At 61.6% G+C, this 224638-nt stretch carries 218 protein-coding genes, 2 tRNA genes, 2 other RNA genes and 1 pseudogene (1 of these 223 only partly in view); 132 read left to right on the forward strand and 91 right to left on the reverse strand.

The window, feature by feature from the left end; genetic code table 11:
* Positions 1 to 86: 86 nt before the first annotated feature.
* From ettA to rarD, 3 genes are all read left to right on the forward strand, one after another.
* Positions 87 to 1742, forward strand: a complete 1656-nt coding sequence (gene ettA, locus V6617_RS06710; protein WP_338609900.1) for an energy-dependent translational throttle protein EttA — start codon at positions 87 to 89, stop codon at positions 1740 to 1742.
* A gap of 84 nt (positions 1743 to 1826) precedes the next feature.
* On the forward strand, positions 1827 to 2660 hold the full coding sequence (locus V6617_RS06715; protein ID WP_338609902.1) for an alpha/beta hydrolase: 834 nt from the start codon (positions 1827 to 1829) through the stop codon (positions 2658 to 2660).
* 85 nt (positions 2661 to 2745) lie between these two features.
* Entirely contained in the window at positions 2746 to 3690 is a 945-nt protein-coding gene (gene rarD, locus V6617_RS06720) for an EamA family transporter RarD (protein WP_338609903.1), read from the forward strand.
* An 80-nt stretch (positions 3691 to 3770) separates the two neighbouring features.
* On the opposite strand, the gene V6617_RS06725 is transcribed toward rarD, so the two are convergent.
* Positions 3771 to 4688, reverse strand: coding sequence for a hydrogen peroxide-inducible genes activator (locus V6617_RS06725; RefSeq protein ID WP_338609904.1), 918 nt, complete (start codon positions 4686 to 4688; stop codon positions 3771 to 3773).
* A gap of 123 nt (positions 4689 to 4811) precedes the next feature.
* On the opposite strand from V6617_RS06725, the gene katA reads away from it, so the two are divergent.
* The 21 genes from katA to V6617_RS06830 all read left to right on the forward strand — a co-directional run bounded on the left by katA (position 4812) and on the right by V6617_RS06830 (position 28184).
* Complete coding sequence (gene katA / locus V6617_RS06730; protein WP_338609905.1) at positions 4812 to 6293, forward strand: catalase KatA; 1482 nt, start codon at positions 4812 to 4814, stop codon at positions 6291 to 6293.
* A 175-nt stretch (positions 6294 to 6468) separates the two neighbouring features.
* Positions 6469 to 7584 carry a DUF2336 domain-containing protein gene (locus V6617_RS06735; protein WP_338609906.1) on the forward strand — a complete coding sequence of 372 codons (1116 nt, stop codon included), beginning with the start codon at positions 6469 to 6471 and terminating at the stop codon, positions 7582 to 7584.
* A 72-nt stretch (positions 7585 to 7656) separates the two neighbouring features.
* On the forward strand, positions 7657 to 8625 hold the full coding sequence (locus tag V6617_RS06740; RefSeq protein ID WP_338609907.1) for a metalloregulator ArsR/SmtB family transcription factor: 969 nt from the start codon (positions 7657 to 7659) through the stop codon (positions 8623 to 8625).
* A gap of 2 nt (positions 8626 to 8627) precedes the next feature.
* Positions 8628 to 9527, forward strand: a complete 900-nt coding sequence (metF, locus tag V6617_RS06745; RefSeq protein ID WP_338609908.1) for a methylenetetrahydrofolate reductase [NAD(P)H] — start codon at positions 8628 to 8630, stop codon at positions 9525 to 9527.
* Positions 9528 to 9644: 117 nt separating this feature from the next.
* On the forward strand, positions 9645 to 10385 hold the full coding sequence (locus V6617_RS06750; RefSeq protein WP_338609910.1) for a hypothetical protein: 741 nt from the start codon (positions 9645 to 9647) through the stop codon (positions 10383 to 10385).
* Positions 10386 to 10491: 106 nt separating this feature from the next.
* Positions 10492 to 11226, forward strand: coding sequence for a DnaJ family molecular chaperone (locus V6617_RS06755; protein ID WP_338609911.1), 735 nt, complete (start codon positions 10492 to 10494; stop codon positions 11224 to 11226).
* Between the two features lie 35 nt (positions 11227 to 11261).
* Positions 11262 to 11637, forward strand: an RNA gene (gene rnpB / locus V6617_RS06760) — RNase P RNA component class A.
* A 163-nt stretch (positions 11638 to 11800) separates the two neighbouring features.
* Complete coding sequence (rsmH, locus tag V6617_RS06765) at positions 11801 to 12778, forward strand: 16S rRNA (cytosine(1402)-N(4))-methyltransferase RsmH (RefSeq protein WP_338609912.1); 978 nt, start codon at positions 11801 to 11803, stop codon at positions 12776 to 12778.
* Positions 12775 to 13164, forward strand: a complete 390-nt coding sequence (gene ftsL / locus V6617_RS06770) for a cell division protein FtsL (protein WP_338609913.1) — start codon at positions 12775 to 12777, stop codon at positions 13162 to 13164. Before rsmH ends, ftsL begins: the two co-directional genes overlap by 4 nt.
* A complete protein-coding gene (locus tag V6617_RS06775) occupies positions 13161 to 14885 on the forward strand; it encodes a penicillin-binding protein 2 (protein WP_338609914.1) in 1725 nt (574 codons plus the stop codon). The genes ftsL and V6617_RS06775 overlap by 4 nt, the downstream gene beginning before the upstream one ends.
* A 30-nt stretch (positions 14886 to 14915) precedes the next feature.
* A complete protein-coding gene (locus tag V6617_RS06780; protein ID WP_338609916.1) occupies positions 14916 to 16358 on the forward strand; it encodes a UDP-N-acetylmuramoyl-L-alanyl-D-glutamate--2,6-diaminopimelate ligase in 1443 nt (480 codons plus the stop codon).
* An 8-nt stretch (positions 16359 to 16366) separates the two neighbouring features.
* Entirely contained in the window at positions 16367 to 17764 is a 1398-nt protein-coding gene (locus V6617_RS06785) for a UDP-N-acetylmuramoyl-tripeptide--D-alanyl-D-alanine ligase (protein ID WP_338609918.1), read from the forward strand.
* Between the two features lie 18 nt (positions 17765 to 17782).
* Positions 17783 to 18868 (forward strand): phospho-N-acetylmuramoyl-pentapeptide-transferase, encoded by a 1086-nt coding sequence (gene mraY, locus V6617_RS06790; protein WP_338609919.1) that lies wholly within the window; start codon positions 17783 to 17785, stop codon positions 18866 to 18868.
* A gap of 647 nt (positions 18869 to 19515) precedes the next feature.
* On the forward strand, positions 19516 to 20703 hold the full coding sequence (locus tag V6617_RS06795) for a putative peptidoglycan glycosyltransferase FtsW (protein WP_338609921.1): 1188 nt from the start codon (positions 19516 to 19518) through the stop codon (positions 20701 to 20703).
* A 140-nt stretch (positions 20704 to 20843) separates the two neighbouring features.
* Complete coding sequence (murG, locus tag V6617_RS06800) at positions 20844 to 21938, forward strand: undecaprenyldiphospho-muramoylpentapeptide beta-N-acetylglucosaminyltransferase (protein ID WP_338609922.1); 1095 nt, start codon at positions 20844 to 20846, stop codon at positions 21936 to 21938.
* A complete protein-coding gene (gene murC / locus V6617_RS06805) occupies positions 21935 to 23368 on the forward strand; it encodes a UDP-N-acetylmuramate--L-alanine ligase (RefSeq protein WP_338609923.1) in 1434 nt (477 codons plus the stop codon). Before murG ends, murC begins: the two co-directional genes overlap by 4 nt.
* Positions 23365 to 24342, forward strand: a complete 978-nt coding sequence (gene murB / locus V6617_RS06810) for a UDP-N-acetylmuramate dehydrogenase (protein WP_338609924.1) — start codon at positions 23365 to 23367, stop codon at positions 24340 to 24342. Before murC ends, murB begins: the two co-directional genes overlap by 4 nt.
* A gap of 22 nt (positions 24343 to 24364) precedes the next feature.
* A complete protein-coding gene (locus V6617_RS06815; protein ID WP_338609926.1) occupies positions 24365 to 25285 on the forward strand; it encodes a D-alanine--D-alanine ligase in 921 nt (306 codons plus the stop codon).
* Positions 25282 to 26244, forward strand: coding sequence for a cell division protein FtsQ/DivIB (locus V6617_RS06820; RefSeq protein ID WP_338609928.1), 963 nt, complete (start codon positions 25282 to 25284; stop codon positions 26242 to 26244). Before V6617_RS06815 ends, V6617_RS06820 begins: the two co-directional genes overlap by 4 nt.
* On the forward strand, positions 26241 to 27554 hold the full coding sequence (gene ftsA, locus V6617_RS06825) for a cell division protein FtsA (protein WP_338609930.1): 1314 nt from the start codon (positions 26241 to 26243) through the stop codon (positions 27552 to 27554). The genes V6617_RS06820 and ftsA overlap by 4 nt, the downstream gene beginning before the upstream one ends.
* 120 nt (positions 27555 to 27674) lie before the next feature.
* Positions 27675 to 28184, forward strand: a complete 510-nt coding sequence (locus tag V6617_RS06830; RefSeq protein WP_338609931.1) for a superoxide dismutase family protein — start codon at positions 27675 to 27677, stop codon at positions 28182 to 28184.
* Positions 28185 to 28236: 52 nt separating this feature from the next.
* On the opposite strand, the gene V6617_RS06835 is transcribed toward V6617_RS06830, so the two are convergent.
* Positions 28237 to 28713 (reverse strand): VOC family protein, encoded by a 477-nt coding sequence (locus tag V6617_RS06835; RefSeq protein ID WP_338609932.1) that lies wholly within the window; start codon positions 28711 to 28713, stop codon positions 28237 to 28239.
* 234 nt (positions 28714 to 28947) lie between these two features.
* Here V6617_RS06835 and ftsZ point away from each other — a divergent pair, with 234 nt between their 5' ends.
* From ftsZ to V6617_RS06870, 7 genes are all read left to right on the forward strand, one after another.
* A complete protein-coding gene (gene ftsZ, locus V6617_RS06840) occupies positions 28948 to 30654 on the forward strand; it encodes a cell division protein FtsZ (protein ID WP_338609933.1) in 1707 nt (568 codons plus the stop codon).
* A 111-nt stretch (positions 30655 to 30765) separates the two neighbouring features.
* Complete coding sequence (gene lpxC / locus V6617_RS06845) at positions 30766 to 31722, forward strand: UDP-3-O-acyl-N-acetylglucosamine deacetylase (RefSeq protein WP_338609934.1); 957 nt, start codon at positions 30766 to 30768, stop codon at positions 31720 to 31722.
* Positions 31723 to 31871: 149 nt separating this feature from the next.
* Positions 31872 to 32663, forward strand: coding sequence for an outer membrane protein assembly factor BamD (locus V6617_RS06850; protein WP_338609935.1), 792 nt, complete (start codon positions 31872 to 31874; stop codon positions 32661 to 32663).
* Between the two features lie 196 nt (positions 32664 to 32859).
* Entirely contained in the window at positions 32860 to 34533 is a 1674-nt protein-coding gene (gene recN, locus V6617_RS06855; RefSeq protein WP_338609937.1) for a DNA repair protein RecN, read from the forward strand.
* A gap of 299 nt (positions 34534 to 34832) precedes the next feature.
* A complete protein-coding gene (gene ligA, locus V6617_RS06860; protein ID WP_422394825.1) occupies positions 34833 to 36896 on the forward strand; it encodes an NAD-dependent DNA ligase LigA in 2064 nt (687 codons plus the stop codon).
* Positions 36893 to 38149 carry a hypothetical protein gene (locus tag V6617_RS06865; RefSeq protein ID WP_338609939.1) on the forward strand — a complete coding sequence of 419 codons (1257 nt, stop codon included), beginning with the start codon at positions 36893 to 36895 and terminating at the stop codon, positions 38147 to 38149. The genes ligA and V6617_RS06865 overlap by 4 nt, the downstream gene beginning before the upstream one ends.
* A 10-nt stretch (positions 38150 to 38159) precedes the next feature.
* A complete protein-coding gene (locus tag V6617_RS06870; RefSeq protein ID WP_338609940.1) occupies positions 38160 to 38522 on the forward strand; it encodes a Gfa-like protein in 363 nt (120 codons plus the stop codon).
* A gap of 21 nt (positions 38523 to 38543) precedes the next feature.
* Here the strand turns inward: V6617_RS06870 and V6617_RS06875 are convergent, their stop codons facing one another.
* The gene (locus V6617_RS06875) at positions 38544 to 40370 is read right to left on the reverse strand and encodes an aminopeptidase P family protein (RefSeq protein ID WP_338609942.1); all 1827 of its coding nucleotides are present in this window, start codon (positions 40368 to 40370) and stop codon (positions 38544 to 38546) included.
* A 139-nt stretch (positions 40371 to 40509) separates the two neighbouring features.
* Here V6617_RS06875 and V6617_RS06880 point away from each other — a divergent pair, with 139 nt between their 5' ends.
* Complete coding sequence (locus V6617_RS06880) at positions 40510 to 40653, forward strand: hypothetical protein (protein ID WP_338609943.1); 144 nt, start codon at positions 40510 to 40512, stop codon at positions 40651 to 40653.
* Between the two features lie 79 nt (positions 40654 to 40732).
* On the opposite strand, the gene V6617_RS06885 is transcribed toward V6617_RS06880, so the two are convergent.
* Positions 40733 to 41602, reverse strand: a complete 870-nt coding sequence (locus V6617_RS06885; protein ID WP_338609945.1) for a 50S ribosomal protein L11 methyltransferase — start codon at positions 41600 to 41602, stop codon at positions 40733 to 40735.
* Positions 41603 to 41829: 227 nt separating this feature from the next.
* Here V6617_RS06885 and V6617_RS06890 point away from each other — a divergent pair, with 227 nt between their 5' ends.
* The 5 genes from V6617_RS06890 (at position 41830) to V6617_RS06910 (ending at position 46949) form a co-directional block, all read left to right on the forward strand.
* The gene (locus tag V6617_RS06890; protein WP_338609946.1) at positions 41830 to 42123 is read left to right on the forward strand and encodes a putative quinol monooxygenase; all 294 of its coding nucleotides are present in this window, start codon (positions 41830 to 41832) and stop codon (positions 42121 to 42123) included.
* A gap of 230 nt (positions 42124 to 42353) precedes the next feature.
* Positions 42354 to 43202, forward strand: a complete 849-nt coding sequence (locus V6617_RS06895; protein ID WP_338609948.1) for an AraC family transcriptional regulator — start codon at positions 42354 to 42356, stop codon at positions 43200 to 43202.
* 364 nt (positions 43203 to 43566) lie between these two features.
* Positions 43567 to 44370 carry a class I SAM-dependent methyltransferase gene (locus tag V6617_RS06900; RefSeq protein ID WP_338609949.1) on the forward strand — a complete coding sequence of 268 codons (804 nt, stop codon included), beginning with the start codon at positions 43567 to 43569 and terminating at the stop codon, positions 44368 to 44370.
* 352 nt (positions 44371 to 44722) lie between these two features.
* The gene (locus V6617_RS06905) at positions 44723 to 45637 is read left to right on the forward strand and encodes a DMT family transporter (protein ID WP_338609951.1); all 915 of its coding nucleotides are present in this window, start codon (positions 44723 to 44725) and stop codon (positions 45635 to 45637) included.
* A gap of 271 nt (positions 45638 to 45908) precedes the next feature.
* Positions 45909 to 46949, forward strand: coding sequence for an IS110 family transposase (locus tag V6617_RS06910; RefSeq protein WP_338609953.1), 1041 nt, complete (start codon positions 45909 to 45911; stop codon positions 46947 to 46949).
* A gap of 382 nt (positions 46950 to 47331) precedes the next feature.
* Here V6617_RS06910 and V6617_RS06915 read toward each other — a convergent pair whose 3' ends face one another.
* Together V6617_RS06915 and V6617_RS06920 are read right to left on the reverse strand one after the other, a co-directional pair.
* The gene (locus V6617_RS06915) at positions 47332 to 47811 is read right to left on the reverse strand and encodes an SRPBCC family protein (protein ID WP_338609955.1); all 480 of its coding nucleotides are present in this window, start codon (positions 47809 to 47811) and stop codon (positions 47332 to 47334) included.
* The gene (locus V6617_RS06920; RefSeq protein WP_338609957.1) at positions 47795 to 48145 is read right to left on the reverse strand and encodes a metalloregulator ArsR/SmtB family transcription factor; all 351 of its coding nucleotides are present in this window, start codon (positions 48143 to 48145) and stop codon (positions 47795 to 47797) included. Before V6617_RS06920 ends, V6617_RS06915 begins: the two co-directional genes overlap by 17 nt.
* 111 nt (positions 48146 to 48256) lie before the next feature.
* On the opposite strand from V6617_RS06920, the gene V6617_RS06925 reads away from it, so the two are divergent.
* The 3 genes from V6617_RS06925 to V6617_RS06935 all read left to right on the forward strand — a co-directional run bounded on the left by V6617_RS06925 (position 48257) and on the right by V6617_RS06935 (position 50301).
* On the forward strand, positions 48257 to 48898 hold the full coding sequence (locus V6617_RS06925) for a dihydrofolate reductase family protein (protein ID WP_338609958.1): 642 nt from the start codon (positions 48257 to 48259) through the stop codon (positions 48896 to 48898).
* A 319-nt stretch (positions 48899 to 49217) separates the two neighbouring features.
* Positions 49218 to 49766, forward strand: a complete 549-nt coding sequence (locus V6617_RS06930) for a GNAT family N-acetyltransferase (protein WP_338609960.1) — start codon at positions 49218 to 49220, stop codon at positions 49764 to 49766.
* A 118-nt stretch (positions 49767 to 49884) separates the two neighbouring features.
* A complete protein-coding gene (locus V6617_RS06935) occupies positions 49885 to 50301 on the forward strand; it encodes a hypothetical protein (RefSeq protein ID WP_338609962.1) in 417 nt (138 codons plus the stop codon).
* Here the strand turns inward: V6617_RS06935 and V6617_RS06940 are convergent.
* Entirely contained in the window at positions 50276 to 51121 is an 846-nt protein-coding gene (locus tag V6617_RS06940) for a helix-turn-helix transcriptional regulator (RefSeq protein WP_338609964.1), read from the reverse strand. The genes V6617_RS06935 and V6617_RS06940 overlap by 26 nt on opposite strands.
* A gap of 38 nt (positions 51122 to 51159) precedes the next feature.
* Here V6617_RS06940 and V6617_RS06945 point away from each other — a divergent pair, with 38 nt between their 5' ends.
* Positions 51160 to 51576 (forward strand): VOC family protein, encoded by a 417-nt coding sequence (locus tag V6617_RS06945; RefSeq protein ID WP_338609966.1) that lies wholly within the window; start codon positions 51160 to 51162, stop codon positions 51574 to 51576.
* Here V6617_RS06945 and V6617_RS06950 read toward each other — a convergent pair.
* The 8 genes from V6617_RS06950 to V6617_RS06985 all read right to left on the reverse strand — a co-directional run bounded on the left by V6617_RS06950 (position 51560) and on the right by V6617_RS06985 (position 57528).
* Positions 51560 to 51829, reverse strand: coding sequence for an SDR family NAD(P)-dependent oxidoreductase (locus V6617_RS06950; RefSeq protein ID WP_338609968.1), 270 nt, complete (start codon positions 51827 to 51829; stop codon positions 51560 to 51562). The genes V6617_RS06945 and V6617_RS06950 overlap by 17 nt on opposite strands.
* Positions 51796 to 52089, reverse strand: a complete 294-nt coding sequence (locus V6617_RS06955; RefSeq protein WP_338610651.1) for an SDR family NAD(P)-dependent oxidoreductase — start codon at positions 52087 to 52089, stop codon at positions 51796 to 51798. The genes V6617_RS06950 and V6617_RS06955 overlap by 34 nt, the downstream gene beginning before the upstream one ends.
* Before the next feature lie 19 nt (positions 52090 to 52108).
* Positions 52109 to 52810, reverse strand: a complete 702-nt coding sequence (locus V6617_RS06960; RefSeq protein WP_338609970.1) for an HAD family hydrolase — start codon at positions 52808 to 52810, stop codon at positions 52109 to 52111.
* A gap of 54 nt (positions 52811 to 52864) precedes the next feature.
* Positions 52865 to 53797 carry a GGDEF domain-containing protein gene (locus tag V6617_RS06965; RefSeq protein ID WP_338609971.1) on the reverse strand — a complete coding sequence of 311 codons (933 nt, stop codon included), beginning with the start codon at positions 53795 to 53797 and terminating at the stop codon, positions 52865 to 52867.
* 161 nt (positions 53798 to 53958) lie between these two features.
* Positions 53959 to 54183 carry a DUF3072 domain-containing protein gene (locus V6617_RS06970; RefSeq protein WP_338609973.1) on the reverse strand — a complete coding sequence of 75 codons (225 nt, stop codon included), beginning with the start codon at positions 54181 to 54183 and terminating at the stop codon, positions 53959 to 53961.
* Between the two features lie 115 nt (positions 54184 to 54298).
* On the reverse strand, positions 54299 to 54619 hold the full coding sequence (locus tag V6617_RS06975; RefSeq protein WP_338609974.1) for a heavy metal-binding domain-containing protein: 321 nt from the start codon (positions 54617 to 54619) through the stop codon (positions 54299 to 54301).
* A gap of 17 nt (positions 54620 to 54636) precedes the next feature.
* The gene (locus V6617_RS06980) at positions 54637 to 55197 is read right to left on the reverse strand and encodes a hypothetical protein (protein WP_338609975.1); all 561 of its coding nucleotides are present in this window, start codon (positions 55195 to 55197) and stop codon (positions 54637 to 54639) included.
* A gap of 6 nt (positions 55198 to 55203) precedes the next feature.
* The gene (locus tag V6617_RS06985; protein WP_338609976.1) at positions 55204 to 57528 is read right to left on the reverse strand and encodes an ATP-dependent helicase; all 2325 of its coding nucleotides are present in this window, start codon (positions 57526 to 57528) and stop codon (positions 55204 to 55206) included.
* A 214-nt stretch (positions 57529 to 57742) separates the two neighbouring features.
* Between V6617_RS06985 and V6617_RS06990 the strand changes: the two genes are divergently transcribed.
* Both V6617_RS06990 and V6617_RS06995 read left to right on the forward strand, forming a co-directional pair.
* Complete coding sequence (locus tag V6617_RS06990) at positions 57743 to 59926, forward strand: esterase-like activity of phytase family protein (protein ID WP_338609977.1); 2184 nt, start codon at positions 57743 to 57745, stop codon at positions 59924 to 59926.
* Positions 59927 to 60187: 261 nt separating this feature from the next.
* Complete coding sequence (locus V6617_RS06995) at positions 60188 to 60637, forward strand: GNAT family N-acetyltransferase (protein WP_338609978.1); 450 nt, start codon at positions 60188 to 60190, stop codon at positions 60635 to 60637.
* A gap of 219 nt (positions 60638 to 60856) precedes the next feature.
* On the opposite strand, the gene V6617_RS07000 is transcribed toward V6617_RS06995, so the two are convergent.
* A complete protein-coding gene (locus tag V6617_RS07000; RefSeq protein ID WP_338609980.1) occupies positions 60857 to 61432 on the reverse strand; it encodes a DUF308 domain-containing protein in 576 nt (191 codons plus the stop codon).
* Positions 61433 to 61503: 71 nt separating this feature from the next.
* Positions 61504 to 62082, reverse strand: coding sequence for a TetR/AcrR family transcriptional regulator (locus tag V6617_RS07005; RefSeq protein ID WP_338609982.1), 579 nt, complete (start codon positions 62080 to 62082; stop codon positions 61504 to 61506).
* Between the two features lie 278 nt (positions 62083 to 62360).
* On the opposite strand from V6617_RS07005, the gene V6617_RS07010 reads away from it, so the two are divergent.
* Positions 62361 to 63245: an aldo/keto reductase gene (locus V6617_RS07010; protein WP_338609983.1), complete on the forward strand. Its 885-nt coding sequence runs from the start codon at positions 62361 to 62363 to the stop codon at positions 63243 to 63245.
* 83 nt (positions 63246 to 63328) lie between these two features.
* Here V6617_RS07010 and V6617_RS07015 read toward each other — a convergent pair whose 3' ends face one another.
* The gene (locus V6617_RS07015) at positions 63329 to 64972 is read right to left on the reverse strand and encodes a chloride channel protein (protein WP_338609984.1); all 1644 of its coding nucleotides are present in this window, start codon (positions 64970 to 64972) and stop codon (positions 63329 to 63331) included.
* A gap of 294 nt (positions 64973 to 65266) precedes the next feature.
* On the opposite strand from V6617_RS07015, the gene V6617_RS07020 reads away from it, so the two are divergent.
* Positions 65267 to 68917 (forward strand): AsmA family protein, encoded by a 3651-nt coding sequence (locus V6617_RS07020; RefSeq protein WP_338609985.1) that lies wholly within the window; start codon positions 65267 to 65269, stop codon positions 68915 to 68917.
* On the opposite strand, the gene V6617_RS07025 is transcribed toward V6617_RS07020, so the two are convergent.
* The 3 genes from V6617_RS07025 to ssrA form a co-directional block, all read right to left on the reverse strand.
* Positions 68900 to 69112 carry a ribbon-helix-helix domain-containing protein gene (locus V6617_RS07025; RefSeq protein ID WP_338609986.1) on the reverse strand — a complete coding sequence of 71 codons (213 nt, stop codon included), beginning with the start codon at positions 69110 to 69112 and terminating at the stop codon, positions 68900 to 68902. The genes V6617_RS07020 and V6617_RS07025 overlap by 18 nt on opposite strands.
* Positions 69113 to 69118: 6 nt before the next feature.
* Complete coding sequence (locus V6617_RS07030; protein ID WP_338609987.1) at positions 69119 to 69619, reverse strand: SspB family protein; 501 nt, start codon at positions 69617 to 69619, stop codon at positions 69119 to 69121.
* Between the two features lie 69 nt (positions 69620 to 69688).
* Positions 69689 to 70045, reverse strand: a transfer-messenger RNA (tmRNA) gene (ssrA, locus tag V6617_RS07035).
* Between the two features lie 83 nt (positions 70046 to 70128).
* Between ssrA and V6617_RS07040 the strand changes: the two genes are divergently transcribed.
* From V6617_RS07040 to V6617_RS07050, 3 genes are read left to right on the forward strand one after another with little or no spacing between them, the layout of a single operon-like run.
* Entirely contained in the window at positions 70129 to 70923 is a 795-nt protein-coding gene (locus V6617_RS07040; protein ID WP_338609988.1) for a thymidylate synthase, read from the forward strand.
* A 20-nt stretch (positions 70924 to 70943) separates the two neighbouring features.
* Complete coding sequence (locus V6617_RS07045) at positions 70944 to 71903, forward strand: DUF4424 domain-containing protein (RefSeq protein ID WP_338609990.1); 960 nt, start codon at positions 70944 to 70946, stop codon at positions 71901 to 71903.
* The gene (locus V6617_RS07050) at positions 71900 to 72232 is read left to right on the forward strand and encodes a MazG nucleotide pyrophosphohydrolase domain-containing protein (protein WP_338609992.1); all 333 of its coding nucleotides are present in this window, start codon (positions 71900 to 71902) and stop codon (positions 72230 to 72232) included. The genes V6617_RS07045 and V6617_RS07050 overlap by 4 nt, the downstream gene beginning before the upstream one ends.
* 87 nt (positions 72233 to 72319) lie before the next feature.
* On the opposite strand, the gene greA is transcribed toward V6617_RS07050, so the two are convergent.
* Positions 72320 to 72802, reverse strand: a complete 483-nt coding sequence (gene greA / locus V6617_RS07055) for a transcription elongation factor GreA (protein ID WP_338609993.1) — start codon at positions 72800 to 72802, stop codon at positions 72320 to 72322.
* A gap of 95 nt (positions 72803 to 72897) precedes the next feature.
* Positions 72898 to 73194 (reverse strand): hypothetical protein, encoded by a 297-nt coding sequence (locus V6617_RS07060; RefSeq protein WP_338609995.1) that lies wholly within the window; start codon positions 73192 to 73194, stop codon positions 72898 to 72900.
* 169 nt (positions 73195 to 73363) lie between these two features.
* On the opposite strand from V6617_RS07060, the gene V6617_RS07065 reads away from it, so the two are divergent.
* The 5 genes and pseudogenes from V6617_RS07065 to V6617_RS07085 all read left to right on the forward strand — a co-directional run bounded on the left by V6617_RS07065 (position 73364) and on the right by V6617_RS07085 (position 77017).
* Positions 73364 to 73846, forward strand: a complete 483-nt coding sequence (locus V6617_RS07065; RefSeq protein ID WP_338609996.1) for a GNAT family N-acetyltransferase — start codon at positions 73364 to 73366, stop codon at positions 73844 to 73846.
* Complete coding sequence (locus V6617_RS07070; RefSeq protein WP_338609997.1) at positions 73843 to 74352, forward strand: dihydrofolate reductase; 510 nt, start codon at positions 73843 to 73845, stop codon at positions 74350 to 74352. Before V6617_RS07065 ends, V6617_RS07070 begins: the two co-directional genes overlap by 4 nt.
* 164 nt (positions 74353 to 74516) lie before the next feature.
* Entirely contained in the window at positions 74517 to 75626 is a 1110-nt protein-coding gene (gene hflK / locus V6617_RS07075; protein WP_338609998.1) for an FtsH protease activity modulator HflK, read from the forward strand.
* A pseudogene (gene hflC, locus V6617_RS07080) lies at positions 75626 to 76489 on the forward strand (protease modulator HflC); the annotation flags it as partial. The gene hflK and the pseudogene hflC, both read left to right, overlap by 1 nt.
* A 342-nt stretch (positions 76490 to 76831) precedes the next feature.
* Positions 76832 to 77017, forward strand: a complete 186-nt coding sequence (locus V6617_RS07085; RefSeq protein WP_338609999.1) for a DUF2065 domain-containing protein — start codon at positions 76832 to 76834, stop codon at positions 77015 to 77017.
* 230 nt (positions 77018 to 77247) lie between these two features.
* On the opposite strand, the gene V6617_RS07090 is transcribed toward V6617_RS07085, so the two are convergent.
* Positions 77248 to 77805 (reverse strand): GNAT family N-acetyltransferase, encoded by a 558-nt coding sequence (locus tag V6617_RS07090; RefSeq protein WP_338610001.1) that lies wholly within the window; start codon positions 77803 to 77805, stop codon positions 77248 to 77250.
* A gap of 25 nt (positions 77806 to 77830) precedes the next feature.
* A complete protein-coding gene (serB, locus tag V6617_RS07095) occupies positions 77831 to 78706 on the reverse strand; it encodes a phosphoserine phosphatase SerB (protein ID WP_338610003.1) in 876 nt (291 codons plus the stop codon).
* Positions 78707 to 78716: 10 nt separating this feature from the next.
* Between serB and miaA the strand changes: the two genes are divergently transcribed.
* Positions 78717 to 79613, forward strand: a complete 897-nt coding sequence (miaA, locus tag V6617_RS07100) for a tRNA (adenosine(37)-N6)-dimethylallyltransferase MiaA (RefSeq protein WP_338610004.1) — start codon at positions 78717 to 78719, stop codon at positions 79611 to 79613.
* Here the strand turns inward: miaA and V6617_RS07105 are convergent.
* Complete coding sequence (locus V6617_RS07105; RefSeq protein WP_338610006.1) at positions 79610 to 80560, reverse strand: calcium/sodium antiporter; 951 nt, start codon at positions 80558 to 80560, stop codon at positions 79610 to 79612. The genes miaA and V6617_RS07105 overlap by 4 nt on opposite strands.
* Positions 80561 to 80577: 17 nt before the next feature.
* Entirely contained in the window at positions 80578 to 81054 is a 477-nt protein-coding gene (locus V6617_RS07110; protein ID WP_338610008.1) for a YbaK/EbsC family protein, read from the reverse strand.
* A gap of 116 nt (positions 81055 to 81170) precedes the next feature.
* Here V6617_RS07110 and V6617_RS07115 point away from each other — a divergent pair, with 116 nt between their 5' ends.
* The 3 genes from V6617_RS07115 to pncB are packed head-to-tail and all read left to right on the forward strand — an operon-like array spanning position 81171 to position 83704.
* Positions 81171 to 81740, forward strand: coding sequence for a DJ-1/PfpI family protein (locus tag V6617_RS07115; protein WP_338610009.1), 570 nt, complete (start codon positions 81171 to 81173; stop codon positions 81738 to 81740).
* 54 nt (positions 81741 to 81794) lie between these two features.
* A complete protein-coding gene (gene pncA, locus V6617_RS07120) occupies positions 81795 to 82394 on the forward strand; it encodes a bifunctional nicotinamidase/pyrazinamidase (RefSeq protein WP_338610010.1) in 600 nt (199 codons plus the stop codon).
* On the forward strand, positions 82391 to 83704 hold the full coding sequence (gene pncB, locus V6617_RS07125) for a nicotinate phosphoribosyltransferase (RefSeq protein ID WP_338610011.1): 1314 nt from the start codon (positions 82391 to 82393) through the stop codon (positions 83702 to 83704). Before pncA ends, pncB begins: the two co-directional genes overlap by 4 nt.
* Positions 83705 to 83932: 228 nt before the next feature.
* Here the strand turns inward: pncB and V6617_RS07130 are convergent, their stop codons facing one another.
* Entirely contained in the window at positions 83933 to 85336 is a 1404-nt protein-coding gene (locus V6617_RS07130; protein WP_338610012.1) for an MATE family efflux transporter, read from the reverse strand.
* Between the two features lie 318 nt (positions 85337 to 85654).
* Here V6617_RS07130 and V6617_RS07135 point away from each other — a divergent pair, with 318 nt between their 5' ends.
* The 5 genes from V6617_RS07135 to V6617_RS07155 all read left to right on the forward strand — a co-directional run bounded on the left by V6617_RS07135 (position 85655) and on the right by V6617_RS07155 (position 90264).
* Positions 85655 to 85924 (forward strand): YMGG-like glycine zipper-containing protein, encoded by a 270-nt coding sequence (locus V6617_RS07135; RefSeq protein WP_338610013.1) that lies wholly within the window; start codon positions 85655 to 85657, stop codon positions 85922 to 85924.
* A 297-nt stretch (positions 85925 to 86221) separates the two neighbouring features.
* On the forward strand, positions 86222 to 87991 hold the full coding sequence (locus V6617_RS07140) for an acetolactate synthase 3 large subunit (protein WP_338610015.1): 1770 nt from the start codon (positions 86222 to 86224) through the stop codon (positions 87989 to 87991).
* Positions 87992 to 88011: 20 nt separating this feature from the next.
* Positions 88012 to 88566 (forward strand): acetolactate synthase small subunit, encoded by a 555-nt coding sequence (gene ilvN / locus V6617_RS07145; RefSeq protein WP_338610017.1) that lies wholly within the window; start codon positions 88012 to 88014, stop codon positions 88564 to 88566.
* 124 nt (positions 88567 to 88690) lie between these two features.
* Positions 88691 to 89434, forward strand: a complete 744-nt coding sequence (locus V6617_RS07150) for a pyridoxine 5'-phosphate synthase (RefSeq protein WP_338610019.1) — start codon at positions 88691 to 88693, stop codon at positions 89432 to 89434.
* Between the two features lie 245 nt (positions 89435 to 89679).
* Positions 89680 to 90264: an NADPH-dependent FMN reductase gene (locus tag V6617_RS07155; RefSeq protein WP_338610021.1), complete on the forward strand. Its 585-nt coding sequence runs from the start codon at positions 89680 to 89682 to the stop codon at positions 90262 to 90264.
* Between the two features lie 96 nt (positions 90265 to 90360).
* Here V6617_RS07155 and V6617_RS07160 read toward each other — a convergent pair whose 3' ends face one another.
* Positions 90361 to 90780: a hypothetical protein gene (locus V6617_RS07160; RefSeq protein ID WP_338610023.1), complete on the reverse strand. Its 420-nt coding sequence runs from the start codon at positions 90778 to 90780 to the stop codon at positions 90361 to 90363.
* A gap of 199 nt (positions 90781 to 90979) precedes the next feature.
* On the opposite strand from V6617_RS07160, the gene V6617_RS07165 reads away from it, so the two are divergent.
* On the forward strand, positions 90980 to 91609 hold the full coding sequence (locus V6617_RS07165) for a TetR/AcrR family transcriptional regulator (RefSeq protein WP_338610025.1): 630 nt from the start codon (positions 90980 to 90982) through the stop codon (positions 91607 to 91609).
* A gap of 38 nt (positions 91610 to 91647) precedes the next feature.
* Positions 91648 to 92667 (forward strand): ketol-acid reductoisomerase, encoded by a 1020-nt coding sequence (gene ilvC / locus V6617_RS07170; protein ID WP_338610027.1) that lies wholly within the window; start codon positions 91648 to 91650, stop codon positions 92665 to 92667.
* A 103-nt stretch (positions 92668 to 92770) separates the two neighbouring features.
* On the opposite strand, the gene V6617_RS07175 is transcribed toward ilvC, so the two are convergent.
* On the reverse strand, positions 92771 to 93334 hold the full coding sequence (locus V6617_RS07175) for a dihydrofolate reductase family protein (protein ID WP_338610028.1): 564 nt from the start codon (positions 93332 to 93334) through the stop codon (positions 92771 to 92773).
* 104 nt (positions 93335 to 93438) lie between these two features.
* Positions 93439 to 94671 (reverse strand): FAD-dependent oxidoreductase, encoded by a 1233-nt coding sequence (locus tag V6617_RS07180; protein WP_338610030.1) that lies wholly within the window; start codon positions 94669 to 94671, stop codon positions 93439 to 93441.
* A 170-nt stretch (positions 94672 to 94841) separates the two neighbouring features.
* Here V6617_RS07180 and V6617_RS07185 point away from each other — a divergent pair, with 170 nt between their 5' ends.
* Positions 94842 to 95735 (forward strand): PhzF family phenazine biosynthesis protein, encoded by an 894-nt coding sequence (locus V6617_RS07185; protein WP_338610032.1) that lies wholly within the window; start codon positions 94842 to 94844, stop codon positions 95733 to 95735.
* On the opposite strand, the gene V6617_RS07190 is transcribed toward V6617_RS07185, so the two are convergent.
* Positions 95732 to 96358 carry a hypothetical protein gene (locus V6617_RS07190; RefSeq protein ID WP_338610033.1) on the reverse strand — a complete coding sequence of 209 codons (627 nt, stop codon included), beginning with the start codon at positions 96356 to 96358 and terminating at the stop codon, positions 95732 to 95734. The genes V6617_RS07185 and V6617_RS07190 overlap by 4 nt on opposite strands.
* 574 nt (positions 96359 to 96932) lie before the next feature.
* Between V6617_RS07190 and V6617_RS07195 the strand changes: the two genes are divergently transcribed.
* Together V6617_RS07195 and V6617_RS07200 are read left to right on the forward strand one after the other, a co-directional pair.
* Positions 96933 to 98486 (forward strand): 2-isopropylmalate synthase, encoded by a 1554-nt coding sequence (locus tag V6617_RS07195; RefSeq protein ID WP_338610035.1) that lies wholly within the window; start codon positions 96933 to 96935, stop codon positions 98484 to 98486.
* 99 nt (positions 98487 to 98585) lie between these two features.
* Positions 98586 to 99578: an endonuclease/exonuclease/phosphatase family protein gene (locus V6617_RS07200; protein ID WP_338610037.1), complete on the forward strand. Its 993-nt coding sequence runs from the start codon at positions 98586 to 98588 to the stop codon at positions 99576 to 99578.
* Position 99579: 1 nt separating this feature from the next.
* On the opposite strand, the gene V6617_RS07205 is transcribed toward V6617_RS07200, so the two are convergent.
* Positions 99580 to 100443 carry a leucyl/phenylalanyl-tRNA--protein transferase gene (locus V6617_RS07205; RefSeq protein ID WP_338610039.1) on the reverse strand — a complete coding sequence of 288 codons (864 nt, stop codon included), beginning with the start codon at positions 100441 to 100443 and terminating at the stop codon, positions 99580 to 99582.
* A gap of 162 nt (positions 100444 to 100605) precedes the next feature.
* Here V6617_RS07205 and msrA point away from each other — a divergent pair, with 162 nt between their 5' ends.
* The 4 genes from msrA to V6617_RS07225 all read left to right on the forward strand — a co-directional run bounded on the left by msrA (position 100606) and on the right by V6617_RS07225 (position 104070).
* Positions 100606 to 101220: a peptide-methionine (S)-S-oxide reductase MsrA gene (gene msrA / locus V6617_RS07210; protein WP_338610040.1), complete on the forward strand. Its 615-nt coding sequence runs from the start codon at positions 100606 to 100608 to the stop codon at positions 101218 to 101220.
* A gap of 97 nt (positions 101221 to 101317) precedes the next feature.
* Positions 101318 to 101393: transfer RNA gene (locus V6617_RS07215), tRNA-Lys, on the forward strand.
* A 185-nt stretch (positions 101394 to 101578) separates the two neighbouring features.
* Positions 101579 to 102745 carry a lipid II:glycine glycyltransferase FemX gene (locus tag V6617_RS07220; RefSeq protein ID WP_338610041.1) on the forward strand — a complete coding sequence of 389 codons (1167 nt, stop codon included), beginning with the start codon at positions 101579 to 101581 and terminating at the stop codon, positions 102743 to 102745.
* Positions 102746 to 102765: 20 nt separating this feature from the next.
* On the forward strand, positions 102766 to 104070 hold the full coding sequence (locus tag V6617_RS07225; RefSeq protein WP_338610043.1) for a lipopolysaccharide biosynthesis protein: 1305 nt from the start codon (positions 102766 to 102768) through the stop codon (positions 104068 to 104070).
* On the opposite strand, the gene V6617_RS07230 is transcribed toward V6617_RS07225, so the two are convergent.
* Positions 104067 to 104639 carry a hypothetical protein gene (locus V6617_RS07230; protein WP_338610045.1) on the reverse strand — a complete coding sequence of 191 codons (573 nt, stop codon included), beginning with the start codon at positions 104637 to 104639 and terminating at the stop codon, positions 104067 to 104069. The two genes, V6617_RS07225 and V6617_RS07230, sit on opposite strands and share 4 nt — an antisense overlap.
* 179 nt (positions 104640 to 104818) lie before the next feature.
* On the opposite strand from V6617_RS07230, the gene acs reads away from it, so the two are divergent.
* The 9 genes from acs to V6617_RS07275 all read left to right on the forward strand — a co-directional run bounded on the left by acs (position 104819) and on the right by V6617_RS07275 (position 116160).
* A complete protein-coding gene (gene acs / locus V6617_RS07235) occupies positions 104819 to 106765 on the forward strand; it encodes an acetate--CoA ligase (RefSeq protein ID WP_338610046.1) in 1947 nt (648 codons plus the stop codon).
* Positions 106766 to 106912: 147 nt separating this feature from the next.
* Positions 106913 to 109663, forward strand: a complete 2751-nt coding sequence (locus V6617_RS07240) for an EAL domain-containing protein (RefSeq protein WP_338610047.1) — start codon at positions 106913 to 106915, stop codon at positions 109661 to 109663.
* A gap of 87 nt (positions 109664 to 109750) precedes the next feature.
* Positions 109751 to 110848 carry a glycoside hydrolase family 3 protein gene (locus V6617_RS07245; RefSeq protein ID WP_338610048.1) on the forward strand — a complete coding sequence of 366 codons (1098 nt, stop codon included), beginning with the start codon at positions 109751 to 109753 and terminating at the stop codon, positions 110846 to 110848.
* Positions 110845 to 111378: a DUF1697 domain-containing protein gene (locus tag V6617_RS07250; RefSeq protein ID WP_338610050.1), complete on the forward strand. Its 534-nt coding sequence runs from the start codon at positions 110845 to 110847 to the stop codon at positions 111376 to 111378. Before V6617_RS07245 ends, V6617_RS07250 begins: the two co-directional genes overlap by 4 nt.
* Positions 111379 to 111447: 69 nt before the next feature.
* The gene (locus tag V6617_RS07255; RefSeq protein WP_338610052.1) at positions 111448 to 112050 is read left to right on the forward strand and encodes a LysE family translocator; all 603 of its coding nucleotides are present in this window, start codon (positions 111448 to 111450) and stop codon (positions 112048 to 112050) included.
* Positions 112051 to 112161: 111 nt separating this feature from the next.
* Positions 112162 to 112962, forward strand: coding sequence for a UDP-2,3-diacylglucosamine diphosphatase (locus tag V6617_RS07260; protein ID WP_338610053.1), 801 nt, complete (start codon positions 112162 to 112164; stop codon positions 112960 to 112962).
* A gap of 94 nt (positions 112963 to 113056) precedes the next feature.
* Positions 113057 to 114277 carry an MFS transporter gene (locus V6617_RS07265; RefSeq protein WP_338610055.1) on the forward strand — a complete coding sequence of 407 codons (1221 nt, stop codon included), beginning with the start codon at positions 113057 to 113059 and terminating at the stop codon, positions 114275 to 114277.
* Between the two features lie 57 nt (positions 114278 to 114334).
* A complete protein-coding gene (locus V6617_RS07270; protein WP_338610056.1) occupies positions 114335 to 115138 on the forward strand; it encodes a UDP-2,3-diacylglucosamine diphosphatase in 804 nt (267 codons plus the stop codon).
* Positions 115135 to 116160 carry a glycosyltransferase family 1 protein gene (locus tag V6617_RS07275; RefSeq protein WP_338610057.1) on the forward strand — a complete coding sequence of 342 codons (1026 nt, stop codon included), beginning with the start codon at positions 115135 to 115137 and terminating at the stop codon, positions 116158 to 116160. The genes V6617_RS07270 and V6617_RS07275 overlap by 4 nt, the downstream gene beginning before the upstream one ends.
* Before the next feature lie 56 nt (positions 116161 to 116216).
* Here the strand turns inward: V6617_RS07275 and V6617_RS07280 are convergent, their stop codons facing one another.
* Positions 116217 to 121520 (reverse strand): hypothetical protein, encoded by a 5304-nt coding sequence (locus V6617_RS07280; RefSeq protein ID WP_338610059.1) that lies wholly within the window; start codon positions 121518 to 121520, stop codon positions 116217 to 116219.
* 335 nt (positions 121521 to 121855) lie between these two features.
* Here V6617_RS07280 and V6617_RS07285 point away from each other — a divergent pair, with 335 nt between their 5' ends.
* Together V6617_RS07285 and V6617_RS07290 are read left to right on the forward strand one after the other, a co-directional pair.
* Entirely contained in the window at positions 121856 to 122236 is a 381-nt protein-coding gene (locus V6617_RS07285; protein WP_338610061.1) for an Hpt domain-containing protein, read from the forward strand.
* Between the two features lie 144 nt (positions 122237 to 122380).
* Entirely contained in the window at positions 122381 to 122701 is a 321-nt protein-coding gene (locus V6617_RS07290) for a 2Fe-2S iron-sulfur cluster-binding protein (protein WP_338610063.1), read from the forward strand.
* Between the two features lie 200 nt (positions 122702 to 122901).
* On the opposite strand, the gene V6617_RS07295 is transcribed toward V6617_RS07290, so the two are convergent.
* Positions 122902 to 124719: a metallophosphoesterase gene (locus tag V6617_RS07295; protein ID WP_338610065.1), complete on the reverse strand. Its 1818-nt coding sequence runs from the start codon at positions 124717 to 124719 to the stop codon at positions 122902 to 122904.
* A 501-nt stretch (positions 124720 to 125220) separates the two neighbouring features.
* Between V6617_RS07295 and cysG the strand changes: the two genes are divergently transcribed.
* The 9 genes from cysG to V6617_RS07340 all read left to right on the forward strand — a co-directional run bounded on the left by cysG (position 125221) and on the right by V6617_RS07340 (position 133478).
* A complete protein-coding gene (cysG, locus tag V6617_RS07300; protein WP_338610066.1) occupies positions 125221 to 126615 on the forward strand; it encodes a siroheme synthase CysG in 1395 nt (464 codons plus the stop codon).
* A gap of 254 nt (positions 126616 to 126869) precedes the next feature.
* Positions 126870 to 127178 carry a DUF2849 domain-containing protein gene (locus V6617_RS07305; protein ID WP_338610067.1) on the forward strand — a complete coding sequence of 103 codons (309 nt, stop codon included), beginning with the start codon at positions 126870 to 126872 and terminating at the stop codon, positions 127176 to 127178.
* Positions 127165 to 128823, forward strand: a complete 1659-nt coding sequence (locus tag V6617_RS07310) for a nitrite/sulfite reductase (protein WP_338610068.1) — start codon at positions 127165 to 127167, stop codon at positions 128821 to 128823. The genes V6617_RS07305 and V6617_RS07310 overlap by 14 nt, the downstream gene beginning before the upstream one ends.
* Complete coding sequence (locus tag V6617_RS07315; protein WP_338610069.1) at positions 128810 to 130093, forward strand: phosphoadenylyl-sulfate reductase; 1284 nt, start codon at positions 128810 to 128812, stop codon at positions 130091 to 130093. Before V6617_RS07310 ends, V6617_RS07315 begins: the two co-directional genes overlap by 14 nt.
* Positions 130094 to 130171: 78 nt before the next feature.
* Positions 130172 to 131203, forward strand: coding sequence for an NAD(P)/FAD-dependent oxidoreductase (locus V6617_RS07320; RefSeq protein ID WP_338610071.1), 1032 nt, complete (start codon positions 130172 to 130174; stop codon positions 131201 to 131203).
* A gap of 147 nt (positions 131204 to 131350) precedes the next feature.
* Positions 131351 to 131680 (forward strand): 2Fe-2S iron-sulfur cluster-binding protein, encoded by a 330-nt coding sequence (locus V6617_RS07325; protein WP_338610073.1) that lies wholly within the window; start codon positions 131351 to 131353, stop codon positions 131678 to 131680.
* A gap of 88 nt (positions 131681 to 131768) precedes the next feature.
* Positions 131769 to 132383, forward strand: coding sequence for a LysE family translocator (locus V6617_RS07330; RefSeq protein ID WP_338610075.1), 615 nt, complete (start codon positions 131769 to 131771; stop codon positions 132381 to 132383).
* 221 nt (positions 132384 to 132604) lie between these two features.
* The gene (locus V6617_RS07335; protein WP_338610077.1) at positions 132605 to 132862 is read left to right on the forward strand and encodes a hypothetical protein; all 258 of its coding nucleotides are present in this window, start codon (positions 132605 to 132607) and stop codon (positions 132860 to 132862) included.
* Between the two features lie 253 nt (positions 132863 to 133115).
* Entirely contained in the window at positions 133116 to 133478 is a 363-nt protein-coding gene (locus tag V6617_RS07340) for a hypothetical protein (protein ID WP_338610079.1), read from the forward strand.
* 48 nt (positions 133479 to 133526) lie between these two features.
* Here V6617_RS07340 and V6617_RS07345 read toward each other — a convergent pair whose 3' ends face one another.
* Together V6617_RS07345 and V6617_RS07350 are read right to left on the reverse strand one after the other, a co-directional pair.
* Positions 133527 to 134549, reverse strand: coding sequence for a TIGR01620 family protein (locus V6617_RS07345; protein WP_338610081.1), 1023 nt, complete (start codon positions 134547 to 134549; stop codon positions 133527 to 133529).
* Positions 134546 to 136003: a YcjX family protein gene (locus V6617_RS07350; protein ID WP_338610083.1), complete on the reverse strand. Its 1458-nt coding sequence runs from the start codon at positions 136001 to 136003 to the stop codon at positions 134546 to 134548. Before V6617_RS07350 ends, V6617_RS07345 begins: the two co-directional genes overlap by 4 nt.
* A 206-nt stretch (positions 136004 to 136209) precedes the next feature.
* Here V6617_RS07350 and V6617_RS07355 point away from each other — a divergent pair, with 206 nt between their 5' ends.
* Entirely contained in the window at positions 136210 to 136443 is a 234-nt protein-coding gene (locus V6617_RS07355) for a BrnA antitoxin family protein (RefSeq protein WP_338610085.1), read from the forward strand.
* A gap of 36 nt (positions 136444 to 136479) precedes the next feature.
* On the opposite strand, the gene V6617_RS07360 is transcribed toward V6617_RS07355, so the two are convergent.
* From V6617_RS07360 to V6617_RS07380, 5 genes are all read right to left on the reverse strand, one after another.
* Positions 136480 to 136896: a GFA family protein gene (locus V6617_RS07360; RefSeq protein ID WP_338610087.1), complete on the reverse strand. Its 417-nt coding sequence runs from the start codon at positions 136894 to 136896 to the stop codon at positions 136480 to 136482.
* Between the two features lie 33 nt (positions 136897 to 136929).
* Positions 136930 to 137394 (reverse strand): SRPBCC family protein, encoded by a 465-nt coding sequence (locus tag V6617_RS07365; RefSeq protein ID WP_338610089.1) that lies wholly within the window; start codon positions 137392 to 137394, stop codon positions 136930 to 136932.
* Positions 137391 to 137711 carry a helix-turn-helix domain-containing protein gene (locus V6617_RS07370; RefSeq protein ID WP_338610091.1) on the reverse strand — a complete coding sequence of 107 codons (321 nt, stop codon included), beginning with the start codon at positions 137709 to 137711 and terminating at the stop codon, positions 137391 to 137393. The genes V6617_RS07365 and V6617_RS07370 overlap by 4 nt, the downstream gene beginning before the upstream one ends.
* Positions 137712 to 137833: 122 nt before the next feature.
* A complete protein-coding gene (locus V6617_RS07375; protein WP_338610092.1) occupies positions 137834 to 138754 on the reverse strand; it encodes a homoserine O-succinyltransferase in 921 nt (306 codons plus the stop codon).
* A 43-nt stretch (positions 138755 to 138797) separates the two neighbouring features.
* The gene (locus V6617_RS07380; protein WP_338610094.1) at positions 138798 to 139676 is read right to left on the reverse strand and encodes an ATPase; all 879 of its coding nucleotides are present in this window, start codon (positions 139674 to 139676) and stop codon (positions 138798 to 138800) included.
* 505 nt (positions 139677 to 140181) lie between these two features.
* On the opposite strand from V6617_RS07380, the gene V6617_RS07385 reads away from it, so the two are divergent.
* The 3 genes from V6617_RS07385 to V6617_RS07395 all read left to right on the forward strand — a co-directional run bounded on the left by V6617_RS07385 (position 140182) and on the right by V6617_RS07395 (position 145262).
* Entirely contained in the window at positions 140182 to 141801 is a 1620-nt protein-coding gene (locus V6617_RS07385; protein WP_338610095.1) for a flagellar hook-basal body complex protein, read from the forward strand.
* Between the two features lie 158 nt (positions 141802 to 141959).
* Positions 141960 to 143789 carry a flagellar hook-associated protein FlgK gene (gene flgK / locus V6617_RS07390; protein ID WP_338610097.1) on the forward strand — a complete coding sequence of 610 codons (1830 nt, stop codon included), beginning with the start codon at positions 141960 to 141962 and terminating at the stop codon, positions 143787 to 143789.
* A 6-nt stretch (positions 143790 to 143795) separates the two neighbouring features.
* A complete protein-coding gene (locus V6617_RS07395; RefSeq protein ID WP_338610098.1) occupies positions 143796 to 145262 on the forward strand; it encodes a hypothetical protein in 1467 nt (488 codons plus the stop codon).
* A 77-nt stretch (positions 145263 to 145339) separates the two neighbouring features.
* Here the strand turns inward: V6617_RS07395 and flaF are convergent, their stop codons facing one another.
* The 8 genes from flaF to V6617_RS07435 all read right to left on the reverse strand — a co-directional run bounded on the left by flaF (position 145340) and on the right by V6617_RS07435 (position 151952).
* Entirely contained in the window at positions 145340 to 145708 is a 369-nt protein-coding gene (gene flaF / locus V6617_RS07400; protein ID WP_338610100.1) for a flagellar biosynthesis regulator FlaF, read from the reverse strand.
* Positions 145641 to 146084, reverse strand: a complete 444-nt coding sequence (flbT, locus tag V6617_RS07405; RefSeq protein WP_338610102.1) for a flagellar biosynthesis repressor FlbT — start codon at positions 146082 to 146084, stop codon at positions 145641 to 145643. Before flbT ends, flaF begins: the two co-directional genes overlap by 68 nt.
* Positions 146085 to 146204: 120 nt before the next feature.
* Positions 146205 to 147734 (reverse strand): flagellin, encoded by a 1530-nt coding sequence (locus V6617_RS07410; RefSeq protein WP_338610104.1) that lies wholly within the window; start codon positions 147732 to 147734, stop codon positions 146205 to 146207.
* Positions 147735 to 147908: 174 nt separating this feature from the next.
* Positions 147909 to 149429, reverse strand: coding sequence for a flagellin (locus V6617_RS07415; protein WP_338610106.1), 1521 nt, complete (start codon positions 149427 to 149429; stop codon positions 147909 to 147911).
* Positions 149430 to 149565: 136 nt separating this feature from the next.
* The gene (locus V6617_RS07420; RefSeq protein ID WP_338610108.1) at positions 149566 to 149916 is read right to left on the reverse strand and encodes a hypothetical protein; all 351 of its coding nucleotides are present in this window, start codon (positions 149914 to 149916) and stop codon (positions 149566 to 149568) included.
* A gap of 130 nt (positions 149917 to 150046) precedes the next feature.
* Entirely contained in the window at positions 150047 to 150514 is a 468-nt protein-coding gene (locus V6617_RS07425; protein WP_338610110.1) for a hypothetical protein, read from the reverse strand.
* Positions 150511 to 150828 carry a rod-binding protein gene (locus tag V6617_RS07430; protein ID WP_338610112.1) on the reverse strand — a complete coding sequence of 106 codons (318 nt, stop codon included), beginning with the start codon at positions 150826 to 150828 and terminating at the stop codon, positions 150511 to 150513. The genes V6617_RS07425 and V6617_RS07430 overlap by 4 nt, the downstream gene beginning before the upstream one ends.
* A complete protein-coding gene (locus V6617_RS07435) occupies positions 150828 to 151952 on the reverse strand; it encodes a flagellar basal body P-ring protein FlgI (RefSeq protein ID WP_338610114.1) in 1125 nt (374 codons plus the stop codon). Before V6617_RS07435 ends, V6617_RS07430 begins: the two co-directional genes overlap by 1 nt.
* 262 nt (positions 151953 to 152214) lie before the next feature.
* Here V6617_RS07435 and V6617_RS07440 point away from each other — a divergent pair, with 262 nt between their 5' ends.
* Positions 152215 to 152631 (forward strand): flagellar assembly protein FliX, encoded by a 417-nt coding sequence (locus tag V6617_RS07440; protein ID WP_338610115.1) that lies wholly within the window; start codon positions 152215 to 152217, stop codon positions 152629 to 152631.
* A 123-nt stretch (positions 152632 to 152754) separates the two neighbouring features.
* On the forward strand, positions 152755 to 153174 hold the full coding sequence (gene dksA / locus V6617_RS07445) for an RNA polymerase-binding protein DksA (RefSeq protein WP_338610117.1): 420 nt from the start codon (positions 152755 to 152757) through the stop codon (positions 153172 to 153174).
* Between the two features lie 67 nt (positions 153175 to 153241).
* Here dksA and V6617_RS07450 read toward each other — a convergent pair whose 3' ends face one another.
* Positions 153242 to 154822 (reverse strand): ABC-F family ATP-binding cassette domain-containing protein, encoded by a 1581-nt coding sequence (locus V6617_RS07450; protein WP_338610118.1) that lies wholly within the window; start codon positions 154820 to 154822, stop codon positions 153242 to 153244.
* A gap of 241 nt (positions 154823 to 155063) precedes the next feature.
* On the opposite strand from V6617_RS07450, the gene V6617_RS07455 reads away from it, so the two are divergent.
* A complete protein-coding gene (locus tag V6617_RS07455) occupies positions 155064 to 156026 on the forward strand; it encodes a hypothetical protein (protein WP_338610119.1) in 963 nt (320 codons plus the stop codon).
* 163 nt (positions 156027 to 156189) lie between these two features.
* Here the strand turns inward: V6617_RS07455 and V6617_RS07460 are convergent, their stop codons facing one another.
* The 5 genes from V6617_RS07460 to flgF all read right to left on the reverse strand — a co-directional run bounded on the left by V6617_RS07460 (position 156190) and on the right by flgF (position 161440).
* The gene (locus V6617_RS07460; protein WP_338610120.1) at positions 156190 to 157683 is read right to left on the reverse strand and encodes a carboxypeptidase M32; all 1494 of its coding nucleotides are present in this window, start codon (positions 157681 to 157683) and stop codon (positions 156190 to 156192) included.
* 361 nt (positions 157684 to 158044) lie between these two features.
* Positions 158045 to 158785 carry a flagellar basal body L-ring protein FlgH gene (flgH, locus tag V6617_RS07465; protein WP_338610121.1) on the reverse strand — a complete coding sequence of 247 codons (741 nt, stop codon included), beginning with the start codon at positions 158783 to 158785 and terminating at the stop codon, positions 158045 to 158047.
* A 114-nt stretch (positions 158786 to 158899) separates the two neighbouring features.
* Positions 158900 to 159853 (reverse strand): flagellar basal body P-ring formation chaperone FlgA, encoded by a 954-nt coding sequence (gene flgA, locus V6617_RS07470; RefSeq protein WP_338610123.1) that lies wholly within the window; start codon positions 159851 to 159853, stop codon positions 158900 to 158902.
* 25 nt (positions 159854 to 159878) lie between these two features.
* Positions 159879 to 160664, reverse strand: coding sequence for a flagellar basal-body rod protein FlgG (gene flgG, locus V6617_RS07475; RefSeq protein WP_338610125.1), 786 nt, complete (start codon positions 160662 to 160664; stop codon positions 159879 to 159881).
* Positions 160665 to 160696: 32 nt separating this feature from the next.
* A complete protein-coding gene (flgF, locus tag V6617_RS07480; RefSeq protein WP_338610127.1) occupies positions 160697 to 161440 on the reverse strand; it encodes a flagellar basal-body rod protein FlgF in 744 nt (247 codons plus the stop codon).
* A gap of 281 nt (positions 161441 to 161721) precedes the next feature.
* Here flgF and V6617_RS07485 point away from each other — a divergent pair, with 281 nt between their 5' ends.
* The 5 genes from V6617_RS07485 (at position 161722) to V6617_RS07505 (ending at position 167923) form a co-directional block, all read left to right on the forward strand.
* The gene (locus V6617_RS07485) at positions 161722 to 162222 is read left to right on the forward strand and encodes a flagellar basal body-associated FliL family protein (RefSeq protein WP_338610128.1); all 501 of its coding nucleotides are present in this window, start codon (positions 161722 to 161724) and stop codon (positions 162220 to 162222) included.
* Between the two features lie 9 nt (positions 162223 to 162231).
* Positions 162232 to 163326 carry a flagellar motor switch protein FliM gene (fliM, locus tag V6617_RS07490; RefSeq protein WP_338610129.1) on the forward strand — a complete coding sequence of 365 codons (1095 nt, stop codon included), beginning with the start codon at positions 162232 to 162234 and terminating at the stop codon, positions 163324 to 163326.
* Positions 163326 to 163736, forward strand: a complete 411-nt coding sequence (locus tag V6617_RS07495; protein ID WP_338610130.1) for a DUF6468 domain-containing protein — start codon at positions 163326 to 163328, stop codon at positions 163734 to 163736. Before fliM ends, V6617_RS07495 begins: the two co-directional genes overlap by 1 nt.
* Entirely contained in the window at positions 163733 to 164479 is a 747-nt protein-coding gene (locus V6617_RS07500; protein ID WP_338610131.1) for a hypothetical protein, read from the forward strand. Before V6617_RS07495 ends, V6617_RS07500 begins: the two co-directional genes overlap by 4 nt.
* Before the next feature lie 153 nt (positions 164480 to 164632).
* Positions 164633 to 167923, forward strand: a complete 3291-nt coding sequence (locus tag V6617_RS07505; protein WP_338610133.1) for a hypothetical protein — start codon at positions 164633 to 164635, stop codon at positions 167921 to 167923.
* 159 nt (positions 167924 to 168082) lie between these two features.
* Here V6617_RS07505 and fliP read toward each other — a convergent pair whose 3' ends face one another.
* Entirely contained in the window at positions 168083 to 168889 is an 807-nt protein-coding gene (gene fliP / locus V6617_RS07510; RefSeq protein ID WP_422394813.1) for a flagellar type III secretion system pore protein FliP, read from the reverse strand.
* Entirely contained in the window at positions 168843 to 169424 is a 582-nt protein-coding gene (locus V6617_RS07515) for a hypothetical protein (protein ID WP_338610135.1), read from the reverse strand. The genes fliP and V6617_RS07515 overlap by 47 nt, the downstream gene beginning before the upstream one ends.
* A gap of 205 nt (positions 169425 to 169629) precedes the next feature.
* Between V6617_RS07515 and flgB the strand changes: the two genes are divergently transcribed.
* From flgB to cckA, 7 genes are all read left to right on the forward strand, one after another.
* Positions 169630 to 170034, forward strand: coding sequence for a flagellar basal body rod protein FlgB (gene flgB / locus V6617_RS07520; RefSeq protein WP_338610137.1), 405 nt, complete (start codon positions 169630 to 169632; stop codon positions 170032 to 170034).
* Between the two features lie 11 nt (positions 170035 to 170045).
* Positions 170046 to 170459 (forward strand): flagellar basal body rod protein FlgC, encoded by a 414-nt coding sequence (flgC, locus tag V6617_RS07525; protein WP_338610138.1) that lies wholly within the window; start codon positions 170046 to 170048, stop codon positions 170457 to 170459.
* 72 nt (positions 170460 to 170531) lie between these two features.
* Complete coding sequence (locus V6617_RS07530; protein ID WP_338610139.1) at positions 170532 to 170855, forward strand: flagellar hook-basal body complex protein FliE; 324 nt, start codon at positions 170532 to 170534, stop codon at positions 170853 to 170855.
* Positions 170856 to 170946: 91 nt separating this feature from the next.
* Entirely contained in the window at positions 170947 to 171213 is a 267-nt protein-coding gene (gene fliQ, locus V6617_RS07535) for a flagellar biosynthesis protein FliQ (protein ID WP_338610141.1), read from the forward strand.
* Between the two features lie 6 nt (positions 171214 to 171219).
* Positions 171220 to 171981 carry a flagellar biosynthetic protein FliR gene (gene fliR, locus V6617_RS07540; protein WP_338610143.1) on the forward strand — a complete coding sequence of 254 codons (762 nt, stop codon included), beginning with the start codon at positions 171220 to 171222 and terminating at the stop codon, positions 171979 to 171981.
* Between the two features lie 3 nt (positions 171982 to 171984).
* Positions 171985 to 173082 carry a flagellar biosynthesis protein FlhB gene (gene flhB, locus V6617_RS07545; protein ID WP_338610145.1) on the forward strand — a complete coding sequence of 366 codons (1098 nt, stop codon included), beginning with the start codon at positions 171985 to 171987 and terminating at the stop codon, positions 173080 to 173082.
* Positions 173083 to 173197: 115 nt separating this feature from the next.
* Complete coding sequence (gene cckA, locus V6617_RS07550; protein ID WP_338610146.1) at positions 173198 to 175744, forward strand: cell cycle histidine kinase CckA; 2547 nt, start codon at positions 173198 to 173200, stop codon at positions 175742 to 175744.
* On the opposite strand, the gene V6617_RS07555 is transcribed toward cckA, so the two are convergent.
* Positions 175741 to 175875, reverse strand: coding sequence for a hypothetical protein (locus V6617_RS07555; RefSeq protein WP_338610148.1), 135 nt, complete (start codon positions 175873 to 175875; stop codon positions 175741 to 175743). The genes cckA and V6617_RS07555 overlap by 4 nt on opposite strands.
* A 164-nt stretch (positions 175876 to 176039) precedes the next feature.
* On the opposite strand from V6617_RS07555, the gene recA reads away from it, so the two are divergent.
* Positions 176040 to 177113, forward strand: a complete 1074-nt coding sequence (gene recA, locus V6617_RS07560) for a recombinase RecA (protein WP_338610150.1) — start codon at positions 176040 to 176042, stop codon at positions 177111 to 177113.
* Between the two features lie 412 nt (positions 177114 to 177525).
* On the forward strand, positions 177526 to 180186 hold the full coding sequence (gene alaS / locus V6617_RS07565) for an alanine--tRNA ligase (protein WP_338610152.1): 2661 nt from the start codon (positions 177526 to 177528) through the stop codon (positions 180184 to 180186).
* A gap of 62 nt (positions 180187 to 180248) precedes the next feature.
* Here alaS and V6617_RS07570 read toward each other — a convergent pair whose 3' ends face one another.
* On the reverse strand, positions 180249 to 181370 hold the full coding sequence (locus V6617_RS07570) for an OmpP1/FadL family transporter (protein WP_338610154.1): 1122 nt from the start codon (positions 181368 to 181370) through the stop codon (positions 180249 to 180251).
* A 350-nt stretch (positions 181371 to 181720) separates the two neighbouring features.
* Positions 181721 to 182932: an NADP-dependent isocitrate dehydrogenase gene (locus V6617_RS07575; RefSeq protein ID WP_338610155.1), complete on the reverse strand. Its 1212-nt coding sequence runs from the start codon at positions 182930 to 182932 to the stop codon at positions 181721 to 181723.
* 191 nt (positions 182933 to 183123) lie between these two features.
* Between V6617_RS07575 and V6617_RS07580 the strand changes: the two genes are divergently transcribed.
* Both V6617_RS07580 and fabF read left to right on the forward strand, forming a co-directional pair.
* Positions 183124 to 183564, forward strand: coding sequence for a MarR family winged helix-turn-helix transcriptional regulator (locus V6617_RS07580; RefSeq protein ID WP_338610157.1), 441 nt, complete (start codon positions 183124 to 183126; stop codon positions 183562 to 183564).
* A 46-nt stretch (positions 183565 to 183610) separates the two neighbouring features.
* Positions 183611 to 184882 carry a beta-ketoacyl-ACP synthase II gene (gene fabF, locus V6617_RS07585; protein ID WP_338610158.1) on the forward strand — a complete coding sequence of 424 codons (1272 nt, stop codon included), beginning with the start codon at positions 183611 to 183613 and terminating at the stop codon, positions 184880 to 184882.
* Here the strand turns inward: fabF and V6617_RS07590 are convergent.
* Genes V6617_RS07590 through V6617_RS07600 form a run of 3 tightly spaced genes read right to left on the reverse strand, consistent with a single transcriptional unit; the run spans position 184851 to position 186049 of the window.
* Complete coding sequence (locus V6617_RS07590; RefSeq protein WP_338610160.1) at positions 184851 to 185219, reverse strand: TfoX/Sxy family protein; 369 nt, start codon at positions 185217 to 185219, stop codon at positions 184851 to 184853. The two genes, fabF and V6617_RS07590, sit on opposite strands and share 32 nt — an antisense overlap.
* A complete protein-coding gene (locus V6617_RS07595; protein ID WP_338610162.1) occupies positions 185220 to 185618 on the reverse strand; it encodes a GFA family protein in 399 nt (132 codons plus the stop codon). It abuts the gene before it with no gap.
* The gene (locus V6617_RS07600; RefSeq protein WP_338610164.1) at positions 185618 to 186049 is read right to left on the reverse strand and encodes a GFA family protein; all 432 of its coding nucleotides are present in this window, start codon (positions 186047 to 186049) and stop codon (positions 185618 to 185620) included. The genes V6617_RS07595 and V6617_RS07600 overlap by 1 nt, the downstream gene beginning before the upstream one ends.
* A 103-nt stretch (positions 186050 to 186152) precedes the next feature.
* Here V6617_RS07600 and V6617_RS07605 point away from each other — a divergent pair, with 103 nt between their 5' ends.
* From V6617_RS07605 to V6617_RS07625, 5 genes are all read left to right on the forward strand, one after another.
* Positions 186153 to 186716, forward strand: a complete 564-nt coding sequence (locus tag V6617_RS07605; protein ID WP_338610166.1) for a GNAT family protein — start codon at positions 186153 to 186155, stop codon at positions 186714 to 186716.
* Positions 186716 to 187525, forward strand: a complete 810-nt coding sequence (locus V6617_RS07610; RefSeq protein WP_422394826.1) for an RNA methyltransferase — start codon at positions 186716 to 186718, stop codon at positions 187523 to 187525. The genes V6617_RS07605 and V6617_RS07610 overlap by 1 nt, the downstream gene beginning before the upstream one ends.
* Positions 187526 to 187662: 137 nt before the next feature.
* Positions 187663 to 188517 carry a DMT family transporter gene (locus V6617_RS07615; RefSeq protein WP_338610169.1) on the forward strand — a complete coding sequence of 285 codons (855 nt, stop codon included), beginning with the start codon at positions 187663 to 187665 and terminating at the stop codon, positions 188515 to 188517.
* A gap of 297 nt (positions 188518 to 188814) precedes the next feature.
* Positions 188815 to 189432, forward strand: a complete 618-nt coding sequence (gene rpsD / locus V6617_RS07620) for a 30S ribosomal protein S4 (RefSeq protein ID WP_338610170.1) — start codon at positions 188815 to 188817, stop codon at positions 189430 to 189432.
* Between the two features lie 273 nt (positions 189433 to 189705).
* The gene (locus V6617_RS07625; protein ID WP_338610172.1) at positions 189706 to 191301 is read left to right on the forward strand and encodes a tannase/feruloyl esterase family alpha/beta hydrolase; all 1596 of its coding nucleotides are present in this window, start codon (positions 189706 to 189708) and stop codon (positions 191299 to 191301) included.
* Between the two features lie 49 nt (positions 191302 to 191350).
* Here the strand turns inward: V6617_RS07625 and V6617_RS07630 are convergent, their stop codons facing one another.
* On the reverse strand, positions 191351 to 192727 hold the full coding sequence (locus V6617_RS07630) for a peptide transporter (protein ID WP_338610173.1): 1377 nt from the start codon (positions 192725 to 192727) through the stop codon (positions 191351 to 191353).
* A gap of 408 nt (positions 192728 to 193135) precedes the next feature.
* On the opposite strand from V6617_RS07630, the gene ttcA reads away from it, so the two are divergent.
* Both ttcA and V6617_RS07640 read left to right on the forward strand, forming a co-directional pair.
* The gene (gene ttcA, locus V6617_RS07635) at positions 193136 to 193987 is read left to right on the forward strand and encodes a tRNA 2-thiocytidine(32) synthetase TtcA (RefSeq protein WP_338610175.1); all 852 of its coding nucleotides are present in this window, start codon (positions 193136 to 193138) and stop codon (positions 193985 to 193987) included.
* Positions 193984 to 194796 (forward strand): inositol monophosphatase family protein, encoded by an 813-nt coding sequence (locus V6617_RS07640; RefSeq protein ID WP_338610177.1) that lies wholly within the window; start codon positions 193984 to 193986, stop codon positions 194794 to 194796. Before ttcA ends, V6617_RS07640 begins: the two co-directional genes overlap by 4 nt.
* Before the next feature lie 338 nt (positions 194797 to 195134).
* Here the strand turns inward: V6617_RS07640 and V6617_RS07645 are convergent, their stop codons facing one another.
* From V6617_RS07645 to purC, 10 genes are all read right to left on the reverse strand, one after another.
* On the reverse strand, positions 195135 to 196394 hold the full coding sequence (locus V6617_RS07645) for a multidrug effflux MFS transporter (protein ID WP_338610179.1): 1260 nt from the start codon (positions 196392 to 196394) through the stop codon (positions 195135 to 195137).
* 97 nt (positions 196395 to 196491) lie between these two features.
* Positions 196492 to 197727, reverse strand: coding sequence for an MFS transporter (locus tag V6617_RS07650; RefSeq protein WP_338610181.1), 1236 nt, complete (start codon positions 197725 to 197727; stop codon positions 196492 to 196494).
* Positions 197728 to 197892: 165 nt separating this feature from the next.
* Entirely contained in the window at positions 197893 to 198228 is a 336-nt protein-coding gene (gene grxD / locus V6617_RS07655; RefSeq protein WP_338610182.1) for a Grx4 family monothiol glutaredoxin, read from the reverse strand.
* Positions 198229 to 198329: 101 nt separating this feature from the next.
* Positions 198330 to 198644: a DUF6665 family protein gene (locus V6617_RS07660; protein WP_338610184.1), complete on the reverse strand. Its 315-nt coding sequence runs from the start codon at positions 198642 to 198644 to the stop codon at positions 198330 to 198332.
* A 7-nt stretch (positions 198645 to 198651) separates the two neighbouring features.
* Positions 198652 to 198885 (reverse strand): BolA family transcriptional regulator, encoded by a 234-nt coding sequence (locus tag V6617_RS07665; protein ID WP_338610185.1) that lies wholly within the window; start codon positions 198883 to 198885, stop codon positions 198652 to 198654.
* Between the two features lie 46 nt (positions 198886 to 198931).
* Positions 198932 to 201142: a phosphoribosylformylglycinamidine synthase subunit PurL gene (gene purL, locus V6617_RS07670; RefSeq protein WP_338610187.1), complete on the reverse strand. Its 2211-nt coding sequence runs from the start codon at positions 201140 to 201142 to the stop codon at positions 198932 to 198934.
* A gap of 61 nt (positions 201143 to 201203) precedes the next feature.
* Entirely contained in the window at positions 201204 to 201863 is a 660-nt protein-coding gene (gene purQ / locus V6617_RS07675) for a phosphoribosylformylglycinamidine synthase subunit PurQ (protein WP_338610189.1), read from the reverse strand.
* Between the two features lie 179 nt (positions 201864 to 202042).
* Entirely contained in the window at positions 202043 to 203128 is a 1086-nt protein-coding gene (locus V6617_RS07680; protein WP_338610191.1) for an acyltransferase family protein, read from the reverse strand.
* A 316-nt stretch (positions 203129 to 203444) separates the two neighbouring features.
* The gene (gene purS, locus V6617_RS07685) at positions 203445 to 203687 is read right to left on the reverse strand and encodes a phosphoribosylformylglycinamidine synthase subunit PurS (protein ID WP_338610193.1); all 243 of its coding nucleotides are present in this window, start codon (positions 203685 to 203687) and stop codon (positions 203445 to 203447) included.
* Positions 203688 to 203746: 59 nt separating this feature from the next.
* Positions 203747 to 204511, reverse strand: coding sequence for a phosphoribosylaminoimidazolesuccinocarboxamide synthase (gene purC, locus V6617_RS07690; RefSeq protein WP_264227353.1), 765 nt, complete (start codon positions 204509 to 204511; stop codon positions 203747 to 203749).
* A gap of 286 nt (positions 204512 to 204797) precedes the next feature.
* Here purC and V6617_RS07695 point away from each other — a divergent pair, with 286 nt between their 5' ends.
* The 5 genes from V6617_RS07695 to V6617_RS07715 all read left to right on the forward strand — a co-directional run bounded on the left by V6617_RS07695 (position 204798) and on the right by V6617_RS07715 (position 206918).
* Positions 204798 to 205124, forward strand: coding sequence for a DUF1476 domain-containing protein (locus V6617_RS07695; protein WP_338610198.1), 327 nt, complete (start codon positions 204798 to 204800; stop codon positions 205122 to 205124).
* Positions 205125 to 205149: 25 nt separating this feature from the next.
* Complete coding sequence (locus V6617_RS07700; RefSeq protein ID WP_338610199.1) at positions 205150 to 205548, forward strand: DUF1801 domain-containing protein; 399 nt, start codon at positions 205150 to 205152, stop codon at positions 205546 to 205548.
* Positions 205549 to 205636: 88 nt separating this feature from the next.
* Positions 205637 to 205951, forward strand: a complete 315-nt coding sequence (locus V6617_RS07705) for a metalloregulator ArsR/SmtB family transcription factor (RefSeq protein ID WP_338610201.1) — start codon at positions 205637 to 205639, stop codon at positions 205949 to 205951.
* Entirely contained in the window at positions 205948 to 206268 is a 321-nt protein-coding gene (locus tag V6617_RS07710) for an SRPBCC domain-containing protein (protein WP_338610203.1), read from the forward strand. The genes V6617_RS07705 and V6617_RS07710 overlap by 4 nt, the downstream gene beginning before the upstream one ends.
* 44 nt (positions 206269 to 206312) lie before the next feature.
* Complete coding sequence (locus tag V6617_RS07715) at positions 206313 to 206918, forward strand: ATP-dependent Clp protease proteolytic subunit (RefSeq protein ID WP_338610205.1); 606 nt, start codon at positions 206313 to 206315, stop codon at positions 206916 to 206918.
* Between the two features lie 123 nt (positions 206919 to 207041).
* Here the strand turns inward: V6617_RS07715 and V6617_RS07720 are convergent, their stop codons facing one another.
* The 4 genes from V6617_RS07720 to V6617_RS07735 form a co-directional block, all read right to left on the reverse strand.
* Positions 207042 to 207593: an RBBP9/YdeN family alpha/beta hydrolase gene (locus V6617_RS07720; protein ID WP_338610207.1), complete on the reverse strand. Its 552-nt coding sequence runs from the start codon at positions 207591 to 207593 to the stop codon at positions 207042 to 207044.
* Positions 207594 to 207991: 398 nt separating this feature from the next.
* On the reverse strand, positions 207992 to 209296 hold the full coding sequence (gene purB / locus V6617_RS07725; protein WP_338610209.1) for an adenylosuccinate lyase: 1305 nt from the start codon (positions 209294 to 209296) through the stop codon (positions 207992 to 207994).
* Between the two features lie 35 nt (positions 209297 to 209331).
* The gene (rpe, locus tag V6617_RS07730; RefSeq protein WP_338610211.1) at positions 209332 to 210006 is read right to left on the reverse strand and encodes a ribulose-phosphate 3-epimerase; all 675 of its coding nucleotides are present in this window, start codon (positions 210004 to 210006) and stop codon (positions 209332 to 209334) included.
* A 90-nt stretch (positions 210007 to 210096) separates the two neighbouring features.
* Positions 210097 to 210945, reverse strand: a complete 849-nt coding sequence (locus tag V6617_RS07735) for a DMT family transporter (protein WP_338610213.1) — start codon at positions 210943 to 210945, stop codon at positions 210097 to 210099.
* Positions 210946 to 211090: 145 nt separating this feature from the next.
* On the opposite strand from V6617_RS07735, the gene V6617_RS07740 reads away from it, so the two are divergent.
* Both V6617_RS07740 and V6617_RS07745 read left to right on the forward strand, forming a co-directional pair.
* Positions 211091 to 211828 (forward strand): cytochrome c biogenesis CcdA family protein, encoded by a 738-nt coding sequence (locus V6617_RS07740; RefSeq protein ID WP_338610215.1) that lies wholly within the window; start codon positions 211091 to 211093, stop codon positions 211826 to 211828.
* Positions 211829 to 211959: 131 nt separating this feature from the next.
* Positions 211960 to 213141 carry a GNAT family N-acetyltransferase gene (locus V6617_RS07745; protein ID WP_338610217.1) on the forward strand — a complete coding sequence of 394 codons (1182 nt, stop codon included), beginning with the start codon at positions 211960 to 211962 and terminating at the stop codon, positions 213139 to 213141.
* Positions 213142 to 213199: 58 nt separating this feature from the next.
* Here V6617_RS07745 and radC read toward each other — a convergent pair whose 3' ends face one another.
* The 3 genes from radC to sfsA are packed head-to-tail and all read right to left on the reverse strand — an operon-like array spanning position 213200 to position 215486.
* Positions 213200 to 213919, reverse strand: coding sequence for a RadC family protein (gene radC / locus V6617_RS07750; protein WP_338610219.1), 720 nt, complete (start codon positions 213917 to 213919; stop codon positions 213200 to 213202).
* Positions 213916 to 214752: a type I methionyl aminopeptidase gene (gene map / locus V6617_RS07755; RefSeq protein WP_338610221.1), complete on the reverse strand. Its 837-nt coding sequence runs from the start codon at positions 214750 to 214752 to the stop codon at positions 213916 to 213918. Before map ends, radC begins: the two co-directional genes overlap by 4 nt.
* Positions 214753 to 214784: 32 nt before the next feature.
* Complete coding sequence (gene sfsA, locus V6617_RS07760; protein WP_338610224.1) at positions 214785 to 215486, reverse strand: DNA/RNA nuclease SfsA; 702 nt, start codon at positions 215484 to 215486, stop codon at positions 214785 to 214787.
* 73 nt (positions 215487 to 215559) lie between these two features.
* Between sfsA and V6617_RS07765 the strand changes: the two genes are divergently transcribed.
* The 3 genes from V6617_RS07765 to V6617_RS07775 are packed head-to-tail and all read left to right on the forward strand — an operon-like array spanning position 215560 to position 217102.
* On the forward strand, positions 215560 to 216333 hold the full coding sequence (locus V6617_RS07765; RefSeq protein ID WP_338610226.1) for a competence/damage-inducible protein A: 774 nt from the start codon (positions 215560 to 215562) through the stop codon (positions 216331 to 216333).
* A complete protein-coding gene (gene gpt / locus V6617_RS07770; protein WP_338610227.1) occupies positions 216330 to 216824 on the forward strand; it encodes a xanthine phosphoribosyltransferase in 495 nt (164 codons plus the stop codon). Before V6617_RS07765 ends, gpt begins: the two co-directional genes overlap by 4 nt.
* Positions 216824 to 217102: a hypothetical protein gene (locus V6617_RS07775; RefSeq protein WP_338610228.1), complete on the forward strand. Its 279-nt coding sequence runs from the start codon at positions 216824 to 216826 to the stop codon at positions 217100 to 217102. Before gpt ends, V6617_RS07775 begins: the two co-directional genes overlap by 1 nt.
* Before the next feature lie 12 nt (positions 217103 to 217114).
* On the opposite strand, the gene V6617_RS07780 is transcribed toward V6617_RS07775, so the two are convergent.
* Positions 217115 to 217969, reverse strand: a complete 855-nt coding sequence (locus V6617_RS07780) for a LysM domain-containing protein (protein WP_338610230.1) — start codon at positions 217967 to 217969, stop codon at positions 217115 to 217117.
* Positions 217970 to 218122: 153 nt separating this feature from the next.
* Here V6617_RS07780 and V6617_RS07785 point away from each other — a divergent pair.
* A tRNA-Leu gene (locus V6617_RS07785) sits at positions 218123 to 218208 on the forward strand.
* Between the two features lie 50 nt (positions 218209 to 218258).
* Here V6617_RS07785 and V6617_RS07790 read toward each other — a convergent pair.
* From V6617_RS07790 to V6617_RS07820, 7 genes are all read right to left on the reverse strand, one after another.
* Positions 218259 to 218390, reverse strand: coding sequence for a hypothetical protein (locus tag V6617_RS07790; RefSeq protein ID WP_338610231.1), 132 nt, complete (start codon positions 218388 to 218390; stop codon positions 218259 to 218261).
* A gap of 152 nt (positions 218391 to 218542) precedes the next feature.
* A complete protein-coding gene (locus V6617_RS07795; RefSeq protein ID WP_338610232.1) occupies positions 218543 to 218965 on the reverse strand; it encodes a hypothetical protein in 423 nt (140 codons plus the stop codon).
* 142 nt (positions 218966 to 219107) lie between these two features.
* On the reverse strand, positions 219108 to 219410 hold the full coding sequence (locus V6617_RS07800) for an EF-hand domain-containing protein (protein WP_338610234.1): 303 nt from the start codon (positions 219408 to 219410) through the stop codon (positions 219108 to 219110).
* A 305-nt stretch (positions 219411 to 219715) separates the two neighbouring features.
* On the reverse strand, positions 219716 to 220027 hold the full coding sequence (locus V6617_RS07805) for a hypothetical protein (protein WP_338610236.1): 312 nt from the start codon (positions 220025 to 220027) through the stop codon (positions 219716 to 219718).
* Between the two features lie 226 nt (positions 220028 to 220253).
* Entirely contained in the window at positions 220254 to 222434 is a 2181-nt protein-coding gene (locus V6617_RS07810; RefSeq protein ID WP_338610238.1) for a TRAP transporter permease, read from the reverse strand.
* A 132-nt stretch (positions 222435 to 222566) separates the two neighbouring features.
* Positions 222567 to 223544 (reverse strand): TAXI family TRAP transporter solute-binding subunit, encoded by a 978-nt coding sequence (locus tag V6617_RS07815; RefSeq protein WP_338610240.1) that lies wholly within the window; start codon positions 223542 to 223544, stop codon positions 222567 to 222569.
* Between the two features lie 223 nt (positions 223545 to 223767).
* On the reverse strand, positions 223768 to 224638 hold the 3' portion of the coding sequence (locus tag V6617_RS07820; RefSeq protein ID WP_338610241.1) for a sigma-54 dependent transcriptional regulator. Its footprint extends 497 nt past the window's final position; 871 of the gene's 1368 nt are visible here — the last part of the coding sequence; its start codon lies off the right edge, out of view — the gene reads right to left on this strand; it ends in the stop codon at positions 223768 to 223770.

Genomic DNA, 224638 nt, shown 5'->3' on the forward strand with positions numbered 1-224638 from the left:
TCGCGCGGCCATTGCACCGCCTGACGGCTTGTCCTACATACGGCCCCAAGTTTCTCAGGCACGAATTTCCAAGAGGCACCCGCTTTATGGCGCGTCAATTCATCTATCATATGCACGGCATGTCCAAGGCCTATTCCGGTGGGAAGAAGGTCATCGACAATATGAATCTCTCGTTCTACCCCGATGCCAAGATCGGCATCCTGGGGCCGAACGGCGCGGGTAAATCCACGCTTCTGAAAATCATGGCCGGAATTGACACCGAATTTACCGGCGAAGCCTGGGCCGCCGATGGTGCGACTGTCGGATATCTGCCCCAGGAGCCCCAGCTCGACGAGCAACTCGACGTCAAGGGCAACGTGATGATCGGGGTCAAGGACAAGCAGGCCATCCTCGATCGCTACAACGAGCTGATGATGGATTATTCCGACGAGACGGCCGACGAAGCCTCAAAGCTTCAGGACCAGATCGACGCCGATGACCTGTGGGATCTCGATTCCAAGGTCGAGATGGCCATGGACGCGCTGCGCTGCCCTCCGGGGGGAGAAAGCGTGGACAAGCTTTCGGGCGGTGAAAAGCGCCGTGTGGCCCTGTGTCAGCTGCTGCTCAGCCAGCCCGACCTGCTGCTGCTCGACGAGCCGACCAACCATCTGGACGCCGAAACCACGGCGTGGTTGGAAAAGCATCTGCGCGAATATCCCGGCGCAGTGCTGATCATCACCCACGACCGCTACTTCCTCGACAACGTGACGGGCTGGATTCTGGAGCTCGACCGCGGGCGCGGCATTCCCTATGAGGGCAATTACACGGCATACCTGACCGCCAAGGCCAAGCGCATGCAGCAGGAAAAGAGCGAGGATCAGGCCCGCTCGAAGGTGCTGGAGCGCGAAAAGGAATGGCTGGGCCAGTCGCCCCAGGCGCGCCAGACCAAATCCAAGGCGCGTATCCGGGCCTATGACGAACTGGTCAAGATCAACGAGGCGCGGGCGCAGTCCAACACCGCCCAGATCATCATTCCGCCCGGCGAGAGGCTGGGCCAGAACGTCATCGATATCGAAGGCGTCAAGAAAGGCTTTGGCGACCGGCTGCTGATCGATGGGCTCAGCTTCAAGCTGCCGCCGGGCGGTATTGTCGGGGTGATCGGGCCGAACGGTGCGGGCAAGACCACGCTGTTCAAGATGCTGACCGGGCAGGAGCAGCCCGATGAGGGCACGATTACGGTCGGCGATACCGTCCATATGGGCTATGTGGATCAGAGCCGCGACAGCCTCGATGCGAAAAAGAGCGTCTGGGAGGAAATCTCGGGCGGCAATGACATCATCAAGCTGGGCAAGCGTGAGGTCAATTCACGGGCCTACACCTCGTCGTTCAACTTCAAGGGCGGCGACCAGCAACAGCCGGTGGGTACACTTTCGGGCGGGCAGCGCAACCGCGTGCATCTGGCCAAGATGCTCAAATCGGGCGCCAACGTTCTGCTGCTCGACGAACCGACCAACGATCTGGACACCGAAACGCTGGCGGCGCTTGAAGAGGCGCTCGAGGAATTTGCCGGCTGCGCCGTCATCATCTCGCACGATCGCATGTTCCTCGACCGTCTGGCCACCCACATCCTGGCGTTTGAAGGCGACAGTCATGTGGAGTGGTTCGAGGGCAATTTCCAGGATTACGAGGCCGACAAGGTGCGGCGGCTCGGCCCGGATTCGGTCAATCCCAAGCGCGTGAGCTACAAGCCGCTGACGCGGTAGGCCGCCAGCGCGCCGGACAAAACGATTGTTATGGGGGCCGGGGATTTTTCCCCGGCCCGTCTGTTTCGCTATAGGCTCTGGATCATGATTGAACCGTTTTCCCTCCAAATCGACGATGCCAATTTCACCGGGATCGAGGCCGGGGAGGGGATACCGGTGGTGTTTTTGCATGCGGGGGTGTGTGACCGGCGCATGTGGGAAAACCAGATCGAGGCGGTTGCTGCAGCGGGGTTCTGGGGTATTGCCTACGACCGGCGCGGGTTTGGAGAGACCGTTTCGCCGGACGAGGGATTTTCCCATCTCGAAGACCTCGAAGCGGTTCTGGACGCGCTCGATGTCCATGCTGCGGTGTTCGTTGGCTGCTCGATGGGCGGTGCGCTGGCCATAGACTTTGCGCTGGCCAATCCCGAGCGCACCGCCGGGCTGGTTCTGGTGGGCACCTCGATCAGCGGCGCCCGGGTGCCGTCCTTGCCGCCCGAGATCATGCAGATCGCCAACGCCATGGAAGCGGTGGAGGAAAGCGGGGATGTCGATGCGATCAACGCGGTCGATACCCACGCCTGGCTCGACGGTCCGCTTTCCGAAAGCGGGCGGGTGAAGGGCGCGGTGCGGGAGCTGTTCCAGGCCATGAACGGCACCATTCTGCGCAAGAGCGACATGACCCGGGAAGACAGGCCCGAGGCTGCGATCGATCGCATAAGCGAGATCGATACGCCGGCGCTGCTGGTGGCGGGGGACCTTGATTTTCCCCATATCGTCAACCGCCATGACGATCTGTCAGAAGAGATGGAGAACGCGTTTGCCGTGGTGATCGAGGGCACCGCGCATCTGCCCAGTCTTGAGCGCCCCGACCTGTTCAATCCGCTGCTGCTCGAGTTTCTTCGCATGGTGACGGGTCAGGCGGACAATGAGCAGTGATCGAACCGATCACAAACTCTTACTGGCCCGCTGGCGTTTGGCGACATAGTCTGGCGTTTGCGACTCCTGGTTTGAAGGCCTCCCCATGACATCGATCGAAGGCGCTCCCGCCGCAAAAGGCGTGCGGTCTCCCCGTCCCACAGGGCCGGACGACAATGTGCGCCTTGGTGTCTTTGCGGCGCTGGCCACCTATACGATCTGGGGTGTGCTGCCGCTGTTCTTCAAGCTGCTCGAGCACGTCAATCCAGTCGGCGTGGTGGCGAACCGGATCCTGTGTTCGCTGTTTTTCGTGATGGCGATCCTTTATTTCCGCCATCAGTTCGGTGAAGTGCGTGTTGCGCTCAAGGACCGGCGCACCGTGTTGCTGATGTGCGTTTCGGCGGTGCTGATCGCAGCCAACTGGCTCATTTTCGTGTGGGCGGTGGGCAACAACCATGTGCTCGAAGTGAGTTTTGGCTATTTCATCAATCCGCTGGTCAGCGTGGCGATCGGCATGGTGCTGCTGTCGGAAAAGCTCAGCCGGACGCAAGCACTCGCCATTGCCATTGCCGTTGTCGCCATAGCCATTCAGGCCGTCGGCCTGGGCAGCGTGCCGTGGGTTTCGCTGGCGCTGGCGCTGACATTTGCCTTTTATGGCTATGTGCGCAAAACCGTCGATGTGGGCTCGGCGGCGGGGCTGGCCATCGAGACGCTCGTTCTCATTCCGATCAGCGCAGCTTATATCCTTTATCTGCTGACCGGGCCGGCGCCCGATTTCTACGCCGACCCGACCACCACGCTGTTTCTGGTGATGACCGGGCCGATGACAGCGGTGCCGCTGGTCATGTTCGCCTTTGCGGCGCGGCAGTTGCGGCTTTCGACCATCGGGATGTTTCAGTACATAGCGCCCTCGCTTCAGTTCGCGGTGGCGGTGTTTGTGTTCGGCGAGGACTTGTCGCCGGCCCGGCTGGCCAGCTTTGCGCTGATCTGGGTGTCGCTGGCGGTGTTTTCCTACGGCTCCTGGCGGGGACGCGGTCCCAAACCTGCCTAGATCGTGTCCAGCAAAGCATGTCCTCGACGCGATCGGGGATGGGCCCGGTTTTGCGGTTCGGACACGCGAGAAGACAAGGTCTAGGTCGGTTGCCAGTCGGTGCGAAGGCTCGCTTCTCCGACCCTGGTGACAATATCGCCGATCCTGCGATAGAGCGATTCATAGGGCGAGTTGGCGCGCCAGACCAGCCGGAGAACGCGTGCGGCGCCAGGGGCGCTCAGGGTGTGAAATTCGATACGTTTGTTGTGTTCCTCACGCCGGAGGCTGATGGTCGGCAGAAGGGTGACACCGTAGCCATTGGCGACCAGTTCCAGAATTGTGGTCAGCGAAGTGGCCGCGAAGGTCCGACCTTGCAGGTCGGGCTTGAGCGCACAGGCATCGACCATCTGGTCGCGCAGGCAATGGCCCTCTTCGAGCAAAAGGAATTTGTCGCGCGGCAGGTTGGCGAGATTGACCGGGTCAGCCAGATCGGTGCCGTTGCGGGTGGCGAGAACGAATGGATCGGCGAACAGGGCGACCGAGGTGAGATTGGAGCGGTCGGTTTCGGTGGCGATCAGCGCAATGTCGAGATCGCCGTCGCTCAACGCCGACAAAAGCCGCTCGGTTTTACCCTCGCTGATGGAAAAGCGGATATCTTTGAGATGATCTGTCAATGCCGGCAGAATCTCGGGGAGAAGATAGGGCGCGACCGTGGGGATTATTCCGAAACGCAAGGGACGGGCCGGTTGTCCCGCTGCCATGTCGGCGAAGGTTTCAAGATCGACGGCGGCGCCCAGAACGCGGCTTGCATGGGCGAGAAATTCGCGGCCGAACGGGGTGAGGGTCACTGTCTTGCCCAGCCTGTCGAAAAGCGAGGTCTGGCAGCGCTCCTCAAGCAGCCTCATCTGCTGGGACAGGGCCGGCTGGGTCACGTGGCACCGCTGGGCGGCGCGCCCGAAATGGCCCTCTTCGGCAATGGCTTGCGCGTAGTGAAGCTGGCGCAGGGTTATTGTGTGCATTGGGACCTGTCCGATTTGATAAGGCAATCTTATCATGAGTGTCAGTTTTATCAATTTGCATGATTGTCACGCTGGGGGTAGGAAAGGCCATCTCTTTAGAATCGATACAAACTAGGAGGCCTCATGTCCGACAAACCGACAATGACGACCAGCGCCGGGGCGCCGGTTCCCGACAACCAGAATTCGATCACCGCCGGGCCGCGCGGCCCGGTGCTGATGCAGGATTATCAGCTGATCGAAAAGCTGGCGCACCAGAACCGCGAGCGGATTCCCGAGCGCGTGGTGCATGCCAAGGGCTGGGGCGCTCACGGTACGCTCAAGATCACTGGTGACATCTCCAAATATACGCGCGCCAAGGCGCTGCAGCCGGGTTCGGAAACGCCGCTGATCCTGCGGTTTTCGACAGTTGCTGGCGAATTGGGCGCTGCGGACGCAGAGCGTGACGTGCGCGGCTTTGCCATCAAGTTCTACACCGAAGAGGGCAATTGGGACCTCGTGGGCAACAACACGCCGGTGTTTTTCGTGCGTGATCCGCTCAAGTTCCCCGACTTCATTCACACCCAGAAGCGCCATCCCAAGACCAATCTGCGCTCGGCGACGGCAATGTGGGATTTCTGGTCGCTTTCGCCTGAAAGCCTGCACCAGGTGACGATCCTGATGAGTGATCGCGGCCTGCCGGTGGCGCCGATGTTCATGAACGGGTACGGCAGCCACACCTATTCGTTCTGGAACGATGCCGGTGAGCGGTTCTGGGTGAAGTTCCACTTCAAGACCCAGCAGGGGCACAAGCACTACACCAATGAAGAAGCCGAGAAGGTCATCGGTTCGACTCGCGAGAGCTATCAGGAAGAGCTGTTCGGTTCGATCGAGAAGGGTGAATTCCCCAAGTGGACCGTTCAGGTGCAGATCATGCCCGAGGCAGATGCGGAAAAGACCTCCTACAATCCGTTCGACCTCACCAAGGTATGGCCGCACGCCGAATATCCGCCGATCGAGATCGGTGTGCTCGAGCTGAACCGCAATGCCGAGAATTATTTCTCAGAGATCGAACAGGTTGCGTTTTCGCCGTCCAACATCGTGCCGGGGATCGGGCATTCGCCCGACAAGATGCTGCAGGCACGCGTGTTCTCCTACGCCGATGCGCACCGCTATCGTCTGGGCACCCACTACGAGGCGCTTCCGGTCAATGCACCGAAGTGCCCGGTTCATCACTATCACCGCGATGGGCAGATGAATTTCTACGGCGGGATCAAGACAGGCAACCCGGACGCCTACTACGAGCCCAACAGCTTTAGCGGCCCGGCCGAGGACAAATCGACCCAGGAGCCCCCGCTCAAGATTTCGGGCGATGCCGATCGGTACAATCACCGCGAAGGCAATGATGATTTCGGCCAGCCGCGGGCTCTGTTCAATCTGTTCGACGAGGGCCAGAAGCAGCGTCTGTTTTCAAACATCGCCGCGGCGATGGGCGATGCGCCCGATGAGATCAAGGAACGCCAGTGCAAGCTGTTCGATCAGGTCCATCCCGATTATGGCGCCGGTGTTCGTGCAGCGCTTGCAGCAGGCAAGGAGGATCGTGCTGCGGCGATCTCTGCTGCAGAATAGCGTTCCGGCTCTCGCCAGATTTTTGGGGGTCCGACTCGACAGAGCCGGGCCCTTTTTGGTGGGTAGGGAAAAATACTTAGCCTTTTATTCAAATTTCCCGCGATGAATTCAGTGGGCCGAAAAGGCGCACCCGATAGGTTGACCCGACATGCGGCAACCAGCCGGGGAGAACAACATGACCGAAGCAATTGAAAGCGTGCGGGCGTTCGCGAATTTCAGGGTTCTGAACGGCGAGGCCGACGCAGGCGAGCGCGATCATCTGATCCGCAATCTGGCACAGTTGTTCTCCTATGTTTCGGACAGGTGCGATGACGAGCAGGTCGCGCAGTATGACGAGGTGCTGTGTCAGCTGGCCGATATCGTCGAGGTGGAGGCGCGCGAGCACGTCGCCAAACTGCTGGCGCCACTCGAGAGAGCACCCGGTTCGGTCGTGCTCAGGCTCGCCAACGACGTTATCGAAGTCGCGGCATCGCTTCTCGAATTCTCTCAGGTGCTTTCGGACGATGACCTGATCGATATTATCGAACAGCGTTCGGAATCCCATCGGATGGCGATCGCGAGCCGCAAAGGGCTGGCTGGACGCGTCGGTGAAGCCATTGCCACGTTCGGCGCCGAGCCCTCCGTCACGCAATTGCTGAGCAATACACGGGCCGAGATCACCCATCGCACGGTCGACAGGATCGCACAGCGCGCGCTTGAGAATGAAGCGTTTGCCAAATTGCTTCGGGGGCGCAAGGACATCGACTGGTCCGAGGTGCGGGCCGAGGTCTCGACCGCCGGCATGGCAGCGCTCGAAGGCATCGGCATTTTTTCACGCGCGGAGAATCCGGCGACGGCCTCGCGGGTGCAGGCGGTTGTGTATAATCGCATCAAGAACCAGGCCGGCTTTTCCTCTCAGGAATGGAAACTGGCCTGGAACCAGGTGAAGGCGCTGGCCGACCGTCGCCGGTTCGATCTTAAGGCGCTGCATCGGTTTACCCGGTTTGGCTATGGCCATCATACGGCTGCGGGGCTGACGATGCTGCTCGAGGTGCGCCCCGAGATCGTCGTCAAATGGCTGGCGATGCAGGACTACGTCGCCTTTACGGTTGCGGCGCGCGCCATCGGGCTCGATGCCGATCTGTTTGAGGCTGTGGTTGCAGTGTTGCCGTGGCGCGACCTGCCGAGCCGCGCCGATATCGTCAATGTGCGCAAGCGCTATGAGGCGTTGAGCGAGGACGAAGCGTCGGGTATTTTCGATCTGTGGCGGTCTCATTCCTTTCGCCGCCGGCAGGAAGAAGCGGTGGCCTGAGTCTGGCCAGCCTTGACAGTAATGATATAAAGATATCTTTATGTCCCAACCATTTTTACAGGTTGGGACAGGATGCGGCAACCGCAGGACATCGTCTTGCTCTTGAAGGCGGCGGGTGAAGTCACCCGCATGCGTCTGCTTGCGCTTCTCGTTCAGGGCGAGTTGTCGGTCAAGGATTTTACCGAAATCCTTGGACAAAGTCAGCCGCGCATTTCCCGTCATCTCAAATTGCTGGCCGATTCCGGGCTCGTCACGCGGCACGCCGAGGGAGCGTGGGCCTATTATCGGCTCAATCGCGACAAGACCAGTGGGGCGCTGGCCGAATGGCTGATGGAGCATCTGGACACTGACGCTGCAGAATTGCGGCGGGACCTGGAAAAACTGTCCGGATTGCGTGCCGCGCAACAGGAACGCGCTGCCGCCTATTTCGCCACGATTGCCCAGAGCTGGGATAAATTGCGCAGCCTGCATGTGGCCGATTCCGCCCTGGAAACAGCTATCGTTGAAGCGGCTGGGCAGGAACCGGTCGATATGTTTCTCGATCTGGGGACAGGAACCGGGCGAATGCTCGAGCTTCTGGACGGAAAATACCGCGAAGGCATCGGGCTGGATTCAAGTCGCGAGATGCTTTCGGTGGCGCGGGCCAAGCTCGATGCTGAAGGTATCGAAAAGGCGCAGGTGAGGCTCGGGAACATCACCGAGTTGGACGACTATCACCAATCGGGCGATCTGGTGATGCTGCATCAGGTGCTCCATTATTTCGATGACCCTTCGATTGCGATCGCTCACGCTGCGCACTGCCTCAAACCCAATGGACGGATGCTGATCGTCGACTTTGCGCCGCACGATCTAGAGTTTCTGCGCACTGAACAGGCACATCGCCGGCTCGGTATGTCTCAGGAACAGATGATGTTGTGGGTGCGCGCGGCGGGGCTCGATGTTGCTTCGTGCCGCAGTTTCCCTCCCGCCCGTGACGATGGACTGACCGTGTGCCTTTGGGTGCTCGAAACCATAAAACCAAACACTACGAAAGGAGTCTGATCGTGGTGTCTGCGACAGGCGAAAGCCGGCTGAGCCGTCAGCCAGGAGAGGGACGTCCCGACATTTCGGTGAGCTTTGAGTTCTTCCCGCCCAAGACCGATGTCATGGAGGAAAGATTCTGGGCGAGCCTTGACCGGCTCGCTCCGCTTGGACCGCGTTTCGTTTCGGTGACCTATGGCGCGGGTGGCTCGACCCGTGAGCGTACGCTTCGCATGGTATCGCGGATCACCAATGAGACCGGCGTTCCCGCGGCTGCGCATCTGACCTGCGTGGGTGCGACGCGCGACGAAGTCGATGACGTGGTTCGCGGCTACGCCCAGGCTGGGGTCAGGCGGATCGTTGCGCTGCGTGGCGATCCACCCGAGGGAGTGGGGCATGCCTTTACTCCGCATCCGGATGGGTACAACAGTGCGGCCGATCTCGTTGGTGGGATCCGAAAGCTGGGCGATTTCGATATTTCGGTCGCTGCCTATCCCGAAAAGCACCCGCAGAGTGCGGACTGGGACGCCGATATCGACAATCTCAAGCGCAAGCTCGATGCCGGCGCGGACCGAGCGATCACCCAGATGTTTTTCGAGAACGGCGATTACTGGCGGTTCGTGGAACGGGCGCACAAGGCAGGGATAACCGCGCCGATCGTTCCCGGAATCCAGCCCATCCACAGTTTCCGGCAGATCGCGGGATTTGCGGACCGTTGCGGTGCTTCGATCCCGCAATGGCTGGCCGACCGGTTCGACGGGCTCGACGATGACCCGGAAACCCATGCGCTGGTGGCGGCTGCCGTTGCCGCCGAGCAGGTGACCGAATTGCTTGATTCGGGGATAACCGAATTCCACTTCTATACGCTCAACCGCTCCAATCTGGTGCTGGCGCTGGCACGATTGCTCGGCATTCGTCCCTGAGAACGCAGCGCACGAGAGGGCCTTCAGGTCCCATTCACCAAACTGCTGCCATTTTCAGGGAGGAAGAGATGGGTTGTGTGGGGGCACATGGCCAAATGGGCCGATTGGAACGCAGAAATGATGCTCTCTAGACCCTTGGCGTCGGGCGCGATGCTGGTATTGATAATAGGCGCGGTCGGCGGTGCTGCCTTGCAGCACGAGCCGGGCGCCGGCTTTGTCGCTGCACCCGAAGGGCCAACGGAAAATGCAGATCGCGAGGTGACTGCCGCCGACCGGATTGTCGAAAGCGCCGGCTTCCCCGTGGTGCCGCAGGCGGAACGGGATCGGGCGGGCGAAGCGACGCACGGTCCAATGGTGACTGTAAACGGGAGGCCCCTGGGTGAGGACCGTCCCGCCGTTGATCGGACTGTGGCGTCAACGCCCGCAGAGGCCCAGACCACAAGCGATCCGGCCCCGCAGACCGAAACGAGCGCTGCCGAGATGGCAGCAATCGAGCCGCCGCGCCCTCTCCCGCGCCCGGAGGGGCTCGGTGTGTCCCAGCAGGAGACGACCGGCATCGACTACGATGCCATAGCGCGAGCGGCCGGTGCGCCCAACCGGAATTCACAGGTTTCGGCTCCGGGCTTTCTGGTCCCTCCCGATACGCAGACGCTGGCGCCGCTGACCGGCCCGGACAGCGGATACGATCCGCGCATCGGCAGCAGTTCCGAGCAGGATGAACTGGTCGGTGTTGTCGGCCCGAACGGGGAAATCCTGTGGGTCTATGAAGAACAGGTGCCGGCGCTGAACAGCCGCGTTACCATCCAGCGCCGCCAGCAGGTTCCGCAGAACAACCCGTTCGGCTTCGTTTACGAATAGATGCACTGGTCGGGCGTATTGACGCATGACCTGGACGCTGTCTTGCTTGTGCCCGATTGCTGCGGACGATAAACACCTTGGGCAGAGGTTCGCACGGGACACGGTCATGTCGATCTGGCAGCAAATCGCAGCGCTCCTTGGCTCGTTCTCGCAGGGAACCGGGCTGGCTGGCGGTATCGCGAGCATTCTGGATCCCGACAATTGGGCGCCGGGTGGCCGCGAGGCGGCGTTCACCATGTCGATTATCGCGCTTTCAGCCAAGATGGCGGTTGCTGACGGGGTGGTAAGCCGGCGCGAAGTCAGCACGTTTCATACACTTGTCGATATTCCTGAAGGCGCCGACGCGCATGTGGATCGGTTTTTCGCACTTGCCCAGCAGGACGTGGCCGGGTTCGACAGCTATGCGCGCAAGGTGCGCAAGCTGTTTGCCGATAGCCCGGCGACGCTCGAGCATGTGCTCGATGCGCTGTTCGAGATCGCGACGGCAGACGGGTTCGTGCATGGCGACGAAATGGCCTATCTCGAAGCGGTAAGTGAGATTTTCGGGTTCGATTCCGTACGTTTCGAGCAGATCGCGTCCCAGCACGTGCTGCTGCCCACGGGGAATCGCGATCCTTATGCCGTGCTTGGGCTGGCGCCGGACGTCACCGACGATGAATTGCGCCGGGCCTATCGACGGCTTGTGGCCGAACACCATCCCGATCGGATGATCGCCAAGGGCGTGCCCGAGGAATTGATGGGGCTGGCGTCGGCCAAGATGGCGTCGATCAACACGGCCTATCGCGATGTAACCCGTGCACGGGGCAAGCGCCCGGCACTGGTCTCCCCTCAATCGACTTGACCATCTCACCATGAGCACCCTACATCAGCCAGTCACCAGTTGACCGGGCGGCCGCTGCGTGAGCAGAGGAAAGTCCGGGCTCCATGAGAACACGGTGCCGGGTAACGCCCGGCGGGGGCGACCCCAGGGAAAGTGCCACAGAAAGCAAACCGCCCCGGACCTGTCCGGGGTAAGGGTGAAAGGGTGCGGTAAGAGCGCACCGGGTGCCTGGCAACAGGGGCCGCACGGTAAACCCCACCGGGAGCAAGACCGAATAGGGACGATGGAGGCATGCCTCGGCCGCGTTTTCACGGCTTGTCGTCCGGGTTGGTTGCATGAGGGCTCCAGCAATGGGGTTCCCAGATGAATGGTCGCCACGTCCGCGTTTCGGCGCGGGCCCTACAGAACCCGGCTTACAGGTCAACTGGTGACCGTTTTGCCCGTTCTTTGTGCCTCCAAACCGGTTTGGGAAACAAAATCTTAAAGACTGGGATGCAATCTGCTCAAAGTGGAACAATGCCACTTGTTTTAGTTTTGAGTACCGGCCGAAATCCTCGGCTGGCCCAAGGAGCGCCGGGCGCGAGTATCTGACCAGATGGGCGAGCCACAATCCTCTCATGAATCGGTGTTGCTGAGCGAGGTGCTGACAGCGCTTGCGCCGCTCGATGGCGCGCGCATCGTCGATGGCACGTTCGGGGCAGGCGGTTATTCGCGGGCGCTGCTTAAAGAGGGTGCGCATGTGATCGGGATCGATCGCGACCCGAGCGTGGCGCCGTTCGCAGATGCGCTCACGAGCGAGTTTCCCGACCGCTTCGTATTTATTGCCGGGCCGTTTTCCGAGCTCGATACTCTGGTCGGCGAACGGCAGGTCGATGGCGTGGTGCTCGATATCGGGGTGAGCTCGATGCAGCTTGATCAGGCCGAGCGCGGCTTTTCGTTCATGCGATCGGGTCCGCTCGACATGCGGATGGGACAAGAGGGCGAAACGGCGGCCGATCTGGTCAACACGCTGAGCGAAACCGATCTGGGCAATCTGATCTTTGCTTTCGGTGAAGAGCGGGCTTCGCGCCGTATCGCAAAGGCCATCGTCGAAGCGCGAAAGAGCGCGCCGATCACCGATACGCTGGCGCTGGCGGAACTCATTGAAAAGGCCGTCGGGCGCAAGCCGGGCGGTCCGCATCCGGCGACACGGACATTCCAGGGCCTGCGGATCGCGGTCAATGGCGAGTTCGACCAATTGGTCGCTGCGCTTTTTGCTGCCGAACGTATCCTGCCCGAAGGTGGGCGGCTGGCGGTGGTGACCTTCCATTCGCTGGAGGACCGGATCGTCAAACGGTTTTTCGATCAGACCAAGACAGCGGCACCTCAATCGCGGCACCTGCCATATTCGGCGCCGATCGAGGCCTGCTGGGCACCTGTGCGCAAGGCAGTGAAGGCCGGCAAGGACGAGGTGGGACGCAACCCGCGGGCGCGGTCTGCCACCCTGCGCAGCGGCGTGCGGACGGCAATTGCGGCGCGGCCGGAACAGATTGCGGGACTGGGCGTGCCTGGTTTCAGGCGAGGTGCTGCATGAGCAGGTTCCTCCAGCATCTTAACATCTTTCTCGGCGTCGTCGCCGTTATTGCGGTTGTTGCCGTCTATTCGCAAAAGCATATGGCCGAACTGACCGCCGAGGAAATCGGGCGCATCGAGAGCGCTATTGCCCAGCAGCAGGCCGATCTTTCTATCCTCAAGGCCGATTGGGCCTATCTCAACCAGCCGACCCATATTCAGCCGATCGTCGATCGTCACAACGACGTCTTGAATCTGCAGGTTGCCGAGGCAACACAGTTTGCCAGCTTCGCCGATTTGCCTATGCGGCCGCAGCAGCGGCTCGACACCGAATCCCTTGATGCCCTGTTTGAAACCATCGAGGCGGGTGAAGATCCGATCGGTTCCCTCCTGGAGGGCTTGCTATGAGTGCGGTTACCCCGGAAACGATTTCCATTGACGGTACCCGCAAGGCGCGGGGCAATCTGACCGGCGCGCGCATCCGCTGGGCCATGGCGTTTGTTCTTATCGTGTTTTCGGTGATGTTCGGGCGGCTGATCTGGCTGGGCAATGTCGAGGTCGATACCACAATCGAGGGTCAGACCCGCGACGCGATCATGGCATCGCGCCCGGCGATCCTGGACCGAAACGGTCTGGAGATGGCCGTCGACATCCGCGTGCCCTCTCTTTTTGCCGAGCCACGGCGCATTATCGATGTCGATGAGGCCGCTGACGCGATCCTGACAGTTCTGCCCAATCTCGACAGCGCCTGGCTGCGCGACCGGTTGACGGGAGACAAGGGGTTTGTGTGGGTGGCGCGGGAGTTGACTCCTGCCCAACGCGACCGGATCATGCGGCTCGGTATTCCGGGGCTCGATTTCCTTGAAGAAAGCAAACGGTTCTATCCCGGCGGGACTGTGGCCGCGCACGTGATGGGTGCGGTCAATATCGACAATGTCGGGATTGCCGGCGTCGAAAAGCACCTTGATGACGACAATCTGGCTCTGCTGCAAAATCTTGGTCTTGCCCGCGACAGCGCGCTGACTCCGGTCAATCTTGCCATGGATTTGCGCGTGCAGAGCATTCTGCACGAAGAACTGGTGAGCTCGATGGAGCGCTATCAGGCGATTGCGGCCGGTGGGGCGATCATGGATGTGCGGACCGGCGAGATCATCGCCATGGCCTCCCTTCCCGACTTCGATCCCAACAATCCCGGCACCATGCTCGAGGAAGGGCGATTCAATCGATTGACTGCCGCCAAGTTCGAGGTGGGTTCGATCTTCAAACCGATTACGTTTGCCGCCGCGCTGGACGCGGGTGCCGTTCGACTCACCGACACCATCGATGCCCGGTTCGGGGTGCGGTTCGGGCGCTATACGATCGAGGATTTTCACGGACAGTATCGCATGCTCTCGGTACCCGAAGTGTTCCGGTATTCGTCCAATATCGGCACGATCCGGATCATGCAGGCGCTGGGCAAGGACAATTTCCGGGCTTTTCTGACACGGATGGGACTGGAGGGCGCCCCGCAAATCGAGCTGCCCGAGGTGACCCGGTCCTCCATTCCGGCGAACTTTTCCGAGGTGGGTGCCGCTACGGCGTCGTTCGGGCATGGGCTCAGCGTAACGCCGCTGCAGATGCTGACGGCAACCGCGGCGCTGGTGAATGGTGGGCATCTGATGGACGCCACGCTGTTTCCGCGCACCGAACAGGAGGCAATGACCGGATCGACCCAGGTTATCTCCGCGCAGACAAGCGACTATCTGCGTTATCTGATGCGCTTGAACGGGGTGGTGGGTTCGGGCAGCACGGGCAACAAGATTGCCGACGGCTATCGCTGGGGCGGCAAGACGGGCACGGCGGAGAAAGTTGTCGACGGCCAGTATTCGAGCAGTCTGGTCACTGCCTTCTTTTCCTCGGCCTTTCCACTCGACGATCCTAGATATGCGCTGATTATTTTTGTAGATGAACCGCAGGCCGAAAACGCGCAGTCGGGTCGGACCGCGGGTTGGAACGCAGGGCAAATGTCGGCCCGTATCGTCAAGCGCATCGCACCGATGCTGGGCATCCAACCCATCTTGGGACCGCAAATCGACGCGCAACTGGTTCCCGTCCAGCTCCGCAACGGGGCCGAGTTTACCGGGTTCTGATATATTTGGCGGACAATGGGGGACGTGATTTTGCCGCATAAGCTTACCGATATTGTGCACCGGGCCGCCGGGGCGGGAGACGTGCCCGATATCGCCATCGGCGGGCTGAATGCCGACAGCCGGCTGATCGGGCAAGGCGATGTGTTCTTTGCGCTGCCCGGCGCGCGGGGGCATGGAAATATCTATGCCCAGGATGCGGCGGGCCGGGGCGCTGTGGCCATGGTCACCGATACGGCGCCACAGGCAGATCCGGGCATCCCGGTTGTCATGGTCGAAGATGTGCGGGCCGCCTATGCCATCGCAGCCGCGAATTTTTGCGGGCCGCAACCGGCCATCTGCGCTGCAGTAACCGGGACGAACGGCAAGACCTCGGTTGTCTCCTTTCTGCGCCAGATCTGGGCTTATGCGGGCATAAGGGGAGCGAGCCTTGGAACGTTGGGGCTGATGGTTGGCGAAGAACACATTCCCGGTGAACTGACGACACCCGACTCGCTGTCCTTGCACAAAATTCTGGCGCAGCTCAAAGCGGACGGCATCGATCATGTCGCGCTGGAGGCCTCCAGCCACGGGCTCCATCAGCGCCGGTTGGACGGGGTGAAGTTTACCGCCGTGGCCTTCACCAATCTCAGCCGCGACCATCTCGATTATCATGAGACCGTCGATGCCTATCGCGACGCCAAACTGCGGCTGTTCCGCGATCTGATCGATGGTAATGCCACCGCCGTCGTCGATGCCGAGAACGAGGAGGGGATGCCCTTCATGTTCGCGGCCCTCGACAAGGGTGCGACGGTCTTCACGGTCGGAGAGGGCGGGGCTCATATCGACGTCGAGAGCGTTGAAAGCGAGGGGTTCGGGCAGCGGATCAAAGGCAAGCTGGTGGGCGAGCCAATGGAATTTCTTCTGCCTCTGGTCGGGCGGTTTCAGGTCGACAACGCGGTGGTTGCCGCCGGGTTGGCGATGGCGACCGGAGTTGCCAATGGCGATGCCATCAAGGCGCTCGAGACCATCAAGGGCGCCAAGGGGCGGTTGGAGAAGGTCGCCCAGCGTGGCGAAGCGGCGGTGTTTGTGGATTATGCACATACGCCCGATGCGCTGGAAAATGCGCTGGTGGCACTGCGGCCCTTTGCCAAGGGTCGGCTGACCGTTGTGTTCGGGTGCGGCGGGGACCGCGATCCCGGCAAGCGCCCACAGATGGGCGAAGTGGCTCAACGCCTGGCCGATCGGGTGATCGTGACCGACGACAATCCGCGCACCGAAGATGCCGGTGCGATCCGCGCGCAAATCCTTGCTGCGGTACCGGAAGCCCTGGAGATTGCCGATCGGGCCGAAGCGATCGGTCATGCAATTGCCGAAATGGGCGCAGAGGACGTTATTCTGGTCGCCGGCAAGGGACATGAGGACTACCAGATCGTGGGCAAGACAAAGCACCATTTTTCCGACCACGAGGTCGTGCGCGCGGCCTTTGAGGACTGAGGCTGTCAGTGTCCGCGCTCTATGGCATCGATGAGATCTTGGCGGCAGCCGGTGGGGAAGCCCGCGATGTGGCTGCCGATCGCGTTTCTTCGATTTCCATAGATTCGCGCGAGCTTGCCCCCGGCGCGCTGTTCGTTGCCATCCGGGGCGAAAATTTCGACGGGCATGATTTCGTTGCCGAAGCCATAAAGGCGGGTGCGGTCGCTGCGCTGGTGAGCAGGGACAGGGCCGAGGCTTTGTCGGGGCTGCCGCTGATCGTTGCCGAGGACGCGTTGGCGGGACTGTATGGAATGGCGGCATTTTCCCGTTCCCGATCAAAGGCATCCATCATAGCGGTCACCGGAAGCGTGGGGAAAACCTCGACCAAGGAAGCTCTTCGCGTGGCGCTGGAGGCCAATGGCAGGACCCATGCCTCGATCAGGAGCTTCAACAATCATTGGGGTGTGCCGCTGATGTTGGCGCGGATGCCAGCCGACACCGAATATGGTGTGTTCGAGATCGGCATGAGCGCGGCAGGGGAGATCACACCACTTTCAAAACTGGTTCGCCCGCATGTGGCGGTGGTGACCACCGTGGCGCCGGCTCATCTCGAATTTTTTGCCTCCGAGGCGGCAATTGCCGATGCCAAGGCGGAGATTTTTTCCGGTGTGGAACCGGATGGTCGGGCGATCATCGGAACCGATCATAGGCATGTGGAGCGGTTGACGACGGCAGCGGCGGCTGCCGGGCTGTCCACGATGACCTATGGGTTTGCCACCGGCGATGTGACGATATCGAACTATCGGGCGACGCAGGGCGGAGCGACCGGGCATATCGAGGGCCACGGGCTCTCGTTCGAGGTTGCGATTGCGACGGCGGGGCGGCACATGCTGGCCAATGCTGTCGCGGCATTGCTTGCTGCGCGGGCGGTTGGCGGTGATGTGGAGAAATCGCTTGCGGCGCTTGCTTCCCACGGCGCGCCCGAGGGGCGCGGCGCGGCGGCTTTGCTTGGCGATCCCGGCAATCCGATCCGGCTGATCGACGAGAGCTACAACGCCAATCCCACGTCGATGCGCGCGGCGCTGGAGGTGTTCGCGCAGATGCCGGCGCCGGGACGGCGGGTTCTGGTGCTCGGGGACATGCGTGAGCTGGGCGCGGCGTCGGCCGATTATCACACCGCGCTTGCCGATTCTGTGGTGGCGGCAAGGCCGGACCGGGTGTTTCTGGTGGGAGAGCATATGGCCAAACTGGCCGACGCTTTGCCAGCGGCGCTTGTTGCGGGGCGGGCACAGGGTGTGGACGAGATTGCCGACGCTGTTTTGGAAACGCTTGCACCGGGCGACTCAGTTATGCTCAAGGGATCGAACGGCGTGAAGCTGGGCGCTTTGGTGGCCCGGATCCGAGACCGGTTCGGCGTAAAAAGGTAAAGGCACAGACGGTATCCCATGCTCTATTTCCTGCAGCAGTTTGCTGACGCCTTTCCGGTCTTTAACGTGTTCCGCTATCTCTCGTTCAGGACGGGCGGCGCGATCATCACGGCGCTGTTCTTCGTGTTCCTGTTCGGCCCGGGTATGGTCAATTCGCTGCGCATCCGGCAGGGCAAGGGGCAGCCGATCCGCGAGGACGGCCCGCAGAGCCACCTTTTGACCAAGAAGGGCAAGCCCACAATGGGCGGGTTGATGATCCTTTCTGGTGCGCTGGTTTCGATCCTGCTCTGGGCGGACCTGTCCAACATGTATGTCTGGGCCGTGCTGCTGGTGACGACCGGGTTCGGGCTGGTCGGGTTTTATGACGACTATCTCAAGGTCAAGCACCAGAACCACAAGGGTTTCGGGGGCAGGGCGCGGCTGGCCATCGAGTCGGTGATTGCCATTGCGGCATGTATCATCATCGCCAGCCAGGCACCGGCAGGGTACGAGAACGCGCTGCTGCTGCCGTTCGTCAAGGATCTGGCGCTCAACCTGGGGTTGTTCTTCTTTATCTTCGGCGCCTTCGTGATCGTTGGCGCGGGCAATGCGGTCAATCTGACCGACGGTCTGGATGGGTTGGCCATCGTGCCGGTGATGATCGCGGCCTCGGCGTTCGGGCTGATCGCCTATCTGGTGGGCAACCAGGTTTATTCCGATTATCTGTTTCTCAATTTCGTGCCGGGCACGGGCGAGTTGTCGATCGTGTGCGGCGCGCTGATCGGAGCGGGGCTGGGGTTCTTGTGGTTCAACGCACCGCCGGCCCAGATCATCATGGGCGATACGGGCTCGCTGTCGCTGGGCGGCGCGCTGGGGACCATTGCTGTGGCCACCAAGCACGAGTTGGTCATGGCCATCGTGGGCGGGCTGTTCGTTCTCGAGGCGGTGTCGGTGATCGTGCAGGTGGTTTCGTTCCGGCTGACGGGCAAGCGGGTGTTCAAGATGGCGCCCATTCACCACCATTTCGAGCATCTGGGCTGGACCGAGAGCCAGATCGTCATCCGGTTCTGGATTATAGCGATGGTGCTGGCGCTGATCGGGTTGAGCTCGCTGAAGCTGCGCTGACATCTTCTCCCGATCCATGGGCGCGGTCTTTCGTCGAGGCAGGCGAAAACCTCCGACGGCGATATCGCCTCGGCTTGCTGAATTAGATAGACGGCATGGGGCGATGAACGCTCCGCATGATCTAGTTTTTATATGAAGCGATCATCGCCCCACGCATCCGGGGTTTTGGGCTTATGGCGGTGTCTCGGGCTGGGGTTTGTCGTCCGGGATATTGGCATTTTTAGTGGGTCGGTTGGCGAACCGGGAATCCGGTGCCCACTTTCCCTGCCAACCTCCCGTCGGTGCCCCTCTCCCTTTCGGGAGTACGACGTGGACTCCCATCCTCGCCCGGCCATCCGTCCGCTTTGGGCCTTCCCTGCGGCGACCCGCATGGAACCCGGATCGGCCTGTCGGATGGGATCGAAGTGCCCGAGGGCCGATGCGGTCCTAAGGCTCGGACCCATGCTCCCCCTTCTCCAATCCCGCCCTCACCGGAAGCTCGTATGCATCCTCGTCTCTGGTGCGGCCGTGCGGGAACAATGGCACGGGGGTGATGGGGCGGGGATAAGTTTTCGGGCCAGGGCATCATGGTTGCGAAATGGTAACCACTGGGGTGGTAATTTCGCATTCTGCAATTTTGTGCCCTCCCTGCGTACCGGAGTATCCCCGTGACCGCCATTTCCGCCTGGTTCTCCCGCGAGCGAAAGACGCCCATCGCCGAATGGTGGTGGACGGTGGATCGGGAATTGCTGTTTGCGCTGATTGCGCTGATGGGGTTCGGGGTGCTCTTGAGCTTTGCGGCGAGCCCGCCGGTGGCCGAGCGGATCGGGTTGGGGCCGTGGCATTTTACCCAGCGGCACGTGATATTCTGCATTCCGGCCCTGGCCGCGGTGTTTCTGGCCTCGCTGGTCAACGCGCGCTGGGCGCGGGTCATCGGGTTGGTCACGCTGGTGGGAGGTGTTGTGCTTCTGGCGCTGACGCTGCGTTACGGCGTCGAGGTCAAGGGCGCCCGGCGCTGGATTTCGTTCATGGGGCAATCGCTTCAGCCCATCGAATTCGTCAAGCCGGCCCTGGCCGTGATGTCGGCCTGGTTCATCTCCGAACAGATGAAGCGAAAGGATGTGCCCGGCCATTGGCTTGCCATGGGGGCGACCGGGCTGGTGGTGGGGCTGCTGCTGCTCCAACCCGACGTGGGACAGACCATCCTTGTTGCCGTGGTTTATGGCGGGTTGCTGTTTTTGTCGGGCATTTCCTGGCTGGTGATCGGGGTGTTGGGGCTGGCGGCGATCGGTCTGCTGGTTCTGGCCTATACCGTTTTTCCGCATGTGGCGCGGCGTATCGATGCCTTCATCAACCCCGAGACCGGAGACAATTATCAGGCCGAGCGGGCGCTCGAATCGCTGCTCGAGGGGGGATGGTTCGGAATGGGACCGGGCGAGGGAATCGCGCGCCGCTATCTGCCGGACGCCCATGCCGACTTTGTGTTCGCGGCCGGGGCCAGCGAGTTCGGCATCCTGTTCTGCCTGATGCTGGTGGGACTGATTGCCTTTATCGTCATCCGGGCGCTCAACCTGGCGATGCGGCAGCAAAACCTGTTCAATCGGCTGGCGGCGAGCGCGCTGGCCATTCAGTTCGGTGTGCAGTCGGCGTTCAACCTGACCGTCAATCTCAATCTCATCCCGCCCAAGGGCATGACGCTGCCCTTCGTTTCGTATGGCGGCACCTCAATGATTGCGATTGGGCTGTCCATGGGTCTATTGCTGGCGCTCACGCGGCGAAAGCCCGAAGAAACCTTTGCCACCGGCCTGCCGATCCGCAGCGCCCTGGATCATCCGGGCGTGCCGGGCAAACGCTGAACTGGTCGCGCCTTGGATCAAGTCCGCTTTTCCTTGAATCGCGGACTTGATCCAGGTCTTTTGTTTTGTCGCGCGTCCGAACCGCAAAACCGTTTTCACTTTTGCTGGACGCGCTCCAGCGCACCGAACAACAGGTTGATATGAGTACATTTGCATTGATGGCCGGGGGGACGGGCGGACATCTTTTTCCAGCCATGGCGCTGGCGCAGGAACTGCGCCGGCGTGGGCATGAAATTCATCTGGTGACCGACGAACGGGTCAGCCATTACGGGGCGGAATTTCCTGCAAGCGGCATTCATGTGGTGCCCGCTGCCACGCCCTCTATCCGCAATCCGATAAAGTTCCTCAAAGCGGGGTTCACAATACTGGGCGGGACCGGAACGGCCATTGGCGTCTTGCGCGAGATCAAGCCGGCAGCGGTGGTCGGTTTCGGGGGGTATCCCTGCTTTCCGCCGTTTCTTGCAGCATCGGTGCTGCGCATTCCTGGCATCCTGCACGAGCAGAATGCGGTGATGGGGCGGGCCAACCGGGCGTTGGCGCGGTTCGCAAAAGTGCTGGCCATGAGCTTTGCGCAGACGGCGCATGCCGACAAATTCAAGCTCGACAAGGTGCTGGTGGGCAATCCGGTGCGCGACAGAGTTCGGGCGATTGCCGGAATGAGCTATCCGGCGCTTGCCGAAGACGGGCCGATCAATCTTCTGGTGTTCGGTGGCAGCCAGGGTGCGCGGGCGTTTTCCGACATCGTGCCGGCGGCGATTGCGGAGCTCGACGAGCCCTTGCGGCGGCGGCTGGTCGTCACCCAGCAATGCCGGGAGGAAGACCTCGACCGGGTGGCGGAAGCCTACCGCGCGGCGCGGGTCAACGTGGAACTTGCCGGGTTTTTCACCGATTTGCCCGAACGTATCGTTTCGAGCCATCTGGTGATCGGGCGGGCAGGGGCTTCAACGATTGCAGAATTGGCCGCCCTGGGGCGGCCCTCCATCCTGATTCCGCTGCCCGGATCGCTCGATCAGGACCAGAAGGCCAATGCGCTGGTGATGGAAAAGGCCGGGGGCGCGTGGGTCTTCGATCAGGCCACGCTTTCACCGCAATCTCTTGCCACCCAGCTTCACGAACTCTTGAACGCTCCGGATCGCCTTCGGGCAGCAGCTTCGGCCGCCCTGTCGGTGGGCATGCCCGATGCCGTTGAACGGCTGGCCGATCTCGTCGAGCAAACCGCCAAAGGACAGTCATGAACACCAAGATGCCACGCGATATCGGGCCTGTGCACTTCATCGGCATTGGCGGGATCGGGATGAGCGGCATTGCCGAAGTGCTGCACACCCAGCGCTACACGGTGCGCGGTTCGGACGCGTCGATGAATGCCAATGTGCAGCGGCTGCAGGCCATGGGCATCGAAGTGATGGTGGGGCAGAAGGCCGAAAATATCGGCGATGCCGCGGTTGTCGTCGTCTCTTCGGCCATCAAGAAGGACAATCCCGAACTGAAAGAAGCCCGCGCCAAGGGGCTGCCCATCGTGCGGCGGGCCGAGATGCTGGCCGAAATCATGCGGTTCAAGAACGCGATTGCCATCGGCGGCACCCACGGCAAGACGACGACGACCTCTATGGTCGCGGCGCTGCTCGATGCGGGGCAGTTCGACCCGACGGTGATCAATGGCGGCATCATCAATGCCTATGGCACCAATGCGCGGCTGGGGCAGGGCGACTGGATGGTTGTCGAGGCCGACGAAAGCGATGGCACTTTCGTCAAGCTGCCGGCCGATGTCGCGGTCGTGACCAATATCGACGCCGAGCATCTCGATCATTATCACGACTTCGAGGGGGTCAAGAAGGCGTTCCGCAATTTCATCGAGAACGTACCGTTCTACGGTTTTGCCGTGATGTGCCTCGATCACCCCACGGTGCAGGCGCTGGTGGGCGAGATCGAGGACCGGCGGATGATCACCTATGGGCTCAACCCGCAGGCCGATGTGCGGTTGATCGATGTGGTCAACGACAATGGGGTTTCGAAGTTTTCGGTGATCGTCCGGGACCGGATCAGCGGCAAGACGCGCACCATCGATGCGCTGGAACTGCCCATGCCGGGCATGCACAACGTGCTCAATGCGACAGCGGCGATTGCCGTGGCGCAGGAACTCAAGATCACCGACGCGCAGATCCGGGCGGGGCTGAAAGGGTTCGGTGGGGTCAAGCGGCGGTTCACCAAGACCGGTGAAGTTGGCGGGATCACCATTATCGACGATTACGGGCACCATCCGGTCGAGATTTCCTCGGTGCTGCGGGCGGCGCGACAATCGACCAAGCGCGACGTGATTGCCGTGGTGCAGCCGCACCGCTATTCACGGCTCAACGATCTGTTCGACGATTTCTCGGCGTGTTTCAACGAAGCCGATACGGTGCTGGTGGCGCCGGTCTATGCGGCGGGCGAAACCCCGATCGAGGGTGTGAGCCATATCGAGCTGGTGGACCGGATCCGGGCGCGTGGGCATCGCGATGCACGGGTGATTGCGGGGCCGGAAGAGTTGGCGGGGCTGATCGCGGATCGGGCCGGGGCAGGCGATTATGTCGTGTGCCTCGGTGCGGGGAACATAACGCTCTGGGCAGCGGCGCTGCCGGGCGAACTGGAAACTGAACTGGCCGGAAAGTCCAGGGCCAGCGCATGAGTTTTCCCGACCTTCTGCCGCGGTTTTCCGGCTGGATCGGGGATGTGCGGGGCAAGCTGAGCCCCAATCATCCGCTGGCCAAGACCGTGTGGTTTCGCGTGGGCGGGCCGGCGCAGCTCTATTTCGAGCCGGCGGACGAGGCCGATCTGGCGCTGTTTCTGAAGAATCTACCTACCGAAATCAAGGTAACGGTGATCGGGCTGGGCTCGAACCTTCTGATCCGTGATGGGGGTATCGACGGAGTGGTCATCAAGCTGCCGGCCAAGGCGTTCGGCAGGGTCGAGGTTCTGGAGGGCAATCGGGTGCGGGCCGGGGCGGGGCTTCCCGACGTCAAGATCGCCACGGCGGCGGCCAAGGCGGGAATCGACGGACTGGCGTTTTTCCGGGGCATTCCCGGGGCGGTCGGCGGCGCGCTTTACATGAATGCGGGGTGCTATGGCACCGAAGCCAAAGAGCGGGTGGTCAGCCTGCGCGGCGTGACGCGGGACGGCGAGATTATCGAGCTGACCAATGCCGATATGGCCTATCAGTATCGCAAGTCGAACGGGCCGGAGGGGGTGGTGTTCACCTCGGCGGTGTTCGAGGGGCTCTCCGGCGACAGCGAGGACATTCTGACCAAGATGCGCGAGATCACCGAGCGGCGCGAGAGCACGCAGCCGACCAATACGCGCACGGGTGGATCGACCTTCAAGAACCCCGATGGGCAATCGGCCTGGAAGCTCGTCGATGAGGCGGGGTGCCGGGGATTGCGGATCGGGGATGCGCAGGTTTCGGAAATGCACACCAATTTCCTCGTCAATCTCGACGCGGCGAGCGCCTACGAGATCGAGACGCTGGGGGAGACGGTGCGGGCCAGAGTGCGTCAAACGCATGGTGTCGAGCTGGTGTGGGAAATCCGGCGGATGGGGCATTTCGCGCCGGGACGTGAAGTCAAAGAGTTTCTCGACGGCGATGTTTTTGCCGGCGTAGCCTGAACAAGCCGGAAGGGGCGAACCAATGGCCAAACATGTTGCGGTGCTCAAGGGCGGATGGTCGCATGAACGCGAGGTGTCGCTGAGTTCGGGCGGCGAATGCGCGCAGGCGTTGCGCAATGCCGGATACGAAGTGAGTGAAATCGACGTGGAGCGCGACATCGCCTCGGTGCTGAGCGCGCTCAAGCCCGACGTCGTGTTCAATGCCCTGCATGGGCGGTTCGGCGAGGATGGGACCATTCAGGGGTTGCTGGAAATTCTTGGCATTCCCTACACCCATTCGGGCGTTCTGGCGTCGTCGGTTGCCATGGACAAGCATCAGGCCAAGGTGATGTTCAAATCGGCAGGGGTGCCGGTCACCGATCATGTGATCGCAACGCGCGACGCCATCGCCAAAAGCCATGTGATGGCGCCGCCCTATGTGGTCAAGCCGTACAATGACGGCTCGAGCGTCAATGTGTTCATCGTCAAGGAGGGCCAGGAGCATCCGCCGCAGGAAATTCTGCGCACCGATTGGGATGGTGATGAAGAGTTGATGGTGGAGCGGTTCATCCCCGGGCGCGAGCTGACCTGCGCGGTGATGGGTGACGTGGCGTTGGGGGTGATCGAGGTCGTCACGGACCTTGCATTCTACAATTATGAGGCGAAATACGTGAATGGGGGCTCCCGACACGAGTTGCCGGCGCAGGTTTCACCGAAAATTTACGAAAAAGTTCAGAAGATGTCGCTGAAGGCGCATGCCGCCCTGGGCTGTCGTGGGGTGTCGCGGAGCGACTTCCGCTACGACCCGCGCGGCGGCGACGATGGCGAGCTTGTGTGCCTTGAAATCAATACCCAGCCGGGGATGACCAAAACCTCGCTGGTCCCGGAGTTGGCGGCCCATGCCGGCCATTCGTTCGAAGAGCTGGTGAGCTGGATGGTGGAGGACGCAAGTTGCAACAGATGAGGCGTAAGGAAGTCATCGGGGCCGTGCCCGCTTCCAGCCCTCTCGCGCCACCCGCACCCCGCATCGAACGTCCGGCCCTGCGGGTGGTCCCGAGCCTGTCTCCGTTGACGCGCGACCGTTCGCCAGCCCTTGTTGGCGGGCGCGGGCTTGTGCCGGTGCGCCGGCGCGGCGGGATACTGGTTTCTCTTGGCAATTGGTGGGTGCTGCACAAAAAGCTCGCGCTGCGGGTCATCGGGCTGATGATCGTTTTGTGCGTTGCCATCGGCGGCTATGTGATGCGGGAGGAGATGTCGGACGGCCTTGGGGTGATCGGCAATGTTTTGACCGGGCACATGGCCGATGCCGGGTTCGGGATCGAGAAGATCGAGATCAACGGGCTATCGCTGACGCGGGAGGCCGATGTGGCGCGTGCGTTGGGGATCGAGGGCGGGTCGACCAGCCTTGGCTTCGATATTGCCGAAGCGCGGCTGCGGGTCGAGGAAATCCCGTCGATCGCTTCGGCAACGATCCGCAAGGTCTATCCCGACAGCCTGCTGGTTTCGATCACCGAGAAAGCGCCACTGGCGCGCTGGCGGATCGATGGGGCGACAATGCTGATCGATGCGTCGGGTGCGCCCATCGCTCCGGCCAGCGTCGAAAATGGCGAGTTGCCGCTGGTGATCGGGGAAGGGGCCGGGGACAATGCGGCGGCGATGATCAATCTGGTCAACCGCTATCCCGACCTGACCTTCGATCTGGCCGCGCTCAACCGTGTGGCCGATCGGCGCTGGGATCTGATCTTTTATTCCGGCCTGCGCGTGCAACTGCCTGAAACCGGGGTTGTCGACGCGCTGGGCCGGCTCAACGACTATCAACTCGACTATCAGGTTCTGCAGCGCGACCTCGATCTGATCGACATGCGCGTTGCGCAATATGTGGCCGTGCGGCCCACGGTTCGTGAAGAAGAAGACGATCAATGATGACCTCTGCGATGACAGCGCGCCTCAAGCCGGTGCAACCGGGCCGGTCATCTCTGGTGACCGTGCTCGATATCGGTTCGACCAAGATCTGTTGCGTGATTGCGCGACTGGTGCCGCGCGAGGGCCGGGCACTGCGCGGGCGCACGCATATGGCAGAGATCATCGGGTTCGGCTATGGACCCTCTGCGGGGGTCAAGAGCGGGGTGGTAACCGATCTGGACAAGGCCGAGCAGGCGATCCGCTCGGTCGTCGGCATGGCGGAGCGGGCCGCGGGGATTACCGTGCAGTCGGTGGTGGTAAACGTCACCGCCGGGCGGCTGGGATCGGAAACTTTTTCGGCGAGTGTTTCGCTCGATGGCCATGAGGTCGAGCCGAGCGACATTTCGCGGGTGCTGATTGCCGTCAACGATCGCAGCGTGCGTGACGAGCGCTCGATCATCCATGCGCTGCCCATAGGCTATGCGCTCGACGGCCAGAAGGGCGTGCGCGATCCGCGCGGCATGGTGGGGGAGACGCTAGGGGTCGACGTTGCGGTGATTTCGGCCGAAACGCTGGCCATGCGCAATATCGAACTCGCGCTCAACAAATGCCACCTCGAGGTCGAAGCGCTGATGGCGACGCCCTATGCGTCGGGGCTGGCGACACTGGTCGATGACGAGGCCGATCTGGGCGTTGCCTGTATCGACATGGGCGGAGCGACGACGACGGTGTCGGTGTTCAATGAGGGCCACCTGGTCTATGCGGATGCGCTGGCCATTGGGGGGCATCACATCACGCTCGATATCGCGCGGCAGCTTTCGGTGAGCGTGGCCGATGCGGAGCGGTTAAAGACGCTCTACGGGTCATGCCTGCAGGGGCAGACCGACGAGACCGACGTCATCACGGTCATGCCGATCGGGGCCAATTCCCATGAATCGCCCAATTCGATTTCGCGCGAGATGCTCACGCGGGTGATCCGGCCGCGCGTCGAGGAAATTCTCGAAGCGATCCGCGACCGGATGCAGGCGACGGGGATGATGGATATTTCCGGGCGCCGGTTCGTTCTGACCGGCGGGGCTTCGGATCTGACCGGGTTGCCCGAGCTGGCGCGGCGCATGCTGGCGCGCAATGTGCGCAATGGACGCCCGCTGGGGGTTTCCGGGCTGCCCGATCGCGCCAAGGGCGCGGCCTTTGCCACGGTGGCGGGGATGCTCGTCTATCCGCAGGTGTGCGGCGCCGAATATGTCCAGCCGCGCCCGACGCGGAAGCTGACCGGATCGGACGGCTATTTCGCCAAGGTTGGCAGCTGGCTCAAGTCGGGCTTTATGTGAGCGGGGCCGGCCTTTAAATCACCCGTGTTATCCTTGAGGAACTGTGCCTGCGCAGGGGCATTGGGCAGGAGTGCCAAGTCAGGCTTGGTCTTTCCAACCCATGCTCGTGGAGGACTTCCCATGAAGACACTGATTGCAACTTCAGCGCTTGCCCTGATGTTTGCCGCCTCGCCGGTATATGCGCAGGGACAGACAGCCAGCGCGACCTATATCGACGCCGAAGGACAGGAGATCGGTGAGGCCACACTGGCCCACACGCCCAATGGCGTGGTTGTCGAAATCGATGTCGAGGGCCTTCCCGCCGAGCAATGGGTGGCGGTCCATGTTCATGAAAACGGTGAATGCGATCCGGAGGGCGGCTTTGATTCAGCGGGCGGCCATTTCAATCCCGCCGACGTCGATCATGGCTATTACAGCGAAACCGGGCCGCATGCCGGCGACATGCCGAACCAGTATGTCGGCGCTGACGGTATTCTGCGCAGCCATCTGTTCAATCCCTTCGTCACCCTGGGGCAGGGGGACGCCGACATCATGGGGCGGGCCCTGATGATCCATGGTGGCGCCGATGACTATGAAAGCCAGCCATCGGGTGATGCGGGCGACCGGATCGCTTGCGCCGTTATCGAATAGGCGGTGGGGGACGCCTGGTATCGCGTGGGGGCTGGAACGCCCCCGCTTTCCATCATTGTCCGCGATAGGCGGCTTCGAGGTCGGCCACGATGAGTTTTTTCATCTTGAGCATGGCTTGGGTGGCGCGCTTGGCTCCCTCGGGGTCCTTGCCCGTGACGGTGCTATAGAGGGCTTTTGGCACGATTTGCCAGGAGACGCCGAACCTGTCCTTGACCCATCCGCATTGGCTCTCGGCGCCCTCGCCTTCGGTCAGCTCGTCCCAGTAATAGTCGACTTCGGCCTGATCGGCGCATTCGATTATGAAGGAGGTCGCTTCGGAGAATTTAAAGTGCGGGCCGCCATTTATGGCGTTGAAGCGCTGGCCGAGGATTTCGAAGTCGCCGGTCATCACCTTGCCGGGTTCTCCCATGCCACCTTCGGTATAGCGGGTGGTGCCGTGGATCCTGGTGTCGGGAAAGACCGAGGCATAAAAATCCATCGCCTGCTCGAGATTGTCGTCGAACCAGAGACTGGGGATGATTCTGGGCATTTTTCGCTCCTTTAAAAACCAATATGTTATATTCTGTTATGGTTATATACTGGCGTTGGCGAATGTCAAGCCGGTGTTGGCCCGAGCGGGGCAAATCATGCTTAACATGCGGTGACTTTGTGGCTGTCAAGTCTCGCATTTTGCAGATTGGTTAACGAAATCGGTAGCTTTGTTAGGGGCCGGTTAACGAATTGAGCGCTACATCTTTGGCATGCAGCCACTATGAGGCCAGGGATGACAATCAACCTTCAGATTCCGGGAATCCAAGAACTTAAGCCGCGAATCACCGTCTTTGGCGTCGGTGGTGCGGGCGGAAACGCGGTCAACAACATGATTAACTCGGGCCTCGAGGGCGTCGAGTTCGTTGTGGCCAATACAGATGCGCAGGCGCTGGCTCTGTCCCGCGCGCAACGTGTCATTCAACTGGGCGTCGGCGTGACCGAAGGCCTTGGTGCCGGTTCGCACCCCGAAGTAGGGCGTGCGGCGGCCGAAGAAAGTTTCGACGAACTCAACGATCACCTTTCGGGTTCGCATATGGTGTTCATCACCGCCGGTATGGGCGGTGGCACGGGCACGGGCGCGGCACCCGTGGTGGCGCGCGCGGCGCGCGAGCAGGGCATCCTGACTGTCGGTGTTGTGACCAAGCCGTTCCAGTTCGAAGGCAATCGCCGCATGAAGCTGGCCGATGAGGGCATCGACGAGCTGCACCGCCATGTCGATACGCTGATCGTGATCCCGAACCAGAATCTGTTCCGGGTGGCCAATGAGAAGACCACGTTTGCCGACGCGTTCGCGATGGCCGACGAAGTCCTGTTTTCGGGCGTTGCCTGCATCACCGACCTGATGGTCAAGGAAGGGCTCATCAACCTCGACTTTGCCGACGTGCGCGCCGTGATGCGCGGCATGGGCAAGGCGATGATGGGAACCGGCGAGGCCGAAGGCGAGGATCGTGCGCGTCACGCCGCCGAGGCGGCAATCGCCAATCCGTTGCTTGACGATGTTTCGATGCAGGGCGCACGCGGGCTCCTGATCTCGATCACCGGCGGCAAGGACATGACGCTCTATGAGGTCGATGAAGCCGCTTCGCGTATCCGCGAGGAAGTGGATTCCGATGCCAATATCATTCTCGGCGCGACGTTCGACGACTCGCTGCAGGGCAAGGTTCGCGTCTCGGTGGTTGCCACCGGCACCGACGCGCTGATGGTTCAGGCGCTCGATCCGGTCAAGCCCAATGCCAATCGCCAGCCCTTGCAGGCCAAGCGTTTGCCCGAAGCCGTTGCCACGCCGGCGACAGCCCAGGCACCGCGTGCCGAACAGCCCGCTGCCCAGCAGCCCGCCGCGGCCCATGCCAGCGCCAATATGAGCGACGATCAGTTCGAAGCTGCCGTTGCCCAGGCGATCAAGGATGGCAATTCGGCGGCCGCCGCCGCGGCGACTGCTGCCCGGCAGACCGAAGACAGCGGTGTGACCATCGAGCCTTATACGCCCAGTGCCGCCGTGCGCCAGCCGGTCGAGGAGGCCCAGCGGGCACCCGACGCCGCGATGCCCAAACCCTACGTGCCCTCGGGCGCCGAACGCCCGCAGCTTCAGCGTCGGGTTCCGCGCGCCGAAGACATGCCGCCGGTGGCCCGTCAGCAGATGGAACAGCCCCGGAGCGAAGAGCCGCGCAACGCGCGGGCCCTGTTCCGCCGCCTGGCCTCCAATGTTGGGCTGAGCCTGGGCGGGGAAGCCGAACCGCACGAGCAAGCCGAACGCGTGCAGCCCCAGTTCGACGATGCTGCCGCCCGCAGCGCCATCGAGGCTGCTCCCTCTCGTCCGGCCGCACCGCGTCCGCAGGCGGAAGGCGCAGCGGGACAACTCGACGCACATGGCCGTGCACCGGCCCGTGCGCCGCAGAAGGAACAGCTGGAAATCCCGGCGTTTCTCAAACGCCACGGTTAATCCAAAATTGCCATTTCGGCTTTAAATCGGCCTGACACGGGTTTCGTGTCGGGCCGATTTTCGTTAAGAGGGCGATTGGGCCACTCGTCAACAAAAGGGCCCGGAGTACCAATGAAAAACAATACCGTGCGCCAATGCACGCTCACGCGTCCTGCAGAGTTCGCTGGAATCGGTGTGCACAATGGCAAGCCTTCGCGCCTTGTCATCAATCCGGCGCCAGCCGATTCGGGTTATACGCTGACCCGTATGCTGGAGGATGGCAGCAGATCGGCGAGCGTCAGGATCGACCATTCGCGGGTCAGCCGGACCTCGCTGTGCACGGTTATCGATCTGGGCAACTCCATCAGCGTCGCGACTGTCGAGCATGTGCTGGCGGCGCTCAACGGGCTTGGCATCGACAATGCGGAAATCGTGGTCTGGGGCGAAGAATGCCCGATCATCGATGGCAGCGCCGAGCCATTCGTCGATGCGGTGCTCGATGCGGGCATTTCGATCCAGCCGCAGCGCAAGAAATTCATCCGCATCCTGCGCTCGGTAACGGTGCGCGACAATGACGCCTTTGCCATGCTCGAAGCCTATAATGGCCGGGCGTTCGATGTTGAGATCGACTTCAACTCCAAGGTGATCGGCCGCGAGCGGATGATCTTTGACTGGTCGCCGCGCAAATTTGCCATCGAGGTGGCGCCGGCCCGCACCTTCGGATTTGTGGCGCAGGCAAAGGTTTTGCGTCAGGCCGGCTATGCGCTGGGATCGAGCCTTGAAAATTCCATCGCCATCGAGGAAGAAAAAATCGTCAATCCCGACGGGTTGCGGTTCGACGACGAATTCGTACGCCACAAGCTGCTCGACGCCGTGGGCGATCTTGCTCTGGCAGGGCTGCCGATCTATGGGCGGTTCAAGTCCTACAAGGGTGGGCACGGGCTCAATGCGCTTGTGCTCAAATCGCTTTTTGCCAGCGAAGCCAATTACGAGATTCTCGAGGCGGACGCACTGCCGCTTGAAATGGAAGCGCTGGGCGATCTGCCTGAGAGGCTGTCTGTCGAGCCCTACTTGCGTTCCATCGGTTGAATGGGCGATAACCCCCGTCACAGTTTTGGACAGATTGCCCGCTAGCGGATTGTGGGCACGCGCGGGTCACGGTTCATGCCCGGGCCATGAGGACGGAGTTTTTCGTGAATATCATAGCCAGACCAAGCAAAGCGCCACGGATTTGGAAGATGGCGGCGACCATGGCCCTCGTCGGGGTGCTTGCCGCCTGTTCGCCCATGTCGATGTTTTCGCGCACGGGTGACGAAGAGCCTCTGGTGCCGGCCGAGCAGCTCTATGCGAGCGCCGTCACCAACATGGAAAACAACCGCTATATCGCGGCCATCGAGGATCTTGAAACGCTCGAGCGGCAGAATCCCTTCTCGGACGTTAATGAACGCGCCAAGGTGATGCAGGTTTTCGCCAATTTCCGGCTCTCCCGTTTCTCGGAAGCCGCACGGCAGGCCGACCAGTTCCTGGCGCTCTATCCGCGCTCTTCGGAAGTGCCCTATATCCTGTTCCTCAAGGGCAGCTCATATTACGAACAGATCACCGACATCACGCGCGATCAGGAACTGGCGCAGGACGCTATCGAGACCTTTACCCAATTGCAGGCCAACTATCCCGATTCCCGCTATGCCCGGGAATCGCGGCAGATGCTGCTGATCGCGCGCGATCAGATTGCCGGCAAGGAAATGAGCGTTGGCCGCTATTATCTGGGCAATGGTCAGTACACGGCGGCGGTCAATCGCTTCCGCATTGTGGTGGAAGATCATCAGACCTCGACCCATGTGGAAGAAGCGCTTTATCGGCTGACCGAAGCCTATCTCACGCTGGGTCTTGTGGGCGAAGCGCAGACGGCGACGGCGGTGCTGGGTACCAACTATCCAAGTTCGGAATGGTATCAGCGGGGTTTTGACCTGCTGCAGAATCAGGGCCTGTCGCCCCAGATGATGACAGGCAACTGGATGGCCGACCGATAGGCCAGCGCCACGCATGTGAACCTTTGACGATGCCCCGGCCATTGGTCGGGGCATTTTCTTAGGCGCTTGCCGCCAAACCTTTGTTCCTGTAATGTTCGCGTCGCCAATGGTGCGAAACCTGTGTTCAAGGTTTGCAGCCGGGGTGACTTGCGGGGTAGAAGTCAGGGCCAACAAACGCATGGGAGAAGCGGGAGCGATGTTGAACACGCTTTCGGTCCGCAACATCGTTCTGATCGACCAGCTCGACCTGGCGTTCGAGACGGGCATGACCGTCCTAACCGGGGAGACGGGTGCGGGCAAATCGATCCTTCTCGATGCGCTTACACTGGCGCTGGGCGGACGAGGGGACGCTGCGCTGGTGCGCAAGGGCGCCGACAGCGGGCAGGTGGTGGCGGTGCTCGCCTTGCCCGAAAGCCATCAGGCCAGGGTTCTGCTGCGCGAGAACGAGATTGAGGATGATGCCGAGATCATCCTGCGGCGCGTGCAGCACGCGGATGGCCGCACGCGGGCCTTCATCAACGATCAGCCGGTTTCGGCGGGCCTGTTGAAATCGATCGGCGGGCTGCTCGTGGAAATCCACGGTCAGCACGACGACCGGGCTCTGGTCGATGCGGCGACCCATCGGGTGCTGCTGGACAGTTTTGGCGGCTATGAGAGTGAACTGGTGGCCGTGTCGAAGGCTCATGGTCGACTGGTAACGGCGCAAAAGGCCGTGGACGTTCAACGGGCGCGGGTGGAGCAGGCGGCGCGTGAGGAGGATTATGCGCGCCACGTGATCGAGGAATTGTCGGCCCTCAAACCCGAGGTCGGCGAGGAAATAACGCTTTCCGAGCGCAGGCAATGGCTGATGGGGCTTGAGAAGGCGGCGGGGGAAGTCAATGACGCCGACGAAATCCTCAACGGCACCAATGCACCCGGGCCGACGCTGGCCATGCTGTTGCGGCGGCTGACCCGGAAATCGGAGGCCGAGGCGGCGCTGTTTGCGCCGATGGCCGATGCTGTCGATCAGGCTCTTGTGGCGCTCGATGCGGCCAGTGAGGCGCTGGAGGCGATCCGGCGCGAGATGGCGTTCGACCCGCGCGAACTCGAGCAGACCGAGGAAAGATTGTTCGCGCTGCGGGCCGCGGCGCGCAAGCATCAGGTCGAGGCTGACGCGCTGACCGAGGTGTTGGCCAAATATGAGGGCGACATCGAAGCGCTCGAATCGGGCGCCGAGACGCTGGTGGCGCTGGAGGCGGAATTAAGGGACGCCGGCGCGGCGTATCACGAGGCAGCGGAAAAGCTTTCCAAGGCGCGCGAAAAGGCTGCCCGGGCGCTCAGCAAGGCCGTCGAGGCCGAATTGCCCGATCTCAAGCTGGGAGCGGCCAAGTTCATCGTCGATTCCCAGGTGGACCAAGAGCGGGTTTCGCCCCACGGGATCGACCAGATCGCGTTTCATGTGCAGACCAATCCGGGCACGACGCCGGGTCCGATGATGAAAGTGGCATCAGGGGGCGAGTTGTCGCGGTTCCTTCTGGCGCTCAAGGTGGTGCTGGCCGACAAGGGGTCGGTGCCGGTGCTGATTTTCGATGAGATCGATACCGGGGTCGGCGGCGCAGTGGCGGACGCCATCGGCAAGCGGCTGGCGCGGCTGGCGCAATCGGTGCAGGTTCTCACCGTTACCCATGCGCCCCAGGTTGCAGCGCGGGCCCAGACCCATCTGCTGATCGAGAAACAGGCGATCGAGGAAGGTGCGTTCATGCGCACCCATGTGCGGCCGCTCGATACCGGGATGCGAGGCGAAGAGGTGGCGCGCATGTTGGCCGGGGCGACGATCACCGAAGAAGCGCGGGCGGCGGCACAGCGGCTGATGCGTGAAGTGGGTGCTTAAGCATGGAAAATGATCTTTGGCTGTTTGAGCCGCGTGGTGTCTTGATGCACGTGGTTGATGGTAGGAATCGAGATAGTGCAATACGCAAACTGTCCGTAGTTGCAGACAATCTCCTCCCCCATAGAAGCGCACAACTAATAAATACTACTTTTTCTAAATTGCCCAATAGCCTTTTATCGCACCTTTGCTCGACGTTTTCTGGTGTCAGTGAAGACGATAATTTAATCGCAACAAAAAAAATAATATTCGAGAATATAGATTCGGGAGCGTTTTCGAGCGCGTACGAAAGTTTAAAGCAAATAGTCAGAAGTGCGGACATATCGTACAATTTTGGAGGTGAGAAATTATCTGATGCAGAGTTTGATACACTAAAAGATTTGCTTGTTGCGCTTTATGACATTGATCCCGAAAAAGCTCGAGATGAATATTCTGAAGTAGGCGGTAGGCTGGAAGTCGGCTTTGCCAAGGTGCGACACGCGGTGCCTATGTTAAGTCTCGACAATGCGTTCGACGATGCGGACGTTGCAGATTTCGTCCAGCGCGGGCGAAAATTCTTCGAGCGCGACAAGGGACTGGAACTGGCCTTTACCGCCGAACCCAAGATCGACGGACTGTCGGCCTCGCTACGCTATGAGAACGGTGTTTTCGTGCGCGGGGCGACGCGGGGCGACGGGACCGAGGGCGAGGACATAACCGAAAACCTCAAGACCATTGCCGATATCCCCAAAAGGCTTTCGGGCTCGGGGTGGCCCGACGTGCTCGAGGTGCGCGGCGAGGTCTATATGACCCATGCCGATTTCGCGGCCCTCAAGAAGCGCTCGGCCGAAGAAGGCGGACAGGATTACGTCAATCCGCGCAACACAGCGGCCGGGTCGCTGCGCCAGAAGGATCCTTCGGTAACCGCCAAACGGAATTTGAAATTTTTCGCCTATGCCTGGGGGCAGGTGAGCGCGCCGATTGCCGACACGCAGTATGATGCGGTGCAAAGGCTCGGAGAGTGGGGCTTTATCATCAATCCACTGATGGTGCGGACGACGAGCGTTGAGGAATTGCTTGGCCATTACCGGTCGATCGAGCAGCAGCGCGCCACACTGGGCTATGACATTGACGGGGTCGTATACAAGCTCGACAGGCTCGACCTGCAGCAGCGCTGGGGGTTCGTGGCGCGGGCGCCGCGCTGGGCGATCGCGCACAAATTTCCGGCCGAACAGGCGACCACGATCCTGCACAAGATTGACATTCAGGTGGGGCGTACGGGGACGCTGACGCCGGTGGCACGGTTGCAGCCTGTGACCGTGGGTGGGGTGGTCGTGGAAAACGCGACGCTGCACAATGAAGACTATATCGCGGGGCGCGATAGCTTCGGGGCGACAATCCGCGATGGCTACGATATCCGCGAGGGCGATACGGTGATCGTGCAGCGGGCGGGGGACGTGATCCCCCAGATCGTGGCTGTGGTGCCCGACAAGCGCCCGGCGGGATCACAGCCGTTCGAATTTCCCCATGTCTGTCCCGAATGCAATTCCGACGCGGTGCGGGAGGTCAATCCCAAGACCGGTAAGCTCGATGCGCGGCGGCGGTGTACCGGGGAGCTGATCTGTCCGGCGCAGGCCGTGGAGAACCTCAAACACTTCGTTTCCCGCAATGCGCTCGACATCGACGGGTTGGGCGACAAGCAGATCGCGGCGTTTCACGCGGAGGGCCGGATAAAGGAACCGGCCGATATCTTCAGGCTGGCCGAGAACGACGCCAAGGGTCTGAAAAAACTCAAGGATCAGGAGGGGTGGGGCGAGACTTCGGCCAAAAAGCTCTTTGCGGCCATCGACGCGCGGCGCGAGCCCGATCTGGACCGATTCATCTTCGCGCTCGGCATTCGACATGTGGGCGAATCGACGGCGGCGCTTTTTGCCAAGACGTTTTCGAATTTCGAAGCGTTTCGGGAAATGGCGTTTCGCGCCGGAAAGGGAGACGAGGAGGCCTATGACACGTTGCTGGGCATCGATGGCGTGGGCGACACTGTGGTGCAATCCGTGACCGGCTTTTTTGCCAATGAGCGCAACGAGAAGGCCATCGACGCGCTCCTCGCCGAGGTGAAGCCGAAGGACTATGTGGTCAACATTTCCGCTGACAGCGTGGTGGCGGGCAAGACGGTTGTGTTTACCGGCAGTTTGGAGCGCATGTCGCGCACAGAGGCCAAGGCGATGGCCGAGCGGCTGGGCGCCAAGGTTTCGGGTTCGGTTTCGGCCAAGACCGACCTCGTTGTGGCCGGGCCAGGGGCGGGCAGCAAGCTCAAACAGGCCGAAAGCCTGGGGGTCGAGGTGATCTCGGAAGACGAGTGGTTCGAAAGGGTGGCGCAGGCATGAGCAAGATCTGGCTGGTAATTCTTCTGTTTTTCGGCTCGGTGGCTGGCGCTGCCGCGCAGGAGAGCACAGCAGATAGTCTGCGCGATCATCTCTATGGCGGCCGGTTGGCCGAGGGTCTGGACGCGATGGAGGCACGGCCTGACGGCGATGCCGAGGCGTCGTTCGGCATTGCCATCCTGACGCTGTTTTCGGGCATCGAAGATCTGGTGCAACCTCTTTATGCGCATGGGTTTGACCCCGAGCGCGGCGTTGCGGTGAGCCCGTTTTTTGGCGTGCTGGGGGCGGAAGGCGGTCAGAGGACCCCTGAGCCGCTGACCTATGACGCTTTGCGCGGCTATCTCGCGGCGTTTTCGGACGATCTTGATGTGGCCATCCCTTTGCTGCTTGCCGCAGCGGAAGGCGATTTTTCCGTCGAGATCGACGTGACGCAAATTCGCATCGACATCGATGGCGACGGAGAGGCAGGTGAGGCGGAATCGGTTGGCGCGTTCCTGGCGATGGCGGCGGGGACGGGGCAGCGGCTTGACATGGGATCGGGTATGGCGCCGGATCTGGGGCTGCCTGCCACCACTTTTGCTTTCGATGGGTCGGATGCGATCTGGCTGGCGGGGTATTCGCAGGTTCTGGCGACCCAGTCGGACTTCTTGCTGGCTCATGATTTCGAAGATTTCTTCAATGCGGCGATGCACAGGCTGTTTCCAGGAGCCGGGCTACCGATGGAAACTCATCCCAATAGCGGGCAATTGTTCATGGACCGCGACAGCGACGCGTTGCTGGCCGATGCGATTGCCATGATCCACACGATCAACTGGCCGATTGTCGATCGGGAACGGCTGATTGGCGCGCGGGACAGGGTGTTGAGCGTGCTTGATCTGTCGCGGCGCAACTGGAATTCGATCCTGGCGGAAACCGACGATCATCTCGAATTCATTCCCTCGCCCTACCAGACGCCGCTGGCCCCGCAGATGGCGGTGACCAAGGAGATGGTCGGGGCCTGGCGCGAGACGCTGGACGTTTCCGAAGCCATTCTGCGTGGCGAGTTGCTCTTGCCGCACTGGCGCTATGGCGATCTCGGGTTCGACCTTGCCGCGTGGTTTGAGGGTGCAGAGCGGACCGATGCAGTGCTGCTGTTTACCGGGCTCGATGCCTTGCCCTATCTCAAGGTGGGCGAGATTGCAGATGCAGAGTCTTTTGCGGCGGCCAATGGGGCGTTTGGTGGTTCGATCTGGAATTATGCAGCGTGGTTCAACTAGGGGCGACGGGATGACAGAGGTCCACAAGCTTTCCTGCCATTGCGGGGATATCGAACTTGAAGTGTCCTATGCGCTGGGACGGCTTTTGGAATGCAATTGTTCGAGCTGCGCGCGGTCGGGTTTCCTTCACTGGAAGGTGCCGGTGGAAGCGGTACGCCTTTTGACCCAGAAGCGCAGGCTTTCGGTTTATCTGTGGCGTGACGTGGATGGCGGGCACCATTTTTGCCCGACCTGCGGTACGGCGGTTTTTCGGACCGGTTATCGGGACAGGATATCGGTCAATGCGCGGTGCCTGGTGGGCGTGGACGTCTTTACGCTCGATGTGGAGCGCTGGGACGGCCGCAGCGAAATGCCGCCGGGCCCGACCATGTGATCGGGCGCCCGGCGGCGTCTTTCAAAGCGGGGCGGTGGCCTGATCCAGCCAACGTCTTGTGCTCTCGTCGAGATGGGGTCCGATTTCGCGGGCAACGCGGGCGTGGTAGGCGTCAAGCCAGTCGCGCTCTGCTGCTTCGAGCATGTCTGTGGCGATCAGGCGCCGGTCGATCGGTGCCAGGGTGAGCGTTTCGAAATCGAGATAGCCCGGAGCCACCTCGCTTTCCTGCACGATGACAAGGTTTTCGATGCGGATGCCGTATTGCCCCTCGAGATAGTAGCCCGGCTCGTTGGAGAGGACCATGCCCGGTTCGAACGGGACGGTGTAACGCGGTGAAATGCCGGCAGGGCCTTCATGGACCGAAAGGAACGCGCCGACCCCGTGGCCCGTGCCGTGGTTGAAGGTAAGGCCGACCTGCCAGAGAAACTGGCGGGCGAGAATATCGATCTGCGCCCCGTTTGTGCCTTTCGGGAACCGGGCGCGGGAGATGGCGATCATACCTTTGAGGACCCGCGTGAAGTGGTCTTTTTGCTGGGCGGTGATCGGACCGGTGGCCATGGTGCGGGTGATGTCGGTGGTGCCCGAGAGATATTGGGCACCGGAATCAACGAGCATCAATTCGCCGGGACTGAGGGTGCGGTTGGTTTTTTCCGAAACCCGGTAGTGGACGATGGCGCCATTGGGGCCCGAGCCCGAAATGGTTTCAAAGCTCACATCGACGGCGGTCTGTTCCTCGCGCCGGTAGGCTTCAAGCATTTTGACGATGTCGATTTCGGTCAGCCCGCCACGCGGGGCTGCCTCATCGAACCAGGCGAGAAATTTGGCCAAGGCGATGCCGTCGAGCTTGTGGGCCTCGCGCATGCCGGCCAGTTCGACTTCGTTCTTTCTGGCCTTGGGCAAAAGCACCGGATCGCGTTTTTCGATCAGCCTGGCGCCATTCGAGAGAACGGATTTGACCTGAACGGGTGCGGTTTCCGGATCGAACCACACAGCGCGGCCCTGTTTGGCCAGATCGGCAAGCGCGGCTTCAAATCCGTCCTTGCCCACAAGCTCGGCGGTGCCGGAAAGGGCCGAGCGGTTTTCTTCGGTCAATTTGTTTTCGGCGAGAAACACGGTTGGGGAGCCATCGGCGGGCACGATGGCAAAGCCGAGGACGAAGGGATTGTGGGGAACGTCGCGACCCCGGATGTTGAACAGCCAGCATAGCGATTCCGGCAGGGTCAGGACGACCGCGCCTGCGTCTTCCTTGGCCATCGCGGCGCGCAGCTCGGCCAGCTTTTCTGTGGTCGACTTGCCGGTGCGGTTGTCGCCCAGCACTTCGAGCGGGCCCTGCGGGGGTGCCGGGCGATCGGCCCAGATCGTATCGACGGGGTTGGCGACGGGGATCAGTTCGATGCCCGCCCTTTCCATTGGCTCTCGGATCGAGGCCAGGCGGCCCGGCGTGTGCAGCCAGGGGTCGAACCCGATGCGGGAGCCCGATGGGAGGTTCTGGGCCATCCAGTCGCCGGGACTTGTCGATGTGGTGTCGTGAATAGAGACCAGCGCCGTGTCGGTCTGGGCAGGGGCCTGGAGCGTATAGCGGCTGTCCACGAACAGCGCGGCGAGATCGGTCGTCACCACGGCCATGCCCGCCGAGCCGGTGAAGCCGGTGAGGTAGGCAAGGCGCGCATCGCAATCGGGGACATATTCGCCCTGGTGCACGTCGGTGCGCGGGATCAGAAATCCGTCGATGTTCAGGCCTGCGAGGGTGGATCGGAGAGTAGCGAGGCGCGGGGCGACCTGGGCGGGGTCCGATTTCTCGTCGAAGGTCTGGAACCTGGCGTCTGGGATGGCGGCGTAGTCTTGCATGATGGACTTTCTCGTTAACCGTCCATGCGCTTCCGGCATGGCTGGGTTTCGCTTTGAGGTCTAACTAACAGAAGCGAATGGCTCTATCTATTGTCTCGAAGGCAAGGCTACCCCAATTTGCCAAGCAAGGAGAGATGACATGGTTGAAGACAAGAGCTTCTTCCGCAAGGCACTCGATGCCATGATCGACGCCCGCAGCCGTGAAGCGGCTCGTCAGGTCGATCGCTATACGCGGATTTACGGGTGTGACTTCGGCACGTCCAAGAAGGGCGCGGCCGAATAGAGTCGCCTGGGGCTGAACAGCCCCACATTGCCAGTGTGAACATGAGCCCCTACGGCCTGCCGGCTGCCGGGGCTTTTTGTTATGCTTTTTCAAGGATCAAGGTTGTCCAGTCCTTGCGGACAATACGGTCCTTGAGCACCATGCCCTGACGGTTATAGGCGGCGATGATGCGCTGGGCCTGGGTGTTGAGCAGGCCCGAGAGAATGATGGCGGCGCCACGATCGGCGATGCGGCCGATATGGGGGGAAAGCTCCACCAGCGGGCCAGCCAGGATATTGGCGATGATGAGATCGTAGGGCGCGTTGCCCCGGATTGTCGTGTGGTCCACGCCGGCGGCATCGACGGGGACGATCATGTGCGAAACGCCGTTGGCACGGGCGTTTTCCTGGGTGATGCGGACGGCGAGGGGGTCGATGTCGGAGGCGATGACCGGGAGCTTGCGGCGTTTGGCGACGGCGATGGCCAGAATACCGGTGCCGGTGCCGACATCGATGGGGCGCATGGGTTTCTTGCGCTTGAGGACGCGTTCGATGGCTTCGAGGCAGCCGGTGGTGGTTTCGTGGTGGCCGGTACCGAAGGCCTGGGCGGCGTCGATGCGGATGGCGATGAGACCGCGCGGCAGGGCCCCGGTTTCGTGGCTGCCATAGACATAGAAACCGCCCGCGGTAACGGGTCTCAGCCCCTCGAGCGAGTGCGACACCCAGTCGGCATTTTCATCAATTGGATCAATGGCAAAGCCGACGTCTCCGCCGAGAATTTCCTTGGCCAGAGCCTCGAACGCGGCGAGATCGGGCGGGCTGTCGCAGGTGGCCTGAAATACCCATTCGCCTGTATCTTCATTCTCATGGGCCGAGGCGGTGAGAGCCAGATCGTCGCGGTCCATCACGGCGTCGACAAGGGCGTAGGCCTGGTCCTTTGTGAGGGGGGTGGAGATCTGATCCTGGGGCATTGGGGTCACTTTCTCTGGACTGGCGCGGGTTGTGAAACGGGCACACCGATAAGTCAACATTGGCGGTAAAAGCTATGGACTTGAGTGAAATTTCGTTCCATGTTTGTTCTAAATTGGCAAATATTTGCAACTGGTGAAATTTGCCATTGACGACCGGGTGCGCGAGTGTTGTGGAGCCGGTAAAAGTGGCGGCAGCGAGCTCGCCAAGGCCGGGGTCTGGAGGAAAGATGTATGGATTGATCGGACGGATGATCGCGACGGAGGGACGGCGCGAGGAGTTGATGGCCATTCTCAAGGCAAGCGCCGGCGGGCGCATGCCGGGGTGCCATAGCTATATCGTCGCGCGGTGCAAGGAGCATCCGGACGGGATCTGGGTGACTGAGGTGTGGGACAGTCCCGAGAGCCACACCGCGTCGCTGGAACTGACGGCGGTGCAGGATGCCATCGCCCAGGCGCGTCCGTTGATCGCGGGGTTCGACAACCGGTTCGAGACAGAGCCGGTGGGCGGTATCGGTCTTTAGACTGGTCGGAGTGCGGGCTGGAACGGTCGCCGTGCCATCGCGCCGGTTGCCGCAGCACGAACAGAGAGGCCCTGTTTCTGGCGGCGCGCATGGATCCCGGCTTTCGCCGGGAAAGCGAAGGGGAGGCGGGCGCTACAGGTATTTGGGCCGCCTGGGCGAAAAGCGCACGCCCGGTCAAGTCGGGAGGTGAGGGTTGGCGCAATGTTGGGGCGGTAAAGGCATCAAGGGAAATGGCCGTGCGCTTTGTGGGCAGGGTGATCTGGTATATCGAGAGCAATTTCCGCAAAGGGGTTGGGCTCGATGATATCGCTGCAGCCTGTGGCGTGTCGCGGTTTCATATGTGCCGGGGCTTTGCGGCGGCGACGGGGTATCCGGTCATGGAGTATCTGCGGGGCCGGCGGCTGACCGAGGCAGCCCGGCAGCTTGCGGCGGGCGCGCCCAGCATACTCGATGTTGCGCTCGAAGCGGGATACGGGTCCCACCAAGCCTTTACCCGCGCCTTTCGCGACCGGTTCGGGGTGACGCCCGAGACGGTGCGGGAAGGAGGCGCGGTGGATCAAACCCTGCTTGTGGAGCCCATCAGAATGGACAGAGCGAACGAAACGACAATCGAGATGGCAGAACCGCGGCGCGAAAAATGCGGGCCGCTGACCATCGTCGGGCTGAGCCGACGGTACAAATATCGCGAGGTGGGCGGCATCCCCGCCCAATGGGTGCAATTCCAGCCCTTCGAGGGCACGCTGGGCGAGCAAAAAGGGCTCTGGTACGGGGTGTGTGACGGGTTCGACGAAGCCGAGGGGAGCTTTCGCTACACCTGCGGCGTTGCGGTCGAGCAGCCCGGTGAAGTGCCCGCCGAACTGGAGGTCATCAAACTGGTGGAGCGATCCTACCTCGCCTTTGCGCACAAGGGGCACATTTCGGAATTGCGGCATACGATGAATGCCATCTGGAGCCACTATATGCCCGCAAGCTCCGACACCCCCGATGGCGATTCGCCCCTGTTCGAGCTTTACGACGAAAAGTTCGACCCCAGGACCGGGCATGGCGGTCTGGAAATCTGGATTCCAATCAAAGGGTAAGGCGCAAGTTCTGAACCGATACTACCGATTGGGGACATCGAAGCCAGGACGAGGGTGGGGGATGGGGTGGCAGTCCCCCACCGTCGCGCCTGGCGCCGGGCCCGGAACCGGTCATTGCGAACAATGAATGGCAGGGCTGAGGGTTCTTGATGCGTCGCTGACGGGAGGCATGGTGACCTTTGGGCTGCACCCCAGTGCTGTTGTCGGTTCTGAAAAGTTGCTGTTCAGCTTTCGACGCCATTTCGGTCGTTCGTATGGCTTGCCCCCTTGCTCGGAAGCGGCCACTCGATCCTTGAAACAGAATACTATGATGCTGTTTCAAATTCTGGCGTATGGTTCCCCTCCTGCAGTGGGAGAAATAACCATGAGCAAGACCCTTGGATTTCAGTTGTCGGGAGACGCTGCCGAAATTTATGAAAAAGTAATGGTGCCGCTTTGGTTCGGCCGTTGGGCGGAACAGTTATTGGACGTCGTGGCGCTCCAGCCCGGCGAAGTTGTTTTAGACGTGGCCTGCGGCACTGGCGTTACTACCCGCTTGGCGAAACAATCTGTTGGCGAGACGGGCCGCGTCACGGGGTTGGATATAAACGCTCCGATGTTGCAGGTAGCTCGCGATGTGGCCGCCGGTTTGGAAATCGAATGGATCGAAAGTGACGTTTCAGACAGCGGATTGGCGTCCGACAGTTTCGATGCAGTCATTTCGCAGCATGGCTACCACTATTTCCCTGACAAAGTTCGCGCCCTTGCTGAATTGCGCCGCATATTGTCGCCGGGCGGTCGCATCGTGATGTCGATCTGGAATGGCCACAGCGCATACACACACGCACTATGCGACGCTGTTGAACGGCATATCTCCCCGGAGGTTGCGAGTAAGCAGCGTGGCCAGCGGCTCACGCCGAGCCCCGATGACCTAAAGACCGCACTGCATGACGCGGGGTTCAAAGACGCCGGTGTCAAAACTCAGACCTTGGAAATTAGCGTCCCCGTTGCCCGCGAATTCGTGCCGTTGCACCTCGGTTCGATGCCCATCGCAGCGGCATTCCATGCGCTGGGCGAGGCCGAAAAGCAGAATCTGGTCAACGATGTCGAAGAGGCAGTGAGCGCCTATGCGGTCGGCGATCGACTCGTTTATACGGACACGGTCAATGTCGCTTTCGGCCGAAAGTAGGCGTCGTCGGTGACTTTTGTCGCGACCTGAGATTTAGGTGACCACGGCGAGCGAGCGATGGCGATCCGCCCGGAGACTGAAACAGAATTCGCAATTCTGTTTCAGCGCGAGCCTGAGGAATGGCCGCTGTCGCGCGCTGCTCCACGAAACCTGCCGTTCCGATTTCCACCCCAGTTGCCGCCCCTTAACGGTCGCGCATAAATCTTGAACTGTGCACCGTTAGAAACCGACCCCGTTGCGGTCGTTCGTATTCTGAGCTGGAAATGACAGTTTCCAAGCCCTTTCCTGCCGTTGACCGACTCGGCTTGTTCCCTCAATGTTCCCGTCACAACATGGTCAGGAGACGCTCACGATGTCGCAAGTCAGCCGGGAAGATCAACGCGGCGATAACATGCCCCTTGCGGTCAGCGTCATCATCCTGACCGTTCTGGCGCTGTCGCTGGGCGATGCGCTGATCAAGATGACAAGCGGCAACTTCGTGATCTGGCAGATTTTTGTGATCCGCTCTCTGATCGTAATCCCGATCCTGATCGTGGTCCTGGCCGCGAAGATGCGGGGGAAGCTCCGCTTGCCGGAGGCGATGGGATGGGTCACCCTTCGCAGCTTGATGCTGGTTGGCATGTGGGTTTGTTACTATCTTTCGCTGACGGAACTCACGCTTTCAGCGGCTGCCGCTGCCTATTACACGCTTCCGATCTTCATCACCCTGTTCTCGTCGGTGTTCATTGGCCATCGCATTTCACGGCAGGGTTGGGCGGCCGTATTCATCGGCTTTCTGGGCGTGCTGTTGATCCTGCGTCCCGAAGCTGGTGATTTCAATGCTTACACGATCCTGCCGCTGGTTTCGGCCATGCTCTACGCCGGGGCGATGATCCTGACTCGCACCAGATGCCGTCAGCAAGACCCGACCATGCTTTCGCTGGTCCTCAACATCTGCTTCGTTGTCGTCGGCGGGTTGGCCGCAGCGACTATTCTTCTGCTGCCAGAGACCGCACGGCAGGGATTCTTGCTAGCCCCTTGGGCTGGTATGGGGCCGTCCGAGTGGTTGTCCATGAGCCTGTTGGCGATGTCGATCCTGGTCGGAAGCGTCGGTGCGGCAATTGCTTATCAGAATGCCCCCCCGGCAACGATCGGAGCGTTCGATTTCGCATATGTCGGTTTTGCCGTTCTTTGGGGTCTGGTCTTCTTTGTTGAGGTGCCGGACTTGGTTTCAACGCTTGGGACATTGCTGATCGTTGGAGCCGGTATCCTCTCCTTGCGTCAATGACCGCTTCATCCGCATAGCTGCCGACCGAGTTGAAGAAACGAGATGACAGCTTTCCACCCCGTTGCCGCCCCTTAACGGTCGCGCATAAATCTTGATCTGTGCACCGGCAGACACCGACGCAAACTCAGGCATTCACAGTTACGCTCCGAGAAACTGAAAGATGGTGTATCGCGGCGGCTGCGGCGCGATCGGAGATCGGGAGCTGCAGCCCCTTCATGTACGATGCTGGCGAGGCCGAGCCTGGCCTCGGCATCGAGGGAAGGAGAACGCGATGACCTATTTTGTGGGACTGGACGTGTCGGTGTTGGAGACGGCGGTGTGCGTCGTCGATGATGCCGGCAAGGTAATATGCGAGCAGAAGGTACCATCCGAGCCGGACGACATCGTCACACTGCTGACGTCGATTGGCGAGGACTACGGCCGCGTCGGGATCGAGGCGGGGCCACTGTCGCAGTGGCTGGTCAATGGCATGGCGGAAGCCGGTCTGCCCGTGATCTGCGTCGAAACCCGTCACATGAAGTCGCTGCTGAAGGCGCAGCAGATCAACAAGTCCGACCGGCACGACGCGTGCGGCATTGCTCAGATGATGCGCGTCGGCCTTTTCAGGCCGGTGCATGTGAAGACACTGGCAAGCCAGGAGAAGCGCATGCTGTTGACCGCGCGCAAGCTGGTACAGCGCAAGATGCTCGACGTTGATGCAGATCTGCGTGGCACCTTGCGCAACTTCGGCCTGAAGGTGGGCGCCGTCGGGCAGGCTGGATTCGAGACGCGCATTCGCGAGCTCGTTGAAGGTTTACCCACCCTTGCCGCCATCGTCGAACCAATGCTCACCATCCGCCGCGTCATGCGTCAGGAGTTTTCCAGGCTGCACAAGATGCTGCTCAACGTCGTGCGGCATGATCCCGTCTGCCAGCGACTGATGACGGCACCGGGTGTCGGTGCTGTTGTTGCGTTGACCTACCGCGCGACAGTCGACCAGCCGCAGCGCTTTGTTCATTCCAGGGCAGTGGGCGCCCATATCGGGCTGACGCCTCGTCGTCATCAGTCGGGTGAGATCGACTACGATGGCGGCATCTCGAAGTCCGGCGATACCATGCTGCGCACGATGCTGTACGAGGCCGCGCAGATCCTGCTCACCCAGAGAGGTAAGTGGTCGTGGCTGAAGGCTTGGGGAATGCGGGTCGCTCAGCGGCGGGGCCAGCGCCGTGCCATTGTCGCCGTGGCCCGCCGCCTCGCAGTGATCCTGCACCGGATGTGGACTGACGGCACCGACTTCCGCTGGGGCAGCGAACCCGCCACAGCGATCGCCTGATCCCGACCTACAGGAGCTTTAACGGTTCTGCTTCGGCAGGAAAGAGGTCCTCACGGGGACGAAGGTGGCGTGAGTTCGTAATGGCAGCAGCCCTGCCAGTCGGCAAGGGCGCCTGAAAGATTGATCTACTCCGCCTTTCTTACCCCATCATGGGGCGGCCAAAGCGCCGACCCCGAAGAGAAGCGCGAGCCCCGTGTGGCACGACCTCAAGCCCGGCACCCAAGCCTGACCCTGCACGTGCGTCCTTCGTCTGCCCTCCCAAGCCCAATCAACGCCGCGCCCGCGGTAGATGATGCCGTGCGCCTCTTGACACAAACCGCGATAGAGAAGCTGCCGTTCGTGAGAAGATGGTGCGATCGGCAGGCGTCCAGTTGAGCAGCACTCAACCATCGAGCCAAGTCGCGAGGCTGTCCAGAGTTTGCAGCCCGTATTCCACCGCGCCGAAACCCAAGACCACCTGACGACGTTCGCGGCTCGGGTGAAGTTGGCGCATCGTCAAAACGGTTTTCCCGTCGGTCTGCTCATCGAAGGTGACAGTCATGTAGAAGCGCTCCGGATCGTTCGGCTCGGGGGTGCCGTAGTCCACCACGATCAGCTCGTTCGGCACGATCTTTAGGAATCGCATAAGGTTGGGAAAGCGCTGCGTTTTCCCTTCAAACACGCCCACCATGTCGAAGCGCCATTCCCCGCCCTCGCGGATATCGGCCTTCTGGCTCTCGATGGTGAGGCCAGCCGGGCCATACCACTGGGCCAGCGCTTCGGGGTCCATCCACGCGGCAAAGACCTTGTGGCGCGGGTGCTTGAGCACCTTTACAAGCACGATTTCACGGTCAAGCGACCAGCTCTCAAACAGCTTTTCCATCGTCGTTCCCTTCCGCGTTGTCCAAATAGGCTTCCAGCCGGTTGAGCCGCTCGGCCCAGCGCAGGCGCTCCGCTTCCATCCAATTTGCCGCCTCCTCGAAGCGCGCCCGCTCCAGGCGGCACCAGCGGCTGCGCCCGCGTTTCTCGCTGGCAATCAATCCGCAATCTTCGAGCACCTTGAGATGCTGAGCAAAGGAGGGGAGCGCCATGTCGAAGGGCTCCGCAAGGACGCTGACGGGCATCTCGCCCTCGGCCAGGCGCGATATCACCGCCCGGCGCGTCGGATCGCTCAGGGCATGGAAGGCAAGATCGAGCGGGGTCGAGTGAAAGGGCATACCGCTGCGTAAATCGCCCCGCCGCGTCGGTCAAGGTAAAAAAAGGTACTTGCCTTAGTGTTTCGATGCGATTAGGAAGGTAACTACCTTAGTATTATAGGAGCACGTCCAATGGCAGTCCGTGTCGATCTCATGATCTCACTCGATGGTTTCGCAACGACCACAGACCAAACCCCAGACAATCCGTTCGGCCAAGACTGGTCGCGCCTGACAGATGCCTATGCCGCAACGCGGACTTTCCGGGAACGCGTGCTGCACGACACCAGCGGCAAAGGCACCACCGGTATCGACGATGACTATGCGAAAGACTACTTCGACAACATCGGCGCCGAAGTCATGGGAGCGGGCAAATTCGGGCTGCATAACTTTCCCGATGATCCGAACTGGAAGGGGTGGTGGGGTGACGAGCCACCGTTCCACTGCCCGGTCTTCGTTTTGACGCACACGCCGCGACCTTCAATCGAAATGGCTGGCGGCACCACTTTCCACTTCCTCGCCGCGAGTCCGGATGATGCGCTGCAACGGGCCACGAAGGCCGCAGACGGCAAGGACGTGCGGATAGGTGGCGGACCAACCATGGTTCGCGACTATCTCAAGGCCGGACTTGTGGACCGGCTGCACGTTGCGATCGTACCAATCGTGTTGGGACGGGGCATACGCCTCTGGGACGATCTGCGTGGCTTGGAAGCTGGCTACACTGTGAGGTCGGAAACGGCCGAGAGCGGGACCATCCACCTCACATTTCAGCGCTAGATGCCAGTAGGTTCCGCAACCGAAAGCCGTCAGACAGGAAGCCACCCCATTCAAGTCACCCCGTCGGGGATCCCCGTTACCAATGGGGCGGCGCATTGGAGGCCGAGTGCTGACGGACCGGTTTCGGCGAGGAATTGGGGACAGCCGACATTCGGTATCCGACCCAGCTGCGGTCGTTGGTAGGAGAGCCAGTTTGGCCTAAAGGCTGGCAGACATTTTTACACCCCGATCCGTCAAACCCACGGCCTAAAAGCGGTCTTATTTCAAGTGCACGGCCACGTCAGTTGCACGCTGTATGACTTCACTCTGGACGAACACGATGTCTATTCCGGCCAATATTGGCGACGTCACCCTTGATCTGGCGCAGGATGCTGATCTCGCCCGGTTCCGTAGGGATCTGCAGGAGGCTTTCGCGCTGGCTGTGGTTGAAACATTTGGCTCGGTCGATAACGGGCCCATCCCCTCTGACGCGGACGTTGCCGCGTCATTCAACGCGCCTAATGCCGTGGTGCACCGCATCCTGGAGAACGGGCGTTGGGTTGGCGGTGTGGTCCTGACGATAGACCCTAAGACGCAGAAGAACGCGCTCGACTTTTTCTATGTTCGTCGAGATGAAATCGGTCGCGGTATTGGCCGCAAGGCTTGGGGTGCGATCGAGGCGGCTTACCCCGACACGACGGTATGGACCACGCACACCCCCTATTTCGAGAAGCGGAATATCCACTTCTACGTCAACGTCTGCGGTTTCCATATCACTCAATACCATCACAGCGGCCATCCTGATCCGGACCATCCGCACGAAGGCGATCATCCTGGAGACGAGGGAATGTTCCAGTTTGAGAAGCGATTTACGGATGGATGGCGCTGATCCGATCATGGGTTGCCAGGCTTGGCCGGAGCTGGATGCCACCACTCACTGCGGATTTTTGTAAGACTCGAGCTGATGAGGTTTGCCAGTGTCCGCGTGGCTGGAAGGAGGAAACGCAATGGCCGAGTTTGAAGTCGACATGTCCAAGGTGCTGGAGTTCGCAAATCCCGGAAGCTTTTATTCGTGGCTGGAAACGCACCACGACATCGAAGACAATGTGTGGGTCAAGATACATAAGGTGAAGTCCCGATTGCCCACCGTCACGCCGGAGCAGGCTATCGAAATGGCGCTCTGCTGGGGTTGGATCGACGGGTTGCGCAAGGGGTTTGACGATCGCAGTTTCCTCCAGCGCTATTCACGCCGCAGGCCGAGCAGCAATTGGAGCGAAATCAACGCCCGCACCGTACGGCGCCTGGTCGTCTCTGGCTACATGCGCCCTGCCGGACTTGCAGCGGTGCGTCGCGGTATGGAAAGGGGAAAGTGGCCGGCGAACGTCCCTGCAATTTCGCTCAACCTGCCTGATGCGGCCGCGTAACCGCAGCCCTGTATTGCAGCGGCGTTTGCCCCAGAACCTTGCGGAAGTCGGTGATAAAATGTTGCTGGCTTGAATAGCCCAGGTCGTAGGCCATGGCGGCCCAGTCAGGCACGTCCCTGCCGCGAATGCGTTCGGCGGCCGCCAATAACCTGTGACGCTGCAAGAACCATTTAAGTCCTATGCCAACATAGGTGCGGAACAGTTGCTGTAGCCAGCGTTCGCTATAGCAAAAGCTGTCGGCAACAGCGGACACGGTGGACAGGTTCTCGTCTGCTTCGATCGCCGCGATGATCGCATTGACCAGAGCGATATTCTCGTCCGGTGCCGGCTTTTTGAGCAAAAGCTGTTCTTCAAGGCGATCCATGACGTCGTCGTCGTCATTTGCAAGCAATTGCTCGATGGCTGCCCGGTCCATGCCATCGAGGAGTTCGGATAGGGGCAGCTGTTGGTCCTGCAGGTTTGTCAGTTCGCCCGACCAGAAAGACCGGAAAGCGCCAGGTAGAAATCTGGCACCTATTATGCGACCGCTTCCCTGGGCCTTATAAACGCGCTTGCCTCGAAACGTTCCCTGGACGCCTGACCAATCGAGGGAGAGAAAAACGTCGACATAGGGCCGATGCATGACCTCGGCCGAATGATAGACTTGTTCGGAAACGTCCCATCGAATGACCCAGAGATGATCCAGGAACGGGCGCAGGGGTTGGCAAGGCAACCGCGTGCGGAAGCGCACATGGCGATCAAATCCCGTGGGGTCCAGGCGGCCGCGCGGATCATAGGTCTCTGCGGGTTTTTGAAATACGCCAGGATCCTTGGACGACATTGTCCCTCCATCGACAACGAACCATGTGGAGCAAACCAATGGCCAGCAAACATTTTCTACGGGGCATGGCCACCGTCAACTACTTTGCCGATGACCTGACTGCAGCGCGTGAATGGTACACTGAACTTTTCGGTGTCGAGGCCTATTTCCAGATGCCGAGCCGCGAACATCCCGCCTATATCGAGTTCCGTATTGGAGACGATGCCGATGAATTCGGTATCGTCGACAGCAAATATGCGCCTGATGGCACGAAAACAGGACCGGGAGGCGCCATACTGTACTGGCACGTCGATGATATCGAAGACGCCCTGGCCCGCTTGAAGGCGCTGGGCGCCACCGAACATGACCCGATCACAAAGCGGGGCGAATCCGGTTTTGTCACCGCATCGGTTCTAGACCCCTTTGGCAACATTTTAGGCATCATGTACAACCCGCACTTCATGGAGTTGCACTGAGCGGGGTGCCCTTCGGTGTTGCTCGCTGTCTTCTCAACTCCGCTGCCAGTTGCATGGTGAGCATGTTCAGAGCGGCCCTGGATGCGTTGTAGCCAATCAGGCGCGCCTCGTAACAGGGCGAGGACGGACCGCCGTTGATCGAGAGCGAGCCAAGGGTTGTCGCAAGGTTGACGATGCGACCGGCCCCGGACTTGCGCAACAGAGGGAGCATGGACTGCGTCACCGCAAGCGTGCCGACGACATTGGTTTCCATGACCCGGCGTGCAGCATCGACGCCCGCAAGGGTGGCGGGCCGTCTTGCGCATCGACGATGCCTGCATTGTTGACCAGAATATCGAGCCGACCTTGCCGATCATCAATCGCCTGCGCTGCTGACGCTATCGTCTTTTCGTCATTGAGATCGATTTCGACAACTTCAACATCGAGACCGTCCGATGCCAGCGCTTGAGCCGCCTGCTGCCCGCGTGCAGCGGCGCGTGCTCCGGCGATCTCAAACGGGCAAACTTGAGCCAGCCGCGGTTTTTGAGTTGGCTTAGCCCTTGAGGCGTTCGATCAGGGGTGCGAGGTCGGCGAGGGTTTCGATCTTGGTGAAGCGGGGGAGGTTGGCCGGTTCTTCGGCCCGTTCGTAATCCCAGGTGAGGTCGTGGGGAACGTAAGTTCCCCAGCCACCCGCTTGGATGGCGGGGAGGACGTCGGAGCGCAGGGAGTTTCCCACCATCATGGCGTGTTCGGGGCCATCGCCGTGACGGGCGAAGGCGGTGGAATAGGTGGCGGGGGATTTGTCGGACACGATCTCGACGGCGTTGAAAAATTCGCCCAGGCCCGACTGGGCCAGCTTGCGCTCCTGATCGAACAGATCGCCCTTTGTGATCAGCACCAGGGTGTGGCTGGCCGTGAGGACTTCGAGGGTATCGTGGACATGGGGGAGGGTGTTGACCGGATGGCTGAGCATTTCGCGGCCGGCGGCCACGATGCGGCCGATGATGTCGCCGGGCACCTTGCCGTCGGTGATCTCGATGGCGGTTTCGATCATCGAGAGAGTGAAGCCCTTTATGCCGAAACCGTAATGGGCAAGGTTGCGCTTTTCGGCATCGAGCAGGCGGGCGGCGAGATGTTCGGGCTCGGCGTAATCGGCCAGCAGTTCGGCGAAATGGGCTTCGGTGAGCCGAAAGAAGTGCTCGTTTTCCCAAAGCGTGTCGTCGGCATCAAAGCCGATTGTGGTGAGGGTGCTCATGGGTGCTATCTGCCACGATCCGCGCGGGAACGATAGGGGTTGAGGTCAGGCGCCTCAGGCGCAGGCGATGCCGGTGGCGGCAGCCTTCTTGGCCCCGTAGAGTTCCCTGTCGGCCGCTGTGAACAATTGGAGCGGGTCCAGTTCGATGGCTCTTGACGCAAAGGCTATGCCGACCGATGCCCCGATGGGCAGTCGGTCGCCGTTCCAGGGCACGGGAGAAAGAAGGCTCCGGGTGAGCCAGCGCACGTCGCGCTCGGTCTTGCTCCGTGAACCGACCGGCGGGAGCAGGACCGCAAATTCGTCGCCGCCGATGCGCGACACCAGCCGGGCCTGCGGAAATGCCCTTTTCAGGCGCTCGCCGAACGCAACGAGGCAGGCATCGCCCGCGGCGTGGCCCCAGCGGTCGTTGATCTGCTTGAAGCCGTCGAGATCGAAAAGGATGAGCGCGCCAACCCGCCCGAGCGCCGGTTCGTCATTGGGCCGTTCGAGGAAGCGCTGGAAGCGCATGCGGTTTGCGACGCCGGTGAGCGGATCGCATTCCGCCTGGGCGCGCAGGATTTCCCAGCGGGCGTGGTCCTCGGTTATGTCGAGCTTCATGCCGTAAAGGGTTTCGGCCCGGCCGTTGACGCTGCGAACGGCGGCGTTGATCCGTATCCAGCGCTCGGTGCCGTCGGGGCGCCTGATGTTTGCATCGAGCGAAAAGCTCGAGCAGGTGGCGATAGCGTGTGAGCGCTTGCGGCCAAGCAATCCGCGCGAGGCTTCGGTGTACATTTCCACCGCGATCTGACGCTCGGGAGGGCGTTCGCCCGAGAGGCCGAACATATCGAAGACCCCGCCGGTCCAGCTCAGCCGGTCATCTGCGAGGTTGCACGAGAAGGCGCCCATGGGAACGATCGATGCGGCCTGATCGTAAAGGCCCAGCGCATCGGTCTGGTGATTGCCTGTGACGGCCGGAGCGGAGGTCGCTTGCAGGAGTATATTTTTCATCGATGCCGTTCTCGGCCGCTCCCCAAATTTTCCCCACCTTGGCATCGGCGAGTAAATGTTGCGTTTAACGATGCGCCCGACGATCCCGTTTCACCAAGAGACGCAAAAAAAGCCCGCCCCGGGCAGGGGCAGGCTCACTTGATGGCAGATCTGGGGGAGGATTATCCGTCGAGCTTGCGTTTGAGGAGCTTGATGCGGTTGGTCGCTTCGAGGCTGGTGAGGTCATCGTCATAGGCGTCGGGCTCCTCGGCGCGCTGGGCGAGGCAGAGCAGTTCGGCGGCCTGAGAGGCGGTCATGGGGCCCTCACCGGAATCGTAATCTTCGTGATCGTTGATGCGGTAGGCATCGGGGTTTGCTGTGGCGATGCCGGGGTGAAGGTCTGACATTGGGGACTCCGCTGGGCTGAAGTGTATGCAGACAAAACACTTTGCTGGGCCCGGCGGTTCCGCGTGTTGATCGATGTCAAAGAGAAATCTTGTTGCTGCCGCAATTGGGCCGGCTTCAGCCCAGTTTGACTGCGGTGCCCGAGATCGAGACCATGAGCATGCCACCGCGTTCGCCGACCACTTCGTAATCGAGATCGACGCCGATCACGGCGTCTGCGCCGAGGGCGCGCGCTTCTTGTTCAAGCTCGGCCATCGCCTCGGTGCGGGCGCTGCGCATGGCGTTTTCATACGAGCCGGCGCGGCCACCAACGATGTCGCGGATGCCGGCGAACAGATCGCGGAAGATGTTGGCGCCGATGATGACTTCGCCGACGACGAGGCCGAGATACTCACGGACGGGGCGGCCTTCTATGGTGTTGGTGGTCGTGATGATCATGGTTACTTCATATCCAGCTAAATTGTATTTAGTCTTGCCACAAGCCCATCTGCCTTATCAACTGTGACCACAAGATCATCGATGGCCCTATTCGCCTCAGATAAAGCAATATTGGCTGCGGACTTAGCGCCTGTACTTTCCTCGAGGCTGCCATTAACCTCTAGCCGCTTCGAAAGGTCGTTTTGTTCGTAAAACGTGCTAAGCTTTTGGCTAGCTTCATATTTTCGCAGTGCACAATCCGTTACAAATTTTCTCAGGTCTGAGCGCAGATCGTCTGGTAGTCGAATTGTTTGCTCGCGAACCCTTCCAAATATTCCAATTTCTACATCGAGTAGAGCAAGCAAGTCTTGATGAATGGCTCGGTTTCTTCGTCTGGCTTCTGCAATGTCGTCGGTAACTCTTTTGATGTTCCGAACCAGATCTATTGCAAGAGCTTTGATATCCTCTTTCTGAAGACCAATGTGCGCTTTTTTTATCGCTCTCGACTGAATTAGAGCCCCAAAATAGGACAGAAAGAGGCCAAGGATAATACCCCAAAAAAATTCGCTCTTAAGAACGTCATAAGCCCAAGCAGCCATTACACATCACCCCCTCTTCACGAAACTATCCAACACCTTTTTCGGCCCGGCCTTTTCAAAATCGATCGAGAGCTTGTTGCCTTCGGCGGCGGTCACCATGCCGTAGCCGAATTTGAGGTGGAAGACGCGTTCGCCGACGCCGTAGGCGGCCGAGGGGCCTGAGGAGCGGGCGACGAGGTCGCCGTCTATGGTGACCGGGCCGGGGCCTTTGCGGGCCGATTGCTGGCGCTGGGCGCGTTGCCAGCCGGGGGTTTCATAGACGCTTTCGAAGGGGTCGCGGTTATCAAACCGGGTCGTGGCGCGGCCGCCATAGGTGTAGCCGCCGTAGGAGGACCCGGTGTCGGTGACTTCGACGACCTGGGCGGGGAGTTCGTCGAGGAAGCGCGAGGGGATGGCGGATTGCCAGAGGCCGTGGATGCGCCGGTTCTGGGCAAGGGAAATGCGGCAGCGCTTGCGGGCGCGGGTGATGCCGACATAGGCCAGGCGCCGTTCTTCCTCGAGGCCGGCGAGGCCGGATTCATCGAGGGCGCGCTGGTGGGGGAACAGGCCTTCTTCCCAGCCGGGGAGAAAGACCGTGTTGAATTCGAGGCCCTTGGCCGAGTGCAGGGTCATGATCGAAACCGCATCGCCGCCTTCGCCGGAATCGCGGTCCATGACCAGCGCGATGTGTTCGAGGAAACCGCCGAGGTTTTCGAACTCTTCCATGGAGCGGATGAGTTCTTTCAAGTTTTCCAGCCGTCCGGGGGCGTCGGCGGATTTGTCGTTCTGCCACATGGCGGTGTAGCCGGATTCATCGAGAATCTGTTCGGCCAGTTCGTGATGGGGGATGGTGCGCAAGCGGTCGGCCCAATCGTCGATCTGGCGGACCAGCCCGCGGAAGGTCGAGCGCTGTTTGGGCTTTAATTCCTCGGTTTCGGTCAACTCGCGAATGGCGGCGAGGAGGGGAATTTGGGCGGCGCGGGCGGTGTCGTGGACGATCTGCAGGGTGGCGTCGCCGAGGCCGCGCTTGGGGGTGTTGACGATGCGTTCGAGGGCAAGATCGTCGGCGGGCTGGGCGACGATGCGCAGATAGGCCAGCGCGTCGCGGATTTCCTTGCGCTCGTAAAAGCGCGGGCCGCCGATGACGCGATAGTTCAGGCCCAAGGTGATGAAGCGTTCTTCGAATTCGCGCATCTGGAAGGAGGCGCGCACGAGGATGGCCATGTCGTCGAGCGGGTCGCCCTGGCGCTGGAACTGTTCGATCTCCTCGCCGATCTGGCGGGCCTCTTCTTCTGAGTCCCAGACTGAAGTTACCGAGAGTTTTTCACCTTCTTCGCCAACATCGGTCTGGAGTGTCTTGCCCAGCCGGGATTCGTTGTTGGCGATCAGGTGGGAGGCGGCGGAGAGGATGTTGGAGGTCGAGCGGTAATTGCGCTCGAGCTTGATCATCCTGGCGCCGGGAAAGTCCTTTTCGAAACGCAGGATGTTGTCGACCTCGGCGCCGCGCCAGCCATAGATCGACTGGTCGTCATCGCCGACCACACAAATGTTGGAGCTGTTGATGCCATCGCGGGACTGGGCGAGGAGGCGCAGCCACATATATTGGGCGGTGTTGGAATCCTGGTATTCATCGACCAGCATGTAGCGGAAGCGGTCGTGATACTGGGCGAGGACTTCGGGGTTTTCCTTGAAGAGGCGTATGCCTTCGAGGAGGAGATCGCCGAAATCGGCGGCGTTCAATGTTTTGAGCCGGGCCTGATAGTCCTTGTAGATCTTCTGGCCCTTGCCATTGGCAAAGAACCCGGCATCGGCCGGGGAGATGTCCTTGGGCAGCAGGCCGCGATTTTTCCAGCCATCCATCATGGACGCGAACTGGCGGGCCGGCCAGCGTTTCTCGTCGATGTTTTCGGCGGCGAGCAATTGCTTGATCAGACGGATCTGGTCGTCGGTGTCCAGAATCGTGAAATCGGGGCGCAGGCCGACCAGTTCGGCGTGGCGACGGATCAGCCGCGCGCCGATGGAGTGGAAGGTGCCAAGCCATGGCATGCCCTCGACCGAGGCTCCGACCAGCTTGCCGATGCGCTCCTTCATCTCGCGGGCGGCCTTGTTGGTGAAGGTGACGGCGAGGATCTGGTTGCCACGGGCTTTTCGCGTGGCAAGGATATGGGCGATGCGGGTGGTCAGGACGCGGGTCTTGCCGGTGCCGGCGCCGGCGAGGACCAACAGGGGGCCTTCGGTTGTTTGTACCGCCTCGCGTTGTTCGGCGTTGAGCCCGGCAAGATAAGCGGGCTCACGCGCGGCGAACTGGGAGGTGATGGGGCCTTGCGGGCGATGGGGCGGGGCGGCTGACATATAGGTTGCGTTTTTTCCCTGCTCGCGCCGCCGAACCGAAAAACGGGGTACGCTTTTGCCGGCGGCGCTCGAATCTCATTTTGTTCTAGTGGTCAATATATAGGTCCGATGACGGCAAAAGTATATGCACAGGCCAGTTCGGCGTTGTCACAGAAGTGTTGTCGAGGCGGCCTAAGACGCCCGGCGTGATCATTTCACGCACAAGGGGATTGCAATGACCAAATCGACTTTGCTCGCGGCGCTTGCTGCCGGGCTGCTCGCCAGCGCGGCCATGCCAGCGCAGGCGCAATATTTCAACCGCATCGCCAGCTTTCCGGTCGCAGACAATGCGCCAGAGGCCGAAGCGACATCCTCGGAAATCATATCGGCCTCCGAAGACGGCATGACGCTTGTCTATTCCGACAGCCCCGGTGGCGGCATCGGGTTCGTCGACATCACCGACCCGGCCGCTCCGGCCGCTGCCGGCTACGTCACAGTGGACGGTGAGCCGACTTCGGTCGTGGTGATCGGCGACTACGCCTTTGCCGGCGTCAACACTTCGGAGAGCTTCGTGGCGCCTTCGGGCCACGTCGCCGTCATCGACATGGCCAGCAAGGAAATCGTTGCGACCTGCGACGTTTCGGGCCAGCCCGACTCCGTTGCCAAATCGCCAGACGGCACGCTTTTGGCCGTGGCGATCGAGAACGAGCGCGACGAAGACCTCAACGACGGGGAAATCCCGCAGCTTCCCGCCGGGAACGTGACTCTGTTTTCGACCAGCGACCAAGGGCTCGATTGTGACTCGATGATCGAAGTCGACGTGACCGGCCTGGCCGACATCGCGCCGAGCGATCCCGAGCCCGAGTTCACCGATTTCAACGAGAACAACGAACTGGTCGTCTCCATGCAGGAGAACAACCACTTCGTTATCATGGATGGCAATTCGGGCGAAGTCATCAGTGATTTTTCGGCCGGTTCGACCGATCTGGCGGGCATCGACACCGAAGACGACGGCGTGCTCTCGTTCACCGAGAGCCAGGATGCGCGCCTGCGCGAGCCGGACGCCGTCAAATGGATCGACGCCGACCATTTCGTTGCCTCGAACGAGGGCGACTACAATGGCGGGTCGCGCGGTTTTACCATCTATAACAAGGACGGTTCGGTCGCCTATGAATCGGGCGCGGCGATGGAAATGATCACCGCGAGCCTGGGGCACTATCCCGAGGGGCGCTCGGACAACAAGGGCATCGAACCCGAAGGCATGGAAGTGGCGAGCTTCGGCGATGACACGCTTATCTTCGTGATGCAGGAACGCTCCTCGCTGATCGCCATCTACCGCGCCACCGATGGTGAACCCGAATATATCCAGTCCATTCCCTCGGGCATGGGACCGGAAAGCGCCGTGGCGATCCCCGAGCGCAACATCATCGCGACGGCCAATGAAGAAGATCTGCGTGAAGACGGGCTTGCCGGTTCGCACGTCATGATCTTCGAGCGCCAGGACGTCGAAGCGCCCGACTATCCGCAGATCGTGTCGGCCATGAACGACGATGGCACCCCGATCGGCTGGGTGGCGCTTTCGGGCTTTGTCGCCGATGCGGATGAAGCGGGTAAGCTCTATGCGGTCAACGACAGCTATCTCTCGATGATGCCGACCATCTATACGATCGATGCGACGCAGACGCCGGCCATGATCACCGAGGCAATGCTGGTCACCCGTGACGGTGAAGCGGCCGAAGCGCTCGATCTCGAAGGCATCACGCTCGATGGCGAAGGCGGGTTCTGGCTGGCCTCGGAAGGCCGGACGGATCGCGACATCGCGCACATGCTCTATCACGTGGATGGAGAAGGTGCGATCGTTGAGGAAGTGTCGTTCCCGGACTCGCTGCTGGCCAACGAAATCCGCTTCGGTTCGGAAGGTGTGAGCTCGGTGGGTACGGGCGAGGACATGGTGCTCTGGATCGCCATTCAGCGCGAATGGGGCGATGACGAAGCGGGCATGACCAAGCTGGTTTCCTATACCCCTTCCACGGGCGAATGGGGTGCCGTGCACTATCCGCTCGAAACGCCGGCTGAAGGCGCCTGGGTGGGTCTTTCGGAAATCACCATCCATGGTGATTACGCCTATATCGTCGAGCGCGACAACCAGATCGCCGAAAAGGCCGAACTCAAGAAGCTCTACCGCGTGCCGGTTTCCGAACTGGTCGGTGCTCAGATCGGCGGCGAGTTACCGGTGGTCACCAAGGAAGAAGTCCGCGACTTCATCCCCGATCTTGAAGCCCTCAATGGCTACGTTCTCGACAAGGTCGAAGGCTTTGCCATCGATGCCGACGGCATCGGCTGGGTCGTGACCGACAATGACGGTGTGGACGACAGCTCGGGCGAGACCAATTTCTGGTCGATCGGCGCTGTCGAATAAGCCTGCTGGTTAAGAGAGATTGTGAAGGGGCCGGACCTTTGGGTTCGGCCTCTTTTTTGTGTGGGGTGGATTGTGGGCGGATCGGCGAGTTGCGAGCCCGTTGTTAACATTGACCGGTTATCCTCGGCGTCTTAAAAGCCGACCAACTGCAGAAGGAGATTTATGCGCAGAGGCTCGTGATCGTAGCCGCAAACAGCGGTATCGCCTGGCACCAACGAATGGTCGCCGGACCTCTTTGCATATGCTTTCTTCGGAGTTCTCATGAAGAATCAGGACGTTGTAATCCGGCCTTTCGAGGCGTCGGACACCCATAAGCTTTCCCGCATCTGGCTCGAAGCCTCACTTGTTGTTCATCCTTTTATCGGCGAGAGCCGGTTGATGGATCAACGGGCGCTTATTGAAGAGCGATATCTGCCAGGCGCTGAAACATGGGTTGCGACTTTGAGCGATCAACCCGCCGGCTTCATCAGCCTGCTGGAAACGTTTATCGGAGGATTGTTTGTTTCTCCGGAACGGCAAGGGATGGGAATTGGACGCCATCTCGTCGCGCACGCGCTGAGCTTGAAGGGTGAGCTTTCCCTTGAAGTCTACACTCGTAACCTGCAGGCGATGGACTTCTATAGTGCGCTAGGCTTTCAGGAACTTTCTCGACGCCCGACTGACGATGAAGGCTACCCATTCGAAAATGCACGCTTACGGCTGATCGGCTAACGTTTGTCGGGCGGTGAAGTCACCGTCCGGCAGACCTGATCTCCCCATAGCCCGCCAACAACAGGCAGTCTGAAAGCCGCCCCCAATGCAGTCTCGGGATGTGACGCTTGGCTGTGCTCTTTCCGGAGGGGCTGAAATTGCGATGGTTCGGGATTTGAATTTGTGGAGGCTGCCCGGCTGGGTGTGACCGGCCGGGCAGCCTTGGACTTTCGCCGTCGGTCAGGCCGGTCTGGGCGTCTTGTGCGCGATGAACAGGGAAATCGCTGAAACGAGAAAGTAGATTGCGCCGAAGCCTGCATAGCCGGCAAGTGTCGGGGCGAGAGCGGGGACGGCCTGTTGCGCCTGAAAGAGAAAAAATGCGCCGGCGAGGGCCGATTGTCCGCCGCTGAGGACCATTGCCCATTGAGCCCCTGAAGACTTCCAGCGCCCTATTGCGGTTGCGAGTTGAAGCAGACCGGACAGAATGGCCCAGGCGCCGAACACCGCGAGAACGGCACTCGGGCTTATTTGCAGTGCTGCCAGTACGGCCACGGCCGTGATGGCGCTGACGAAGAGATTGAGCGCCTGGGTGCGGTTGGCGTTCAGGCCGCCGTTGCGGGCCGCGTCGCGGTAATTGGCTGCTGCATCCCAAAGGGGATAGAGCACCAGCAAGGCGGCCCCGAGCACGGGTACCTGCTGGCCGATGGTCAGGATGGATGCCACCCAGAGCACGGAAAAACCAGCCCGGACGAGGTAATATCGTTTGAGCCAGCGGTTGTGGGAGGCGTGAGGTTCAGTTCCGATTTGTGCGGTCATTTTTCTATCTACTAGTTGGTAGGACGGAAGGGGCGTTTGGGTTAGAGTCAGGGCGTGGTGCTGTCGGTTGGCTATTTGAGGAAACGGGCCAGCAAGGCGGTGGTAATGGTCGTGAACAGTTTCGGGTCGCTGTTCACCCGGGCCGAGAGCATCCCGCCATGCACAGTCGCCAAAAATGCTTCGGCCTCCGCTTCAGGCGAGCTCGAAAGCTCAAAGGCACCGGTTTGAGCGCCGCGGCGCAAGGCCGAGGCCAGCCAGCTCGACAGCGTTTCAAAGTGCAGGCGCACTTCGGCCGCAATCTGCGGCGGCAGGACCGGCAATTCGCTGGCCAGCAGAGCGCAGATGCAAATCGGCGCGGTGCCGTCCGACAGGCATTTCTGCCAGTAGCCAAGGTAGAACGAGAGCTGCTCGCGCGGGTCGGCGGCAGACCGTTCGAGCGCGGCGAAGCCGGCGCGCGCATCTTCGCGGTAGCGCGAGACAAGCGCGCGGACCAGATCAGCCTTGCTCGGGAAATGGTGATGAATGCTCGCCTTGCGAATGCCGACCACTTCAGCAATGTCAGCATAGCTAAAGCCATTGTATCCACCCGCCATGATCAGGGTCTGGGCGCAATCAAGAATGTCGGTGGCGGTTGAGGAAAGCTTGGTCATGAAAGTTATCTACCTATTACTAGGTAGTTTGTCAAGAGAACCTATTGGGGGGATGCGACCGTGTCTCGACAGGCCGGCGCGGTATCACAGGGGCACCCGGTATCATTGCCTGTATTTTGTGTGACAGGGCCGGTCGACCCGATGATGCCGGCACTGTTTGGTCGATGCGGCCAGATTTTCTGTCGGCAATAGGCAAACAGGTCGACGCGCATCTAACAATCACAGCACCAGGGCACCATGTCGGACAATGACGATGTTTCCGAGCAGGAGAATGAAAAATGGCGGTACCCGATTTTACCTTGAACAATGGTGTCACGATGCCCGCGCTGGGATTTGGCGTGTTCCAGACGCCACCCGATGAGACCAAGACAGCGGTCGCTGAAGCGCTGCGCGTCGGTTACCGCCATATCGACACCGCCGCGGCGTATGGAAACGAACGCGGCGTGGGAGAGGCGATCAGGGCTTCGGGGATCGAGCGGTCGCAGATTTTCATCGAGACCAAGATCTGGATCAACGACTACGGCTATGAGGAGACGCTGCACGGCTTTGAAAAGAGTGCCGGCAAGCTGGGCGTCGAGCAGATCGACATGCTCATCCTTCATCAGCCGTTCCCGCGCGGGTTCGACAGAACGCTGGGCGCTTACCGGGCGCTCGAAACCCTTCTGGCGGATGGCAAGGTGCGGGCCATCGGGGTGAGCAATTTCATGCCTCACCACCTCGAGCGGCTGCTGGCCGAGGTCGAGGTGACGCCGGCCCTCAACCAGATCGAGGTTCATCCCTATTTCCAGCAGCGCGAAGCGCAGGAACGAAATGCCGCGCTTGGCATCGTGACGCAGGCCTGGGCGCCGATCGGCGGGATTACCTTTTACCGTCCGGGCTTTTCCCAGAGCACGCTGGACGATCCGGCGATACTGACCATAGCACAAGCGCACGGTAAATCGGCCGCGCAGGTCATGCTGCGCTGGGGCGTGCAGCAGGGGCGTTCGGTCATTCCGAAATCGGTGAAGCCGGCGCGCATCGCAGAAAATTTCGAGATTTTCGATTTCGAGCTTTCGGGTGACGAGTTGGCTGCAATCGATGCCCTGAACGCCAACCAGCGCGGTGGCCCGAACCCCGACGATATCACGCTCGAAACCTTCAATCGCGAAATTCCAGAGGCCTGAACTCAGGACGCGCTAGACCCTTGTTTTGTCGCGTGTCCGAACCGCAAGACCGTTTCCATCCCCGATCGCGTCGAGGACATGCTCTAGCTGTGCTCTTCACGCGAATGGGCGACCAGAGCCTTGTTGAAGCTGGCAAGCGCGTCGACGTGGTGGGCGTGGCCGATTATGGCGTTGGTCCTGGTTTCGATGACCGGCAGGTGGGAAACTTCGCTCGCGTCGAAGGCTTTGAGCGCGGATTCGAGGGTTTCGGTGGGCCGCAGCCAGGGAGCGCCAGAGGCGATGTCGAAACTGGTGTCTTCGCCTTCGGGCAGGGGGCGGAGGAAATCGCGGACGCGGATGAACTGGGCGGCGTGCTTGTGGGGGCCTTCTTCGAGCATGATGCCGCGCGTATAGAGCTGCCAGTGGAAATAAGAGCGGCCCATGACCGCCTGGCACAGGCCCGTGGCAATGCCGACAGCGAGCAGCAGTGCGATGGAAAAGGCAAAACCGCCGGTCAATTCGAAAATCATCACGGCGGTGGAGATGGGGGCGCCGAGCACCGCGGCGGCGACGGCGCCCATGCCGATCAGGGCGTAAAGCCCGACCGAGGAGGCGATATCGGGAAAGACCGATGTGGCGATGATGCCGAAGGCGCCCCCGGTCATGGCGCCGAGATAAAGACAGGGTGAAAAGACGCCGCCGCCGGCGCGCGAGGAGAGGGTTATGGTGGTGGCGACGGTCTTGGCAACGATGAGGGCCAGCATGAGCCAGAGATCGAGCGAGCCGGCCAGCGCCATGTCGGTGGCCTCATAGCCCACGCCGAGCACATGGGGGAAGGCGAGCGCGATCAGCCCGACAAGCAGTCCGCCGATGGCGGGGCGAACCCAGACGGGGGTGCCGCTGCGCTTGGAGAGCCAATCGCCACCGATCAGCGCGGTCTGGAACAGGATGGCGACGGCGGCGCAGACCAGGCCCAAGAGGGCGAAGGCGGGGATTTCGAGGTAGGACGAAATGGTGATGGCGTCGGGATCGATGACGAACGCAGGCGCCTCGCCGAACCAGAGCCGGGAGATGATGGCGGCGACCACCGAAGCGATAACAAGCGGCACGAAGGCGCTCATGGCGAAATGGCCCAGAATGACTTCATGGGCGAACAGGACGCCGGCGATGGGGGCGTTGAACGAAGAGGATATGGCGGCGGCCACGCCGCAGGCCAGCGCGATGCGGCGCGCGGCGGCGGGCAGGCGGAAGATGCGGAAGCCGAGTTTGGATGCGGCGGCGGCGTAGTAAACGATCGGACCTTCGCGCCCGCCGCTGCCGCCTGAGCCCAGCGTGATGGCGGTAACCAGCGTTGCGACCGTGGCACCGCGAAAGGTGAGGGCCGATGATTCGCGCACGCGGGCCTCGATGACGTCGGCGACGCCGCCGGCGCGGCCCAGCGGGCGCCAGAAATAAAGGATAATGCCCACGACGATGCCACCGCCCACTGGACCGATCATCGGCCACCACCAGGGTAGCGTGGCGAGGGATGTAAGGACCTGTTCGCTGGTGGTGCCCATCCATATCCATTGGACAAAGCCGATGGCGAGGCGGAAGGCGATGCCGAGGGTGCCGCCGATCAGGCCGAGCAGGATGGCGAGAAGCCAGAGGCGGGGCTGTTGCAGGGCGAAAAAACTCGCCAGATGCGGGCGGACCCAGCGCTGGGTGACGAAATAGATCTGCTTGGCCGTTTTCACCGGCGTCGTCATGGAGCTTCCTGGTTTGGCATCAAGCGGACCCGCTTAAGGTGCTGCGTTTGCATCTGCAAGGCAACTTGCCGCATACAGGTTGTGAAATCTTGAACTTAGGCGGGATAAGCCGGGTGACGGGGCGGGGCGATATGCCTAAGGTCCAATACCGCTTGGTTGAATCGGAATGGGAAATTGGGCCGCTGTCTTGGCGTGAGATCGAACCGGAAAAGTCTGCAACTGTTCGCTTCGCGGCCCTTTGGGTCCCGATCTCAAATTAATCTTCCATCGACTTTGTAAAAGGACGCCAACGGCTTGGCAAATCGCATCTACATCGCCATCGGTTTGATCGCGATCCTTTTCATGGGGGGCGCCTTTGTCGTTCCGTGGTTCATCGACTGGAACGCCTATAAGCCGCGCATGGAGCAGATGGCGGCCGAGGCGCTGGGGGTCGAGGTCGAGATTGCCGGCGATATGGATTTTACCCTGCTGCCGCAGCCGCGCATGCATTTCGAGAATGCAAGGCTTGGGCCGGCGGAGGCGCCGGTGGGGTCGGCGCGGCTGATCGAAGCCGATCTGTCATTGATGGATTTCCTGCGCGACCGGTTCACCGTCACCCAATTGCGGCTGATCGAGCCCGAACTCAATCTGGTGATCGATGAAGAGGGGCAATTGCAGACGCCGATCACGCTGGCGCAATCGGCGACGGTCACCAATGTGTCGATCGCCAATGCGCAGCTGACCGATGGCGTGGTGCGGCTGACCGATCTGCGCAGCGGCGAGAGCTGGCGGGCTGACGGTTTCAATGGCGATATGGCGCTGACGGGCGTTCGCGGGCCGTTCGCCATCGAGGGGCAGGCCGTCCATGAGGGCACGGCCTATGGCGTGCGGGCTTCGACATCGGCGATGAATGCGGCCGGGCAGATGCAGGTCAGTGCCTTTGTGCGGCCGACCAGCGGGGCGTTTTCGGTGACCGCCGAGGGCTTGCTGGATACGGGAGGAGCGCCGAGCCTTGAAGGGACACTGACCTATCGGCAGGCCCCGCCAGCCGATCAGGGTGAAGTGGTGGTCGGGGGGATGACGCTGGAAAGCCCGCTCATTGCCGATGCCGAGCGGATCGCGCTTTCCGAGTTCGTGCTGCTGCCCGACGAGAACCAGACGGCAACCCGGCTGACCGGGGAGGCGACGCTGAGCCTTGGGGCGGAGCCGGCGTTTGACGCTACGGTTTCGGGCGGCGTGGTCGCGCTCCAGCCACGGGCGGTGACGGACGAGGGCGCCCAGCCGTTCGAAATCGTCCGGCTTTTGCGCGGCATGCCCGAGCCTTTGATGCCGCCGCTGCCGGGACGGATCGCCATGGCGATCAACGAGCTTTCGGTGCGCGGCGTTGCGGTGCGCGACGTGCGGCTGGACGCCACGAGCGATGGCGAGAGCTGGCAAGTCGAGGAATTTTCGGGGCGGCTGTCAGGAGACACGACGCTGAAACTGACCGGGCAATTGGGTCGGGCGGCGGGCTGGCCGGCCTTCGAGGGCACGCTGTCAATGGCCTCGCCGCGGCTCGATGCACTCTCGCTGCTCTGGAAACGGGCCGGGGAGGGCAATCCGTTGTTCGGTATGGGCGGTTCGCTCAACGGGCGGGTGCAATTGGTCAACGACCGGCTGCGGTTTATCGACGGGTTGCTGGTGCTTGACGAGACGGTTCACACGGTATCGGGCGATATGCGGTTCGGGGATGCGCCTTCGCTCGAGGTCACCGCAGGGCTGTCGGCGCTCAACGCGCGCCAGAGCACGGCGTTGCTGGCGCTGCTGCCGCCGATCGATCCGGCAGGCGCGTTTGGCCTGAGCTTCCCGCAGGGGCGGCTCGACCTCGATGTGGATGCGGCGCGGGTCGAGGGGCTGGGGCTCGAAGGTCTTTCGCTGCGTTCGGCCTGGAGCGCGGAGGGGCTCGAGTTCGAAAGTCTTGCTGTCGGGTCGTATGGCGGGGTCGGGTTCGAGGGCACGGGCCGGCTGTCGGGAACGCTGGCGGCGCCGGTGGTCGCGGGCGAAGGCCGTATCGAGATTGCATCGAATGCTCCCGCGGTCGGGCTGTTGACGGGCGAGGACAATCCGTTGCGCCAGGCTGTGTCGGGCAGCCTTCCCGCGCAAATGTCGGTGGTTCTCGAAGCGCCCGGACGCGATGGCGTGCAGATTTTGACGCTCGATGGCCGGGCCGGGGTGAGTGAGGTTTCCGGGCGGCTGGACATGACCGGAGGCATAGGTGGGTTGGGGCGTGAAAATCTGGTGGTTTCGCTTGAGGCGGCGGCAGGAAGCGGCACGCAATTGCTCGACCAGCTGGGGCTGGCGCCGCTGATTGCCGGAGAGGATGGCGCGATTGCCAGCGCCCGGCTGGAGGGCAACCCACAGGGCAACATGGATGCCGATTTCTCGCTCGAGGGCGGCGGAGAGCGGATTGATTTTTCCGGCACGCTGCAACTGGCCGATCCAGGCTCGATCCGGGGCGAGGGGGAGACCTCTTTCCTGTTTGCGGACGGGGTTGCGCTGGCCGAGATGGCGGGCGCGCAGGGCGTGTGGTTTCCCGGGCTCGAAGGGCAGGCCGATATCGGTTTTGTGGGCACTGAGAGCGTGACGCTGTCCGACATTTCGGCCAGTGCCGCAGAGCGGGCGATCAGCGGTACGCTGTCTTATGCGGCGCAGCGGGAAACAGCGGTTGTGACAGGGTCGCTGGGGTTCGATGGGATCGACGTCGAGACGGTGGCCGCCATGCTGGCCGGGCCGGCTGGCGTGATCAATTTTTCGCCCGGCCTGTGGCCCGACGGCCCGGTCGATCTGGGGGCAAACCAGAGGACGACGCGGGGGCGGATCACCATTACGGCGCCGGTGCTGATGGCGGGCGAAGAACGGCTGATCGAAGCTTTGGCGTTCGATTATGCGTGGGGCGAAGAGGATGTGGGGCTGCGCGGCCTGTTTGGCGAATTCGGGGGTGGCACGATCCAGCTCGACGCAACGGCATGTTGTGCCTCGGCGCTGGCCGACAAGAGCCTGAGCGGGCGGTTGACGCTCAATGGCGTTGCGATCGATGCGGCGCTGCCCGATACGCCGGCTGACGTGCTGGGCGGCACCCTGACCCTTGGAATGCAGTTTCAGGGGAGCGGAGACAGCTATCGGGCCTTTGCCGGATCGCTGAACGGAGAGGGCAGTTTTTCGGTCGAGGACCTGCGGATCGAGGGCTTGTCGCCGGACGCGTTTCAGGCGGCGGCCAATGTGGACAATCTCATCGAGATCGAGCCCGAGGCACTGGAAATTCTGGTTGCGACGGCGCTGCAATCGGGGCCGTTCGAGAGCCAGGACGCGGGCGGACTGGTGCGGCTGATCGGCGGGGTGGCGCGGATCGCCAACATTGCCATCGACGGTGGTGACGCCAGGCTGGTGGGCGGGGGCAGCCTCGATGTGGAAACCGGAACGCTCGAAGCGGACTGGACGCTGGCGCTGACCCGGGCGCTGGCCGGCAACGGGTTGATTACCGAAACCACGGGCCGGATCGGGCTGGGGATCGAGGGGACGCTGTTTGCGCCCGAGCGGAGCCTGGATCTGGGACCGATGGTCGATGCGATCCAGATGCGGGCCTATGAAATCGAGCTCGATGAGCTCGAGGCATTGCGGGCCGAGCAGGAGGCGCGCCAGCGCGCCGCGGCCGAAGAGCAGGCACGGCTGATGGAGGAAGAGGCGCGGCGGCAGACCGAATTGCTGTTGCAACAACAGCAGGAAGAGGCCGAACGGTTGCAGATCGAAGAGCAGCAGCGTCAGCTTCAGGAGCTTGAGGAGCAGCTTTCACAGCCCGAGCCTGCGCCATCATCACAGCCGGAGCCGGAGCCGGAGGCGGGGCCGGGCGCGGGAGAGGATATCAATTCGTCGTTTACGGTGCTGCCGCCGGGCGCGCTGGACCTGCAGGCGCTAACGCCCGGCCGCTGAACGGAACCAGGCCAGAACGAAAACGCGGATGGCCGAGGACAGATTTGAATCCTCGCGCGTTTCGTCTATCTCGGCAATCAGATTGGGCAGGGACATTTCACGCGCCTGCGCAATGGACTGCAGCGCCTCCCAGAAGGGGGGCTCGAGCGCGATGGAGGTGCGGTGGCCGGCAATGGTCAGCGAGCGCTTGCGCACCGTCGGTTATTTCTTGCGGAAGGAATCGAGGCTGACGACCTTTTCGCCACTTTCTTCTTCGATGGCGGGTTCGTCGGTTTCGGCCAGATCGGCGATGTCGTCACTCTCTGGATCATCGGGGTCGGCCACAATGCGCGGACCGGCCTGTGTCTCGGCGACTTCGAACTGGAGACCGAACTGGACCGAGGGGTCGAAAAAGCCCTTGATGGCCGAAAAGGGAATGAGCAGGGTCTCGTTGACGCCGTCGAACGAAAGACCGACCTCAAAACCGGTTTCGGAGACTTTCAGGTCCCAATACTGGTTCTGGAGGACGATGGTCATTTCCTTGTCGTATTGAGAGATCAGTTTCTGACTCAGGCGCACGCCGGGGGCTTGCGTCACGAAGGAAATGAAGAAGTGGTGATCGCCGGGCAGGCCGGTGCGAGCAACTTCGCTCAGCACTTTCCGTACGACGCCGCGCAGGGCTTCCTGGGCCAAAATGTCGTAGCGGATGTGGTCTTGTGCCATTTACGGCGGCTCCCTAAGCGATTCTCATTGAGCCCATAACAGCCTGAATTTGCGCGGGGGTTCAAGAGAAATGCAGGCTTCTGTTGCCAGGTGCCTGCGGACCCCGCCTACACCCGGCTAGGAGCGTAGGACTTCAATTCCCAGTTCTCGCACCGCTTACGCGGCGAGAGCGACCGGAGCCTTATTGTTGTCATTAGCAACTATAAGTTTTAGTCCGATAACGGTGGTACCATGCCGAGCGAAAACACACCCTTTACGCCCTCGTCGATCCTGTTTCGCCCCCATAAGCCTCTGTAAGAAGAGGGTTTTTGGTGGAGGCGCCGGGTACTGCCCCCGGGTCCGATGGGTTTATTACGATGGCAATTTATCGCCATAGCCGTTGCCGGCACGCTCAATATAAGGACCATGGACCCCAATGAAAAGGGGGTGCGAACAAAGGGTGCAAAAACAATCGCGATGCGGGATCGGTGCGCCGGGGCCGCGCGAATCGCGATAAACATTGGCCCACAATGAAGCAGTATCTCGACCTTTTGCGCCATGTGATGGAAAACGGGGTGGACCGGGCCGACAGGACCGGGACGGGGACCCGTTCGGTTTTCGGCTATCAGATGCGGTTCGACCTCAATGAAGGCTTTCCGCTGCTGACGACGAAAAAACTCCATATCCGTTCCATCGTCTATGAGCTTTTGTGGTTTTTGCGCGGGGACACCAATGTGCGCTGGCTGCAGGAGCGCGGGGTCAAGATCTGGGACGAGTGGGCCGACGAGAACGGCGATCTCGGCCCGGTCTATGGCAGCCAGTGGCGCAGCTGGCCGGCGCCGGACGGGCGCCATATCGACCAGATCGCCAATCTGGTCAACCAGATCAAGACCAGGCCCGATTCCCGGCGTCACATCGTTTCAGCCTGGAACCCGGCGGAAGTGGACGATATGGCGCTGCCGCCCTGTCATTGCCTGTTCCAGTTCTATGTCGCCGACGGCAAGCTTTCCTGCCAGCTCTATCAGCGCTCGGCGGATATCTTTCTGGGCGTGCCCTTCAACATCGCATCCTATGCGCTTTTGACCCATATGATGGCCGAGGTGACCGGGCTGGGGGTGGGCGATTTCGTCCATACGCTGGGGGACGCTCATATCTACCACAACCATTTCGAGCAGACCCAGACGCAGCTTGAGCGTTCGCCCAAGCCGCTGCCGAGGCTGGAGATCGTTACCAGGCGCGGTTCCATTTTCGACTTTGCGTTCGAGGATTTCGAGATCGTCGGGTATGACCCCGATCCGCACATCAAGGCACAGGTGGCAGTATGAAGGCATGGGTGATCGGAGCAATGGCTTTTGGGCTGGCGCTCCCCGCCCATGGCAACGATACGATGGCCACTGTGGGGGTTGGCGGGCTGCAATTTGCGCAGAACGAGAACGTGCGCATGCTCAGCGAGGACCTCTATCTCTCGATGGACGCGGTTCGGGTTACCTATGAATTCGAGAATCTGACCGATACCGATCAGCATGTCCTCGTGGCGTTTCCGATGCCCGATATCGAGAGTTCGCCCTATGAAATGGCGGGTTTCCCGACCGACGATCCTGAAAATGTCTTTGGCTTTTCGACCACGTTTGACGGACGGCCGGTGGAGGCCGAACTGCACCAGTCGGTTTTCGCGCTGGGGGTAGACCGTACAAAGGCGTTGCAGAAGCTCGGCGTGCCGCTGGCGCCGCATCTGCTTTCGACCGAGGATGCTGTCAACGCGTTGTCCGAAACGGACAAGCAAATGCTGGTGAGCATCGGGGCGCTGGGGCCTTATCCCTATGATGAAGCCGGACGCTATTCGCCGGACTGGACGCTGAAATCGGCCTATCTGTGGGAAGCGGTGTTTCCGGCGGGTGAGATCGTCGAGGTGAGCCACCGCTACACGCCCGGGCTGGGCGGGACGGTGGCGGCGACCTTCATCGACACCGAATATGGCCAGCGGGCCGAGTATGAGGAAAAATACTGCCTCGAAGATGATCTGGTGGCGGCGGTGGAACGCACGCTGACCAGCCCGGACGAGCCGTGGTCGGCGCCGTTCACCGAAAGCTGGCTTACCTACATTTTGTCGTCGGGCGCCAACTGGGCAAATTCGATCGGCACGTTCCGGCTGACCGTCGACAAGGGCAGCGTGGACAATTTCGTCTCGTTCTGCGGCGAGGGCGTTACCAAGACCGGGCCGACGACCTTCGAGATGGTGCAGGAGGATTTCTACCCCTGGCAGGATATCGAGGTGCTGTTCGTGGTGCGGAGGGACGACTATTGAGACCGGATAAGGATGCGGCGCGGGCGCAACTCGCGGCTTTGACGCAGGCGGTGGGGAAGGTGTCGGACACTTATGCCACGCGATGTGACATCGATCGGGATCGCGACTGGGCGGCGCTGAAACTCTCCGAGGAAACTGGCGAGCTGGTTGCAGCGTTTCTGAAAACGACCGGCCGGGGGCGCCGCGAGGGCGAGTCGGAAGATGGGCTGCGCGAAGCGCTCGAGGATGAAGCCGCCGATGTCCTGGCGATGCTGCTGATCTTTGCCAAACAGAACGGCATCGACCTGACCACGGCGCTGGAGCGCAAGTGGTTTCGGTATCTGGCGTAGGTTGTGTAACTGGCTGATCGCGGTCCGCAAACGGCCATGTTCGCTGGCGCGGGCCTGCGGTTCGGCCCTCCCTTGGGATGCCGCCGCCTAAGATATCTCGATAATCTCGATTTCCTTGTCGCCCAGATTTGCGATGTCTCCTGCGGTTTTGCCCATGAGAGCGCGGGCGAGGGGGGAGACATAGGAGATCGATCCTGATTTGGGATCGGCCTCGTCCTCGCCCACTATGCGGTATTTCTGTATCCGACCGTCGTCGCGGCTGAAGGTGACAGTGCTGCCGAATGCGACGGTATCGGTTTGAACCGGTGCCGGGATGAGTTGGGCGGTGCGCACGCGCTGGGTGAAATAGCGCAGGTCCCGCAACGGGCTGGCCGCTTCGCGGCGGCGGTCGTTGACGTCTTCGATGGCACTGGCGGTGTTATAGGCCATGCGGGCAGCGTCGAGCTGATCGTGCAGGGCTTTAAGCCCCGCCTCGGTCACAAGGTTGGGTTCGGGCGAAATGGGGCGATCGGGCAACAGGGTTTCCGATGCCGTTTCCGCACTTTCTTCCTTGGTGAACGCAACGCTCAATCTGGCGCACTCCTTTGGGGTTACGCAATGAATAGACCACACAGATCATGTGGGGTCTGACGGCGGCGGTTAAAAGGCCGTCGCGGCCCATTCGCTCACGGGTCGGCGGCCCCGGAGCTTTCGATGTTTTCCAGCGTGCGGGCCGGGGAATCGGGCGCGGCCTGGGTCGGCTCGTTGGTCAGATCGCCGCCATCGGGCACCGCGACACCTTCGCTTGGCACCTCTGAGCTGCCGATTTCTGCGGGGTTGTCGGCGCGCTCGGGCTCGCTGGCTGCAAAGAACACCAGAAATCCCACATAGACAACGGCGAGGATGGCAAGGATGCCCAGAATGCCGATGGCGAGGTTGCGCACGGGCGCTCCGCGCACCGGGCCTCTTTGCGGATCGGTCATTGTGCTGTCCCTTCATGGCTTCGGGCGAGATACAGTCCAACGCCGCGAACGGGCGGAGGTTCCTGGCGGACGAGCATGTGAGCGTCAAGCCGGTGCTTGGATGTCGCGGTTGCCGCGCGAACTGGAATCGCGCCATGTGATGGTCCCGGCGGCAGGTCAAGGCAGGACGATGAAACCCGATATCCGGATGGCGGTTGCCGACGATGCAGCTCTGGTGCTCGATTTCATCGTCAAGCTCGCCGAATATGAAAAGCTCGGCCATGAAGTCGAGGCGACTGTCGAGCAGATCGGCGCGCAATTGTTCGGCGAAAACCCCAGGGCCTTTTGCGAGATTGCCGAACTTGACGGCAAGCCCGTGGGGTTCGCGCTATGGTTTTATACCTTCTCGACCTTTCAGGGGCGGCATGGCATCTGGCTCGAGGATCTGTTTGTTGACCCCGAGGTGCGGGGGAAGGGGATCGGCAAGGCGCTGCTGGCGCATCTGGCCCGACGCTGCATCGACGAAGGGCTGGGGCGGTTCGAATGGTGGGTGCTGGACTGGAACACGCCAGCGATAGAATTTTACAAGGCGCAAGGAGCTCTGATGCTGGACGAATGGACGGTGTGCCGGGTGAGCGGGGCGGACCTTGTCGCATTGGCGGGCAAGTCATGAGCGTGGTGGTTGCGATGATCGCGGCGGTGGGGCGCAACGGGGCGATCGGGGCGGCGGGCGATCTGCCCTGGCGGCTGCCGACCGACTTTGCGTTCTACAAGCGCACGACGATGGGCAAGCCGCTGGTCGTGGGGCGCAAGACGTTTCAATCCATCGGCAAGCCCTTGCCGGGGCGGACAAATATCGTTGTGACGCGCAGCGCCGATTTTGCGCCCGAGGGTGTCGAGGTGTTCGGCGATTTGTCAGAGGCGATTGCGCGAGGGCGCGAGATTGCCGAGCGTGACGGGGTGGATGAGCTGTTCATCAATGGGGGCGGGGAGATCTATCGGGCCGCCATGCCGCTGGCGGATCGGCTTTACGTCACCCATGTCGACGCCGCGCCGGACGGCGATACGTTCTTTCCCCAGATCGATCCGGCGGCCTGGGTGGGCACGGTGCTGCCTGAAATCGTGCCAGGGGAAAAAGACAGCGCGCGCTTTGTGACCATGGTATACGAGCGACGCTGACAGAGATCGAACGCCGTGTGCGATCACGGCGCGGTCAAAATCGCGTTTACCATGGCCCAAGGTGCTTCGTGCCGCACCCGGTTTCCATTGATCGGGGAGCCATGGTTCCCTATATAAAACATCAATAAGCAAAAGCACTTTCACGACAAACCGAAAGGGACGAAATGCCGTGGGAAGACAATAGGGGCGGCCGCCGGAGCCGCAGCGGCGGTCCATGGGGCCAGGCGCCGGGCGGAGGTGGTGGCGGTAACGGTCCACGCCGTCCCAGCGGGGGAAACAACACTCCCAATCTCGAGGACATTCTGGCACGCGGCCGGCAGCAGTTCGGCGGCGGCGGAAATATTCCCGGCGGCGGGCGCTGGCTGGTGATTGGTGTCGTTGCGGCGGCGCTGGTCTTTTGGGGCAGCCAGTCGATCTATACCATCGCGCCGAACGAAGTGGGCGTCGAGCTTTTGTTCGGGGAGCCCAAGGACGAATTCTCCAGTCCGGGCCTGCATTTCCATTGGTGGCCGATCGAGCGCGTCGAGCGTGCGTCCACAACGGAAAACCAGACGCGCGTGGGCACGGGAACGACCAATGACCGCGATAGCGGGCTGATGCTTTCGGGCGATCAGAACATCGTCAACATGAGCTTTTCGATCCTGTGGCGGATCGCCGATCCGCGGCTTTACCTGTTCGAGGTTCGCGACCCCGACGAAATGGTGCGCCAGGCCGCCGAAAGCGCGATGCGTGAGGTTGTCGGGCGCCGTACGGCGCAGGACGTGTTCCGTGACGATCGTACCGGGATCGCGCTCGAGGTGCAGCAGATCACCCAGAACATTCTCGACAGCTATGGCGTGGGTGTGACGATCTCCAACATCTCGATCGAAAACGTGGCACCGCCGGCCGAAGTTGCCGATGCGTTCGACGAAGTGCAGCGCGCGCTGCAGGACGAAGACCGTTTCCAGGAAGAAGCACGGCAATACGCCAACACCCTTCTGGGTAGCGCGCGTGGTCAGGCCGCAGCGATCCGCGAAGAGGCCGCAGCCTATCGTGACCGCGTGATCAACGAGGCCGAGGGCCAGGCGGCGCGTTTCGTTTCCGTTTACAACGAATACCGCAACGCGCCAGAGGTCACCCGCCAGCGCATCTTCCTTGAAATGATGGAAGAGGTTCTGGGCGGAACCGAGAAGGTGCTGCTCGAAGGTGGCCAGGGTTCGGGGGTCATCCCCTATCTGCCGCTGCCCGAACTGCGAAGCAGCGGGTCCACCCTCCAGAGCGGAGGTAGCCAGTAATGAATAGGCTCATCATAGCAATCGTCGCAGTGGTCATTGCCGCCTACGTGCTGTTTTCTTCGCTGTTCATCGTCAACGAACGCGAGCAGGCCATCGTGATGCGCTTCGGCGAAATCACGCGCGAAATCCAGGATCCGGGGATTTACTTCAAGGTTCCGACCGATTTCGTGGAAACCGTGCAATATATCGACAAGCGCCTTCTGCGCTACGACCTGGAACGTATCCGCCTGCAGGTTTCGGGCGGCCAGTTCTATATCGTCGATGCCTTCATCACCTACCGTATCGTTGATCCCATCCGGTTCCGCCAGACGGTGCTCGGCAGCCTTCAGCTTGCCGAACAGCGTATCGCAACCCGTCTGGAATCGGCTCTGCGTGCCGTTTACGGCCTGCGTGAGTTCGATGCGGCGCTTTCCGAACAGCGTTCGGAAATGATGCGTGAAGCCAGCGATCTGGTGGCAACCGACATGACCGAGTTGGGCATCGAGGTCGTGGACGTGCGCGTTCTGGTGACCGATCTGACGCCGGAAGTGTCCCAGCAGACCTATGAGCGTATGCAGGCCGAGCGTAATGCGGAAGCCGCGTTGATCCGCGCTCGTGGTCAGGAGCAGGCACAAACCCTGCGTGCCATCGCCGACCGTCAGGCGGTCGAGGTGGTTTCGGCCGCCAATCGCGACAGCGAAATCATCCGCGGTGAAGGTGACGCCGAGCAGAACCGTCTGTTCGCCGAAGCCTATTCCCAGGACCAGTCCTTCTTCGAGTTCTACCGCTCGATGGAGGCCTATCGCAACGCGCTGGCCGATGGAAACACCACCATGGTGCTCTCGCCGGACTCGGCGTTCTTCAACTATTTCGGTTCGAACGGCGAATTGCCCGACTTCCCGGCACCGACGGCGACGCCGATCGATATCGGGGTTCAAGGACCGAGCGAAGAGCCCATCGATTCCACCGAGATCGACGATCTGCTGGCAACGGATTCGCTGGTTTCGGGCGAAGGCGCCGGAAGCATCGAGCAGGATGTTCAGGATCTCGAGCAACTGCTCGAGACCGAGAACCTGGGCAGTGAAGGGCTTCCGGAAGAAACGGCTCCGGCCGAACCTGCGCCCGCTGCAGAGGACGCCGAGCCCGCTCCCGCTCAATAAGAGCGCGGCTGCAATTGCTAATGGAGGCGCACCTCAGGTGCGCCTCTTTTTTTGAGGAGAATTCAAGTGACCGATCTTCTTGCCGCTCTGGGGCTGGCCTTTGTTATCGAGGGGCTGCTTTACGCTGCATTTCCCGAGCAGATGAAAAGGATGGTCGCCCAGATGATCGCGCTGCCGAGCCAGCAATTGCGCATGGCAGCGCTTGGAATGGCAGCGGCAGGCCTGATCGTGCTCACGGTCGTGCGATTTTAGAGCCGTCCGGGATTTGATTGAACAAAATCCTTGGCTCTAAGTCCTTGCTTTGTCGCGTGTTGCGAACTGCAAAACCGTTTCCATCCCCGATCGCGTCGAGGACATGGTTTTGCTGGACACGCTCCGGGCCCGTTCAGCAACGCGCTTGAGGGCGACCATTGGTTTCGTCCATCGACGTGCTCGATGGGCAGGGTTTCGACGTCGAAATCGTCCAGCAACCAAGAGATCGATCAGGAGCGGGCCGGATTGGCGATGCGATAGAGAACGTGCGGGCGCAAGGGGTGGTTCTCGGCGATGCGGGGGTGAAGGAAGTCGCCCTCGGTATCGCGGGTCATGCCGATTTTTTCCATGACGCGCTGAGACGGCTGGTTGATGGCCGCCGTGAAGGCGACGAGTTCGGGCAGGCCACGCTGCCAGGCCGAAAGGATGTGGGCGCGCGCGCCTTCGGGGGCGTAGCCCTGTCCCCAATATCGGTTGCCCAGCACCCATCCGATTTCTTCGGGCGGGTTGCCGCGCAGATCCATGTCGATCCGGGCGGTGCCGATCAGCCCGATCAACTCACCATCGGCCTTGCGTTCGGCGGCGAGGAAGGCCGAGGTTCCGGCATCGAGGCCGGCGATCATCTTGTCGATCCAGGCGTCAGCCGCGGCCCGGTCGCGCGTGCCTGTATAAAAGCGCATGACATGGGGATCGCCAACGATGGCCGCGAAGGGCGCGCGGTCGGCGTCCTGCCAGGGGCGCAGGATCAGGCGTTCGGTTTCCAGCACTGTCCGCGGTTCCTGTTCCACGCATCGAACTCCCATTTGCGATGCTTTATCTTACAATGTCGTCGTCCGAATACCCCTGCAGATAGAGCAGGGCTGTGAGATCGGAATGATCGATCCTGACGGCGGCCTGTTCGGCAACGATCGGTTTTGCGTGGATGGCGACCCCGAGGCCGGCGGCCTGGAGCATGTCGAGATCGTTGGCGCCATCGCCCACCGCCATGGTCTGGGCGATAGCGAGGCCTTTTTCCGCTGCCAGTGCCATGAGGCGGTTGCGTTTGGTGGACTTGTCGACGATGGGTTTTTCGACAGTGCCGGTGAGGCGGTCGTCGGCATCAAATTCGAGGACGTTGGCGATGGCCTCGTCAAAACCGATGCGCTTGGCGAAGTAATCGGCGAAAAGGGTGAAACCGCCGGACACCAGGGCCGTGTAGGCGCCGTAGGCGTTCATGGTCTGGATGAGGGCGCGGCCGCCGGGAGCGAGCGTTATGCGCTCGCGGCGGACGTCTTCCACCAGTCGGCGCTCCAGCCCCTTCAAAAGCGCGACGCGGGTATCGAGGGCGGCTTCGAAGTCAAGTTCGCCGCGCATGGCGCGTTCGGTGATTTCGGCGACCTGAGGTTTGAGGCCCAAAGCATCTGCCAACTCATCGATGCATTCCTGCTCGATCATCGTGGAATCCATGTCGGCGACGAGCAGTTGCTTGCGTCGGTTGGCCAGCGCAACGAGTGCCGCGTCGATGGGCTGGGAGCCGATGATATCGCGGGCTGTCAAAACCGGATCGGCGGCCTTGGGCGCGATGATCTCGCAGGCTATGCCTTGCGCGAGCCAATTGATTTCGCCATGGGTTTCACTCTGGACCGTTTCCACCAGTGTGTTGGACAGGGCCGGTTCATTGGGATTGGCGATCAGAACGAGAACTGACATAGACACGACCATGGCAAGGGATGGAGCAAAGCGCGCGGTTTTGATAGCTGGTCCGACCGCCAGCGGCAAGACGGCGCTGGCCATCGCGCGAGCGCGCCAGAGCGGGGCGCGGATCGTCAACGCCGATTCCATGCAGGTTTATGGCGTGCTCGACCGCCTGACGGCGCGGCCCAACCCGGACGAGCTGGCGCGGGCGCACCATGAAATGTTCGGACATGTGGATCCATCGGTGCGCTATTCGACGGGCGCCTGGCTGGCCGATGCTCACAAACAGATTCAAGAGGCTGACAAAGAGAATCAGGAGCTGATTTTTGTTGGCGGGACAGGGCTTTACTTCGATGCGCTCGTAAGCGGATTCGCGCAGGTTCCGGCCATCGATCCTGAATTTGTGGCCGAGGCTGAGAAACTGATTCAAGAGCGCGATGAGGCGGGGCGGATGGCGCTTTTGGTCGAGAGGGACCCGGCAACGGCAAGACGGCTCAAGGTCGCCGACCCGCAACGGGTGGTGCGGGCGCTTTCGGTGCAGATGGCGACGGGCAAGACGCTGAGCGCCTTTCAGGATGCCAACGGGCCCGGGCTGCTCGATGATTATGCGCTGGAGCGGATTGTATTAATGCCCGAGCGGGGATTGCTGCGGCGGCGGATCGGGGAGCGGTTCGCGGCGATGATGGAGGCAGGGGCTGTCGAGGAGGTCGAGGCGCTGTTGGCGCGCGACCTCGATCCGTCATTGCCGGCGATGAAAGCGATTGGCGTGGGAGAAATCACGGCCATGCTGGCGGGCAAGATGGACCGTGACGAGGCGGTGGAAAAAGCGGTGATTGCCACACGGCAATATGCCAAGCGGCAATCGACATGGTTCCGCAACAGGTTCAGGGACTGGACTTTTGTCGATCCGTTTGCCGGTTAGCCAATAGCTCCGAGTGCGAGCCAGCCGATATAGCCTGCATAGAGCGCCAAGAGCACGCCGCCTTCCCAGCGGACAATTTCGCGTTGGGTGTAGGAGAAGCCGAGCAGGAGCGCCGTAGCGCCGAGCATGACCCAGATGTCGAAACCGATGATTTCGGGCGGGACGGGAATGGGCTGGATCAGGGCGGTGACGCCGAGAATGAACAGCACATTGAAAATGTTCGAGCCGATGATGTTGCCCAGCGCCAGGTCGGTGTGACGGCGGAGCGCGGCGATGATCGAGGTGACCAGTTCGGGCAGTGAGGTGCCGATGGCGACGACGGTCAGGCCGATGATGGTTTCGGATACGCCAAGGGCCGTGGCGATCTCGACGGCGCTCGACACCAGAAGGCGCGCGCCGAACACGGTCAGTGCCAGCCCGCCGATAACAAACACGATCGACAGCCAGACCGGCTGATGGCCGCCCGTGGCTTCGATTTCGGCGACGACGGTTTGGCCGGCCTGGGCCTTGCGGTCGGCAAAATAGGAAAACAGCACATAGGCGAGCAGCATGGCGATGAGAACTACGCCCGCGATCCGGCCCAAAGTGCCGATCATGACGATGGCGAGGGCGGCGAGGGAAGCGACGACAAGGACGGATCCATCGCGGCGCAGGATGGCCTTATCGACGGCGATGGGAAAGATCAGCGCGGTGATGCCGAGGATGAGCAGGATATTTGCGATGTTGGAGCCGACCACATTGCCCACGGCAATGCCGGGGGCGCCATCGAGGGCGGCCTGGACAGAGGTGACCAGTTCGGGCAACGAGGTGCCGAAGCCGACCAGTGTCAACCCGATCAGCAGCGAGGACATGCCAAGTTTCTCTGCGATGGCCACCGAGCCGCGCACGAAGCCTTCGCCGCCTGCCACGAGCAGAATGAGGCCGACGATAAGCAGGAGATAGACCATTTAGGGGCTCCGGGGAGTCAGGTGACGGTGATGCGGGGTGCGCCGGTGACGCGGGCGAGATCGTCCGGTGCGATTTCAAATACCGAGCGCGCGTTTCCGGCTGCGGCCCAGACGGTTTGGAACGCGAAGAGATCGGTGTCCATATAAATCGGAATGGATTTGAGCTGTCCCAGCGGCGAAACGCCGCCGATGGCAAAACCGGTGGCTTCGCGCACCAGATCGGCATCGGCGCGGCCCAGCTTCTGGCCGATCTGGCGGCCGGTGCGCCTTTCGTGAACGCGATTGGCGCCCGAGACCAGCACCATGATCGGCTCGCCGGTCTCCTCGCCGACAAAGATCAGCGATTTGACGATGCGGCCCACCTCGACGCCGAGCGCCTCGGCAGCCATTGCCGCGGTGGTCGCGAGTTGATCGAGCACGACGACGGTGCCGGGCAGGTCGTGGCGGGTGAGGTCGGCGGCGACGCGGAGTTCGGATTGGCGCAGTTCAGTCATGAAGCGAGAGGAGCCCGATCGATTATCGGTCGTCAAGTGGGAACGTGCTGACAGGGTTTGTCACCCCAACCGGTTAGGCGAGAGCACCGACAGGATCGTTGAACCAGGAGAACGATATGCTTGCGATCACCATTGTGCTGACCGAGGGGTATTCCGATTGGGAAATCGGGGTGCTCGCCGGAACCGGGCGAGCCTATTACGGCGCCGAGATTGGATTTGTCTCTGCGGACGGAGGGCCGGTGACGGCGGTTTCCGGGCTCAAGACAGAAGCGCTTGAGCGGTTTTCCGCACCGACGGATGGCGTGGTCGTGGTTTGCGGTGGTCCCGCGTTTGAGAGTGATGCGCCGCCCGAGATCGAAGCACGATTGAAACAAGCTCACGAGAACGGGTGCGTGGTCGCGGGAATTTGCGGCGCGACGCTGGCGCTGGCGCGGGCGGGCATGCTCGATGATGTGGCGCATACCTCCAACGGGCGGGACTATCTGCAGACGGTCAAATCCTATCGGGGAGCGGTGCACTATCGCGATCAGCCCCAGGCGGTGCGGGACGGGAGGATCATCACGGCGCCAGCGCCCGCTCCGGCCAGCTTTGCAGCGGAGGTTTTGACGGCGGCGGGGCTCGAGGCAGAGGCGGCCGGTGTCATCATGGCCATGCTGTCACAGGAACACGCACGCGTGGGGAGTTGACGCGACGCGTCTGGCTTGCAGTAGTGCGCGGACCTTTGATTTGGGGAGGCGCATATGGCCACAAAAGCGTTGATCGTCATCGATGTGCAGAACGATTTCTGCCCAGGAGGAGCGCTTGCGGTGGACGAGGGTGATCAGGTCGTGCCGGTCATCAACCAGCTTATGGGGCAGTTCGACCACGTCATCCTGACCCAGGACTGGCACACGGCGGACCATTCGAGCTTTGCTTCCCAGCATCCCGGAAAGGCCCCGTTCGAGAATATCGAGATGGCGTATGGCAGCCAAACGCTGTGGCCCGATCACTGTGTGCAGGGCAGCCATGGGGCCGATTTTCACCCAGAGCTCAACCTGATGCCGGCCGAGCTGATCATCCGAAAGGGGTTCCGGACGGAAATCGATTCCTATTCGGCGTTTTTCGAGAACGATCACGTAACGCCGACCGGGCTGACGGGGTATCTGCGCGAACGGGGGCTGAGTGAGCTTACGTTCGTTGGGCTGGCCACCGATTTCTGCGTTGCCTATTCGGCACTCGATGCTGTGGGGCAGGGGTTTTCGGCGCGGGTGTTGCTGGAGGCGTGCCGGGGGATCGATCTGATGGGCTCGATGGAGACGATGATCGGGAAGATGAAGGCAGCAGGGGTGGATTTGATTTGAGCTCGTCGTCCAAGACCGACATTGCGCGGCGCGTTTTCAACCATACGTTCAAGCTCGACCCGATCATCCGTTCGCTGCTCGATACCGATTTCTACAAGCTCTTGATGCTGCAGATGATCTGGGGGCTGTATCGGGACGTTGAGGCGACGTTCTCGCTGACCAACCGTACGACGAGTGTGCGGCTGGCCGATGAGGTCGATATCGACGAGCTGCGCGAACAGCTCGACCATGCGCGCAGCCTGCGGTTTACCAAAAAGGAAATGATCTGGCTGGCGGGCAACAGCTTTTACGGAACCAAGCAGATATTTTCGCCGCAGTTTCTGGCCTGGCTGGAGAATTTCCAGTTGCCCGATTACGAGCTCAGCGAGCGCGACGGGCAGTTCGAATTGCATTTTCCCGGCAAATGGGTCGAAACGGCCATGTGGGAAATTCCGGCGCTGGCCATCATCAATGAATTGCGCTCGCGGCGCGCCATGCGGGGCATGGGGCGGTTCGCGCTCGACGTGCTTTACGCACGCGCCAAGGCCAAGACCTGGGAGAAGGTCGAGCGGCTGAAAAAGCTGCCCGATCTGAAAATTTCCGATTTCGGGACACGGCGGCGGCATTCGTTTCTGTGGCAGCGCTGGTGCGTGGAGGCGCTCAAGGAAGGGCTCGGGGATGCGCTGACGGGCACGTCGAACGTGCTTTTGGCCATGGACACCGATCTCGAAGCGCTGGGCACGAATGCCCATGAACTGCCGATGGTGGCCGCCGCATTGGCCGAGGGAGACGAGGCGCTCAAGCAGGCGCCCTACAAAGTGCTCAAGGACTGGCAGAGCTATTATGGCGGCAATCTGCTGATCGTTCTGCCCGATGCGTTCGGGACGGCATCGTTCCTTGAAAACGCACCGGACTGGGTGGCCGACTGGACGGGGTTCCGGCCCGACAGCGCGCCGGCCATCGAGGGCGGCGAAAAGATCATCGCATGGTGGAAGGCGCATGGGCGCGATCCGAAAGAGAAACTGCTGATTTTTTCCGATGGGCTGGATATTGAAACCATCGATGCGGCCTACAGGCATTTCGACGGCAAGGTGCGGATGAGTTTCGGCTGGGGGACGAACCTCACCAATGATTTTGCCGGGACGGCGCCCATGCACACCCCGCAACTCAAGCCGATCTCGCTGGTCATCAAGGTATCGAGCGCCAATGGGCGGCCGGCGGTCAAACTCTCGGACAATCCGGCCAAGGCGGTGGGCGACCCCAAAGAGATTGAGCGGTATCTGCGGGTGTTCGGCGATGCGGAGATGGCGGAGCAGGCGGTGGTTGTCTGATTTCCGCCATGGTGGGCTGCAAATGGCGATGGGCTGCGCTTCCGGTGCTCACGTACCAGATGTACGCTCCGCTCCGGTTCTCGCCCATCACCATTTTCGCCTCACCCTGACGGAAATCGGCGCGATTAGAGCATTTCAGCGCTTCTTCAAATCGGTTTAATTGCTCTAAGTCCTTGTCTTGTCGCGCTTCCGAACCGGACAAGTGGTGTCACTTATCCTGGAAGCGTTCTAAGCCGCTGCCACCATCCGGCGCCGGTCGATGAGGCCCAGCCTGTCGCGCATGGCGAAGCGGGCGGTGAGGACGACGGCGCAGAAGGCCAGGCCGGCGGCGAGGCCGAGCCAGATGCCGATACCGGCGAGGCGGTCGGGCGATCCCAGAAACCATGCGACGGGCATGCCTACGCACCAATAACCGAACAGGGCGATGAACATGGGAATTTTGGTGTCGTTGAGGCCGCGCAGGACATGGACCGCCACGACCTGCGCGCCGTCGACGATCTGAAACAGGCCCGCAACGGCAAGGAAGGTCGTGGCCATGGCGAGCGCAGCGAGGTTGCCGGGGTCGGTGGGGTCGAGGAACAGACGGGTGAAGATCTGCGGCATTGTGAGAAACAGCACGCAGGTGATGACCATGAAACCCGTACCGATGATCATTGCGACCCAGCCGGCCTGGGCAATGCCCCGGTCGCTGCCGGCCCCAAAGGCGCGACCGACGCGGACCGTGGCGGCCATGGAGAGCCCCAGCGGCACCATGAAGGCGAACGAGGCGCATTGAAGGGCCACGGCGTGGGCGGCCAGCGCGTCGGTGCCGTGCCAGCCCATGAAAATGGCGGCGACCGCGAACATGCCCACTTCGGCCATCAGGGTCAGTCCGATCGGGGTGCCGATCCTGAAGATTTCCCTGAACCGCAGCCAATCGGGCTTCCAGAACCGCACGAGGATGTGGAAGCGGCGGTATTTGCGGTGGGTGAGCGTATAGGCGAGCAACAGGCCGAACATGAGCAAGTTGGTCAGAACGGTCGCGACCGCCGCGCCCTGCAGTTCGAGCCGGGGGAAGCCGAAATTGCCGAAAATCAGGGCGTAGTTGATGGCCGCGTTCACCACGACCCCGGCGATTGTCACGTAAAGGATGATCTGGGTCGAGCCGAGCGCCGAGAGAAATGAGCGAATGGCGAAAAGCCCGAGCCCGGGAAACAGGACCAGAACAGCAATGTGCATGTATTGGGCTGCCATGCCGGCCAGTTCGGGCTCCTGACCGGTGGCGAGCAGGATATGCTCGATCTGCCAGATGAGCGGGAACAAAAGCGCCGCGACAAGGATGCCGGCCCAGAATCCCTGGCGTGCGGTGCGGCGGACATTCTTGATCTGGCGCGCACCCAATGCCTGAGCGGCAAGCGGGGCGACGGCGGAAACGATGCCGCCGCCAAGCAAAAGGAACGGCGTGAAAAAGGATGTGGCCAGGGTGCCGGCGGCCAGATATTGGGGGCCGAGCCAGCCCATCATGATGACGTCGGTGGTAAACAGCGCGTTCTGGGCCACCTGGGCAACGACAAGCGGCCAGGCGAGCACAAATGTGGCGCGCAGCTCCGCGGCCCAGCCGGGCGCGGTCGGCGTCGTGTCGGTCGTATTCATCGTTCTGGCCTTCCCAAGCCACGCCCAGCGCTGGATGGCGTTGGGTGAACAGAACCCGATACACGCGAATCGGGGGCTTGTCAGCGCCCTTTGCTATCGCGCATGGGCCGGATCGTGCATGGGCAATGCCAAGGCATGATGCGCCAAAGCACTTGAAAAAATTCACAAAATGGAGAAAGTTAAGAAATTGTCGACGGCGTTCAGTTTCGCTTCATGTTGAAAATTGTATGGCCAAGGGCCCCGCTCGCGGAACCAATAGCGGCTAACCGCATTAAGGGGCGAGGGAACTCTAGAGTTAAAGTCGCAGGAGGCTTGGAAATGAAAAAAGCATTTATTATCGGCGTTGCCCTTACTTCTCTTATGGCCGTTTCGGCCTGTACCCGCACCCAGGAAACAGCTGCCATCGGCGCTGGTGCCGGTGCTGTCATTGGTGGCGTGACCACCGGTAGCGTGCAGGGTGCCGTTGTCGGCGGCGTGGTCGGCGGTGTCGCCGGTGCGCTGGTTGGCCAGGTCGCTGGCGAACCGAACCAGTGCTACTATCGCGCTTCGGACGGAACGCTCTACAAGGACGCTTGCCCGGCCAGCTGATCGGGCGCGTAAAGCATCTCAAAAGGGCTCGTGCTTTCCCTGCACGGGCCTTTTTTGATTCCGGGCATCTGCTTTTTGGCTTGACCGGCGCCGTACCCGGCAGTACCTATAACGCCGAAATTTTGGAGAAATGACGTGCAGACGGCACTTATTCTTGTAGTAGGCAGGCGCATCGCAACATGAGGGCATAACCCTCGTGCGAATTGCGGTGCGCCGAACACAGGTCCCTCACGGGGCCTTTTTTATTATCCAGATCCGGCTGCGGCGGGATGAAATTTAGAGCAGGGAGTGGCTGAGATGGCCGAACAGATGACCGGCGCGGAAATGGTTATACGGGCGCTGACCGACAACGGGGTGGAACATGTTTTCGGCTATCCCGGCGGCGCGGCCCTGCCGATCTACGACGCCATGTTCCAGCAGGACAAGATCGAGCACATTCTCGTCCGGCACGAGCAGGGCGCGACCCACATGGCCGAAGGCTATGCCCGATCGACCGGGAAATGCGGCGTGGTCCTTGTCACGTCGGGGCCGGGGGCGACCAATGCGGTGACCGGGTTGACCGATGCGCTGATGGATTCGATCCCGCTGGTCTGCATCACCGCGCAGGTGCCCACCAATCTGATCGGCACCGACGGGTTCCAGGAATGCGATACTGTCGGGATCACCCGCAGCTGCACCAAGCACAATTATCTCGTCAAACGGGTCGAGGATCTGCCGCGTATCCTGCACGAGGCTTTCCTGATCGCGACGACGGGCCGGCCCGGTCCGGTGGTGATCGATATCCCCAAGGATATCCAGTTTGCGCTGGGCGACTACTACACGCCGGACGTTGAAAAGCTGCGCCACCAGAGCTACCGGCCGCAGATGGATGGCGATCTGGATGCCATCGAGGCGGCTGTCGATCTTATGCTGCGCGCCGAGCGGCCGGTCTTTTATACCGGGGGCGGGGTTATCAATGCGGGACCTGAAGCGTCCGAGCTTTTGCGCGAACTGGCCGAACTGACCGGCTTTCCGGTGACGTCCACCCTGATGGGGCTGGGTGCTTTCCCGGCATCGAACGCACAGTGGCTGGGCATGCTGGGCATGCACGGCACCTATGAAGCCAATCTCGCGATGCATGAATGCGACGTGATGATCAATATCGGGGCGCGGTTCGATGACCGTATCACCGGACGGATCGACGCGTTCTCGCCCGGCAGCCGCAAGATTCACGTCGATATCGACCCGTCTTCGATCAACAAGGTGATCAACGTCGATGTCCCGATCATCGGCGATTGCGCCCGGGTGCTCGCCGAGATGATCCGCATCTATCGGTCCAGGACCAATCAGCCGCGCAGCGAGGCCATTGCGCCGTGGTGGGCCCAGATCGAGAAGTGGCGGGCGGTCAATTCGCTTGGCTATGAGAATTCTCAAACCACCATCAAGCCGCAATACGCCATCGAGCGGCTCTATGCGGCGACCAGGGCGCAGGACAAGGACGTGTTCATTACGACCGAGGTCGGCCAGCACCAGATGTGGGCGGCCCAGCACTTTCATTTCGACAAACCCAACCGCTGGATGACGTCGGGCGGGCTCGGAACGATGGGGTATGGCTTGCCGGCCGCCGTCGGCGTCCAGGTGGCGCATCCGGATGCGCTGGTGATCGATATTGCCGGGGAGGCAAGCGTTCAGATGACCATGCAGGAGATTTCGACAGCGGTTCAGTACCGGCTGCCGGTCAAGATCTTCATTCTCAACAATGAGCGCATGGGGATGGTCCGCCAGTGGCAGGATTTGTTGCACGGATCGCGATATGCCCATTCCTATTCGGAATCGCTGCCCGATTTCGTCAAGCTCGCCGAGGCCTATGGCGCCAAGGGTGTGCGTTGCGACACCCCGGCCGACCTCGACGCGGCGATTGCCGAAATGCTCGATTACGACGGGCCGGTGCTGTTCGACGTGCTTGTTGAAAAGGACGAGAACTGCCTGCCGATGATTCCGTCTGGCAAGGCGCACAACGAGATCATTTTGTCCGATACGGCCAATATCGGCTCGATCATCGATGAGAAGGGGCGGGCCCTGGTCTAAGGGCGCGAAAGGAAACGATCATGAACGCACATCTGAAACCGACGGGCTCGGCCTATTTCCTGACCACCGAAACACAAGCCACCGAGCGTCATACGCTGACGGTTCTGGTGGACAACGAGCCGGGCGTTCTCGCCCGGGTGGTGGGGCTGTTTTCGGCGCGTGGATACAATATCGACTCGCTGACGGTCAGTGAGACCGAACACGACAGGCATCGCTCGCGCATCACCATCGTGACCGTTGCCACGCCAAAGGTGTTGGCCCAGATCAAACTGCAGCTCGAGCGGCTGGTGCCGGTGCACAAGGTGCACGACCTGACGGCGGAAGGCGGGTCGCTCGAACGCGAACTGGCGCTGCTCAAGGTTGCGGGCAAGGGGGAGAACCGGGTGGAAACCCTGCGGTTGGCCGATGCGTTTCGGGCGCAGGTCGTCGATGCCTCGACCGAAAGCTTTGTGTTCGAGATCACCGGCAAACCGAGCAAGATCGACCAGTTCATCACGCTGATGACGCCGCTGGGGCTGGTGGAAGTGGTGCGTACCGGGCTGGTGGCGATCACGCGTGGGCCCGACGGCATGTAAGTCCGGAGCTTGGTGGCCCTTCGGGTCCTGGCCGCGCTCCGAAAGTTGAGGTTTGCGCGAACCCCATTTCGCGATAGAGGGGGGCCGTACATTTCGTACGGTCCTTGTTTTTCAGACTGCCGCCATGACCAAGCTTTCCGTCAATCTCAATGCAGTGGCGCAATTGCGCAATCGCCGGGATCTGCCCTGGCCGAGTGTGACCGGGATGGCGCGCATCGTGCTCGATGCGGGGGCGGTGGGCGTGACCGTCCATCCGCGCCCCGACGAACGCCACATCAGGCGCTCCGACGTGTTCGATCTGGTCAATCTGTTGCGCACCGAATATCCCCATGCCGAGTTCAACATCGAAGGGTATCCGACGCCGGCGTTTCTCGAACTCGTCGCGGCGGCCAATCCCCATCAGGTGACGCTGGTGCCCGATGCGCCCGAGCAGGCGACGTCGGACCATGGTTGGGACTTTATCGCTCACAAGGGGCTGTTGACCGACGTGGTGGCCGAGCTGGCCGCGCCGGGGCGGCGGGTGGCGCTGTTTTGCGATCCCGATGCCAGCGCGGCGGCGCTGGAAGCGGCGAAAGCGGCGGGGGCCGATAGGGTCGAACTTTATACGGGGCCGTATGGCGCGTGTTACGACAACAATGAGGCCGCGGTCTCGATGCTGGCCGATCTGGCGGAAACGGCGCACGCGGCCCACGCGTTGGGGCTCGGAATCAACGCCGGGCACGATCTGACGCTGGCCAATCTGCCTGCGTTCCAGAGCACCGTTCCATTTGTGGACGAAGTTTCCATCGGCCATGGAATCACCGCCGACGCGCTCATCTTCGGGTTTGAGGAAGCCGTGCGCAAATATCTTGGGGCATTGGGCCGCTAGAGCAAGAAAGTCAGCCTTTGTGTCGTTTCGAACCCGTTGTTTGTTTGTTCGGCATCGCCGAACGATGGCGGAGAACTGGGGCGTTCTGATAATTTATTGATTAAATTCAATTGCTTAGGTTTTCCACGCCTCGCCATAGGCAATGTTTTCTGCCTAGCTTACAGTGGTGTGCCTACTTGAGTGACAGGCCTAAAGTCACATATGCAGCCCTACTTACTGTTCGTAACCAGGCGTAGGGAAACATCATGTCCAAGCCAAAAATCGCAATCATCATTTCCTCGACCCGCGAAAGCCGTTTTGCCGACAAGCCGGCTCAGTGGCTTTTGGCCAAGGCGCAGGAGCGCTCTGAATTCGACGTCGAACTCGTCGATCTGCGCGATTTCGACCTGCCGTTCTTTGACGAAGTGGCCTCCAACATGTGGGCGCCCAGCCAGGACCCCAAGGCCATTGCCTGGCAGAAGAAGGTCGCCGAATTTGACGGCTACATCTTCCTGGTGGCCGAATACAACCGCTCGATCACCGCAGCGCTCAAGAACGCGCTCGATCAGGCCTATGTCGAATGGAACAAAAAGCCTGCCGCTTATGTCGGCTACGGTTCGGTCGGCGGCGCCCGCGCCATCGAGCAGCTCCGCCTGATCAATATCGAACTTCAGATGGTGCCTATCCGTCACGGCGTCCATATCGGCGGTTCGGAATTCTTCACCGTCTGGGGTGGCGGCAAGAACGAGCCGATGGAAGCCATCGAGCCGGCAGTCGGACCGAGCCTCAAGGATCTGTTCGACAACCTCGTCTGGTGGACCAACACCACCAAGGCTGCTCGCGAAGCATAAGCTGCGCCATAGAGCTTGACGCTTCCTCCTGCGTCTCGAACCGAAGGGCTGCCCGCAAGGGTGGCCCTTTGTTTTTTTTTTTGCCCAAGCGCGCAATCAGCGTGGCATGTCGGGGCACAAAAAGGGCACGGGCGAGACCGTATAGCGCTCTTCGACCACTTCGCCGCCCACAAGATGCAAGGCCAGAACCAATTCGGCCTCGTTGAGCTCGACGATGTCGGCTTCGATGGTCATCGTATCTTCCTGCCAGCTCAGCGAATCCTCTCCCGTCATCTGCCAGTTGGACAGGCGATAGGTCTCCCAACACGAATCCTGGAGCATTGTGCCTTCCGAGAGGAACAGGACCATCGAGCCCGGCAGACCGGCATCTTCTTCGGACTGGACCCAGAATTTTTCGGTAAGCGAGGCGCCGATCATCGGGGCGGACGTCATGCCCTCGGCTTGCTGCGCGAAGGCGGGGGATGCGATCATGAGGGCCGAGGAGAAGGCCGCGGCGGTAGCGATTTGACGGAACATGGGGGCGATTTCCTTGCCTTTGGTCTGAGCGCAGTCTGAAGGCGAGATTGGCCCAAACTGTGGTCGGCAAAAAGGGGGAAAATCACACTTGAAAATAGCCGAACCGTACCGTACGGTACGCCTCGATCGGCAGGGCTGAATGCCCGGCTGGGTGCGGCTTTCCGTGCCATGATAATCGATAACGGAGAGCGAGTCACGCTTGACCCCGCCAACCCTGACCATAAGCGACGATACGCTCACCGGCCGCCAGAAGGATGTTCTGGATGCGGCCCTGGGCTTGCTGGTCGATGGCGGTGACGGGTTGACCATGACCGGGGTGGCCCGCCGGGCGAGCTGCTCGAAGGAAACACTCTATAAATGGTTCGGCGACAGGGACGGGCTCTTGACGGCCACGGTTCAGTGGCAGGCGTCCAAAGTGCGCATGGTGCCGGTGGATCGCGAAACGCTGGACAAGCGCACGCTGGGCATTGCGCTGGAGAAATTCGGCCGCGACTGGCTGACGGTTCTGACGGGCGATATTTCGGTGGCGCTCAACCGGCTGGCGGTTTCCCATGCGGGGCAGGAAAAGCGCAATCTGGGCGCGATCGTTCTGGAAAACGGCCCCATCGGCATGGCGCGACGCTGCGAACCCCTGCTCGAGGCGGGCAGGGAGGCGGGGCTGCTCGATTTCGACGATGCCGACCAGGCGTTTCGGACATTTTTCGGTCTGGTGGTCAGGGACACCCAGATCCGCATGCTGCTCGGCGAGCAAAGGCGGCCGAGCGAAGAAAAGATTGCCGGGCAGGCACGACGGGCCCGCGAACAGTTCTTCGCGCTCTACGGAGCGTGAGTATTCCAACAAGACAAATGCGATAACGGGAGAGACCAATGCGCGTTTATTACGATCGGGATGCCGATATCAATCTTTTGAAATCCAAGAAGGTCGCCATTATCGGGTATGGCAGCCAGGGGCGCGCGCATGCGCTCAACCTCAAGGATTCAGGGATCACCGACATCGCCGTCGGCCTGCGTCCGGGCTCTTCGACCGCCAAGAAAGTGGAAGCGGACGGGCTCAAGGTGATGAGCGTTGCCGAAGCGGCGGCCTGGGCCGACATGATGATGATGGCCACCCCCGACGAATTGCAGGCCGATATCTATCGTGACGATATCGCCCCCAATATCCGCGATGGCGCCGCGCTGGCGTTCGCACATGGTCTCAACGTGCATTTCGGGCTGATCGAGCCCAAGGACACTGTCGACGTTCTGATGATCGCGCCAAAGGGCCCCGGCCACACGGTGCGCGGCGAATATGAGCGGGGCGGCGGGGTTCCGTGCCTGATCGCCATCCATCACGATGCGACCGGCAATGCCCATGACCTGGGGCTTGCTTACGCTTCGGGCGTTGGCGGCGGCCGTTCGGGCATCATCGAAACCACCTTCAAGGAAGAATGCGAGACCGATCTGTTCGGCGAGCAGGCCGTACTCTGCGGCGGTCTGGTCGAGCTGATCCGCGCCGGGTTCGAGACGCTGGTCGAAGCCGGCTATGCGCCGGAAATGGCCTATTTCGAGTGCCTGCACGAAGTGAAGCTGATCGTCGACCTGATCTATCAGGGCGGCATCGCCAACATGAACTATTCGATCTCCAACACCGCCGAGTGGGGTGAATACGTCACCGGCCCGCGCATCATCACCTCGGAAACCAAGGCCGAGATGAAGCGCGTTCTGGCTGACATCCAGTCGGGCAAGTTCACGTCCGAATGGATGCAGGAACACAAATCCGGCGCCGCCCGCTTCAAGGGTATCCGCCGCAACAACGACGCTCACCAGATCGAAGAAGTCGGCACCAAGCTGCGCGACATGATGCCGTGGATCAAGGCGGGTGCGCTGGTGGACAAGAGCCGGAACTAGACTTCCGAAGTTGAAGTTGAACTTTGAAAAAGGGCCGGTTTTTGCCGGCCCTTTTTTCTAAGCCATCATTCGTTGACCGGCCGGATTTCGGTCCCGCCGTGAGCTATCGCGCGTTTTCCAATCGGTAGGTGATGACGATTCCGCCATTCCTGAGCGGCTGGGCTTTGATCAACTCGAGGTCAATCCGGAGGTTGGACGGTTTGAAGAGAGGGTTGCCGCGCCCAAGCAGGAGCGGGGCAAGACCGAGCCGGTATTCATCGACAATGCCGGCGGGCAGGAGCGTCGCCAGTAACTCGGCGCTGCCGAAGACATAGAGATTGCGGTCCGATTTGGCCTTTATGTCGCGCAGCGCCTGGACGATATCGCCGCTGATGATTTTCGTGTTGTTCCAGTCCGCTGCCGTCAGGGTGTTGGAGACAACATATTTGGGCAGCGCGTTCATGGCGTCGGTGATGGGGCCGGTTTCGGATTCGTCGGCCCAGTAAGCAGCCATGCCTTCATAGGTGCGGCGTCCGAAAACCAGTGCCTCGGTATCGGCAAGCTGGGTTTCCGAAAATTCGGCCAGTTCGTCGCCCCAGATGGTTTCGTGCAGGGAAAGGTCCCAGGGTTCGGGACCTTCGAAATAGCCGTCCAGGCTTGCGATATTCCAGACGATGAGCTTGCCCATTGGTCAGTCCTCCGCGATCTTGGCAAGGGCGGCCAGGAGCCCGGCCGCTCCGTCTTCACAGCTCTTTGGTTCATCAAAGCCGTCGAGATAGGCGCCCTGGCCGGTCAGCCTTCGGGGCGGCGGGCGAAATCGGGTGCATGTTCGGGGCGTGGACCGAAGCCGACGAAAAGCGCAGGCAGCTTGCGGAAGCCGGGGACGTGCCGGGCGAGAAACAGCATGAAGTGCGGCGGTCCGGCGCGCCGGGACTGAAATCCGTTCTGAAAAATGACGCGATGGAGAACGCGCTGCATGGCCTGGATGACCCGGGTGGGCATCATACGGCGGCGCTGGACGGCAGCAAGATCGGTTTCGGTGAGCGTGCCGGCGCGCAGCGGATGGCGCAGAATCTGGGCGGTCGCGACAGCGTCCTGAATGGCGAGGTTGATGCCCACGCCACCGGCAGGGGACATGGCATGGGCAGCGTCACCGATGCAGAGCAGGCCGGGGCGATGCCAGCGCTTGAGGCGGTCGAGCCTGACGTCGAGTGTCTTGACCTGGTCCATCGCGGTGAGGGTATCCACGCGGTCGGCAAAATCGGGACGCAATCGGACGATCATGTCCCTGAGCGGTCCGATGCCCTGGGCGCGGCGCTGGGCATCGGATCCTTTGGGAATGAAGGCGGCCATCTGGTAAAATCCCTCGCGGGCAATCGCGAGCATGATGTCGCGCCCTGCAAAGCTGGGAACAAGATTGGCCGGTTTGGCCTGTTCATCGGGGTGGCGGGGAAGGCGAAACCACCAGACATCAAAGGGCACATCGTAGTTGCGGGACGCCAGTCCGGCTTGCGCGCGCAGGATCGAATGCCTTCCGTCGCAGGCAACGACGAGGTCGGCCCCGATCGAGTCTTCCTGGCCCCCGGTGAGCACGGTGACACCGGAGACCCTTTCGTCCTGCCAGAGCAGGCCCGTCACTTCGGTTTCCATCAACAGCTTGAAGCTCGGCTCGCGCCGGGCATGAGCGGCCAGGAAGTCCAGAAAATCCCATTGGGGGATCATGGCGATGAAGTTGTAGGGCGGATCGAGGGCGGAAAAATCGCCGAAATCGATCGTCTCGCCGCCCGTCGTGGGCAGGCGCAGGCTTTCGAGCCTGCTTTGGGGCAATTGCGCGAACTCTGCGCCCAGGCCGAGCTCGTCGAGGAGCCTGATCGTGGAGGGGTGTACGGTGTCGCCGCGGAAGTCTCGCAGGAAGTCGGCGTGCTTTTCGCAAACGATCACCTCAACGCCGCCGCGCGCCAGCAGCAGGCCCAGCATAATGCCGGCGGGACCCCCTCCGGCGACAAGGCACGTCGTGCGTTTCATGCGATTTCTCCCCGCGCCCATTGTCGCAAATCTAGGACGACGTGTCGCGGGGGAAAAGCATATTTGAAGGAAGCAATTATGGGGGTGGTAACCAATGGAACGATAGGCGTAGTGTTTTGAGTATACCCATGGATATCGCCTCCCGATCGTCTCCCAGGACCGGCCGAAAAATGAAGCTAACCTATTTCATTCTCGATGTTTTCACGCGCGATCGGCTGAGCGGCAATCCGCTGGCAGTGGTGCTGCGGGCCGACGAGCTTTCGACAACCCGGATGCAGGCGATCGCCGGGGAGTTCAATCTTTCGGAAACGGTCTTCGTATGCGCGCCCAAGGGCGAGCGACATACGGCGGCGCTGCGGATTTTCACGCCGGTGAGCGAACTGCCCTTTGCCGGACATCCCACTGTGGGTGCAGCGGTGCTCCTGGGATTGCAGCACAAGCAGAGCGCGGTGCGGCTGGAGTTGGGCGTGGGCAACGTCACCGCCGTCATGGAGCGGATAGACAAGCGGACCGGGGAAGCCAAATTCGCCCTGCCGAAAAAGCCCGAACGGGTTGGCGAATTGAGCGACCTTAATGGCATTGCCGAGCGGCTGGGCATTTCGGCCGAGGATATCGGGTTCGACGATATGATGCCCGCGCAATATTCGGCGGGCAATCCATTCTATCTGGTGCCCCTGCGCGATGCTTCACTGCTTTCGGAGATGACGCTGGAACGGCGTGGTTGGACCGATACCTTCACCGGACCGCGCAATGCGGTTTATGTCTTTGCCAGAACCCCCAAGGAGCGCGGCAATGATTATGCGGCGCGCATGTTCCATGTTTCCCATGGAAGGGGTGAGGATGCGGCGACCGGTTCCGCGGCGGCGGCGCTGATCGGCCTTCTGGCCGATCACGGCGGATATGGCGAGGGCAGCCACACGCTCAAGATCCGCCAGGGACGTGAAATGGGCCGCCCGAGCGAAATCGGCGTGCAGTTCAATATCGAAAATGGCCAGCTCAAGCATGCCGGGATCGGCGGAGGGGCAGTGGTCCTGGCCGAAGGGGTGCTCGATCTGGACGACTAGGCAGCGGTACCCGACAGCATCGAGGGGCCGCTGCATCCCGATATTTCGGCGGTAGTAACTTCTATGTCGTGGGTTTCGAGTGCGACGATGACGACGGACTTGACCATGCACCCCTCATTTTTCGGGGCGCGTGGCTCGAAGGCGCGAAGGGCCATTTGGGGGATGGGGAGAATCGCTGCCTGCCAATGGGTTTCGGCAATCAGCAACCCGGTCATCAACTGCAGAAAATCGTAATAGAGCACGGCGGCTTCGCGCTTGGTGGGGCCGATCCTGTAGTCCGAGATCGCAACCCTGCAACTGCGTTCGACGCCGTCGCCAGCGGCGAACTCCTCTTCCTCGATGACATATCGACCGCCGGGGTGGGAGAGGAGACGCGCATGGAGCGTCGGTCGGGAACTGGGCGGCATGGATATGATCTGCGCGGGTTCGAGCCCGGCGGTGTCCAGCGGAATGCCGGCCTCTATTGCCGTGCGGCAGCGCTCGACGAGGTCCATCCAGTCGCGTGCGATGCGGGTTTCGAGGCCGTGGGCATAGGTCATCATGCCCGCCCAGATCAGCGCGAATACGAGAGCGAAGCTGGTGAGCATCAAGACCAGGCGCCTTGCCAGGGGCGTGACGACCATAACCGAATCTCCCTTGTCCCGCCCTGAGTGTAACAGCGCTTGGGCCATGGGCCAGCGGCCGCCGGCGGGAAGATCCGACCAAAGTTGCCCTCTAGAGCCGTTCGGGATTTGATCGGCTCAAATCCTTGGCTCCAAGCCCTTGTTCGTCGCGTGTCCGAACCGCAAAGCCGGTTCCATCCCCGATCGCGTCGAGGAGATGGTTTTGCTGGATACGCTCTAAAGCGCTATTATTGTTGCACGAAGTCTTGCGCTTGGCGCTCAATTGGACCATTGTGGCCATGTCGATTTATCAAAAAGGGCAAGGCCGTACCGATGCGCCGCAGTGAAAACCGCGCAATCGCCATAGCCGCCAGCAGGCAAAACGCCGTGCAGGCCCGTATCCTTATGGGTTCGGCGCTGCTGCTTTCCGCTGCCCTCCTACTTCTCCTTATCAGCCCCTGGTAACCGGCGGTCTGCCTTTTGCGCAGACGGGTCGTCAGGGGATTTTGCCATAACGCCGAACATCAATGTCCGGCCATAACCTGCTGCAAATGCAAAGCCAGACCGCGCAGGTGGCCGATCAAGGAAGAACAAGATGACCAGCCAAGCCAATACCGACCGCGTCTATATTTTCGACACCACGTTGCGCGACGGAGAGCAGAGCCCCGGCGCCACAATGACGCTGGAAGAAAAACTCCAGATTGCCGACATTCTCGACACGATGGGCGTCGACATTATCGAGGCGGGGTTTCCCATCGCCTCGAATGGCGATTTCGAGGCCGTATCGACAATTGCCAAGCGCGCCAGGAATTCGGTGATCTGCGGTCTGGCCCGCGCCATTCCCGCCGATATCGACCGGGCCGGGGAGGCGGTGCGGTTTGCCAAGCGCGGGCGCATTCATACCTTTGTCTCCACGTCGCCCATCCATCTGGCTCATCAGATGAAAAAATCCGAGGACGAGGTGCTCGAAATCGTCATCAAGACGGTGGCGCAGGCCCGCAATCTGATCGACGACGTTGAATGGTCGGGAATGGACGCAACCCGCACGCCCATCGAATTTCTCGCCCGTTGCACCGAAGCGGCGATCAACGCCGGCGCGACGACGATCAATATCCCCGACACTGTCGGATATTCGACGCCGGAAGATTATTACCGGCTGATCCACGATCTGATCGAAATGGTGCCCAATTCGGACAAGGCGATCTTTTCCACCCATTGCCACAATGATCTGGGCATGGCGGTGGCCAATTCGCTGGCCGGCGTGCGGGCCGGAGCGCGACAGGTGGAGTGCACGATCAACGGGATCGGGGAACGCGCAGGCAACGCGGCGCTCGAAGAGGTGGTGATGGCGCTGCGCACGCGCGCCGATGCCTTGCCCTATCACACGGAAATCGAAACGACCCATCTTTCGCGCGCTTCGCGGACGGTGTCGGCGGCGGCCAATTTCCCGGTCCAGTACAACAAGGCCATCGTGGGCAAAAATGCCTTCGCCCATGAGAGCGGCATCCATCAGGACGGCATGCTCAAGAACGCCTCGACCTACGAAATCATGACCCCCGAAAGCGTGGGGATCAAATCGACCTCGCTGGTGATGGGCAAGCATTCGGGCCGCCACGCCTTCAAGGAAAAGCTCAAAGATCTGGGGTACGAACTGGCCGACAACCAGTTCCAGGAAGCGTTTCAGCGCTTCAAGGATCTGGCCGACCGCAAAAAGCATGTCTATGACGACGACATCATCGCGTTGGTCGACGACGAAATGGGCTCGGGCGCCGACCGCATCAAGCTGGTGGACATGAGCGTGACCTCCAAGACCGGGGGTGTGCATCGGTGCGAACTCAAGGTGGCCGTGGATGGGGCACCGGTGGACGTGTCGCTGGATGGCACCGGATCGGTCGATGCGATCTTTTCGGCGATCAAGGCAGCGGTGAATGCCCAGCCGCATCTGGTGCTCTACGCCGTCGATGGCGTGACGGGCGGCACGGACGCGCAGGCCAACGCGCATGTGCGGCTTGAAATGAACGGTCGCATCGCCTCGGGCAATGCGACCGAGCCCGATACACTGGTGGCCTCGGCACGTGCCTATCTCAATGCGTACAACCGGCTGCTGGTCGAACGCGGCGCACCGGCGCAGGGCGCGCTGGCCGGCTGATCGTTACCGCCTGCGATGAGGCATGAGGAGGGTTTGCGGTTTTGGGGACCCGCGAAATTCCTCCTCGTCATCGTTTTGTCGCGCTTTCGAACCGAATAAGTGGGTTCGACTGATCCTGAAATCGCTCCGGGGGGCGACCATATAGTGGCAATCGGGGCCGAGATTCGTGGCGTGCTCACCGGCTTTGGGCTGGTTGCGGCAGGCGTTCTGGTGCTGGCGCGGGTCGATCTCGGTCTGCCCGGCCAGTCATTGCTGCAATCGCTGCAACTGCATATGGGAGTGGCCCTTTTGGGTCTCGCCCTTTTGCTTGCGCTGGCCAGGGCGCGGTGGCGGGCCGGGCTGGTGGTCGCCATGGCGGTGTTTGCCGGCGGGCATGTGATGTGGCGCGTGGCTGACCAGTATGAGGGGCGGGGGGCTCTGGCGGGGCTCGAGCGCGCGGCCCAATTCACGCTTTTGAGCTTTAACGTGCTCAACTCCAACGACCGCCACGAGGAGCTGGCAGATTATATCGCCGGGTCGGGGGCCGATCTTGCCTTTATCATGGAGGCGGGGCGGCTGCGGCAGCATTTCGAGCAACTCGAAGCGGTCTATCCCTATCGTGTCGGTTGCGAGCAGGGTGGCCCCTGCGATCTGCTCATGCTCTCGAAATTGCCGTTGGAGAACGTCGAAATCCGCTCGCTGGGCAATACCCATCCCAACCGGATGATCGTCGCACAAACCGAGATTGGCGGCGAAGCGCTGACGCTGGTCGCCGCGCATCTGACCAAGCCCTATTTTGACGATGCGGGACTGTTCGAAGCGCGGCGCCTGACGCGGCAATTGGCGGCAATCGAGGGGCCGCTGGTTCTGGCGGGGGATTTCAACTCCGCCCCCTGGGCAGATGCGATCGATGATCTGGTGCATGGGGCCGCGCTTTTGCCGCCTCCCCGTTACAACGCGACCTGGCCGACCGAATTGGGGCCATTGGGCATCCCGATCGATCACATGTTTTCGCGCGCGCCGATCATCATCGAGGATATCGAGGCGCTGTCCGACCCCCTGGGGTCGAACCATCTGGGACTGATCGCGCAACTGGCAATCGTGGCCGAATAGATCAGGCCGCGGATTCGGGGGACCAGCCCGCGGTATCGGCGAGGGAGAATTTTACACTCCAGCGTCCCGGTGCGGCCTGCGACCCGGCCGGGCGGGCGAGGAGCGCCGCATAATCGGCACGCGCGAGGACGGTGCCGCCGAGCGCCTGGACCCATGGCGACATGATCTGATGATCGACTGCCGTGATCCCGCCGTCGGCGAGGTGATGATAGAGGCTCACGATGGCGAATTTGGACGCGTTGTCGGCGGTATGGAACATCGAGAGCGCGGAAAATACCGGGCCGACGGTCACGCCGAACAGGCCGCCCACCAGTTTGTCGTCGGCGTCGAAAATTTCCACCGAATGGGCATGTCCTTCGCCATGAAGTCTCATATAGAGCGCGCGAGCCTTCGGGGTGATCCAGGTGAGGTGCGGGCGCGATGGATCGCGCGGCGCGGCGCAGCCATCGATCACGCCGGCAAAATCGGTATCGAACGCCACCTGCATGTCCGAGCCACGCATGGTGCGGCGAAACCGCTTGGCGATGTGAACCGAGGCAAGATCCATGACGGCGCGTTCGGGTGGCGACCACCATTTCATGGCCCCCCAATGGCCCTGCGGATAAAAGCCGCGCGCCATGGCCTGGAGAACCACAGGTGTCGACAGATCATCGGCAAGTCCTGCAAATCCGGGCGGGGATTTGCGGATGCGCGAGGCATCGGGAACCGGGGCGGGACGCAACAGCCTGTCGCCGACGAGACCAGCCACCAGCCCCGGAAAATGCTGCACGCGCTGGGGCTTGAGCCAGTACGCCGTGGCAAGTGCCAAACGGCCAAGGCTGTAATTGCCTTGCCGGGAAGGGCCGGGTTGGGGAAGGCTGTTCATTTGGAAAGGCTCCGGGGGAGAACTGGGCGGACCATAGGCTGAAACCATTGCCGGGCGCTTACCGTAATTGCTTAAAATACGAAGAAACCCGCATGTTCACGCGGCTTTGACTTGCGGTTGAAGGTGTGGGCGTTCCAACTGACGAAAACGAGGAGGTGCAGCATGCATCGCAGATTTATTGCTTTGGCGGCCGCCGCGAGCGCGTTTGCCGCCACTCCCGCACTGGCCGATACGGCGCTTTTCGCCGGCGGGTGCTTCTGGAGCGTGGAATCCAATTTCGAAAAGGTCGAAGGCGTCTCCGAAGCCGTGTCGGGCTTTGCCGGTGGCCATGTGGAAAATCCCACCTATAATCAGGTCGCCTATGGTGGCGATACCGGCCATTACGAAAGCGTCGAGATCACTTTCGATCCCGAGGTGGTCAGCTATGAAGAGCTTCTGACGGTCTATTGGCACACGACCGACCCCACCGATGCCGCCGGTCAGTTCTGCGACAAGGGACCGATGTATAAGCCGGCGATTTTTGCGCTCAACGATGAGCAGGCTGCCATTGCCGAAGCCAGCAAGGCCGCCATTGCCGAATCGAGCGGCTACACCATCGTCACCGAGATCAAGCCGGCAGCCACGTTCTATCCGGCAGGGCCCGAGCACCAGGATTTCTATAAGACCAACGCCGCCCATTATGAGCGCTATCGGATCGGGTGCGGGCGCGATGTGGTGATCCGCGAGCTTTGGGGCGATCAGGCCTTTCTGGGAACCAGCGAGAACCCTTTCTCTTAGGCATCGCGAAAAAGCATTGAATTGGGTGGACAGCGTGAATGGCGTTTGCTAGAGAGGCGCCACTCTGGCGGTGCGGAGACGCGCTGCCCGATGGATCGGGTGTATAGCTCAGTTGGTAGAGCAGCTGACTCTTAATCAGCGGGTCCGAGGTTCGAGCCCTCGTACACCCACCAAAATCCTCAAATAATGACGAAGTCTTGCGAGCCGATCCTGGATCGGTTCTGTAAGCCTTTGATTCAATGCCTAAAGTTCTGGTTTACCAGTTTGGCAATTGAGGGGCTTTATTGGCTTTGCGGAAAGCATTCCATAGGGGCTGGCCGTTAGGGTTGGGTCAAATTGAACTGACCCGGTGACGCCAATGTCCTTGACCAGCCATTCGCCAACGATGACCACCCTTGCCCCTGTCACAGCGGGCGTTTCGAAAAGGAACGGGACGCTGCTGGAGCATCGTGTTTTGCCCGGTGGAGAGTGGGACCGGCTCGTCTCGACATTTGACGGCGTCTGCCAGGAGCAGCTTTTTGCCTATGCCAGTCTGCGCTGGCCGGGGGTCGATCTGGAGCCTGTCCTGTTTTCCGAGGGCGATAAAGTACTGGGCGGCGCCCTGGTGATGTTGCAGCGGCTGCCGCTGGGCGTGGCCACAGTGGCGCTGATCAAGTGGGGGCCTTTTCTTGCGCAGAGCGAGGGGCTGGACCGTGACGTGGTCATGGAGCGTATGATCGATACGCTCGTGGCCGAATACGCCTCGAAGCGCTCCATGATGGTTTCGATCATGTCCCATGCCGAGGCCGGCGAGGTCAACGGCATGGCCGCAATACTTGCGGCACGCGGGTTCAAACCCGGCGTTGGCGTGAAATACCCCATGCGGTACGTGGTCGACGTATCGCTCGACGATACGGCACGGCTGGCTGCGTTCAGTCAGAAATGGCGCTACAATCTGCGCAAGGCCATGAAGGCCGGGCTCGCGTTCGAAACAGGAGCGCCCGGCGATATCGGCCGGTTCATGACGCTCTATCGGGCGATGAGCGAGCGCAAGCTGTTCCCCGATTACTCAGGCATCGATACACTCGAGGGGCTGATGGCCATGCCGGACGGGACGGCGCGGCCCGAGCTGTTTTTTGTCTCGCAAGGGGACAAGACAATCGCTGGGGCGGCAATTTTCACCGCCGGGACGACGGCATGCTATCTGTACGGCGCAACCGATGACGCCGCGCTGGATTTGCGCGCCGGTTATCTGCTGCACTGGCACATCATCGGGTGGTTGCGCGACAATACCAAAGCCAGGCTATACGATCTGGGCGGCACCGATGGCTTTGCCGGTCTGCATCAGTTCAAGAGCGGGATGGTGGGCGATGCGGGCCATATCAGCCCCTTGCCGCCGACAATGAATTTTGCCTCGCACTGGCCGGCCTTTGCGGCGGGTACAGCGGCGTACAAGGGCCGCGAGATGCTGACGCGCGGGCGCGATGCGGTGCTGACGGCGCGGCTTGAAATGCAGAAACGGCTCAGGCGCGGCGCGCGGGCCTAAGGCCAAGGGAAAGTCCACGAATGTCGATAGCCGGAAGGCTTGCCTCGAAATCGGTGATGATTTTTGCCCTGCGCATTTTTGGCGCGGGGTTCATCTTTCTTGTGCAGGCGGCCATTTCCCGTGTTTGGGGCGCGCAATCGCTTGGCGACTTCCTGCTGGTTATTGCGGCGGCCAATCTGATCGCGGTTATGCTGCCGCTGGGTTTCCAGACCGTCTCGACCTATTTTTCCGCGGAGTACGGCTCGCGCGGTGAGGGCAACCATCTGCGGCGATTCGTAGGCCGGGCCTATATCCAGATGGCGTTGATGGGCGTGGCCATTCTGGCACTGGGCTGGCCGCTGTCGTTCGTTCTGGGCGAGGCGGGTGCGCATCTGCGCCCGATCTGGGTGCAGACGGCGTTGATCGGGATTGCGACGGCCATTACCTATATCAGCACCACGACGCTGGTGGGGCTCAAGCACCCCATGGCGGGCTATCTGCCAGACATGATTTTCAGGCCGGCGCTGACGCTCGGCGCATTCGGTGCCGTGGCGCTGATGAGCCCGGTTGCCGATCTTGGCCTCATGCTGTGGGTGCTGGCAGGGGCGCTTCTGGTCCTGTTCGGGTTCCAGAGCATCCGGGTGAGGCGAGCCGTGGTGGCGGTGCCGCGCGATGATGCTCTACGTCAAAGCGAGCCTCGGCGCTGGTGGCGCTTTGCGACGCCCTGGGTGCTCATTACGCTCGCTTCGGACTATTTTTTCGACATCAATCTGATCCTGCTGGCCGGGCTGCTCGATCGCACCGATCTGGCCATTTTCGGGGTCAGTACGCGGATTTTCGCACTGGCCTCGTTCGGAGTGGTTGCGGTCTATGCGTTGACGCTGCCCAACATGTTCGACGCTGAGCGTGATGCCGATCGCGGTGCCTTCGGGAAACGGGTGGGAGAGGCCAATCTGGTGACGACGGGGCTGGCGCTGGCACTGTTTGTCGGCGTTTTGCTGGTCGGGCGCTACGCGCTGATGCTGTTCGGGGACGAGTTTGCCGATGGGGCGCTGCCGGTGGCCATATTGTGCCTCGGGCTGGTGGTCAGAGCAGCGTTCGGGCCGGCCTCGCTGGTGCTTTCGATGCATGACCGGCCATGGGCCAGCCTGCCCTCGGTCGGGCTTGGCCTTGTGGCGCTGATTGTGGGCAATTTGACGCTGGTGCCGCCCTACGGGCTGATGGGCGCGGCGATATCGGCGTTCATCGCGATTTCGCTGTGGTCGGTGTCGCTGTGGGCGACGGCGCTTTACCGGGCAAAGATCGATGTCTCGATCTTCGGGCGCTTCCGGGCCGTTGCAGCCTAGCGGTCCAGCAACGCCCGCGCCTTGAGCTTGAGGCGGGTGCCCAGCGGCAGGGAAATGCCGTCGTCATAGCCCTCGGTTACCTTGGTGAACTTGCGTTCCATGACGAAATAATCCTCGCCGAAGATGTGATCTTCGAGGTGAGCGACCTGGGCATAGCCATAGCGCTTGAGCAGGACCAGAGCCGGGCGGTTGTCGGGGCGGGTATAGGTCGAGGCCTTGTGGAAGCGTGAATTGTCCCAATGGGAAATGAAGGCCTCCATGCCAAACCGGCCCAGCGGGGTGCCGCGATAATCGGGATAGATCGCCGACCAGAACTGGAAGATCGTTCCGTTGGCCGGGCCGGAAATCAGGAACCCTCCGGTCTTGCCGTCCATTTCGAGCAGCAGGATGTGCCAGGGATCGACTTCGAGCAGGGTCCGCAGGAAGGTGCGGTTGAACCGCGCTTTTTCGAACGCTTTGAAGCGTTCGCCGTAATAGGGCATGGAGTCGATCAAATCCATCAGCTCGCGATGGACATCGGCGATGTCGGCATGGGTCGCCGCCCGCGCGGTCATCTGTGCGTCGGTCATGGTCTTTCCCCGGTTTGCGGCCCAGACTAGCGGTATGTCCGCTAAAAAAGGGTTTGCGGGGCACAGGGCAAAATCGATCATATCGAAACTTGCGCGATTTGGCGTCCAGCCCCGCCTTGCAGTTGGCTGAATCGGCGGGTTAAGACAGAGGCAACAAGCTATAAAGCGGAGGAATGGTCATGAGTTCAGAAGTGTTTGCGCCGTCGGAAGAGGTTGTCGCGAAAACCAGCGTCACCGCTGAGCAGTATGACCGGATGTATCAGCGTTCGGTTTCGGACCCCGACGGGTTCTGGGGCGAGCACGCACTGCGCATCGATTGGATCAAACCCTTCACCAAGGTCAAGAACACAAGCTTTGAATGGCCCGACATCTCGATCAAATGGTTCGAGGATGGCCAGCTCAATGTTGCTGCCAATTGTATCGACCGGCATCTCGCTGAGCGCGGGGACACGGTCGCGATCATTTTCGAACCCGACGATCCCAAGGCGGATGCGCGCCATATCACCTATCGTGAGCTGCACGAGGAGGTGTGCCGGTTTGCCAATGTTCTCAAACAGCTCGGCGTTCAAAAGGGCGAGCGGGTGACCATCTACATGCCGATGATCCCTGAGGCGGCCTATGCCATGCTGGCCTGCGCGCGGATCGGCGCTGTGCATTCCGTGGTGTTTGGCGGGTTCTCCCCCGACGCGCTGGCCGGACGGGTCAACGACTGCGATTCCCGCGTCATCATCACCGCCGACGAGGGCTGCCGCGGTGGCAAGAAGGTGCCACTCAAGGTCAATGTCGACAAGGCGCTTGCGGATTCCCCGGGGGTGGAAAAGGTGCTGGTGGTCAGAAACACCGGTGGCGACATAGCCATGGAGGATGGGCGCGACGTTTGGCTTCACGAGGCGGCCGCCGGGGTCGAGGCGGTTTGCGAGCCCGAGCCGATGAATGCCGAGGATCCTCTGTTTATCCTTTATACGTCGGGTTCGACGGGTAAGCCCAAAGGTGTGCTGCATACGAGTGGGGGCTATCTGGTTTATGCCTCGCTGACCCATGAATTGACCTTCGACTACAAACAAGGCGAAGTCTTCTGGTGCACGGCCGATGTGGGCTGGGTGACCGGGCACAGCTACATCGTCTATGGCCCGCTGGCCAATGGCGCGACGACGGTCATGTTTGAGGGCGTGCCCAATTATCCCGACGCGGGACGGTTCTGGGACGTTGTCGACAAGCACAAGGTCAATATCTTCTATACGGCGCCGACTGCGATCCGGGCGCTGATGGGAGCAGGCAACCAGTTTGTCGAGCGGGCCGATCTTTCCAGTCTGCGGCTTTTGGGCTCGGTGGGCGAGCCGATCAATCCCGAGGCCTGGATGTGGTATTATCGGCAGGTGGGGCGTGAGCGGTGTATTGTGGTCGACACCTGGTGGCAGACCGAAACCGGCGGGTTCATGATCACCCCGCTGCCCGGCGCCATTCCGACCAAGCCCGGCTCTGCGACAAAGCCGTTTTTCGGTGTGCAGCCGGTGGTGCTGGAGCCGGAAAGCGGCAAGGTGATCGAGGAGACCGAAGCGTCTGGCGTTCTGGCTATCGCCGATAGCTGGCCAGGGCAGATGCGGACGGTCTATGGCGATCACCAGCGGTTCAAGGAAACCTATTTCCAGCAATACAAGGGCTATTACTTCACCGGCGATGGCTGCCGGCGGGACGAAGACGGCTATTACTGGATCACGGGCCGCGTGGACGACGTGCTTAACGTGTCCGGCCATAGGCTGGGCACGGCAGAAGTTGAAAGCGCGCTGGTCGCTCATCCGAAAGTGTCCGAGGCCGCCGTTGTCGGCTTCCCCCACGATGTAAAAGGGCAGGGCATTTATTGCTATGTCACGCTGATGGCCGGCGACGCCGGATCGGACGATCTGGCGGTCGAGTTGCGCAATTGGGTGCGCAAGGAAATCGGCCCTATTGCCTCACCCGACCATATCCAGTTCGCGCCGGGCCTGCCCAAGACGCGCTCGGGCAAGATCATGCGCCGCATTCTGCGCAAGGTGGCCGAGAACGACTATGGGGCGCTGGGGGATACTTCGACGCTGGCCGACCCAGGCGTGGTCGATGATCTGATCACCAATCGCAAGAACCGATAGGCCGTCTGGGTCTTTGGCTTTGACGCCGGGCTCCGCATTGGCGGTGTCCGGCGTTGGCATTTACGGGTTCTTCAACTGCTTGGGAGATAAAGGAAAAAGCGTTCGCGCAGTAAATTGCGGACGAAAGCAGGGGGCAGGACGTCCACGGTGGCTCGGGTTCAGCATCTCATTGTTGCGGCGGTAGTGTGCGCAACCATGCTCGTGGCGGTGGCCATGGGGTGGTTTGCCGCGCTCGATTCCGCCCTTCATGATATGCGATTTTCGCTGACCTCGCGCCCGGCCAGCGGCGATATCGTGTTCGTTGAGATCGACGCCGCGGCAATGGCGCAGGCCGGCAGCCGATCACGGGCACGCAGCGTTTATGCCGATGCGCTCGACAGCCTGATCGATGCCGGCGCGCGAACCGTGGTTCTCGATGTCGGGCTGCAAAGCGCCCTCGACTATTTCGATGACAATGCGCTTGTTCAGGCCATGACCAGGGCGGCGGGCAAGGTGCGCACGGTTGCTACCGAGACCCGTTCGTCCGCATCCACCCGCGTGTTGAGCATGCCCATGGACCGGTTCGCGGCTCTTGCTCCGCCCGTCTATATCGATGCGGTTGGCGGCAATCGGCGGTCGGCGGTCTATCGCACCCGTATCGTCAACGATGGCTGGGTAATCGAATCCCTGGCGACGGCGCTCTCTTCGGATCATTCGGTATCGCGCCCATCCTTTTTGATCGATTTTTCCATAGATCTTGCCACAATTCCGCGGACGACCCTGTCGGACGTGGTCGGGGGCAGCTTCGAGACGGGGCTGTTCAAGGGCCGGCAGGTCATTGTGGGCCAGGCCAGCTATTCGCAGCAATCGAGCCATTCGGTGCCCCGCTACGGGATGCTGTCCACTCCATCGCTGCAGCTTCTGGCGGCCGAGACTGTACGGCAGGACAGGGCGCTGAGCGATATGGGGCGCCTGCCGGCGATCATCATCGTTTTGGGCATGGCGGTGCTGTTTGCGTGTCTGAGGCCGCGCATGACGCTGGGCTCGGCTATTGCCGGATCGCTGGCTTATGCAGGCATGCTCGAATTTACCGCCCTGGCCATGCAGGTTCATGCGGGCATGCTGCTTGATACGGCCGGCATCCATATCGCGCAGGTTGGATTTCTGGCCATTGCGTTCTGGCATGAGCTCGAGGCCCGGGGGCGTTCGCTATCCCATGCGGCGCGTGAGCGCGATTCCATGCGCGGCATCCTGACCCGTGTCGTTGCCGACAATTTCGATGGGGTGGTGGTCGTCGATCACAACAAGTCGATCCGCGCTGCCAGCCGGTTGGCCGAAGAGCTGATATCGCCGGGGCTGCACGGCGCGCATATTGGCGATGTCCTTCCCGTACCCTTCCGTGAGGCGCTTGAAGCGGCGCTCGATAGCGGGCGGATGATGGATGCCGTGTCCGAGGTGGTCATCGGGTGCAATGGTGCGAGCCGGACTGTGGAGTTCGTCGTCACACTCTCGGATATCGATGCTGGCGAGGTGAGCGCGGAATCGGCCGGAAGGGTGGCGTGCCTTACCTTTAGGGATGTGACCGAGCGCCGACAGGTCGAGCACAGGCTGACCTATCTTGCCCAGCACGACCCACTGACCGGCGCTGCCTCACGGGTCAAATTCGTCGAGACGATCGGGGAGCTGCTGGCCACGCCAAACGGCCGGGTGCGGGGCGTCAGCGTCTATCTGATCGGGCTTTCGCGGCTCAAGACGGTCAACGATACTTTGGGTCACGCCTATGGCGATGCCCTGCTCAAGCAGGTGGTGGCCCGGCTGGAACTTCTGGGGCCGATCAGCGTGGCGCGGCTGGAGGGCAACGCCTTTGCCGTGCTGCGGGAGGGACTGCTGGGCGACGACGGCGGCATGGGGTTTGCCGAAGCATTGATTGCCGAGGTGGTGCGACCCTATACACTGGACGAGCACGGGGCCATCATCGGTGCCCGGGTGGGCATGAGCGATTCCGATCTTTCGGGCAGCGCGCCCGATGCACTGGTCAGCCATGCGGGCGTCGCGCTCTCGATAGCATCGGATCAGTCGGGCAATCGCGCCCTTGCCTTTTCCAAGGAAATGGACACGCGCATCAAGTCCAAGCAGGACATGGAAATCGCGCTGCGTGCGGCGCTGGCCCGTGAGGAATTTTCGGTTCACTATCAGCCTCAGGTGGATCTCGAGACCGGAGAAATTACCGGTGTGGAGGCTCTTGCGCGCTGGACGCATCCTGAACTTGGGTCGGTCCCACCGGGTAAATTCATTCCCGCTGCCGAAGAGACCGGGCTTATCGTCGAGCTTGGCCGCTGGATTCTGCATGCGGCGGCAAGAGAAGTGGCCAACTGGCCGCGTCCGGTGCGGCTTTCGGTCAATGTTTCTGCGCTTCAGTTCGAGCTCGGCGACATCATTGCCGACGTCCGGTCGGCCCTGGCACAATCGGGCCTGCCGCCCGAGCGGTTGCAGGTGGAAATCACCGAGAGCCTTCTGGTGACCGAGACCTCTCACGTTACCGAAAAGCTTCGCGTTTTGCGTGCGGAAGGGGTCGGGATCGCGCTCGACGATTTCGGCACGGGCTATTCTTCGCTGAGCTATCTGGGCCGGTTGCCGGTCGATACGATCAAGATCGACCAGAGCTTCGTGCGGGGTCTGCCGGGGGATGGGGAGGCTTCGGCCATCATCCGGGCGGTGCTCATGCTTTCTGAGTCACTGGGCAAACATGTGGTCGCCGAGGGCATCGAGAACCAGGATCAGGCGTGGCTTCTGCGCCTTGCAGGGTGCAAGACGGGGCAGGGGTATTTCTTTTCGCGTCCCGGCCCGGCTGAAGACATCGTCGTCAAACTGCTCGCCGCCGAACATGACAGGCTGTCCACAGTCATGCGCATGGGCTGATTTGTGCCCCAAAGTTGCGAAAGATTGGCCTGGCCGGTCGGGGAATCGGGCACATTTGCCCTTCCCGCCGCCCACAGAAAGCAGGCCATGCGCATTCTTGCCTCTCTTTGTCTTATCCTTGGGCTGATCGTGCCCGGCGAACCCGCCTCGGCGCAAAGCCTTGAGGATATGGCGGGGCAGATGGTCATGGTGGGCTTTCGGGGCAGTTCCCCCGATGCCGCTGGCGTGCGGGCCGTGCGTGAACAGATCGCGCGGGGCGAAATCGGTGGCGTGACGTTCCTGCGCATCAATGTGGACAGCCTTGCGGCGGTGAGCGGCATCAACCGCAGCCTGATCGCGGCGCGTCCATGGCTGCCGCCGTTCATCGCGCTCGACCAGGAGGGCGGGCAGATCGAGCGGCTCACGGCGGCAGTCGGATTTGATGAGATTCCCTCGGCACGCGCCGTTGCGGCCCAGACGCCGGATCGCGCCAGGGCAATCTATGCCGGTCTGGCCGGCGATCTGGCGCGGCTGGGGTTCAACGTCAATCTCGGGCCGGTGGTCGATCTCGATATCAACCCCGACAATCCGATCATCGCCCGCTATGAGCGCGCCTATGGCACTGATCCGGTTCAAGTTACCGCGCTGGCCTCGGCATTTGTCGAAGCGCATCGCGGCGCAGGCATGGCGACGGCGCTCAAGCATTTTCCCGGCCATGGGTCGAGTGCTGCGGATACCCATGAGGGGTTTGTGGATGTCACCGGGATGTGGCAGCCGGTCGAGCTCGAACCCTATCGGGACATGATCGATGCCGATCTGGCCGACATGGTGATGGTGGCCCATCTTTATAACGCCGATGTCCAGGGCAACGATGCCCGGCAGCTTCCGTCGAGTCTCTCACGCACCTGGATCGAGGGCGTGCTGCGCGACGAGTTGGGATTTGCCGGCGTGGCGATCAGCGACGATCTGGAAATGGGGGCCATCCGCTCGCGGTTCGATCTGCACGACACCGTTGTGGTGGCCGTGGAAGCGGGGATGGATGTCCTGCTGTTTTCCAACACCGCCGCTTATGACCGTGCGCTGGGCAGCGAAATCCATCAGATCCTTGTCGATGAAGGGCGGGCCAATCCCGAATTTGCCGACCGGATCGCGCAGAGCTACGGACGAATCCTGGCTCTCAAGCGCAAGATGGGCATGATCCCGTGACCCGGTTCGTGGGCCTGCTCTATTCGATCTCCCTGCCGGATGGAAAGCGCGTCATCAATGCACCATGGCGCGAATTGCTCGAAGCGTTGGGTCATAGCGACGTCAGGACGCTGCTGGCCACGGGAAATGTGGTGTTTACGGCTAAAGGCAATGACCCGCAGGCCATCGAGAAGACCGTCGAGCCGGCATTTGCCAAGGCGTTCGGCCGTCATATCGATTTCATCGTGCGTGAGAGCACCCGATGGGAACGGCTGGTGGCCGCAAACCCTTTTCCCGAGCAATCGAAAACCGACGGATCGCGCGTGGCGGTGCGCGTGATGCGCGAACCAATGGCGGCGGAGGCGCAAAGCCTGATCGAGGACCGTGCGAGGGGCGCCGAGATCGTGCGCGTGATCGATGGCGACCCGTGGATCTATTTCGGCGATGGATTTGCCACATCGAAACTGGCTGGCGTCCTGACAGCGGGGCGTACGGGCATTGGTACGTCGCGAAACTGGAATACAGTCAAAAAGATCGCCGACGCGCTGTAAGGTTTGGCGGATTGGCAAATTGGTGAAAAGCTGCTATTAGGTCAACATTACTGACGTTGTGGGGCGTCCATGGACATGTTGAACGGTTCTTTGGTGGCCGCATTCTTTTTGGCGTGTGCCACCGCTTCGTTTTCTCCCGGCCCGAACAATCTTATGGTCATGACTTCGAGCGCCAAGTTCGGTTTGGCGGCTACGGTTCCGCATGGCGTGGGCATCATGGTGGGGTTTCCCGTGATGGTGTTTGTGGTGGGGTTCGGGCTGGCCGGCGTGTTTGAAGCCTATCCCTGGATCAACACGGCCATGCGGTACGGTGCAGCGCTTTATTTCGTGTGGATGGCCTGGACAATGCTCGGCATCAGGATCGGCAATGCGCAGGGCAGCGAGCGGCCCATGCGGCTCCATGAGGCGGCGGGCTTTCAGTGGATCAATCCCAAAGCCTGGGCCATGGCGCTGAGCTTTGTGGCGCTGTTCGTTCCGGCCGGCGAGGGCAGGCTGGTCAACCTGTTGCTGGTGTCGCTGGGCTGTGCACTGGTCAGCGTCTTTTCGGTCGGGACGTGGATGGTGTTCGGGCGCGGTTTGATTGCTTTCCTGCGCAAAACGGGCACCGAAAAATATCTTGGCCCGATTCTGGCCGTCCTGATGCTGGCTTCGGTGGTCCTGTTCATCCTCTGACATAGAGGCCGGCCGAAACGATTTTGCCATCGGGGATCGCTCGTCTAAAGTGCCCGGGCCGCGCTGATGGGGAATCAGAATGCGCTTCAGGTAGGACAAGGTACTTTCTGCATGCAAGAAACGGGGACCGTCCGGCACGTCAGGGCGCTCTTTATCAGCGACGTCCATCTGGGGATGCAGGCAATTCAGGTCGAGGAACTCCTCAAGTTCCTGGCGATCCATGAGGCCGATACGATCTATATCGTGGGCGACCTGATCGATGGATGGCGTTTGCAAAAGGAATGGAACTGGCCGGCCGAGTACGATGCGCTGGCCAATGTATTGCTCGGCAAGGCACGGGCAGGAGCGCGCATCGTTTATCTTGCGGGCAATCATGACGAGTTCCTGCGCGATTATCTGGGCACCTATTTCGGCGGCGTCGAAATCGTCGATCGCATGATCCACATCACGGCGGACGGCAAGCGCTATCTGGTGATCCATGGGGACCAGTTCGACGTTGTCGTCGCCAACGCCAAATGGCTCGCCCATATCGGGGACTGGGCCTATAATTTCGCGCTGACCATCAATGCGCCGATCAACTGGGTACGCCGTCGTATGGGGCTCAGCTATTGGTCGCTGTCGGCCTGGGCCAAGCAGAAGGTCAAGAGCGCGGTTTCGGTCATGGGGCGGTTCGAGGAAGCGCTGTCGCTCGAAGCGCGCAATTCCAAGGTCGAGGGGGTGATCTGCGGTCATATCCATCAGGCCGCCATGCACCACAAATTCGGCATTCACTACATCAATTCAGGCGACTGGGTGGAAAGCTGCACGGCCATCGTCGAGGGCCATGACGGTGCGTTCGAGCTGATCCGCTGGAAGGACATCTCTGCGCCGCCGCGCAAGCGGCGCGGGCTGGGCCGGTTGCGGGCAAGCTGAGTTCTTACGAAATTGACGGTACTTGCCGCTTGCCAGTTCTGGTAGCGCGTGTGCATGGTCGCGTGTCTTTATCTCGCCTTCCGGATCCTTCCCGATGCTTCCGAGCCTGCCCGAGCGGCTGACGACGCCCGAAATGCGCACGGGCCTGTTCTATGCGGCCATGTATCTGCCGATCGGCGTCTCGACGCTGCTCTTGCCCGTGTGGCTGGACGGCAGAGGGATCGGGGAAGAGGAAATCGGCATCATCAGTGCGACGCCGATCTTTATCATGATCGTGCTCAATCTGCTTGTCGGGCGCGTAGCGGACAAGGCCAGCGACTGGCGCGGCGTAATCGTCGCCGGATCACTGGTCAGCGCAGTGGTGTCGCTGGGGTTTGTTTTTGTCGACGCGTTCTGGGGCATTTTGCTGTTCAACACCTTGCTGGTCATCCCCATCATGGCCATCGAGCCGGTGATCGACGCAGCGGCCATAAGGATGACGCGGCGGCGCGGCACCGATTTCGCGCGGGTGCGAATCTGGGGCACATTCGGCTATATCGGCGGGACGGCGCTAGCCGGATGGATGTTTGGCTGGGTGGGAATCGCCGTGTTCGTGCCGTTGCTGATTGCCACGGCACTGCTGCGCGGGTTATCGGCGCTGCCACTGCCGTTCTTCCGATCGCAAAACGGGGGCGGGCAAGCCGGTGCGCCGCTGGTGAGTGCGCCCGGAGCCGGCCAGACCCTGCGGCAGGTGGCCAGGCCGTGGTTCGTCCTGACGCTTCTCGGGGCGGCAATATTACAGGCCAGCCATATGCTGCTTGTCAGTTTTGGCGCGCTGTTGTGGCTCAGAGCGGGGGTGCCGGAGGCCGCGGTGGGCATATTGTGGATCGTGGCGCCGGTCTGCGAGATCGTCACCATGCTGTTCTTTTCCCATCTCGCACGGCGGTTTTCGGCCCGGCATCTGCTGCTCGCGGCCTGTGTCAGCGGCGTCCTGCGCTGGATCGGAATGGCGTATGCAACCGATGTCTGGCAGTTGGTCTTGTTGCAGGCGCTGCACATGATGACGTTCGGGCTGGCCTATATGGGCATTGTCACCTTCATCGCCAATTGGACGAGCGAGGAAATCGCGGCCCAGGCGCAGAGCTTTTATGTTGTCATGAAGCAGATCTGCTCGGTCGTTGCGCTGCTGTTTTTCGGGACGCTGGTAGCCCATTTCGGATTGCAGAGCTTCTGGGCGGCGGGGCTGCTTTCGGCGATCGGCGCAGGCATGATCCTGATTTCGCTCTCGATCTGGTCGACCAAAGCGCAAAACGAGTCGCGCCCGCTGTCACAATAGAGTTGCGCAAATCAGGCATTCGAACAGTCGCGAGCCAACAGCCTTGCGGTACGGTCGATGCATTCCGCACAAAAACCACTTCAGTTGCGCGCTCTGTTTATCAGCGATACGCATCTGGGTATGCGCGGCGCCCAGGCGGGCGCATTGCTGGATTTTCTGCAATCGGTCGAGGCCGACTGCATCTATCTGGTCGGCGATTTCGTCGATGGGTGGAAGCTGAAGAAGAGCTGGTACTGGCCGCCGGCCTGCAACCGGGTCATCCAGCATTTGCTCGACTGCACGCGCAAGGGCGCGCGCATCGTTTATGTACCGGGCAATCACGATGAATTCCTGCGCGAATTCGCAGCGCTCCGGTTTGGCGGCATAGACGTTCGCGAACGGGCCGTCCATACCGGCGCAAACGGGCAGCGCTATCTGGTCATCCATGGAGATCAGTTCGACGTCGTCGTGCGTCATGCGCGCTGGGTCTCGTGGCTGGGGGATATTTCCTACAATCTGGCACTGCGCGCCGCCATGCTGATCAACCGGGTGCGCCAGAAACTTGGCCGCCCGCGCTGGTCGCTTTCGGCCTGGGCACGGGCCAATGTGAGCCGGGCTGCAGCGCTCGTCGAGCGGTTCGAGACGGCGTTGGTGCGCGAAGCGGCGGAGCAGGGATTTGACGGCGTGGTGTGCGGGCATATCCATGCCGCGGCTATCGCCGACCATGGGAGCGTCACCTATCTCAATTGCGGTGACTGGGTCGAGAACTGCACAGCCATCGTGGAGACAAGGGACGGGCGGTTCGAGTTGATCCGCTGGGTCGAAAAGACCGTGCCCAGTTCCCAGGCGGTTGCGCCTCTTGCCCAGGAGGTCACCCCATGACGCGGCTGCTGATTGTATCGGATGCGTGGCATCCGCAGGTAAACGGTGTCGTGCGTTCGCTTGAAAACGTTGGCAACACGCTGGCGCGGCGCGGCTATGAGGTGAGATATCTCACCCCCGAGCCGTTCTGGACGCTGCCCTTGCCGACGTATTCGGAAATCCGGGTGCCGCTGCCATCGCTGCGGGTGGTGCAGGATATGATCGCCGATTTTGCGCCCGACCATATCCACATTGCCACAGAAGGTCCGCTGGGGTTGGCCGCACGAACACTTTGCGTGACGGGCGAGCTTGCCTTCACGACCAGCTATCACACGCGCTTTCCCGAATATCTGGCGGCACGCTTGCCCGTGCCGGTCGAGTGGAGCTATGGCTATCTGCGCTGGTTTCATGCCGCCGCATCGGCGACCATGGTGCCCACGCCCTCGGTTCTCAAACACTTGCGGCGGCGGTTCTTCCGTCACCTCGCCGTCTGGTCGCGGGGGGTGGACCTTTCAGCCTTCAGCCCCGGACCCAAGGCGATGTTTGCGGGTCTGCCGGGGCCGCATCTTCTCTATGTCGGGCGGGTCGCGGTCGAGAAAAACATCGAAGCGTTTCTCGAGCTGAAGCATCCCGGCACCAAAATCGTTGTTGGAGACGGCCCGGAGCGGGGGGCTCTCATGCACCGTTTTCCCGATGTCGTCTTTACCGGGCAGTTGACGGGCGCAGCGCTGCGGGATGCCTATCGCAGTGCCGATGTTTTCGTCTTCCCCTCGCGCACCGACACCTTCGGCAATGTCATGCTCGAATCCATGGCCTGCGGCACGCCCGTTGCTGGCTATCCCGTGATGGGCCCAATCGATGTGATCGGGACGGGCAAGGGCGGGGCGCTGGAAGACGACCTGGCGTCGGCCGTTAAGCGGGCGCTATCCATTCCGCGCTCCGAGGCGATTTCCAGAGCAAAGGAATTCACCTGGGAGGCCGCTGCCGACCAGTTTGCGCGGCGGCTTGCGCCGATCCGTTCCCGTGTCGGCATCGCTGCATAAGCCGAAACAAAAACGCACCCCTCAGGGTGCGCTTTCTCAATTCAAATTGGCAGGCCTCAGTTCAACCGGCCGCTGGCATGGGCGAGCATAGTATAGACCTTGCCACGGTTGCTCACGAGCTGGTTGAAGGTCTGCTGCATGCCATTGGGGCCGTTGGCAGCTTCGCCGAGCAATTGCTCGAATTCGCTCATATAGGCTGTTGCCGTGCGCGAGAATTCGGGATCGCGCTGGAGCTTGCGGCGCACCTCGTCGAAGGTCGACTGACCGGTGATTGTGTAGAGCCGGCGGTTGAAAGCGCCCGATTCCCCATCCTGATAGCGGTTCCAGGCGGCAGCGAGGGCATCGTCGTCGATGGCGCGGGCGATATCTTCGGTCAGGCTCGAAAGGTTCAGCGGGCGCTGGGTGCCGGCCTGCTGGCTGGCCGAAGCGTTGCGCAGGACATCACGCAGCCATCCGCCTTCCTGGGGTGCGGCGGCGGAGGCCGGCTGTTGGGAGGCGGTTCCGCGTGACTGGGTGAGCGCTTCGTTGAGCCGCTCGGACGGCGATTTTTGAGCCTCTGCCGGGCGTGGCTGGGTCATCACAGGTGCCTGCTGGCGCGTCGGCTCAGGCTGACGGGCAGGAGCGGGGCGTGCGGGCTGATGAGGTGCCGGTTCGGCCGACCGGGTCGGTTCGGCAGCGGCAAGGCGTGCCGAGGGCGTGCGCGGCGTTGCGCGGCTGGACACTTCATGGGTGCCCGGCTGGGCACGCACGATGGCATTGAGCTCGGACAACGCCTCGATCTGTTCGGCAACCACGCGGCGCATTGCCGCCGCGCTGGCCCGGGTTTCTTCGGGCAGGTCGAGTACGGAACGCTGCAATTCGTTGCGGGTCGCTTCGAGTTCCTGGCCGAGCTGAGATGCGGTGGTGCGCATGGCATCGGCGGTGTCGCCAAACCGGCGGGTAGCGTCCGAGTAAGCGCGCTCGATATCGGCGAGGAGGTCGGCCTGGGTCTGGCGCAGGGCGTCGCTGGCCCGTTGCCCTTCGCCCGAGGCGAGGTCGCCAATTGTCGAAATCTGGCCGGTGACGGCATCCGATGTCGAGGCAAGAGCCTCTTCCATGGCCTTGCGGGCCGCAATCAGGCGGCGCTCGGTCTGGTTGACCGTTTCGGCGATCGACTGGGCGAAACCGCGCAGGCGGCTGTCGATTTCCTCGGTGCGGACCGCAAAACCTTCGGCAAGCGATTCCATGGCGCCACGGCGGTTTTCCAGGGTGTCCATCGTGGAGTTGGATACTTCGGCAAGGTTGGCGGCGGCATCGGTGAAGCCGGCGGTCTCGGAGTCCAGCTTGCCCGAGAGCTGGCCGAACTGTTCGAGCATTGCAGACATGGTGTTCTGCAGCGCTTCGACGTGCTGGCTCATCATCGTTCCAGCCTCTTCGGTGCCGGCCATCGCGTCGCGAACGGCGCTCGTATAGGCCTGCGTCTGCTCGCCGACATTGCCCTGCAGGCGGGCCAGATTGCCGGTCGAGGCTTCCAGAACGCGCTGGAGCAGCAAATTGGCATCGTTGAGCTTGCGCAGCGAGTCGGTGATCTCGTGCTGAATGCGATTGGACGATTCCGACATGATGTCTTCGGCGTCGCGAGCATTGGCTTCGAGCGCAGCGCGCAGCAGGTTGGTCTGGCTGCCCAGTGCGTTGGTGAGCTGGTTCTGCTTGGTGTCGATGAGTTCGGCGAAACGGTCGGTGTGTTCGGAGACGATCCGGTTGATCTCGGAAGCCTTGCGGCCCAATTCGTCCGCCGTAGCGACGGCGCGCACTTCCACCAGATCCTCGATATGAACCGAGGCAACCTTGAGCTCTTCCATGGCCTTGCGGACCACCGCGTCCATCCGCATGGCGGTCTGTTCGACGTCGGCGGAGATGTTGGCCGTGACGTTGGCCAGCTTGTCGTTGAGCACCTCTTCGATCCGGCTGGCGCCGGTTTCAAGGTCGGACATGGACTGGCCGATGGCGCTGTGGATCGAGCCGGTGAGGGTGGATTCGATGCGATCTGCGCCGCTTTCGAGGTCGCGCATGGAATCGGTGATCGTGCCGTGGATGGCCTCGTTGAGGCCGGCCAGGCGCTCGGCGGTGATTTCGGCGCGGGTGGTGATCGCTTCGGGCAGGGTGCCCAGGCGGTCATCGACCATCTCGGTAATTGCGCTGCGGGCTTCGGTGAGGCGTGCTTCGACGAGGTCGGCGGCATCGCGGGCGCTCTGACCGACCGAAGTCGCGGCCTCGCCGATCCTGGCGGTGACACCGGATTCCGCGCCGCTGATCTTGTCGACTGCGGCGTCGATTTCACGGCCGATATTGGAATTGAGTTCGGCCACCTTGCTTTCGATGAGCTCGGACATTTGGGCCGAACGACTTTCCATCGTCTCGGTGACATTGGTCAGGCTGCCATCGATTGTGAGGCGGATGCGCTCGCCCGAAGCGTCGACCGCCGTGGTGAGTTCGCTCGTCTTGCCGGAAATCGACTCCGCCATGAGGCGGGCTTTTTCGTCGAGCGATTCTTCGAGGCCGCGGGCCTGGCCCGTGATCGAACGCTCGAGGCGTTCTGCGGACTCATCGATCAACCCGCCCATATAGCGGGTGCGCTCGGTCAGCGTTTCCGAGAGCTGGTTAGAGGTGATGTCGAGCATCGAATTCATCGCATTGGCGCGCTCGGCCAGGGTGTCGTCGAGCTGAGTGGTGCGCGCCGAGAGTGCGGTATCGAGCTGCTCGGTGCGCGCATCGAGCGCGGAGGTCAGCTGTTCGCTGCGGCTGTCGAGTGCCGAGGTGAACTGTTCGGTTCTTCCATCAAGGGCAGACGTGAAGGTTTCGGTTCGGCCGTCAAGGGCCGCCGTAAGGTGCTCGGTGCGGCTGTCGATGGCCGACGTCAGATTGCCTGTGCGACTTTCAATGGCCGACGCGATTTCCTCGGCGCGGCCATCAAGGGCGGCACCGATCTGTTCGGCCCGACCGTCAAAGGCGGATGTGAGCGCTTCGGTGCGAATGTCGAGGCTGGAATTGAGCGCGTCCGCGCGCGTGTCGAGTGCAGCGGACAGGGCATCGGTGCGCAGATCGACGGCCGATGTAATGGCCTCGGCACGCGCATCGAGGGCTTCGGTGAGGGCCGCGGTCTTGGCGTCGGCCATGGCGCCAAAGCTTTCGCCGCCGGTCTCGAGGGCACTGGCAAGGGCGCGGCCCTTGTCGTCGAGCAGTGTTTCGAGCCTGTTGGACCGCTCGGCGATCTCGGAGGTGTGGGCATCGAGCGAGGAGACGAGCTTTTCGCCCTTTTCGCCCACGATGGTGTCGACCTGGCCGATGCGGCTGTCGAGAATGACAGAGATTTCATCGACCCGCGCGTTGAGCTGGGCCAGAGTATCGGTTCCGGCCCGGGTCAGGATGTCGCGCGTCCGCTCGGTCGATTCCTCAAGCGCGCCATCCAGCCGCAGGCTCATGGATTCGATCTGGCTCTGGAGGGCGTTGGACTGGATCGAGAAGGTCTCATCGAGCCGATTGGTGATCCGGCTCAGGGTTGCCTCTGCCTCTTCGGCGCGGCTGGCGATCCCGTTGGAGACCGTTTCGCCCAGAGCCGTAAAGCTGGTCCCGAGAGCTTCGGAACGGCGCGAGAAATCCACGAGGATGGATTCGGTCGATCCCTTGAGGACGTCGCCGATGGTGGCCGATTTTTCTTCGATGGCCGCCGAAAACGAGATCGTGTGAGAATCGAGGGAATTGACCAGCGTGTTGATGCGTGTGTCGACCATCTCGGTGACTTCGCTGGCCCGCTGATCCAGCGCTTCGGTCAAGGCATCGGTACGACGTCCGAAGGCGGACTCGATGTTTTCCACGCCCATGCCCAGCGCGTCGGCGAGCGCTTCGGCACGGCCCTCGAATGCAGCCCGAACCTCGGCAACGCCGGTTCCCAGGGCATCGGCGAGTGCATCGGCACGACCGGCAAACGCAGCCTGTACGTCCTCGACGCCGGTGCCAAGAACCTTTGCAATCGCCTCCGCACGGCCCTCGAAGGCGGTTTCGATGCGCCCGACGCCGGCGCCCAGAGCGTCTTCGAGAATTTGGTTGCGGCTATCGAGCGCGTTGGTGAGATCGGCCGTTCTGGTGTCGAACAGGGTGTTGAGCGCGCCCGTCGTGTCGCTGAGCGCGGTTTCCACCATGTTTGAATGCCCTTCGAGCGCGATCTGGACGCTCGAGGCACTGGAGGTGAGTACGGTGTCGAGACGGTCGGTCGAGGTGTCGATGGCGCTGGCCAGCGCCTCGGCCCTGTCGGTCAGCGTGCCGTCGAGGCGGCCGGCGCTGTCGTCGAGCGCCATGATCAGATCGGCGGTGCGGCCCTCGATGGTTTCGGCAAAGCTCTGCGAGCGGCGCTCGAAGGTGGTTTCGATTGTGGTTCCGGCCGTTTCGATCGATTCCGTCATCGCCGTTGCGCGATCGGAAAGCGCCTGGGTGATTTCGCCGCCGGTGGTCTTGAGGCGGTCGGTGATCGAGGTGCCGATCTCGTTGAGATCGGTTGTTACATTGCCGTGCACGGCCGCGATGGCCTCGCGCATGCGCTCGGAATTGGTGACGACGGCGTCGCGCTGGCTGGCCAGTTCCTCGATCAACTGGCGCATGCGCGTCTCGTTGTCGGAATAGGTGCGCTCAAGGGCGGTCACTTCGTTGTGGACCATCACTTCGAGCTCTCCGGCGCGCGAGAGGGCGCGTTCAAGCCCGTCGCCGATGGCGTTGACCTCGCGGCGCACGGCCTGGCCGACGGTTGCGATCTTATGGGCGGCGGCCGATTCGGGCTCGGTCAGGCGCATGGCGGCCTGGGTCATCGAAGCGGCGGCGAGGCGCAGATCCTGGGCGCGGCGCACAAGGAAGGCAATGGAAATCATTGCCAGAATGGGGAGCGCGGTAATCGCGGCGAGGGCTGCAAAATCAAGGCTCTGGACGAACTCTGCGACCGAAAGCCCTTCGGTGAAACGCGGGCCATAGCGGAGCACGGCGATCAGGCCGACGCCGACCAGCCAGAGCAGGGACGCGGTTATGGCAAACCAGATCGGCGCGTTCGAGGCGCGCGACTGGAGGGCGTAAAGAGCGGATGCGGCGGTGGAGCGGTCGTCATTGGCGACCGAGGACGCCTGGGCGGCGATCTTGTCGGCGGCACGCAGGCGTTCGGTGTTGGTGGGGGCCTCGCGGCGCTGTTCGCGCTTGGGCTCGCGGTTTGCCGGCTGGCTTTCTACCTTGCGGGCGGGCTTGTCATCCATCGAGAAGACCGAGTCCTTGAGTGCGTTTTCGACAGCTGAAAACGCAAGCGCTGCCGGATCGTCCTTGGGTGGGGTCGACTTGTTCGCCATACTCTAAATACTCTTTACTCATGCGCCGCAAATTTTAGAAAAACGGCTTTTTCGGCAATACCTTGGCGGGGGCTAGCCGCTTCGGATCCATCGCCGGCCGGGATACAGAACGCGCGGAAAAATGCCCCGCAGTGATCCCAACAGCCAATTCTCTATCGTGAGTTATACACGGTTTGGGGCCATTGCTGAAATCTTTATTAAAAGACCGTTAACGATTTTTTTCGTGTACCCACCAGGGCTGAAAATATAGCAGATATCAGCGATTAAGGGTCTTTTTATCCAATCAGGGTTAAGCTGGCGGTAGTGATTGTGACGATTGCGTGATGGTGGGAAAGATGATGCAGCCGCGGGTGGGGGTGAGCCTCGATTCTTTGAAAGTGGACAGGACCAACCGGCCGATCGATCTGGTGCATCTGGCGCGTCAGACGCTGGGGGACAGGGCGCTGGAATGCGAAGTGTTGCGCATGTTTGAAAAGCAGGTCGCGATCTATTTCGAGCGGGTGAGCGCTGCGACCGATCCCCATGAAATAACCCTTGGACTTCATACGCTTAAGGGTGCCGCGCAGGGCATTGGCGCCATGGTTCTGGCCTCCCAGGCGCGGGCGGCGGAAGTCGAATTTGCCCGTGACGGCAAGCTCGACGAGGAGACGCTGGCCGATCTGGGCATGGCGGTTTCCGAGGTGTGCGGATACATTTCATCGATCGTTTCGGACTGAATTTTAGCGCCAACAATGGCGCTAAAATCCATGGACTTGTGCGTTCGGTAGCCCCACATTTGCGTTTGTTGATGCGCTTGTGTGTGCGGGATGGTTTTCCTATATCCGGGGCACCTCACAGATTTATCCCCGGAGCCCTTTTCCATGCCTATGATCACGTTCGTTGAACCCGATGGCGCGCGCCGCGAAGTCGAAGCGGAAAATGGTGCGACACTGATGGAGACGGCGATCCGCAATGGGGTGCGCGGCATCGTGGCCGAGTGCGGCGGGGCGTGTACCTGCGCGACGTGCCATGTGTATGTGGAAGAGGAATGGTATGGGGTGACGGGCGGCCCCTCCTCGATGGAAGAGGACATGCTCGATTTCGCTTTCGACGTCAAAGACACCAGCCGGCTTTCATGCCAGATCAAGATCCGCGACGATCTCGATGGGCTGGTCGTGAACGTGCCGAGCCGCCAAGGGTAGGATCGGCGACGGTCTATCAGGAGTGTTCTCCGCCCTCTTCCCCCGGCGAAAGCGGGGTCCAGCAGCATCAACCACGAAATCACCGCCTGATGACGCTCCCGTGGGCCCCGGCTTTCGCCGGGGCAGCGAAGGGAGCTAAACCCGCGCGTCCGAATGCAAAAGGCCCCGCCGAAGCGGGGCCTTGTTTTTTTGCAAAGGGATCAGTTCAGTTCGAACCTGTCGAACAGTTCGACTTCGCCTTGCGGGTCGGTGGTGTCGAAGACGTAGGAGCTGACGGTCGTCCCGTCGGGGCCGGTTTCGAGGACCGAGAACGCGGTCAGCTCGTTGCTGGCGATGCAGGGGAGGTCTTCGCCCGAGGATGCATTGGTCATTGGCGAAAACTCGGTGGGCATGACCGGTTCGTAGCCGTGCGGATCGCCGGTGACGGCGTAGTCGGCCGGATCGTAATCGAAACCGGAGGGGGCATTGCCGCGGGCCTGGTGGCCTTCGACGTAGCAACCATAGTTGTTGCCGACATTGGAGGTCTCGAGGATGTTCATACCGGCCGGGTTCACGAAGCGATACCAAACATGGGAATGGCCGGTGTGGACGAGCTGCACGCCGGCGTCCGAAAGGAGCGGTTCGACGTGGTTGACGAACATATCGGCATCGACCGGATAGTCGTAACGCACGCCGGTCAAACGGCCAGCCTCGTCATAGTCGAGGATCTGTTCGGGGTTCGCGTAGGCGGGAATGGAATTGTCGCCCATGCCGTGTGACGGGTGGTGCATGAGCGCGAGCTTGACCGGAGCCGACTTGAATTGCTCGCTTTCGAGCACGGAAACCAGCCAGTCATACTGCTCAGAGCCTTCGGCCATATCCTCGAAGATGAATTCGCCCCATCCCCAATTGTCGGGGGTGTCGAGGTCGGCTGCCGCCTCGCGGTATTTGCCGCGAACGCCTTCATCCTGCGAGGGGGACCGCCAGATGCGGGTGCCATAAAGCCCGATCATGAACACATCGCCGTAGCGGATGGCGTAATAGGTCTCTTCGCCCGGGCCGTCCGCGGGGAGGGTGAAGATTTCCTCATAGGTGGTGGTGTTGAACGAATTGTCGGCGATCCACTGTTCGCGGATTTGCGCGTCGCCCGAGGGGTTGTAGAGGTCGGCATTGGCTTCATAGAGCGCTTCGGCAACGGCGCGGGGACGCGGGTCGTTGAACTGGCTGCCCAGCGCGGTGGCGGGATTGTAGCGGCCCATCACTTCGTGGTTGCCGATGACCGGGAACAGCGGGGCGTTCTGGATGATTTCGCCGCCGTGATAGGTGGTCGTCGTGTCGAACGTGATATCGCCCTCGGTGCGCGACTGGGCCAGCGCATAGGCGGCGTGGCCCTGAAGGCCGGGGAAGAAGGCAAAGCCGCGATTGTCGTCGAACCATTCCGAGGCGCGGTCGGGGATATTCTGGAGATCGCCGGAAAAGAACACGGCGTCGAGTTCGCCGACATTTTCGGCGATCTTTTGCATGTTGGTCGGGGTCATCGGCTTGAGCTGATGATCGGAGGTCAAAAGGATGCGCAGGGGCTGCCCTTCGGCGGGAAGCGGGGCGAGGGAAAATTCCCGGCTTTCGACGGTCTCGCCATTCTCGTCCGCCGAGCGCACGAAATAAGCCTCGCGCTCGCCGGCCGTGAGGCCGTCCACATAGGCTTCGTGACGCCAGACGTCGCGGGCCGTGGTGGCGGAGAAGACCGAGCCGTCACCATTCTGGGTGCCGACCCAGGACTGGTTGTCCTCGGCCAGACGGCTCATCTTTATGGTTTCGGCGGCAAATTCGCGCTCGCCGACGACGACTGTGTGGTCCTCGCCTTCGAACTCGGTGAACCACACGACGTGGACGCCGTCCTGGGTGGGGAGTTGAAGGAAGGGGTCGGTCAACAAGCGCTCATCGGCCTGGCTGGCCTGGGCCATCGCTGGGATGGGGGTGCAAAGGGCGGTTGCGGCAAGAAGGCCGGCAAGGAAAAGGGTTCTGGGGGCGGGAGTCATCGCGTCCTGTCTCCTGTGGGGAACTCACAGGATGGCTCTACGATCAGGGGCTTACAGGGGTGTGACAGGGAAATGTCGGCGCGGTGACAGCAGCGCACAAAAAGAAAGGCCCCCTCACCCGGACCTTGCTTTGCAAGCTCCGACCTCTCCCCCCAAGGGAGAGGTACGAACCCGCGAGCGCGGGGATATACCTCTCCTTTGGGGAAATGGGCGCGGAGCGGTGGGTGAGGGAGGCTTTTGGTTATTCTCCAGCGCGCCAGTCGTGTTTTTCGCGCCGGTGGCGAGAGGGAAATTTATTCGCGCATTGCGACCTTGGCCGCGCGCGGTGTTCCAAGGGCTTCCTGCCCAGGGAAATAAGTCTCCGAACGCCGTTGTTGCGCTTGCTGGATGGGCCGGAAACCCCTAATTTTGCGCATGTTTGGCTGTGCGTGTGTCCTCCCGATGCCGCCGCCAGTTCCAAAAACTGAACCGATCTCGTTTACGGCCAGGAGACCCTCACCCGTGGCACGGCTTAACACATTCCCGGTTTCGGTCGCGGTCAAAGGGCGGCGCATCGTCATTGTGGGCGGCGACGAGGAAGCCCTGGCCAAGGCGCGGCTGGCGGCCAAGACCAGCGCGGAAGTGGTTCTGTTCGCCCACGAATTCGAGGCCGATTTTTCAGGGCTGGACGTGACGCTGGTTGCTCGGTCGGTCGAGCCGGACGATTTTGCCAATGCGGCGCTGGCCTTTGTGGCCGACCATGGGCCGGAGGGCGCGCGGGCACTAAAGCTGGCGCGCGAGGCGGGCGTTCCGGTCAATGAAGTCGACGTTCCCGAAAACTGCGATTTTTTTACTCCGGCCATTGTCGACCGGGCACCGATTTCGATTGCCATTTCGTCCGAAGGCGATGCGCCGGTGCTGGCGCGGCTGGTGCGGGCAAAGATCGAGGCGATGTTTTCGCCCCGGCTTGGCGATATCGCGCGGCTGGCCGGATCGATGCGCGACAAGGTTGCAGCCCTGCTATCCGATGGGGTGGCGCGGCGGCGGTATTACGAGGCGCTGGTGACGGCGCCGGGCATCGAAGGTGCGCTTGCCGCCGGAGAGGGCGAGGCGCGAGCCGATGCGCTGCTGGCCGAACATGCCGGTGCGGCATCGGGCAATGGCCTGGTGTGGCTGATCGGGGCTGGGCCGGGGGCAGAGGATCTGCTGACGCTGCGCGCCCAACGCCTGTTGCAGGAAGCGGACGTTATCGTTCACGACCAGTTGGTGCCCTCCGCTGTCGTCGAAATGGGGCGGCGCGATGCCGACCGGATTTCGGTGGGCAAGGCCAAAGGGCATCACTCGTTTTCGCAGGCCCAGATCAACACGCTGATCGTGCGGCTGGCGGGTGAAGGCAAGAAGGTCGCGCGGCTCAAATCGGGCGATCCGATGGTGTTCGGGCGCGCGGGCGAGGAAATCGCGGCATTGCGCAAGGCTGGCATCGACTATTCCATTGTGCCGGGCGTGACCTCGGCGCTGGCTGCGGCAGCAGATACGGCAACGCCGGTGACGCTGCGCAAGGTCTCCTCGGGGTTCGTTTTCGCCACGGCGCATGGCGCCGACAATTCCGATCTTGCCCATTGGGCGTCGCTGGCCCAGTCGGGGCTGACGCTGGGGCTTTACATGGGCAAGTCGATTGCCGGGCAGGTGGCGGGCGATCTCATGGCGCAGGGGCTTTCGGGCGCGGTGCCAGTGGGGATCGTGGTCAATGCCGGGCGGGCCGACAAGACGCTTTATGCGGGAACTGTCGGCGGGCTGGCGTCGGGCGCAATCGATTTTGCCGATGGGCCGGCGATCATCTTTATCGGCGAAGCGGTGGCCGAAGGCGATTGGGCTCAGGCCGAGGCGATTGCGGCGCAGGTGGAGCGGGTGGCGTGATGGCGACTGCGCTTGGCGTTTCAATCGCAGCGTCATTGTCGGGCTTGACCCGGCAATCTGCAGTGGCGCCGCTGGCGCAGACGGTGTTCGCGGCACCAGCCGTGCGACACACTTCTGCTGCGTACAATGGTGGCGAGGCGGATCCCCGGGTCAGGCCCGAGGATGACGGTGGTTGGGTTGGGCAGCGCTGTCGAATGTCGTCCATATGTCGCCTCTAAAATGAATCCGATGGTTTCTGTAACGTATTGAGTGAAATGACGAAAATCCTCACAGGCAATGAACTGCTCTCCGGGGCGACCGTGTATCTCGATCCGCAAGGCAATTGGGTTGAGGACATTCAGGCGGCGCGGGTGTTTGGCAAGGACGAGACCGAGGCGCTGGACGCTGCCATGGCCGGGACAAGGGCGACGGGGCGGATTCTGAGCCTTGAAACCGAGGACGTCGAAACGATCAATGGCGCGATTCACGCCAACCGCATCCGTGAGCGCATCCGGTCCGAAGGGCCGACGGCTCCGCGCTTTGACCGCCAGCATCTGGGCGAGGACGAACATGTATCGATATGACGAATTTGACGCGGCGTTTGTAAGTGAGCGCGTCGAGCAGTTTTCAGACCAGGTCCGCCGCCGGATTTCCGGGGAATTGACGGAAGACCAGTTCCGGCCGCTGCGGCTGATGAACGGGCTCTATCTCCAGCTTCACGCCTATATGCTGCGGGTTGCGGTGCCCTATGGCACGCTTTCGTCCAGGCAGATGCGGATGCTGGGCCATATCGCGCGCAAGTATGACCGGGGTTACGGGCATTTCACGACGCGCCAGAATATCCAGTACAACTGGCCCAAGCTGCGCGATATTCCCGAAATCCTGGCCGATCTGGCGAGCGTGGAAATGCATGCGATTCAGACATCGGGAAACTGCATCCGGAACGTGACGACCGATCAGTTTGCCGGGGCGGCGGCCGATGAGATCATCGATCCGCGTCCGGTGGCCGAGATCATAAGGCAGTGGTCGAGCCTGCATCCCGAATTCACCTTCCTGCCGCGCAAGTTCAAGATCGCCATTACCGGTGCGCCCAATGACCGGGCTGCGGTGAAATTTCACGATATCGGGCTGATGGCGCAGACCAACGGGTCGGGCGAAGTCGGCTGGGCGGTCTATGTCGGGGGCGGGCTGGGGCGGACGCCGATGATCGGCAAGCTGATCAACGGATTCGTGCCGCATGAACATCTGCTGGCCTATCTGGAGAGTATCCTGCGGGTCTATAACCGCTATGGGCGTCGGGACAACAAGTACAAGGCGCGCATCAAGATCCTCGTGCATGAGGAAGGGCTGGAAACCATCAAGGCGCAGGTGGAAGAGGAATTTTCCCATGCGCGCGGCGGGGTGCTGACGCTGCCCGAGGCCGAACTGGACCGGATCAACGCCTATTTCACGCAGCCGGCCTATAAGGACCACGGGGTCGTTTCCATCGATGTGGAGCGCGAAAAGATTCTCGATCCGGCCTATGGGCGGTTTCTGGAGAACAACACGTTCCCCCATGCCCGGTCGGGCTATACCTCGATCACCATCTCGCTCAAGCCCATCGGCGGGGCGCCCGGCGATGCGACGGCAGAGCAGATGGAAGCGGTGGCGGAGCTCGCCGAGCGCTATTCGTTCGACGAGGTGCGGGTGAGCCATGAGCAGAACTTGGTGCTGCCGCATGTGGCGCTTTCCGATCTGCGGGCCGTTTACGACGGGTTGGTCGAGGCTGGACTGGCGGACGCCAATTCGGGTGAGATCACCGACATGATCACCTGCCCGGGGCTCGATTTCTGCGCGCTGGCCAATGCGCGCTCGATCCCGATTGCGCAGGACATTTCGCGCCGGTTTGGGGCGCCCGACCGGCAAAAGGAAATCGGCAAGCTCAAGATCAAGATTTCGGGCTGCATCAATGCCTGCGGGCATCACCATGTGGGCCATATCGGCATATTGGGCGTCGAAAAGAAGGGCACCGAGCTCTACCAGATCACCCTGGGTGGTGACGGCACTGAAGAGGCTTCGGTGGGCAAGATTTTGGGCCCGGGGTTCGTGGCCGAAGAGGTGCCGAACGCCATCGAGCGACTGGTCGATGCCTATATCGCCCAGCGCACAACCGAGGACGAGACGTTCATTTCAGCCTATCGGCGGCTGGGTGACGCACCGTTCAAGGAGGCGCTTTATGGCAATGGTTAGCTCCATCATCAGTGCCGGCGAACCCAGGCCGGACAAGCTGCGCCAGCTCGGTATTCTCTCGCTCAACGGCATGTTCGACGAGATGGACGCCGAGGGCGTGCTGCGTCAGGCGGTCGAGGAATTGCTGCCGGGTGAGATCGCCATGGTGTCCTCGTTCGGGGCGGATTCGGCGGTGCTTTTGCATCTGGTGTCCAAGGTCGATCAGAAGCTGCCGGTCTATTTTCTCGAGACGGGCAAGCATTTTGCCGAGACGCTCGATTATGTGGAAACGTTGAAAGCGCGGTTCGGGCTGACCAATGTGATTACGCTCTATCCCGACAGCGCCGACATCAAGCGGTTCGATCCCGATGGGACGCTATGGGAGAATGATCCGGATTCGTGCTGTCATATCCGCAAGACCGAACCGCTCGAAAAGGTGCTCGAGGGTTATGGTGGCTGGGTGACCGGGCGCAAGCGGTTCCAGACCGCCGAGCGGGGCGTGCTGCCGCATTTCGAGCTCACCAGCGACGATCGCATCAAGGTCAATCCATTGGCCTACTTTACCCATGAGGACATTGATGCGTACAAGGCGGCCCATGGGCTGCCCGAGCATCCGCTGTTCGAGCGCGGGTACAAGTCCATAGGCTGTGCTCCGTGCACCAGCGCCGTGGCGGAAGGGGAAGATCCCCGGGCCGGCCGTTGGCGCGGGCGCGACAAGCGTGAGTGCGGCATTCATTTCGATTTCAATGGGAGCATCGCGAAACCGGTGAGCCAATCTTCTTTGACTCTCTATAAGGACGGTGCGTTCAGGGCCGATCCCTGGCGCGCCTGGGCCGAGGACGATGTGGCGGCCGATGTGCGCTATACCCATGTGCCGCTGACCGTGTTCGTCGAAAACCGCGATGTGTTTCTGGCCAGCCCGCACCCCATCGGGTTGCTGGTCAGCCCGGGCGAAAAGGTCGAGGACGTGGCGGACGATCTGGGGCGGTTTTCCTCGATTGCCATCAATTTTCCGGCCTTTACGGACGGGCGGGGCTATTCGAGCGCGCGGCTGTTGCGCGAGCGCTATGGGTATGAGGGCGAGTTGCGGGCGGTGGGCGATATCCTGACCGACCAGATCCCCTTCATGCGCCGCTGCGGGATCGATGCGTTCGTTGTGACGAACGGTCCGACGCGGGCGGCGCTGGAAAAGGATGCGCTGGCCGAGGTGTCGCGCTATTACCAGCCCGTGGGGGCGCGCGTCGAAATTCCAGCCGGCACGCGGCCGTTTCTGAGGCGGCCAGCCGAGTGATCCATACTTGACAGTTCGCGTCATATATATATTCCAAGCGCGAACTTGCTAATTCCAACGACCAGGACTCCTTTATCCATGAGCGGAAATGAAATCGTCACCGATGTCGTGATTATTGGCGCGGGCCCGGTGGGCCTGTTTGCCGTGTTCGAATTGGGTCTGGTCGACCTCAAATGCCATGTGATCGATATTCTGGATCGGGCGGGCGGGCAGTGCGCCGAGCTTTATCCCGAAAAGCCGATCTATGACATTCCCGCCTTTCCCGAGATTTCGGGGCAGGGGCTGACCGACAATCTGATGAAGCAGATCCAGCCCTTCGGGGCCGAGTTCCATTTCTCCCAGATGGTCAAATCGGTGGAAAAGCTCGAGGACGGCTCGTTCCGGCTGACCACGGACGCCGACGAGGTGTTCCTGACCAAGGTCGTGGTGATCGCGGCGGGCGGTGGTTCGTTCCAGCCCAAGCGGCCGCCTGTCGAGAATGTCGAGGAATACGAAGGCAAATCGGTATTTTACGCCGTGCGCAAGATGGATGATTTCCGCGATCAGGACATCGTCATCGTGGGTGGTGGGGATTCGGCGCTCGACTGGACGCTCAATCTCGAGCCGCTGGCGCGGTCCTTGACCCTTGTGCACCGGCGCGACCAGTTCCGCGGCCATGCCGACAGCGTCAACAAGATGCGGGCGTTGGTCGAAGAGGGGCGGATCAATTTCATCACCGGCCAGCTCGGGCGCCTCGAAGGCGAGAACGGGCAGTTGAGCGAAGTCTATCTCAAGACCGCCGGTGGCGAGCTTGGGGTGCCCGCGACGCGCCTGCTGCCGTTCTTTGGCTTGACCATGAAGCTGGGGCCGGTCGCCGACTGGGGCCTGGATCTGCACGACAACGCGCTGGTCAAGGTCGATACCGAAAAGTTCGAAACCAGCGAAAAGGGCATTTTCGCAATCGGCGATATCAACTGGTATCCGGGGAAATTGAAGCTGATCCTTTCGGGATTCCATGAAGGCGCGCTGATGGCGCAGGCGGCCAAGAAGATCGTGCATCCCGATCAGAAGGTGGTTTTCCAGTACACGACCTCGTCCACCCAACTCCAGAAGAAACTCGGCGTGGCTTGACCGGGATGGTCTGCAAATGGCAATGACCTGCGCTTCCGGTGCTCACGTATTTTTAATACGCTCCGCTCCGGTTCTCGGGCATCACCATTTTCGACTCATCCGGGCCAAGCCAGGGACCTAACGACCTCACGCGAACAGGACCTCACAATGCAGATCTACGTCACCGACCAGGATGGGACCGAACACGAACTCGAAGCCCTCGAGGGCTGGCGGGTGATGGAAGTGATCCGGGACTGGGGGCTCAACATCAAGGCCGAGTGTGGCGGTTCGTGCTCGTGCGCGACCTGCCATGTGTTTGTCGATGCCGAATGGCAGGACAAGCTCACCCCGCCGACCGACGAGGAAGAGGACATGCTCGATTCGGTGCCCGACTACGAGGCCAATTCGCGGCTGTCGTGCCAGATCCTGATGAGCGAGGAGTTGGACGGGTTGCGGGTGAGGCTTGCGGACTCGGCCAAGCAGGACGAAGCGGCCTAGAAAATCGAAGACAACTGGTCCTTTGCTGTTGTGGCGCGCGGGTGTATGAGCGGGTCCTGAGCCAAGATCGACTGCCCGAGTGCCTGCCATGACCCTTCTCGACTATCTCCCCTATGCCATCGCGCTGGCGATTGCCGCTGCCATTCCCGGACCGGGTATTGCCGCGGCGGTGGGCAAGGCGCTCGGATCGGGCTTTCGCCCGGCGGTGTGGTTCGGCACCGGGCTGGTGCTGGGCGATCTGACCTATCTCACGCTGGCCGTTCTGGGGCTGGCGGCGGTCGCGGCGGCCTTTTCGGGGATATTCGTTGTCGTCAAGGTGCTCGGCGCGGCCTATCTCGCCTATCTGGCGTGGAGCTTCTGGCGGGCCGGCATCGATCCTGAAAAGATCCAGGCCGGCAAGGGCAATGGCGCTCTGGCCTCGATGCTGGGCGGCTATTCGGTGACGCTGGGCAATCCCAAGACCATCATTTTCTACATGGCGCTTCTGCCCACCGTTGTCGATCTGGGTGCGGTTACGCCCGAGCGGTTTGCGGGGCTGGTGGTCACCACTATCGTCGTGCTCTATCTGGTTGTCGTGCCGTATGTGGCGCTGGCCGCCAAGGCGCGCGATTTCCTGCGCAATCCACGGGCGCTCAAAGCGCTCAATCGCGGCGCGGCGGGCGCAATGGCGGGCGCAGCCGCCTATATCGTGCTCAAGCCGTAACCGCTTCCAGTACTAAAACTTAATCAATGTTAACGTGCGCAGCCGGCTTTGTGGCGAAATCGGGCGGTTTTCGGCGCGGCTCGACGCGCCCGAAAAACAATGTGAACAGGCGCGTCATTCTATGACGAAAAACTCACATCTTTAATCTGGAAATCGGCTCGCGAACGCCTATCTCTTGTCTTGTCCCCAACGAGGGACGTCAAGAAAAGGATACTTAAAAAATGAAGCTCAAAGCCCTTCTCGCCTCCGTCGCAGTTGTTGCCGGTCTTGCCGCTCCCGCCATGGCCGCAAACATCGGTACGGTCTCGGTTTCCGACGCAGACTGGACTTACGTGACCGACTACTGTGACTCCCTTGATGGCCTTTCGGTCTCCGACGCTTTCGATTTCAGCCCGTCGACGACCGCTGAACTTTCCACCGCGAGCGTTCAGCTGAGCTCGATCACCCAGAGCGACTGTGAAAAAGCCGGTCTGATCTGATCGATAAAAACCATTGCCAGATGCGACAAGGGCGGCCCCAAGGAGCCGCCCTTTTTGTTGCGCGCAGCTCGGCCCTGGCCTGGCAATGCCACCAAATGATCAAATTTGGAATGGCAACCCGGCGCGGGGTCTCTGCATTGTGTCAGCAACGCCCCGCTTGCCGGCTTCGAATAATCGGATGAACGGTGGGTAATGCGTTGTTTCGTCGGTCGTTTTTTCAGTTTGGCCGACAAAAGAACCAATGGAGAAAACCATGAAACGCACTGCTCTTTTTGCCTCTATCGCTCTCGCCGCAGGTCTTGCCGCTCCTGCCATGGCGCAGGATGCTCCGGCTATGGCCGGGGAAATCGGCGGGGTTTCCGTCAGCGCTGAAGACTGGGTTTATGTGGAAGAATATTGCATGACCCTTGGCGAAGAAACCCAGGCCGATTCCGTTGATGAATCGCCAAGCTCCACCGAAGAGCTTTCGACCTCTTCGATCGAGCTGTCGACCATCACTCGTGACGACTGCCTCGAAGCCGGTCTGGTCGATGGTCCCGTGACCGGTGGTTCGGATGACGGCGAAATGGACGACGGCATGACCGAGGGTGATGTCGAGGAAGAAGACGCCGAATAACAGCGGCTCTTCTTCAAGCCTTTTGGGGCGGCGCTTCGGCGCTGCCCTTTATTTTGTCTTGCCCTCGGTGGCGACCTTGCCAAGATCGGCCACGAAGTCCGAGACGACGGGCGATGTCCGGGCCGCAAAGGGCAGGGGGCGAACGAGCTTGATCGCCGCGATGCCCACCCGCACGGTCATCAGACCGTTCAGAACGCCTTCGCCCAGACGCGCCGAAAGGTTGGCGGCCACGCCATGGCCGATCAATTGCTCGACGACTCCGTCGGTCAAGACCAGCCCACCGGTGACCGCGAGGTGGGCAATGATGGCCCCTATCAAACGGATAAAGCCGAAAAAGCCCGGACGCGCGCCGTAAAGATCGGCCAGATTGCGGGCGAGGCGAAAGCTTTCGAACACGACGAATGCGATATCGATCAGGGCGCGCGGGGCGACTGCGGTGACCAGAGCGACGCGGCGGGCGCTCGATGCGGTGAGCGCACGGGCGCGCGCATCGAGGGGCGCCATGAGCGCGCGTTCGGCTGTGTGGATCAACTCGGCACCGTCGAGGATCGAGGCGGTATCGGTTTTGAGCCCCGTGCGGGCGCGGGCCAGATCGGCGCGTTCGGCGTAGAGCCCATCGAGTTCGGCAACGATTTTCCGGGCGGCGGGCAGGTCATCGGCGATCAGGGCCGCCGAGGCCTTGTCGCGCAGGCGGTCCATGGTGCGCAGACGGGCCAGACCGATGATTTGGCGGATGGTGAGGACGGCCAGAGCGAGGGCAAAGATCGCCAAAACGCCCAGTCCGAACCAGCCCAGCCAATCATAGGCCGCAAACAGGTCGCGGATCAGCCGGTCGGCGGCCAGCCCCAGGCCAAGGGAGATCAGGGTGCCGCCGGTCCACAGCGCCAGATTGCGCCAGAAGCGACCGCGGCGTTTGGGCGGCGGGGCCACATCGGTATCGGCGAGGTCCTGGGGCGTGGCTTCGAAGACGTCGGGGGCCGGTTCGGCCAGCGCGGTTTCAAAGGCGCGCGGGGCGCGGGCCGCCTGTTCATCGGCACGGGTTTGGGTGGGGATGGCGCGGGGCTCTCTCATGCCATCTTGTCCCCGATCAGGAAATCCAGCGCGCGGTCGAGGCGGATATGGGGAAACACGGGATCACCGGTCTGGCTCGGGGAAAGGGTTTTGGGCGGCAGGAAGCGCAGGAAGTTCAGTTGAGGTGTTGAATCAACCGATTTGAAAAGTGAATCTGGGTTTTCGGGCAAGTCACCGGGAAACAAGGCGATTTCGGTTTTGCCATCATAGGTGGTTTCGCCGAGGCGCTGGCCGTTTTCGGGGGTGCCGATGATGGTGGGCAGCGTTTCGCCTCCATGTTTGACGCTGCCCTCGTGGGTGGCGCGGATGGCGGCGATGGCCAGTGAGCGCGTCTCGGCGCCGTGGAATTTGGCGCGGCGCGAGGCGTTGGCGACGAGGCGGTTGAGGATGGTTTCCAGCCGCGCGTGGGAGGTGTGGTGCAGGAGGTCGGCCTTGGTGGCGGCAAACAGGATGCGGTCGATCTTGCGGGTGAACAGCCGCGAAATGGGGTTGGACGACCCTTGCCGGAAGCAGGAGAGCACCGAAGTGAGCGCCGTTTCCAGATCGGCCACAGCTTCGGGGCCGGCGTTGAGTGCGCGAAGCGCATCGACAAGCACGATCTGGCGGTCGAGGCGGGCGAAATGGTCGCGAAAGAAGGGGCGGACGACAACGGATTTATACGCCTCGTAGCGGCGCTCGAGCATTGCATAAAGGCTCGAATGGCGCGGCGTCGATGCCGGGGCCGGTAGGGGCGCGAAGGTGAGGGCCGGCGAGCCCTCGAGATCGCCGGGCATCAGAAAACGCCCCGGCGGGAGCGTGGAGAGCGCGCGGGCATCGCCCTTGGAGGCGCGCAGATAGGCGGTGAAGGCGGTGGCGAGGGTTTCGGCAGCGGCGTCATCGGCCTCGCGGGAGGGATCGAACGATCCCAGGGCATCGAGGAAGGGTTTTGCGTCTTCGGCGCGGGCCGGGCGCCGGGCAAGCGCCAGGGCCTCCTCGCTCCATTCGGCGTAGGATTTGGTCAGAAGCGGCAGGTCGAGCAGCCATTCGCCGGGATAATCGACGATGTCGAGATTAAGGGTCGAGGTGCCGAACTGCGATTTGATCCAGCTTGCCGACTGATAACGCAGGGTGAGGCGCAACTGGGAGATGCGGCGCGTGCTTTCGGGCCAGACCGGGGGCGTGCCCATCAGCGCGGCAAGGTGGTTTTCATAGGCGAAACGAGGCGTGGCGTTGTCGGGGTGTTCGGCCAGCCGAGCGCCGATCAGCCGGCCTTCGGCCATGGGCGCAAAACCGGGCAGGCGCGCGCCGGTCAAAAGGTTATGGATGAGCGCGGTGATGAAGATGGTCTTGCCGGCCCGCGACAGGCCGGTGACGCCCAGCCGCAGGGTTGGGGTGACGGTTCCGGTCGCCGCATCGGCGAGATTGCCGAGCGCAATGCCCAGTTCGTCGGCGATGGTGGTGGGCAGGCTGGGCAAGAACTCAAACTCCGATTACGCCCGAACAAGGTAGGGGGAGAACGGCAGAATGCAAGGGAGGTGTTGGCGCGATATCGCTTGCCCTTGGGGCTGGTCTGGATTATCGATGCGCCGTCTTTGATCTTCGCCGATTGAAGGCTTTGGCCCGGTCGGAGATTCCACCTCCTGGCCGGGTCATTCATTTTTTGCACAGTATGGTGACCCTGATGGCCTATACCCCACGCCGACCGACCAGCGGCAAGGAGCGCGCCGAAGCGCTGTTCAAGGCCGCGACCACAAGGCCCGAAGACCCCAAGCCGAAAACCAACGCCATACCGACCGGAAAGGAAATGGTCTCGATCCGCATCGACCGCGATGTGCTGGCCCATTTCCAGGATGATGGGCCGGGCTGGCAGGAGCGGATCAACGCGGCGCTGAGGGTGGCTGCGGGGCTGGAGTGAGCAGTGGGCGCGGCATCGTGCCCAAACGCCCCTGTGTCAAGCCACTGGCATTTTCTCAAACGATTGCAATCCCGGATCGATCGTGTCCCATGCGTGGCCGCGCATGCTGTAAGTGAGCGCTTGCGGAGTGAACTGGCCGGGGTCGTCGAGGCTGGCGGCGTGGATCGCGATCAAGTCAGGCATGGCGGTGAAGGTCAGGTAAACCGGCGCTCCGCAGGTCGGGCAGAAGGCGTGAATCTTGTCGTGCCCGCTGTCCGCCGTTACACGCCACTCTGACACCTCACCGGTGATTTTTACCTCGGCGCGGTTCGGAAAGCTCAGATAGGAGCCGTGTCCGGTGCCGCTTCGCTTTTGGCAATCGATACATTGGCAGTGGTTCTGAAAAATAGGATCGCTGCCCGTTTCATAGCGGACCGCGCCGCATGCGCATCCGCCCTTGTAGGATCTGGCCATTTGTGGGTCCTCGGGAATTGACGCCGCGCGGGATCAGGCCGCTTTGGGCCTGGCAAAGATGTCGAGCCCGCGACCGGTTTCAAGGAAGGATTTGAGGCTGGAAAGCACGACCGGCCAGCCCTTGCTGATCCCGGCTTCCATGCCGCTGCCGGCAATCAGTTCGTCATGGCTGACGGTGAGGCGGACCATGTCCTCATATTCCTCGATGGTGAAGGTTACGCGGCTGTGGGCGTCGGGGTCGTCGGCCTGCGAGGCGTTGGCCCAGGTGATGACGAGATGGGCGGGCGGGGTGATCTCGACGACTTCGCCGACGAGTTCGACCGTCCGTTCGTCATTGGCGCGGATGTGCTGCCATTGGGCGCCGGGGGTCCAGTCCGAGACGTTTTCGTGGCCCCAGTAGCGCCGGGCGATGTCGGGGCGGGTGATGGCTTCGAACACTTTTTGCGGGGTCGAGGCGATGTAGGTGACATAGACAAAGCTGGTGCGTTCGGCGGTCATTCTTTCTCTCCTTCAAGTTCGGTCTTGAGCTGGTAAAGCAGGCTCAGGCGCTGGTGCTCGAACTTGCGGACCCAGCGCTCGTAAACGTCGTGAAGCGGCACGGGATTGATGAAGTGAAGTTTTTCCCGGCCGCGTTTGACTGTGGAGATGAGATTGGCCGCTTCGAGAATATCGAGGTGCTGGGTGGCGGACTGACGGGTCATATCCAGCCCTTCGATGAGCTGGCTGAGCGTGCGTCCGTTGTTTTCATAGAGCAGGTCGAGAAGTTTCCTGCGGGTCGGGTCGCCCAGCGCCCTGAATACCTTGTCGTCGTCCATTGGCCTCATTTCCGTCTGGAAAGATAATATGCAGGTATTTGACTGCACATCAAGATGCAAAACGAATGCGCGCGGGTTTTATGCCGCGCGCTTGTCTTTTCCGTCGGTGTCAGTCGATCAGTCTACCACTCGCCCGTGCCGACCTTGTCGAGATCGTAGGGCGTTGTCTGGTAGATCTCGTTGATCCAGTTCTGGAACAGAAGGTGTGCGTGGCTGCGCCAGCGGTTTTCGGGCATTCTGGCCGGATCGTTGTCGGGGAACAGGTCCACGGGCATCGGGGTTTCGAGTCCGGCCTCGATGTCGCGGTGGTATTCGTCGGCCAGCGATGTGTTGTCGTATTCGAGGTGGTTGAGCATGTAGGCGGCGCGGTATTTGCGGTCGTCGAGCATGCAGATGCCCACTTCGTCGCTGTCGATCAGGATATCGAGATCGGGCGAAAGGCTTTTGCGGTCGATGTCGTTGTAGCGCGACACAGGCACGGCCAGATCGTCGGAAAAGCCGCGCAGGAAGGGGTGGCGGGTGTCGAGCACCTTGTGGCGATAGACCCCGAACGCCTTGTGGTCCATGCGATAGCGCCTGACGCCGTGCAGGTGATGCAATGCGGCCTGGGCCCCCCAGCAGATGAACATGGTGTGGTGGACGTTGGTCTGGGTCCAGTCGATGATTTCGAGCATTTCGGGCCAGTAGCGCACGTCCTCGAACGGCATGTTGGCGATGGGGGCGCCGGTGACCACGAACCCATCGAACTTTTTGGCCCGCACGTCCTCCCAGGTGGAATAGAAGTTCTGGAGATAATCCTCGGGCGTGCTTTTCGATAGCGGGTCGGCAACCCGGACCAGGGTGAGATCGATCTGGAGCGGGGTGGAGGCGATGAGGCGCGCGAACTGGGTTTCGGTGCGCTGCTTGTTGGGCATCAAATTGAGCAGGCCGAACTGGAGCGGGCGGATGTCCTGACGTGCCGAACGGGACTGGTCCATGACCACCACGCCCTCGGTTTCGAGCGTGACGCGGGCGGGAAGCTGGTCGGGAATGCGGATTGGCATTTTCGGATGTCTTTCAGTAAACTCTTATATAAGTGCAGTCCTATTATTCTGCGGCCACCGCCAGACGATTGGCGATGGCCCTGCACATGAGCTCCATGAAATCCTTTTCGTCGCGCACGTCGGAAAGCTCGGACGCGTCGACCTGATATCCGAAATTGTCGGCCAGCGCCTGATAGCGCGGCAGCCGGTCGCGCAGCAGGGCCTCGAAGCCCCACACGCCGAAAGCGTCGGGATCGACGTCGTCATCGTGGGTGACGCCGTTTTCGCGCTTGAACTCGTCCCATTTGGCAACGAGGAAGTCGGGCGGGTAGTACATGGGTTTGGGGTTGGCCTTGTACCTGTCGATCAGGCGCTGGGCATCGCCCTCGGTGCCGCGCAGGTAGAGCAGGGCCGTGGTGTCGGTCAAAGCCTTGACCACGGGGTCTTCTGGATTGTGCGGGTCGAGCACCTCGATCAGCGAACCGCCGGTGTCGCACAGGAAATCGTCATAACCATAGAGCGCCTTGGCGCGCTCGATGAAATAGGGAACGTCGAGCAGGGCGTAGATTTCGGCCACGCGGTGCTGTTCCTGACGGCGCTGGTATTCGGAAAAGGTCAGCCCGCCCTTGGCCGGATTGCCCGGCGTGCCGAGATAGCTCGAAAGCGGATCGAGATTGTCGAAGGAAATGTTGGACTGGATCGAGATCGAATCCGAGCGCAGCAGTTCGGCAAGGAAGGGCACCTTCATTGCCTCGCGCTTGAAATTGTCGACGATGTATTCGCCCATGTGCCGCGTGCCGATGCGGAAATCGACCGAGAAATGAAACCAGTCGGCACGGCGCACGATGTTGCCCAGCCGCGTCTTGCCCACGCCGGCCATGCCGAAGACCGTGACGGCCTTGCGGGGGAGCGCGCGGAATTGATCGGGGCTGGAAAAGAGCATGGGGCTGGTCCGGTCAAAGTCAAGAAAATCAGAACATGCTGCTTAGATTTTTATGGCGCGGGCGTCCAGTCATTCGCTGGTCTGCCCTCAATCTCGGCCTGTCACCCCGGACTTGATCCGGGGGCAGTACACTCCGCCCCGGAGAGAAATCACAAACGCTGGTGAGTACTGGATCCCGGTTCTTCGCCCGGGATGACAGTGGTGGGGAGGCGGCGAGGATGACAGTGGTGGGGAGGCAGCGAGGGTGGCGGGGCGTGTATGGCAACGAGGGTGGCGGGGGCGCATGGCAGCGGAGGGTGAGGGAAAAATTTGCCGGGTGGGCGGCTGAAATTTCCCGATGATGTGCTTTCGACGGTCGTCGATATCGAAGAAAATCCAGCAAAATCAAGGGTTCCGGAGTCTGGCACCCCTCTTGCATCACCTGTTTGCGAATGCGCGTGCTTGGCGTGCACATGTTTGGGCTGTCGCGATCCCGGTCGGGGTTGCTCGTACGACGGAGAGTAAAATGGGTATCTATGGGGCATTGTCGACGGCCGTTACGGGCATGGCGGCGCAGTCGTTCGCGCTCGAGAACATTTCGGGCAACATCGCCAACTCGCAAACCACCGGCTACAAGCGCATGGAAACCGGGTTCATCGACCTGATCCCCGATGCGGCGGTCGGTCGGCAGAAACCCGGCGCGGTTCTGTCCTATTCGCGCTCTACAAACGATGTGCGCGGTGACATCATCACGTCCTCGACCGGTACCCATGTCGCGCTGAACGGGTCGGGTTTTTTCGTTGTTGCGGAAAAGACCGGCACGTCCGATGGCAATTCCGTGTTCGGCGATGCGAGCTATTATACCCGTCGCGGCGATTTCGAGATGGATCGCGAAGGGTTTTTGCGCAATGGCGCGGGCTATTATCTCAAGGGCGTGCCCATCGATACCACGACGGGCAACGTGGCGGGTTCGGTGCCCGAAATGGTGCAGGTTTCCAACGGGCTGATCCCGGCCAAGGCGACCCAGCGCATCGTTTACGAGGTCAACCTGCCCGATACTCCCGCCGTGGGGCTGGCCGCCGATTTCGCCACGACGCTTTCGTCCGCCGGCGACATGGACGGCACCGAGACGCTTCAGGGCGCAGCGCCGGGCCTGGGATGGGCGGGCGGCGACCAGTTCACGATTTCGGTCGGGGGCGGGGCGGTCGAGACGTTCGTGGAGGGCGTGGACGGGACCACGGTCCAGGACTTGATCGATTGGGTCAATTCCTCGGTTCCCGGTGCGACGGCGTCTCTGGACTCCGAAGGGCGCCTGCAGATCACCGCCGAAAACACCAACCATAACATTGTCATTGGCGGTACCGGCACCATCGCCGGCGTTGCCTCTCAGCCGGTCCCCGACGCGCCAGAGACCAATTCCGACTTCGTCGGGCGCTCGGTCGAAGGCGGGGCGATCACGGTCTATGCCCCCAATGGTGCGTCGGTGAACGTGCAGATGCGCTGGGGCAAGGTTTCCAACGAGCCCGATACCTGGCGCCTCTATTACATGAGCGACGGCGAGCCCCAGACATGGTCGGAAGTTCCCGATGGTGAATTCACCTTCGAGGATGGCGTGCTTCAGACGCAGGGCGGCGCCTCGGTGTCTCTGACAGAGCCACTGCGACTGAACCTTCCGAACCTTACCATCAACGGGACCGAGGTGGGTGATGTCGAGATCGACCTCGGTTCGGGCGGACTGACCCAGTTCGACAACGCCAATGGCCGGGCCGCCGTCTCGACGCTCAACCAGAACGGGTACCCCGCCGGTTCGTTCATGTCGGTTGCCATCAACGACAGTGGCCGGGTGGTCGCCACCTATTCCAATGGCGAGCAGATCGAAATCTTCCAGCTTGTCACGGCCAATTTCAACGCCGAGAACCAGTTGAAACGCCTTGATGGCGGCATCTATTCGGCCACGGCCGCGTCGGGCGAGGCAATCCTTTCCACCGATGGCGGTATCACCGGCGGTGCTCTTGAATCGTCCAACACCGACATCTCCGAAGAGTTCACCAAGCTGATCGTGACCCAGCAGGCCTATTCGGCGGGTACCCGCATCGTCTCGACGGCTGACGAGATGCTGCAAGAAGCCCTCAACATGATCCGATGACTGATTGGGTGAGGGTGGGCTGCAAATGGCTATTTCCTGCGCTTCCGGTGCTCACGTACAAAAAGTACGCTCCGCTCCGGTTCTCGGAAACAACCATTTTCGCCGCACCCTGGCCCAAACAGCGCCGTGCCACTGGCCTTTAAGACGGAGTTGATGCGATGGGATTGAGTTCGACGCTATCGAATGCACTGGGCGGCATGAATGCCGGCCAGCGGGGCATCGATGTCGTTTCGCGCAACATCGCCAATCAGGGAACGCCGGGCTATCACCGGCAGTCCATCGTCATCGAGGAAACCGCCTATGGGACGAGCGCGCAGGTTCGCGCCTCGACCCTGTCGCGGGCGTTCAACGAAGCGCTGGAAAAGCAGCATCTGGTGGCCGTTTCATCGGCGAGCTATCACGATGTGCGCACAAGCTTTCTCGACCGGATGCAGATGCATCTGGGCAAGCCGGGCGATGCCAATTCGCTCGATACGCTCTATGGCGGACTGGAAAACGCGCTGCAGGCGCTGGTGACCAACCCCAATGACGTAACGACACGGGCCGGCGTGCTCAACGCCGCTCAGCAGATCGTTGGGCAGCTCAACACCCTGACCGGCGCGGTCCAGGAGATGCGGGTCGAGGCCGAGCAGCAGATTTCCAACAGCGTGTCCGAGCTCAACCGGCAGCTTACGGCGCTGGCCGATGTCAATGTGCGCATTCTCGACATCTCCCAGGATCAGCAGGCGCGGCTTTCGCTGATGGACGAGCGCGACCGCCTGGTCGCCTCGATTTCCGAGCTGGTCGACGTGCGGGCCACATACCGGACCGACGGCACCGTGGCGCTGATGACCGAAAGCGGGGTGGGCATTCTCGACGTCGAGGCCTCCCAGTTCGGGTTCCGCTCGGGGGGCGGGCTCAATTCAAGCTCGCTGTTCGATCCCGACCCGGCCAAGAACGGGGTAGGGGAATTGACCCTGCGCACCCCTTCGGGGCTGCAGATCGACCTGGCCGGGCAGCAATTGCTCTCTTCTGGGCGCATCGCGGGACTTCTGGAGCTGCGCGACACGACGCTGGTCAACATGCAGGACCAGCTCGACGAGATTGCCGCGGGCCTGGCCCAGGCGATGAACACTGTCACCACGGTGGCACAGCCTGACGAACTGACGCCCGATCTCTACGAACTCGATCTTTCCGGCATGCAATCGGGCAATTCGCTTGCCCTGACCTATAATGACGGCACGACCGACCGCTCCGTTCGGATCGTGGCGATGGGCGATGCGGCCAATCTGCCGCTCGCTACGCCCAACGCCAAGGGCGAGCGGGTTATCGGGGTCGATATCTCGGGCGGTGATCCGGCTGCGGCGATCGCCGCGGCGCTGGCGGGCGAATTGCCGGGAACGGCGGTCATCGGCGATGCCGGCGGCGTTCTGTCCATCGACAGCCCCGACATGCGCGCCATGTCATCCCAGATCAGCGTGACCGGAACGCAGGACGGTGCGGGCGCGCTCAATCTCTTCGTCGATACCCGCGACCAGTCGTTTACCAATTCGCTCGATGGCAATGGCCAGAAGCGCGGGTTTGCCGGGCGAATTGCGATCAACACGGCGCTGATCTCCGATCCGGCCCAGCTTGTGCAGTATGCGAGCGGGATATCGCTGGGGGACGCGACACGGCCGGAATTCCTGCTCGACAATCTCAAATCGATGGAATTTGTCTCCGACAAGATGACCGCGCTTTCCGATGGCGGGGTGCGGCTTTCGGGCAAGGTCACCGATCTCATCGGCCAGATGATCAATCATCAGGGCAATGTGGTTTCCAAGGCCCAGTCGGAAAGTTCGGCTGTCAGCTATACGTTGCAATCGATCACCACGCGCATGAGCGCCGAGTATGGCGTGAACGTGGATGAAGAGATGGCGCGGCTGATGCAACTCCAGAACGCCTATTCGGCAAGCGCACGCGTGGTTTCGACGGTTCAGGAACTGATCGACGCCCTGCTGGCCATGTGAGGTCTCATGACGATCATCAACAAATCGCTCTATCCGGTGTCCTCGACGCTTTCGACCATATCCAAGATGAGCAAGCAGTTCGAGAACCTCCAGCTGCAACTGGCGACGGGCAACCGCTACAACACGCTGGCCGAGATGGGCAGCGACCGTGTCCACGACATCAATCTGCGCAACCGCCTGTCGCGGATCGAGGGCTATCAGGCCAATATCCTGACCGTCGAGAACCGGATGAGCTTTTACACCAACGGGCTGGAGCGGCTCGACGAGATCGAAGGGTCGGCCCGGGACCTGGCGGTGCCCAACGCCTATGGCACCGACGGAATCAATCTCACCAACGCCCGCAACCAGGCCACCAATCTGCTCAAGGAGGTCATCGACGTCCTCAATACAGATATCACGGGGCAGTTCATTTTCGGGGGCAACAAGTCCGATACCAAGCCGGTGTCGAGCTTTGAGGACATCATGAACGGGCCGAACGGGTTCGTGCGCTACACCGAGAACCGCAACAGCGAGGATATGGGAACCGTGGCGGGCAATTCGGGTCGGATCGATCAGGCGCTGGCGGCCGATACGATCACGCTGACCGAAGATGGCGACCATGATTTCGGGTTCAAGATCGCTTCGGTGACCACCACGGGAACCGCGATAACCGGCACCGCTGCGCCGGTCGATCCGCTGCAGCCCGATGCCGAACAGGTCGCCACGATCACCGCGGGCGGCGTGCCGGCAAAGGGCGATGCGGTCACCATCGGGGTCACCTTTCCCCATGACCGCGAGACCGTCCAGTATCTGACGTTTACGGCGACCGATACCGATCCGGTGCCCGAAGGCGGCTTTGCCATCGGGGCCGATGCCGACGAGACAGCGGCCAATCTCGATGCGGCGATTGCCGGCAAGCTCGAAAATCTGACCAAGACGGACCTGCGCTCGTCCTCGACCTATGCGGCGGCGGACGGGTTCTTCAACGGCATGGGCGAGACCCAGGATCCCAACGCCAATGCCTGGTACAACGGGCAGGACAGCACCAATCCGCGCCAGACGGTCTCGGCCAATATCGACGAGAGCACCAAGACCCAATATGGCGTGCAGGCCAACGAGAAGGGGTTTGTGGAGCTCATCAAGGGACTGGCCGTGTTCTCGGTTTCAGAGCTGTCTCCGCTCGATGAGGAAAATGCGGGGCGCTACGATGCCCTTGTCGATATCCAGCGCTCGCGGCTGTCGGAAGACAACAATGCCCAGACCGGAGCGATCGAAGTCATCACCATGGAGCTGGGCATCGCCGCTTCGACGGTCAACACCGTCAAGGAGCGCCATTCCCAATATGGGGCGCAGCTCGAAACGATGCTGGCGGAAATTTCCGAAGCGCCCAAGGAAGAGGTGGCGATGATGCTGCTGACGCTGCAGACGCAGCTTCAGGCGAGCTATCAGGCCACGGCGATGGCCAGCCAGCTTTCGCTGGTGAACTACCTTTAAGAGCGCGTCGTGAGCGGATGCAAAAACAAAGCCCCGGCATCGACCGGGGCTTTTTCATTTCAGTGATGGGTGCCGGTTCAGCCTTTGCTGCGCAGGCCGGCTGAAATCTGGCGATTGATGTTGATGAGCGCGTCGAGCTTGGCGGGGTCGGCGCCAGCGAGCAGCTCATAGGTCTGGCCCATGACGAAGATGCCGAGATTGGCGATGTTCTGGCGGATGGGTTGGGGGAGGGGGCTGTCGTCCCTGGTCACGGCCTGAACGAAGATGGACCAGACCTTGCGGTTCTTGTTGAGGGTTTCTTCGAGCTGGTCGTAATGCTCAGGCCAGGTGTCGCGGATGTTCTGCAAACGGGAAGCAAGACGGGCCAGAAGGTTGGCCTCAAGATCTCTGGGACTCGCCGTTTGTTGCGCGGTCCTTTGATACGCGAGTGCCCCCTGATGTTGCATTGCCCAGCAACTCCCCTTCGTATTCGATAAGCTTTTTTGCAGCCCTGAGAGCTTTGTAGAGATCGCCGGTTAATATCTCATTATTTATAGCGTCGACATAAGGCAAAGTGGACGGCGCGGCGCGGACCATTTCATTGATGAGTTCGAAATAGCTCTTGGTGAGCTTGTCGACATTTCCTTCCACATACATGATCTGGATGGCGAGATAGATTGCCTTGCCGGGTGTATCGGCGGTCGCTGCGGACAGAATGTCCTTTTCGCGCAGAATGGGCGCCTTACCCTCGATGAACAGGCGGGTGCGCTGGTCGGAATTGGTGATTACGCAGCTTCCAACGATCAGTTTTTCGCCGGGTTTGAGCTCGACCTTCAGCGCCATGATTCGTATCCCCTTCAAATTTGGGGTGATTATGAAGAGGGGTGGGACAAAAGAAAAGGGCGGGCCTTCTGGCCCGCCCTTTCCCGCAATGGATGCTCCCGTTCTGGGAGCGTCAGTTCATTAGAACAGACGCAGCACGGCCTGATCGGCCTGCGAAGCCATCGACAGAGCGGTCGAGGACAGCTGCTGGCGGGTCTGCAGGGCCAGAAGGTTGGCGGCTTCCTCATTGGCATCGGCCAGGGTGAGGTTGGACGCGCCGGTTTCGAGCGTATTGATCATGTTCTTGGTGAAGTTCTGACGGTTTTCGACGACCGACAGGTTCGAACCAAAGGACGAGGACTGAGCGCGAACTTCGTTGATCGCGGTCTTCACATCGGCCAGAACGTTGTCGATGTTGGTGTCGCTGTCGAGGTCAGAGGCTTCGAGCGTGGTCGGAACACCCAGATTGCCCGAGTTGATGGTCTCGCCACCTTCGGTCTGAATGTTGATTTCCGACGTGCCGGTCTCGTTGAAGGTGATCTGCAGATTGTCGCCACGCAGCAGGTTGATACCGTTGAACGAAGCATCGTCTGCAATCTTGTCGAGCTGATCGCGCAGTTCGTTGAACTGGTCGGCCAGGCCGGCGCGGACAGTGTTGCCTTCGATGGTGTTGGCGTCCGAAGACGTGCCGTCAATGGCACCGTCTGCCGAGACACCATCGACGCTCAGATCCTGGGTCGACTGGTTTTCGATACGCAGCTTGCCGTTGTCATTCGATGCGCGAATGGCGCCATTGAGGGTGGCGTTGTTGTTGATCTCGGAAACGAGTTCATCAACGGTCTTGGTCTCGCCGCCGTCCACAGCACCGGCAACGGTCGTCAGCGTGTCGAGACCACTGTCGGTTGTTGCGATATCGTTCGTACCGCCGTTGGCAACAGCCAGGTTGGTGACGGCGATCGAAGAATCGGTGCCAACCGAATTGGACGTGATGGCGAGGTTGCCACCGTCGTTAGAAGCTGTTGCTTCGAGGCCGGCTGCGTCAAGTTTGGCCTGAACCACCGCGGCGAATTCATCGACGTCGTCGATGGTGTCATCGCCATTGCCAACGGCTTGGACATCGGCCTGTGCAATGCTGATGCTGGTTGCAGTGCCGCCGTCGACCGCTACGTCAAAGCTCAGCGAGTCGCCGCCTTCGTCAAATTGCATGGCCGCAAAAGTACCTGCACCGGTCTGCGAGCCTGCCGCACCCTTGGTCAGATTGACTTCGACCGCAGTATCGCCAACGGCGCCGCCCGAGAAGTCGATCGTTTCGCCGGCAGCGAAAGATGCATCGTCAGCAATCGTGTAGGACGCGGTCTCAAAAGACTTGTCCTGACGGGCCTGACGCAGGGTCGACTGCATCGACTCGAGGGTTTTGGTGATTGCGGTAAGGCCGTTATCGGCGGCTTCAAGGGTCTGAATGCCGTTGGCCATGCCGTCCAGAAGGGCGTTCATGTCGCCGGCGCGAGAGTTCAAACCGGAAGAAGTGAAGAAGTTGGTGGGGTTGTCCAGAGCCGAGTTGACCTTCTTGCCGGTCGCCAGACGGTTCTGGGTCGTCGACATCATGTCAGCGGTGTTCTGGAGGGAGAGCAGGTTGGTGCGTACGGCGCTCGAAAGCGTTACGTCAGACATATGGAAATCCCCTTCTAGGATTTATGCAATTTCAGAGCGCCTCTTCCTGAGACGACTGGCCAGACACTGTGCGATATCTTCTAAAGAACGGTTAAAGCGCGCTGGTGCATCCGACATACACGCATAAAAAAGGCGAGCCGGGGCCCGCCTTGTTCATCTCCAATGTCCGTGCGGTTAGCCGAACAGGCGCAGAACCGCCTGATCGGCCTGGCTGGCAAGGCTGAGCGCGGTCTGGGAGAGCTGCTGGCGGGTCTGCAGCGCCAGAAGGTTGGCGCCTTCCTCGTTGGTATCGGCGAGGGTGAGATTGGCCGCTCCGGTTTCCAGCGTATTGATCATGCGCTTGGTGAAATCCTCGCGGTTCTGGACCACCGAAAGGGTCGAACCGAGATCGGATGCCTGGGCGCGCACCTCGTTGAGCGCGTTCTGCAGGTTGGCAAGCTGGGCATCGATATCATCGTTGAGGTCGAGATCTTCGGGGCTGAGCTCGAGCAGGCCCAGATTGGCCACGTTGATGGCGCGGGCCTCTCCCTTGGCATTTTTTGCCTGAATTTCGATGGTTGAAGTGCCCGATTCGTTGAAGACGATCTTGAGCTGGTCGCCGCGCAGGAGGTTGACGCCGTTGAACGAGGCGTCTTCCGAGAGCCGGTCGAGTTCGGTGCGCAGATCGTTGAACTGACGGGCAAGGCTGGAGCGCACGTCGTTGCCCTCGATTTCGGACTCGCCGATCCCGCCGGTCATTTCGCCATTGGTGAGCCCGGTCAGGGTGAGCGGGCTGGTCGACTGGTTCTCGATGCGCAGTTTGCCGTTGTCATTGGATGCGCGCACGAACCCGTCCAGATCGGCGTTGGCATTGATGGCGGTCACCATGTCGTCGACGGTGCGGGCGCGGGTGCCGATCGATGTGCCTGTTCCGTTGGCGATACCCGTGGTGCCCGCGGTGGCGGTTTCGGCAAAGTTGGAAATCTCGATACCGGCGCTGCTGCTGCCGGCGAAGGCGTCGGTTGTGAGCACCAGATCGCCGCCATCAACAGTCGCGGTGGCGGCGATGCCGGCGTTGTCGAGCTTGGCGTTGATGATGGCCGCAAGTTCGTCGGCGGTCACAGCCGTGGGATCGGCGACGGCGCCGGGCGAGGTGATATCGGCGTTGGTGACGGAAATGGCGACCGGGTCGCCGCCATGCACGGCAATATCGAATCCGACCGCATCGCCCGCACCGGAAAGATCGACCCCGGCCGGGGTGTAGGCGCCGGCGGCGAGTTCGGAGCGCGATGCGGTCAGGTCGACGTCGAAATCGGTCCCATCGGGCAGGGCGCCCCCGGCAAAATTGAGCACTTCGGTGCCGACGGGCGCGGCCGCCATGTTGAGCGTGTAGCTTTCGGTCTTGAACGAATTGTCCTGCCGGGCCTGACGCAATGTCGATTGCATCGACTCTATCTGCTTGGTGATCGCCGACAGACCGTTGTCGGCTGCCTCGATGGTGCGGATGCCGTTGCTCATGGCGTCGAGCAGGGTGCCAATGTCGGCAGCGCGCCCGTTCAGCGATGCTGCAGTGAAGAAGTTTGTCGGGTTATCCAGGGCCGAATTGACCTTCTTGCCCGTTGCCAGACGCTCCTGGGTGGAGTCCATCATCTTGGCTGTGTTTTGAAGGTGCAGAAGGTTGGAACGTACCGCCTTCGATAGCGTCACATCAGACATGGCCAAAACCCCCGTCGTCGCTTGGTATGATCAGAATCACTCCCTGTTAGGAGCGCGTTAACCATACAGTGCGATGCCAAGTGCTACTGAATGGTTAACAAAGTCTGATCGTTAAGGGGTAAATTTACCTTTTGCGCTAGACGGAGCGGTCGCGCAGCGTGAGGCTCGAGTGTGGCGGTTGCCAGGGGGCGGACCGCAGAACCAGGGCGGCTCCGGGCTCGGTTCCGGTGTTGACCAGGGTCGATGCGATCAGGCTCGTCTCGAGCAGGGTAGCCGACGAGACGGCGCCCTCAAGCGCTTGATTATCCTGAGGATTTTTCCGACTCTGGCGGTTGGGCGTCGGGCGTTTGGGCAGGGGCTGGCCAAGGCTTGCGCCAGCGGAATCGCGGATGCGATGGGGCGGTGGCGCCGAGGGCCGTTCAGCCGGTCGTGCGACGGCTGCTGCGATCCCCAACGGGCCTTGCTGTGGTGGGATGAACCCTGTCACCTGTTAACCATTCCCCTGACCGATGCGGCAAAAACTGCCGGGCAGAATGTGCCGCAAAGGCTCTCGGGCGGATTAAGCAGGGGTGTGGTGTTTTATGAAAATCGTATCATTTCGGAATGTTCGGCCGCGATCACAGCGCCCGGTTGATCGAAAGGCCCTTCATGGATTCAGCCGAAGGCTTGGGGGACTGGCCGGCGGCACCGTAGGTCTTGGGCTTGGCCGTGTTGCCGGCGGCGCGGGCCACGTCCGAGAGCAGGTTTTCGGTCACGGTGCGGGCGGTGGCCAGGACGCGAAGGTTTTCGGCCATCTGGGTGGCCAGCGCCTCATGGCCCCGGCGCAGGGCGTCGATGCGTATGGGGGCCTCGGCCTTCAGGCGCGGCGCGGCGCGCTGGATGGCGCGGGCCAGCGTCACGTAGTCCTGAGCAAGCTGGGTCTTTTCACCGGTGAGCGCCGTGGCCTCGCGCACATGGCCGGCCCGCAAATAGGTGGTTTCGCGGTTCATGACCTCGACCAGGGCACCGAGCGCGGTTTCTGCGCGGGCGCAAAGGGATTCTGCGTCCAGAGATTCAAGCGCCATGAGGCGATCGGCGGCGGTCATTGTGTGTAAGCTCCCATGGATGACAGGTGAGGCGCGCTTTGCTGTGCGGCCTGTGTTTCGATAAGGGCGGCGACCATCTGGTCGGCAATGCCGATGCCGCCGGCCTGGGCCATTTCGGCCGCGTATTGTTCGCTCATCATGCCGCGCCAGGTTTCCTCGGCGTAACCGCCGCCAAACATGGAGTCGGTTTCCAGCCCTTTGAACATTTCGGAAACGAGGGTGTTCAAAAACACGCCTTCGAGTTCGGAAGCCTTTTCGCGCAGATCGGCGTATCCGGGCAGGGACTGGTAAGCGGGGTTGAGGGTAACGGCCATCAGATCACCTCGATTTCGGCCTGCAGCGCGCCGGACGCCTTGATGGCCTGCAGGATGGCGATCAGATCGCGCGGCGAGATGCCCAGGGTATTGAGCCCGTCGACAAGCTGCTGCAGCGAGATCGATTCGGGGACCACGGCAAGCTGGGTGCCGTCTTCATTGACGTTGATCTGCGTGCGCGGCTCGACGGCGGTCACCCCGTCGGTGAAGGGTTCGGGCTGTACGATCTCGGGGTTTTCGGCAATCGATATTGTCAGATTGGCGTGCGCTATGGCGACCGAGGACACCCGTACGTCGCGACCGATGACGATGATGCCCGAGTTTTCGTTGATGACGATGCGGGCCGCCTGATCGGTCTGGATCACCAATTGTTCGATGTCGGTGAGAAGATCGACGATATTGCCGTTGAAATTGTTGGGCAGGGAGACCCGTACATTGGCCGGATCGGTGGGGATGGCGACGGGCAGGCCGATAAGATCGTTGATGGCCAGCGCGATGCGGCGCGAGGTGGTGAGATCGGGGTTGCGCAGCGAGAGGCGCACCGAGTGCTGGGCGCCGAGCGCGAAATTGATCTCGCGCTCGATCAGGGCGCCCGAGGAGACCATGCCGGTGGTGGGCACGCCCGAAACCACTGTCGCGGCCTCGCCCTGGGCCGAAAAGCCGTTGATGAGCACCGGGCCCTGGGCGATGGCATAGGCCTCGCCATCGGCGCCAAGCAGGGGCGTGACCAAAAGCGTGCCGCCCTGGAGCGAGGACGCATCGCCCATGGCCGCGACCGAAACGTCGAGGCGCGAGCCTTGCGTGGAAAAGGGCGGCAGATTGGCGGTGACCATCACGGCGGCAACATTTGCCGTGCGCATCGTCTCGCCGCGGGTGTTGACCCCCATGCGCTCGAGCATGGCGATCATCGACTGGCGGGTGAAGGGCGAATTGTTGAGGCTGTCGCCGGTGCCGTTGAGGCCCACGACCAGCCCGTAGCCGATCAACTGGTTGTCGCGCACGCCCTCGATCTGGACGATATCCTTGATGCGGGCCGGTGCGGCAAGCACCGGAAGCGTCCCGGTGATCGCCAGTGCGGCGGCGAGGGCGATTGCCAATGTGGTGCGAAACAAACCTGTTTTCATTTTCGTCCGATTCCCCGTTTCCGGGCGGCGTACCCTCGTCCCCACGATGGCGTGCCGCTGTTCACGGGTAATAGAGCGAAAAGCGTGCCAAGCACGGGCGCTTCCTGTTAATCGATTGTTTTTGTTGGGAATTATCTGAATTGATGGTTCGCGATACGGCTGGCGATGGGCAGTGTTTGCCGGGCCGTTAAGGGTAAATTAACTCCCCTGGGCAAAATCTGCCGGTTAGCAATCGATTAACCACGAGCCAATCGGGCCAGACATGCGGATCGACGGAACAGGGCGGATCATCACCACGAACCGGCCGGGTACCGCTGCGAAATCGTCCGGGCCTGCATTCCAGATCGAATCGGGGCAGGGTTCGGGCCGCAGCGCCCAGACCTCGGCGCCGATCGCGGCGGGCGGGATCGATGCGCTGCTGGCGCTGCAGGCGGCAGACGATGCGACCACCGGGCGCCGCAAGGCGGTCAAGCGCGCCAACTCCCTGCTCGACATGCTCGAAGACATTCAGGCCGATCTTTTGATCGGGCAGGTCGGGGAAGGACGGCTCAACCGGGCCATCTCCCTGCTGCAGCAGGCCAAGGCGCAGACCGATCCGGAGCTCGAGGCCATCGTGGCCGATATCGAATTGCGGGTGCGGGTCGAACTCGCCAAGCTGGGACGCTATCCCGAAACCTGATGCTGTGACCCGTTTGCGGCACCTCACGGTGTTGTTAACGAGTCGGTCACTTTCCGTTTGCCCGATAAGTTTGACCCCACTATATAAGCGGCGACCTGTTGCCAAGGGGAGTGAGTCTTAACGATGTCGGTCGAGGCCCTTGCTGACGACTACCGTCCTTCCGAGGACGAAGAGTTCATGAATGCGCGTCAGCGCGAGTATTTCCGCAAGAAGCTCAACGCCTGGAAGGACGAGATTCTCCGCGAAAGTCGCGAGACTCTCGAGAACCTGCAGGAAGAAAGCACCAACCACCCCGATATGGCTGACCGGGCGTCCTCGGAAAGCGATCGTGCGCTCGAATTGCGCACTCGCGACCGGCAGCGCAAGCTGATCGCCAAGATCGATTCGGCGCTCAAGCGGATCGAGGACGGTTCGTACGGTTTTTGCGAGGAGACCGGCGAGCCGATCGGTCTGGCCCGGCTCGACGCCCGTCCCATCGCGACCCTGAGCCTTGAGGCCCAGGAGATGCACGAGCGGCGCGAGAAGGTTTATCGCGACGACTGATCGCTGAATCTTTTGAATCGTTTGCGGCGGCCCGTTGAAGGAAAACTTCAGCGGGCCGTTTGCCGTTTCAGGCCAATGCCATCTCCCGCGTGATGGCTATGGCGTCGAGGAAGGGGCGGTCGTGGCTGACGATGAGCAGGGCGCCGTCATAGCCGCGCAGGCCGGCTTCGACCGCCTCGATGGATTCGAGGTCGAGGTGGTTGGTCGGTTCGTCCAGGATCAGCAATTGCGGCGGGGCAGCGGTGCCCAGAACGCAGGCGAGGCCGGCGCGCAGGGTTTCGCCGCCTGAGAGCGATGCGGTCATTTTCAGCGCGGCGTCGGCGCGGAATTTGAAGCGGGCCAAAGCGGAGCGACAGGCTTGCTCGTCGGACGCCGGATTGAGGGCGAGGAAATTGTCGCGCACCGTTTTTTGCGGGTCCAGGACGGACACCTGCTGGTCGAGCAGGGCGTGGGGGACGTGCACACTGACAGCCCCGGCGAACGGTTCGAGAGTGCCGGTAACGAGGCGGAGAAGAGTGGTCTTGCCCGACCCGTTCGGGCCGGTGATTGCCACGCGCTCGGGGCCGGCGATGGCGAGAGAGACATCCTTGAGGACCGGGGCAGCCGGATCGTAGCCGGCTGAAATGGCGTCGAGGGTCAGCACCTTTTTTCCGACGGGCAGACCGGTTGGCGGCATTGCGATGGTAACGTGCTGGAGCACTTCGATTTTGTCGCGGGCCGCCTGAGCGTCCGATTCCGCCTGCTGCCGTAAACGGCTGGCAAGACGGGCGTTTTCGCCCGCCGAATTTTCGGCGGCGCTCTTGCGTCCGTTGAGGAGGATTTTCGGCAGATCGCCCTTGGCACGTTTGCGCTTGCCTGCGGCATCGGATTTCTGCTGGCGCTCGCGGGTCTGCTGGGCCTTTTTTTCCACCTGGGCGGTGCGGCGTTCGGCAGTGGCCAGATCGTGCTCGGCGGCGGCCAGCTCGATGGCTTTGCGTTCGCGATAGAAAGAATAATTGCCGCCATAGGTCGTGGCGCCCAGGCTGGTCAGTTCCACAATGGCGTCCATGGTTTCGAGCAATTCGCGGTCATGGCTGACCACAACGGCGCCGCCGCGCCATTTGGCCAGAAGATCGATGACCGCATCGCGGCCATCGCGATCGAGATTGTTGGTGGGTTCGTCGAGCAGCAGGAAATCGGGATCGGCGAACACCAGCGCAGCCAGCATGGCGCGGGTGCGCTGGCCGCCCGAGAGGGTTTCGAGCGCGGTATCGGCGGCGGCGGGCAGGGCAAAGCGGGCGAGGGCTTCGTCGAGCCGCGCTTCGATCGTCCAGTCGGCATCGGCCAATTCCTCGGCACTGGCGGTTCCGGCGGCGGCGCGGGCGAGGATGTCGCGTTGGGCGGTGGCGCCGAACAGGTCGGCTATGGTCTCGCCAGCCCCGGCCTTGAGCGACTGGCGCAGCAAGCCAATGGTGCCATCGATGGTGACGCTGCCCGATTGCGGGACCAGCGCGCCGGTGATCAGCCCCAGGATCGTCGATTTGCCCACACCGTTGCGGCCCACAAGGCCGGTGCGCTGGCGGGAGAAGGCGAGATCGAGATCGGAGAAAAGCTGCGTGCCGTCAGGCGTTGAAAAGCTTAAGCGCGATAGCGTGATGTGTGCGGGCATAGATGGATTCCGTTCCGAGACAATTGCGGTTTGCTGTCGGAAGAAAATCCATTTGGGCACACATCCTGTTGGAGCGTTTCGGCGCTTCTTGGAATCGCCGAAATGCTCCAAGTCTTTGTTGGTCGCGCTTCCGAACCGGATAAGTGGAGCCCACTTATCCTGGAAGCACTCCTGTTGCAGTTCGGCGCCAAATTAATCGCTAAACACCACAAGTCAAGCCGCGCAGGTTGACAGGAAAGCCATGCTGACGCTTTCTGGTGCCATGGGCTCGAAAACATTTCTCACCACAGCCGCGCTTGCGCTTACGTCGGTTTTTGCCCCAGGGGCGTCCGCGATGGATATCTCGCTGGGCTCAAACGTGCGGCTGAGCGCGGGGTATCTTTCGCTCAATCACGACGCGTCCCATCTCACGCCACCGGGCAGTTCGGGGATGGCGAGCTATGGCGATCCCACCTCGATCCTGAGCTATGAGCCGCTCTATCAGGCCGATATCGAATTTTCTCTCACCGGGCGCGGAGAGGAAGGCTGGTTCGATCTGATCGCTGCGTTCCCCATCGCGGCGGGCGGTACGTTCGGGGATCGCGACTACGAGGCGGGGCAGGCGCTTTATTCGGAAACCTTCAGCGACATCACCCTTGAAAATGGCGGCAGTGTCGCGCTGCGGTACGGATTGCCGACGGATGGGACGCTGGTCTGGAACGATATGGTCGTGCGCCCCTATCTGACCGGCGGGTTTGGGCTGGAGCGCTATGGCATGGACGGATTGCGCTGCGGTGCTGCCTGTCCCAGCGGTCCGATTGCATCCGGCGTCACGGTGATCGGGCACGATCTGTTTTCGGCTTCGGCCGGGCTGGGCGTGTGGCTGGAAAATGAAATTTCGGAGGCCGAGACCATCGATCTGCGGTTCGAGGTCAATGGCGGCTATCTCGGGGTTACCGACAGCCATTATCTGCGGTTGGCGGATCTGGGGAGCGTGCCCAACATCTTTTACGATCTGGCCACGGTGGGCGGACTGGCCGAGGCCACCTATCGCTATGAAACCGAGCAGGGCGCCGAGCTTTCGGCCAGCGTCTTTGCCGGTGGACAACTGGGGCTGGGCGGGGTGACCTTCGGCAGCGCCGGCGGCCCGCAAACCGGGCCGCTCTGGGCGTGGTCGGTTGCGGGGCATGCGGGCATCAGCGTCGGGGCGAGTGTGCCGTTTTAGCGCGAACGGCGGCCGATCCTCTCTTTGTCGTCATCCCGGGCGAAGACCCAGGATCCAGTAATCGGCAGCGCTCAGGTTCCTTCACCAATGCAGAGTGTACTGGACTCCGGCTCAAGGCCGGGGTGACCGGGTGGGGAGTAGGGCGCGCAGCACTTGGGCGCTGCTACCCGTACCGCTTTTTGAGATGCGCGATGAAGATGTCGGGATCGAGGGTCGAGCCCGTGGCGCGTTCGATGAGGTCGGGGGTCGAATAGCGTGAGCCTTGCGACCAGATATTTTCGCTGCGCCATTTGTTGACGCCGGAAAAGTCACCCTTTGCGATTTCATCGAGCACGTTGGGGCGGGCCTTTTCGATGGCCTGCCATTGCTGGGCGGCGAGCATGGCGCCCAGCGTGTAGCTGGGGAAATAGCCGAAGGCACCGGCCGGCCAATGGACGTCCTGCATGGGGCCGTCCTTGGGATTTTCGATTGTCGAAAGCCCCAGATACTCGGTCATTTTTGCGTCCCAGGCCCCGGGCAGGTCGACCACTTCGAGATCGCCGCCGATCAGCGCCTGTTCGAGCTCGAAGCGCAAGATGATGTGGAGCGGATAGGTCACCTCATCGGCATCGACACGGATGAAGCCGCGTTCGACCTTGTTAACCTCGGCCACGACGTCCTCGATCTCCCAGCCCCTAAGCGCATCTTCACCGAGATGCTGGGACACGATGGGCATGGCCCAGCGCCAGAATTGGGGGGCATGGGCCAGTTGCTGTTCAACGAAAAGCGACTGGCTTTCGTGCATGGCCATGCCGCGCGCCTGACCGACGGCCATATGCGAAAGATCCTTGGGCAGGCCCTGCTCGTACAGTGCGTGACCGGTTTCGTGCAGAACACCCATCAGGGCGGTGAGGAACTCGTCGGTTCTGTAGCGCGTGGTCATGCGCACATCGGTGGGCACACCGCCGCAGAAGGGGTGGTGAGAGACGTCGAGCCGGCCATGGGTGAAATCGAACCCGAGCGCACCCATCATCGAAAGGCCCAGCTCGCGCTGTTTTTCGATCGGGAAGGGGCCTTCGACCGATTTGGCGGGGCGGCTGGCGTAGCGGCGTTCCTGCGCATCGAGCGCTTGGGGCACGAAATCGACAAGGAAGGCTTTGAGCTTTTCGAGCACCGGGGCGACATCGGCGACGCGGTTGCCGGGGTCGAACTGTTCCATCAGCGCGTCGTAAGGGGTGAGCCCCAGCACATCGGCGCGCATCTGCGCTTCCTCGCGGGCCAGCGCCACGACGCCTTCGAGGGCGGGGGCGAAATTTGCCCAATCGTTCTTGGCGCGCAGATCGCGCCAGAGCTGCTCGGAGCGTATTTCGGCCTGGGATTTGCGCACCACGAAATCGGCGGGCAGGCAGGTGGCGTTGGTGTAAACGCGCTTGAATTCGCGCACGGCAAGTTTCTGGTCGTCGGAGAGGTCTTCGGATTCGGCCTTTGCGATCCAGTCGCCGATCTGGGGCGCGGTCGCCGTTTCGTGCCGCAGCCCGTAAAGGAAAGACACCGATTCCGCGCGCTTTTCACCGCCGCCGACCGGCATGTTGGTCGCCTCATCCGCCGAGAGGATGGCGATAGCGTGCTCGATGGATTCGAGCTTGCGTCCGAGGGTTTCGAGATCGGCGTAGGACATGGGGGGCTCCGGGCAGATGAGTGTCGGCAGGGTTGTAGAGGATTTTGGCGGCGAGGGGGAGAGGGACTACGGAGAGGTTGGGGCTTACAGAGAGTACTGGATCCCGGCTCAAGGCCGGGATGACGGTGGTGGGGAGGTGAGGAGGGAAGAGAGATAAAAAAGGCGCTGCGGGGAGCAGCGCCTTTTGGGTCGGCCCGACGGGGAAGACGGGCCGGTTAACCGGCTGCCGCGAATTTGGGGAACGGCAGGCGGTTGGGGACTGAAGCGCCAGGGAGAAGGCGGCGCTGGGGATACTGGATCCCGGATCAAGTCCGGGATGACCGTGGAGGGTTGGGAGGCGTGATGTGCCTCCCTTCCGCGGTTAGAACGGCAGGATGGCGTCGAGGATCTGCTGGCCGTATCGGGGCTGCTGGACGTCGGTGATCTGGCCGCGGCCACCGTAAGCGATGCGGGCTTCGGCGATCTTGGTGGAGGAAATCGTGTTGTCCGATCCGATATCTTCGGGCCGCACGATGCCGGCCACGATCAGGTCGCGGACCTCGAAATTGACGCGCACTTCCTGACGGCCTTCGATGACCAGATTGCCGTTGGGCAGCACCTGGGTCACGACGGCGGCGACCTGGGTGGTGACCCGTTCGGAGCGGTTGACCGAACCGTTGCCGGCGTTGGAGACGCCCGAATTGGTGCCGATGGCGGCATCCGCGGACACGTCGGCCGGGGCGACCGAGTTAAAGATCGAGCCCAGTGCGCCACCCAGCCCGGCTTCGTTGGACGAAGAGCGCGTGGCGGTGGTGGTGTTTCCGATCTGGGCGCGGTCGTCGATGGTGACGATAACAGTCAGAATGTCGCCGATCTTGGCGGCGCGCTGATCCTTGAAAAAGCCGCGCGCATCGGACGAAAACAGCGAATTGGGCTGGTAAGTGGCCGGCTCGGCGGCGGGCATGGGCATGGTCACCGGACGATAGCCGGCGGTGACCGTGGGATCGACGATGGGGGTCAGGGCCGGAGCCTGGCCGACATTGGCCAATCGGTCGGTGGTGGCGCAGGCGCCGAGCGCGGAAACGAGCAGCAGGCCCGTTGCGAGTTTGAGAAGTGCGTTCATTTCAAAATTCCCCGTAATTTTTCAGTGGTCGCGTTTCCGAACCGAAGAACCGGTATCGACTTCTTCTGGAAACGCTCCGGTGACCGAGACTTCCCCAAGTCCCGAGCGTGAAGATCAGAGCCCGGCGAGTTGCTGGGGGCCCGAATAGACCGTGACCGTGCCGTTCTGCGTGGCGACGCCCTGCAGAACCTTGTTGGTCATGGTGTTGAGCACGGATACCGGCTGGCTCAGGCTGGCGGAATTGAGCGCCTTGCCGGTTGTGGTGAGGGTGAGCGCGCCTTGCTGGAAGACGACGGTCACCGAATCGTTGCGCGAGATGATTTCGGGCGCGGCAATATCGGAGGGCTTGAGCATGACGCCTTCGCGCGTCTGGCGCTGCAGGGCCATGCCCATGATTTCCGCGTCCGACACCAGGCCGGTGGATTCGGCGTAGGCGAGTGGGACCATGCGCATTTCGATGTCGTCGGGCCCCAAAATCGTGCCCTGCGGCAGGGTGCGGGCGAGATGGGGCGCGGCGATCATCAACTGAATCTGGCCCGAAACGTCGAGCGGGCGATCGATGCCGGCCACCGCAAAGCGGGCGGAAAAGCTCGATGAACCGGGCATGTAGCGCAGGATGGTCAGCGCGGCGGGGGTTTCGGTGTTGGCGGCGATGAGATCGGGCAGGGGCGCGTCGAGCGCGATGTCCATGTCCATGCCGGCGGTGAGGATGCCGCGCGATTGCAGATCCTGGGCGATCAGGTCCGAGAGCATCTCCTGGCGCACATCGATGCCGACGCGGGCCACCCGGATGCGGTCGAACCCGGCGGGCTCGAATGTCTCGATGCCGGCGGCCTGAACCGCTGAGGCGATGTCCTGGAGCGAGAGAATGCCCGATGTGCCGGGGGCCGGGGCGCGGAACACGGCGGTTTCGGCCATCAGTCCGGCGCCGTCGAACAGATCGCCCACGGTGACGATGGCGGCGTTGACGGTCACATCGCCGCGCAGCATCGGCTCGGCTTGCGCCGCGCCGGCCAGTGCGCCGAGGACGATTGCGATACCGGTGCGTTTGAGAAGTGAAGCAAACATCGTCGTTACCCCCTTTGTCAGGTGTTTAGCGAAGCTGGGCGGTGGCCTGGAGCATCTGGTCGGCGCCGGAGATCACGCGGGCATTCATTTCGTAGGCGCGCTGGGCCGAGATCAGATCGGCCATTTCGGTCACCGCGTTGACGTTGGCGCTTTCGAGATATCCCTGGAGGAGGTCGCCCATGCCCTCGGCGCCGGGCACCCCGATCTGGGCCTCGCCCGATGCGGCGGTTTCGAGAAAGAGATTGTCGCCCATCGATTCCAGGCCCGCCTTGTTGACGAAGCGCGCCATCTGGAACTGGCCAAGCTGAACCGGTTCGGTGCCGCCGTTAAAGAACCCCTCGACGATGCCGTCGCGGCTGATCGAAACCGAAGTGGCATCCTCGGGAATGATGATGCCGGGTTCGACCTCATAGCCGTCCACGGTCACCAGCATGCCGGTGGACGAGCGCTCGAAGGTGCCGTCGCGGGTGTAGGCGGTGCGCCCGTCGGGCATGTTGACGATGAAATAGCCCTCGCCGCGGATGGCGACGTCGTTTTCCTTTTCGGTGGGTGCCACATTGCCCTGGCTCATGATGCGGGCGGTGGCCGAAACCCTTACGCCCGAGCCGATCTCGATGCCGACGGGAACCTGCGTGCCCGCTTCCGAGGTCGATGCGCCGGCGCGGCGGTAGGACTGGTAGAGCAGGTCCTGGAACTCGGCGCGCTGGCGCTTGAAACCGGTGGTGCGCATGTTGGCGATGTTGTTGGAGATGACTTCGACATTGCGCTCCTGGGCGGCCATGCCGGTCGATGCTATGTAGAGAGCTTTCATCGGTGTTGTCCTTATGTCGGTCGCTGGCTGGCTCAGGCCTGGGTATCGCCAAGCCGCTGGATCGCGGAACGGCGCAATTCGTCTTGCTTGTTCATGAGGTCGGCGAGCGAGGAATAGGCCCGCGTCACCCGGATCATTTCGGTCATTTCGCCAACGCCCGAGACGTTGGAGCGCTCGAGCGCGCCCTGGACGACGCGGGTGGTCGAAACCGCCAGCGGGGTGCCGCCGGCAAACATGGTGTCGCCGGTGCGGGTCAGTTCCTGGGGGTTTTCAAACTCGACGACTGCGAGGCTGCCCTTGTTGCCGGCGCTCGATGTGATTTCGCCCTCGGCGGTTATGGCGATGTCGGTTTCCCCGGCGCCAAAGACGATGGGGTTGCCGCCATCGGAAAGCACCGGGAAGCCGTTCTGGGTGACGAGCACGCCGTCGGAATTGATTTCCATTGCGCCATTACGGGTGTAGCGGGTGCCCTCGGGCGCCTGGACGGCCAGAAAGCCTTCGCCGGCAAGAGCGACGTCGAGCGGATTGCCGGTCTGGGTCATGGACCCGGCGGCGAGATCGTGCATGGTGGCCCAGTCCTGGACATAGGAAAGCTGCTGGCTGCCGCTGGGGAAACTGCGGTCGGAAGCGACCGGCATGACGTATTCCTCGAACAGGATCGCCTCGGCCTTGAAACCGGTCGAATTGATGTTGGCCAGATTGTTGGCCACCACATCCATCTGCCGTTGCAGCGCCATCTGGCGCGAGAGGCCGATCAATTGCGCGTTCTCGATCATGCGCGTTTCCCCGTTAACATCTTTCGAGGGCCCTGCCTCCCCAGGCCAGGCGTCTCGCCAAAAGACAATGCAGGTGGCGTGCCAACTTCATAAATTGATATAAAACAACGGGTTAGATTGATCGGGTGTTGTGGGCTTTGCGGTAAGGCTTTGCCGGCGGGGAAAAATCTACCCGGCAATACTTGCCGCCCTTAGGCAAATCGTAACCATTCGTTAACCCTGTGGGGATTAGCTGGGCACAGGGCAAAAGCGCCTGAAACCGGGGGATTCGGAAGGCCTGCATGAGCGACGTGACCGAAACAGACGTTAACGCCACATCGGACGCGGCTCCCGCCAAAAAGGGGCTGCCCAAGATTGCGCTGATCGGCGGGGGCGTTGCCGTGCTGTTGCTGGTCGCGGGGGCAGGTGGGTGGTTTCTGACCCAATCGGGCGGCGGCGACAGTGCCGACCATGGGGGTGAGGTCGAGGTCGCCGCGGAGGCCGCCTTTTATGATCTCCCCGATATCATGGTCAATCTCAACACCTCGGGCGGTGCGGACGCATTCCTGCGGCTGCGCACGGCGCTGGAAGTGCGCGACGAGGCGATGATCGAGTTGATCGAACCGCGCATGCCGCGGGTTCTCGATGCCTTTCAGGTTTATTTGCGTGAGCTGCGTCCCGCCGATCTTGAAGGTTCGGCAGGGCTCTATCGTCTCAAGGAAGAGTTGCTGCGGCGCGTCAACCTCGCCGTCTATCCGGCGAGCGTGGACAATATCCTGTTCAAGGAAATCCTGGTGCAATAGCGGATAATCATGGCCAACGAGACAGGAAAAACGGACGGGGCGCTCGGGGACGACTGGGCCGCCATGCTCGAAGCCGAAGCGGGCGGGGCGGACGATGTCGACCGCGTTCTCAATCAGGATGAAATCGACTCTCTTCTCGGGTTCGATTCCAGCGCTGCATCCAATGTCGAGCTGACCGGTGTGCGGGCGCTGATCAATTCGGCGCTGGTGTCCTATGAACGCCTGCCGATGCTGGAAATCGCGTTCGACCGCCTGGTGCGGCTGACGACGACCACGCTGCGCAATTTCACCTCCGACAATGTCGAGGTCACCCTTGAATCGATCAGTTCGGTTCGGTTCGGCGATTATCTCAATTCCATTCCACTGCCCGCCATTCTCTCGGTCATCAAGGCCGAGGAGTGGGACAATTTCGGGCTTTTGACCGTCGACAGCGCGCTGATCTATTCGATGATCGACGTGCTCCTTGGCGGGCGGCGCGGCTCGAGCGTCATCCGTGTCGAGGGGCGGCCCTATACGACAATCGAGATGGCACTGGCGCGGCGGATGATCGAGCATATTCTCGATGACATGCACAAGGCGTTCGAGCCTCTGGCGCCCGTCAATTTCAAGCTCGACCGGCTGGAGACCAATCCGCGCTTTGCCGCCATTTCGCGGCCGGGCAATGCGGCGATCCTTGTCGAATTGCGCATCGACATGGACGATCGCGGCGGCAAGATCGAGATCATGCTGCCCTATGCCACGATCGAGCCGATCCGCGAGCAGTTGCTCCAGATGTATATGGGCGAAAAATTCGGGCGCGATCCGATCTGGGAGGGGCATCTGGCCACCGAGATCCACGCCGCCGATACCGAAATTTCCGCCGTGCTGCACGAGCTCGACCTGCCGCTGTCGAAGGCTCTGAGCCTGGCCGAGGGCGACACGATCATGTTCGACATGACTCCGTCCGACCCGGTGACGCTGCGCTGCGGCGAGGTGGACCTGACCCGGGCGGTGATGGGCCATATCGGGAAAAATGTTTCGGTCCGGGTCACCCGGCCGCTCAACCCGCCAAAGGTGACGATGGCGGCCTTCGAAGCGATGGAAGAAAAGGCGGAGGGCAAATAATGCCTCTTGGACTGATGATTGAAATTGCCGTTGCCGCGCTTTTGGCAACGACGATCGGTTACTGCATCGTGCTCAACGGCCGGATCAAGAATCTGCAGGCCGACCGCGCCGCCCTCCAGCAGATGATCGCCGATCTGGTGCAGGCGACGACCATGGCCAACGGGGCCATCAAAGGGATGCGGGAAACCGCCGTCGAGGCCGACGAAAGGCTCAACAGCCGGCTCAACGAGGCCGAGCGCTTTGCGATCGAACTGGCCAATCACGTCAATGCCGGCCAGGCCGTCATGGACCGGATTGCCAAGATCACCCAGGCCGCGCGTTCTCCGGGAGATGGCGGCGATGGCAGCCGGGCCGGCAGCGCTCTCAAGACACTCAAGGACCACCAGAAGCGCCGGGAGCACGCCGCGTGAACCGGGTTCGTCTTCTGCCTGTCGTGGTTATTGCCGCATCGGCTTTGCTGATGCTCAAGACGTTCGGCATTGTCTCGGGGCAGGGCTATATCCTTGGCGGTGTGAGCGCCGCGCAGGCGGCTGGCGGCGGGCAGGTGGCCGAAGAGGCGGCGGCCGAGCCCGAAGCGGCGCCGGCCGATGGGGAACCCGAGGTCGAGATGTCACCGGCCGATGCCGCCGCGGCGGCGCTTTTTGAAAATTTCCCTATCGACGACAGTGAGCTGGAAGGGGCCGACGACGCCCCGCCGGGCGCGACCGAGGCGATCATTCTCCAGCGCCTCACCGAGCGCCGCACCGAACTCGAAAGCTTTGCGAGCGAGTTGCAGACCCGGCTCGCGGTGGTCGAGGCCGCCGAAATGCGTATCGAGGAGCGCATGAGCGAATTGAGCGCCATGGAGGCCCAGATCAATGCGCTGGTCGACGCCCAGCAAGACGCCGAGGCCGAGCAGTTCGCGGCCATTGTGGCCATGTATGAAAACATGCGGGCCAGCGATGCCGCCACGATCTTCAACGATCTCGATGAAGGCGTGCTGGTCAAGGTCGGACATGCCATGAACCCGCGCAAGCTCGGGCCGATCATGGCCAAGATGATCCCTGCCAAAGCCCAGCAACTGACAGTTCTTCTTGCCCAGACGGGACCGGAAGGACCTCAGGAGCCGACAACGCCCGAATTTGCCAATCTGCCCCAGATCGTCGGGCAATAGCCGAACACAGGGGCTTTTGAGGTGGCGCGGTAATCCCATCTTAAGCGCTTCTGCCTAGTGTGCCCTTGAATAAGGGCGGCAGGCAGAATGCTTTCGACCACAAGAAAACGTGGACGCCAGATTTATGGATATGGGGACGCTGCAAGATTTATCTTGCTGGCGTTTTTCGTGTTTGTAGGGTGGGCCGGACCGGCGCTGGCGCAGGAAAACATCACCTTCGAGGCACAGCGGCATGAGAATTACGCCCGGCTGATCCTGACCTTTCCCGACCGGCTCAACCTGCCCGAGCATACGGTGGAAAGCGACAATGGCGTGCTGGTCATATCGGTGCCCGACACGCCCATGGAGGGGGTTCTGCCCGATGTCGGAACCACGCTGAGCGAATATGTTGCCATTGCCCGGTTTGATCCCGACCGCACCGGCATCCGCATGGGGATGCGCGAGCAGTTCCAGATCAACACCATGGCAGCGGGCGAACAGCTCTATATCGATCTGCTGCCGGCAAGCTGGGTCGGGCTGCCCCCGGGGCTGCCGCCCGAAATTATCACCAAGCTGGCCGAACGCGCCGAGGAGGCAGCCCGGATCGCCGAGGAACGCAGGCGCGCCGAGCTTGTACTCGAATACGATCCCCAGCCCACCATCAGGGTGGGGCGGCATCAGACCTTTTCGCGTATCGAATTCAGCTGGAACGTGGGCACCAAGGCCGAGTTCACCCGCGAAGGGGAAAACGCCTCGATCCGGTTCGACTGGCCGGTGCCGGTCGATCTTTATGAGGTGCTGTCGGACCGCCCTGCGCAGCTTGGCGAGGTGACCAACATCGTCCATGGCGGCGACACCGAAATCGCCATGACCATTCCCGAGGATGTTTCGGCGCGCTTTTACGAGCAGTCGAGCACCGAATTCATCCTCGATATCGACGTGCCGGGGGCGAGTGCCGATGGGCTCGAACTGGACGAGATCGCCGCGACCCTTTCGGATCCCGAACCTGTTTCCGAAGGGGAGGAGGTAGGGGAGGACCCCGCGCAGGAGGTGTCGGACGGGCCGGGCACCGTCCAGCCCTATGTCAGCACGGTGGGCCAGACCGTCCGTGTCGTTTTCCCTTTCGTCGAGGAAACGCCCGCCGCCGTGTTCCGGCGCGGCAATGTGGTGTGGATGTTATTCGATACGCCCTCCCGGCTGGTCAGCCCCGATGCGCAATCGGGAGAAATTCTCGATGGCCTGGCCCGCGACCTGACCGTTGAAAGCACGGGCGCGGCCTATGTCGTGCGCATGGTGCTCGACGACAACCGGCTGGCCACGCTGGCCTCGGAAGGGCAGAGCTGGGTTCTCTCGCTCGGTGACATCCTGCTTTCGGCGGTTCAGCCGGTGACGCTTGAACGCCGCCGCTCGCCCACCGGGCTTTATGAAATGCAGGCCGATCTCGAGCGGCCGGGCAATGTGCACCAACTGCGCGATCCCGATGTGGGCGATATTCTGGATGTGGTGACCACCTATCCGCCGGCCCGCGGGGTGGTGCGCGATCTGGGCTTTGTGGATTTCGAAGCGCCGCGCTCCATCCATGGACTGGTGATCAAGCCGCTGCACGAGGGCATCAATGTTTCCATCGAGGACCGGTTTGCGGTGATCACCGCCGAGACCGGCCTTACGGTTTCGACCGACGATGGCCAGCAGCGCCTTTACGCCCCGGATGCGACGAGCGTCAGCGCGCTCGACCTCAATGCGATGATGGCACCGAACCCCGATGAATTCGTGCTTTTGCGCGACGAGTATCAGGAGCGCGCCGCGCTTGTCGAGGGCAGGGAACTCGACCGCGCCCGGCTCGATCTCGCCCAGTTCTACCTGAGCAACAATTTTGCCTACGAAGCGATCGGCGTACTCGATGTTCTTACGCGCGATCTGCGTCAGGAGAGCCTCGAGCCGGTCATGAGCGCGACGCTGGGTGCGGCCAACGCGCTGGCCGGGCGCCATGCCGAAGCACTGGACCTGCTCAACGCCGACAGGATGCTCAACGATGCCGACGCCATGATCTGGCGCACCATCGCCAAGGTCGATGCCGGCGATTTCGCCGGTGCGCGGCTCGATGCGTTCGGCGGCGACCACGTCATCGACAATTATCCCAACTGGGTCCGGGCGCGCTTTCATATGGCGGCCATACGCGCCGCCGTGGAGCAGAGCGATGCCAAGATGGCCGCCGATATGATCCGCGCTGTCGATCTTGCCGCGCTGACGCCCGATCAGGTTGCGCAATATCAGCTGCTTTCGGCGCGCCTTGATCATATCAACGGGCTCGAGAACGACGCGCTGGAGGGCTATGGGCGGGTCATCGCCGCCGACCGGCGCGGCTCGACCGCCGAAGCGGTGCTGCGCACCATCGAGATCCTGGACGATATGGGGCAACTCGATATCGCCAAGGCCATCCATACGCTGGCCGTCCAATCGACGCTGTGGCGCGGCGACCAGCTTGAAATCGATATCGTTACCAAGCTCACCGATCTGCAATATCGCCATGGCGATTATCGCGATGCGTTCGTTCTGACCCGTGAAATGGCGTTGGGGTTCGAGGAGAGCCAAACGCTCGACGGGCTTCTGGCGCGGGCGCGGACCGAATTTTCCGGGCTGTTCCTCGACGGGAAGGCCGACGCCTTGGACCCGGTTTCGGCGCTGTCGATCTATTACGACTATCGCCATCTCACCCCGCCGGGGGCCGAGGGCGACATGATGATCCGCAATCTCGCCCAGCGGCTGATCGAGGTCGACCTGCTGGCCCAGGCATCCGAACTGCTGAGCTATCAGATCGAGAACCGGCTCGATGGCGCGGCGCGCGCGCAGGTGGCCGCCGATCTTGCCGTTGTCCATATCGCCAATCGCGATCCCAATTCGGCATTGCGAGTGCTTTACGACACGCGGCTGGCCGGGTTGCCGCCGGGGCTGGAGCGCCAGCGCCGCGTGCTCGAGGCCAGCGCGCTCATTCACGCCCATCGGCACGATCTGGCGCTCGACCTGCTTTCGAGCCTTACGGGCCGCGATACCGAATTGCTGCGCATCGATGCGCTGTGGCAGGCCAACCGCTTTTCGGCGGCCAGCGAAACCATCGAGGCGCTCTATTCGCCCGATCTGGACACCGGCACGCTTTCGCCCATGGCGCGCACCAACATCGTCAAGGCCGCGGTGGGCTATGTGCTCTCGAACGACCAGATCGGCCTGGCCCGGTTGCGCAGCCGGTTTTCCGAGGCAATGTCGACAACGCCCGAATGGCCGGTCTTTGCCTTCGTTGTCGAAAATGTCGATCCCAATGGCGTCAACTTCCGCGAGATTGCCCGGCAGGTGGCCGACACCCAGGCGATCAACGCGTTTTTGAATGCGTATCGCGAGATTTATTCCGGGCAGGATGCGGTGACGCCATTGCGCGCGGCGCCGGAAACGGGGGCGGTGGCGAGCTTGTAGGTGGGGGCTCGGCAGCTTCCTGGTCAGTGGAGTTGGGAGGCGCAGATAAGGGGCCGGTGTATTGTGCAGCGCTGATCCGGCCGTCGCTTAGGCTCCGGCGTTCGTGCCTCAAATCGCTCCACTGGAGCGATTTGACCTTGCCTTTGGCAAGGTCGGCACTCACCCCGTAAAACTTCGTATCAATGAGCCCGCCACAAGGTGCCAGCCGTCGACGAGGACGAAGAAGATCAGCTTGAAGGGCAGGGAGATGATGACCGGGGGGAGCATCATCATGCCCATGCTCATCAGCACCGAGGCCACGACCATGTCGATGACCACGAAGGGCAGGAACAAAAGAAAGCCGATCTCGAAGGCCCGGCGCAGTTCGGAGATCATGAAGGCGGGGATGAGGATGCGCAGTTCGAGGTCTTCGGGGTTTTCCGGCGCCGGGGTTTCGGTCAGATCCATGAACAGCATCACGTCCTGGGGGCGGACATGGGTGCGCATGAATTCGTGCAATGGCCCGGAGCCCAGTTCGATCGCTTCGACGATCTCAACCTCGCCGGCGACAAGCGGTTCGATGCCCAGCTCATAGCTTTGCTGCAGTGTGGGCGCCATGATGAAGGCGGTGAGAAACAGCGCCAGCGAGATCATCACCGAATTGGGCGGCGCGGTCTGCAGCCCGATGGCGGTGCGCAGCAGCGAAAGCACCACCACGATGCGAGTAAAACTGGTCACCATCACGAGAATGGAGGGCGCGAGCGCCAGGATGGTGATGAGCGCGATCATCTGGATCGCGCGTTCGGTCAACGTGGTCTCGTCGCCGAAATCGATGGAGATGTCCTGGGCAATTCCCGTTGCGGGCAACAGCAGGACGGCAGCGAGGCCAAGAGCAAGAACAAGTGCCGCGCGGGGCGTTCCGGCCCGGCGCGGTGCGGTATCAGGACCTGGTTGCGGTGTCCTCGTAATCTCGTTCCCTCGCTTCAAGCAGCGGTTCGGGCTCCACGGTGGTGGTGGCCGACATGGCAACGCTTGTAGCTGAGTCGGACGAGGTGCGGCCCTTATTGTCGGGCTTTCCCCCATCGAGTTTGGGTTCGTTGTCCTCGACCGGGCGCAAAAGGCCGGTATGGCGCAGCGAGGTGCCGGCGGGCCGGGCAGGGGCCGCCGGCTCGGGTGCGACGGCGGGGGCCGGTTCGGCGGGTTTGCGGCGCGGACGCTGGACCTGCTGGACGGGCGGCGCTTCAAAACCGCTTTCGACAACCAGATCGTTGGGGCCGCCGATGACGATGAGGTGCTCGGTTTCATCGCGGCGGATGATGATGGCCTGGCGCTTGTTGTCGATGGCAACGGAATCGATGACCATGAGGCGCCGGTTGCGGCCACGGCCGACACTGGCCGACGCATCGCCCACGAGCTTGATAAGCCATACGGCAAGCACGATCAGAACGATCACGATGGCCAGCGCCACGATCATTGTCAGATAGCCGTTTTCACCGCCGAAAAGGCTGTTCAGAAATCCCACTGTCATGCTCCTGGAAATGGGCAACGCGTCCCGCGACACATAGCCGGACGCTTGGCGCTGGGCAATAGCTGCCTACTATAGCGCAGCTTTGTTCAAAATTGGGAGATTTCCGGCCCTTCCTTTCCGATCGGTTAACGCGCCGTTAACCATGGAGTGGGCAAAGTTTGCCCAGTTAACAGACCGTAACCGGATTCGGCGAACCGACATGGCCATTGGCGATCTGCCCATCTTTGCCGCGCTCAAGAACAGGATGCAATGGCATCAAACCCGCCAGACGCTTCTGGCCGAGAACGTCGCCAATGCCGAGACGCCCGGCTATCGCGGGCGCGACCTTGCTCCGTTTTCCATCGAAAGCACGGCGCGGCATTCGGGGGCCAGTGTCACGACGACGGCGACCAACAAGAAGCATTTCTCGGTCGGGAGCGATCCGAGCCGGGCCATGGGCGCGCGGACGATGAACAGTTTCGAGGTCATGCCCGAGGGCAACGGGGTGACGCTGGAAGAAGAGATGATGAAGGTCACGACCAACCAGATGGACTATCAGGCCGCGACCACGCTCTACACACGCTCCATGCGGCTGATGAAAATCGCCCTGGGCAAGAACGTATAGGACGCTAGCGCATGAACGACTTCATGACATCGATCAAGATCGCCGGGTCGGGGCTCAACGCCCAGACGGCGCGCATGCGGGTGATCGCCGAGAACATGGCCAACGCCGATTCCGCGGGGCACACGCCCGAGGAGGATCCCTATCGCCGCAAGGTGCCGACCTTTCACGCCGTGCTCAATCGCGAACTGGGTGCCACCGAAGTGACGGTCGGGGCGCTGGCCACGGACATGAGCGATTTCTCCTCGCGCTACGAGCCGGGCCATCCGGCGGCCGACGAGAACGGGTATGTCAAATACCCCAACGTCAACACGCTGATCGAGACCATGGACATGCGCGAGGCCCAGCGCACCTACGAGGCCAATCTCAACGTCGTCACCGTGTCGCGCCAGATGCTGGGACGGACGCTCGATATTCTGAGGGGATAGCGGGAGGGCTTCCAGTAAAAGTGGGAGCCACTTTTGCGGTTCGGAAGCGCGACAACTAAAGGATACAAGCTCATGAGCACGCCATTCAATGCAGCCACAGCCGCTTACGGCAATGTCTCGCGCCTGATTTCCGATCAGGCCGGCGGCAAGCTGACAGCGCCCACAGCTTCGCCCTCGGGCACCGATTTCGGGCAGATGCTGGCCGATCAGCTCGGTGGTATCGCCGAGACCGGGCAGCGCTCCGATCAGGTGTCTGTCGATATGATCAACGGCAAGGCCAATGTGGTCGATGTGGTGACCGCGCTGGCCGAAACCGAGTCGGCGATGGAAACCATGGTCACCGTTCGCGACCGGGTGATCTCGGCCTACGAAGAAATCATGCGCATGCCGATCTAGGCTGACCTTTGGGCGTGGCCCTCCAGTACACCGAGGGTCCATTGGGCGTCAGAGCGTGTAGAATGGGCTCGATTCGGCAGGAGCCATTCCCATGAGCGGGGCAGAAACTCTCGATATCGCCACCTCCGGCATCTGGACCCTGATTATCGTTTCGGGGCCGATGATGATCGTGGGACTGGTGGTCGGCGTCATCATCGCCCTGTTTCAGGCTTTGACGCAAATCCAGGAAATGACACTGGTTTTCGTGCCCAAGATCATCGCGATCTTTGTCACGCTGCTGGTGACCTTGCCGTTCATGGGCGCCACGATGAGCGCTTACATGACCCAGATCGTCGACATGATCATAACAGGCGGGTAACGGGCCATGAGCGTGAGCTGGGGCCCCGATGTCGCCTATTATTTCTTTCTCATTTTCGCGCGCCTCGGCACGATCCTGATGTTGCTGCCCGCGCTCGGGGAATCAACGATTCCCACGCGCTTGCGGCTGACGTTCGCGCTGGCGTTTTCGCTGATCCTTTATCCGCTGATCCTGCCCAATCTGGGGGCGGTTCCGGTGACGCTGGGCGGATTGATGACGGCGCTGGGCCATGAACTTGCCGTGGGATTTATCCTCGGGGGGCTGACCCGGCTCATTCTTACGGCGGCGCAGGTCGCAGGTGCGGTGATCGCGTTCCAGATGGGGCTTTCGATGGCCCAGACATCCGATCCCACCCAGCCGGGGGTGCAGGGGGCCATCATTGGCAATTTTCTGGCCATGCTGGGCGTGACGCTGATCTTTGCCACCGATCTGCACCATGTGCTGCTGGCCGGGATCTATGCCAGCTACAGCTATTTCCCGCCCGACGCGCCGCTGATGCTGGGCGATGCTGCGGAAATGGCCACGGAGATGGTGGCGCAGGCGTTTCTGATCGGCACGCAGATGTCGGCGCCGTTCCTGGTTTTCGGTCTGGTGTTTTACCTGGGGCTGGGGATTTTGGGGCGCCTGATGCCGCAGATTCAGGTGTTTTTCATGGCCATGCCGGCCAACATCATCATCGGGCTGATCCTGTTCGCGTTGCTGCTCAGCCTCACGATGACCCTTTATATGACCCATCTCGAAGATCACTTTTCGCAGTTTCTGGGCTAGAGTATGAGCGACGACAAACCCGAACAGAGCGAAAAGACAGAGGACCCCTCCCAAAAACGGCTCGAGGACGCCCACAAGAAGGGCGATGTGGTCAAGAGCCAGGAGGTGACGACCTGGTTCATGATCCTGGGGTCGGCGCTGATCTTTGCCTTTGTCGCCCCGTTTACCAGTGCGCAGTTCATGACCAGCCTCGGCGATTATCTTGGCCGCGCCGACCTTTACGAAGTGGGCGGGCCGGGGTTCAACCAGTTCGTCTATGGCGCGACGATCAGCCTTTTGAGTGCGCTTTTGCTGCCGATGGTCCTTCTGGCGCTGTGCGGGATTGCGGGAAACATGGTGCAGCACCGCATGGTGTTTTCGGCCGAAAACCTCAAACCCAAATTCTCCAAAGTCTCCCCGCTGGCCGGAGCCAAGCGCCTGTTTTCGAGCGAGGCGCTGGTCAATTTCGGTAAGGGGCTGTTCAAGCTCGTGGTGTTTTCCACCATCATGGTGCTGGTGGTCTGGCCCGACCGGGACCGGCTTTCGACCATCATGACCGCCGACCCCATCGTGACACTGGAACTGTTCCAGGAAATCGGCATCAAGATCTTTATCGCGACCCTGATCGCCATCACCATCGTGGCGCTGCTCGACTATATCTACATGCGCCACAAATGGTGGCAGCGCCAGATGATGACGGTCAAGGAAGTGCGCGACGAGTACAAGCAGATGGAGGGCGATCCTCACGTCAAGGGCCGTATCCGCCAGATCCGCATGGAGCGGTCCCGCAAGCGCATGATGGCCGCGGTGCCCGATGCGACGGTTGTGGTGACCAACCCGACCCATTTTGCCGTGGCGCTCAAATACGACAAGGACATGGCCGCTCCCCAGGTGCTGGCCAAGGGCGTCGATGCCGTTGCGCTCAGAATCCGCGGGCTGGCCAGGGATCACGACATTCCAATCGTCGAAAATCCCCCGCTGGCCCGGGCGCTTTATGCGGGCGCCGAGGTGGGCGAGACGATCCCGGCAGAGCATTTCAAGGCCGTGGCGCAGATCATCGGCTATGTGATGCGGTTGAAAAACCGCTCGAGCTGGCGCAGTGGAAATCAGGGTCGACCCTAACCGAGACTGTTAACGAGCGGTTAATCCGCACTACCCAAGGCGAAGTCGGGTTTGCTACCAATAGGAAGCCCGATTCGATTTGCGGGCGGATGTCTCTAGCGAGGAACAAAAAGCGATGGCGGTGGCCCCGATGGACGAGGACAGCTATCCCGAGCCGATGGTGGCGCGTCCGTCGTCCAATGCAGCGCTGTGGCGGGTGATCATCCTTTCGCTCGCTTTCGTCGCGGTTGCCGTAGCGTTCTCGCTGATGGGAGACGCCATTTCGCCCGAAATGATCGTCCTGTTTCTGGGTGTCCTGTCGGTTATCGGGGTGTTTTCGCTGTTTGCGCTGGCGGCGGGGCTGTTCCGGTTCGTGGGGGGCTCTGAAAAGCGGACGTTGGCCCGCGCCATTGTCGACAGCCTGCCCTACGGGGCGGTGGTCACCGACCGCGACGGCAAGATCTTTTATGCCAATGCGCAATATTCGGACCTTTCCAAATCTGTTTCCAAGGGGGTCCCCGTTGGCGTGCCGCGGCTGTTTGCCAGCCAGCCCGAAGCGAGCGAGGCGGTCTATCGGCTTTCGCGGGCCGCGCGGGACGGGCGGGCGATTGTCGAGGATGTGCGGATTGCGCGCGGCAAGAGCGCTGCGCAATGGTTCCGCATCGGGGCACGCAGCCTTCCCGATTACGATGGCGCGCCGGGCAAATCGGTGATCTGGACGGTCGAGGACATAACCCGCGACCGCGAGAGCCAGGAAAATTTCTACGTCGAGCTGCAAAAGGCCATCGACTATCTCGATCATGCGCCGGCCGGGTTCTTTTCGGCCAATGCGCGCGGGCGGATACAGTATATCAACTCAACGCTGGCCGACTGGCTGGGCTATGATCTCGCGGCTTTCGAGGCGGGCGATCTCGATCTTGCCGAGATCGTGCAGGGCGATGGCGCGGGGCTTTTGATGGGCGGCGGGCAGGACGGCGCGGTGCGCACCGAAGTGATCGATCTCGATCTGGTGCGCCACGACGGCACCAATCTGCCGGTGCGGCTGTTGCACCGCGCGGCGCGGCTGGCCGAGGGCGAGCTGGGCGAGACGCGTACGCTGGTGCTCGACCGCTCACGCGGCATCGAGGGGGAAGAGGCATTGCGGGCCGCCGAAGTGCGGTTTTCGCGGTTTTTCAACCACACCCCGATTGCCATTGCGGCGCTCGACGGGGCGGGCAAGGTGGTGCGTACCAATGCGCCCTTTACCCGGATTTTCGGGCTGACATCCGGGGAACGCGGGATCGAGGGGCTCAATGTCGCCTCGCTGATCGATCCGGAAAGCCGGGAAAAACTGGCGATGGCGCTGGCCGATGCCAAGGGGCACCGGTCGGAAATCGCGCCGGTCGATGCGACGATTCCGGGGGAAAAGCCGCGCAGCGTGCGCATGTTCATTTCGGGCGTCGAGCAGGGCGGGGAAAGCGACGAGGCGGCGATCCTTTATGCGCTCGACATGACCGAGCAGCGCCAGCTCGAAGAACAGTTTGCCCAGGGCATGAAAATGCAGGCGGTGGGGCAACTGGCCGGTGGGGTGGCCCATGATTTCAACAACGTGCTGACGGCGATCATCGGGTTTTCGGACCTGCTGCTGCTCAAGCACAAACCGTCCGATCCCTCGTTTGGCGACATCATGTCGATCAAGCAGAGCGCCAACCGCGCTGCGGGCCTGGTGCGCCAGCTTCTGGCCTTCTCGCGTCGGCAGACGCTGCGCCCGCAGGTGCTTGAAGTGCCCCAGCATATCGACGATCTGACGGTGTTGCTCAAGCGGCTGATCGGTGAGCATGTGACGCTCGATGTCGAGCACGGGCGCGATGTGTGGCCGATCCGGGCCGACCTGGTGCAGCTCGAACAGGTGATCATCAACCTTGCGGTCAATGCGCGCGACGCGATGCCCGATGGCGGGCAGATCACGCTGCGCACCCGCAATGTCGAGCAGGCCGAAGCCGAGACTTTCACCTATCCGGGGCTGGTGCCCACCGATTTCGTTTCGATCGAGGTGAGCGATACCGGCACGGGCATGACCCAGGAGGTCATGGAAAAAATCTTCGAGCCGTTCTTTTCGACAAAGGAGCTGGGCAAGGGGACCGGGCTGGGCCTGTCGATGGTCTATGGCATCATCAAGCAGACCGGTGGCTATATCTATCCCGAATCCGAAGTGGGAAAGGGCACGACCTTCCGGTTGCTGCTGCCCCGGCACATCCAGCAGGAAAAGGAAGAAGTGGTCAAGGCGGTTGCGGCGCCTGTCCGCGATCTGACGGGCAATGAACGCATCCTTCTCGTCGAGGACGAGGAGAGCGTGCGCATGTTCTCGGCGCGGGCCCTGTCGACAACGGGTTATGAAGTGTTCGAGGCCGGATCTGGCGAAGAGGCGCTCGAAGTGCTCGAGGAAATCGAGGGCAAGGTCGACCTGATCATTTCGGACGTGGTGATGCCCGAGATGGACGGGCCGACGCTTCTGACCCATGTGCGCAGGCTCTATCCGGGGCTCAAGGTGATCTTCGTTTCCGGCTATGCCGAAGAAAGCGTGCGCCAGGGGCTCGAGGACGACAGGAGCGTGGAATTTTTGCCCAAGCCCTATACGCTCGATCAGATCAATTCCAAGGTCAAGGAAGTGCTTTCGGGCAGTCCGGCGGCCAGCGAGGACTAGTCTTTTTCCGAGGAGTTCGAGGCAGCCAGAAATGCCGCACCAAGACCGGCGCCGATGGCAACGCCGATGCCGATTCCGATGGCGATGTTGTCTAGCGCGACGCCGATTCCGGCACCGATTGCGATTCCCAATGCGTATGAAGTGGAAGAGTTCCATTATTCCAGAATGTTCTTATTTTGTCTCTTGACATATCGAAAACAAAATGAGAACAAATATGCAACCTAGAAATAGGCGTTGAGGGCCGACTGATCGCGTTGCGCGCGCAGGGCATTTGGTGAAATAAGGAGAGCTAACAATGGCAGTTTCACAGCTTCGCGTGGTTGACGGGGGTTCGATGGACAAGAACAAGGCGCTCGAGGCCGCTCTGGGTCAGATCGAGCGCAATTTCGGCAAGGGTTCGGTCATGAAGCTGGGGGAAAACACCTCAGTCAATGTCGAATCGATTTCCACGGGCTCGCTCGGTCTCGATATCGCGCTGGGCATCGGTGGTCTGCCGCGCGGGCGTATCATCGAAATTTTCGGGCCGGAAAGCTCGGGCAAGACAACGCTGGCTTTGCATGTGCTGGCCGAAGCCCAGAAAGGCGGCGGTATCTGCGCGTTCATCGACGCAGAACACGCGCTCGATCCCACCTATGCGCGCAAGCTTGGCGTCAATATCGACGAGCTGTTGATCTCCCAGCCCGATGCGGGTGAACAGGCGCTCGAAATCGCAGATACGCTGGTGCGGTCTGGCGCGATCGACGTTCTGGTCGTCGACTCGGTGGCGGCTTTGACGCCACGGGCCGAACTCGAAGGCGAGATGGGCGATTCCCTGCCGGGCCTTCAGGCGCGTCTGATGAGCCAGGCTATGCGCAAGCTCACGGGTTCGATTTCCAAATCGAAGGCCATGGTGATCTTCATCAACCAGATCCGCATGAAGATCGGCGTGATGTTCGGCTCGCCCGAAACCACGACCGGCGGCAATGCGCTCAAATTCTATTCCTCGGTTCGTCTCGACATTCGCCGCATCGGCGCCATCAAGGACCGCGAGGAAGTTGTCGGCAACCAAACGCGCGTCAAGGTGGTCAAGAACAAGATGGCCCCTCCGTTCCGTCAGGTCGAATTCGACATCATGTATGGCGAAGGCGTTTCCAAGACCGGTGAGCTGCTCGATCTGGGCGTCAAGGCCGGGATCGTCGAGAAATCGGGAGCCTGGTTCTCCTATGACAGCCAGCGGCTGGGCCAGGGGCGTGAAAATTCGCGCCAGTTCCTCAAGGACAATCCCGAGATCGCCAATCAGATCGAGAACGGGGTGCGCGAGAGCGCCGGGCTTATTGCCGCTGAACTGATCACGGCAGGAGAAGGCAGCGCCGAGGACAGCGAAGACTAGAGCCGTTCAGGATTTGATTGACTCAAATCCTTGGCTCCAAGTTCTTGTTTTGGCGCGTGTCCGAGCCGCAAAACCGTTTCCATCCCCGATCGCGTCGAGGACATGGTTTTGCTGGACACGCTCTAATTGGCTGTTGCGGTTTTGCGCGGCCAAGCCGAATTGTGGTCTCTGACCTCCTGGCGCCGGGCAACCGGCGCCTTTCTTTTTTGCAAAACCAGCGGGTTTGCTGCCGGCACTTATTGGCCCGGTGCCGCAGCCTTCGCATTGCACTCGCCCGATGCACACGCTAGAAGGCTTGCTCAAGTTTCCAGCCGGTGAAAACGGGGCGCAATCGGCCGCGTATCCGGCGCATCCAGAACGATAAAGATATGGTGCGGCGCCTTGGCCGCAGACAGGGTTTTTGGGCTCGATCATGACAAGCGTAAACGACATCCGTTCGACCTTCCTCGACTTCTTTGCCAGGAACGGCCATGAGAAAGTCTCTTCAAGCCCGCTGGTGCCGCGCAACGATCCGACGCTGATGTTCACCAATGCGGGCATGGTGCAGTTCAAGAACGTTTTTACCGGGCTTGAAAAGCGGCCCTATTCTCGCGCCACGACCTCGCAGAAATGCGTGCGGGCAGGGGGCAAGCACAACGATCTCGACAATGTGGGCTTTACGGCGCGGCATCTGACCTTTTTCGAGATGCTGGGCAATTTTTCCTTCGGCGACTATTTCAAGGAACAGGCCATCGAAATGGCCTGGACGCTGGTCACCAAGGAGTTCGGTCTCGACAAGGACAAGCTGCTGGTCACCGTCTATCACACCGACGACGAAGCGGCGGACCTATGGAAAAAGATCGCCGGGTTTTCCGATGACAAGATCATCCGTATTCCCACTTCGGACAATTTCTGGACGATGGGCGATACGGGCCCGTGCGGTCCGTGCTCGGAAATCTTTATCGATCGCGGCGATCATATCTGGGGCGGCCCTCCGGGCACGCCAGAAGAAGACGGCGACAGGTTCCTCGAGTTCTGGAATCTGGTGTTCATGCAATACGAGCAAAGCGGCGACGGCAAGCAAGAACCGCTGCCGCGCCCCTCGATCGATACGGGGATGGGGCTCGAGCGGATGGCCTCGATCCTTCAGGGTGTCGAGAGCGTCTTTGAAACCGACATGTTCCGCCATGTGATCGATGCGACCGCTTCTGCAGTCGGGCGCGCGCCGACCCCGGAAACCGTGGCGTCCTATCGCGTCATCGCCGATCATTTGCGTTCGATGTCGTTCCTGATTGCCGACGGCGTGCTGCCGGCCAATGAGGGGCGCGGTTACGTGCTGCGCCGCATCATGCGCCGTGCCATGCGCCATGCAACACTGTTGGGCACCAACAATGCCACGATCTTCAAGCTCGTGCCGTCCCTGGTGCGCGAGATGGGGCAGGCCTATCCGGACCTCGTTGCGGGCGAGGCGATGATTTCGGAAACGATCCGGCTCGAAGAGGAACGCTTCTTAAAGACGCTCAGCCGCGGGCTGCAGATTCTTGAGGACGAAAGCGCCGGATTGGGCAAGGGCGATACGCTGGCCGGCGAGACCGCCTTCAAGCTCTACGACACTTATGGCTTCCCGCTCGATCTGACCCAGGATGCGCTGCGGCTGCGGGGTGTTTCGGTCGACCAGACCGGGTTCGATGCGGCCATGGCGCGCCAGAAAGCCGAAGCACGCAAGAACTGGTCGGGATCGGGCGATGCGGCAACGAGCGCGGTGTGGTTTTCGATTGCCGACACGGCCGGGCCCACAGAATTTCTGGGCTATGAGACCGAAGACAGCGACGGCGCAGTCAAGGCGCTGGTCAAGGACGGGGCAAGCGTGGATACGCTCAATGCGGGAGACGAGGGTTTCATCGTCCTTAACCAGACGCCATTCTACGGCGAAAGCGGCGGGCAGGTGGGAGACACCGGCACGATGGAGAGCGAGGACGGCGCGAAGGTGGTCGTGCTCGATACCACAAAGCAGGCGGGCGGCGTGTTCGCCCATCGCGTCAAGGTCGAAGCCGGGACGGTCAAGATCGACGAGGCGCTGACGCTCAAGGTCGACCATTCCCGCCGAACCGCGATCCGCGCCAACCATTCGGCGACCCACCTTCTGCACGAGGCGCTGCGCGAGGTGCTGGGCAGCCATGTTGCGCAGAAGGGCTCGCTGGTTTCGCCCGACCGTTTGCGGTTCGACTATTCGCACACCAAGCCGATGAGCGAAGCGGAGATCGCCGAGGTCGAGCGCATGGCCAATGCCATCGTGCTGCAGAACGCGCCTGTCGAAACGCGGCTGATGGCCGTCGACGATGCGGTCAAGGCCGGGGCCATGGCGCTGTTTGGCGAAAAATACGGCGACGAGGTGCGCGTGGTCTCCATGGGCATGGCGCTGGATGGGGAAAAGGCGGGCAAGACCTATTCGATGGAATTGTGCGGCGGCACGCATGTGCGGCGCACCGGCGACATCGGGCTGGTCAAGATCGTCCAGGAAAGTTCTGTCGCAGCGGGCGTGCGGCGTGTCGAGGCGCTGACCGCCGATGGCGCACGGGCCTATCTCAACGAGCAGGAAGATCAGCTCAAGACGGTCGCCGCGGCGCTCAAGGTGTCGCCGCGCGATGTGGTGTCGCGGGTCGAAGCGCTGGTGGAAGAACGGCGGGCACTGGAGCGGCAGGTCGCCGATCTGCGCCAGAAGCTGGCCATGGGCGGCGGCGCTGCCAATGGGGCGGCCAGCGAAACGATCAATGGCGTGACCTTTATGGGGCGCGTGGTCGAAGGACTGCAGCCCAAGGATTTGCGCGGGCTCGTCGATCAGGGCAAAAAGCAGATCGGGTCGGGGATTGTTGTCATCGTGGGCACGACCGAGGATGGCAAGGCCGGCATTTCGGTGGGCGTGAGCGACGATCTTGTGTCGCGTTACAGCGCCGTCGATCTGGTGCGGATCGGCTCGACGACGCTCGGCGGGCAGGGCGGCGGCGGTCGTCCCGACATGGCGCAGGCCGGTGGCCCCGACGCCTCGCAAGCCCAGGCGGCGGTTGATGCCATCAAGGCTCATCTGGGCGCCTGATCGCCCCTATCAAACGCATAAAAATGGCCCCGTGAGGGGCCATTTTCGTTACCGCGAAACGCTCAGAACGATGCCTTGAGGCTGGCGCTGATGGCGAGGACCGAGCCGCGGTCCCAGCTTTCGTTCTGCAGATTGCTGCCGGGCGCGATTGTCGAATAGGACACGCCGCCGGAGAACTCGACGCTCTCGGAAATGTCGTAGGCCGCGCCCAGGGTTGCGCCCCAACGGTCGGTCTGGGTGCCGTTTTCCAACACGCCCGCATTGTCGACCGAGGCGGTGCCGCGATCCCATGTAACCGTGCCCAGCACGGTAAGCTCGGGAGTCAGTGCGTGCCCGACCCCGCCGGTCACCGTCCAGCCATCGCGATAGTTGAGATCGGTGCTGATGGGACCGGCATTTGTACTGACAGCAAGTGTATCGACCACCGACCAATCGACCCATTTGACCGAGCCGAGCACGAGCCACCCCGGCGCAACGCCGGTCTGGGCCTTGAGCTCGATCGATTGCGGGGCGGTGACATTGGCGCTGGCCGGGCCGGAGAACGGGGTGCCGTCCAGGGCCGTGCCATCGAGGTCATAGGAAACGGCGGAATTGTAGATTGCGCTGACGCGCAGGGCGATCTCTTCGATTTCATAGGCAACACCCAGCCGCCAGCCGGCCGACATGCCGTCGATATCGATGGGGGCCGTGATGCCCAGAGCCGTGGGGACGGTGGCAGTGTAGCTCAATTGCTGGGCCGATATGCCGCCGATGATGCTGGCAACGCCGGGGCCGACGTCGAGCCCGTAAGCGCAGGTCAGGCCGATGTCATTGGAACTTATGCGCTCGCGCACGGCCTGGCTGGTGGCGAAGGCATAGGCCCTGTCGCGATCGGTGCCCGAACCGAACGGGTTCTGTGCCGAGACCAGGCATGAGGTGTTGTCGATAATCTCGCCGCTTATGCCGAAATTGTAGTGAACGCGGCTTGGTGACGAGGACACCGTGGTTCCCGGGTAGCCGGGATTGGTAATGGCGTGATCGATATCGACATAGGTGATCGTGCCTTTGGCGGCATAGGTCGCCGGATCGAAGATCATGTCCCAGTTGTAGCCATTGGCTTCCAGACCCCCGGCCTGGGCGGAGCCGCCGACGGCCATCAGGCCCAAAACGGCAAGTGCATGGGAACGCTTGCGTGGTGCACGCATTGAGTAACTCTCCTCCTGGAGCCGTTCGGGATCTGATTGACGCAGATCCTTGGCTCCAACCTTTGTTCTGTCGCGTGTCCGAACCGCAAAAACGTCTTGCCGGACATGCGCGGGATTGTCCTGACGCGTCCCTCCAACACGCCGACGCCATAAGCCCTATCGTTATCGATAGCGCTATGACGCTTACGTCAACAATCGCTGTGTTCCCTGTCCCGGTCAATTGCCCCGAAGCGGATTTGGTCAAAAATGTGTCACAAATGCACATCCGCAACAGCGCCGTGCGAGACTGCGGGCAAAAGAAAAGCCGCCCCGAGGGGCGGCTTTGGCAGCTGTGTTCGGCTTGATGACGGTTACGCCATGGCCTTTTGCAGGTTGGCGTCGATGGCGTCCAGGAACCCCATTGTGGTGAGCCAGGGCTGATCGGGGCCGACCAGAAGCGCCAGATCCTTGGTCATCTTGCCCTGTTCGATCGTGTCGACGGTGACCTTTTCGAGCGTGGCGGCGAAGGTTGCCAGTTCGTCATTGCCGTCGAGCTTGGCGCGGTGGGCAAGGCCACGGGTCCAGGCAAAGATCGAGGCCGTGGAATTGGTCGAGGTTTCCTTGCCCTGCTGGTGCTGGCGGTAGTGACGGGTCACGGTGCCGTGGGCCGCTTCGGCTTCGACGGTCTGCCCATCGGGGGTCATGAGAACCGAGGTCATCAGGCCGAGCGAGCCAAAGCCCTGCGCGACGATGTCGGACTGCACGTCGCCATCGTAGTTCTTGCAGGCCCAGACGTAACCGCCGGACCATTTGAGGGCCGCTGCAACCATGTCGTCGATCAGGCGGTGCTCGTACCAGATCTTCTTGGCTTCGTATTTTTCCTTGAACTCGGCCTGGAAGACTTCCTCGAAGATATCCTTGAAGCGGCCGTCATAGACCTTGAGGATGGTGTTCTTGGTCGAGAGATAGCAGGGGACGCCGCGCTGGAGGGCATAGTTGAGCGAGGCGCGGGCGAAGTCGCGGATCGACTCGTCGAGGTTATACATGGCCATGGCCACGCCCGAGGAGGGAGCGTCGAACACTTCGTGCTCGATTTCCTGTCCGTCTTCGCCAACGAACTTGATGGAGAGCTTGCCTTTGCCGGGGAATCTGAAATCGGTGGCGCGGTACTGATCGCCATAGGCGTGACGGCCCACGATGATGGGCTGGGTCCAGCCGGGGACGAGGCGCGGCACGTTCTTGCAGATGATGGGCTCGCGGAAAATCACCCCGCCCAGGATGTTGCGGATGGTGCCGTTGGGCGAGCGCCACATCTTCTTGAGACCGAATTCCTCGACGCGGCCCTCATCGGGGGTGATGGTGGCGCATTTGACGCCGACGCCGTGCTTCTTGATGGCGTTGGCCGCATCGACGGTGATCTGGTCGTCGGTTTCGTCGCGCTTCTGGACGCTGAGGTCGTAATATTCAAGATCGATGTCGAGATAGGGGTGGATCAGCTTGTCTTTGATGGCCTGCCAGATGATGCGTGTCATCTCGTCGCCGTCAAGTTCGACGACGGGATTGGCGACTTTGATCTTGCTCATATATGTGTGCTCCTCGCGCGCAAAAACCCGGTTCGGCCAGCACGGGCCAGCCAAAGTTCGCGGTCCCTATAGCAGAGCATTGGAAAGGCGCAAAGTGTCTCGCCGCGAAGGGGGCTTGCCGAGCGGGGGTGGCACGGAGGTGAATAGTATAGTGTATTTACACATGTGTAATTACACTATAGGTTGCCGCCATGACCTTTGCCTTTTTCGATTGCCTCGTGCTCAACACCGTCATGGCGGCGCGGGCGCTGACGCGCCGGTACGACAAGGTGCTCCGGCCTTTTGAAATTTCGGTTGTCCAGTTTACCGTCCTTATGACGGTTCGGAACTCGCCGCGCATGTCGGTCAATTCGATGGCGGCACGAATTTCGATGGATCGGACGACGCTGCTGCGCAATCTCGAGCCACTCGCCAAACGCGGGCTCGTCGTCGCGGGACGCCCGGAAAAGGGCAATATCCGACACTATGAACTCACCGGGAAGGGCGCGGCGCTTCTTGACGACATCCTGCCGCTCTGGCGGGAATCCCAGGTCGAATTGAGGGCGCTGGTGGCCGAGCCGGGGGCTGAGGATTTCCTTGGCGGGTTGCGTGCCCTTACCGCCGGTGAGGCGCGCGAGCACGCGGACGCCTGAAGGCCCGGACGGCATATCAATCCAGAACCATTGATGGAGACTTTCGATGCAAAGCGATGATCCGGTTGTTGTAACCGGGATGGGTGTGGTGTCGCCGCTTGGGGTGGGCGTTGCGACCAACTGGGAGCGGCTTATTGCCGGCAAGAGCGGGGTCGTGCGCAACGATCGCTTCGATACGACGGGGTTTGCCTCCCACATCGCCGGGCTGGTTCCCGACAAGACCAACGATCCCCAAGGGTTCGATCCAGCCGAATGGATCGAGCCCAAGGAAATCAAGAAGATGGATCTTTTCATCCAGTATGGGCTTGCCGCAGCGGCGCAGGCGCTCGATCAGGCCGGCTGGCACCCCCAGGACGATGCAGGGCAGCAGGCAACGGCAACGATCATCGCTTCGGGCGTGGGCGGGGAGCCGGTGATGGCGCAGGCGGCGCGCACCATTGCCGAAAAGGGGCCGCGGCGGCTCTCGCCATTCACCGTGCCCTCGTTCCTGGCCAATATGGCGGCGGGCTGGATTTCCATTGTGCATGGGTTTCGTGGGCCGATCGGTACGCCGGTTACGGCGTGCGCGGCGTCGGCCCAGGCGATCGGCGATGGCATGCGGCTGATCCTGACCGGTGAAGCCGAAGTTGCCGTGGTGGGCGGGGCCGAGGGTTCGGTCGATCCCATTTCAATTGGCGGGTTCGGCGCGTCGCGCGCTTTGACCTCGTCCTATAATGACGAGCCGCACAAGGCCTCGCGGCCGTTCGACAAGGGGCATTCGGGGTTCGTGCTGGCCGAGGGGGCAGCGGTGCTGGTGATCGAAAAGCTCAGTCACGCCAGGGCGCGCGGGGCCGTGCCGCTTGCGGTCGTGGCGGGATATGGCACGTCGGCCGACGCCTATCATTTGACGGCGGGATCGCCGGATGGGGCTGGGGCTCAAGTGGCGATGCGCAAAGCACTGGCCATGGCGGGCATTTCTCCCGATGCCGTGGGCTATGTCAACGCGCATGCGACCGCCACGCCGGTGGGCGATGCGGCGGAACTGGCCGGCATTGGTGCGGTGTTCGGCGATCGGGGCAAGTCGCTGGCGATTTCGTCTACAAAATCGTCGACCGGGCATCTTCTCGGCGCGGCAGGGGGCATCGAGGCGATGTTCTCGGTGATGGCGCTGCGCGAAAACACGCTGCCTGCCACGATCAATCTCGACGATCCGGTGCCCGAGGGCGGGGACTTCGAGCTCGTGCCCAATACGCCGATCGCCAGGGAAGTGGACTATGTCATGTCCAACTCGTTCGGGTTCGGCGGGATCAACGCGACGCTGGTGTTCGGGCGGGTCTGACCTGTTTGGGCGGCAGGGTGGCCGTAAACGCCAGGCAGCGGTCAACCCATTGGGCGAGACCGCTGTCGGGTTCGAGCACGTCGCCATCGACTTCAACAAAGCCCGACATGGTCTTGGTGCCCATGGTCATGGGCCGGCAGCCGGGAAGGGTAAGGGCGTCCTCATAGCCGTCCTTGCCGACGCGGGCGAGCAGGGCTCCGTTTTTCATGATGCCGCAGACCATGTTGCCGTCGAGCATGAAGCAGCGTCCGCCGAACATCTTTTGTTCGGTGATGCCGGGAATGGGGGCAAGGCGCTCGCGGATTCGGTCTGAGAGGGCGTCGGCGATGTGGCTCATCTACATTCTTTCATGGGCCTCAATACCGGGGAGTTCAGGGTCCCATTGCGGGCGCTGTCCGGCATAAAGCACCATTGCGGGATTGAACCAGTCGGAATTGTCGAAGGCGCCGATGGCGATGCCGATCACGCCGGGAGCCGTGTTGCGTTCGGAAAACAGGGTGGAGCCGCAGGTTGGGCAGAACGAGCGGCGGCGTTCGCTGCCACTATCGGCAACGTTTTCGAACACGGCCGGTTGTCCGCTGACCGTCAGATCATCTGTCTTGAAGAATGCCTGAACGATGTGCCCGGTGCCGGTGAGCCGCCGGCAATCCTCGCAATGGCACTGGGCCATGCGGATGGGCGGTTCGGCGACCGTAAAGCTGATGGTTCCGCACAGGCAGCGGCCGGTTGCAAACATCAAAATCCTCCGTTGTCGCGATAGGTGTCGTAGTGTGGGAGCGTCTCGTCGAGGGTGTCCCAATCGAGATGGGTGCGCGAGAAAATCGCCTGACTGGGCGAAAACCAATCGGGTCGGTCGAACAGGCCGGCGGGAACCAGAGCCAAAAGCGGCGCACGGGCTGTTCTGGCAAAAAGGGGCGTTCCACATTGGGGGCAGAAATAGCGGGTGATCTCAGACCCGGAAGCGGCCTGGCGGGTATGGCCCTTGGTCTTGCCCGAAACGGCAACTGAATCGGTCGACATCAAGACGACGGCAGAGTGGCCCGTGCCGGTCGATTTGCGGCAATCGAGGCAGGAGCAGACCAGCATGGAGCGGACAAGCCCCTCGATCCGAAGGCTTACGGCGCCGCAGGCGCAACTGGCGGTTTCATCGAGGCTGAGTGTTGGCATCGGCGAAAGCTGGCACGAGCACGCTGACAAATCCAGCGCTATTGTTGCCATTGCGACCGGCAAGCATTAGTGCCTCAGCCTTCAACAAACGAGCGCCGGGCTAATGACTTTTTTCGCAATAGAAACCGAGAGGCTGATGCTGCGCAAATTCGCACCGTCAGATGCCGAAGCGACAGCCGCCTATCAGGGGCTGCCCGAAGTCGCACGCTACTGCATGTGGGAGCCGCGCTCGCTCGATCGCGTTCGTGAGCTGATCCCGCGCTGGATCGCCATGGATGGAACGGGCGAGAACAGCGAAGGCATTCAATATGCGGCCGTGCTCAAGGCGAGCGGAGCGCTGATCGGGGATGTGGTGCTGATGTTTGAGGATCGCGCAGCGCGGCAGGGGCAGATCGGCTATGTCATGAGCCCCCAATTCCAGGGCCAGGGCTATACGACCGAGGCGATGGAAGCGGTGCTGGCGGTGGGTTTTGAGCAGGTGGGCCTTCACAGGATTTCGGCGCGGTGCGATGCGCGCAACAGCGCCTCGTGGCGGGTTATGGAAAAGCTGGGCATGCGGCGGGAAGCGCATTTTCGCGAGCATGCGATCTTCAAGGGTGAGTGGGACGAGGAATTGGTTTACGCCATTCTCGAAGACGAATGGCGCGCAGCGCGGAAGGCAAACTGATGGCGGGGACCGACAGCAGCAAGGAATTTGCGTTCCGGCCCACGCCGGCGATCATTCTGGTCGAGCCCCAGCTTGGCGAGAACATCGGGGCTGCGGCGCGGGCCATGGCCAATTTCGGGCTTTGGGATCTGCGGCTGGTCAATCCACGGGACGGATGGCCGAACGAAAAGGCCACGGCATCGGCGGCCAAGGCGCTGCCGGTGATCGAGCGGGTGCAGGTGTTCGAGACGCTGACAGAGGCGATGGCCGATCTCAATCTGGTCCTGGCAACGACGGCGCGCAACCGCGAGATGTTCAAGCCCGTGATCGGGCCCGACGAAGCGGCGGACCGGCTTTCGACCCATATCGGGGGCGGGCAGAAGGCCGGGATTTTGTTCGGGCGCGAGCGCTGGGGGCTCAACAATGACGAGGTGGCGCTGGCCGATGCCATCGTGACGCTGCCGGTCGAGCCGGCCTTTGCTTCGCTCAACATTGCCCAGGCGGTGCTGGTTATTGCCTATGAATGGCGGCGCGCGGCGCTCAAGGATCAGCCACTGCCCTTTTCTGCCGATGAGGGCGAGCCGGCACCGCGCGGGCAACTGGCCGCGATGACCGAACAATTGGGCGAAGCGCTCGACCGGGCGGGGTTCTTCAAGACCCCGGCGAAGCGGCCCGGCATGATGAACAATATTCGCGCTATGTTCGCGCGCGGCGGGTTCAACGCGCAGGAGGTGCGCACGCTGCGCGGCATCGTTGCGGCGCTCGACCGGCGGCACGAGCGGCCCAATCCTGCTCGGCACAAGGACGAGGACGCAGACGATTTGTCCTGAGGTTGCCGTGCTCGGGTCTCGCAGCTAGGGTGGGACGCAAAACCCTCCCGTATTTTCCAATCAGGTCTGTCATGGTCGCCACGCAATCTCCCGCTCCCAAAGCTGGAGCCGGTTCACCGCAAAGCGGGATGGCGCTTATGATCGCGGCGGTTCTTCTGGTGCCGATCAGCGATGCGATGTCGAAGAGCCTGACGGGCCTTCTCAGCCCGTTTGAGATCGCCTTCTGGCGTTTCGCGTTTCAGATGGTGATGCTGGGGCTGTTCATTGTGGTGATGCGCCGGCGGCTGGCGCGGGGGCCGTGGGGGCTGATGCTTCTGGGCGGGGCGACGATGGCGATCGTGCTCTCCTCGCTGATCGGGGCGTTCGTCACCATGCCGATTGCCACAGCGATCGCGATCTTTTTCGTCGAGCCGTTGATCCTGACAGTGCTTTCGGGCCTGCTGCTGGGGGAAAAGACCGGCTGGCGGCGCTATGTGGCGGTGGCCGTGGGGCTGGTTGGCGCGGTCGTCGTCATTCGGCCGAGTTGGGATATTTTCGGCTGGGCGTCGATTCTGCCGCTGATCGCAGCGACTGGATTTGCTTCCAATGCGATCGTCATGCGCAAGCTGGGCCGGCATATGGACGCCATTTCGATGCAGTTCTGGTTTTCGCTTGTGGCGATGGCGTTGATCGGGGTCGGATTTGCGCTGCTGGGCCAGTTCCAGTTGGTAAGCTTTTCGGGCGGCATCGATACCAGCGGACCCTGGGGGCTGCTGGTGTTCATGGGCATGTTCTCGGGGCTGACCTTCTTTTTGTTTGCCGAAGCCTTTCGGCGTACACCGGCTTCGACGCTGGCGCCGTTCCAGTATATCGAGATCATCGGGGCGACGATCGTGGGGTATATCGTGTTCGGCGATTTTCCGGACCTGTGGACCTGGGTGGGCACGGCCATCATACTGGCCTCCGGGCTCTACGTCTTTCACCGCGAGCGCAGGGTCGCCCGCAGCGCTTGACTTTATGCGCTTTGCCCCCTAGAAACCGGCCATCCTGATCGGCTTTGTCCGTCAGGAAGCACCCGGGACCGTCGGTTTGCGTTTTTGGTCGGCTTTCGAGCCGGACCTGAAATTCACGTTTTTCGCACGGTCTGTCGGTTCTGCTTTCGGGCAGAACAGAGGAGGGCGCTGTCTTTTATCGGTTAGAGAATCCGTCCGGTCGATCCGGACGTCATTCTCTAATTTTATGTGTCGCGCTTTCGAACCGCAAAAGTCTGCAACTTTTGCTGAATGCGCTCTGATTTGAAAGGACAAGCGATGTCAAAACGTCATTCGCAGAAGCACAAGATCGACCGCCGTCTCGGCGAAAATATCTGGGGTCGTCCCAAGTCCCCGCTCAATGCCCGCGCCTATGGCCCCGGCCAGCACGGCCAGCGCCGCAAGAGCAAGCTTTCCGACTTCGGTATTCAGCTGCGCGCCAAGCAGAAGCTGAAGGGGTATTACGGCTCGATCACCGAAAAGGCCTTCAAGCGCGTTTACGCCGAAGCCGCCCGTCGTCGCGGTGATACCGGCGAAAACCTGATCGGCATTCTCGAAAGCCGTCTGGACGCTATCGTCTATCGCGCCAAGTTCGTGCCGACCGTGTTCGCGGCGCGCCAGTTCGTCAACCATGGCCATGTTCAGGTCAACGGCAAGCGCGTCAACATCCCGAGCTACAACGTGCAGCCGGGCGATGTGATCTCGATCCGTGAGCGCTCCAAGCAGCTCACCATCGTTCTCGAAGCCGTCCAGCTCGCCGAGCGCGACGTGCCCGATTACGTCGATGCCGATCACTCCAAGATGACCGCGACCTTCGTCCGCGTCCCGACCCTGGGCGATGTGCCCTATCCGGTCCAGATGGAACCGAACCTGGTTGTGGAATTCTATTCGCGCTAAGCGAACCATACAGTTTTACGAACAAGGGCCGCCCGGTGGGCGGCCCTTTTTGTTTGGCCCGCCCATATGCGCGGACGTTCCGCCTTGCGGAATGCTGGCTGGCGGGGTTTGCCAGTACCCTGGCGCGCCGCAATCATTTGATCGTTCAATTCCGGACAGTTTGAGAGCACCAGTCCGCTGGGCGGTGCGCGGCAGGCGTTTGCGTGCGTAGCAGGCGTCGACTGCCGTCTGCCGGTTTGAACCTAATGTTGCCATTCGTTTGAGGAGGACGAGATGACTAACAACAGGGCCAATGGACCTGGCAGGATGGGCCGAGCGACGCTGGTCGCCGGGTTGATCGCAGGGCTGGGCACGATGCCGGGGTGGGCTGTCGAGATTGCTGCGGACAGTGCCGCCGGCTGGTGCGAGAGTCTTTCAGGCTTCGCGTATCCGGACCTGCGGATTGACAGCACCGAGCTGCGGCTGGACGAGATGAGTGGCGAGACAAGTTTGCCGCCTCATTGTGTTCTCACAGGCTACATGGAAGAGCGCAAGGGCGTTGACGACGTCGCGTTTTCGACCGGGTTCGAGCTGCGCTTGCCACTCGACTGGAACGAGCGGTTCTACTTCCAGGGCGGTGGCGGGACTGACGGTTCGATCCGTCCGGCCGTTGGAACGAACACGGCCGGCCAGCCGCCGGCGCTGACGATGGGCTACGCCGTGGTGTCCACGGATGCCGGACATACCGGGTCTGACGGGCGCGATGCATCGTTCGGGCTCGACCCCAAGGCGCGCATCGACTGGGGGTACAATTCGCTCGATCTTGTAACGGGTGTCTCCAAGTCGCTGCTTCAGTCGGCCTATGACATGGCACCGCGCTATTCTTATCTTGTCGGTGCGTCGAATGGTGGCCGGCAGGGGCTTACCGCTGCCCAGCGCTTTGCCAACCATTTCGATGGCATCATCGCGGGGGCCCCCATCATCTCGCAGTCGCGCGGACACGTCGCGACGGCATGGGATCTGGCGGCGATGGCCGAGATTGCGCCGCGTGACGCCGAAGGACGTCCGCTCCTGAGCGAGGCCTATTCGCAGGCCGACACCGACCTGATCTTTGCCGAAATGATCGCCCAGTGCGACGGACACGATGGTCTGGAGGACGGGATCATCGATCTGCCGCTGCGGTGCCAATATGATCCTTCGCCGATCGTCTGCGAGGGCGAAAAGACCGATAGCTGCATCACGGCAGTGCAGGCCGAGGCTTTCGTCAAGGTTCATGAAGGCGCGCGCAACGCGGCCGGTGAGCAGCTTTATGCGCCATTTCCTTATGACCCCGGTTCTGACTTCCGCAGATGGAAGCTGGGGACAGCGACCGAATGGCCCAACAACAACCCGCGGGCAACCAACACATCGATCCGCTATGTTTTCATGACGCCGCCCGATCCCGATTTCGATTCCTTTGCCTTCGATTTCGAGACCGATCCGGCAACCCTGGAAGGCTCGGCAGAGTTTTCCAGTGCCAACAGCCCCAATATGGACGCCTTCCGCTTCGCGGGCGGAAAAGTGATTGTCTATCATGGCACAGGCGATCAGGGCGTTTCGGCCATCGACACTGTGGATTGGTATGACGCAATGATCGAGCGTTATGGCAGTGCGGAGGCGGTGCAGGATTTTGCGCGGCTGTATCTGATGCCCGGCGTCGGGCACGTTTCGGGTGGAACGGGCCCGGAATTGTTCGACGGTCTTGATGCGCTGGTTGCCTGGGTTGAAGACGGTGTCGCCCCTGGCCATCTGCCGGTGAGCGGCGGCACTCCGGATCGCGAGCGTCTCTTGTGCGTTTATCCGGCCGAAACCCGCTATGACGCGGCCAGCGCGGCGTTTATCTGCGAGTAAAGTTACCCAAGACGCGAAGGGCCGCCCGGTGGGCGGCCCTTTTTGTTTGTCAGTCCGCGTATTGGCTGACCGATTCCTTGATCGGTTCCTGATCGCGCGGGATGTGGCTTTCAAAGTGCATCAGACGCTTGTGGACCGAGAGCAGTTCGATGACCGTGGACCAGGCGCGGGCCAGGAACTGGAACGAGGACGAAACCTGGCCGAAGGCCTGCTGGACCTGCTGATAGAGCCCGAGCGTCAGGGCTCCTGCGAGGATGGATGGCGAGAGGGCGAGGAGGGGGATGTAGCCCGCCAGGTTGAGATAACCGTAGCGGGCGAGATTGAAGTAGGTGTAGTGCCAATAGAGGCGGAAATAGTTCTTCTGCACATTGGCAAACAGCTCGCGCCATGTGGCGGGCTGGGCATACTCCTCGTGGTCTTCGCCATAGACCAGTTCCTTGCGATAGGCCGCCTCGACCTTCTGGTTCTCGAAGTTGAGGCCCGGCAGCTTTATGCCGACTACGGCCAGCAGCACGGTGCCGAAAGCCGCCGACAGCAGCGCCACCCAGACAAGGCTGCCCGGCACGTCGCCGATCAGGGGCAGGGAGGTGACGTTTTGCGACAGGGTCCACAAGAGTGGGATGAACACCACAAGGGTAATCAGTGAATCGAGGAAGGCGACGCCGAGATCCTCGGTGATCGAGGCAAAGCGCATCGTATCTTCCTGCACGCGCTGGGCGGCACCTTCCGTGGAGCGGATCGAGGGCCACCAGGCCATGTAGTAGGAGTTCATCGCCTTGCGCCAGCGGAAGACGTAGTGGGCTGTATAGAACGCAACGATCACCGCCACGATAATGCGCGGCATCAGGACAACGAAAGCCTCTGCGATCTGGCCGTAAAATTCTTCGGGTGTCACGGACCCCGGTTCGGTCAGGGCCAATTGCATGGTGTTGAAAAAACGGCCCTGCCAATTGTTGATGAAGGCGTCGACCTGAACGTTGAAATAGACCAGCAGCATGATCGCCACGGTGCTGACCACGGACCACCAGTACCATTCATTGCGTTTGTAATTGTACCAGAACACACAGAAGCCGACGGCCAGAATGAGCAGGTACTGGTAAAACCAGACCCGCTCGGCGGTAAGGAACGAGCCTTCCGGCAGGCAGCGTGCTTCGGTGGCCGAGGGGGCATCGGACTCCGTTATCGAGGAATCGGGCAAATCGGGCTCGGAGAGCTCGGCGCCCGGCACGGCCTGGGCCGTGTCGCCCACGCCCGGCGGCGTCGCCGGCTCGGTGGGCGCGCATGGGGGTGGCAGTAGGAACCGGTCCAGGCTGAGATAGGGCTGGAGCGTTGGACCCAGCGCCGACCAGCCGATGATCGCCAGGATCAGCAAGCCGAGAAGGGATGAGAAAAACTGCTTGGGGACCGGGAAGAAAGATCGAAACATTGCACGCTCCGTATAGGACGGCGACTCGTCATTCCAGCTGCGGGCCGCGAACGATGATCTAAGGCCGGGAATCCGGCGCATGCAAGACCGGGCAGGAGCCAGATCAGGGCTGATCGAAGGCAATTGAGCGGTTTTTGACAAGAATGCGTATCTGCGCGTTGAGCGAAGGGCAATGTCTGGGGGATATGAATGGGCAAGCCGGATCGCAGATGGTTCCTGACGGGTCCGGTTCGAACGGGTTCACAGTAGCCTTGTTCTGCGTCACTGGGCCGGGTGAGCCGCAATCGCGGGTTTCGCCCGGCCTGTCGTTCCCGAAATCGGCACCTGCCCCTTTTCCCCCGCGCCGGCGGCATGTATCAAACGCATGCGCCCCAGCTTCACATTTCGTCTGGCGCGAGAAGGGTCAAAATGAGTATTGCCGAACCGATCGCCGATCCCGATGAGTCCTGCCCGGCGCTGTTTCGGGATGCGCCGACGGGCGTGGAGTTCAACAAGCTGCGCAAGCGGCTGATCCGTCAGGTCCGCGAAACGCTCGATGCCTATGGCATGGTGCGGCCGGGCACGAAATGGCTGGTCGCGCTGTCGGGTGGCAAGGACAGCTACGGGCTTCTGGCGGTGCTGCTCGACCTCAAATGGCGCGGGCTTTTGCCGGTCGAGCTTCTGGCGTGCAATCTCGACCAGGGACAGCCCAATTTCCCCAAACACATCCTGCCTGAATTTCTCGAGCGCAACGGTATCGCGCACAGGATCGAATATCAGGACACCTATTCGATCGTCACCGACAAGCTGCCACAAGGCGCGACCTATTGCTCGCTGTGTTCGCGGCTGCGGCGCGGGCACCTCTATCGCATCGCGCGCGAGGAAGGGTGTTCGGCGCTGGTGCTTGGCCATCACCGCGAGGACATCCTGGAAACCTTCTTCATGAACTTCTTCCATGGGGGCAAGCTGGCGGCCATGCCGCCCAAATTGCTCAATGACGAGGGCGATGTCGAAGTGCTGCGCCCGCTGGCCTTTTGCGCCGAGGCCGATCTGGCCCGGTTTGCAGAAGCGCTCGAATTCCCAATCATTCCCTGCGATCTGTGCGGCTCGCAGGACGGGCTGCAGCGCAACGCCATGAAGGCGATGCTCGATGATTTCGAGCGCAAGATGCCGGGACGCAAGGACGTGATGATCCGGGCGCTGGGCAATATCAATCCCAGCCACATGCTGGACCCGAAACTTTTCGACTTCGCCGCACTGGCGGCCAGGATGGACCAATGAACATCGAGCGCCTGACGGCAATTCTGCGCGAGGCCGCGGCCACGGAAATCATGCCGCGGTTCCGGCGGCTCGATGAAGGCGCGATCCGCACCAAATCGCACGCCCATGACCTGGTGACCGAAGCCGACGAAGCGTCGGAGCGGTTCATTACCGAGGCGATCAAGGCAGCTTCACCACAGACCGTGGTGATCGGCGAGGAAGCGGTGGCCGCCAACCCCAAGCTGCTCGACACTCATTTCGAGAACGAGACGGTTGTCTATGTCGATCCGGTGGACGGCACCTGGAATTTTGCAGCCGGGTTGCCGCTGTTCGCGGTAATGGCGGCGGTGGTGCACAAGGGCGAGGTGGTCGCCGGGGTGATCTACGATCCGGTGGGGGATGACTGGATGATGACCGAGCGCGGCTGCGGGTGTTTCCAGGTGTTTCCCGACGGACGCATGGTGGCGCAGAAATTTGCCGCTCCGGTGCCGCTCGACCAGATGGCCGGCACGGCATCGGCATCTTACGTCGCGCAGGACAAGCGGGCCGAAGTTCTGGCCAATCTGGCCAAAATCCACACGCTTGCCGCCTATCGCTGCGCTGGACATGAATACCGGCTGGGGGCGGGCGGCAGCCTCAACTTCATGATGTATAACAAGCTCACGCCCTGGGATCACGCGGCGGGATCGCTGATGATGGTGGAAGCGGGCGCCCATGTGGCCCATTTCGACGGCTCGGCGTACAAACCCGCCCATATGGAGGGCGGGCTTCTGGTGGCAGGCAGCAGGGACAGCTGGGACGAACTGCGCCGCGAGGTGTTTACCGTCTAGAGTCGCTCAGGATTTGATCGACGCAAATTCTCGGCTCCAAACCCTTGTTTTGTCGCGTGTCCGAACCGCAAAGCCATTTTCATCCCCGATCGCGTCGAGGACAGGGTTTTGCTGGACACGCTCCAGGACAATCGACATTGAGCTGATGGCGGTCTGCAAATGGCAGTTCTCTGGGTTTCCGGTGCTCACGTACCCGAACGTACGCTCCGCTCATAGCCCGCGAGCTTAAGCTCGCCGGGCGTTTTTCCCTACATAAGGTCCACCGGACCTTCTGTAGCCGGTCATCACTCTCGAGAACCGCCGTTTTCGACTCACCCTGAGCTGGATGTCGATTGGTCCTAGTGTTCGCCGCCGACCGGGGGGACTTCGTCCTTGTATTCCTCGCCGACACCGAACAGCTTGCCGTTTTCGGCAATCAGGATGAAGACGAGCGCGACGCAGCCGAGCACGAAATATCCCGCAGCGATGGGCGTTATGGTGCCGTTGTAGAACTGACCGATCACGGTTCCGATCAGGGCGCCGCCCACTGTCTGGATCAGGCCGAATACGGCCGAAGCGGTGCCTGCAACCCTGCCGAGCGGTTCCATGGCTAGTGAATTTACATTGGCCATCGTCCAACCGAACATGAACATGATGACGGCAAGGAAGGCCAGGAACAGCCAGAGCGGCATGAACCCGGTGAGCGAGACCATAAGCCAGATGCCGCTCATGATGGTGAAGACCAGCATGGCGCCATGGCTCAGCCGGCGCATGCCGATTTTCCGGACCATGCGGGAGTTGGTGTAGGACGAGATCGACATCAGGCCGGCGATGGCGGCAAAAGCGACCGGGAAATAGGCGCCCAGATCGTAGATATCGACATAGATCTGCTGGGCCGTGCTGATGAAGCCGAAGAGGGCGCCGAACACGAACATGGCCGAAAGCCCGTAGCTGAAGGCCATCTTGTTGGTGAAGACGAGCCGAAAGCCTTCAATGATGATCGCCGGGCGCAGTTCGCGGCGGTTCTCGGGCCGCAATGTTTCGGGCAGGCGAATAAATGCCCAGACCGTGATGACAAATCCCAGGGCGGCCATGAAAAAGAAAATGTATTCCCACGGTCCGGTCAGCAAAAGCACCTGGCCGATTGCGGGCGCTATCACCGGAATGATCATGAATACCATAAAGACCAGCGACATGACTTCGGCCATCGCCCTGCCGCCAAACCTGTCGCGCACCAGCGAGGTGGCGATCACGCGGGTGGAGGCGGCGCCAAGGCCCTGAACGAAACGCAGAACCAGAAGCGTCGCGAAGGTCGGCGAGAACGCAGCCGCAAAGGCGGCGATAACGTAGATCGTCAGGCCAACCATGAGCGGAGCGCGGCGTCCGAAACGGTCCGACAGTGGGCCGAAGGCAATCTGCGCCGCGCCGAACCCGAGCATATAGGCGGTCAGCACGTAATGGCGGTCGTTTTCATTCATCACGCCCAGCGCCTCGCCCATATAGGGCAGCGCAGGCAGCATGACGTCGATAGCCATGGCATTGAGCGCCATGAGCCCTGCAATAAGGGCAATGAATTCTGGCCGGGAAACGTCCCGGGTCACTGTCGTCGTGGTCGTCATGGGATACCCTGGAAATGGCAAGGCCGGGACTCATCGGCCCGGCCTTGTTGGTAAAGCTTGAACCCCTCTGTCGGGTTTGGCAACCCTAAAATCGGCACTAGCCGATGGAAGCGGGCTGGGGGGCGATGAAGGCGGGCGCCTTGCCCTCCCTGATCGGTATGTGAATTGCCGCGGACAGCAGGCCGATGACGATGCCCAGATACCACACCGCATAGTAGTCGCCGGTCATGTCGTAGGACAGGCCGCCGAGCCAGACACCAAAGAACGAGCCGATCTGGTGGGAGAGAAAGGCCACGCCATAGAGCATGCCCATATAGCGCGGGCCGAAGAACAGGCTGACCAGCCCGGCGGTCAGCGGCACTGTGGCCAGCCAGAGCATGCCCAGCGTTGCCGCATAGATATAGGCGCTGACCTCGGTTATGGGCAGCAAAAGGAAGGCGGCGGTGCCGACGGCGCGCAGCAGATAGATCACCGAAAGCAGGATTTGCTTGGGCAATCTGTCGCCCAGCCAGCCGGCCATAAGCGAGCCTGCGACGTTGAACAGGCCGATCAGGCCCAGCGCCCAGGAACTGGCTTCCGGTGTCAGCCCGCACTGGACGAGGAAGGCGGGGAAATGGACAGTGATAAAGGCCAGATGGAAGCCGCAGACGAAAAAGCCGATGACCAGCAGGCGATAGGAGCCATGGCCGAGCGCCTTGGAGAGCGCCTGCATGAAGGGCATATCGGCATCGCCGGGCGCGCTGTTTGTCTGGCCGCGCAGCATTGTCGAGAGCGGGACGACCAGCAGGATGATCAGCCCGAGATAGACCAGCGCACTCTGCCAGCCGAAATTGGAGATGAAGGCCTGTCCGAGCGGGGCGAAAACGAACTGGCCCATCGACGAGGCGGCGGTGGCTATGCCGAAGACGAAGGAGCGCTTTTCGGGCGGAACGGCGCGGCCGAAGGCGGCCATGACCACGCCGAACGAAGCCGTGCCGATGCCGACGCCCATCAAGACGCCGCCGGTGAGCATGAACATGCCTTCGGTTGGCGTGATCGACCACAAAAACAGGCCAAGTGCGTAAACCAGCGCGCCGCCGGCCAATACGCGACCGGTGCCGAATTTGTCGGCCATGCCGCCCGCGAAAGGCTGGGTAATGCCCCAGACAAGGTTCTGGATGGCCAGCGCCATGGCAAAACCCTCACGCGACCAGCCGAGGTCCTCGGTCATGGGCAGAAGGAAAATACCGGAGGTGGAGCGGGCGCCAAAGGTCACCATGGCGATGAAACAGCCGGCCACGATGATGACAGGCAAGGGAACCGGCAGGGCGCGGCGGGTGGTTGTGGCGGACATAGTCAGGATTCCGTTTGTATCGCCGGGCGACGATAAAGACTTCCGCGCGCGTCACAAACGAAAAAGCACGATGGGTATCATCAATATGATTGATTTGAGAAAGCCCGACGGCAAAACGGCCCCAAGCATGGCTTGAGGCCGTTCAAATGGTGACAGTCCGGCCGATCAGGCGGTCTGTTTGACCGGGATGCCGGCGTTTTCGAAATGGGTCTGGAGTTCGCCGGCCTGGAACATCTCGCGGATGATGTCGCAGCCGCCGACAAATTCGCCCTTGACGTAAAGCTGGGGAATTGTGGGCCAGTTGGAATAGTCCTTGATGCCCTGACGCAGCTCGTCGGTTTCAAGAACGTTGGCGGATTTGTAATCGACGCCGAGATAGCTCAGAATCTGGACCACCTGTCCGGAAAATCCGCACTGGGGGAAATCGGGCGTGCCCTTCATGAACAGGAAGACGTCGTTGGACTTCACCTGTTCGTCGATAAATGCGTTGATGTCACTCATCAAAATGTCCTTTCGGCCCGTTGGGGAGGTTCGGGGCGTTGATCGGCGTTTCCCGATAGATAGGGGATGATGGTGGCCATGTCGAGGTCACCGTGTTCAAATCAGCGGTGAACGGCGCCAAGCCCGTTGAGCACTTCGCGCGGAATGGCGAAGGCGGCGATCACGTCCTGATGGCGCTTGAAACCGCACAACTCACGCTGGACGAAATAGGCCCAGACGGCATTTTGCGCGGCGGTGAGCTGATCAGTGCGCTGGCCGGGCGTAGCGGCATTATAGGCAGCGACGGTTTTGGCGACCCGCTGTTCGGCGGCGCCGAGCGAGGCGGCGCGTTCGCCCATGATCTCGTTTTCGAGAACGGCGTGGCCGCCTTCGGGATTGACGGCCTTGATGAGATCGAGGCTGTCGCGCAAGCTCATTTCAGGATCAATCGGGCGCGTTGGTGGTTAGCGCCAAAGCGTGCAACTCGCCGCCCATATTGCCCTTTAGCGCCTGATAGACAAGCTGATGCTGCTGCACGCGGGATTTTCCGCGGAAGGTTTCAGAGGTGACGGTCGCGGCGTAATGGTCGCCATCGCCGGCCAGGTCGCGGATATCAACCTGTGCATCGGGAAGCGCCTGTTTGATAAGGGTCTCGATTTCGGCTGCATCCATTGGCATGTGAGGCACTTTCTTTCTTGTCGTGCTGTGGCGAGCACGTCGGAACCTAGTTGATTGTAGCGCCCATGAAGGTCGGAAACCAGCCTTCATAGGCGGCGTTGAGGTCTGCGACCGATATGGACCGGGCCGCGCCAAGCTTCAAGGTATCGCCGCCCGTCGTGCCGATAATGACGGCGGAAACGGGCGAAGCGGCGACGATTTCCCCGGCCAGGTCGGCGGAGGCCGTGACGATATAGCGGCCCTGATCTTCGCCGAACCAGGTGGCAAGGGTCTCGTGCTCGGGTGCGGCGATTTCAGCGCCGATGCCCGATTTGATCGCTGCTTCGGCGAGGCCCAGAGCGAGACCGCCGTCGGACAGATCGTGGGCCGAGCGGATTTTTCCCGCGCGGATGAGGGAAAGCACGAAAAGCCCGGCCTTTTTCTCGTGATCGAGATCGACATAGGGCGCGGTGCCCTCGCGACGGCCCAGAACGTCGCGCAGATAGGCCGATTGGCCGAGATGGCTGCCCCAATTTTCCGGCGCACCGATCAGGACGATGACATCGCCTTCGCGGGCGAAACCGGAGCGGGCCATCTTGGCATGGTCTTCGATCAGGCCGACGCCCGCGATGGTGGGGGTTGGCAGGATGCCGCGGCCGTTGGTTTCGTTATAGAGCGAGACATTGCCCGAAACGATGGGGAAATCGAGCGCGGTGCAGGCTTGGCCGATGCCTTTGATGGCGTGGACGATCTGGCCCATGATTTCGGGGCGTTCGGGATTGCCGAAATTGAGATTGTCGGTGGCGGCGAGCGGTTCGGCGCCCGTCGCGATCAGGTTGCGCCAGCATTCAGCAACGGCCTGCTTGCCGCCCTCGAAGGGATCGGCTTCGCAATAGCGCGGATTGACGTCCGAGGAGAAGGCCAGCGCCTTGGTGGGGTGGCCTTCGACGCGGACCACGCCGCCATCGCCGCCCGGGGTCTGGAGCGAATTGCCCTGGATGAGCGTATCGTACTGCTCATAGACCCAGCGGCGCGAGGAGTGATTGGCCGAGCCGAGCAGCGCAAGGAGGGCGTCGGCGATATCTGCGTCCGGTACGGTCGCCGGGTCGAGCGGGGCGGGCAGAGCAGGGACAACCCAGGGGCGGTCGTATTCGGGAGCCTCGTCGCCCAGATCCTTGATGGGAAGGTTGGCCACTTCTTCGCCCTGGAACAACACGCGGAAGCGCAGATCGTCGGTGGTCTTGCCGACGGTGGCGAAATCGAGTTCCCACTTTTCGAACACGGCGCGGGCCTGGGCTTCCTTTTCGGGATGCAGGACCATGAGCATGCGCTCCTGGGATTCCGACAGCATCATCTCGTAGGGCGTCATGCGATCTTCGCGCACGGGTACGGCATCGAGATTGAGCTCGATCCCCAGATCGCCCTTGGCGCCCATTTCGACGGCCGAACAGGTGAGCCCTGCCGCGCCCATATCCTGAATGGCGATCACCGCACCGGTTTTCATCAATTCGAGGCAGGCTTCGAGCAGGCGCTTTTCGGTGAAAGGGTCGCCGACCTGGACGGTGGGGCGCTTTTCCTCGATGTCGTCGCCAAACTCGGCCGAGGCCATCGTGGCGCCGCCAACGCCATCGCGGCCGGTCTTGGCGCCGAGATAAACGACGGGCAGGCCGACGCCCTTGGCTTCGGAGAGGAAGATCTTGTCGGCATCGGCAAGGCCGGCGGCAAAGGCGTTGACGAGGATGTTGCCATTGTAGCGGGCATCGAACTGGACTTCGCCGCCAACGGCCGGGACGCCGAAGGAATTGCCATAGCCCCCGACACCGGCCACCACGCCCGAGACGAGGTGCTTTGTCTTTTCGTGATCGGGTTCACCAAAGCGCAGGGCGTTCATCGCCGCGATGGGGCGGGCGCCCATCGTAAAGACGTCACGCAGAATGCCGCCCACGCCGGTTGCCGCGCCCTGATAGGGCTCGATAAAGGACGGATGGTTGTGCGATTCCATCTTGAAGACGACCGCCTGACCATCCCCGATATCGACAACGCCCGCATTTTCGCCCGGACCCTGCAGCACGCGCGGGCCCTTGGTGGGCAGGGTCTTGAGCCATTTTTTCGAGCTCTTGTAGGAACAGTGTTCGTTCCACATGGCCGAGAAAATACCGAGTTCGGTGAACGTCGGTTCGCGCCCGATCAGGTCGAGAATCTTCTGGTATTCGTCGGGCTTTAGGCCATGATTGGCGACGAGTTCGGGGGTGATTTCGATATCGTTGCGGAGGGTCATTTCAGCCAGTCGTCAATGAGGAACCGGGGCGTTGAGCATTTCCACCTGGTGTGCGGACACTCTAGTTGAGAAGGCCGGCGAACAGGTTCTTGCCGTCCTCGCCGCCATGGGCAGGTTCGATCAGGTTTTCGGGGTGGGGCATCAGGCCCAGAACGTTGCCGCGGGCGTTGGTGATGCCGGCGATGTTGTTGATCGAGCCATTGGGGTTGGTTTCCGCAGTATAGCGGAACACCACCTGGCCATTGTCCTCAAGCGCGGCGATCGTATCGTTATCGGCGAAGTAATTGCCGTCGTGGTGGGCGACAGGGCAGCGGAACACCTGGCCCTGCTCATAGCGGCGCGAGAAAGCGGTGTTGGCGTTGGCGACTTCGAGGTTGACCTCGCGACAAACGAATTTGAGCGAGGCGTTGCGCATCAGCGCGCCGGGAAGGAGCCCGGCTTCGGTCAGGATCTGAAAGCCGTTGCAGACGCCGAGGACATGAACGCCTTTTTCGGCCCGTTCGCGGATCACATCCATCATGGGCGAGCGGGCGGCGATGGCGCCGCAGCGCAGGTAATCGCCGTAGGAAAAGCCGCCGGGAATGACAATCAGGTCAACATCGGGCAGTTCGGCATCCTTGTGCCAGGCGACAGCAGGCGGCGTGCCGCCAATCTTTGTCAGCGCCGCGATCATGTCGCGTTCGCGGTTGAGGCCGGGAAAGACAACGACTGCGGACTTCATCGCGCTGGGTCTCGCTTTTTCGATATTGGGGCTGGCACCGGATGGCCGCCTTGTCGGGATTCTGGCCGCAAAAAGCAAGGGGATTCGTACGCTTTCACATACGAATCCCCTTCAAGTTCGCGTGGTCGCGCTTCCGAACCCGATATGTGGTCTGAAAGCCCCTCAGCGTTGAAGCGAGCCTATTCGGCCGGGGCGGGAGCCGGGCGCTGTGCCCAGCGGCTGCCGGGTGCGCCGGGCAGGTGCGCCCAGGCGGGCCGTTCGAAGAGGAACTTGCCCAAGCCTGTCTTGCCGATGATCCAATAGAGGATGAGGGGGCAGACGACTGCGACGATCAGGCAGGCAAGGCTGGCAATACCCGCATCGATCTGGGGAACGAAGCGCAGCAGTATCGTACGGAAGCTGCCCATTGGGATGACGAAGCTGAGATAGATGACGATGGAATGGGCACCCATCCAGCGCAGCCAGTCCATGGCGGCAAGGCGGGCGAGCAACACTGCGGCCGCGCAGATCGCGGTGGCACCGGCCATGGCCATGAGGAAATGGGCGCCAGGGATGTTGTCGACGCCGCTGGTCACAACACCATAAGTGACCGAATGACCCGGCGAGAACACCAGAGCGCCATTGGCCAGTGCCCAGGCTGCAAGCCCTGCAACAGCGAGGGCGGGATGGGACTGGATCCAGTCTGACAGCTTGAAGATAGCCGGTGCCAGAGCGTAGCCGGCGTAGAAATAGACGAAGTACTCGGCCACGTAGTTGACGATGGAAAGTGGCGTTGCGACCGGGGCGATGGAAGCTGCGGCAGCCACGATCAGCACGGCGATGTGGGGTACACGCAACTGAAAGAGCAACTTGGCGATCAGGCCATAGATGGCCAAGGCATAGATGAACCACAAGATCGAATAGGGCTCGTAGATGGCGCTGGCCATGAGGGCGAGCGTGCCGGCAGGGTCGCGGTCGACGATGAGATGCTTGAAGGCGATCAGGATCACGGCCCAGAGCGCATAGAAATAGAGGTAGTGGACGACGCGCCGGTCGGTGAAGTTGCGCCAGGGGCGGGCGATGACCGCCGAAAGGAAAAGCCCCGAAACGAGGAAGAATTCGGGCATGCGGAAGGGGGTTGCGAAGCCGAGAATGTAGTGCATGAAGCCGACGCGCTCGGTCGCTTCGCCCACGCCGTAGGTGGAATGCATCATCACAACGAGAATGATGGAAAGGCCCTTGGCCACATCGACCCAGGCGTGGCGTGGTTTGGCAGTGTCAGTCATATCGCGTCCCCAAAGCAAGATTTGGGGCGATTATAGTTCAAGGCACTAAACGGCGCCTTTCACCAATGATAACAACTGGAAGCGTGGTTAAGAATGCGAAAAGGCCGGAGGGATGCTCCGGCCTTTTCGCGAAAAATCGTACCGCCGGGGGCGGGTGGGGTGTTCAGACCACCGGAACGGTGCCGTAGGCGGCAACCATTACGCCGATGGCGAGAAAGAACAGGGCCGAAAGGGAAACGGTCTTCAGCATTTCAAGGCATACTCCATGGCGCGCGGACGCGACAAATTGCGCGGGATTTAATTTAAATGGCAGAGGTTAACCGATGATCTCTACGGCGTAATTTTCGATCACGGTGTTGGCGAGAAGCTTTTCGCACATCCTCTCGATTTCCGTTTTCGCACTAACGGGATCGGTGGCCGAAAGTTCCAGATCGAACACCTTTCCCTGCCGTACGGACTCGACTCCGGCAAAGCCGAGACCTTCGAGTGAACCTTCGATGGCCTGTCCCTGAGGATCCAGGACACCGGTTTTCAAAGTGACGATGACGCGGGCTTTCATGGTTCCGTTTGGCCTTTTGGTTGGGCGGAAGAATTTTCGTTATCCCGGGAAAACTCCGGTTACTGAACCAGCCGGGGACCGGTGGTCAGCGCGTTGTCTGCCTCGACGAGAATGCCGAGACGCTGGGCGACTTCGCGATAGGCATCGACGAGACCCCCAAGATCTTCGCGGAAGCGGTCCTTGTCGAGCTTGTTACGGGTCTTGATGTCCCATAGCCGGCAATTGTCGGGTGAGATTTCGTCGGCCAGCACGATGCGCATGAGGTCACCCTCATAAAGGCGGCCGCATTCGATCTTGAAATCGACAAGCTGGATGCCGACGCCCATGAACAGGCCGGTCAGGAAATCGTTGACGCGCACGGCGAGCGCCATGATGTCGTCGAGCTCCTGGGGATTGGCCCAGCCGAAGGCGGTGATGTGCTCTTCGGAGACCATGGGATCGTTCAGCGCATCGTCCTTGTAGTAAAATTCGATGATCGAGCGGGGAAGCTGGGTGCCCGATTCAAGGCCCAGACGCTTGCAGAGCGATCCCGCTGCGACATTGCGCACGACCACTTCGATTGGGATGATCTCGACTTCGCGGATCAACTGTTCGCGCATGTTGATGCGGCGCACGAAATGGGTGGGGATGCCGAGCGTATTGAGCTTGGTGAAGATGTACTCGGAAATCCGGTTGTTGAGGACGCCCTTGCCATCGATGATCTCGTGCTTGGCGCCGTTACCGGCGGTGGCGTCGTCCTTGAAGTGCTGGATCAGCGTGCCGGGCTCGGGGCCCTCATAGAGCACTTTGGCCTTGCCTTCGTAGATCTTGCGACGACGGTTCATTTCGACGGTGTCCCGTAGATTGCGTGGTTAAGCGGGTCGGAATTTGGGCGCACTCATGCGCCTTTTTGGGTGGCCAATGCAAGCCCTTTCATGGGGCGGGCCAAACCATTCACGCTCTACATATCGCGATTCCGCCCCCTGTTGCGCAAAAACTGCGATAAGGGTTTACGCAGGCGTCTGGCGGGCGTGCAATACGTTGATTTTGAGGGCGATAGAGCCTATTTCAAACCGTAAACCGCGCGTGGCGGCCAGTACCGGAAAACCAAACAAGCCGAGGGACCGAGAAATGTCTTCATTCGACGAACGCCAGAGGGGCGAGGAAGCCAAATTCGCCCATGACGCATCGCTGCGATTCAAGGCCGAAGCGCGCCGCAACAAGCATCTGGCGCATTGGGCCAGCGCCGAAATGGGCGTGACCGAGGCCGATGCGATTGCCAATTATGTTGCCGAAGTGATCGCCGCAGACATGACAGAGGCCGGCCCGGCCGACGTCGCGCGCAAGATCAAGGCCGATTTCGAGGCCAAGAATATCGAGATCGACGAAAAGACCATCGAGGCCAAGATCGCCCAGTTCGATATTCAGGCGCGGGCCGAGGTGCTGGCCGAGGCCTGAGGTTCGGGCTCGGAGGGCAGGCGCCATGAAAGGCATCAGGCACGAGACCATTGCCGGCTATCACGCGGTCCAGACCGATGAGGATCGCGCGATCTGCGAGCAGCTGCGCGGCGTCATCGACCGGGTGCTGCCCGAGGCCGAAAGCAAGATCTGGCACGCCCATCCGGTATGGTTTCTGGCCGGCAACCCGATCGTTGGGTACAGCAAGCTCAAGCATTGTGTGCGGCTGTTGTTCTGGAGCGGGCAATCCTTCGAGACCCCGGGACTGGCGCCTGAAGGCACTTTCAAGGCGGCCGAAGCCCGCTTCACGCGGGCCGGGGAGGTAGATGAAGGCCTGCTGATGCAGTGGCTCGAAGAAGCCCGTACGATCCAGTGGGACTACAAAAATCTCATTAAGAAGCGAAAGCTGGAGCGGCTGATCTAGGGATTGATCCAGGCTCATCTGAAAGCCCCGCGTACTCGGCGCGGGGTTTTTTATTGCAAAACAGATAAGTGTATGCTTATCTGTTGGCATGGATGATGATTCGCTTTTCAGGGCACTGGCCGATCCCACACGCCGCGCGATCTTCGAGCGGCTGAGCGCCGGGCCAGCCAATGCAAGCGGGCTGCGCGAGGGCTTCGGCATCAGCCAGCCGGCGATGAGCCAGCATCTTGGCGTTCTGGTCGGAGCGGGGCTGGTGCGGCAGGAGCGGGATGGCCGGTTCGTCAATTACGAAGTCGATCCGGCCGGTATCGGGCGGATCGGGGCCTGGCTGTCGCGATACAGGGCCTACTGGCCGAGCCGGATGGCCGATCTTGATGAGGTTTTGAGGGAGATGGATCAATGAGCAAGACGATCGAGATGGAATTCAGCTTCGATGCGCCTCCGGAAAAGGTCTGGCGCGCAGTCTCCATCGCCCAGTATCGCGAACGCTGGCTGCCGGGCACCGATCTTGCGCAGGACGAGCCGGTGGCTCTCGAAGAGGGAAGCGCTGTGAGCTATCGCATGCGCGACAGTGCACCCCCGCATGAGGAAAGCGTCGTCACCTTCCAGATAGCCGCCGACGGCTCGGGGGGCACGCGGCTCGAAATCATACAGCGTCTTGTGGTCGAGGTGCCGGCTGCCGCCAATGCAAATGGCGAGACGATGATGCTGGCCGCCTAAGGCCCTCTTTAATTCTTATCAGTACCAAGCAATGGAGGTCGCCCATGCGCGACACGATGCAACTCGTCCCCATGGTGGTCGAGCAATCCCAGCGCGGCGAGCGCTCGTTCGATATCTATTCGCGGCTGCTGCGCGAGAGAATCGTTTTCGTCAATGGCGGGATCAACGATGCGATGGCCTCGCTGGTCTGCGCGCAGCTTCTGTTTCTGGAGGGCGAAAACACGAAAAAGCCGATCCAGATGTATATCAACTCCTATGGCGGCGTGGTGACCAGCGGGCTGGCCATGTACGACACCATGCAGTTCATCCGCTCGCCGGTGCATACGCTGTGCATGGGCACGGCGCGGTCGATGGGTTCGTTCCTTCTGATGGGCGGGGAAGCCGGTTTCCGCGCCGCATTGCCCAATGCCAGCCTGCATGTGCACCAGCCTTTGGGCGGGTTTCAGGGGCAGGCCAGCGACATGCTGATCCATTCCGATGAAATGCAGCGCACCAAGAAGCGGATGATTGAGCTCTACGCCAAACATTGCGGACGCAGCTATGACGAGGTTGAAAGAACGCTCGATCGCGACCGGTTCATGACGCCGCAGGAAGGCAAGGAATGGGGGCTGATTGATACGATCATGACCGAGAGAGCGCCAGTTGGGTGATGACGGTCTGCAAAACGCAATCTCCTGCGCTTCCGATGCTCACGTACTTTGAAGTACGCTCCGCTCCGGTTCTCGAAGATCGCCTTTTTCGACTCGCCCTGACCCAACTGCTCGCCGCTGCGGCTATATCCGGCTCATCAGCCGGGTGAACATTAGCAGCCCCTCGGGCCAAGGACCGTGGCCGGATTCGATGTTGATATGGCCGACATCGCCCGCGACATGGAAATCGGAGCCCCAGCGGGCTGCAAATTCGGCGGCGCGTTCGACGCTGCAATAGGGGTCATTGGAAGACGCGACCAGCATCGAGGGGAATCTGAGCGGGTCGGAGGACAGACCCCGAAAGGGCGAGGTCGCTTCCGGGACGTCGGGGTGCTCGTCGACATCGGGCGGGGCAACGAGAAAGGCGCCTTTGACCTTGGTATCGGCCTGGGTCTGGCTCGCGGCAACAATGGTCTGAACGCCGAGCGAATGGCCGACCAGAACCACAGGCCGCGTGGCCATCATGATCTCGCGTTCGAGGGTTTCGAGCCAGCCGGCGAGCGTTGGGGCTTCCCATTCGTCCTGTTCGACGAATTTTGCATTGCGGATCTTTTCGACCCAGCGGTGCTGCCAGTGGCCGGGGCCGGAATGACCCAGTCCGGGGATGATGAGGATGTCGGCGTCTGCGGTTTTCATAGCACGATTACTTGGTGGATTTCCGGCAGTTGCGCAAGGGGCCGCTCGGCGGGAGGGGCGACTGCAGGCTTGTCGTTTTGACGGGACTGCTGACACAGGCTGTCAGGGTGTTTCTGTTATGTTCTTATTGCAACGGAGAGCGGACAAATGACGGAATGGAAAATGGCCCAAAGCCGCACACTCAAGGCAAGCCGGGCCGGGAGCATCCTTGCCATGCTCAGGATATCTCCTGTTTTCAGTGAGCGGCGGGGCCGGGCACAAGCTGTGCCCGACACGCTGCGGGTGGATGTGGGATTGGAGCCGAAAGAAACGCGCCGGACGTGGCGGGATTATCGCTAGATGCTTTGTTTGTCGCGTCTCCGAACCGCAAGACCGTTTCCACTTTTGCTGGACCCGCTCTATTCGCCGAACACGCGTTTAAAGATCGTGTCGACATGCTTGAGGTGATAGGCATCGTCAAAGCTGGCATCGATCTGTTCGTCGGAAAGCTTCGCCGAAACATCGGGGTCGGCCTTGAGAAAATCGGGAAACTTGCCTTCGCCGCGCCAGACCTTCATGGCGTTGCGTTGCACGGCGGAATAGCTTTCCTCGCGGCTCATGCCGGCCTGGGTAAGAGCGAGCAGGAAGCGCTGGGAATTGTGCAGGCCGCCGAGCTTGTCCATGTTGGCCTTCATGGTCTCGGGATAGACCACGAGATTTTCGATGACGCCGGTGAGGCGGGCCAGGGCGAAATCGAGGGTCACTGTCGCGTCAGGGCCGATCATGCGTTCGACCGAGGAGTGCGAAATGTCGCGTTCGTGCCAGAGGGCGACGTTCTCGAGCGCCGGGGTCACCATGCCGCGCACGAGGCGGGCGAGGCCGGTGAGGTTTTCGGTCAGCACGGGATTGCGCTTGTGCGGCATGGCCGACGAGCCCTTCTGACCCTTTGAGAAAAATTCTTCCGCCTCGAGCACTTCGGTGCGCTGGAGGTGGCGGATTTCGGTCGCCAGACGCTCGATGGACGAGGCGATCACGCCAAGCGTTGCGAAATACATGGCGTGACGGTCGCGCGGGATGACCTGGGTCGAAACCGGCTCAACGGCAAGGCCCATCTGCTCGGCGACATATTCTTCCACCGAGGGATCGATATTGGCGAATGAGCCCACAGCGCCGGAGATCGCGCAGGTGGCGATTTCGGCGCGGGCGTTGACCAGCCGGTCGCGGCAGCGGGAAAATTCGGCATAGGCCTGGGCGAGTTTGACCCCGAACGTGGTCGGCTCGGCGTGAATGCCGTGGCTGCGGCCGATGGTGATGGTGTTCTTGTGCTCGTAGGCGCGCTTTTTGAGCGCTGCAAGCAGGGCGTCGAGATCGGCGAGCAGCAGGTCGGCGGCGCGGGCGAGTTGGACCGAGAGCGTGGTGTCGAGCACGTCGGACGAGGTCATGCCCTGATGGACGAACCGGGCCTCGGGGCCGACGATTTCGGCGAGATGGGTCAGGAAGGCGATGACGTCATGTTTGACTTCCCGTTCGATCTCGTCGATCCGGTCAACGTCGAATTTTGCGTCCTTGCCCCTGGCCCAGATTTCATCGGCAGAGGCCTGCGGCACGACGCCGAGTTTGGCCTGCGCGGTGGTGGCATGCGCTTCGATCTCGAACCAGATCTTGAACTTGGTCTCGGGTGACCAGATGTCGACCATCTGCTGGCGGGAATAGCGCGGGATCATGGGTTTAGGGTCCGTCGTTCAAAGATTGATTCAGATTATCGGGCCATCGCGGCGTCGCGGATGGCTTTGATGCGGGGGGCGTAGGTGGCGGCGTCATTGCCCTTGTAAACAGCCGAGCCGGCAACCAGTGCGGTGGCGCCGGCTTTGGCAAGCGCGCCGGCGTTGGATGGATCGACACCACCATCGACCTCGATGTCGATGGGGCGATCGCCGATCAGACTTTTGGCCTGTTCGACCTTGGCAATGGCTTCGGGGATGAAGGCCTGGCCGCCAAAACCGGGATTGACGCTCATGATCAATATTAGGTCGAGCTTATCGATGACGTGCTGGATCGCGGAAACCGGCGTTGCCGGGTTGAGCGCCACGCCAGCCTTTCTGCCCAGTGCCTTTATCGCCTGAAGCGAGCGGTCGAGATGGGGGCCGGCTTCGGCGTGAATGGTGATAAGATCGGCACCGGCCCTGGCGAAGGCCTCGAGGTAAGGATCCGCCGGCGCGATCATCAGATGCACGTCGAGCAGTTTGCCGGTGACCGGGCGGATCGCTTCGACGATCAGCGGGCCGATGGAAATGTTGGGGACGAAATGGCCATCCATCACGTCCACATGCACCCAGTCGCAGCCGGCCTGATCGATGGCGCGGACTTCCTCGCCCAGCCGGGAGAAGTCTGCCGACAGGATGGAGGGGGCGATCTTTATGGGAAGGCTGGTCACGGCGAACCCCGGATATTGGTCTGTTGGCAGGCTTGTTAGTATGGTGGGGCCCGGAATCCTAGTCCCAAAAGGTCTGATGTGGCTGTTTGCTCACCGCTTGCGGCGTTCGGCGGCCAAAAGCGCAAGGACCACGCCGCCCAGAATGCCGATCGAAGCGAGCGCGAGCCGCAACGTAATCGTTTCGCCTATGATGAGGACACCGCCGGCCGCGGCAATTGCGGGAACCGTCAATTGCACCGTCGAGGCCTGAACCCGCGAGAGTGCGGGCAGCGCCATGTACCAGACAGCATAGCCCAGCCCCGAAGCGATGGCGCCGGACGCTATGGCGTAGGCGACCCCGGTCGGTGCAACGGGCATCGTCCAAAGCCCGATGCCCACCAGACCGATGGCAATGGGCGCGCAGCGCACGAAATTGCCCGTGGTATCGGCGAGCGGCGAGCGCGATCCGCGGCCGATCAGCGAATAGACGGCCCAGGACGCTCCGGCCAGTGCCATCAGGACGGTGCCGAACGGATGGGGCGCCGTCAGTCCCGGAGAAACCAGATACACCAGTGATGCAACCGCCAGTCCGATCCCGGTCCATTCGATTGCTCCGGGCCGGTCGCCCTTGATGATGGCCCAGCCGAGCATGCTCATCTGAACGCTGGCAAACAGGATAAGCGCGCCCAGGCCGGCACCGAGCATGAGGTAGGCAACCGAGAACGCGATGGCGTAGCCCAACAATGCGGCAGCGCCGGCCCAGCTGCCGCCCATCCTGCGGGCGCCAGACGTTCCGGGTCCCCAAAACAGCAGGAGGTAAAGCAGCATGGCGCCGGCGAGCAGCCGGATGCCCGTGTAGCTTGCCGCATCGATTGCGCCGTCTGACAGCGCAAGGCGGGCAAGAACGGAATTGGCCGCAAAGGCCAGCATGGCGGTGCCCGTCAATATGATGATGCGCATGCCAATCTCTCCACCCGTTTTGCCATGCTAGCGGCAAACGGGGCGAACCGCCATCGATCATCAAAACGTTGCGATGAGACAAAACGAGCCATTGCGCCCCGTCCGCACGCCGTTACAAGTCCCCCATCGGTTTTCGGGAGCGGAAATGTTCGGATTTGAATTGCCTGTGGTGTTCGGTGCCGGGATACTGAGTTTTCTCAGCCCGTGCGTTCTGCCGCTGGTTCCGGCCTATCTCACCTATATGTCGGGGGCGACCTTTGAGCGGTTGCGCGAAGAGGGTGTCGCGGGCGGGCGGCTTTATGGCCGGACGCTGGTGACGGCGCTGGCTTTCGTTCTGGGCTTTTCGCTGATCTTTATCGCGTTCGGCGCGACGGCGACGTTTTTCGGACAGGCTTTGCGTCGCGCGCTTCCCATCCTGATGCCACTTGCGGGCATTGTCATCGTCGTCATGGGCCTGCACTTTCTCGGCATCTTCCGGATTTCGTGGCTATATCGGCAGTTCCGCATGGAAGGCCCGAAAATGGCCAGTGGGCCATTGGGGGGATTCCTTCTCGGGCTGGCGTTCGCCATCGGGTGGACGCCATGTATCGGGCCGATCCTCGCCGCCATCCTGACCGTTGCCGCCAACCAGCAGACCGCTTGGGAAGGTGCCGCGCTGCTCGCTGTCTATTCGGCGGGACTGGGAGTGCCGTTCATTCTTGCGGCCCTGGCGCTCGGGCCGTTCCTGTCTTTCTTCGACGGGTTCAAAAAGCATCTGGGTACCGTCGAGAAGGTGATGGGCGCCTTGCTGGTCCTGGTCGGCATTCTCTTTCTTACGGGCAATTTCACGCGATTGGCCTTCTGGCTGCAGGCCAATTTCGAAGGCCTGAGCAAATTCGGCTAGGCTTCGCTTAACCATAGCCATAGACAAATTTGGCTAGTGCCGATTTTGGCGCAACACGACGCGATCACGAAACCGCGAGTTTACCCCTTGGGTCCAATGTCCTGTCTGGATCAATTGGGGGATCAGCAGCAATGTCGGCACTTTCTGCCATGGTGAACGCAGCGCCGGAGTCGGTTTCGGCGCGTGCATCCGTCAGCGTGCACCAGAGGATCGAAGACGTGGCCGATGCCTGGCAGCGGCTGGAAAATGCCCACTGCACCCTGGCTTCGCAGAAATACGGGCTGATCAGCGCATGGATAGAGGCGGGCGCGCTCGGGAGTGCCGATTGCGTGTTTATCGTCATCTCGCTGGCGGGCGTGCCGGTCGCCTTGCTGCCGTTGATGCGAAAGCGCGCCTATGGGCTCCGTGTCGCGAGTTGGTTCACCGGGGATCATCTGGGATCTTACGCGCCGCTGATCGATCTTGAACGGTGGCGGACCGTCGCCGAGGGCGAACAGGTTCGCCTGTGGCGGCAGGGGTTTTCGTTGCTCGCCGATTGCGATCTGGTTCATCTCCCCGATATGCCCGCCTCGCTTGCTCAGGCGAGCGGATTGAGCGCCGCGCTCGGCGGCCGGGTACTTGCCGATTGCATACACATTTCGCGCTATGACGATTGGGCGTCGTGCGATGCCGAGCGCCGCGACAAGCGCCGCCGCAAGGTCGACCGCCAGCAGGGCAGCAAGCTGGCCGGGCGAGGCGAGGTGAATTTTGAGATCGTTACCGCCGGCGCGGAAGCGGACGGAATTATCGATACGATGTTCGCCCACAGGGCCGAACGGTTCAAGGTCCAGGGCATCCGCGACCCGTTCCGCCACAGCCCGGTCAAGGCATTCTACAAGCACGCCATGCAGAGTGCCGACGGCATTCTGCATGTGTTGCGCCTCGACGGCCAAGTGATCGCCGTGCGCTACAACATCGAAGCGGGCGGGGGGCTTTATTCGCTCATCACCTCCATGCATCCGTCTCCGGACATGCAGTTTGGCTCCCCGGGCAAGCAGAATCTGCTGCACGCCATGCAGGCAAGTTTTGACGGCGGTTATCGGTTCATCGACATGGGCAAGGGCGAAAGCGACGAAAAACGCCTCTGGTGCAATGAAAAACAGCCGCTCATGGCGTTCGCCCATGCGCTGACCCCGACCGGACGTCTTGCGGCGGCGGGTCTGGCGGCCGGCGAGAGGGCCAAGGGCGCGATCAAGACCCATCCGGCGCTGTTCGACATGTATCGCAAGCTGCGCAGCCGCATGGGCGGCCGGGTGCAGACCGCAAGGACATGATGGTGTTCCTGGGTCGGGTTGGTTCGGTGAATCCGAAAGTCGCGATAAAGAACTGAAGTTAAAAGAGCTTCATGCCGCGTAACGAGGTGTGGGTCGATTTGCCGACGATGATGTGGTCATGCACGGTGATGCCCAGCGGCTTGGCGATATCGGCGATCTGACGGGTCATCTGGACGTCAGCTGACGACGGCGCAGGGTCGCCCGACGGGTGGTTGTGCACAAGGATGAGCGCGGTGGCCGAAAGCTCCAGAGTGCGCTTGATGACTTCGCGCGGATAGACCGGCGTGTGGTCGACCGTTCCGATCTGCTGCACCTCGTCGGCGATCAACTTGTTCTTTTTGTCCAGAAACAGGATGCGGAACTGTTCGACCGTTTCGTAAGACATCGAGGCCTTGCAGTAATCGATGACCTCGGTCCACGAGCCCAGGATCGGGCGGTCGTGTACGGCATCCCTGCCGATGCGCTGGGCGGCGGCGAGGATGACCTTGAGATCGGTGATTGCTGTGGGCCCCAGTCCGTCGATTTCCTCGAGCAAATGCGGCGGGGCGCCAATCGCTTCGGAAAAGCTGCCAAAGCGCTTGAGCATGGCCTTGGCAATGGGCTTGGTGTCGCGGCGAGGCAGGAGCCGGAACAGCAAAAGCTCGAGCAGTTCATAATCCTGCAGTGCCGCTGAGCCGCCTTTGGTAAAGCGTTCGCGCAGCCGGTCGCGATGCCCGTGATAATCGGGTGCCGCTTCGGCCAATCCATTCGTGTCGCTTGCCCCCGGTTTCGACGTCATGGATCGTTGCGGGCCTCCAGGGGATTGAACAGACCACGCGGCGAGAGCGTGAAAATCTCGTTTCCGGTTTCGGTTATGCCGATCGAATGCTCGCACTGGGCCGAAAGCGTTCGGTCGCGGGTGACGGCGGTCCAGCCATCGTTGAGGATTTTGACCTGCGGCCGGCCGAGATTGATCATCGGCTCGATGGTGAAGATCATGCCCGGTTTGAGTTCGACCCCGGTGCCGGGATTGCCGAAATGCATGATGTTGGGTTCATCGTGGAACAGGCGGCCCAGCCCGTGACCGACGAAATCGCGCACCACGCTGGCCCGCTCGCCTTCGGCATAGCGCTGGATGGCGGCGCCGATGTCGCCGGTGGTGTTGCCGGGTTTGGCCGCTTCGATGCCCAGCCGCAGGCTTTCATAGGTGATCTCGATCAGCCGCTCTGCCTTGCGGGAAATTTCACCCACCGGATACATGCGGCTCGAATCGCCGTGCCAGCCATCGACGATCAGGGTGACGTCGATATTGACGATATCGCCCTCGCGCAGCGGCTTTTCGCCCGGCATGCCGTGGCAGACGACGTGGTTGATCGAGGTGCAGGTGGAATAGCGGTAGCCGCGATAGTTGAGCGTCGCCGGCGCGGCGCCGTTGTCGCGGGCAAACTCATAAACGAAGCGGTCGAGCTTTGCAGTCGGAACGCCCGGTTCGACCATGGGAACGATAAGATCGAGCACTTCGGCGGTCAGCGCGCCGGCCTTGCGCATGCCGGCGAAGCCCTCCTCGCCGTGCAGCGGGATGACACCGGGCATGCGTTTCTTCTTGGCCGCCGCTTCGACGTAGGTGGTCATTGTGGTCTCCTGTTGGAGGCAAGGTAATCGGCTCACTCGCGTATGGGAAGAGGGTCTCCGAGGGTGATCGCGTCTGCCGTTATATCGGTGGCGTAGCACAGGGCCTCAACCCCTGCCGCGCGCGCCTCGCCGAACGCTCTGGCATAAGCCTTGTCGATATCGGCGGCGAGGGTGAACTGAGTGCAATCGCCGCGCTGGACGAGATAAAGCATCACCGCGCGGTGGCCTTCGCCCACCATGCGGGCCAGATCGGCCAGGTGACGCGCTCCGCGCGTGGTTACCGAATCGGGAAATTCGGCCAGCCCCGCTGCGCGCACCAGATGGACGTTTTTGACCTCGAGATAGCAGTCGGGCAGCCCTTGGCCGGTCAGAAGGAAGTCGATGCGGCTTTTTTCGGCGTATTTCACTTCGGGCCTTATGCCGTCATAGGCGGCCAGCTCGGGAATGGCGCGGGCACGCAAGGCTTCGCCGACGATGCGGTTGGGGTGGGCGGTGTTGATGCCCACAATGCCGGTGGGCAGTTCGACCAGTTCGAGAGAATGGGCCAACTTGCGTTTCGGATCGTCCGATTTGGAGAGCCAGACGGGCAGGCCGGGCATGGCGAGTCCGGTCATGGCGCCGGGATTGGCGCAATGGGCGGTAACGATATCACCGGTTTCGAGCGTCACGTCGGCAAGGAAGCGCTTGTAGCGCCTGATCAGCGTGCCGCGGGTCAAAGGCCCTGAAAAGTGCATAAACTCACCAGAATTGCTTGATTTCCCGGACCGGGAAGGGCATCCATGACGCTCCGTTTAGAGCATTGAACCCATGAATGAAACAGCAGTCACTGCCGGCCTGATCGTTATCGGGGATGAAATCCTTTCGGGACGGACAAAGGACGTCAACATCGCAACCACGGCGCAGTTCTGCACCGATCTGGGGATCGAGTTGCGGGAAGTGCGGATCGTTTCCGACGACACCGATGCGATCATCGAAGCCGTCAACGCGCTGCGCGCCCGCTGCACATATGTCTTTACGACCGGTGGGATCGGGCCGACCCATGACGATATCACCGCCGATGCCATAGCAAAGGCGTTCGGGGTCGACTTGCCGATCAACCAGGAAGCGCGGGCCATGCTCGAAGCGCGCTGGGCCGAAAGCGGCACACCCGCGACGGCGGCCCGGCTGCGGATGGCACGCATTCCAGTCGGGGCCGATCTGATCGTCAATGCCGTTTCGGCCGCTCCGGGTTTCCGCATCGGCAATGTGCATGTGATGGCGGGCGTGCCCAAGATCATGCAGGCCATGCTCGAATCGATCGCGCCGACGCTTGAAGGCGGCCGCAAGGTGGAAAGCCGGACGGTGCCGGCCGCCGTGGGAGAGGGCGCCGTTGGCGACCCCTTGGGCGAAATCCAGTCGCGCTACGACGACGTCAAGATCGGGTCCTATCCGCAGATGGGGAATACCCATGTGATGACCTATCTCGTGTTGCGCAGCCACGATATTGAACGGCTCGAACAGGCGACAGCCGAGGTGCAGGCGCTGGTCGATCGCCTTCACGCCGAAAAGAACATCGTTTTGCCCAAGGAACCTTACGCATGACCCCGCAGAACAAATCCTTCCCGGTTTCCTGGGATCAGTTTCACCGTGATTCCCGTGCGCTGGCGTGGCGGCTGACCAGCGAAGGGCCGTTCCATTCGATCGTCGCGATCACCCGCGGCGGGCTGGTGCCGGCGGCGATCATCGCGCGCGAACTCAACATTCGGGTGATCGAGAGCGTCTCGGTCAAATCCTACGATCATCAGAGCCAGGGCAAGATCACGGTGCTCAAGGCAATCAATTCCGATCTGATCGCCGCCGATGCGTCGGGCGAAAAACTGCTCATCATCGACGATCTGGTCGACACCGGCGCGACGGCCCGCGCGGTACGCGACATGCTGCCCAACGCCCATTTCGCCACGGTCTATGCCAAGCCGCAGGGCCGCGATATGGTCGACAGCTTTATCACCGAGGTCAGCCAGGACACATGGATTTTCTTCCCATGGGATCTGGACTTCACCTACGCCGCCCCCATTGCAGGCGGCACTGACTGATGCTGATCAAGCTCGAGGTTCTCGAGAAGATAAAGTCGGGCGAGATCACGCTTCAGTTCCGCCGCTGGCGGCGGCGGACGATCAGGGCGGGCGGTACGCTCAAGACGAAGGTCGGGGTTTTGCAGATCGGCAGTATCACACCGATCAGGCCCGACGACGTCGGTGATGCGGACGCCCGCCGTGCCGGTTTCCGTGACAGCGCCGAATTTCTCCAATGGCTCGATACAATGAAGCCTGGAGAATTGGACCGGATCGAGGTCGGGTACAAGGGCGAATAAACGCCCTCGCGCTCAGTCCACGATCTCGATCGAGAGCGCCAGAAGGTCGATGACCTGTCCGGTGCCTGCGGGATCGGGCAGAATGCCGACAAAGTCCCCTTTGCCCTGCTCGATTTCCCTGACCGCATAACGGAACATGGCCGGGCCGTCGCCCGCGGTTACCTGGCGCCAGCCGCTGTTTCCGACTTCGTGTGTGGAATAGGCAACTTCGATATCGGCACTCGTACCCTCGACGGGGGCGGCAAGAATATGGACACGTATGTCATTGCCGCTTGCGGCCTGTTCAACCTCATCGGGCAAGCGGAACGCTATGCCGCCTGTCTTGCCGCTCGAATGGGGATCCTCGACGCTGCCGGAGAGGCGGAGAGCGTCGTCGCGCCGTTCGACGGTGAACCCTCTGGGAACCGTGCGATCGGGAAGATCGCTCCACGCAAAGACATAGGCGCCGGGCAGGTCGGCTCTTTCACCGGTCGATTCCGCAGCCGGTGCAGCGGGCGCTTCGGCTGCCGGTTCTGCAATGGGGTCGGCTGTTTCTTCGGGGGCTGGTTCAACACCGGAATCATCTGGTGTTTCGGCCGTCGGTTGAGCCGGCAGTTCAACTGGCTCCTGGGTAGCCTCGGTTTCCGCCGATTCGGGACCGCCGGGCAAAGAGATCACAGTGCCTATGGACAACTGGTCGCAATCGCCCTCAAGCACATCGGCATTCGCCTCGCACAAGGCGGGCCAGAGGCCGCCGTTGCCCAGTTCACGGGCTGCAATGGACGAAAGGGTATCGCCGGATTGAACGGTGACGGTGGCAGCGGTGGCCGGAAAAGCGGCCGCGAGAAACCCCAGAAGAACCAGCCCCTGCTTGGTCGTGATCGGCATTACGAACCTTCCTATCGCAAGTGAGAAACAGCACCAATAGGGTACAGTTGTTGCACTTTTTCGAAGGGATTTGAACAGATTGCCGGAACAGCAGAATTGCGTGTCGTGCAGACCTTTCCAAAATTCGTCCCGCAACCTATAGGTTTGTGCTGCGCGGGCGTGGTGGAATGGTAGACACACAGGACTTAAAATCCTGAGGAGGTATCTCCGTGCGGGTTCGAGTCCCGCCGCCCGCACCAGTTCTGCAAAACAATGGGCAGGACCCGGCGTTTACCAACGGGCCGGCGGCCTATTTGGTGCTTTTTTGCGCGGTATCGGCCTTGCCGGTTTTCCGGCTGGCCTTGAGTTTGTCCAGCAAGGCGCGCTTGGCGTCATTGGACGCTTTGCGGCGGTCGGCATGATCTGGAAGTTTGAAGTTCATTTCGTGCGCTCTTTTGCGGTGCCGCCCAAATAAATGGCCCGGCCAGGAGGTGGAATCTCCGACCGGGCCAAGCCTTCAATCGGCGAAGATCGAAGGGAGGCGAACAGTTAGAGCAGGGCGCCACGCAACGCAAGATTTATCGCGGGCTGGCGTTATTGACAGGGTGAAAACAGTGTCGCCTCGGTTCCGCGATCGGGCCAGACAATCGCGATCTGTTCGCCTGCCTGGGCGAAGCTGATCGGCTCCTGGACGGTTTCGCCCTCCGATTGGCACGCCAACTGCGCGGTGGCACCGCCTTCGGGCGTGGTCTCGATTTGCGTCATGTCGCAGATATTCTCGCGACCCTCGAACCGGGATTCGGTGATCGTGATCGGAAAACCCTCGGTCTGGTCCGTGCACCAGACCGGATCGGCGGCCCACTGGCCGACATAGAACGGTGCGGGCTCGGGCGAGGGCTCGGCTGCCGCTTCGGAATCGCTGGCTTCCGCGTCGGCCTGTGGCGCTTCGCTCTCTGAACATGCAGCCAATGTTGCGGTGAGTGCCAGAGCGCACAATGTGATGAGATGGCCTCGCATGATGGTCCTCCGAAACCTGGTTGCCAGTTCGCGATGCTGACACAAAATCGGCCGCCCCGCGAGCGCGGAACGGCCGACCGGGAGGAGGTCTGCACCAAAAATCCAGGCGGAAAGGGAGGGCCGCCAGGACCGTGTTCGGAACCTACTGGGCCGCGGGCGCTTCCATGGGGGCATCGGTCATCGGTGCTTCCATGGTGTTGGCCGGTGCTTCGGTGGCCGGCATCAGCGCCGCGAATTCTTCGGCCGAGAGCGATCCGTCGGTGTCGGTATCGAGCATGGCAAAGCTTTCAGCGGTCAGGTCTGGAATCGCGACCTGCAACTCTTCCATGCTGATAACGCCGTCGGCGTTGGCATCGAGCGAATTGAAATCGAGGGCCTGTGCGAATGCGCCGCCGGTTGCGGAAAGGCCAATAAGCGTCGCAAGGGAAAGAACTGTCTTATTCATGGCTTTGTGCTCCATGTGATGTGGACCGGACGGGGCCGGCCATTCATTCAAAAGTCGCTCGGCAGGTGCCGGGCGTCGATTCCGCTGATCGCGAAACCGTGAGCACATCGTGAGCAGGCGCAGTGGCGGGGGTGGGACCTCGTTGCGGCTATGCAGTGGAGTTTGTAGGGATTTTTTGTGTCAGACCGGGCGCACTGTGGCGAGAATTCGATCACGAAAACGGAGCGAAAGCCCCGATTTGTCGGCTCAACGCGGCCTGGGTGGCAGGCCAATCTGGGCGGCGGGTTCCGGTCTTGCCTTACTCGTTAAGCCGCGGCGCTTGCCCGGACCATGGGTTCGGGTTCGGCAATCGAGAGCGTGCACATGGGCTGAGTCAGCATTTCACGCAGCATCATCAGGCCACGGGTCCAGCGCGCAAGGGCGACGGGGTCGGATGGCGGGACGTTGCCGGAGCGTGCATGGGAAACCACGGCTGCTGCCTCGGCCACGGGCAGGGCCATGACGTTGCAATAAAGCGTGTGCGCGTCGACGTGCGGATTGATCGCAGACTCGACTTTTTCGTCGTGGAAAGCCCAGACCAGCATGAGCGTCAGTTCGTTTCGAGTCAGCAGTTTCATGCCCATTTCCCATTCTGGAAAACCGTTGTCGAGCAAAGCTACACCCGCTTGGACCGTCAGATGGTAAACAACGGGCGTCTCGGGGCGGCAGATTGAAGATGCCGTAAATCGGCGGTTTCGGGGAAAGATAAAATTGCACGAACCGGCAGTGCGTTGCTGCCCCGAAGCCAAAATGAAAAAGGCCGCCCTTTTGGGACGGCCTTTTGTCGTTCTGGGTCGGGAGCCTTCAGTCGGCGCCCTTTGCCAGGGTTCGTGGTGTCACGAAGCGCTTCTGGTAGAAGAACAGTCCGACGGCGACGGCGAGGCCGAACAGATCGGTGTACCAGGTGCCCTCGATCATCGAGAGCGCGGCGATGAGCAGCACGATGCGCAGAACGATGCCGATGGGCCCGAAATAATACCCCTGCACCGAGGCTGAGAGCAGGTACATGCCAAGCAGCGCAGTGGCAACGACGCGGGCGATGTCGATCCATTCCCCCTGCATGAGCAGTTCATGGCTGTAAAAGAACATGAACGGCACGATGAAGGCGGCCAGGCCGATCTTGAACGCTTCGACCGAAGTCTTCATTGGATCGGACCCCGACAGTCCCGCACCGGCATAGGCGGCCAGTGCCACCGGCGGGGTGATCGCCGACATCACAGCGTAATAGAAGACAAAGAAGTGGGCGACGAGCACCGGAATGCCCAGCTGGATGAGACCCGGTGCAACCACGGCGGCGGCCACAGCGTAAGCCGCAGTGGTGGGCATGCCCATGCCGAGAATGATCGAGATGCACATGGCAAAGAACAGCGCAACGAGCTGGTTCTGCTCGGCGATGCCAAGCAGCAGCGAGGAGAACCGCGCCCCGACCCCGGTGAGGGCGATCACGCCCACGATAATTCCGGCAGCGGCACAGACCGCAACGAGCTGGATACTCATCTTGGCGCCGAGTTCGAGCGCCTTGAGCACGGCAGTGGGTCCCATGCGATAGGGCGTGAGCCAGGACACCACGGCTGCCGAAGCCATGGCGACGGTGCCGGCGCGGATCACCGAATAGCCGGCAAACAGAGTGTAGATGAGGATGATGATGGGCAGAAACAGGAAGATCTGCTTGGCCAGCACCCGGAACTTGGGCAACTCGGACTTGGGCAGACCCTTCATGCCGAGCTTTGTGGCCTGAATGTCGATCATGAAATAAACCGACACGAAATAGAGCAGGGCCGGGATGATCGCGGCGACGACGATCTCGGTATAGGGAATGCCGGTCACTTCGGCCATGATGAAGGCGCCGGCGCCCATGATCGGGGGCAGGATCTGGCCGCCCGAGGAGGCGGTGGCTTCGATGGCCGCCGCGCTCTTGGCCGGATAGCCGACCTTTTTCATCAGCGGAATGGTCAGCGAGCCCGTGGCCACCACGTTGCCGGCCGAGGTGCCGTTGATCATGCCCATCAGGCCCGAGGCGAACACGGCCACCTTGGCCGGACCACCGCGCAGATTGCCGGCCGCCGCAAAGGCGAAGTTGACGAAGTAGTCGCCGACCCTGGAGGCCTGCAGGAACGCGGCAAAGACGATGAACAGGATGATGTAGGTCGAAGACACCGCAATCGGGTCGCCCAGAATGCCCTGGTCGGTGAAGATGTAGGTGAAGAAGCGCTCGGCGGTGTAGCCGCGATGGGTGAGAAACCCTGGAAGCCAGGGGCCGACGAATGAATAGGCGATGAAAACGCCGGCAATGATGACCAGCGCCAGACCGGCCACGCGGCGGGTCAATTCGAGAATCAGGATGACGCCGACCAGTGCCGCATAGAAATCGGCGGTCTGGGCCATGCCCGTGCCGGCCCGCAAACGAAGGGCGCCGACGTTGAAGATGATATAGCCGAACATGGCGAGCGCGGCGATGCCCAGCAGCCAGTCGGCGGGATGGACACGCTCGCGGTTGCGGTCGGAAAACAGCCAGCCGGCGGCGACCGCGGCAATCGTGCCGATCAGCAGCGGCAGGCCGTACGTGGTGAACACGAAGGCGTCGGGCAGGGGCGCAAAGCCGAACCAGCGGCCCGCCCAAGCGTAGCCGACCATGACGGCGCCATAGAGGACACCGGCAGCACCAACAGCGATCAGCCCCCATTCGATAGGGCTGCGGCTGCGGGCCACGACGGGTGCGTCGGGATTGAGGGTCAGCGCCGAATAGGTGAGAAAGCCGATGAACAGGCCGCCGGTCACATGGACCATGCGGTAGGTCCACGGTTCGAGCGGGGAGATGTTCATCACATAAATGTGGAAGATCGTGTAGGCGATGGCCATGATGGTGACCGCCAGACCCACCCTGCCTGCAAGGCTGCGCTGGTTGGTGGCGAGGGGTTCCTCGTCGGTCCCCTGTGCGATCATCGGCCCGGCGTCGCTGGCCGGTGCGGCATTGTCCTGAGACATTGAACTTTCCTCCCGCGGGCTGCTGGTGCCCCGGACAGCGCATGAGCATGCGCCGCAATTGGTTTTCCTGCAAACAGGCGGATGGCGGTAAAAACCGTCATCCGCCGCGATTGCCTTTCAGAATGGCTGGCGTCAGCCGCGCAACTCGTCAGGGATCTCGATGCCGACTTCATCAAAGTACCGCACGGCGCCCGGATGGAACGGCATGAAGGTATTCTTGTCGACATTGTCGATGATTGTTTCGGCGGCAGCCGAGTGGATCTGCACCATGCGCTCGGTGTTTTCCATCACCAGCTTGGTGATTTCGTACGCCAGGCTTTCAGGCATGGAATCGCTTGCGATGGCAAAGTTCCACATGGCGACCGTCGGGCTTTCATCGGGGAAGCCTTCATACAGACCGCCCGGAGCGTCGAACGCGGCCATTTCAGGCATTTGCGTAAGAATCTGGCCACGCTGTTCTTCGGTGAAGCCGAAAATCCTGACGTCGTTCTCGGCAGCGATCTGAGCGAAGGCTGCAATCGGCACGCCGGCGGCGAACGCGAAGGCGTCGATCAGGCCGTCCTTGACCTGGCTGACAGCGTCATTGGCGCCCGAATAGGAAATCTCGGGCGAGACGCCCAGGATCTCGAAATAGCGGGGCCAGTAAGTGGCAGCCGTGCCGCCGGCGGGACCGACAGAAACGCGCTTGCCGTCAAAATCGGCAACCGATTCGATGCCCGAGGAGGCCAGCGTCACGACCTGGAAGGGGGTCTGATACATCGGGAACAGGGCGCGCAGGCTCTTGTGCTCGACGCCGGGTGCGAGTTCTGAAACGCCGGTCCAGGCTTCATATGCCGGGCCCATGGTGACAAGGCCCATCAGGTGGTCACCGGTTTCGACAAGTGTCGAGTTCTGTACCGGGCCGCCGGTCACTTCGCCCGAAGCGTTGACGCCGAGTTCCTGAGTGATCAGGCCGCCGAGGCCGGTGCCATAGATGAAGTAGGTGCCGCCCTGGCTGGCAGTGCCGATGGTCATGCTCGAGGGCCAATCGGACCGGTCATCCTGGGCAATGGCCGGAGATGCGGCGAGCAGGGTCGCTGCCGCAAAAGCGGCAAGAGTGGTAAAACGCATTGCGTTCCTCCCGTGGGTTTACCTCTTTGGGTTCATTCCTGACCGGGCGCGTAACGTCCTCCGCATCGCCCGGCGGTGGCCCATGAGGGGCGCAATGGCCGGTGCGGCGCAAGCGGCGCGAGACCGCTTGCCATAGTTTTTTCATATTTTTGGAGATGCGTGGGTGGAAACGGTAACATCGGCCCCGTCCGGTGTGTGGATTCCCCCACAAGCGCACCCGAATTCAGTCGGCCTCGGCCTCGCTGGGCAGATAACGGCTGCGCTCCAGCCCGTATTTCTGCATCTTTTCGTAAAGCGATTTGCGCGACAGCCCGAGCGATTCATAAACGGGCTTGAGGCTGCCCGCATGGGCGATCAGCGCGCTTTCTATGACGCCGCGCTCGAAATCGGCGACCCGCTCGGCCAGCCGGGAGTCGCCTTCCACCGCGCCATTGTGGCTGACCGTTTCAATGAACGGCAGGCCAAGATCGAGGATGTAGCGGTCGGCCGCATTGCGCAGTTCGCGCACATTGCCGGGCCAGTGGCGTTCGCTGAGTGCTGTCAGGACCTGCGGCGGCACGGTGGTCGGCTCGCGCCGGTAGCGGGCTGCCGCTTCGGTCAGAAGCTGCAGGAAGAGCAGGGGAATATCCTCGCGCCGCTCCGACAGCGGAGGAATTTCCAGCGTTATGACATTGAGCCGGTAAAGCAGGTCGGCCCGGAACGTTCCTTCCGCCACATTGGCTTCGAGCGGGGTTTTCGAGGTTGCGACAAACCGCACATCGAGCGGCAGGCCATCATTTGAGCCCAGCCGGGTTATGGTGCGTTCCTGGATGACGCGGAGCAGCTTGCCCTGGACGTCCATGGGCATCGAGCCGATCTCGTCGAGCAGGATGGTGCCGCCCTGCGCCAGTTCGAACTTGCCGAACCGGGCCCGCATGGCGCCTGGAAAGGCGCCGACTTCGTGGCCGAACAGTTCGCTCTCGATCAGATTGGCGGGCAGCGCGGCGCAGTTGATCGCGACGTAGGGCTTGCTCGAGCGGTGGGAGAGATCGTGCAGGGCACGGGCCGTCACCTCCTTGCCCGATCCCGTATCGCCGACGATCAACACGTCGGTG

The sequence above is a fragment of the Pelagibacterium nitratireducens genome (assembly GCF_037044555.1).
Lineage (GTDB): Bacteria > Pseudomonadota > Alphaproteobacteria > Rhizobiales > Devosiaceae > Pelagibacterium > Pelagibacterium nitratireducens.

Excerpts from the sequence above, each read along its gene's own strand:
- V6617_RS06830 (WP_338609931.1), top strand. The coding sequence starts at position 27,675 with ATGAAGACACTGATTGCAACTTCAGCGCTTGCCCTGATGTTTGCCGCC.
- V6617_RS07615 (WP_338610169.1), top strand. The coding sequence starts at position 187,663 with ATGATCGCGGCGGTTCTTCTGGTGCCGATCAGCGATGCGATGTCGAAG.
- flhB (WP_338610145.1), top strand. The coding sequence starts at position 171,985 with ATGAGCGACGACAAACCCGAACAGAGCGAAAAGACAGAGGACCCCTCC.
- hflK (WP_338609998.1), top strand. The coding sequence starts at position 74,517 with ATGCCGTGGGAAGACAATAGGGGCGGCCGCCGGAGCCGCAGCGGCGGT.
- V6617_RS07775 (WP_338610228.1), top strand. The coding sequence starts at position 216,824 with ATGCTGATCAAGCTCGAGGTTCTCGAGAAGATAAAGTCGGGCGAGATC.
- V6617_RS07330 (WP_338610075.1), top strand. The coding sequence starts at position 131,769 with ATGACCCTTCTCGACTATCTCCCCTATGCCATCGCGCTGGCGATTGCC.
- V6617_RS06900 (WP_338609949.1), top strand. The coding sequence starts at position 43,567 with ATGAGCAAGACCCTTGGATTTCAGTTGTCGGGAGACGCTGCCGAAATT.
- V6617_RS07640 (WP_338610177.1), top strand. The coding sequence starts at position 193,984 with ATGAACATCGAGCGCCTGACGGCAATTCTGCGCGAGGCCGCGGCCACG.
- lpxC (WP_338609934.1), top strand. The coding sequence starts at position 30,766 with ATGAAAAACAATACCGTGCGCCAATGCACGCTCACGCGTCCTGCAGAG.
- V6617_RS07310 (WP_338610068.1), top strand. The coding sequence starts at position 127,165 with ATGTATCGATATGACGAATTTGACGCGGCGTTTGTAAGTGAGCGCGTC.
- flgH (WP_338610121.1), bottom strand. The coding sequence starts at position 158,785 with ATGAACGCACTTCTCAAACTCGCAACGGGCCTGCTGCTCGTTTCCGCG.
- V6617_RS06960 (WP_338609970.1), bottom strand. The coding sequence starts at position 52,810 with ATGAGCACCCTCACCACAATCGGCTTTGATGCCGACGACACGCTTTGG.
- V6617_RS07260 (WP_338610053.1), top strand. The coding sequence starts at position 112,162 with ATGCAAGAAACGGGGACCGTCCGGCACGTCAGGGCGCTCTTTATCAGC.
- V6617_RS07270 (WP_338610056.1), top strand. The coding sequence starts at position 114,335 with ATGCATTCCGCACAAAAACCACTTCAGTTGCGCGCTCTGTTTATCAGC.
- radC (WP_338610219.1), bottom strand. The coding sequence starts at position 213,919 with ATGACGTCGAAACCGGGGGCAAGCGACACGAATGGATTGGCCGAAGCG.
- V6617_RS07605 (WP_338610166.1), top strand. The coding sequence starts at position 186,153 with ATGACTTTTTTCGCAATAGAAACCGAGAGGCTGATGCTGCGCAAATTC.
- miaA (WP_338610004.1), top strand. The coding sequence starts at position 78,717 with ATGGCAAGGGATGGAGCAAAGCGCGCGGTTTTGATAGCTGGTCCGACC.
- msrA (WP_338610040.1), top strand. The coding sequence starts at position 100,606 with ATGCATCGCAGATTTATTGCTTTGGCGGCCGCCGCGAGCGCGTTTGCC.
- rsmH (WP_338609912.1), top strand. The coding sequence starts at position 11,801 with ATGGGCGAGCCACAATCCTCTCATGAATCGGTGTTGCTGAGCGAGGTG.
- flaF (WP_338610100.1), bottom strand. The coding sequence starts at position 145,708 with ATGCAACATCAGGGGGCACTCGCGTATCAAAGGACCGCGCAACAAACG.
- V6617_RS06755 (WP_338609911.1), top strand. The coding sequence starts at position 10,492 with ATGTCGATCTGGCAGCAAATCGCAGCGCTCCTTGGCTCGTTCTCGCAG.
- V6617_RS07275 (WP_338610057.1), top strand. The coding sequence starts at position 115,135 with ATGACGCGGCTGCTGATTGTATCGGATGCGTGGCATCCGCAGGTAAAC.
- ftsA (WP_338609930.1), top strand. The coding sequence starts at position 26,241 with ATGATGACCTCTGCGATGACAGCGCGCCTCAAGCCGGTGCAACCGGGC.
- V6617_RS07810 (WP_338610238.1), bottom strand. The coding sequence starts at position 222,434 with ATGTCTCAGGACAATGCCGCACCGGCCAGCGACGCCGGGCCGATGATC.
- V6617_RS06750 (WP_338609910.1), top strand. The coding sequence starts at position 9,645 with ATGATGCTCTCTAGACCCTTGGCGTCGGGCGCGATGCTGGTATTGATA.
- V6617_RS07380 (WP_338610094.1), bottom strand. The coding sequence starts at position 139,676 with ATGCTCTTTTCCAGCCCCGATCAATTCCGCGCGCTCCCCCGCAAGGCC.
- V6617_RS06885 (WP_338609945.1), bottom strand. The coding sequence starts at position 41,602 with ATGCCCCAGGATCAGATCTCCACCCCCCTCACAAAGGACCAGGCCTAC.
- V6617_RS07720 (WP_338610207.1), bottom strand. The coding sequence starts at position 207,593 with ATGAAAACCGCAGACGCCGACATCCTCATCATCCCCGGACTGGGTCAT.
- V6617_RS06835 (WP_338609932.1), bottom strand. The coding sequence starts at position 28,713 with ATGCCCAGAATCATCCCCAGTCTCTGGTTCGACGACAATCTCGAGCAG.
- V6617_RS07705 (WP_338610201.1), top strand. The coding sequence starts at position 205,637 with ATGGATGATGATTCGCTTTTCAGGGCACTGGCCGATCCCACACGCCGC.
- V6617_RS07175 (WP_338610028.1), bottom strand. The coding sequence starts at position 93,334 with ATGGGCAAGCTCATCGTCTGGAATATCGCAAGCCTGGACGGCTATTTC.
- V6617_RS06725 (WP_338609904.1), bottom strand. The coding sequence starts at position 4,688 with ATGCACACAATAACCCTGCGCCAGCTTCACTACGCGCAAGCCATTGCC.
- serB (WP_338610003.1), bottom strand. The coding sequence starts at position 78,706 with ATGTCAGTTCTCGTTCTGATCGCCAATCCCAATGAACCGGCCCTGTCC.
- V6617_RS07385 (WP_338610095.1), top strand. The coding sequence starts at position 140,182 with ATGGGTATCTATGGGGCATTGTCGACGGCCGTTACGGGCATGGCGGCG.
- murG (WP_338609922.1), top strand. The coding sequence starts at position 20,844 with ATGAGTACATTTGCATTGATGGCCGGGGGGACGGGCGGACATCTTTTT.
- V6617_RS07745 (WP_338610217.1), top strand. The coding sequence starts at position 211,960 with ATGTCGGCACTTTCTGCCATGGTGAACGCAGCGCCGGAGTCGGTTTCG.
- V6617_RS06895 (WP_338609948.1), top strand. The coding sequence starts at position 42,354 with ATGGCCGTGCGCTTTGTGGGCAGGGTGATCTGGTATATCGAGAGCAAT.
- V6617_RS07320 (WP_338610071.1), top strand. The coding sequence starts at position 130,172 with ATGAGCGGAAATGAAATCGTCACCGATGTCGTGATTATTGGCGCGGGC.
- V6617_RS07155 (WP_338610021.1), top strand. The coding sequence starts at position 89,680 with ATGTCCAAGCCAAAAATCGCAATCATCATTTCCTCGACCCGCGAAAGC.
- V6617_RS06995 (WP_338609978.1), top strand. The coding sequence starts at position 60,188 with ATGAAGAATCAGGACGTTGTAATCCGGCCTTTCGAGGCGTCGGACACC.
- V6617_RS07360 (WP_338610087.1), bottom strand. The coding sequence starts at position 136,896 with ATGGCCAGATCCTACAAGGGCGGATGCGCATGCGGCGCGGTCCGCTAT.
- V6617_RS07335 (WP_338610077.1), top strand. The coding sequence starts at position 132,605 with ATGAAGCTCAAAGCCCTTCTCGCCTCCGTCGCAGTTGTTGCCGGTCTT.
- V6617_RS07000 (WP_338609980.1), bottom strand. The coding sequence starts at position 61,432 with ATGACCGCACAAATCGGAACTGAACCTCACGCCTCCCACAACCGCTGG.
- V6617_RS07060 (WP_338609995.1), bottom strand. The coding sequence starts at position 73,194 with ATGACCGATCCGCAAAGAGGCCCGGTGCGCGGAGCGCCCGTGCGCAAC.
- ilvN (WP_338610017.1), top strand. The coding sequence starts at position 88,012 with ATGAACGCACATCTGAAACCGACGGGCTCGGCCTATTTCCTGACCACC.
- V6617_RS06850 (WP_338609935.1), top strand. The coding sequence starts at position 31,872 with ATGGCGGCGACCATGGCCCTCGTCGGGGTGCTTGCCGCCTGTTCGCCC.
- V6617_RS06945 (WP_338609966.1), top strand. The coding sequence starts at position 51,160 with ATGGCCAGCAAACATTTTCTACGGGGCATGGCCACCGTCAACTACTTT.
- purC (WP_264227353.1), bottom strand. The coding sequence starts at position 204,511 with ATGAACCGTCGTCGCAAGATCTACGAAGGCAAGGCCAAAGTGCTCTAT.
- V6617_RS07220 (WP_338610041.1), top strand. The coding sequence starts at position 101,579 with ATGTCCTTGACCAGCCATTCGCCAACGATGACCACCCTTGCCCCTGTC.
- V6617_RS07625 (WP_338610172.1), top strand. The coding sequence starts at position 189,706 with ATGACTAACAACAGGGCCAATGGACCTGGCAGGATGGGCCGAGCGACG.
- murB (WP_338609924.1), top strand. The coding sequence starts at position 23,365 with ATGAGTTTTCCCGACCTTCTGCCGCGGTTTTCCGGCTGGATCGGGGAT.
- rarD (WP_338609903.1), top strand. The coding sequence starts at position 2,746 with ATGACATCGATCGAAGGCGCTCCCGCCGCAAAAGGCGTGCGGTCTCCC.
- flbT (WP_338610102.1), bottom strand. The coding sequence starts at position 146,084 with ATGGCGCTGAAGGTCGAGCTCAAACCCGGCGAAAAACTGATCGTTGGA.
- V6617_RS07740 (WP_338610215.1), top strand. The coding sequence starts at position 211,091 with ATGTTCGGATTTGAATTGCCTGTGGTGTTCGGTGCCGGGATACTGAGT.
- V6617_RS07355 (WP_338610085.1), top strand. The coding sequence starts at position 136,210 with ATGGCCTATACCCCACGCCGACCGACCAGCGGCAAGGAGCGCGCCGAA.
- V6617_RS07230 (WP_338610045.1), bottom strand. The coding sequence starts at position 104,639 with ATGACCGACGCACAGATGACCGCGCGGGCGGCGACCCATGCCGACATC.
- V6617_RS06870 (WP_338609940.1), top strand. The coding sequence starts at position 38,160 with ATGACAGAGGTCCACAAGCTTTCCTGCCATTGCGGGGATATCGAACTT.
- V6617_RS07005 (WP_338609982.1), bottom strand. The coding sequence starts at position 62,082 with ATGACCAAGCTTTCCTCAACCGCCACCGACATTCTTGATTGCGCCCAG.
- V6617_RS06715 (WP_338609902.1), top strand. The coding sequence starts at position 1,827 with ATGATTGAACCGTTTTCCCTCCAAATCGACGATGCCAATTTCACCGGG.
- V6617_RS07455 (WP_338610119.1), top strand. The coding sequence starts at position 155,064 with ATGCTGACGCTTTCTGGTGCCATGGGCTCGAAAACATTTCTCACCACA.
- V6617_RS06975 (WP_338609974.1), bottom strand. The coding sequence starts at position 54,619 with ATGATCATCACGACCACCAACACCATAGAAGGCCGCCCCGTCCGTGAG.
- V6617_RS07695 (WP_338610198.1), top strand. The coding sequence starts at position 204,798 with ATGTCTTCATTCGACGAACGCCAGAGGGGCGAGGAAGCCAAATTCGCC.
- flgK (WP_338610097.1), top strand. The coding sequence starts at position 141,960 with ATGGGATTGAGTTCGACGCTATCGAATGCACTGGGCGGCATGAATGCC.
- V6617_RS06965 (WP_338609971.1), bottom strand. The coding sequence starts at position 53,797 with ATGAAAAATATACTCCTGCAAGCGACCTCCGCTCCGGCCGTCACAGGC.
- grxD (WP_338610182.1), bottom strand. The coding sequence starts at position 198,228 with ATGAGTGACATCAACGCATTTATCGACGAACAGGTGAAGTCCAACGAC.
- V6617_RS07425 (WP_338610110.1), bottom strand. The coding sequence starts at position 150,514 with ATGACCGCCGCCGATCGCCTCATGGCGCTTGAATCTCTGGACGCAGAA.
- V6617_RS07815 (WP_338610240.1), bottom strand. The coding sequence starts at position 223,544 with ATGCGTTTTACCACTCTTGCCGCTTTTGCGGCAGCGACCCTGCTCGCC.
- purB (WP_338610209.1), bottom strand. The coding sequence starts at position 209,296 with ATGATCCCGCGCTATTCCCGCCAGCAGATGGTCGACATCTGGTCACCC.
- V6617_RS07030 (WP_338609987.1), bottom strand. The coding sequence starts at position 69,619 with ATGGCACAAGACCACATCCGCTACGACATTTTGGCCCAGGAAGCCCTG.
- V6617_RS07135 (WP_338610013.1), top strand. The coding sequence starts at position 85,655 with ATGAAAAAAGCATTTATTATCGGCGTTGCCCTTACTTCTCTTATGGCC.
- V6617_RS07410 (WP_338610104.1), bottom strand. The coding sequence starts at position 147,734 with ATGTCTGACGTAACGCTTTCGAGCGCCGTACGCACCAACCTGCTCTCC.
- V6617_RS06865 (WP_338609939.1), top strand. The coding sequence starts at position 36,893 with ATGAGCAAGATCTGGCTGGTAATTCTTCTGTTTTTCGGCTCGGTGGCT.
- V6617_RS07185 (WP_338610032.1), top strand. The coding sequence starts at position 94,842 with ATGAAGCTAACCTATTTCATTCTCGATGTTTTCACGCGCGATCGGCTG.
- V6617_RS07370 (WP_338610091.1), bottom strand. The coding sequence starts at position 137,711 with ATGGACGACGACAAGGTATTCAGGGCGCTGGGCGACCCGACCCGCAGG.
- V6617_RS07290 (WP_338610063.1), top strand. The coding sequence starts at position 122,381 with ATGCCTATGATCACGTTCGTTGAACCCGATGGCGCGCGCCGCGAAGTC.
- V6617_RS07610 (WP_422394826.1), top strand. The coding sequence starts at position 186,716 with ATGGCGGGGACCGACAGCAGCAAGGAATTTGCGTTCCGGCCCACGCCG.
- V6617_RS07570 (WP_338610154.1), bottom strand. The coding sequence starts at position 181,370 with ATGCGTGCACCACGCAAGCGTTCCCATGCACTTGCCGTTTTGGGCCTG.
- katA (WP_338609905.1), top strand. The coding sequence starts at position 4,812 with ATGTCCGACAAACCGACAATGACGACCAGCGCCGGGGCGCCGGTTCCC.
- V6617_RS07110 (WP_338610008.1), bottom strand. The coding sequence starts at position 81,054 with ATGACTGAACTGCGCCAATCCGAACTCCGCGTCGCCGCCGACCTCACC.
- rpsD (WP_338610170.1), top strand. The coding sequence starts at position 188,815 with ATGTCAAAACGTCATTCGCAGAAGCACAAGATCGACCGCCGTCTCGGC.
- purS (WP_338610193.1), bottom strand. The coding sequence starts at position 203,687 with ATGAAAGCCCGCGTCATCGTCACTTTGAAAACCGGTGTCCTGGATCCT.
- map (WP_338610221.1), bottom strand. The coding sequence starts at position 214,752 with ATGACCACCTACGTCGAAGCGGCGGCCAAGAAGAAACGCATGCCCGGT.
- V6617_RS06915 (WP_338609955.1), bottom strand. The coding sequence starts at position 47,811 with ATGGAAAAGCTGTTTGAGAGCTGGTCGCTTGACCGTGAAATCGTGCTT.
- V6617_RS07715 (WP_338610205.1), top strand. The coding sequence starts at position 206,313 with ATGCGCGACACGATGCAACTCGTCCCCATGGTGGTCGAGCAATCCCAG.
- V6617_RS07345 (WP_338610081.1), bottom strand. The coding sequence starts at position 134,549 with ATGAGAGAGCCCCGCGCCATCCCCACCCAAACCCGTGCCGATGAACAG.
- dksA (WP_338610117.1), top strand. The coding sequence starts at position 152,755 with ATGTCGGTCGAGGCCCTTGCTGACGACTACCGTCCTTCCGAGGACGAA.
- V6617_RS07340 (WP_338610079.1), top strand. The coding sequence starts at position 133,116 with ATGAAACGCACTGCTCTTTTTGCCTCTATCGCTCTCGCCGCAGGTCTT.
- V6617_RS07800 (WP_338610234.1), bottom strand. The coding sequence starts at position 219,410 with ATGAATAAGACAGTTCTTTCCCTTGCGACGCTTATTGGCCTTTCCGCA.
- V6617_RS07195 (WP_338610035.1), top strand. The coding sequence starts at position 96,933 with ATGACCAGCCAAGCCAATACCGACCGCGTCTATATTTTCGACACCACG.
- flgG (WP_338610125.1), bottom strand. The coding sequence starts at position 160,664 with ATGAAAGCTCTCTACATAGCATCGACCGGCATGGCCGCCCAGGAGCGC.
- V6617_RS07375 (WP_338610092.1), bottom strand. The coding sequence starts at position 138,754 with ATGCCAATCCGCATTCCCGACCAGCTTCCCGCCCGCGTCACGCTCGAA.
- recA (WP_338610150.1), top strand. The coding sequence starts at position 176,040 with ATGGCAGTTTCACAGCTTCGCGTGGTTGACGGGGGTTCGATGGACAAG.
- V6617_RS06875 (WP_338609942.1), bottom strand. The coding sequence starts at position 40,370 with ATGCAAGACTACGCCGCCATCCCAGACGCCAGGTTCCAGACCTTCGAC.
- V6617_RS07205 (WP_338610039.1), bottom strand. The coding sequence starts at position 100,443 with ATGAACAGCCTTCCCCAACCCGGCCCTTCCCGGCAAGGCAATTACAGC.
- V6617_RS07650 (WP_338610181.1), bottom strand. The coding sequence starts at position 197,727 with ATGTCCGCCACAACCACCCGCCGCGCCCTGCCGGTTCCCTTGCCTGTC.
- V6617_RS07150 (WP_338610019.1), top strand. The coding sequence starts at position 88,691 with ATGACCAAGCTTTCCGTCAATCTCAATGCAGTGGCGCAATTGCGCAAT.
- ettA (WP_338609900.1), top strand. The coding sequence starts at position 87 with ATGGCGCGTCAATTCATCTATCATATGCACGGCATGTCCAAGGCCTAT.
- V6617_RS07735 (WP_338610213.1), bottom strand. The coding sequence starts at position 210,945 with ATGCGCATCATCATATTGACGGGCACCGCCATGCTGGCCTTTGCGGCC.
- V6617_RS07040 (WP_338609988.1), top strand. The coding sequence starts at position 70,129 with ATGAAGCAGTATCTCGACCTTTTGCGCCATGTGATGGAAAACGGGGTG.
- ilvC (WP_338610027.1), top strand. The coding sequence starts at position 91,648 with ATGCGCGTTTATTACGATCGGGATGCCGATATCAATCTTTTGAAATCC.
- V6617_RS07245 (WP_338610048.1), top strand. The coding sequence starts at position 109,751 with ATGCGCATTCTTGCCTCTCTTTGTCTTATCCTTGGGCTGATCGTGCCC.
- V6617_RS06980 (WP_338609975.1), bottom strand. The coding sequence starts at position 55,197 with ATGGCTGCTTGGGCTTATGACGTTCTTAAGAGCGAATTTTTTTGGGGT.
- V6617_RS07140 (WP_338610015.1), top strand. The coding sequence starts at position 86,222 with ATGGCCGAACAGATGACCGGCGCGGAAATGGTTATACGGGCGCTGACC.
- V6617_RS07575 (WP_338610155.1), bottom strand. The coding sequence starts at position 182,932 with ATGAGCAAGATCAAAGTCGCCAATCCCGTCGTCGAACTTGACGGCGAC.
- V6617_RS07105 (WP_338610006.1), bottom strand. The coding sequence starts at position 80,560 with ATGGTCTATCTCCTGCTTATCGTCGGCCTCATTCTGCTCGTGGCAGGC.
- V6617_RS07295 (WP_338610065.1), bottom strand. The coding sequence starts at position 124,719 with ATGACTCCCGCCCCCAGAACCCTTTTCCTTGCCGGCCTTCTTGCCGCA.
- V6617_RS06930 (WP_338609960.1), top strand. The coding sequence starts at position 49,218 with ATGTCTATTCCGGCCAATATTGGCGACGTCACCCTTGATCTGGCGCAG.
- V6617_RS07805 (WP_338610236.1), bottom strand. The coding sequence starts at position 220,027 with ATGAAACTGCTGACTCGAAACGAACTGACGCTCATGCTGGTCTGGGCT.
- V6617_RS07780 (WP_338610230.1), bottom strand. The coding sequence starts at position 217,969 with ATGCCGATCACGACCAAGCAGGGGCTGGTTCTTCTGGGGTTTCTCGCG.
- V6617_RS07580 (WP_338610157.1), top strand. The coding sequence starts at position 183,124 with ATGACCTTTGCCTTTTTCGATTGCCTCGTGCTCAACACCGTCATGGCG.
- V6617_RS07795 (WP_338610232.1), bottom strand. The coding sequence starts at position 218,965 with ATGCGAGGCCATCTCATCACATTGTGCGCTCTGGCACTCACCGCAACA.
- V6617_RS07225 (WP_338610043.1), top strand. The coding sequence starts at position 102,766 with ATGTCGATAGCCGGAAGGCTTGCCTCGAAATCGGTGATGATTTTTGCC.
- cckA (WP_338610146.1), top strand. The coding sequence starts at position 173,198 with ATGGCGGTGGCCCCGATGGACGAGGACAGCTATCCCGAGCCGATGGTG.
- V6617_RS06905 (WP_338609951.1), top strand. The coding sequence starts at position 44,723 with ATGTCGCAAGTCAGCCGGGAAGATCAACGCGGCGATAACATGCCCCTT.
- V6617_RS07680 (WP_338610191.1), bottom strand. The coding sequence starts at position 203,128 with ATGACTGACACTGCCAAACCACGCCACGCCTGGGTCGATGTGGCCAAG.
- fliM (WP_338610129.1), top strand. The coding sequence starts at position 162,232 with ATGGCCAACGAGACAGGAAAAACGGACGGGGCGCTCGGGGACGACTGG.
- V6617_RS07365 (WP_338610089.1), bottom strand. The coding sequence starts at position 137,394 with ATGACCGCCGAACGCACCAGCTTTGTCTATGTCACCTACATCGCCTCG.
- flgA (WP_338610123.1), bottom strand. The coding sequence starts at position 159,853 with ATGTTTGCTTCACTTCTCAAACGCACCGGTATCGCAATCGTCCTCGGC.
- V6617_RS06890 (WP_338609946.1), top strand. The coding sequence starts at position 41,830 with ATGTATGGATTGATCGGACGGATGATCGCGACGGAGGGACGGCGCGAG.
- V6617_RS07630 (WP_338610173.1), bottom strand. The coding sequence starts at position 192,727 with ATGTTTCGATCTTTCTTCCCGGTCCCCAAGCAGTTTTTCTCATCCCTT.
- V6617_RS06740 (WP_338609907.1), top strand. The coding sequence starts at position 7,657 with ATGCGGCAACCGCAGGACATCGTCTTGCTCTTGAAGGCGGCGGGTGAA.
- fliR (WP_338610143.1), top strand. The coding sequence starts at position 171,220 with ATGAGCGTGAGCTGGGGCCCCGATGTCGCCTATTATTTCTTTCTCATT.
- V6617_RS07010 (WP_338609983.1), top strand. The coding sequence starts at position 62,361 with ATGGCGGTACCCGATTTTACCTTGAACAATGGTGTCACGATGCCCGCG.
- V6617_RS07790 (WP_338610231.1), bottom strand. The coding sequence starts at position 218,390 with ATGAACTTCAAACTTCCAGATCATGCCGACCGCCGCAAAGCGTCCAAT.
- V6617_RS06735 (WP_338609906.1), top strand. The coding sequence starts at position 6,469 with ATGACCGAAGCAATTGAAAGCGTGCGGGCGTTCGCGAATTTCAGGGTT.
- V6617_RS06940 (WP_338609964.1), bottom strand. The coding sequence starts at position 51,121 with ATGTCGTCCAAGGATCCTGGCGTATTTCAAAAACCCGCAGAGACCTAT.
- V6617_RS07700 (WP_338610199.1), top strand. The coding sequence starts at position 205,150 with ATGAAAGGCATCAGGCACGAGACCATTGCCGGCTATCACGCGGTCCAG.
- V6617_RS07280 (WP_338610059.1), bottom strand. The coding sequence starts at position 121,520 with ATGGCGAACAAGTCGACCCCACCCAAGGACGATCCGGCAGCGCTTGCG.
- V6617_RS07485 (WP_338610128.1), top strand. The coding sequence starts at position 161,722 with ATGAGCGACGTGACCGAAACAGACGTTAACGCCACATCGGACGCGGCT.
- V6617_RS07395 (WP_338610098.1), top strand. The coding sequence starts at position 143,796 with ATGACGATCATCAACAAATCGCTCTATCCGGTGTCCTCGACGCTTTCG.
- V6617_RS07190 (WP_338610033.1), bottom strand. The coding sequence starts at position 96,358 with ATGGTCGTCACGCCCCTGGCAAGGCGCCTGGTCTTGATGCTCACCAGC.
- V6617_RS07450 (WP_338610118.1), bottom strand. The coding sequence starts at position 154,822 with ATGCCCGCACACATCACGCTATCGCGCTTAAGCTTTTCAACGCCTGAC.
- pncA (WP_338610010.1), top strand. The coding sequence starts at position 81,795 with ATGGCCACAAAAGCGTTGATCGTCATCGATGTGCAGAACGATTTCTGC.
- V6617_RS07265 (WP_338610055.1), top strand. The coding sequence starts at position 113,057 with ATGCTTCCGAGCCTGCCCGAGCGGCTGACGACGCCCGAAATGCGCACG.
- mraY (WP_338609919.1), top strand. The coding sequence starts at position 17,783 with ATGCTCTATTTCCTGCAGCAGTTTGCTGACGCCTTTCCGGTCTTTAAC.
- V6617_RS07600 (WP_338610164.1), bottom strand. The coding sequence starts at position 186,049 with ATGCCAACACTCAGCCTCGATGAAACCGCCAGTTGCGCCTGCGGCGCC.
- gpt (WP_338610227.1), top strand. The coding sequence starts at position 216,330 with ATGACCCCGCAGAACAAATCCTTCCCGGTTTCCTGGGATCAGTTTCAC.
- V6617_RS07045 (WP_338609990.1), top strand. The coding sequence starts at position 70,944 with ATGGCTTTTGGGCTGGCGCTCCCCGCCCATGGCAACGATACGATGGCC.
- flgC (WP_338610138.1), top strand. The coding sequence starts at position 170,046 with ATGAACGACTTCATGACATCGATCAAGATCGCCGGGTCGGGGCTCAAC.
- ftsL (WP_338609913.1), top strand. The coding sequence starts at position 12,775 with ATGAGCAGGTTCCTCCAGCATCTTAACATCTTTCTCGGCGTCGTCGCC.
- V6617_RS07115 (WP_338610009.1), top strand. The coding sequence starts at position 81,171 with ATGCTTGCGATCACCATTGTGCTGACCGAGGGGTATTCCGATTGGGAA.
- V6617_RS06970 (WP_338609973.1), bottom strand. The coding sequence starts at position 54,183 with ATGTCAGACCTTCACCCCGGCATCGCCACAGCAAACCCCGATGCCTAC.
- V6617_RS06920 (WP_338609957.1), bottom strand. The coding sequence starts at position 48,145 with ATGCCCTTTCACTCGACCCCGCTCGATCTTGCCTTCCATGCCCTGAGC.
- V6617_RS07325 (WP_338610073.1), top strand. The coding sequence starts at position 131,351 with ATGCAGATCTACGTCACCGACCAGGATGGGACCGAACACGAACTCGAA.
- V6617_RS07070 (WP_338609997.1), top strand. The coding sequence starts at position 73,843 with ATGAGCGTGGTGGTTGCGATGATCGCGGCGGTGGGGCGCAACGGGGCG.
- V6617_RS06935 (WP_338609962.1), top strand. The coding sequence starts at position 49,885 with ATGGCCGAGTTTGAAGTCGACATGTCCAAGGTGCTGGAGTTCGCAAAT.
- V6617_RS06925 (WP_338609958.1), top strand. The coding sequence starts at position 48,257 with ATGGCAGTCCGTGTCGATCTCATGATCTCACTCGATGGTTTCGCAACG.
- V6617_RS06820 (WP_338609928.1), top strand. The coding sequence starts at position 25,282 with ATGAGGCGTAAGGAAGTCATCGGGGCCGTGCCCGCTTCCAGCCCTCTC.
- flgF (WP_338610127.1), bottom strand. The coding sequence starts at position 161,440 with ATGATCGAGAACGCGCAATTGATCGGCCTCTCGCGCCAGATGGCGCTG.
- alaS (WP_338610152.1), top strand. The coding sequence starts at position 177,526 with ATGACAAGCGTAAACGACATCCGTTCGACCTTCCTCGACTTCTTTGCC.
- V6617_RS07665 (WP_338610185.1), bottom strand. The coding sequence starts at position 198,885 with ATGCCAATGGATGCAGCCGAAATCGAGACCCTTATCAAACAGGCGCTT.
- V6617_RS06815 (WP_338609926.1), top strand. The coding sequence starts at position 24,365 with ATGGCCAAACATGTTGCGGTGCTCAAGGGCGGATGGTCGCATGAACGC.
- flgB (WP_338610137.1), top strand. The coding sequence starts at position 169,630 with ATGGCCATTGGCGATCTGCCCATCTTTGCCGCGCTCAAGAACAGGATG.
- V6617_RS06990 (WP_338609977.1), top strand. The coding sequence starts at position 57,743 with ATGACCAAATCGACTTTGCTCGCGGCGCTTGCTGCCGGGCTGCTCGCC.
- V6617_RS07255 (WP_338610052.1), top strand. The coding sequence starts at position 111,448 with ATGGACATGTTGAACGGTTCTTTGGTGGCCGCATTCTTTTTGGCGTGT.
- V6617_RS06950 (WP_338609968.1), bottom strand. The coding sequence starts at position 51,829 with ATGGAAACCAATGTCGTCGGCACGCTTGCGGTGACGCAGTCCATGCTC.
- V6617_RS06775 (WP_338609914.1), top strand. The coding sequence starts at position 13,161 with ATGAGTGCGGTTACCCCGGAAACGATTTCCATTGACGGTACCCGCAAG.
- acs (WP_338610046.1), top strand. The coding sequence starts at position 104,819 with ATGAGTTCAGAAGTGTTTGCGCCGTCGGAAGAGGTTGTCGCGAAAACC.
- V6617_RS07530 (WP_338610139.1), top strand. The coding sequence starts at position 170,532 with ATGAGCACGCCATTCAATGCAGCCACAGCCGCTTACGGCAATGTCTCG.
- V6617_RS07590 (WP_338610160.1), bottom strand. The coding sequence starts at position 185,219 with ATGAGCCACATCGCCGACGCCCTCTCAGACCGAATCCGCGAGCGCCTT.
- V6617_RS07315 (WP_338610069.1), top strand. The coding sequence starts at position 128,810 with ATGGCAATGGTTAGCTCCATCATCAGTGCCGGCGAACCCAGGCCGGAC.
- V6617_RS07440 (WP_338610115.1), top strand. The coding sequence starts at position 152,215 with ATGCGGATCGACGGAACAGGGCGGATCATCACCACGAACCGGCCGGGT.
- V6617_RS07180 (WP_338610030.1), bottom strand. The coding sequence starts at position 94,671 with ATGAAACGCACGACGTGCCTTGTCGCCGGAGGGGGTCCCGCCGGCATT.
- V6617_RS06985 (WP_338609976.1), bottom strand. The coding sequence starts at position 57,528 with ATGTCAGCCGCCCCGCCCCATCGCCCGCAAGGCCCCATCACCTCCCAG.
- V6617_RS06880 (WP_338609943.1), top strand. The coding sequence starts at position 40,510 with ATGGTTGAAGACAAGAGCTTCTTCCGCAAGGCACTCGATGCCATGATC.
- V6617_RS07460 (WP_338610120.1), bottom strand. The coding sequence starts at position 157,683 with ATGTCCTACGCCGATCTCGAAACCCTCGGACGCAAGCTCGAATCCATC.
- V6617_RS07660 (WP_338610184.1), bottom strand. The coding sequence starts at position 198,644 with ATGAGCTTGCGCGACAGCCTCGATCTCATCAAGGCCGTCAATCCCGAA.
- ttcA (WP_338610175.1), top strand. The coding sequence starts at position 193,136 with ATGAGTATTGCCGAACCGATCGCCGATCCCGATGAGTCCTGCCCGGCG.
- V6617_RS07430 (WP_338610112.1), bottom strand. The coding sequence starts at position 150,828 with ATGGCCGTTACCCTCAACCCCGCTTACCAGTCCCTGCCCGGATACGCC.
- V6617_RS07415 (WP_338610106.1), bottom strand. The coding sequence starts at position 149,429 with ATGTCTGATGTGACGCTATCGAAGGCGGTACGTTCCAACCTTCTGCAC.
- V6617_RS07645 (WP_338610179.1), bottom strand. The coding sequence starts at position 196,394 with ATGACGACCACGACGACAGTGACCCGGGACGTTTCCCGGCCAGAATTC.
- recN (WP_338609937.1), top strand. The coding sequence starts at position 32,860 with ATGTTGAACACGCTTTCGGTCCGCAACATCGTTCTGATCGACCAGCTC.
- V6617_RS07710 (WP_338610203.1), top strand. The coding sequence starts at position 205,948 with ATGAGCAAGACGATCGAGATGGAATTCAGCTTCGATGCGCCTCCGGAA.
- murC (WP_338609923.1), top strand. The coding sequence starts at position 21,935 with ATGAACACCAAGATGCCACGCGATATCGGGCCTGTGCACTTCATCGGC.
- sfsA (WP_338610224.1), bottom strand. The coding sequence starts at position 215,486 with ATGCACTTTTCAGGGCCTTTGACCCGCGGCACGCTGATCAGGCGCTAC.
- V6617_RS07595 (WP_338610162.1), bottom strand. The coding sequence starts at position 185,618 with ATGTTTGCAACCGGCCGCTGCCTGTGCGGAACCATCAGCTTTACGGTC.
- V6617_RS07065 (WP_338609996.1), top strand. The coding sequence starts at position 73,364 with ATGAAACCCGATATCCGGATGGCGGTTGCCGACGATGCAGCTCTGGTG.
- V6617_RS07435 (WP_338610114.1), bottom strand. The coding sequence starts at position 151,952 with ATGAAAACAGGTTTGTTTCGCACCACATTGGCAATCGCCCTCGCCGCC.
- V6617_RS07765 (WP_338610226.1), top strand. The coding sequence starts at position 215,560 with ATGAATGAAACAGCAGTCACTGCCGGCCTGATCGTTATCGGGGATGAA.
- V6617_RS07130 (WP_338610012.1), bottom strand. The coding sequence starts at position 85,336 with ATGAATACGACCGACACGACGCCGACCGCGCCCGGCTGGGCCGCGGAG.
- purL (WP_338610187.1), bottom strand. The coding sequence starts at position 201,142 with ATGACCCTCCGCAACGATATCGAAATCACCCCCGAACTCGTCGCCAAT.
- V6617_RS07285 (WP_338610061.1), top strand. The coding sequence starts at position 121,856 with ATGATGCAGCCGCGGGTGGGGGTGAGCCTCGATTCTTTGAAAGTGGAC.
- purQ (WP_338610189.1), bottom strand. The coding sequence starts at position 201,863 with ATGAAGTCCGCAGTCGTTGTCTTTCCCGGCCTCAACCGCGAACGCGAC.
- fabF (WP_338610158.1), top strand. The coding sequence starts at position 183,611 with ATGCAAAGCGATGATCCGGTTGTTGTAACCGGGATGGGTGTGGTGTCG.
- fliQ (WP_338610141.1), top strand. The coding sequence starts at position 170,947 with ATGAGCGGGGCAGAAACTCTCGATATCGCCACCTCCGGCATCTGGACC.
- ftsZ (WP_338609933.1), top strand. The coding sequence starts at position 28,948 with ATGACAATCAACCTTCAGATTCCGGGAATCCAAGAACTTAAGCCGCGA.
- V6617_RS07160 (WP_338610023.1), bottom strand. The coding sequence starts at position 90,780 with ATGTTCCGTCAAATCGCTACCGCCGCGGCCTTCTCCTCGGCCCTCATG.
- V6617_RS06910 (WP_338609953.1), top strand. The coding sequence starts at position 45,909 with ATGACCTATTTTGTGGGACTGGACGTGTCGGTGTTGGAGACGGCGGTG.
- V6617_RS07495 (WP_338610130.1), top strand. The coding sequence starts at position 163,326 with ATGCCTCTTGGACTGATGATTGAAATTGCCGTTGCCGCGCTTTTGGCA.
- V6617_RS07015 (WP_338609984.1), bottom strand. The coding sequence starts at position 64,972 with ATGACGACGCCGGTGAAAACGGCCAAGCAGATCTATTTCGTCACCCAG.
- V6617_RS07305 (WP_338610067.1), top strand. The coding sequence starts at position 126,870 with ATGACGAAAATCCTCACAGGCAATGAACTGCTCTCCGGGGCGACCGTG.